At 34.2% G+C, this 230686-nt stretch carries 210 protein-coding genes, 5 tRNA genes and 1 pseudogene (2 of these 216 only partly in view); 111 read left to right on the forward strand and 105 right to left on the reverse strand.

Features of this window, described 5'->3' with window-relative positions; translation table 11 throughout:
- Window positions 1-46, reverse strand: the beginning of a protein-coding gene (locus ACNH59_RS04540; RefSeq protein ID WP_418264246.1) for a thymidine kinase. The gene continues 545 nt to the left of window position 1, outside the view; only the first 46 of its 591 coding nucleotides appear in the window; it begins with the start codon at window positions 44-46; the stop codon falls past the left edge of the window.
- 198 nt (window positions 47-244) lie between these two features.
- On the opposite strand from ACNH59_RS04540, the gene ACNH59_RS04545 reads away from it, so the two are divergent.
- The 7 genes from ACNH59_RS04545 to ACNH59_RS04575 all read left to right on the forward strand — a co-directional run bounded on the left by ACNH59_RS04545 (window position 245) and on the right by ACNH59_RS04575 (window position 6986).
- The gene (locus ACNH59_RS04545; protein ID WP_418264247.1) at window positions 245-1222 is read left to right on the forward strand and encodes a hypothetical protein; all 978 of its coding nucleotides are present in this window, start codon (window positions 245-247) and stop codon (window positions 1220-1222) included.
- Between the two features lie 94 nt (window positions 1223-1316).
- Window positions 1317-2033 carry a 16S rRNA (cytidine(1402)-2'-O)-methyltransferase gene (rsmI, locus tag ACNH59_RS04550; protein ID WP_418264248.1) on the forward strand — a complete coding sequence of 239 codons (717 nt, stop codon included), beginning with the start codon at window positions 1317-1319 and terminating at the stop codon, window positions 2031-2033.
- Between the two features lie 10 nt (window positions 2034-2043).
- Window positions 2044-2388: a HopJ type III effector protein gene (locus ACNH59_RS04555; protein ID WP_418264249.1), complete on the forward strand. Its 345-nt coding sequence runs from the start codon at window positions 2044-2046 to the stop codon at window positions 2386-2388.
- Between the two features lie 48 nt (window positions 2389-2436).
- Window positions 2437-4128 (forward strand): single-stranded-DNA-specific exonuclease RecJ, encoded by a 1692-nt coding sequence (recJ, locus tag ACNH59_RS04560; RefSeq protein ID WP_418264250.1) that lies wholly within the window; start codon window positions 2437-2439, stop codon window positions 4126-4128.
- On the forward strand, window positions 4125-5405 hold the full coding sequence (locus ACNH59_RS04565; RefSeq protein WP_418264251.1) for an MFS transporter: 1281 nt from the start codon (window positions 4125-4127) through the stop codon (window positions 5403-5405). The genes recJ and ACNH59_RS04565 overlap by 4 nt, the downstream gene beginning before the upstream one ends.
- Before the next feature lie 95 nt (window positions 5406-5500).
- Window positions 5501-6556, forward strand: coding sequence for a glycosyltransferase family 9 protein (locus tag ACNH59_RS04570; protein WP_418264252.1), 1056 nt, complete (start codon window positions 5501-5503; stop codon window positions 6554-6556).
- A gap of 70 nt (window positions 6557-6626) precedes the next feature.
- Window positions 6627-6986, forward strand: a complete 360-nt coding sequence (locus ACNH59_RS04575) for a hypothetical protein (RefSeq protein ID WP_418264253.1) — start codon at window positions 6627-6629, stop codon at window positions 6984-6986.
- On the opposite strand, the gene ACNH59_RS04580 is transcribed toward ACNH59_RS04575, so the two are convergent.
- Window positions 6983-7738 carry a UDP-2,3-diacylglucosamine diphosphatase gene (locus ACNH59_RS04580; RefSeq protein WP_418264254.1) on the reverse strand — a complete coding sequence of 252 codons (756 nt, stop codon included), beginning with the start codon at window positions 7736-7738 and terminating at the stop codon, window positions 6983-6985. The two genes, ACNH59_RS04575 and ACNH59_RS04580, sit on opposite strands and share 4 nt — an antisense overlap.
- A gap of 23 nt (window positions 7739-7761) precedes the next feature.
- The gene (locus ACNH59_RS04585; protein WP_418264255.1) at window positions 7762-8214 is read right to left on the reverse strand and encodes a 6-pyruvoyl trahydropterin synthase family protein; all 453 of its coding nucleotides are present in this window, start codon (window positions 8212-8214) and stop codon (window positions 7762-7764) included.
- Between the two features lie 315 nt (window positions 8215-8529).
- Here ACNH59_RS04585 and ACNH59_RS04590 point away from each other — a divergent pair, with 315 nt between their 5' ends.
- On the forward strand, window positions 8530-9297 hold the full coding sequence (locus ACNH59_RS04590) for an amidohydrolase (RefSeq protein ID WP_418264256.1): 768 nt from the start codon (window positions 8530-8532) through the stop codon (window positions 9295-9297).
- Here the strand turns inward: ACNH59_RS04590 and ACNH59_RS04595 are convergent.
- Window positions 9294-10955, reverse strand: coding sequence for an Ig-like domain-containing protein (locus ACNH59_RS04595; RefSeq protein ID WP_418264257.1), 1662 nt, complete (start codon window positions 10953-10955; stop codon window positions 9294-9296). The genes ACNH59_RS04590 and ACNH59_RS04595 overlap by 4 nt on opposite strands.
- A 160-nt stretch (window positions 10956-11115) precedes the next feature.
- On the opposite strand from ACNH59_RS04595, the gene mce reads away from it, so the two are divergent.
- Together mce and ACNH59_RS04605 are read left to right on the forward strand one after the other, a co-directional pair.
- Complete coding sequence (gene mce, locus ACNH59_RS04600) at window positions 11116-11523, forward strand: methylmalonyl-CoA epimerase (protein ID WP_418264258.1); 408 nt, start codon at window positions 11116-11118, stop codon at window positions 11521-11523.
- 127 nt (window positions 11524-11650) lie between these two features.
- Window positions 11651-11724, forward strand: a tRNA-Ile gene (locus ACNH59_RS04605).
- Window positions 11725-11841: 117 nt separating this feature from the next.
- Here ACNH59_RS04605 and ACNH59_RS04610 read toward each other — a convergent pair.
- Window positions 11842-13164, reverse strand: coding sequence for a hypothetical protein (locus ACNH59_RS04610; RefSeq protein WP_418264259.1), 1323 nt, complete (start codon window positions 13162-13164; stop codon window positions 11842-11844).
- Window positions 13165-13284: 120 nt separating this feature from the next.
- Entirely contained in the window at window positions 13285-13581 is a 297-nt protein-coding gene (locus ACNH59_RS04615; RefSeq protein ID WP_418264260.1) for a hypothetical protein, read from the reverse strand.
- 550 nt (window positions 13582-14131) lie between these two features.
- Between ACNH59_RS04615 and ACNH59_RS04620 the strand changes: the two genes are divergently transcribed.
- Window positions 14132-14374 carry a hypothetical protein gene (locus ACNH59_RS04620; protein ID WP_418264261.1) on the forward strand — a complete coding sequence of 81 codons (243 nt, stop codon included), beginning with the start codon at window positions 14132-14134 and terminating at the stop codon, window positions 14372-14374.
- Window positions 14375-14410: 36 nt separating this feature from the next.
- Here the strand turns inward: ACNH59_RS04620 and ACNH59_RS04625 are convergent, their stop codons facing one another.
- Complete coding sequence (locus tag ACNH59_RS04625) at window positions 14411-14998, reverse strand: riboflavin synthase (protein WP_418264262.1); 588 nt, start codon at window positions 14996-14998, stop codon at window positions 14411-14413.
- Window positions 14999-15056: 58 nt separating this feature from the next.
- On the opposite strand from ACNH59_RS04625, the gene pdxA reads away from it, so the two are divergent.
- From pdxA to ACNH59_RS04675, 10 genes are all read left to right on the forward strand, one after another.
- A complete protein-coding gene (gene pdxA / locus ACNH59_RS04630) occupies window positions 15057-16100 on the forward strand; it encodes a 4-hydroxythreonine-4-phosphate dehydrogenase PdxA (protein ID WP_418264263.1) in 1044 nt (347 codons plus the stop codon).
- A gap of 101 nt (window positions 16101-16201) precedes the next feature.
- Complete coding sequence (locus ACNH59_RS04635; protein ID WP_418264264.1) at window positions 16202-16747, forward strand: YceD family protein; 546 nt, start codon at window positions 16202-16204, stop codon at window positions 16745-16747.
- A 9-nt stretch (window positions 16748-16756) separates the two neighbouring features.
- Complete coding sequence (rpmF, locus tag ACNH59_RS04640; RefSeq protein ID WP_073242095.1) at window positions 16757-16954, forward strand: 50S ribosomal protein L32; 198 nt, start codon at window positions 16757-16759, stop codon at window positions 16952-16954.
- 175 nt (window positions 16955-17129) lie between these two features.
- Window positions 17130-18128 (forward strand): beta-ketoacyl-ACP synthase III, encoded by a 999-nt coding sequence (locus tag ACNH59_RS04645; protein WP_418264265.1) that lies wholly within the window; start codon window positions 17130-17132, stop codon window positions 18126-18128.
- 24 nt (window positions 18129-18152) lie between these two features.
- Window positions 18153-18635 carry an acetyl-CoA carboxylase biotin carboxyl carrier protein gene (gene accB, locus ACNH59_RS04650; RefSeq protein WP_418264266.1) on the forward strand — a complete coding sequence of 161 codons (483 nt, stop codon included), beginning with the start codon at window positions 18153-18155 and terminating at the stop codon, window positions 18633-18635.
- 92 nt (window positions 18636-18727) lie between these two features.
- Window positions 18728-20074 carry an acetyl-CoA carboxylase biotin carboxylase subunit gene (gene accC, locus ACNH59_RS04655; RefSeq protein WP_418264267.1) on the forward strand — a complete coding sequence of 449 codons (1347 nt, stop codon included), beginning with the start codon at window positions 18728-18730 and terminating at the stop codon, window positions 20072-20074.
- A gap of 256 nt (window positions 20075-20330) precedes the next feature.
- Complete coding sequence (locus ACNH59_RS04660) at window positions 20331-20663, forward strand: hypothetical protein (RefSeq protein WP_418264268.1); 333 nt, start codon at window positions 20331-20333, stop codon at window positions 20661-20663.
- 54 nt (window positions 20664-20717) lie between these two features.
- The gene (locus tag ACNH59_RS04665) at window positions 20718-21014 is read left to right on the forward strand and encodes a hypothetical protein (RefSeq protein WP_418264269.1); all 297 of its coding nucleotides are present in this window, start codon (window positions 20718-20720) and stop codon (window positions 21012-21014) included.
- Window positions 21015-21041: 27 nt separating this feature from the next.
- Complete coding sequence (locus ACNH59_RS04670; RefSeq protein ID WP_418264270.1) at window positions 21042-21338, forward strand: hypothetical protein; 297 nt, start codon at window positions 21042-21044, stop codon at window positions 21336-21338.
- A gap of 314 nt (window positions 21339-21652) precedes the next feature.
- Entirely contained in the window at window positions 21653-22987 is a 1335-nt protein-coding gene (locus ACNH59_RS04675) for a sigma-54-dependent transcriptional regulator (protein ID WP_418264271.1), read from the forward strand.
- On the opposite strand, the gene ACNH59_RS04680 is transcribed toward ACNH59_RS04675, so the two are convergent.
- Entirely contained in the window at window positions 22984-25407 is a 2424-nt protein-coding gene (locus ACNH59_RS04680; RefSeq protein ID WP_418264272.1) for a hybrid sensor histidine kinase/response regulator, read from the reverse strand. The genes ACNH59_RS04675 and ACNH59_RS04680 overlap by 4 nt on opposite strands.
- A gap of 197 nt (window positions 25408-25604) precedes the next feature.
- Here ACNH59_RS04680 and mtgA point away from each other — a divergent pair, with 197 nt between their 5' ends.
- On the forward strand, window positions 25605-26351 hold the full coding sequence (gene mtgA, locus ACNH59_RS04685; RefSeq protein ID WP_418264273.1) for a monofunctional biosynthetic peptidoglycan transglycosylase: 747 nt from the start codon (window positions 25605-25607) through the stop codon (window positions 26349-26351).
- A 41-nt stretch (window positions 26352-26392) separates the two neighbouring features.
- Here the strand turns inward: mtgA and ACNH59_RS04690 are convergent.
- A tRNA-Ala gene (locus tag ACNH59_RS04690) sits at window positions 26393-26466 on the reverse strand.
- 108 nt (window positions 26467-26574) lie between these two features.
- Between ACNH59_RS04690 and ACNH59_RS04695 the strand changes: the two genes are divergently transcribed.
- Window positions 26575-27342: an enoyl-CoA hydratase/isomerase family protein gene (locus tag ACNH59_RS04695; RefSeq protein ID WP_418264274.1), complete on the forward strand. Its 768-nt coding sequence runs from the start codon at window positions 26575-26577 to the stop codon at window positions 27340-27342.
- 143 nt (window positions 27343-27485) lie between these two features.
- On the opposite strand, the gene ACNH59_RS04700 is transcribed toward ACNH59_RS04695, so the two are convergent.
- The 3 genes from ACNH59_RS04700 to ACNH59_RS04710 all read right to left on the reverse strand — a co-directional run bounded on the left by ACNH59_RS04700 (window position 27486) and on the right by ACNH59_RS04710 (window position 30986).
- A complete protein-coding gene (locus tag ACNH59_RS04700) occupies window positions 27486-28232 on the reverse strand; it encodes a succinate dehydrogenase/fumarate reductase iron-sulfur subunit (RefSeq protein WP_418264275.1) in 747 nt (248 codons plus the stop codon).
- A gap of 75 nt (window positions 28233-28307) precedes the next feature.
- Window positions 28308-30308 carry a fumarate reductase/succinate dehydrogenase flavoprotein subunit gene (locus ACNH59_RS04705; protein WP_418264276.1) on the reverse strand — a complete coding sequence of 667 codons (2001 nt, stop codon included), beginning with the start codon at window positions 30306-30308 and terminating at the stop codon, window positions 28308-28310.
- A gap of 12 nt (window positions 30309-30320) precedes the next feature.
- Window positions 30321-30986: a succinate dehydrogenase cytochrome b subunit gene (locus tag ACNH59_RS04710; RefSeq protein ID WP_418264277.1), complete on the reverse strand. Its 666-nt coding sequence runs from the start codon at window positions 30984-30986 to the stop codon at window positions 30321-30323.
- Between the two features lie 429 nt (window positions 30987-31415).
- Here ACNH59_RS04710 and ACNH59_RS04715 point away from each other — a divergent pair, with 429 nt between their 5' ends.
- A complete protein-coding gene (locus ACNH59_RS04715; protein WP_418264278.1) occupies window positions 31416-32708 on the forward strand; it encodes an aminopeptidase P N-terminal domain-containing protein in 1293 nt (430 codons plus the stop codon).
- Window positions 32709-32786: 78 nt separating this feature from the next.
- Here the strand turns inward: ACNH59_RS04715 and ACNH59_RS04720 are convergent, their stop codons facing one another.
- Both ACNH59_RS04720 and ACNH59_RS04725 read right to left on the reverse strand, forming a co-directional pair.
- Window positions 32787-33311: a ferritin gene (locus ACNH59_RS04720; RefSeq protein ID WP_418264279.1), complete on the reverse strand. Its 525-nt coding sequence runs from the start codon at window positions 33309-33311 to the stop codon at window positions 32787-32789.
- A gap of 86 nt (window positions 33312-33397) precedes the next feature.
- On the reverse strand, window positions 33398-33754 hold the full coding sequence (locus ACNH59_RS04725) for a hypothetical protein (protein WP_418264280.1): 357 nt from the start codon (window positions 33752-33754) through the stop codon (window positions 33398-33400).
- A 233-nt stretch (window positions 33755-33987) separates the two neighbouring features.
- On the opposite strand from ACNH59_RS04725, the gene ACNH59_RS04730 reads away from it, so the two are divergent.
- Window positions 33988-34770, forward strand: a complete 783-nt coding sequence (locus ACNH59_RS04730; RefSeq protein WP_418264281.1) for an alpha/beta fold hydrolase — start codon at window positions 33988-33990, stop codon at window positions 34768-34770.
- Between the two features lie 100 nt (window positions 34771-34870).
- Here the strand turns inward: ACNH59_RS04730 and ACNH59_RS04735 are convergent, their stop codons facing one another.
- The 3 genes from ACNH59_RS04735 to ACNH59_RS04745 form a co-directional block, all read right to left on the reverse strand.
- Complete coding sequence (locus tag ACNH59_RS04735; protein ID WP_418264282.1) at window positions 34871-37633, reverse strand: PD-(D/E)XK nuclease family protein; 2763 nt, start codon at window positions 37631-37633, stop codon at window positions 34871-34873.
- A gap of 62 nt (window positions 37634-37695) precedes the next feature.
- Window positions 37696-39117 carry an OmpA family protein gene (locus ACNH59_RS04740; protein ID WP_418264283.1) on the reverse strand — a complete coding sequence of 474 codons (1422 nt, stop codon included), beginning with the start codon at window positions 39115-39117 and terminating at the stop codon, window positions 37696-37698.
- A 274-nt stretch (window positions 39118-39391) separates the two neighbouring features.
- Complete coding sequence (locus ACNH59_RS04745) at window positions 39392-42595, reverse strand: UvrD-helicase domain-containing protein (RefSeq protein ID WP_418264284.1); 3204 nt, start codon at window positions 42593-42595, stop codon at window positions 39392-39394.
- A gap of 349 nt (window positions 42596-42944) precedes the next feature.
- Between ACNH59_RS04745 and rbfA the strand changes: the two genes are divergently transcribed.
- The 3 genes from rbfA to ACNH59_RS04760 all read left to right on the forward strand — a co-directional run bounded on the left by rbfA (window position 42945) and on the right by ACNH59_RS04760 (window position 45817).
- Window positions 42945-43337, forward strand: coding sequence for a 30S ribosome-binding factor RbfA (gene rbfA / locus ACNH59_RS04750; protein WP_418264285.1), 393 nt, complete (start codon window positions 42945-42947; stop codon window positions 43335-43337).
- A gap of 3 nt (window positions 43338-43340) precedes the next feature.
- Window positions 43341-44540, forward strand: a complete 1200-nt coding sequence (locus ACNH59_RS04755) for an ABC transporter permease (RefSeq protein WP_418264286.1) — start codon at window positions 43341-43343, stop codon at window positions 44538-44540.
- A 149-nt stretch (window positions 44541-44689) separates the two neighbouring features.
- On the forward strand, window positions 44690-45817 hold the full coding sequence (locus tag ACNH59_RS04760) for a TlpA family protein disulfide reductase (protein ID WP_418264287.1): 1128 nt from the start codon (window positions 44690-44692) through the stop codon (window positions 45815-45817).
- Between the two features lie 179 nt (window positions 45818-45996).
- Here ACNH59_RS04760 and dusB read toward each other — a convergent pair whose 3' ends face one another.
- Window positions 45997-46989 carry a tRNA dihydrouridine synthase DusB gene (gene dusB, locus ACNH59_RS04765; RefSeq protein ID WP_418264288.1) on the reverse strand — a complete coding sequence of 331 codons (993 nt, stop codon included), beginning with the start codon at window positions 46987-46989 and terminating at the stop codon, window positions 45997-45999.
- Window positions 46990-47431: 442 nt separating this feature from the next.
- Here dusB and lepA point away from each other — a divergent pair, with 442 nt between their 5' ends.
- Window positions 47432-49228: a translation elongation factor 4 gene (gene lepA, locus ACNH59_RS04770; protein ID WP_418264289.1), complete on the forward strand. Its 1797-nt coding sequence runs from the start codon at window positions 47432-47434 to the stop codon at window positions 49226-49228.
- Between the two features lie 163 nt (window positions 49229-49391).
- Complete coding sequence (gene thiL, locus ACNH59_RS04775) at window positions 49392-50438, forward strand: thiamine-phosphate kinase (protein ID WP_418264290.1); 1047 nt, start codon at window positions 49392-49394, stop codon at window positions 50436-50438.
- 88 nt (window positions 50439-50526) lie between these two features.
- Here the strand turns inward: thiL and ACNH59_RS04780 are convergent, their stop codons facing one another.
- The 5 genes from ACNH59_RS04780 to ACNH59_RS04800 all read right to left on the reverse strand — a co-directional run bounded on the left by ACNH59_RS04780 (window position 50527) and on the right by ACNH59_RS04800 (window position 56542).
- Window positions 50527-51210: a response regulator gene (locus tag ACNH59_RS04780; RefSeq protein WP_418264291.1), complete on the reverse strand. Its 684-nt coding sequence runs from the start codon at window positions 51208-51210 to the stop codon at window positions 50527-50529.
- A gap of 2 nt (window positions 51211-51212) precedes the next feature.
- Window positions 51213-53258, reverse strand: a complete 2046-nt coding sequence (locus tag ACNH59_RS04785; protein WP_418264292.1) for a tetratricopeptide repeat-containing sensor histidine kinase — start codon at window positions 53256-53258, stop codon at window positions 51213-51215.
- Window positions 53259-53377: 119 nt separating this feature from the next.
- On the reverse strand, window positions 53378-53635 hold the full coding sequence (locus ACNH59_RS04790; protein ID WP_418264293.1) for a hypothetical protein: 258 nt from the start codon (window positions 53633-53635) through the stop codon (window positions 53378-53380).
- A gap of 178 nt (window positions 53636-53813) precedes the next feature.
- On the reverse strand, window positions 53814-54659 hold the full coding sequence (locus ACNH59_RS04795) for a LytR/AlgR family response regulator transcription factor (RefSeq protein WP_418264294.1): 846 nt from the start codon (window positions 54657-54659) through the stop codon (window positions 53814-53816).
- 341 nt (window positions 54660-55000) lie between these two features.
- A complete protein-coding gene (locus ACNH59_RS04800; RefSeq protein WP_418264295.1) occupies window positions 55001-56542 on the reverse strand; it encodes a glycine--tRNA ligase in 1542 nt (513 codons plus the stop codon).
- 156 nt (window positions 56543-56698) lie between these two features.
- Between ACNH59_RS04800 and ACNH59_RS04805 the strand changes: the two genes are divergently transcribed.
- Window positions 56699-57319: a ComF family protein gene (locus ACNH59_RS04805; RefSeq protein ID WP_418264296.1), complete on the forward strand. Its 621-nt coding sequence runs from the start codon at window positions 56699-56701 to the stop codon at window positions 57317-57319.
- A gap of 123 nt (window positions 57320-57442) precedes the next feature.
- Window positions 57443-58051, forward strand: coding sequence for a superoxide dismutase (locus tag ACNH59_RS04810; protein ID WP_418264297.1), 609 nt, complete (start codon window positions 57443-57445; stop codon window positions 58049-58051).
- 264 nt (window positions 58052-58315) lie between these two features.
- On the opposite strand, the gene ACNH59_RS04815 is transcribed toward ACNH59_RS04810, so the two are convergent.
- From ACNH59_RS04815 to ACNH59_RS04830, 4 genes are all read right to left on the reverse strand, one after another.
- Window positions 58316-60214, reverse strand: coding sequence for an amidophosphoribosyltransferase (locus ACNH59_RS04815; protein WP_418264298.1), 1899 nt, complete (start codon window positions 60212-60214; stop codon window positions 58316-58318).
- Between the two features lie 76 nt (window positions 60215-60290).
- Window positions 60291-61214, reverse strand: coding sequence for a PfkB family carbohydrate kinase (locus tag ACNH59_RS04820; RefSeq protein WP_418264299.1), 924 nt, complete (start codon window positions 61212-61214; stop codon window positions 60291-60293).
- Between the two features lie 75 nt (window positions 61215-61289).
- Window positions 61290-61769, reverse strand: coding sequence for a ribonuclease HI (rnhA, locus tag ACNH59_RS04825; RefSeq protein WP_418264300.1), 480 nt, complete (start codon window positions 61767-61769; stop codon window positions 61290-61292).
- 19 nt (window positions 61770-61788) lie between these two features.
- Entirely contained in the window at window positions 61789-62352 is a 564-nt protein-coding gene (locus tag ACNH59_RS04830; protein WP_418264873.1) for a phosphoribosylglycinamide formyltransferase, read from the reverse strand.
- Window positions 62353-62530: 178 nt separating this feature from the next.
- On the opposite strand from ACNH59_RS04830, the gene ACNH59_RS04835 reads away from it, so the two are divergent.
- The 5 genes from ACNH59_RS04835 to pyk all read left to right on the forward strand — a co-directional run bounded on the left by ACNH59_RS04835 (window position 62531) and on the right by pyk (window position 66994).
- The gene (locus tag ACNH59_RS04835; RefSeq protein WP_007137004.1) at window positions 62531-62767 is read left to right on the forward strand and encodes an acyl carrier protein; all 237 of its coding nucleotides are present in this window, start codon (window positions 62531-62533) and stop codon (window positions 62765-62767) included.
- Between the two features lie 183 nt (window positions 62768-62950).
- Entirely contained in the window at window positions 62951-64204 is a 1254-nt protein-coding gene (fabF, locus tag ACNH59_RS04840; protein WP_418264301.1) for a beta-ketoacyl-ACP synthase II, read from the forward strand.
- An 8-nt stretch (window positions 64205-64212) separates the two neighbouring features.
- The gene (gene rnc, locus ACNH59_RS04845; protein WP_418264302.1) at window positions 64213-64956 is read left to right on the forward strand and encodes a ribonuclease III; all 744 of its coding nucleotides are present in this window, start codon (window positions 64213-64215) and stop codon (window positions 64954-64956) included.
- 113 nt (window positions 64957-65069) lie between these two features.
- Window positions 65070-65558 carry an IPExxxVDY family protein gene (locus tag ACNH59_RS04850; protein WP_418264303.1) on the forward strand — a complete coding sequence of 163 codons (489 nt, stop codon included), beginning with the start codon at window positions 65070-65072 and terminating at the stop codon, window positions 65556-65558.
- Window positions 65559-65563: 5 nt separating this feature from the next.
- Complete coding sequence (gene pyk, locus ACNH59_RS04855; protein ID WP_418264304.1) at window positions 65564-66994, forward strand: pyruvate kinase; 1431 nt, start codon at window positions 65564-65566, stop codon at window positions 66992-66994.
- A 56-nt stretch (window positions 66995-67050) separates the two neighbouring features.
- Here the strand turns inward: pyk and ACNH59_RS04860 are convergent, their stop codons facing one another.
- Window positions 67051-68850 (reverse strand): chondroitinase-B domain-containing protein, encoded by a 1800-nt coding sequence (locus ACNH59_RS04860; protein WP_418264305.1) that lies wholly within the window; start codon window positions 68848-68850, stop codon window positions 67051-67053.
- A 257-nt stretch (window positions 68851-69107) separates the two neighbouring features.
- Between ACNH59_RS04860 and ACNH59_RS04865 the strand changes: the two genes are divergently transcribed.
- Window positions 69108-69875: a Bax inhibitor-1/YccA family membrane protein gene (locus ACNH59_RS04865; RefSeq protein ID WP_418264306.1), complete on the forward strand. Its 768-nt coding sequence runs from the start codon at window positions 69108-69110 to the stop codon at window positions 69873-69875.
- Between the two features lie 170 nt (window positions 69876-70045).
- Here ACNH59_RS04865 and dinB read toward each other — a convergent pair whose 3' ends face one another.
- Complete coding sequence (gene dinB, locus ACNH59_RS04870) at window positions 70046-71137, reverse strand: DNA polymerase IV (protein ID WP_418264307.1); 1092 nt, start codon at window positions 71135-71137, stop codon at window positions 70046-70048.
- Between the two features lie 346 nt (window positions 71138-71483).
- Between dinB and ACNH59_RS04875 the strand changes: the two genes are divergently transcribed.
- Window positions 71484-71957, forward strand: coding sequence for a CYTH domain-containing protein (locus ACNH59_RS04875; RefSeq protein ID WP_418264308.1), 474 nt, complete (start codon window positions 71484-71486; stop codon window positions 71955-71957).
- Here ACNH59_RS04875 and ACNH59_RS04880 read toward each other — a convergent pair.
- The 8 genes and pseudogenes from ACNH59_RS04880 to uvrC all read right to left on the reverse strand — a co-directional run bounded on the left by ACNH59_RS04880 (window position 71954) and on the right by uvrC (window position 82348).
- Window positions 71954-72424, reverse strand: a complete 471-nt coding sequence (locus tag ACNH59_RS04880; RefSeq protein WP_418264309.1) for a septal ring lytic transglycosylase RlpA family protein — start codon at window positions 72422-72424, stop codon at window positions 71954-71956. The genes ACNH59_RS04875 and ACNH59_RS04880 overlap by 4 nt on opposite strands.
- A gap of 83 nt (window positions 72425-72507) precedes the next feature.
- Window positions 72508-72930, reverse strand: coding sequence for a hypothetical protein (locus tag ACNH59_RS04885; protein WP_418264310.1), 423 nt, complete (start codon window positions 72928-72930; stop codon window positions 72508-72510).
- A gap of 115 nt (window positions 72931-73045) precedes the next feature.
- Window positions 73046-74690 (reverse strand): annotated as a pseudogene (pgi, locus tag ACNH59_RS04890) (glucose-6-phosphate isomerase).
- A 177-nt stretch (window positions 74691-74867) separates the two neighbouring features.
- Complete coding sequence (locus tag ACNH59_RS04895; protein WP_418264311.1) at window positions 74868-76091, reverse strand: peptidoglycan DD-metalloendopeptidase family protein; 1224 nt, start codon at window positions 76089-76091, stop codon at window positions 74868-74870.
- Window positions 76092-76121: 30 nt separating this feature from the next.
- Window positions 76122-77057, reverse strand: coding sequence for a tryptophan 2,3-dioxygenase family protein (locus ACNH59_RS04900; RefSeq protein WP_418264312.1), 936 nt, complete (start codon window positions 77055-77057; stop codon window positions 76122-76124).
- Window positions 77057-77827 carry a DUF3108 domain-containing protein gene (locus ACNH59_RS04905; protein ID WP_418264313.1) on the reverse strand — a complete coding sequence of 257 codons (771 nt, stop codon included), beginning with the start codon at window positions 77825-77827 and terminating at the stop codon, window positions 77057-77059. The genes ACNH59_RS04900 and ACNH59_RS04905 overlap by 1 nt, the downstream gene beginning before the upstream one ends.
- A 462-nt stretch (window positions 77828-78289) precedes the next feature.
- Window positions 78290-80518: a patatin-like phospholipase family protein gene (locus tag ACNH59_RS04910; protein ID WP_418264314.1), complete on the reverse strand. Its 2229-nt coding sequence runs from the start codon at window positions 80516-80518 to the stop codon at window positions 78290-78292.
- Window positions 80519-80536: 18 nt separating this feature from the next.
- Window positions 80537-82348, reverse strand: a complete 1812-nt coding sequence (gene uvrC / locus ACNH59_RS04915) for an excinuclease ABC subunit UvrC (RefSeq protein WP_418264315.1) — start codon at window positions 82346-82348, stop codon at window positions 80537-80539.
- 157 nt (window positions 82349-82505) lie between these two features.
- On the opposite strand from uvrC, the gene ACNH59_RS04920 reads away from it, so the two are divergent.
- Both ACNH59_RS04920 and ACNH59_RS04925 read left to right on the forward strand, forming a co-directional pair.
- Window positions 82506-83483 (forward strand): succinylglutamate desuccinylase/aspartoacylase family protein, encoded by a 978-nt coding sequence (locus ACNH59_RS04920; RefSeq protein ID WP_418264316.1) that lies wholly within the window; start codon window positions 82506-82508, stop codon window positions 83481-83483.
- Window positions 83470-84051 carry a 5-formyltetrahydrofolate cyclo-ligase gene (locus tag ACNH59_RS04925; protein WP_418264317.1) on the forward strand — a complete coding sequence of 194 codons (582 nt, stop codon included), beginning with the start codon at window positions 83470-83472 and terminating at the stop codon, window positions 84049-84051. Before ACNH59_RS04920 ends, ACNH59_RS04925 begins: the two co-directional genes overlap by 14 nt.
- 99 nt (window positions 84052-84150) lie before the next feature.
- On the opposite strand, the gene ACNH59_RS04930 is transcribed toward ACNH59_RS04925, so the two are convergent.
- The 7 genes from ACNH59_RS04930 to gdhA form a co-directional block, all read right to left on the reverse strand.
- A complete protein-coding gene (locus tag ACNH59_RS04930; protein ID WP_418264318.1) occupies window positions 84151-84756 on the reverse strand; it encodes a lipoprotein signal peptidase in 606 nt (201 codons plus the stop codon).
- An 85-nt stretch (window positions 84757-84841) separates the two neighbouring features.
- On the reverse strand, window positions 84842-85222 hold the full coding sequence (locus ACNH59_RS04935) for a TraR/DksA family transcriptional regulator (protein ID WP_418264319.1): 381 nt from the start codon (window positions 85220-85222) through the stop codon (window positions 84842-84844).
- Window positions 85223-85229: 7 nt separating this feature from the next.
- Window positions 85230-88631: an isoleucine--tRNA ligase gene (gene ileS / locus ACNH59_RS04940; protein ID WP_418264320.1), complete on the reverse strand. Its 3402-nt coding sequence runs from the start codon at window positions 88629-88631 to the stop codon at window positions 85230-85232.
- 117 nt (window positions 88632-88748) lie between these two features.
- Window positions 88749-89462, reverse strand: a complete 714-nt coding sequence (gene recO, locus ACNH59_RS04945; RefSeq protein ID WP_418264321.1) for a DNA repair protein RecO — start codon at window positions 89460-89462, stop codon at window positions 88749-88751.
- A gap of 10 nt (window positions 89463-89472) precedes the next feature.
- The gene (locus ACNH59_RS04950; protein WP_418264322.1) at window positions 89473-90498 is read right to left on the reverse strand and encodes an acyltransferase family protein; all 1026 of its coding nucleotides are present in this window, start codon (window positions 90496-90498) and stop codon (window positions 89473-89475) included.
- A 42-nt stretch (window positions 90499-90540) separates the two neighbouring features.
- Window positions 90541-92823: a T9SS type A sorting domain-containing protein gene (locus ACNH59_RS04955; RefSeq protein WP_418264323.1), complete on the reverse strand. Its 2283-nt coding sequence runs from the start codon at window positions 92821-92823 to the stop codon at window positions 90541-90543.
- 134 nt (window positions 92824-92957) lie between these two features.
- Window positions 92958-94301: an NADP-specific glutamate dehydrogenase gene (gene gdhA, locus ACNH59_RS04960; RefSeq protein ID WP_418264324.1), complete on the reverse strand. Its 1344-nt coding sequence runs from the start codon at window positions 94299-94301 to the stop codon at window positions 92958-92960.
- Between the two features lie 234 nt (window positions 94302-94535).
- Here gdhA and ACNH59_RS04965 point away from each other — a divergent pair, with 234 nt between their 5' ends.
- Window positions 94536-95339 carry a THC0290_0291 family protein gene (locus ACNH59_RS04965; protein ID WP_418264325.1) on the forward strand — a complete coding sequence of 268 codons (804 nt, stop codon included), beginning with the start codon at window positions 94536-94538 and terminating at the stop codon, window positions 95337-95339.
- 178 nt (window positions 95340-95517) lie between these two features.
- Here ACNH59_RS04965 and ACNH59_RS04970 read toward each other — a convergent pair whose 3' ends face one another.
- The 4 genes from ACNH59_RS04970 to ACNH59_RS04985 all read right to left on the reverse strand — a co-directional run bounded on the left by ACNH59_RS04970 (window position 95518) and on the right by ACNH59_RS04985 (window position 100827).
- The gene (locus ACNH59_RS04970; RefSeq protein WP_418264326.1) at window positions 95518-96507 is read right to left on the reverse strand and encodes a Gfo/Idh/MocA family protein; all 990 of its coding nucleotides are present in this window, start codon (window positions 96505-96507) and stop codon (window positions 95518-95520) included.
- Window positions 96508-96692: 185 nt separating this feature from the next.
- Window positions 96693-97208 carry a phosphoheptose isomerase gene (locus ACNH59_RS04975; RefSeq protein ID WP_418264327.1) on the reverse strand — a complete coding sequence of 172 codons (516 nt, stop codon included), beginning with the start codon at window positions 97206-97208 and terminating at the stop codon, window positions 96693-96695.
- 54 nt (window positions 97209-97262) lie between these two features.
- Window positions 97263-98387 carry a glycerate kinase gene (locus ACNH59_RS04980; RefSeq protein WP_418264328.1) on the reverse strand — a complete coding sequence of 375 codons (1125 nt, stop codon included), beginning with the start codon at window positions 98385-98387 and terminating at the stop codon, window positions 97263-97265.
- 133 nt (window positions 98388-98520) lie between these two features.
- On the reverse strand, window positions 98521-100827 hold the full coding sequence (locus ACNH59_RS04985) for a chondroitinase-B domain-containing protein (RefSeq protein ID WP_418264329.1): 2307 nt from the start codon (window positions 100825-100827) through the stop codon (window positions 98521-98523).
- Between the two features lie 729 nt (window positions 100828-101556).
- Between ACNH59_RS04985 and ACNH59_RS04990 the strand changes: the two genes are divergently transcribed.
- The 3 genes from ACNH59_RS04990 to ACNH59_RS05000 are packed head-to-tail and all read left to right on the forward strand — an operon-like array spanning window position 101557 to window position 104947.
- On the forward strand, window positions 101557-102993 hold the full coding sequence (locus ACNH59_RS04990) for a circularly permuted type 2 ATP-grasp protein (protein ID WP_418264330.1): 1437 nt from the start codon (window positions 101557-101559) through the stop codon (window positions 102991-102993).
- Between the two features lie 35 nt (window positions 102994-103028).
- A complete protein-coding gene (locus ACNH59_RS04995; RefSeq protein ID WP_418264331.1) occupies window positions 103029-103982 on the forward strand; it encodes an alpha-E domain-containing protein in 954 nt (317 codons plus the stop codon).
- Between the two features lie 5 nt (window positions 103983-103987).
- Window positions 103988-104947 (forward strand): transglutaminase family protein, encoded by a 960-nt coding sequence (locus ACNH59_RS05000; protein ID WP_418264332.1) that lies wholly within the window; start codon window positions 103988-103990, stop codon window positions 104945-104947.
- Between the two features lie 83 nt (window positions 104948-105030).
- Here ACNH59_RS05000 and ACNH59_RS05005 read toward each other — a convergent pair whose 3' ends face one another.
- The 3 genes from ACNH59_RS05005 to ACNH59_RS05015 form a co-directional block, all read right to left on the reverse strand.
- Entirely contained in the window at window positions 105031-105687 is a 657-nt protein-coding gene (locus ACNH59_RS05005; protein WP_418264333.1) for an aspartate kinase, read from the reverse strand.
- Between the two features lie 120 nt (window positions 105688-105807).
- Window positions 105808-106167: a YraN family protein gene (locus tag ACNH59_RS05010; protein ID WP_418264334.1), complete on the reverse strand. Its 360-nt coding sequence runs from the start codon at window positions 106165-106167 to the stop codon at window positions 105808-105810.
- 69 nt (window positions 106168-106236) lie between these two features.
- Window positions 106237-107133 (reverse strand): S66 peptidase family protein, encoded by an 897-nt coding sequence (locus ACNH59_RS05015; protein WP_418264335.1) that lies wholly within the window; start codon window positions 107131-107133, stop codon window positions 106237-106239.
- Window positions 107134-107376: 243 nt separating this feature from the next.
- Here ACNH59_RS05015 and ACNH59_RS05020 point away from each other — a divergent pair, with 243 nt between their 5' ends.
- The 3 genes from ACNH59_RS05020 (at window position 107377) to ACNH59_RS05030 (ending at window position 110770) form a co-directional block, all read left to right on the forward strand.
- Window positions 107377-108477 carry an endonuclease/exonuclease/phosphatase family protein gene (locus tag ACNH59_RS05020; RefSeq protein WP_418264336.1) on the forward strand — a complete coding sequence of 367 codons (1101 nt, stop codon included), beginning with the start codon at window positions 107377-107379 and terminating at the stop codon, window positions 108475-108477.
- Between the two features lie 81 nt (window positions 108478-108558).
- Entirely contained in the window at window positions 108559-109089 is a 531-nt protein-coding gene (locus ACNH59_RS05025; RefSeq protein ID WP_418264337.1) for a 3-hydroxyanthranilate 3,4-dioxygenase, read from the forward strand.
- Window positions 109090-109213: 124 nt separating this feature from the next.
- The gene (locus ACNH59_RS05030) at window positions 109214-110770 is read left to right on the forward strand and encodes an aldehyde dehydrogenase family protein (protein WP_418264338.1); all 1557 of its coding nucleotides are present in this window, start codon (window positions 109214-109216) and stop codon (window positions 110768-110770) included.
- Window positions 110771-110846: 76 nt separating this feature from the next.
- On the opposite strand, the gene ACNH59_RS05035 is transcribed toward ACNH59_RS05030, so the two are convergent.
- Both ACNH59_RS05035 and ACNH59_RS05040 read right to left on the reverse strand, forming a co-directional pair.
- Complete coding sequence (locus tag ACNH59_RS05035; RefSeq protein WP_418264339.1) at window positions 110847-111344, reverse strand: DUF6646 family protein; 498 nt, start codon at window positions 111342-111344, stop codon at window positions 110847-110849.
- 44 nt (window positions 111345-111388) lie between these two features.
- Window positions 111389-112123, reverse strand: coding sequence for a metallophosphoesterase family protein (locus tag ACNH59_RS05040; protein WP_418264340.1), 735 nt, complete (start codon window positions 112121-112123; stop codon window positions 111389-111391).
- Window positions 112124-112396: 273 nt separating this feature from the next.
- On the opposite strand from ACNH59_RS05040, the gene ACNH59_RS05045 reads away from it, so the two are divergent.
- The 9 genes from ACNH59_RS05045 (at window position 112397) to ACNH59_RS05085 (ending at window position 128738) form a co-directional block, all read left to right on the forward strand.
- Window positions 112397-113017, forward strand: coding sequence for a hypothetical protein (locus ACNH59_RS05045; RefSeq protein WP_418264341.1), 621 nt, complete (start codon window positions 112397-112399; stop codon window positions 113015-113017).
- 58 nt (window positions 113018-113075) lie between these two features.
- Window positions 113076-113369 carry a Bor family protein gene (locus ACNH59_RS05050; protein WP_418264342.1) on the forward strand — a complete coding sequence of 98 codons (294 nt, stop codon included), beginning with the start codon at window positions 113076-113078 and terminating at the stop codon, window positions 113367-113369.
- Window positions 113370-113795: 426 nt separating this feature from the next.
- Complete coding sequence (locus ACNH59_RS05055) at window positions 113796-115439, forward strand: DUF6377 domain-containing protein (protein ID WP_418264343.1); 1644 nt, start codon at window positions 113796-113798, stop codon at window positions 115437-115439.
- A gap of 251 nt (window positions 115440-115690) precedes the next feature.
- Window positions 115691-117805 (forward strand): glycoside hydrolase family 97 protein, encoded by a 2115-nt coding sequence (locus ACNH59_RS05060; protein WP_418264344.1) that lies wholly within the window; start codon window positions 115691-115693, stop codon window positions 117803-117805.
- Window positions 117806-118162: 357 nt separating this feature from the next.
- Window positions 118163-121153, forward strand: coding sequence for a SusC/RagA family TonB-linked outer membrane protein (locus ACNH59_RS05065; RefSeq protein WP_418264345.1), 2991 nt, complete (start codon window positions 118163-118165; stop codon window positions 121151-121153).
- 38 nt (window positions 121154-121191) lie between these two features.
- A complete protein-coding gene (locus ACNH59_RS05070) occupies window positions 121192-122805 on the forward strand; it encodes a RagB/SusD family nutrient uptake outer membrane protein (protein WP_418264346.1) in 1614 nt (537 codons plus the stop codon).
- 19 nt (window positions 122806-122824) lie between these two features.
- The gene (locus ACNH59_RS05075; protein WP_418264347.1) at window positions 122825-123946 is read left to right on the forward strand and encodes a SusE domain-containing protein; all 1122 of its coding nucleotides are present in this window, start codon (window positions 122825-122827) and stop codon (window positions 123944-123946) included.
- A gap of 79 nt (window positions 123947-124025) precedes the next feature.
- Complete coding sequence (locus tag ACNH59_RS05080) at window positions 124026-126881, forward strand: alpha-amylase family glycosyl hydrolase (protein WP_418264348.1); 2856 nt, start codon at window positions 124026-124028, stop codon at window positions 126879-126881.
- Between the two features lie 6 nt (window positions 126882-126887).
- Window positions 126888-128738 (forward strand): glycoside hydrolase family 13 protein, encoded by a 1851-nt coding sequence (locus tag ACNH59_RS05085; RefSeq protein ID WP_418264349.1) that lies wholly within the window; start codon window positions 126888-126890, stop codon window positions 128736-128738.
- An 87-nt stretch (window positions 128739-128825) separates the two neighbouring features.
- Here the strand turns inward: ACNH59_RS05085 and ACNH59_RS05090 are convergent, their stop codons facing one another.
- Window positions 128826-129965 carry an ATP-binding protein gene (locus tag ACNH59_RS05090; protein WP_418264350.1) on the reverse strand — a complete coding sequence of 380 codons (1140 nt, stop codon included), beginning with the start codon at window positions 129963-129965 and terminating at the stop codon, window positions 128826-128828.
- Window positions 129966-130074: 109 nt separating this feature from the next.
- Here ACNH59_RS05090 and ACNH59_RS05095 point away from each other — a divergent pair, with 109 nt between their 5' ends.
- Window positions 130075-130881, forward strand: coding sequence for a DUF4382 domain-containing protein (locus ACNH59_RS05095; protein WP_418264351.1), 807 nt, complete (start codon window positions 130075-130077; stop codon window positions 130879-130881).
- Window positions 130882-130947: 66 nt separating this feature from the next.
- Here ACNH59_RS05095 and ACNH59_RS05100 read toward each other — a convergent pair whose 3' ends face one another.
- Window positions 130948-131820 (reverse strand): aldo/keto reductase, encoded by an 873-nt coding sequence (locus ACNH59_RS05100; protein ID WP_418264352.1) that lies wholly within the window; start codon window positions 131818-131820, stop codon window positions 130948-130950.
- Between the two features lie 213 nt (window positions 131821-132033).
- Between ACNH59_RS05100 and ACNH59_RS05105 the strand changes: the two genes are divergently transcribed.
- The 8 genes from ACNH59_RS05105 to ACNH59_RS05140 all read left to right on the forward strand — a co-directional run bounded on the left by ACNH59_RS05105 (window position 132034) and on the right by ACNH59_RS05140 (window position 141345).
- Window positions 132034-133038, forward strand: coding sequence for an AAA family ATPase (locus ACNH59_RS05105; protein ID WP_418264353.1), 1005 nt, complete (start codon window positions 132034-132036; stop codon window positions 133036-133038).
- Between the two features lie 90 nt (window positions 133039-133128).
- Window positions 133129-133992, forward strand: coding sequence for a DUF58 domain-containing protein (locus ACNH59_RS05110; RefSeq protein ID WP_418264354.1), 864 nt, complete (start codon window positions 133129-133131; stop codon window positions 133990-133992).
- A gap of 61 nt (window positions 133993-134053) precedes the next feature.
- Complete coding sequence (locus ACNH59_RS05115) at window positions 134054-135682, forward strand: hypothetical protein (protein WP_418264355.1); 1629 nt, start codon at window positions 134054-134056, stop codon at window positions 135680-135682.
- Window positions 135682-136683 carry a vWA domain-containing protein gene (locus tag ACNH59_RS05120; RefSeq protein WP_418264356.1) on the forward strand — a complete coding sequence of 334 codons (1002 nt, stop codon included), beginning with the start codon at window positions 135682-135684 and terminating at the stop codon, window positions 136681-136683. The genes ACNH59_RS05115 and ACNH59_RS05120 overlap by 1 nt, the downstream gene beginning before the upstream one ends.
- A 109-nt stretch (window positions 136684-136792) precedes the next feature.
- On the forward strand, window positions 136793-137827 hold the full coding sequence (locus ACNH59_RS05125) for a VWA domain-containing protein (protein ID WP_418264357.1): 1035 nt from the start codon (window positions 136793-136795) through the stop codon (window positions 137825-137827).
- A 38-nt stretch (window positions 137828-137865) separates the two neighbouring features.
- A complete protein-coding gene (locus tag ACNH59_RS05130) occupies window positions 137866-138645 on the forward strand; it encodes a tetratricopeptide repeat protein (protein ID WP_418264358.1) in 780 nt (259 codons plus the stop codon).
- Window positions 138646-138746: 101 nt separating this feature from the next.
- Window positions 138747-140492, forward strand: coding sequence for a BatD family protein (locus tag ACNH59_RS05135; RefSeq protein WP_418264359.1), 1746 nt, complete (start codon window positions 138747-138749; stop codon window positions 140490-140492).
- Between the two features lie 106 nt (window positions 140493-140598).
- Window positions 140599-141345 (forward strand): tetratricopeptide repeat protein, encoded by a 747-nt coding sequence (locus tag ACNH59_RS05140; RefSeq protein ID WP_418264360.1) that lies wholly within the window; start codon window positions 140599-140601, stop codon window positions 141343-141345.
- Between the two features lie 144 nt (window positions 141346-141489).
- On the opposite strand, the gene ACNH59_RS05145 is transcribed toward ACNH59_RS05140, so the two are convergent.
- A complete protein-coding gene (locus ACNH59_RS05145; RefSeq protein ID WP_418264361.1) occupies window positions 141490-142020 on the reverse strand; it encodes a CvpA family protein in 531 nt (176 codons plus the stop codon).
- Window positions 142021-142285: 265 nt separating this feature from the next.
- Between ACNH59_RS05145 and ACNH59_RS05150 the strand changes: the two genes are divergently transcribed.
- From ACNH59_RS05150 to ACNH59_RS05160, 3 genes are all read left to right on the forward strand, one after another.
- Entirely contained in the window at window positions 142286-142642 is a 357-nt protein-coding gene (locus ACNH59_RS05150) for a hypothetical protein (RefSeq protein ID WP_418264874.1), read from the forward strand.
- Window positions 142643-142785: 143 nt separating this feature from the next.
- Complete coding sequence (pheS, locus tag ACNH59_RS05155) at window positions 142786-143805, forward strand: phenylalanine--tRNA ligase subunit alpha (protein ID WP_418264362.1); 1020 nt, start codon at window positions 142786-142788, stop codon at window positions 143803-143805.
- A 63-nt stretch (window positions 143806-143868) separates the two neighbouring features.
- Window positions 143869-144276 (forward strand): hypothetical protein, encoded by a 408-nt coding sequence (locus ACNH59_RS05160; RefSeq protein ID WP_418264363.1) that lies wholly within the window; start codon window positions 143869-143871, stop codon window positions 144274-144276.
- An 80-nt stretch (window positions 144277-144356) separates the two neighbouring features.
- On the opposite strand, the gene ACNH59_RS05165 is transcribed toward ACNH59_RS05160, so the two are convergent.
- Together ACNH59_RS05165 and ACNH59_RS05170 are read right to left on the reverse strand one after the other, a co-directional pair.
- The gene (locus tag ACNH59_RS05165; RefSeq protein WP_418264364.1) at window positions 144357-145220 is read right to left on the reverse strand and encodes a mechanosensitive ion channel family protein; all 864 of its coding nucleotides are present in this window, start codon (window positions 145218-145220) and stop codon (window positions 144357-144359) included.
- Between the two features lie 159 nt (window positions 145221-145379).
- Window positions 145380-146375 (reverse strand): NAD(P)H-dependent glycerol-3-phosphate dehydrogenase, encoded by a 996-nt coding sequence (locus ACNH59_RS05170; RefSeq protein ID WP_418264365.1) that lies wholly within the window; start codon window positions 146373-146375, stop codon window positions 145380-145382.
- Between the two features lie 508 nt (window positions 146376-146883).
- Between ACNH59_RS05170 and ACNH59_RS05175 the strand changes: the two genes are divergently transcribed.
- Together ACNH59_RS05175 and ACNH59_RS05180 are read left to right on the forward strand one after the other, a co-directional pair.
- On the forward strand, window positions 146884-147954 hold the full coding sequence (locus ACNH59_RS05175; protein WP_418264366.1) for a Kelch repeat-containing protein: 1071 nt from the start codon (window positions 146884-146886) through the stop codon (window positions 147952-147954).
- Window positions 147955-148267: 313 nt separating this feature from the next.
- Window positions 148268-149323, forward strand: a complete 1056-nt coding sequence (locus tag ACNH59_RS05180; protein ID WP_418264367.1) for a Kelch repeat-containing protein — start codon at window positions 148268-148270, stop codon at window positions 149321-149323.
- 90 nt (window positions 149324-149413) lie between these two features.
- Here ACNH59_RS05180 and ACNH59_RS05185 read toward each other — a convergent pair whose 3' ends face one another.
- The gene (locus ACNH59_RS05185) at window positions 149414-150577 is read right to left on the reverse strand and encodes an iron-containing alcohol dehydrogenase (RefSeq protein WP_418264368.1); all 1164 of its coding nucleotides are present in this window, start codon (window positions 150575-150577) and stop codon (window positions 149414-149416) included.
- 1 nt (window position 150578) lies between these two features.
- A complete protein-coding gene (locus ACNH59_RS05190; protein WP_418264369.1) occupies window positions 150579-151349 on the reverse strand; it encodes a type 1 glutamine amidotransferase domain-containing protein in 771 nt (256 codons plus the stop codon).
- Window positions 151350-151435: 86 nt separating this feature from the next.
- Between ACNH59_RS05190 and ACNH59_RS05195 the strand changes: the two genes are divergently transcribed.
- On the forward strand, window positions 151436-152332 hold the full coding sequence (locus tag ACNH59_RS05195) for a LysR family transcriptional regulator (protein ID WP_418264370.1): 897 nt from the start codon (window positions 151436-151438) through the stop codon (window positions 152330-152332).
- A gap of 1 nt (window position 152333) precedes the next feature.
- Here the strand turns inward: ACNH59_RS05195 and nadD are convergent, their stop codons facing one another.
- The 4 genes from nadD to ACNH59_RS05215 form a co-directional block, all read right to left on the reverse strand.
- Window positions 152334-152945 (reverse strand): nicotinate (nicotinamide) nucleotide adenylyltransferase, encoded by a 612-nt coding sequence (nadD, locus tag ACNH59_RS05200; RefSeq protein WP_418264371.1) that lies wholly within the window; start codon window positions 152943-152945, stop codon window positions 152334-152336.
- Between the two features lie 258 nt (window positions 152946-153203).
- On the reverse strand, window positions 153204-153776 hold the full coding sequence (gene gmk / locus ACNH59_RS05205; protein WP_418264372.1) for a guanylate kinase: 573 nt from the start codon (window positions 153774-153776) through the stop codon (window positions 153204-153206).
- A gap of 36 nt (window positions 153777-153812) precedes the next feature.
- Window positions 153813-154673: a YicC/YloC family endoribonuclease gene (locus tag ACNH59_RS05210; RefSeq protein WP_418264373.1), complete on the reverse strand. Its 861-nt coding sequence runs from the start codon at window positions 154671-154673 to the stop codon at window positions 153813-153815.
- Window positions 154674-154826: 153 nt separating this feature from the next.
- Window positions 154827-155183 carry an arsenate reductase family protein gene (locus ACNH59_RS05215; protein WP_418264374.1) on the reverse strand — a complete coding sequence of 119 codons (357 nt, stop codon included), beginning with the start codon at window positions 155181-155183 and terminating at the stop codon, window positions 154827-154829.
- 73 nt (window positions 155184-155256) lie between these two features.
- On the opposite strand from ACNH59_RS05215, the gene ACNH59_RS05220 reads away from it, so the two are divergent.
- The gene (locus ACNH59_RS05220; RefSeq protein ID WP_418264375.1) at window positions 155257-155712 is read left to right on the forward strand and encodes a DinB family protein; all 456 of its coding nucleotides are present in this window, start codon (window positions 155257-155259) and stop codon (window positions 155710-155712) included.
- A 176-nt stretch (window positions 155713-155888) separates the two neighbouring features.
- Here ACNH59_RS05220 and ACNH59_RS05225 read toward each other — a convergent pair whose 3' ends face one another.
- The 5 genes from ACNH59_RS05225 to rseP all read right to left on the reverse strand — a co-directional run bounded on the left by ACNH59_RS05225 (window position 155889) and on the right by rseP (window position 158121).
- A complete protein-coding gene (locus ACNH59_RS05225) occupies window positions 155889-156176 on the reverse strand; it encodes a GIY-YIG nuclease family protein (protein WP_418264376.1) in 288 nt (95 codons plus the stop codon).
- Window positions 156177-156232: 56 nt separating this feature from the next.
- Window positions 156233-156306 (reverse strand) — tRNA-Asn (locus ACNH59_RS05230).
- A gap of 87 nt (window positions 156307-156393) precedes the next feature.
- Window positions 156394-156481, reverse strand: a tRNA-Asn gene (locus ACNH59_RS05235).
- Window positions 156482-156570: 89 nt separating this feature from the next.
- Window positions 156571-156644 (reverse strand) — tRNA-Asn (locus tag ACNH59_RS05240).
- 133 nt (window positions 156645-156777) lie between these two features.
- Complete coding sequence (gene rseP, locus ACNH59_RS05245) at window positions 156778-158121, reverse strand: RIP metalloprotease RseP (RefSeq protein WP_418264377.1); 1344 nt, start codon at window positions 158119-158121, stop codon at window positions 156778-156780.
- Window positions 158122-158326: 205 nt separating this feature from the next.
- Here rseP and ACNH59_RS05250 point away from each other — a divergent pair, with 205 nt between their 5' ends.
- A complete protein-coding gene (locus tag ACNH59_RS05250) occupies window positions 158327-159367 on the forward strand; it encodes a Gfo/Idh/MocA family oxidoreductase (protein ID WP_418264378.1) in 1041 nt (346 codons plus the stop codon).
- Window positions 159368-159503: 136 nt separating this feature from the next.
- Here ACNH59_RS05250 and ACNH59_RS05255 read toward each other — a convergent pair whose 3' ends face one another.
- Entirely contained in the window at window positions 159504-160847 is a 1344-nt protein-coding gene (locus ACNH59_RS05255) for a serine hydrolase domain-containing protein (protein WP_418264379.1), read from the reverse strand.
- Window positions 160848-161181: 334 nt separating this feature from the next.
- On the opposite strand from ACNH59_RS05255, the gene ACNH59_RS05260 reads away from it, so the two are divergent.
- The 10 genes from ACNH59_RS05260 to ACNH59_RS05305 all read left to right on the forward strand — a co-directional run bounded on the left by ACNH59_RS05260 (window position 161182) and on the right by ACNH59_RS05305 (window position 166342).
- Window positions 161182-161427 (forward strand): hypothetical protein, encoded by a 246-nt coding sequence (locus ACNH59_RS05260; RefSeq protein ID WP_418264380.1) that lies wholly within the window; start codon window positions 161182-161184, stop codon window positions 161425-161427.
- A gap of 1 nt (window position 161428) precedes the next feature.
- Window positions 161429-161728 carry a type II toxin-antitoxin system RelE/ParE family toxin gene (locus tag ACNH59_RS05265; protein ID WP_418264381.1) on the forward strand — a complete coding sequence of 100 codons (300 nt, stop codon included), beginning with the start codon at window positions 161429-161431 and terminating at the stop codon, window positions 161726-161728.
- Between the two features lie 109 nt (window positions 161729-161837).
- On the forward strand, window positions 161838-163052 hold the full coding sequence (locus ACNH59_RS05270; RefSeq protein ID WP_418264382.1) for an aminotransferase class V-fold PLP-dependent enzyme: 1215 nt from the start codon (window positions 161838-161840) through the stop codon (window positions 163050-163052).
- A 9-nt stretch (window positions 163053-163061) separates the two neighbouring features.
- Complete coding sequence (locus tag ACNH59_RS05275; RefSeq protein ID WP_418264383.1) at window positions 163062-163508, forward strand: hypothetical protein; 447 nt, start codon at window positions 163062-163064, stop codon at window positions 163506-163508.
- A complete protein-coding gene (locus ACNH59_RS05280; RefSeq protein WP_418264384.1) occupies window positions 163498-163917 on the forward strand; it encodes a SufE family protein in 420 nt (139 codons plus the stop codon). Before ACNH59_RS05275 ends, ACNH59_RS05280 begins: the two co-directional genes overlap by 11 nt.
- A gap of 89 nt (window positions 163918-164006) precedes the next feature.
- Window positions 164007-164288: a GxxExxY protein gene (locus tag ACNH59_RS05285; RefSeq protein WP_418264385.1), complete on the forward strand. Its 282-nt coding sequence runs from the start codon at window positions 164007-164009 to the stop codon at window positions 164286-164288.
- A 19-nt stretch (window positions 164289-164307) separates the two neighbouring features.
- Window positions 164308-164421 (forward strand): hypothetical protein, encoded by a 114-nt coding sequence (locus ACNH59_RS05290; protein WP_418264386.1) that lies wholly within the window; start codon window positions 164308-164310, stop codon window positions 164419-164421.
- Between the two features lie 65 nt (window positions 164422-164486).
- Window positions 164487-164810: an SUF system Fe-S cluster assembly protein gene (locus ACNH59_RS05295; RefSeq protein ID WP_418264387.1), complete on the forward strand. Its 324-nt coding sequence runs from the start codon at window positions 164487-164489 to the stop codon at window positions 164808-164810.
- 74 nt (window positions 164811-164884) lie between these two features.
- The gene (locus ACNH59_RS05300) at window positions 164885-165394 is read left to right on the forward strand and encodes a DUF2480 family protein (protein ID WP_418264388.1); all 510 of its coding nucleotides are present in this window, start codon (window positions 164885-164887) and stop codon (window positions 165392-165394) included.
- 99 nt (window positions 165395-165493) lie between these two features.
- Window positions 165494-166342, forward strand: coding sequence for a DUF3078 domain-containing protein (locus tag ACNH59_RS05305; protein ID WP_418264389.1), 849 nt, complete (start codon window positions 165494-165496; stop codon window positions 166340-166342).
- A 56-nt stretch (window positions 166343-166398) separates the two neighbouring features.
- Here ACNH59_RS05305 and ACNH59_RS05310 read toward each other — a convergent pair whose 3' ends face one another.
- The 15 genes from ACNH59_RS05310 to hemA all read right to left on the reverse strand — a co-directional run bounded on the left by ACNH59_RS05310 (window position 166399) and on the right by hemA (window position 184132).
- Window positions 166399-166929, reverse strand: coding sequence for a hypothetical protein (locus ACNH59_RS05310; protein ID WP_418264390.1), 531 nt, complete (start codon window positions 166927-166929; stop codon window positions 166399-166401).
- Between the two features lie 476 nt (window positions 166930-167405).
- Entirely contained in the window at window positions 167406-168638 is a 1233-nt protein-coding gene (gene hflX / locus ACNH59_RS05315; RefSeq protein WP_418264391.1) for a GTPase HflX, read from the reverse strand.
- Between the two features lie 181 nt (window positions 168639-168819).
- The gene (locus tag ACNH59_RS05320) at window positions 168820-169305 is read right to left on the reverse strand and encodes an FKBP-type peptidyl-prolyl cis-trans isomerase (RefSeq protein WP_418264392.1); all 486 of its coding nucleotides are present in this window, start codon (window positions 169303-169305) and stop codon (window positions 168820-168822) included.
- Between the two features lie 7 nt (window positions 169306-169312).
- Entirely contained in the window at window positions 169313-172048 is a 2736-nt protein-coding gene (locus tag ACNH59_RS05325; protein WP_418264393.1) for an AsmA family protein, read from the reverse strand.
- An 81-nt stretch (window positions 172049-172129) separates the two neighbouring features.
- Window positions 172130-173476 carry a DUF5689 domain-containing protein gene (locus ACNH59_RS05330; protein ID WP_418264394.1) on the reverse strand — a complete coding sequence of 449 codons (1347 nt, stop codon included), beginning with the start codon at window positions 173474-173476 and terminating at the stop codon, window positions 172130-172132.
- Between the two features lie 13 nt (window positions 173477-173489).
- Window positions 173490-176327, reverse strand: coding sequence for a carboxypeptidase-like regulatory domain-containing protein (locus tag ACNH59_RS05335; protein WP_418264395.1), 2838 nt, complete (start codon window positions 176325-176327; stop codon window positions 173490-173492).
- Window positions 176328-176590: 263 nt separating this feature from the next.
- Window positions 176591-176983, reverse strand: coding sequence for a c-type cytochrome (locus ACNH59_RS05340; RefSeq protein WP_418264396.1), 393 nt, complete (start codon window positions 176981-176983; stop codon window positions 176591-176593).
- Window positions 176984-177047: 64 nt separating this feature from the next.
- On the reverse strand, window positions 177048-178043 hold the full coding sequence (gene hemB, locus ACNH59_RS05345) for a porphobilinogen synthase (protein ID WP_418264397.1): 996 nt from the start codon (window positions 178041-178043) through the stop codon (window positions 177048-177050).
- Between the two features lie 94 nt (window positions 178044-178137).
- Window positions 178138-178596, reverse strand: a complete 459-nt coding sequence (gene tnpA, locus ACNH59_RS05350; RefSeq protein WP_418264398.1) for an IS200/IS605 family transposase — start codon at window positions 178594-178596, stop codon at window positions 178138-178140.
- A gap of 93 nt (window positions 178597-178689) precedes the next feature.
- Window positions 178690-179592 carry an oxygen-dependent coproporphyrinogen oxidase gene (gene hemF / locus ACNH59_RS05355; RefSeq protein WP_418264399.1) on the reverse strand — a complete coding sequence of 301 codons (903 nt, stop codon included), beginning with the start codon at window positions 179590-179592 and terminating at the stop codon, window positions 178690-178692.
- Window positions 179592-179978: a hypothetical protein gene (locus tag ACNH59_RS05360; protein ID WP_418264400.1), complete on the reverse strand. Its 387-nt coding sequence runs from the start codon at window positions 179976-179978 to the stop codon at window positions 179592-179594. The genes hemF and ACNH59_RS05360 overlap by 1 nt, the downstream gene beginning before the upstream one ends.
- Window positions 179979-180080: 102 nt before the next feature.
- The gene (gene hemE / locus ACNH59_RS05365) at window positions 180081-181106 is read right to left on the reverse strand and encodes a uroporphyrinogen decarboxylase (protein ID WP_418264401.1); all 1026 of its coding nucleotides are present in this window, start codon (window positions 181104-181106) and stop codon (window positions 180081-180083) included.
- Between the two features lie 47 nt (window positions 181107-181153).
- Window positions 181154-181855 (reverse strand): uroporphyrinogen-III synthase, encoded by a 702-nt coding sequence (locus tag ACNH59_RS05370; protein WP_418264402.1) that lies wholly within the window; start codon window positions 181853-181855, stop codon window positions 181154-181156.
- A complete protein-coding gene (gene hemC, locus ACNH59_RS05375) occupies window positions 181855-182781 on the reverse strand; it encodes a hydroxymethylbilane synthase (RefSeq protein WP_418264403.1) in 927 nt (308 codons plus the stop codon). The genes ACNH59_RS05370 and hemC overlap by 1 nt, the downstream gene beginning before the upstream one ends.
- A 94-nt stretch (window positions 182782-182875) precedes the next feature.
- Entirely contained in the window at window positions 182876-184132 is a 1257-nt protein-coding gene (gene hemA / locus ACNH59_RS05380) for a glutamyl-tRNA reductase (protein ID WP_418264404.1), read from the reverse strand.
- Window positions 184133-184360: 228 nt separating this feature from the next.
- Between hemA and ACNH59_RS05385 the strand changes: the two genes are divergently transcribed.
- From ACNH59_RS05385 to ACNH59_RS05410, 6 genes are all read left to right on the forward strand, one after another.
- Entirely contained in the window at window positions 184361-185233 is an 873-nt protein-coding gene (locus ACNH59_RS05385) for a helix-turn-helix domain-containing protein (RefSeq protein WP_418264405.1), read from the forward strand.
- Between the two features lie 161 nt (window positions 185234-185394).
- On the forward strand, window positions 185395-186408 hold the full coding sequence (gene hemH / locus ACNH59_RS05390; RefSeq protein ID WP_418264406.1) for a ferrochelatase: 1014 nt from the start codon (window positions 185395-185397) through the stop codon (window positions 186406-186408).
- A gap of 114 nt (window positions 186409-186522) precedes the next feature.
- Entirely contained in the window at window positions 186523-187077 is a 555-nt protein-coding gene (locus ACNH59_RS05395; RefSeq protein WP_418264407.1) for a CopD family protein, read from the forward strand.
- 75 nt (window positions 187078-187152) lie between these two features.
- Window positions 187153-188625, forward strand: a complete 1473-nt coding sequence (locus tag ACNH59_RS05400; RefSeq protein ID WP_418264408.1) for a sensor histidine kinase — start codon at window positions 187153-187155, stop codon at window positions 188623-188625.
- Between the two features lie 14 nt (window positions 188626-188639).
- Window positions 188640-189422: an enoyl-CoA hydratase/isomerase family protein gene (locus tag ACNH59_RS05405; protein WP_418264409.1), complete on the forward strand. Its 783-nt coding sequence runs from the start codon at window positions 188640-188642 to the stop codon at window positions 189420-189422.
- 24 nt (window positions 189423-189446) lie between these two features.
- Window positions 189447-189848 (forward strand): hypothetical protein, encoded by a 402-nt coding sequence (locus ACNH59_RS05410; RefSeq protein WP_418264410.1) that lies wholly within the window; start codon window positions 189447-189449, stop codon window positions 189846-189848.
- Between the two features lie 46 nt (window positions 189849-189894).
- Here ACNH59_RS05410 and ACNH59_RS05415 read toward each other — a convergent pair whose 3' ends face one another.
- The 3 genes from ACNH59_RS05415 to ACNH59_RS05425 form a co-directional block, all read right to left on the reverse strand.
- Window positions 189895-190545, reverse strand: a complete 651-nt coding sequence (locus tag ACNH59_RS05415) for an HD domain-containing protein (RefSeq protein WP_418264411.1) — start codon at window positions 190543-190545, stop codon at window positions 189895-189897.
- Between the two features lie 82 nt (window positions 190546-190627).
- Window positions 190628-191614 carry an acyl-ACP desaturase gene (locus ACNH59_RS05420; RefSeq protein WP_418264412.1) on the reverse strand — a complete coding sequence of 329 codons (987 nt, stop codon included), beginning with the start codon at window positions 191612-191614 and terminating at the stop codon, window positions 190628-190630.
- A gap of 11 nt (window positions 191615-191625) precedes the next feature.
- Window positions 191626-192360 carry a lysophospholipid acyltransferase family protein gene (locus tag ACNH59_RS05425; protein ID WP_418264413.1) on the reverse strand — a complete coding sequence of 245 codons (735 nt, stop codon included), beginning with the start codon at window positions 192358-192360 and terminating at the stop codon, window positions 191626-191628.
- A 125-nt stretch (window positions 192361-192485) separates the two neighbouring features.
- Here ACNH59_RS05425 and rnpA point away from each other — a divergent pair, with 125 nt between their 5' ends.
- From rnpA to ACNH59_RS05440, 3 genes are read left to right on the forward strand one after another with little or no spacing between them, the layout of a single operon-like run.
- Window positions 192486-192866 (forward strand): ribonuclease P protein component, encoded by a 381-nt coding sequence (rnpA, locus tag ACNH59_RS05430; protein ID WP_418264414.1) that lies wholly within the window; start codon window positions 192486-192488, stop codon window positions 192864-192866.
- Between the two features lie 54 nt (window positions 192867-192920).
- Window positions 192921-194558 carry a S41 family peptidase gene (locus ACNH59_RS05435; protein ID WP_418264415.1) on the forward strand — a complete coding sequence of 546 codons (1638 nt, stop codon included), beginning with the start codon at window positions 192921-192923 and terminating at the stop codon, window positions 194556-194558.
- Window positions 194558-195364, forward strand: coding sequence for an OmpA family protein (locus tag ACNH59_RS05440; protein ID WP_418264416.1), 807 nt, complete (start codon window positions 194558-194560; stop codon window positions 195362-195364). The genes ACNH59_RS05435 and ACNH59_RS05440 overlap by 1 nt, the downstream gene beginning before the upstream one ends.
- 1 nt (window position 195365) lies before the next feature.
- On the opposite strand, the gene ACNH59_RS05445 is transcribed toward ACNH59_RS05440, so the two are convergent.
- The 4 genes from ACNH59_RS05445 to ACNH59_RS05460 form a co-directional block, all read right to left on the reverse strand.
- The gene (locus ACNH59_RS05445) at window positions 195366-195812 is read right to left on the reverse strand and encodes a GNAT family N-acetyltransferase (protein ID WP_418264417.1); all 447 of its coding nucleotides are present in this window, start codon (window positions 195810-195812) and stop codon (window positions 195366-195368) included.
- Between the two features lie 4 nt (window positions 195813-195816).
- Entirely contained in the window at window positions 195817-196752 is a 936-nt protein-coding gene (locus tag ACNH59_RS05450) for a DUF4837 family protein (RefSeq protein ID WP_418264418.1), read from the reverse strand.
- 89 nt (window positions 196753-196841) lie between these two features.
- Entirely contained in the window at window positions 196842-198869 is a 2028-nt protein-coding gene (locus ACNH59_RS05455; RefSeq protein WP_418264419.1) for a LysM peptidoglycan-binding domain-containing protein, read from the reverse strand.
- Window positions 198870-198975: 106 nt separating this feature from the next.
- The gene (locus ACNH59_RS05460; RefSeq protein ID WP_418264420.1) at window positions 198976-200163 is read right to left on the reverse strand and encodes a phosphoglycerate kinase; all 1188 of its coding nucleotides are present in this window, start codon (window positions 200161-200163) and stop codon (window positions 198976-198978) included.
- A gap of 476 nt (window positions 200164-200639) precedes the next feature.
- Between ACNH59_RS05460 and ACNH59_RS05465 the strand changes: the two genes are divergently transcribed.
- From ACNH59_RS05465 to ACNH59_RS05495, 7 genes are all read left to right on the forward strand, one after another.
- Window positions 200640-201788, forward strand: coding sequence for an ATP-binding protein (locus ACNH59_RS05465; RefSeq protein ID WP_418264421.1), 1149 nt, complete (start codon window positions 200640-200642; stop codon window positions 201786-201788).
- A gap of 5 nt (window positions 201789-201793) precedes the next feature.
- The gene (locus ACNH59_RS05470) at window positions 201794-202177 is read left to right on the forward strand and encodes a DoxX family protein (protein WP_418264422.1); all 384 of its coding nucleotides are present in this window, start codon (window positions 201794-201796) and stop codon (window positions 202175-202177) included.
- Between the two features lie 66 nt (window positions 202178-202243).
- Complete coding sequence (locus ACNH59_RS05475) at window positions 202244-202753, forward strand: acyl-CoA thioesterase (RefSeq protein ID WP_418264423.1); 510 nt, start codon at window positions 202244-202246, stop codon at window positions 202751-202753.
- Window positions 202754-202979: 226 nt separating this feature from the next.
- Entirely contained in the window at window positions 202980-203987 is a 1008-nt protein-coding gene (recA, locus tag ACNH59_RS05480; RefSeq protein WP_418264875.1) for a recombinase RecA, read from the forward strand.
- Window positions 203988-204147: 160 nt separating this feature from the next.
- The gene (locus tag ACNH59_RS05485) at window positions 204148-204561 is read left to right on the forward strand and encodes a hypothetical protein (protein ID WP_418264424.1); all 414 of its coding nucleotides are present in this window, start codon (window positions 204148-204150) and stop codon (window positions 204559-204561) included.
- A 15-nt stretch (window positions 204562-204576) separates the two neighbouring features.
- The gene (locus ACNH59_RS05490) at window positions 204577-205119 is read left to right on the forward strand and encodes an RNA polymerase sigma factor (protein WP_418264425.1); all 543 of its coding nucleotides are present in this window, start codon (window positions 204577-204579) and stop codon (window positions 205117-205119) included.
- Window positions 205116-206498: a hypothetical protein gene (locus ACNH59_RS05495; RefSeq protein ID WP_418264426.1), complete on the forward strand. Its 1383-nt coding sequence runs from the start codon at window positions 205116-205118 to the stop codon at window positions 206496-206498. The genes ACNH59_RS05490 and ACNH59_RS05495 overlap by 4 nt, the downstream gene beginning before the upstream one ends.
- On the opposite strand, the gene ACNH59_RS05500 is transcribed toward ACNH59_RS05495, so the two are convergent.
- Window positions 206449-207234, reverse strand: a complete 786-nt coding sequence (locus ACNH59_RS05500) for a lysophospholipid acyltransferase family protein (RefSeq protein WP_418264427.1) — start codon at window positions 207232-207234, stop codon at window positions 206449-206451. The genes ACNH59_RS05495 and ACNH59_RS05500 overlap by 50 nt on opposite strands.
- Window positions 207235-207481: 247 nt before the next feature.
- Between ACNH59_RS05500 and trpS the strand changes: the two genes are divergently transcribed.
- The 5 genes from trpS (at window position 207482) to ACNH59_RS05525 (ending at window position 212465) form a co-directional block, all read left to right on the forward strand.
- Window positions 207482-208459, forward strand: coding sequence for a tryptophan--tRNA ligase (trpS, locus tag ACNH59_RS05505; protein WP_418264428.1), 978 nt, complete (start codon window positions 207482-207484; stop codon window positions 208457-208459).
- A gap of 176 nt (window positions 208460-208635) precedes the next feature.
- Window positions 208636-209310, forward strand: coding sequence for a response regulator transcription factor (locus ACNH59_RS05510; protein WP_418264429.1), 675 nt, complete (start codon window positions 208636-208638; stop codon window positions 209308-209310).
- Between the two features lie 2 nt (window positions 209311-209312).
- Window positions 209313-210701 carry a HAMP domain-containing sensor histidine kinase gene (locus ACNH59_RS05515; RefSeq protein WP_418264430.1) on the forward strand — a complete coding sequence of 463 codons (1389 nt, stop codon included), beginning with the start codon at window positions 209313-209315 and terminating at the stop codon, window positions 210699-210701.
- Between the two features lie 79 nt (window positions 210702-210780).
- Window positions 210781-211500: a hypothetical protein gene (locus ACNH59_RS05520; RefSeq protein ID WP_418264431.1), complete on the forward strand. Its 720-nt coding sequence runs from the start codon at window positions 210781-210783 to the stop codon at window positions 211498-211500.
- Between the two features lie 17 nt (window positions 211501-211517).
- A complete protein-coding gene (locus ACNH59_RS05525) occupies window positions 211518-212465 on the forward strand; it encodes a bestrophin family protein (RefSeq protein ID WP_418264432.1) in 948 nt (315 codons plus the stop codon).
- Between the two features lie 57 nt (window positions 212466-212522).
- Here ACNH59_RS05525 and ACNH59_RS05530 read toward each other — a convergent pair whose 3' ends face one another.
- Together ACNH59_RS05530 and ACNH59_RS05535 are read right to left on the reverse strand one after the other, a co-directional pair.
- A complete protein-coding gene (locus tag ACNH59_RS05530) occupies window positions 212523-213530 on the reverse strand; it encodes a glycosyltransferase family 9 protein (RefSeq protein WP_418264433.1) in 1008 nt (335 codons plus the stop codon).
- A 42-nt stretch (window positions 213531-213572) separates the two neighbouring features.
- The gene (locus tag ACNH59_RS05535) at window positions 213573-214178 is read right to left on the reverse strand and encodes a DUF4254 domain-containing protein (RefSeq protein WP_418264434.1); all 606 of its coding nucleotides are present in this window, start codon (window positions 214176-214178) and stop codon (window positions 213573-213575) included.
- Window positions 214179-214276: 98 nt separating this feature from the next.
- Between ACNH59_RS05535 and upp the strand changes: the two genes are divergently transcribed.
- Window positions 214277-214930, forward strand: coding sequence for a uracil phosphoribosyltransferase (gene upp / locus ACNH59_RS05540; protein ID WP_418264435.1), 654 nt, complete (start codon window positions 214277-214279; stop codon window positions 214928-214930).
- Here upp and ACNH59_RS05545 read toward each other — a convergent pair.
- Window positions 214925-215854 carry a DUF6427 family protein gene (locus ACNH59_RS05545; RefSeq protein WP_418264436.1) on the reverse strand — a complete coding sequence of 310 codons (930 nt, stop codon included), beginning with the start codon at window positions 215852-215854 and terminating at the stop codon, window positions 214925-214927. The two genes, upp and ACNH59_RS05545, sit on opposite strands and share 6 nt — an antisense overlap.
- Window positions 215855-215986: 132 nt before the next feature.
- Between ACNH59_RS05545 and ACNH59_RS05550 the strand changes: the two genes are divergently transcribed.
- On the forward strand, window positions 215987-216217 hold the full coding sequence (locus ACNH59_RS05550; RefSeq protein WP_418264437.1) for a DUF6341 family protein: 231 nt from the start codon (window positions 215987-215989) through the stop codon (window positions 216215-216217).
- A gap of 158 nt (window positions 216218-216375) precedes the next feature.
- Here the strand turns inward: ACNH59_RS05550 and ACNH59_RS05555 are convergent, their stop codons facing one another.
- Both ACNH59_RS05555 and purD read right to left on the reverse strand, forming a co-directional pair.
- Window positions 216376-217440 (reverse strand): T9SS type A sorting domain-containing protein, encoded by a 1065-nt coding sequence (locus ACNH59_RS05555; RefSeq protein WP_418264438.1) that lies wholly within the window; start codon window positions 217438-217440, stop codon window positions 216376-216378.
- Window positions 217441-217684: 244 nt separating this feature from the next.
- On the reverse strand, window positions 217685-218959 hold the full coding sequence (purD, locus tag ACNH59_RS05560; protein WP_418264439.1) for a phosphoribosylamine--glycine ligase: 1275 nt from the start codon (window positions 218957-218959) through the stop codon (window positions 217685-217687).
- A 243-nt stretch (window positions 218960-219202) separates the two neighbouring features.
- On the opposite strand from purD, the gene ACNH59_RS05565 reads away from it, so the two are divergent.
- Window positions 219203-220522 carry a phenylacetate--CoA ligase family protein gene (locus ACNH59_RS05565; RefSeq protein WP_418264440.1) on the forward strand — a complete coding sequence of 440 codons (1320 nt, stop codon included), beginning with the start codon at window positions 219203-219205 and terminating at the stop codon, window positions 220520-220522.
- Here the strand turns inward: ACNH59_RS05565 and ACNH59_RS05570 are convergent.
- From ACNH59_RS05570 to ACNH59_RS05595, 6 genes are all read right to left on the reverse strand, one after another.
- The gene (locus ACNH59_RS05570; protein ID WP_418264441.1) at window positions 220497-221279 is read right to left on the reverse strand and encodes a glycosyltransferase family 2 protein; all 783 of its coding nucleotides are present in this window, start codon (window positions 221277-221279) and stop codon (window positions 220497-220499) included. The two genes, ACNH59_RS05565 and ACNH59_RS05570, sit on opposite strands and share 26 nt — an antisense overlap.
- A 1-nt stretch (window position 221280) precedes the next feature.
- Window positions 221281-222651, reverse strand: coding sequence for an undecaprenyl-phosphate glucose phosphotransferase (locus ACNH59_RS05575; RefSeq protein ID WP_418264442.1), 1371 nt, complete (start codon window positions 222649-222651; stop codon window positions 221281-221283).
- Between the two features lie 38 nt (window positions 222652-222689).
- Window positions 222690-223673, reverse strand: coding sequence for a UDP-glucuronic acid decarboxylase family protein (locus tag ACNH59_RS05580; RefSeq protein ID WP_418264443.1), 984 nt, complete (start codon window positions 223671-223673; stop codon window positions 222690-222692).
- 76 nt (window positions 223674-223749) lie between these two features.
- Complete coding sequence (locus ACNH59_RS05585; RefSeq protein WP_418264444.1) at window positions 223750-225426, reverse strand: DUF6909 family protein; 1677 nt, start codon at window positions 225424-225426, stop codon at window positions 223750-223752.
- On the reverse strand, window positions 225423-226937 hold the full coding sequence (locus ACNH59_RS05590) for a GH3 auxin-responsive promoter family protein (protein ID WP_418264445.1): 1515 nt from the start codon (window positions 226935-226937) through the stop codon (window positions 225423-225425). Before ACNH59_RS05590 ends, ACNH59_RS05585 begins: the two co-directional genes overlap by 4 nt.
- A gap of 1 nt (window position 226938) precedes the next feature.
- On the reverse strand, window positions 226939-227457 hold the full coding sequence (locus tag ACNH59_RS05595; protein ID WP_418264446.1) for a peptidase: 519 nt from the start codon (window positions 227455-227457) through the stop codon (window positions 226939-226941).
- Window positions 227458-227874: 417 nt separating this feature from the next.
- Here ACNH59_RS05595 and tatA point away from each other — a divergent pair, with 417 nt between their 5' ends.
- The 3 genes from tatA (at window position 227875) to ACNH59_RS05610 (ending at window position 229658) form a co-directional block, all read left to right on the forward strand.
- Window positions 227875-228057, forward strand: a complete 183-nt coding sequence (gene tatA / locus ACNH59_RS05600; protein WP_418264447.1) for a twin-arginine translocase TatA/TatE family subunit — start codon at window positions 227875-227877, stop codon at window positions 228055-228057.
- Window positions 228058-228255: 198 nt separating this feature from the next.
- A complete protein-coding gene (locus tag ACNH59_RS05605; protein WP_418264448.1) occupies window positions 228256-228861 on the forward strand; it encodes a porin family protein in 606 nt (201 codons plus the stop codon).
- 281 nt (window positions 228862-229142) lie between these two features.
- Window positions 229143-229658, forward strand: a complete 516-nt coding sequence (locus tag ACNH59_RS05610) for a hypothetical protein (protein ID WP_418264449.1) — start codon at window positions 229143-229145, stop codon at window positions 229656-229658.
- Between the two features lie 92 nt (window positions 229659-229750).
- Here the strand turns inward: ACNH59_RS05610 and ACNH59_RS05615 are convergent, their stop codons facing one another.
- On the reverse strand, window positions 229751-230686 hold the 3' end of the coding sequence (locus ACNH59_RS05615) for a Tex family protein (protein WP_418264450.1). It continues 1188 nt past the right edge of the window; only the last 936 of its 2124 coding nucleotides appear in the window; its start codon lies off the right edge, out of view — the gene reads right to left on this strand; its stop codon occupies window positions 229751-229753.

The raw sequence follows: 230686 nt of genomic DNA on the forward strand, positions 1-230686 counted from the left end.
TCCAACCAAACTGCTCTTTATGATTTACTGTATTTTCGAGAAACATTTTATTTTTTTCTTACTTAAAAAATGAATAGTTTTTATTACTTTGTACTTTAATAAAAAGCACTTAAGATTTTGTACTTTTGTAGCATCTCAAAAGTAGAAAATTTTTATCAATTAATGGAAGTTACCTCCATTAAAACCGTATCCTTTTAGATAAACTAACTGTTCAACATTCGCCATATATTATAATTCTACTGTTATGAAAAAAAGATTGGAAGCCGATTTAATAAGCATTGCACACCGAATATTACAACTAAAAAACAAATCTGATGTAAACCAATTGTTTTTGGAAACCCAAAAACTATATGAAAAGTTAGCCGTTTTACGATTTGTTGAAGAACAATATGGAGACATTAAACCAACTATTGGACGGGCTACCATTGTGAGTGATGTTGAAAATTTCTACGAAAATGAAGCTGTAGAAACAGTTACAAGCACAAATATTGTTGATAAAAATAGCACTGAAGAAACTATCACAGAAACTCCAACTGCAGAGGAAGTAATTGTTGCCGTCGAAGTAACGACTAATGCTCCAGAAGAAGATGAAATTAATATTGTGGCAGATGAAAAAATTGAAGCAGTTGCAATAACAGAAGTAGCTGAAGATGAAATTATTCTAGAAACAGAAACAGAACCAATAACGCCACCAGCGTTTGAACCTCATTTTAGTTTAACCGAAGAAAACGAAGAAGAAGTTGAAGAAAAGATTGAGGTTGAAGCAGTAAAAAAAGCAGAAGCCATCCAAATTTCGTTTGAAGATTTATTAGGAGGCGATTACAATGAACCGCAATTCGTAAAAGTAGACGACGTACCTGTACCTACTCCTTCACCTGTATTTGAAAAAGTAAACAATTCAACTCTAGTGGAAGAAATAAGCAGTTCTACCAAAACACAATCAGTAGTCGAAAAACCAGCTGCCAAAGTTGTTTCATTAAATGATAAATTCTCTAAAGGAATTGAAATTGACTTGAATGATCAAATCGCTTTTGTAAAACATCTTTTTGGCAATAGCCGAGAAGATTACAACCGTGTAATGAGTCAGATCATGACTTTTGACAACTTTTATGAAACTAAAGCTTTCATCGATGAAATGGTCAAACCTGATTACAATGACTGGAAAGGAAAAGCCGATTATGAAGAACGTTTCATGGAAATCATAGAAAAGAAATTTTTATAATCTCTCCCTATCACTAAAAATAAATTAGCCACAAATTCATGCTATTCATGAATTTGTGGCTAATAATCATTTAAAAACCCAACGTTGCAATACCATGGCTAAATTATTTATTGTCCCTACTCCAATAGGCAACCTGGAAGACATGACTTTCAGAGCTATTAGAGTACTCAAAGAAGCCGATTTAATCCTTGCTGAAGACACCCGAACTAGCGGAAAACTGTTAAAGCATTTTGAAATTAGCACTCATATGTACAGCCACCACATGCATAACGAACACAAAACCATCGAAAATTTAATTGCTCGAATGAAAGCTGGCGAAACCATTGCTTTGATTTCGGATGCGGGAACTCCTGCCATTTCTGACCCTGGTTTTCTACTAACTCGGGCTTGTATCGAAAATGGTGTTGCAGTAGAATGCTTACCGGGCGCAACGGCCTTTGTTCCTGCTTTGGTGAACAGCGGTTTACCCAATGACAAATTTGTATTTGAAGGTTTTTTACCTGAAAAAAAAGGAAGACAAACCCGATATTTAGAATTAGCCGAGGAAACCCGAACGATAATTCTCTACGTTTCTCCACACAAACTAGTCAAAACTTTAGCAGAGTTCATCACGTACTTTGGCGAAGACCGTCAAATTTGCGTTTCCCGTGAATTATCAAAACTACATGAGGAAAACGTTCGAGGTACCGCTCGTGAAGTATTGCAACACTTTGAAAAAACAGCCCCAAGAGGTGAAATTGTAGTGGTAGTAGCAGGCAAAACCATTATCAAAGAACCTAAAAAAAGTAAATATCAAAAAGACGAAGAATAAAATAACAATTATGACAATAGCAGCATTTATCAGCCAACTAAATTCAAATCCTAAATCAATAGCCTTTACCGATACTATGGCAGTAATTGAGGAAAATTACAATTTTACGCCTACCGCTTTTCAAAACGGAAATACACACAATGCCGCAGGAACCAATTCAGGCTCTTGCAAATTATTTGCTTTTGCAAAAGCAAATAATTTAACGCAAGAACAAACTTTAACTTGTTTTGGCGCTTATTATTTTGACGAAGTTTTAGGAGATCCTGAAGGAACTAATCACCAAAACATCCGAAACTTCATGGTTTCAGGTTGGGACGGGATTCAGTTTGAAGCTGAAGCATTGGAATTAAAATAAACTATTTACGTCCATATCGTAAGTCAAAAATCCTAAATCCCAAAACAGATGCGTTGGACCCTAAAACCAAAACCTTCTCCAGATAAAATTCAACATTTGGTTCAAACCTTGAATGTTGAAGAAATTGTGGCGACTTTATTAGTGCAACGTGGCATTGAAACATTTGAAGAAGCCAAAGCTTTCTTTCGTCCGTCATTAAGTCATTTACACGATCCGTATTTGATGAAAGATATGGATAAAGCAGTGAGCAGAATTGAACAAGCTATTGCTAATCAAGAAAGGATTCTGGTTTTTGGCGATTATGATGTGGATGGCACAACTGCTGTTTCTTTAGTTTCATCCTACCTAAAGACCTATTATTCAGAAGTTGCCACCTATATCCCGGATCGCTATTTGGAAGGCTACGGCGTTTCCTTCAAAGGAATAGATTATGCTGAAGACAATGGATTCTCACTAATCATCGCTTTGGATTGCGGCATCAAATCGATTGAACATGTGGCCTACGCCAAAGCTAAAAATATTGATTTCATTATTTGTGATCACCACAGACCTGGAGACGAATTACCAGAAGCAATAGCCGTTTTAGACCCAAAACGCAACGATTGCTCCTACCCTTATGACGAACTTTGTGGTTGTGGTGTGGGCTTTAAATTAATTCAAGCCTTAGGAGCTAATAGAAAACAAACGATAAACGATTTGATTCCGTATCTCGACTTAGTCGCAACGGCAATCGCTGCGGATATCGTTCCTATGACGGGCGAAAATAGAGTTTTGGCACATTTTGGTTTACAAGTAATTAATTCCAATCCAAGACCGGGAATAAAAGCTTTGACACATCAAGTCAAAAAGAAAACACTGGATATAACCGATGTGGTATTCATTGTAGCACCCCGAATTAATGCTGCAGGACGCATCAAACATGGCAATCATGCGGTGGAATTGTTAACCGAATTTGATTTTGAACAAGCCCAGCAATTTGCTTCTGAAATTGAAAAATACAATGCCGACCGTAAAGGTTTAGATCAACAAATTACCAAAGAAGCATTGAACCAAATTGTTGCCAATAACGAAGAAGAACGTTTTTCAACTGTTGTTTTTCAAGAAGATTGGCACAAAGGCGTTATTGGAATTGTGGCTTCTCGATTAATAGAAACCCATTATCGTCCGACTTTGGTGTTTACCAAAAGTGGCGAAAAATATGCCGCCTCTGCCCGTTCTGTAAAAGGGTTTGATGTTTACAATGCCTTGGAAGCTTGTGCTGAACATTTGGAGCAATTTGGCGGACATATGTATGCTGCAGGAATGACTTTGCAAGCCGAGAACTACGATAAGTTCAAAATGGCCTTTGAGAAACAAGTGCAAGAAACCATCTTACCCGAACAACGAATTCCAGAAATTGAAGTTGATGCCGAGATTGATTTTAAGGATATCACCCCAAAATTTATTCGGATATTAAAGCAATTTGAACCTTTTGGCCCACAAAATATGACACCTGTTTTTTTAAGTAAAAACGTTAAAGACACTGGTTACGGCAAACCAATGGGCAAAGACAACGAACACCTTCGATTGTTTGTGAAACAAAATCAAAGTGCAGGTTTTGCTGCCATTGGCTTTGGATTGGGCAACAAAATGGATGTAGTAACCCATCAAAAAAACTTTGATGCGGCATACTGCATCGATGAAAACGAGTGGAACGGAAATACAAGCATACAACTACGATTAAAAGATATTAGAGCATGAGTTTTGAAAAAATAAAAAAAGACCCTTACGAAGCCTTACGTTACAAAGAATTCAACACCTTTTTACTAGTTCGATTTGCGATGGTATTTGCTTGGTCCATGCAATTTATTGTAATCGAATGGCAGGTCTATAGCATCACCAAAGACCCTTTATCCTTAGGATTAATAGGATTAATGGAGGTAATTCCAGCAGTATCAATGGCACTTTTTGCAGGTCACATCGTGGACCAAAAAGAGAAAAAAAATATGTTACTCAAATGTATTTTGGCCTTCTCAGTCATTAGTTTTGGTTTGTTTTTACTCACTTGGCCTGCCGTAATTGCAGATTACCAAACAGAAACCGTTCTATATGCCATCTACTTCATGGTATTTTTAGGAGGACTTGTACGTGCCTTTATTGGTCCAACTATTTTTTCACTATTGTCTTTAATCGTCCCGAAAAAAGTGTATCCCAATGCCGCTACTTGGAGCAGTTCCGTTTGGCAAATTGGTTCCGTCGTAGGGCCTGCGATAGCGGGATTTTCAATTCACTTAATTGGTGTACACTGGTCGATGTGTGCCGTATTTATTTGTTCCATTGTGGCTTTATTGGCTTTGTCCCAAATAGAAGCGAAACCAATATTGAACCCTAAAATCGGTGAACCAGTTATGCAAAGTTTGGGAGAAGGAATCAAGTTTGTATTCAACAATAAAACTGTTTTGGGAGCCATCACGCTTGACATGGTTGCCGTACTTTTTGGAGGAGCGGTGGCCTTATTACCTGTTTTTGCCCAAGACATCCTAAAAGTTGGTCCAGAAGGTTTTGGATTTTTAAGAGCCGCACCCGCAGTGGGCGCTTTTTTAACCATGCTCGTTACCGCTTATGTTCCTTTGAACACAAATGCCGGAATTAAACTACTCGCTGCTATTTTTGGTTTTGGAGTGAGTATTATCGTATTTGGCCTTTCCACCATTTTCTGGGTGTCGCTTTTAGCACTGTTTTTAAGCGGTGTCTTTGATGGTATATCAGTAGTCATCCGTCAAACGATTCTTTTCTTGAAAACTCCAGATAATATGCGTGGTCGAGTATCGGCGGTAAATTCTATGTTTGTAGGTTCATCCAATGAATTAGGAGCTTTTGAAAGTGGGTTAACCGCTCGATTAATGGGGACCGTTACTGCAGTCGTTTTTGGTGGAAGCATGACATTATTAGTTGTAATAATAACAGGCTTAGTTTCTCCAACTTTTAGGAAACTGGACTTAAATGAGGACATCAATCTGAAAGAAGAAATAGCTTAATGCGATTACTTTCTCTGCAGCGATTAAAATAAAATCAATTCTATACCTTTGCCATAATTATTTCAAAATACTCTTGGTATTTAAAAAACCACAATATGAGCTTTAAAACAGAAATCAATATAATTCGACGAAAAATAACGCGTGGATTAACTAAGTATATTGGCACAACGAAAGGAAATCAAAATATCGATCCGAATTCAAAAGTGGTTTTCAAAAATGTTTTAATCAACCGTCCCAATCATCGATTAGGAAATCTTTTGCTCATTACGCCATTAGTACAAGAAATCAATGCAGTCTTTCCTGATTGTAAAATTGATTTATTTGTGAGAGGCGGACTTGCTCCCATCATTTTTACAAATTACAAGGCAGTTGACAATTATATTATTCTACCTCGAAAACCATTTAACGAACTCATTAAATATTTCTTAGTTTGGTTCAAATTGAAAAAAAAGAACTACGATTTGGTTCTTAATATTGATAAAGGTTCCTCCTCTGGTCGTTTATCTACTCAGTTTGCAAATTCCAATTTCAAGTTTTTTGGAGAAGAAAATGAAATTGTAAAAAACAAATTCCCCGATTATAACCACTTTGCAAAATTCCCAGTTTACGAGTTTAGACATTACTTAGAACAGTTAGGTCATCCGAATTCAAACCAGCCTGTACCTACTTTGAATATCAAACTTAGTGAAACTGAAATTGCTCAAGCTAAAAACATTCTAGATACCATTGTCCCTAAAGAAAGGGAAACCATTTGCATCTTTACATTTGCAACAGGGACAAAATGTTATCCTCCAGCTTGGTGGAATCCTTTGTATGAAAAACTAGTGCAATCATTTCCAGACAATAATATTGTAGAAGTTTTACCCGTTGAAAATGTGTCGCAAATCGATTTCAAAGCACCTACTTTTTATAGTAAAGACGTTAGAGAAATTGCGGCCTTTATTGCTAACACTTCTTTATTTATAGGAGCCGACAGCGGAATCATGCACCTTGCCAGCACCTCACAAACACCAGTATTAGGTTTGTTTTCAGTAACAGATGAACGCAAGTACGGTCCTTATGGCAATGGTAGTATTGCCGTAAATACCAATACCAACGACGCCGATTCAATCATAAAAACAGCCAAAGAGCAGCTTAAACTACAGATTTAACTTTAAGTTTTTTTTATTTTTATTCATTCTAAATAACAGGTTTTTCATATATTTGTGTCAAAGACCTGAAATGATGAAAGAAATACAACCTATATATCAAAATGAATTTGGCGTTTCCTTTTACTGGAAAACTGAGGACCAATTGCTAAGAGATAAAATTCAACTCGTTTTTAAAGAAACAGGTTTGCAATTGAATCCAAATGAACTCGCGGATTTCAAATGTTTGATTGAAGATAGCATCCACAAAAATTATTGTTGTGACGATTGTGACCTAAAAAACAATTGCACCAAGTATTTGCTCAAAACACCCTTTCAAGAAGTTGATTTAGCAATGTCCATCAATGAATTAATACAAATGAATAATTTGATAACTACTACCTTATTCAAAATTGAGTTGGAAAAATATTTGTGGGATACGAGTAGAAATTAGTCGTATTTTTTGATTTCAAAATTATCACCATCAAAAACACCATAAGTAAAATAAGTGATCCAATCACCTAAATTTACATATTCTGCGTTTTCACCCACTGACCGAATCATCGGCAAATGACGGTGACCAAAAACGAGGTAATTATAATGTTTGGTTTCTAACTTTCGTTTGGCATAGAGTATTAACCACTCCTTATCTTCTCCAAGAAATTTCACGTCAGATTCACCCGAGATTAATTTGTTCTTTACTGATAAATATTGTGCTAAACGAACGCCAATATCAGGATGTAACCAGCCAAAAAGCCATTTAGAAAACGGATGTACAAAAACTTTTTTCATACGTTTGTACCCTAAATCTCCGGGGCCTTTACCATCTCCATGCCCTATAAGAAAGGTTTTTCCGCAAAAGGTAAATTCTTGGTTGTCGTAATAGACTGGAATATTCAGTTCAGTTTGAAAATAATCACGCATCCATAAGTCATGATTCCCTACAAAGAAATAAATAGGAATACCGCTATCGCGAATTTCGGCCAGTTTACCTAACACACGAACGAAACCTTTAGGTACTACGGTTTTGTATTCAAACCAAAAATCAAATAAATCACCTAATAAAAAAATAGCTTCTGCATCTTCTTTGATTTCGTCTAACCAAGCTACAAACTTCTGCTCTCTTGGTCGACTCAACTCTGGTGTTGGAGCACCAAAATGTTGGTCTGAAGCAAAATATATCTTTTTGTTATTAGCTAAACGCATGAAGAAAAATTATCAGTTTATGATTATTGGTTGTCGCTTGCAAACCATTCTGCAAAGGAAGATTCTGTTTCTTGTAATTTCAATGAAAACAGCTCAATTCCTGCTGGCAAACGACTGATAATCCTTTTAGAAAAATCAATGACCATATTCTCACTTGTGGGTTGGTAATCTACCAAAATAACATGATGACCACGAGATTCCAACTCTTTAGCCAATTCAACATGAGGAGTCGTTTGGTTAAAAACGGTGGCATGGTCAAATTGATCCACAATTTCCTCCTTTACAATTTTCTTTAAGTCTGAAAAATCGATTACCATTCCAAACTTTACATTAGAACGATCCGTAATAGGACTTCCCATTACTGTTACTGACAATTTATAACTGTGCCCGTGTACATTTTTACATTTCCCATCGTAACCATAAAGGGCATGTCCAGTTTCAAAATTAAATTGCTTTGTGATTCTAATGTTACTCATTTGGATTTATTTTGATGGCAAATTTAGTGAATTGTAACGAGAATTGATAACTTAGAAAAATACCCGAAGAGATTAAAGAAAATTAAAACATAATTTAGACCGATTTTATTTCATTTAAAATTAATTCTAAAATGATTTTACTATGAAAACAACAGTTAGTCCCTAGCCCCGATAGAAGTGAAAATCCTCTAGTGTTGCGACAGCAAAAACTAGAGATTGCAACGCATAGCGGGACGAGGCGTTGTTGAAATCACAATCAAACTGCTCCTTAAAATTTTACAAACAGAATTCTTATCTTTATCAAAAATCGCAGGAATGAAGGTAGCTTTGATACAATCAGCATTAGTTTGGGAAAATCCACAAGAAAACAGACGGGTATTTACGGAAAAAATTGCCGCATTAGCGTTGGACATTGACTTGATTGTTTTACCTGAAATGTTTAGCTCTGGCTTTACGATGAATCCTGCCGCAGTCGCCGAAACGATGACAGGCAAAACTGTACTATGGATGCAAAAAACAGCCAAATCGCGACACTGTGCCATTACAGGAAGTCTTGTAATTACTGAAAATGGTAATTTTTACAACCGCTTGCTTTTTGTATTTCCTTCAGGCGAAATTCAGTTCTATGACAAGCGCCATTTGTTTACGCTGGCAGGCGAAGAAAAAATTTATACTCCGGGAAAACAGAAATTAATTCTAGAATATATGGGCTGGAAAATATGCCTGTTAGTTTGTTACGACTTGCGTTTCCCTGTATTCTCTAGGAATATTGAAAATTATGATTTGCTAATTTATGTGGCCAACTGGCCTGAACCTAGAATTCTGGCTTGGGATAGTTTGTTGCGTGCTCGTGCCATTGAAAATTTATGCTATACCATAGGGGTTAATCGCATAGGGAAAGATCAAAACGGCATGGTTTATAACGGTCATTCTCAACTTATAGGCCCTACAGGAGACTATGTTCTTACTCCACTAGAAACTGAAACCACTTTAGTAACTACGCTACAGCAAAATCAGGTACCACAAACACGTCAGCGTTTTAATTTTCTAAATGACCGTGATGTTTTTGAAATCAAAGATTAAAAACCACTTTTCTTTTTGGCAGGTTTCTTTTTAGGTTCTGGAACGTAAGGCAAACTGACATCAAAAACCTGCTCTACATCCCAATTGGCTCGTACATCAATTTCTTTGGACAAATAAACCACTTCTTCAGAATACTGTTGGGCTAAATAATTACCTGTATCGTATCGCTTGTTTTTATTGTCATCATAAATGATTCTGACTGTATACAAAGAAGGCTCTATTAAATTAAAATCGATAGTTGTAGCTCCAGTACTGTATTCTTCGGCCTTAACTTCTCCATTAGAAGAAGTGAGTTCGATTATTACTGGAAATTTTTTTACATTCTGTAATTGGATGCGTAAGTTTCCATAATCTTCTACAGCACGCGTATTTAAATTATAGGAGAGACTGTCATTCTGTTTGTCAAAAAAATCAGTTAGGGCTCCAGGCAAAATACTTAAATTGTATTTTTCAGAGGGTGACTTTTTGAAATCAAAAAATATTTTTTGATGAAACTCGTCATGCTCGGTTTTAAATTCCACTTTTTCTTTTGCTGCATTAGTTAAACTCATTTTTGACGCATCAATTTTCACCAAAGGAGTAGCTGTTTCAATAGTAAAACGTTCATTAAAGCCTAAATTTCCGCTTTGAAGTGCTAAGACAGTCAAAGTATCTTTCTTTTGGTCCTTAATACGAATGGTATATTTTTGATTATAATCTCCTCTAGTAATTGCAACGTTTAAAGAATCTGCTTTTATAGGTTTATACCAGATGTGCAGGGAATCTTTTTTGGACACTTGTGTGACAATGCTAGGCACAATTGCGGTTCCGTTTTTCAATGCTACTTTTGGTTTTACAAGCGTAAAATCCTGCTTCCCTTCATATCCTAAAAGCAATTTACTCCCTGAAACCTGTGAAGGTTTAAAAGTTTTAAAAGGCAATACCTCTTTAAACAATTCCAACTCATATAGGGTGTCATTAGGAATTGAAACAACCTGTTTGATAAAACCTATTTTATCTTCTTTGGGATTGAATTTGTTGTTTTTATTCTTGTCCTTAATGGCTACCAAAAGATAGTTTCCTGCTTTTAAATTTTCAAGGCGAAAGGTTTTCAAACTATCTAAGGTATTGGTAACATATCTTGGAGTTTCATTAAAAACAACCGAATCATTGAATTTTTCATTTCTTTCATATAACATAATAGAAACGAAATTATCAGGTTCTTTTTCAAAAGCATCCTTAATTTTTCCGCCTAAAGAAAGAGAATCAATATAGTTACCTGTCGAAAAAACGTATTTGAACTGATTTAACGGATTGCCTTCATTATAGTCTGCAATACTCTGTCCAAAATTGAAACTATAAGTGGTATTGGGTTGTAAAGTATCGTTAATTTTAATTGTCAAATATTTACTAGCATTCGTAGGCAGAATTAAAGGCTCCTGCTTCATTGGAGGGGAAATGATGAGTTGTTTGTTAAGGTCCTTTAGTTTGATATATTCATCAAAAGTAAGTTTCACCTCTTTCACATTGAAATTAGTGCTAAAATTTTTAGGGTAACTACTTTTTAATACTGGTGCTAAGGTATCTTTTAGACCACCTGTTATACTCCCTCTTTTAGCACATCCTATAAGGGACAAAGTCAATACAATAAGAAAAGCGACAAAATTAGATTTGAACATGAGTTATCAAAATTAAAGGATACAAAATAACAATTATATTTACCGGAATTGAAATTTTTAACTCATTATTATAGCTTGGCCAATTAAATTTTCTAATAGTATTCAAAGCGCCTTTTATTTTGTAAATTTGTATTACAACTAAGGGATTAATCTAGTACCCATGATGGAGAAAATAGAACATATTGGAATTGCTGTAAAAAACATGTTCGAATCCCAATTGCTTTTTGAAAAATTATTAGGCGTAGCAGCTTATAAAACAGAGGAAGTGACTAGCGAAAAGGTTTTGACTACTTTCTTTAAAACGGGTTCAACTAAAATTGAACTTCTGGCAGCTACCCATCCTGAGAGTGCGATTGCTAAATTTGTCGAAAAAAAAGGAGAAGGCATTCACCATATCGCGTTTGAAGTCATGGACCTAGAAGTAGAGATTGAAAGATTGAAAAAAGAAGGTTTTGTTTTTATTGATGAAGTACCCAAAAAGGGCGCTGACAACAAACGAATCGTCTTTTTACACCCGAAAAACACCAATGGTGTCCTGATTGAATTATGCCAAGAAATAAACAAGTAGCCCTCTAACATTCACGACATCAACTAATTTTAAATTACAATTATTTATTATTGTACAAGGCGATAAAACTAATTGAAAAATATTTGGAGCAAACAAAAAATAGTAGTAATATTGCAAACTCTTAACCGGTCCTATAGCTCAGCTGGTTAGAGCACCTGACTCATAATCAGGTGGTCCCTGGTTCGAGCCCAGGTGGGACCACTTTTAAAATCAAGCCTTTACAGCAATGTAGAGGCTTTTTTGTTTTCAGGGGACGAATAAGGGGACGAATCTTTGGTTTGAATTAGTATTATTTGTCAAAGTTTTTTAAACAGTAATTTATTGAATAGAGAAAATAATTTGATATTTGTTTGCATATGAACTTAAATGACATCTGAATATTAAGTCAATATTGTAAATTTCTTCTTTATATTCTATGTTTAAAATTAATTTTAAGGTCTTTTTTTCTATGAAGTATGCACTTAATAATTTTAAGTCCTCTTTTGTCAATTCTACTTTATTTGTCAATTTTGAATATTCTTCGTTAAAAATATAACTTAGAAGTAATTCATCTAAAGCGATATTCGTTTTGACTTTCGAATCTATAATTAGATTAAAAGGTAATCTTAAAAATTCTTCTTGTTTGGAGTAATCATCTTGTGGGAAAGGTGGTTTTGTTTTTTCAATTTTGTTTACAATAATTTCTTTTAGTTTGATTTGGTATTGTGAAGGGTTTGTTAATACTAGTTTAGGTAAATTTATCGATGTAATATCAAAATTAATCTCCAATTTTAATGGCTCTAAATTTAAATTTAAATAGGGCAATTTTAATCCTATTATAGTTTTATACCCAGCTTGATTATATTCTTCTAAATATGAAAAATTAGTTTTGGACACTATTTGGTTTTCCTTTTCTTCAAAGAAATTTGAATAGATTCCAATGATTATTTTTTCATTTTTTGAAATTGCATTATAAAATATTTTATGGTATGTAGTGTCATTTTCTAATTGAGTAATAATAAATTCAATTATCATTTTTAGACTTGTGTAAATATTGTCTAAATCTTTATATTTATGTTTTAAAATTGATGGATGTTTTTGTGAAAAATAATTAAAATTTCCACTTTTGCTAATATGTATTGAACTTGAAGTTAGCAGGATATTATTAATTTGATTTATTTTGTCTTCAATGACTTCGTATCCTTCTCGTTTTGTTTCAATTTCTTCACTTCTTGTGAGTTCAGGATTGTTTTTGTATGTTTTAATTGTTGTGTTTAATGATTTTACTACGCCTCTATGATTTTCAATCATTTGAAAAAAAACATTAACTTTTTGTTGAAATTTCATTAATGAACTTTGTTCTTGAAATACATCTCTAGTATCTTTTAGTTCTTTTCTCTGCAATGACAGTTCTTTTCTTTGAAGTATTATAGTATAGATTAATCCTGCAAATGCTAATCCTGAAAAAAGAGAGTTAATTGCTTCAAAAACGTCATCTTTTGCAATAGATTTCACCCATTCTTTTCTTATTAAATTAAATCCTATGCCACAAAAAAACCAAAATATAATGATGGATAAGAATATAATTAAGCCATTTTTTAAGTCATTATTATCGTCGCTTAATTCGTCTTTTATTTTTCTTTTGATGAAAGGATTTTTCATTTTCAGTATTATTTGATTTAAGGTTTTTAAAACAAAATAAACCCCAAATAAATTGAGGTTTATAATTTTGTTTATAATTTGGATATATAATTGGTAAAAGGGACCCTAGAATAAGATTGCTTAATTTGAAAAGGTAGTGTTATTCCAGTTTTTCACAATCCAATCTTTAATATTAATTTGGCTATGGATGTTGCTTGGAACATCATTACGAATCATTTTTTCAACTTTGTGAGCTGAGCTTTTATTTTTAAAGTTATAAGTTTCTGAAAATTTATTTACAAAATATAAAATTTCATACCCTTCTTTTCTGTTTAATAAAGTGTTGTCAGGTGCGCCTGAAATTTTTGGATTGTCTCCTGCTAATGCTGTCCAAGAGTAGTCTTTGTAATGAAGTTCTGTTTTAGTAAGTAATCCCATTTTTCATTTTTTTATATTGTTATGAATCCATTTATAAAAACAGCATTGCTTATATAACAATATTGTTTTAGTCAAAAATAAGAAAAAAAACCTTACATATGAATTTAGCAGTTTGACTTTATAATATAAAAATCGTAAATCTTTTTTTTATCAAAAATTCAACAATGTAGTTTAGGTGGGACCACATCTTAAGTTTAAAAAGCCTTGTAAACTAACACTTTACAAGGCTTTTTTACATATAAAAACTGCCAAAAGGAATAAAACAAAACCGAAAACATCTATTTTACGTAAATACTAACACTAGAAATACGAGAAACCAATACATTAAAGCCTTATTTACATTTAAACGAAAACAACAACAGGCTTTTGTTATTACTCATTTTCTATGCATTTTAACGAAAAAATATTCTTTTTATAGTTAAAATTGGAAAAATCTATATATTATCCGTTCATTGTCGTTACTTTGACTTAAAAATACCATTTCAAAACAGACAATCAATACCGAAAATTTATTTTTTTAAAATACGTTTTACTATTTTTGAACAAAATTATGAGAGTCGCTTTAAACAAATTTTATCCACTTATCGCTTTCCTTATTGGGATAATGGAAATCTTTGCCAAAAACGACAAAGACAAAGGCAAGGGGCCGCCTACACCCTCCCCCACAGGAAGACCACCATCCCCTCCAGGACTTCCAATTGACGAGGGGCTTTATTGGCTATTCCTTATTGCTATCTTATTAGGAATATACTACATCTATAAATATGAAATAAAAAGAAAGTCTTTGGGATAAACCAAAGACTTTCTTTTTTAAAAACACAATCTGTTTTTATTTTATTGAATACAATCTAGAAACATATTTTCCTATTACATCAAATTCAAGATTAATTTTTGCACCCACTTTAAAACTATTAAAATTAGTATGTTCGTAAGTATAAGGTATAATAGCAACACTAAATTGATTTTTCTTAGAATTCACCACAGTCAAACTAACCCCATTTACAGTAATCGATCCTTTCTCAATAGTGATATTATTCAGCGTTTCATCATATTCAAAGGTATAAATCCAACTCCCATTAGCATTTTCAACAGCAACACAAGTCCCTATTTGATCAACATGACCTTGAACAATATGCCCATCCAAACGGTCTCCCAATTTCATTGCACGTTCTAAATTGACCTGATCTCCTGTTTTCCAATCTCCTAAGTTGGTTTTTTGAATTGTTTCGTCAATTGCGGTCACCGTATAACTATTTCCCTTGATTTCTACTACCGTCAAACAAACACCATTATGAGCAACACTTTGGTCAATTTTCAATTCATTCGTTATAGAAGAATCCATTGTTATATGAATATTATCTTTTTCTTTTCTTATTTCCTGAACCACCCCAAGGGTTTCTATGATACCTGTAAACATTTCTTGTTTTATTTTACTAAATTTGCACTTCAAAATTAGCAATAAATAACTTGAGGTCATGATGAAAAAAGCAGAAAATATAATCGTAGGAATTTCAATTGGAGATTTAAACGGTATTGGAAGCGAAGTGGTACTGAAAACTTTTGAGGATTCTAGAATGCTTGAACTATGCACTCCTGTTATTTTTGCCAATGTTAAAATCTTATCTTTTATCAAAAAAAATCTAGAAACTACTGTTGCTCTGCATGGAATTGATAAAATAGACCAACTTATCCCCGGAAAAATCAACGTACTCAATGTTTGGAAAGAGGGCGTAGACCTAAACCTTGGTACTAACGACGATAAAGTAGGCGAATACGCCATCAAATCTTTTGTAGCCAGCACGAAAGCTCTTAAAGAAGACCAAATTGACGTATTAGTCACAGCCCCCATAAACAAGTACAACATCCAATCGGAGGAATTTAAGTTTCCTGGACACACGGACTACCTTAATCAAGAGCTAGAAGGCAATGCTCTGATGCTAATGGTACAAGACAACCTGCGAGTTGGATTACTAACAGACCATGTTCCCTTGAACCAAGTTTCAAACCACCTAACCGAAGCTTTAATAAAAAAGAAAATTGAAACTATAAAACAATCCCTAATCCAAGATTTCAACATCATTAGACCTAAAATTGCTGTACTAGGACTAAATCCACATTGTGGTGATGGAGGTGTAATTGGCAATGAAGACGATGCGATATTAAAACCAACATTGGAAAAAATATTCAACAAAGGAACCCTAGTTTTTGGCCCCTTTGCTGCTGATGGCTTTTTTGGAAGCGGTCAATATGAAAAATACGACGCCATTATTGCAACTTATCACGACCAAGGATTGATTCCGTTCAAAACTTTGTCATTTGGAAAAGGAGTAAATTACACTGCGGGATTAAACAAAGTAAGAACATCACCTGACCACGGAACCGCTTACGACATTGCAGGAAAAGGAATAGCCGATTTTAATTCATTCAAAGAAGCCGTTTACCTTGCGATAGACATCTATCGTTCAAGAATTCAGCACGAAGAAATGACCAAAAATCCCCTAAAAGTAAAAGAAAAATAGCAATAACTAAAAAAAGATAAATAACTTTATTAGGTTTATAATAATTTTATATCTTTGCACTCCCGTTCCGAAGCTTCGGAATGTGGCAAAATTTTGTTTAAATGAGTAAGACAAAAGATTATTTAATTCCATTCGTAGGATTAAAGACAGGAAAACATCATTTTGAGTATCAAATAAATAACGCGTTCTTTGAAATCTTTGATTATGATGAATATCAAAATTCAAACATTACAGTAAACGTTGTTTTTGAGAAACAAAGCAACATGCTCGAATTGAATTTCAAACACAAAGGAACTATTAACGTGCCTTGTGACCTTACTGGTGAAGATTTTGATTTACCCATCAAAGGAAAAATGAAGTTAATTGTTCGATTTGGAGAAGAATTCAACAATGACAACGAAGAATTACTTATTTTGCCTTTCGGAGAGTTTGAAATAGATATCGCACAGTATATTTATGAAATGATTGTGTTATCCGTCCCACAAAGACGCGTACACCCAGGAGTAAAAGACGGAAGTTTAAAATCCGAAGCTCTTGAACGATTGAATGAATTAGCAATCAAAGAGAAAAAAGAAAACAAAGAAGAAAATACAGAAGACATTGACCCACGTTGGGACAAATTAAAAAAACTATTAACGGATAAATAATATAGTAAAATGGCACATCCTAAGAGAAAAATCTCGAAAACAAGAAGAGATAAAAGAAGAACACATTATAAAGCTACTGTAGCACAAATCGCTACTTGTCCTATTACAGGTGAAGCACATTTATACCACAGAGCTTACTGGCACGAAGGTAAAATGTACTACAGAGGGCAAGTTGTTATTGACAAGTCAGAAGCTACTTTTGCTTAATGCATTTTTTTATAGATGATATTTGAACTCTCACTTGGTGAGAGTTTTTTTTGTTGTTTATAATTTTCCTTAAATAAGAAGCTCTAAAACAATGGGTTTAGATTTTTTTTTGTATTTTTCAAACCTTTTAAACATTTTTTCAGATGGCAACATTTGATAAAAAATAGTAAATAAAATGAATAAAATGACCGCCGCAATAACCGCTGTCGGATCTTATGTTCCAGACTTTGTGCTTTCAAACAAAGTTCTAGAAACAATGGTTGACACAAATGATGAGTGGATTACCACTCGTACTGGAATTAAAGAAAGAAGAATCCTTAAAGATGAAGACAAAGGAACTTCATTTTTAGCAATAAAAGCAGCGCAAGATTTAATAGCTAAGGGCAATATTAATCCTCTAGAAATAGACATGATTATTATGGCCACAGCAACACCTGATATGCCTGTCGCGGCTACAGGAGCTTATGTTGCCACTGAAATTGGCGCCACAAATGCTTTTGCTTACGACTTACAAGCAGCTTGTTCCAGTTTTTTATACGGTATGTCAACTGCCGCAGCTTACATAGAGTCTGGAAGGTATAAAAAAGTACTCTTAATCGGTGCCGATAAAATGTCATCTATTGTAGATTATACTGACCGTACAACTTGTATTATATTTGGAGATGGAGCAGGTGCGGTTTTATTTGAACCAAACTTCGAAGGACTAGGATTGCAAGATGAATATTTAAGAAGCGACGGTATTGGCCGTGATTTTCTTAAAATTCCAGCTGGAGGTTCTCTAGTACCTACCACTTTGCAAACTGTTACCGATAATAGACACAACATCATGCAAGATGGTAAAACAGTATTCAAATACGCAGTTACCAACATGGCTGATGCTAGCGAACAAATTCTAAAAAGAAATAACCTTACTAACGAAGATGTTAATTGGTTAATTCCACATCAAGCAAACAGAAGAATTATTGACGCTACAGCGAATAGAATGAAATTAGAGGAATCAAAAGTATTGATGAATATCGAAAGATACGGAAACACTACATCAGCAACTTTACCTCTTGTAATCAGCGATTTTGAACATTTGTTTAAAAAAGGAGATACAATTATTTTTGCAGCCTTCGGTGGAGGATTCACTTGGGGGTCTGTTTACTTAAAATGGGCATACGACAAAAAATAAATTTAAACTAAAAATAGACCAATTATGGATTTAAAAGAAATTCAGAACCTAATCAAATTTGTTTCAAACACAGGAGTTGCAGAAGTTAAGTTGGAAATGGATGATGTAAAAATCACAATCCGAACTACTTTAGAAGGAAACACCACAGAAACAACTTACGTACAACAAGCTCCACAAGCTCCAGTACACCAGGTAATTGCTCCTGCAGCTGCCGCTCCAGTTGCAGCAGCACCAGTAGTTGCCACTCCAGCAGCTGAAGAGTCTAAATACATTACTGTTAAATCTCCAATCATTGGAACTTTTTATAGAAAACCTTCTCCAGACAAACCTATGTTTGTGGAAGTTGGGAATTCTATCGCAAAAGGAGATGTTCTTTGTGTCATTGAAGCAATGAAATTATTCAACGAAATTGAATCAGAGGTTTCAGGTAAAATCGTAAAAATCTTGGTTGACGATATGTCTCCAGTTGAATTTGACCAACCATTATTCTTAGTTGACCCATCTTAATTAAGTTAGAAGTTAGAAGTTAGGAGTTAGAAGTTTTTCTTTCTTCATAATTGTCTAATTGACAGAATGTCTAATTATCTAATTAAAAAAATATGTTTAAAAAAATATTAATTGCAAATAGAGGCGAGATTGCACTTCGTGTTATTAGAACTTGTAAAGAAATGGGAGTTAAGACAGTGGCTGTTTACTCCACTGCTGATGCAGACAGTTTGCACGTTCGTTTTGCTGACGAAGCGGTTTGTATAGGACCACCTCCTAGCAACTTGTCTTATTTGAAAATGTCAAATATCATTGCTGCTGCAGAAATCACAAATGCAGATGCAATTCACCCAGGATACGGATTTTTGTCTGAGAACTCTAAATTTTCTAAAATCTGTCAAGAACACGGTATCAAATTCATCGGAGCTGCTCCAGAGATGATTGACCGTATGGGAGACAAAGCTTCCGCTAAAGCTACAATGAAAGCTGCTGGAGTTCCTTGTGTACCAGGTTCTGAAGGTATTTTAGAATCATACGAAGAAGCCGCTAGTATCGCTAAACAATTTGGATACCCTGTAATGCTTAAAGCTACCGCAGGTGGTGGAGGTAAAGGAATGCGTGCAGTTTGGAAAGAAGAAGATTTATTAAAAGCATGGGAAGGTGCTCGTCAAGAGTCAGCTGCCGCTTTTGGTAATGACGGAATGTATCTTGAAAAACTAATTGAAGAACCTCGACATATCGAAATTCAAATCGTTGGAGATTCATTTGGTAAAGCTTGTCACCTTTCTGAAAGAGATTGTTCGGTACAAAGACGTCACCAAAAATTAACTGAGGAAACTCCTTCTCCATTCATGACTGACGAACTACGTCAAGCTATGGGTGAAGCTGCTGTAAAAGCGGCGGAATTCATCAAGTACGAAGGAGCTGGAACTGTAGAATTCTTGGTTGACAAACACCGCAATTTCTATTTCATGGAAATGAATACGCGTATCCAAGTCGAACACCCGATTACAGAACAAGTAATTGATTACGATTTAATTCGTGAGCAAATATTAGTAGCTGCAGGTGTGCCTATTTCTGGTAAAAACTACTTACCTCAATTACACGCTATCGAATGCCGTATCAATGCTGAAGATCCTTTTAACGAATTCAGACCTTCACCAGGAAAAATTACAACTTTGCATATGCCAGGTGGACACGGAGTACGTTTAGACACTCACGTTTATTCAGGTTACACCATTCCTCCAAACTATGACTCTATGATTGCAAAATTGATTACTACGGCTCAAACCCGTGAGGAAGCAATTAGCAAAATGAGAAGAGCCTTAGATGAGTTTGTAATCGAAGGAATCAAAACAACAATTCCTTTCCACAGACAATTAATGGACCATCCAGATTACATAGCAGGAAATTATACTACTGCATTTATGGATTCTTTTAAAATGAAACATAAAGAATAATCACCTAAATTATTCTTCCAATAACTAAGCTACACAATTTGTGTAGCTTTTTTTATGCCTTAAAATTTCATCTCAAATGGGTAAAAATTACACACTTCAAACAGATTTTACACAGCCTTACACATTACTAAAAGAAGCATATTAAAAATAAACACCACTAAATCAACTACTTATAAATGCCTTTTGTTTCAAAAAAATTACGGCACAATAATTTCATTAACTAAAGCGTAAAACATTAACAATTAAAAATAATATCATGAAAAAATTAATCTTATCCGCAGCAATCGTTTTAGGAAGCTTATCAACTCTATCTGCACAAGAACAAATGCAAGATCAAAATACTGTTCCTACTGAACAAACTCCTTCTTCAACAGCCACAGAGGCAACTGCAACTTCGCAAACAGAAACAGAAATAAAAATCGAAGAAGTTCCTGCCGCAGTAACCGAAGCTTTGAAAAAAGCTTATCCTGAAGCTGTAATTAACAAAGCTTATATCAACGACAAAAAAGAATACAAACTTGATGTGAAAGTAGGAGACAGAGAAGGTTCCTTATTCGCCGATGAAAACGGAAAATGGATCCAAAACTAATTGAATCCTGAAATAACAAAACAAACAATTATAAATAAATAAAAAACAAATATCATGAAAAAGTTAATCTTATCAGCAGCAATTGTATTAGGAAGTTTATCAACATTTGCAACTCCTATCAGCAATACAGAATTCACAGCAAAATCAGTTATTATAGCTGAAGAATTCAAAGAAATCAAAGCTGAAGAAGTTCCATCTACAGTTACAGAATCCTTGAAAAAAGTGTATCCAGAAGCTGTGATCACCAAAGCTTATGTCAACGAAAACAGCGAATACAAACTAGAGGTAAAAGTAGGTGACAAAGAAGAAACTCTGCACGTTGACGCTAACGGAAAATGGTTAGAAAAATAATCAATAGTTAATCTAAAAATGAAAAAAATGAAAAAGTTAATCTTATCGGCAGCAATTTTACTATGTACAATGACTGCTATTACTGCAAACACCCTAGTTACAATTCCAACAAACAAAATTGAACATATTCAAGATGAATATAAAGAAGTTGCCATCGATTCAGTGCCAGAAGCTGTATTGAACACTCTTAAAAACTCATTTCCAGCTGCCAAATTAGAAAAAGCATATACAAACGAAGAGAAAGAATACAAACTTGAAATTTCGATGAGTGACAATATGTATACGATTTACACTGATGCAGAAGGCGCTGTAATTAAAAAATAGCAGCATCAAAAAAGACAAGAGTTTTAAAAATACCACAATACTTATTCGCTGATACTAATTTTAAAGTTAAGCAATTTAAAAAAACAAGTTTTCATGCTGTTGGATAAAAAGCAAAACAGGAAATAAACTTGTAAATTTCAGCAAAAACCATAGAGCTACTGAAGTATCAGATGTTTGTGGTTACTGATCTCAATACAACATCACGAATGAGTAATAATAAGAGAATAGGTCGCAATGCGACCTATTTTTTTTGCATAATTTTATGAAAATACAATAATATAAGCCTTAAATTAGCTCCAAAACCACTAAATCAAATGCAGAAAATCTTAATCATTGAAGATGATATTTCGTTTTGTAAATTACTGGAGAAATTTTTAACTAAGAATAATTTTTCCATTAATACTTCTTTCAATGCCGAAGAGGCTCGACTAATGATCCAAAAAGAAGCATTTGATTTAATACTTACGGATTTACGATTACCAGACACGGACGGAATAACGCTATTGGGCGAAATAAAAGAAAACCACCCAAAGATTCCTGTAATCTTAATGACTGGTTATTCAGACGTAACTACAGCCGTAAAGGCAATAAAAAATGGCGCTAGTGATTACATTTCAAAACCTTTCAATCCAGATGAAGTATTATTAGTAATTAACAACGCCTTACAAGTTTCGCAAACTCTTACTCCACCAAAAAAAGAAACTCCAAAAACGAAAAAAAAAACAGCGTCTTCTGAATATGTCCAAGGAATATCTACAGAATCAAAAAAATTGAGTGAACACATCCAATTGGTCAGCCCTACAGATATGTCGGTGTTAATTATTGGCGAAAGTGGAACTGGGAAAGAAATAATTGCCAAAAGTATTCATCAAAATAGTCATCGAAAAGAGCAAAACTTTATTGCAGTTGACTGTGGCGCAATTCCAAAAGAACTAGCCACTAGTGAATTTTTCGGCCATTTAAAAGGTTCGTTTACAGGCGCAATTTCAGATAAAGTAGGCTACTTTGAAGCGGCCAATGGTGGTACTCTATTTTTAGATGAAATAGGGAATCTATCGTATGAAAATCAAATTCAACTCTTACGTGCTTTACAAGAGCGAAAAATAAAACCCGTAGGAAGCAATAAAGAAATTGAAGTTGACATTCGGATTATAACAGCCACTAACGAAGATTTACGTGAAGCTGTAAAAAAAGGCGATTTCAGAGAAGATTTGTACCATCGAATCAATGAGTTTTCTATCCATTCTCCTTCCCTTTCAGAACGTGGTGAAGATTTGATGATTTTTGCAGAATTCTTTTTGGACAAAGCCAATGCACAACTCAATCGGGAGGTAATCGGTTTTTCAAAAGAAGTGGTACACATCTTTCAAAACTATTCTTGGCCAGGGAATTTAAGAGAGCTGCAAAACTGTGTCAAACGTTCTACACTTTTAACAAAAGGAGACTTCATAGAAACTTCCGTTTTACCTGCTGAATTTTTTCAACAAAAAGAAAACAAAACCGATTCTTTGTCTTTGTCTGAAAATGAAAAAGACGCTATAGAATTGGCATTAAAAAAAACACAAAACAACAAATCCGAAGCTGCAAAATTGCTTAAAATTACCAGAAAAACATTGTACAATAAACTAAAATTATACAATATCAATTAAAGCTCTTTTTCGAGTTCCACAAACAACTTTTTGATCTTTATTTTTAAATCTATTACAGCTTCTTTGATTTGAAAATCAGCATACTTATTAGATTCTAAATTATTTAAAATTACTGCAATTTCAAATGCTTTAATTTGCTTAAACATTGGAGCCATACGGTGTGCCAAGGCTTTAATTTTTTCATGTTCCAAAATTTCAACCGCACTTTCCATCTCAATTAAATTATCTTTGGTAGACTTCAAAAAAGACTCCAACACAGTTTTTATCGCCTCCCTATCATTATTCAAAAACAACTTGAACGAATCCAATGAAAACAATTTGTTTGACAAATTATCCTTTAAATTATCTGTAGTAGGTAAAGGAATAGTTTCGTTTTTCAAAATCGCATCAATTGTCTTTAGTAGAAAATTTGGAGACAACGGTTTTTTAAGAACCGTGGTAAATCCAGCTTTCACATACACTTCATTTTCTAGATCAGTCCTACCCGTTACGGCTATCAAGGGTTGAGAAACATAATTACTTCGCACTTTATTTATCAGAGTATTGACCAGTTCAAAACCATCCATAATTGGCATCTGAATGTCGGTGATCAGCATGTCAAACGATTCAGTAGTTATGTATTCCAACAACTTTTGGGCATCTGAAAAAGCAATCACATTATAATATTCGCTCAAGATTTCGGATGTCAATCTTAGTAAATCTGCATCATCATCCACAATGACAATGGTTTTATTTTGTTTAGTTGGCACAAAAACATCGCTGTCTTCATTGTCTTGAGGAGTAAACAATAAAGGCAATCGAATTTCGAAACAACTGCCTTTATCAGAACTATTTTTTAAATACAAATCCCCTCCTAGTAGGTGGCTAATCTTTTTTGAAATCGCTAATCCTAGTCCAGTTCCACCAAACTGCTTTTCTATCCTTTCATTAGCTTGGGTAAACTCATCAAAAATGATTTCTTGACTTTCTTTTTCAATTCCAATTCCAGAATCGGAAATACTAACAAGCACCCATTTTTCATTTGCCGAAATACTTGCGTTAATTTTCACAAAACCGTTAGTTGTAAATTTATAGGCATTTCCCAAAATATTAATCAAAATCTGCTTGACTCTAAACAGATCTCCAACAATTGTTTGTTTTAATCTTTTGTCAATCAAAATTTGAAGCTCAATTTCCTTTTGACTATGAACAGATTGAATATCATGAGCAATTTCAATGATGGTATTTTCTAACGAAAAAGGTGCTTTTTCAAGAGTAATTTTACCCGCTTCGATTTGTGAAAAGTCTAATAAATCTTGAACCAATCTTGAAATATAATCTGATGAATTTTTTATATTATTCGTATAATACAATTGTTTTTTGTTCAAATCAGAACTACCCAATAGTTCAGCATAACCGACAATCGTACTCAATGGTGTTTTTAAATCATGACTCACCGTAGAAATCAATTGCTCTCGGCTTTTTAATAAATTTTGTGTTTTGAAATTAGCCACTTCTAATTGAGTTTTATAGGACTGTGATTTTGAAAAATCACTGGTAATTAAGACAGAAAAGAAGACAGTAAGTAGCAGACCTATTCCAGCCGCATAAGTCACTATTTGATTGATTTTCTTAAGCGACTTTTCTTTTTCATAATTATTCCTAATCGAATACACAATAATTTCACTTTCGATAATACGCAATACTTTGCGAAGTTGTTCCGAAATTAAAATTTCATTCTCCAGCAGTTTATTCTCTTCTAAACTTAAAGATTCCTTCTTTTTCTCCGTTTCAATTTTCACCCGATTCAGCAACCGTTTGGAAGCTGCCAAAATAGAATCTGTCGCTTTTTTAGTCAATGTATTGGTACTATCATCAGGAATGTTTTTATTGAGATAGTCTACATAATTTTGTAAAACCCTGCGTTGATATGAATCTAATTTATCGGGGGTTCTGGTAAAATCATTGAGCTGTAATTTTCGAAGTGAAAATTCTAATTGCGTCAATTCCAGTATGGCATCATTGACAGAAGCTTCATCTGTGGTTTTATTTTTAATTGCTTTAAGCTTCTTAATATTTTGGGTTTTTTCTGTAAGCAGAACTGTAACACTGTCTAATAGTTTAATCTGGTAATCATTTGAAACGGCTTTTTTCAAAGAATCAATTCTGATTTGCAAGGAATCGGTTTGTTTAATATAATTTTGAAAATCAACTTTCGAATTCGATTGAATGGTTTTTCGAGCGAGGCTTTCTGTCTTATAAACATTAGAAAAAAGTTTACTAATGCGTAAAACGGTATTATTCTCAAAAGCGCTTTTATTTTCGATTTTCGTATAAACTACATTTTCAGTATACAAAACCCAGCCTACACTCACCACTAAAGCGGTTAGTACAAAATAACTAATAATTACTTTTAAAGGAAGATGACTCTTATTTCCCATGTATCGAAAATAATTTTGCTTGGATTTTAAAAAATAGGCAGCCATATCTAAACACTAAAACTGCAAAAATAAATGTAACAAAAATACTTTGGCACACAAGACCTTTAGAAGTTAAAACTATCATAACCTAAGAAATCAATCAAAATAAATTGGAGGATTTGGTAAAAAAGGTAATTTTACAAAATCAACAGAAAAAAATGGCAGCCCACAAAACCCAAAAGAAACCAGTAAAAAAAACAACTAAAAAAGACACTAATAGCGGTATGAGTAAACTAAAATCGATACTTCTTAAATTAACTTTAGGCTTTCTTGGAATATCACTTTTCTTTGTATTGCTTTTTAAGTACGTACCTGTCCCTTTCACCCCTTTGATGGTTATTCGAATTATCGAAAATAAAACTTCGGGTAAAGATGCGGTCTTTAGTCATGATTGGGAACCTATTGAAAACATTTCCATGAATCTTCAAAAAGCAGTAATCGCTAGTGAAGACGGCTTATTTTTAACCCACAACGGATTTGATTTTGGAGCTCTGCAAAAAGCATACAAAAACAACGAACGTGGACGTAAAATAAAAGGAGGAAGCACTATCAGCCAACAAACAGCTAAAAATGTATTCCTATGGCAAGGCAGAAGTTATCTTCGCAAAGGATTAGAAGCTTATTTTACCGTACTTATTGAATTGATTTGGGGCAAAGAACGCATCATGGAAGTGTATTTGAATAGCATCGAAATGGGAGACGGAATTTATGGTGCACAAGCTGCTACTCAATATTGGTACCGCAAAGACTGCAGTAGCCTCACTCCTACTCAAGCCGCTGGTATTGCCGCAATTTTACCGAGTCCAAGAAGGTACAAAGCGACAGGCTCCTCATCCTATATCAATAATAGAAAAACTAAAATTGTTAGAGTTATGAATACAATTGGACCCTTGAAATACGATTAAAACAAAAAACTCAAGCCGAATGACTTGAGTTTTTTATTATGTGGAGAATACCGGATTCGAACCGGTCACCCCTTGCCTGCCAGGCAAGTACTCTAGCCAAATGAGCTAATCCCCCAGAACTGATGCAAATATAACATAATTACTTTTGCAAAAAACTTTATTTTTATAAAACGAAAGATTCATCCGGATATTTCTAACTTTACATCAAACCTTTTTCTTAATTATGACAGCAAAAGACTTAAATGGAACTTTGACCACTAAAGTTAAAAACAAAATAGCAACAATCACTTTTGGGCATCCAGCTAGTAATTCTTTTCCAAGAGCGTTGCTAGACGCGCTTACAACCGAAATCGATTCACTGAGCACCAATAATGATGTTTCTGTTATTCTTTTGCAAAGTGAAGGCGAAAAAGTGTTTTGTGCAGGCGCTTCTTTTGACGAACTTTTAGCTGTACAAAATGCGGATCAAGGGCTTCATTTTTTTTCAGGTTTTGCCAATTTGATTAATTCCATGCGCTCTTGTTCCAAAATTATTGTTGGTCGTATTCAAGGAAAAGCCGTTGGCGGTGGCGTTGGCATTATCTCCGCCTGTGATTACGCATTTGGAACTGAAAATAGTGCAGTAAAGCTATCTGAAATCGCTATCGGTATCGGTCCATTTGTCATTGAACCAGCCGTAAGCCGTAGAATAGGCAAAACTGCTATGACCGAAATGACACTAACTCCAGACCAGTGGAAAACGGCACAATGGGCACATCAGAAAGGTTTATTCGCCGAAGTTGTTACTGATATTGAACAATTGGATCAATCCGTCGAAAATTTCACTAGCAAATTAGCTTCCTACCATCCCGAAGCCTTAGCAGAAATGAAAAAAGTATTATGGGAAGGAACGGAACATTGGGACAGTTTATTAATTGAAAGAGCTCAAATAACAGGAAGATTAGTTTTGTCTGATTTTACTAAAAAGGCACTGGAACAGTTCAAAAAGTAAATTGTACACCACAGATACGAATTTCACGGAAGATCAATTATACATCGCAGGTTTAAACCAAAAAAACGCATCCATATGAATGAATGCGTTTTTTTATATATTTAGTTCTCGACTACGCTCGAACTGGCAAAGTCAAAGAGAAATTATCCTTTCAAACTAGCCGACATATACTCTCTGTTCATACGAGCAATGTTTTCTAATGAAATTCCTTTTGGACATTCGATTTCACAAGCCCCTGTGTTAGTACAGTTACCAAAACCTTCATCATCCATTTGTTTTACCATGTTCAATACACGATCAACCGCTTCTACTTGACCTTGTGGCAATAAAGCATATTGAGATACTTTAGCTGCGACAAACAACATAGCTGAAGAGTTTTTACAAGTGGCTACACAAGCTCCACATCCAATACATGTTGCAGCATCAAAAGCAGCATCAGCGTCTTGTTTGTTTACTGGAATTGTATTAGCATCGATAGTATTCCCTGAGGTATTTACAGAAATAAATCCTCCTGCATGTTGAATTCTATCAAAAGAACTTCTGTCTACCACTAAGTCTTTCACCACTGGGAAAGCAGCAGCACGGAATGGCTCAATAGTGATGGTATCTCCATCCTTGAACATACGCATGTGCAATTGACAAGTCGTTACTCCTCTATCTGGTCCGTGAGCTTCACCATTGATGAATAAAGAACACATTCCGCAGATACCTTCGCGACAATCGTGGTCAAAAGCTACTGGCTCTTCACCAGCATTGATTTGCTGTTCGTTGAATACGTCAAGCATTTCAAGGAATGACATATCAGGTTCAATACCGTCGATTTTGTAATCAACCATTGCTCCTTTATCTTGGGCGTTTTTTTGACGCCATATTTTTAATGTAAGTTTCATCTCTTTTAAGTTTAAAAGCCTTAAAGTCGAAGGTTTAAAGTTGGATACTTTAAACTAAGGACTCAGGACTAATTACTATTTATAACTTCTTTGAACTAGTTTAATGTTTTCGTAATTCAGAGGCTCTTTGTGTAAAACAGCATCGCTTGGTTTTCCTTTGTATTCCCAAGCAGCTACATACGCAAAGTTCTCATCATCACGCAATGCCTCACCTTCTTCAGTTTGGTATTCCTCACGGAAGTGACCTCCACAAGATTCATTACGGTGTAAAGCATCTTTAGCAAACAACTCACCCAATTCTAAGAAATCGGCAACACGAATCGCTTTTTCTAATTCTTGGTTAAATCCTTTATCTGTTCCAGGTACTCTTACATCTTTGTAAAACTCTTCACGTAAAGCAGCGATCTCAACAATAGCTTCGTTCAATCCTTTTTCGTTACGAGCCATACCTACTTTATCCCACATGATTTTTCCTAATTTCTTATGGAAATAATCAACAGAATGAGTACCCTTGTTATTCATAAACTTAGCGATCAAATCTTTCACGCTTTTTTCAGCCTCATCAAATTCAGGTCTATCAGTAGAAATAGGTCCCATCTTTATGTCTGGAGCTAAATAATCACCAATTGTATAAGGCAATACAAAGTATCCATCAGCCAAACCTTGCATCAAAGCAGAAGCTCCCAAACGGTTTGCTCCGTGGTCAGAGAAGTTAGACTCTCCGATAGAGAAACAACCAGGAATAGTTGTCATCAAATTGTAATCAACCCAAGTTCCACCCATTGTATAGTGAACCGCTGGATAAATCATCATCGGTGTAGTATAAGGATCCTCATCTACAATTTTATAATACATTTGGAACAAGTTCCCGTACTTACTTTTTACAATTTCAGTTCCAAGTTTTGTTACTAATGCATTGTCATTAGCATCTAAACCTTTCACATAAGCAGCCTCTTTTCCGTAACGTTGAATTGCCGCAGCGAAATCTAGGTAAACCGCTTCTCCAGTTTTGTTAACACCAAAACCAGCATCACATCTTTCTTTAGCCGCACGAGACGCAACGTCACGTGGTACTAAGTTACCAAAAGCAGGGTATCTTCTTTCTAAGAAATAATCTCTATCCGCCTCGGCTAAATCAGTTGCTTTTTTCTTTCCTTCACGAATTGCTTTTGCATCTTCTAATTTTGCAGGAACCCAGATACGTCCATCATTACGTAATGATTCCGACATCAAAGTCAATTTAGACTGGTGATCTCCTGAAACTGGAATACAAGTTGGGTGAATTTGTGTATAACAAGGGTTTGCAAAGAAAGCTCCTTTTTTGTGGATTTTCCAAGCTGCAGTAGCATTCGATCCCATTGCATTTGTAGATAAGAAGAAAACGTTTCCGTAACCTCCAGAACCAATAACAACTGCATGAGCGGAATGTCTTTCTATTTCACCAGTAATCAAATTACGAGCGATAATTCCTCTTGCTTTACCATCAATAATTACTAATTCTAGCATTTCGTGACGGTTGTACATTTTGATTTTTCCACGACCAATTTGACGGTTCATTGCAGAATATGCTCCTAACAATAACTGCTGTCCTGTTTGCCCTTGTGCATAAAATGTACGAGAAACCAAAGTTCCTCCAAAAGAACGGTTGTCCAATAATCCACCGTATTCACGAGCCAATGGCACCCCTTGAGCCACACATTGGTCAATAATATTAGCAGAAACCTCAGCCAAACGGTGTACGTTTGCCTCACGAGCACGGTAATCTCCTCCTTTTACAGTATCATAAAACAATCTGTAAACAGAATCTCCATCTCCTTTATAATTTTTTGCTGCATTGATTCCTCCTTGTGCTGCAATAGAGTGCGCACGACGTGGTGAATCTTGAAAACAAAATGCTTTTACGTTATATCCTAACTCTGCCAAAGTAGCAGCTGCCGAACCTCCAGCTAATCCTGTTCCAACAACGATAATATCAAGATTACGTTTGTTAGCAGGGTTTACTAAATTAATATGATCTTTATAATTTGTCCATTTGTCCGCAATTGGGCCATTTGGTATTTTTGAATCTAATGCCATTATAATTGAATATTAATGATTGAAATGATGAAATAATGCAATAAATACGAATCCTAAAGGAACGATTACAGAAAACCATAATCCAAAATTCTTCATCCCTTTTGTGTATTTATTATTTGCTCCTACTGATTGAAAAGAAGAACTAAACCCGTGACGTAAATGCAAAGACAACAAGATAAAAGACAAGCTGTACAAACCAGTACGCACCGGACTTACAAACTTCTCAGCTAACTCATGAGCATATCTAGTCTCATCTGCAGGATTGAATTCTACATATTTATAAACCATCTCTGGAACCCAGAAATCATAAAAATGTAGCACTAAGAAAGCCAAGATAACAGAACCAGAAATGATCATGTTACGAGAAGCCCAACTTGCATTTGCCGCACCATTGTAACTTGCATACCCTATAGGTCTTGCTTTTCTGTTTTGAATATCCAAAACAAATCCCATGATAAAGTGAAAAATCACTCCTACAATAAGAATTGGTTGAATAACAAACTGAATCAAAGGATTCGTTCCCATGAAATGAGAAATCGAATTAAAAACATCAGCACTAAGAACTGACATCATATTAATAAAAAAATGCTGCGCTAGAAACAACATCAAAAAAAGTCCTGAAAGTGCCATAGCTACTTTTTTTGCTATTGACGATTTCAATAATCCAGATTTTGCCATAATATTTTAGAATATAATTTAAAAAGTACACAAAAATAAACCAAAAAGGCGCGCACTACAACCTTTTTACAGCTATTTATAATCATTTTAAAGTGCTTAATCTCCATCTGAAACAAAAACATAAAATCACCAATTAAATCACTTAAAATCAGTGAGTTAACATAAAAATAAGATTAAAACAATAAAAATTTATCACAAAAACAGGTTTCGAAATAATCAATAATTACCGTTTAAAAATAATAATTTGACAATTTTAGTTCTCATAATTTTAAATTCCATAAACACACAAAACCAAACGATTTTGTGTATAAAAACAAATTGTTACCCCAATGTTTCTTTTACTTCCTTTCTGTTATAAAATTTCAACCTACTAATAGCTGTTGCAAGTAAATCCAAATGATTAAATTTGTTATCTAAAATCGGCCCGAAATGAAATACCATCCTATAGATTCACAACTATTCATCAAAAACCGCCGCAAGTTTGTTGCCCAAATGAAACCCAACAGTCTTGCCATTTTTAACTCTAATGACATTTATCCTGTAAGTGCCGACAGTACTTTACCGTTTGCACAGCATCGCGATATATTTTATTTAAGTGGCATTGACCAAGAGGAAAGCATCCTGTTGCTATTTCCAGATGCTCCCTATGAAAACCAAAAAGAAATGCTTTTTTTGAAAGAAACCAATGAGCACATCGCCATTTGGGAAGGAGCCAAATTGAACAAAGAACAAGCTTTTCAGGTTTCTGGAATCAAAACAGTGCATTGGCTACAAAATTTTCAAACTGTATTGGCCGAATTAATGTCGTATTCCGACACCATCTATATCAACACCAATGAGCACTACCGCGCCACCATCGAAACCGAAACCCGAGAAGCCCGTTTTGTAAAATGGTGGAAAAACAAATACCCTGCTCATGCTGTTGCCAAAAGCAATCCAATTTTACAACGCCTTCGCGCTGTTAAGGAACAAGAAGAAATTGACCTAATCCAGCAGGCTTGCAACATTACGGAGAAAGGGTTCCGACGCATCTTGCCGTTTGTAAAACCCGATGTGATGGAATACGAAATTGAGGCTGAATTGATTCATGAATTCATTCGCAACCGCTCCAAAGGATTTGCCTACACGCCAATTATCGCCTCTGGAAACAGCGCCAATGTGTTACACTATATTGAAAATAACAAAGCTTGCAAAACAGGCGAATTGATTTTGATGGATGTCGCTGCCGAATATGCGAATTATTCTAGTGATTTAACGAGAACTATCCCTGTTTCTGGACGTTATTCTGACCGCCAAAAAGCGGTTTACAATGCCGTTCTACGCGTAAAAAAACAAGCTACCCAAATGCTTACCCCAAGTACATTGTGGAAAGAATACCAAGCCGAGGTGGGCAAAATTATGAGCTCTGAATTACTAGGCTTAGGATTACTCGACAAAGCCGACATCCAAAACGAAAATCCAGAATGGCCTGCTTATAAAAAATACTTTATGCATGGAACATCACACCATATGGGACTAGATACTCATGATTACGGAATTTTGACCGAACCTATGCAAGCCAATATGGTCTTTACAGTCGAACCTGGAATCTACATTCCCGAAGAAAAATTCGGTATCCGAATTGAAGATAATGTAGTCATCCAAGAGCATGGCGAACCTTTCAACCTGATGAAAAACATCCCAATTGAAGTGGAGGAGATTGAAGATTTGATGAATACATAGTACTAACGTACATCTATTATAAAAAAAGCCCTTGATAATTGAACACTATCAAGGGCTTTTAAATTTTAGTTCGGAAATTTATTCTTCTCCTATTTTTGCTATTTGCACGTCTAAGGCAAATTTTCCTGCGGCTTCATCTTCATTGATTAATTCGAAAAGTTCCAAAGCTCTACGTGCATTCTTCTCTTCTTCTCTTTGCTCAGCCACATACCACATCATAAATTCTTCTGTAGCATAATCATTTTCAGCTCTACATTTAGCAATTACTTTATTAACTGCCTTAGTTACGGCAATTTCGTTTTGCAAAGCAATTTCAAATACTTCTTTAAAAGAAGCAAATTCCTGTTGTACTTCACCTACAGTAGGAGTAATCGCAATTCCTCCCATATCCGTAATATATTTAAACACTTTTAAAAAATGCTCGCGTTCTTCTTCGGCTTGTTTATATAAGTAAGTTGCTGTATGAGCAAAACCATTTCTATCTAACCAAGCTGCCATTGCTAGATACTTATTAGAAGCATCGCTCTCAATTTTAGCTTGTAAATTTAATAACTGTTCAACTCCTTCTGACAATGAAGTATTGGTTCTAAGTAAATCTTTCATAACCTTTAAATTTATTATAGTAAAGCTACAAAAACTTAAAGAAAAACACTAGACCAGCGCGAAATTTGGATTTATTCTAAGTAACATCAAACAAGACTTACATCTAACAGATCGCATAACATAGAATGCAAATTCAAGGTGAATTTTGTCCCATTTAGCAATTCTCGAAGTTGCACTATTTCACAAATGGTCAATTTATGCGAAAAATTTCTTTTGGTAGTTTCTATCAATTGCGCGTCTGCACAATCTGATAAATCATAAAGCATATCTAGAATGTTCACACTGTTTACTTTTCTTTGAAAAATCAAAAAGTCTTGAACTTTATAAGTCGAAATACTGTCAGCAAAATTCACGACAATACTATTAGTTGCGTCACATTGGTAAGTAAATCCTTTTTCCGTTTCAAATAAAACGTTGCTTGTCAAATCATTAAAATGCTTCATCTGGTAAAATAATAACGGCGCAAATTTAAATAATTAAATTGAATCTACATGTAATTAAGACTGAATTAAAATAACAAATATCGATATCATAATTTACAAATAGAAATTTTACCAAATTACCAACGTCAATGCTACTATTTTTTAAATTCCAAAAAACACCGAAAAAACCAATTAACAACTTGTTTGTAAACGAAAGATAAAATTTTATTTTTGTACAAAAATAAAATTTTATCTTGAACCACATTCAATATAAAAACACCACTATTTCCTATACTGACACCGGTAAGGGGACAGCAATTGTGTTGCTCCATGGTTTTTTGGAAAATCAAAAAATGTGGAATACTTTTATTCCAGCTTTTTCAAAGAAAAACCGTGTGATTACTATTGATTTACTAGGTCACGGGGCAACAGAATGCATGGGGTACGTACACACAATGGAGAACAATGCCGACATTGTACATGCAGTACTTACGCACTTACGAATTCGTAAAGCAATACTCGTTGGGCACTCTATGGGTGGTTATGTTGCATTAGCCTTAGCTGAATTATTCCCTGAAATGATCAAAGGCTTGGTTTTATTAAACTCCACTTCGAGGGCTGATAGTGATGAACGCAAAGCCAATAGAGATCGCGCTATAAAGGCTGTCAAGCAATCATATTCTAATTTTATATCTCTTTCTATAGCGAATTTATTTAGTGAAGAAAACAGGCAACGGCTACAACAAGAAATCGAAAATGTAAAAAAAGAAGCACTGCAAACACCACTCCAAGGCATTGTTGCTTCACTAGAAGGGATGAAAATAAGAATGGACAGAGAAGTGTTACTACACCTTACACCCTATCCTAAAATGCTAATTCTCGGACAAAAAGACCCTGTATTAGCATACGAAGATACCAAAGCCCAAATAGCAGAAACCGAAGTACAACTTGTCACTTTTCCTGATGGGCATATGTCACATATTGAAAATGAAACCGACTTAAAAAACGTCTTATTAAAATTCTTCAAAGGTCTTTAAAAAACAAAAGTCAAATACCAACTTCAAAATTCAATTACATTTTTAAACTAGATGCATACATTTTGAATTTAAAATCAGCCATCGTTAATCAGTAATCTATTTACACTTTTTCCTCAAAAGGAATATTTTCATCCAGTATCTCTTGTAATAACAACACAATTTGTTCTATAAAATGCTGCATTATGGTGCTATCAATTTTATAGTTATCAACTTTTCCGTCTTTGAAATTAAACGGTAGGAAACCTGATTTTAAGTTTTTGAAAGAAATGATTCCTGCTTCAATCGGTTTATCGCCTGCATGCTGTTCATACATAAAGGCATAAGCCAGCACTTGAATAATTTTATCGTGCTTGATATCGGCAATCAAACCATTCCAAATTTTCAAGGTTACTGATGATTTCTCAACTTTACCCGTTTTATAATCAATAATCCGAATCGTTCCATTACGCTCTTCAATACGATCCACATTTCCTCTTATCAACACTGAAAATGGCAACGAAGGATGTTCTAACCAGCGTTCAAAGGTAGTTTCGAGTGCAATAATTTTAATAGCATCGCCAGACTTTATACTTTCTAGTTCCACTTTCAAGAAATTAGAAACATTGCGTTTGGCCACTTCAAAAGCCAAGAGATTCCGTCCTTTTTTAATCTCACCTTCTTTGTACACGATTTTAAACTGCTTTAAAACCTCAGCATCAATTAGTTTGAATGCATTTAAAATATCAACCTCTGAAACAAATTTACCCACAAAAGGCTCGTATAAGGTTTTAAGTGTTTCGTGGATAATTGTCCCTAAGGTGTTCAAGGCGATATTTTCCTCAACTTCCTCAACTTCTCGAATACGAACAATCTTCTGGAAATAAAATTGCATCGGATTGCGGATATAACTTGTTAAAGCTGATGGTGAAAAACCAGCATTTGCAATTTCTTGCAAGCGATCCATGACCAAAGGCGATTTCTGGACCACCATTGGTGTATAGGCCGTTTCTGGTACGATTGCATTATAAATCTCTTGCGTTAAGGTATGATTTGGTTTTTGTTCAACTTCTAGTTGGGTAATAAACCTACTGCGTTCCCCTGCATCGAGTCCGTCACTTTCTGTGTTATACAACAAATAAACATTTCTAGCACGTTGTAACAAATGATAAAAATGATACGTATAAATGGCATCTTTTTCCTTGAAAGTAGGCAAACCCAATTCTCGCTTCACATCATACGGAATAAAAGAATTTTGGGATTTCCCTGCTGGAAATTTCCCTTCGTTCATAGAAGTCACAATGACAGTATCAAAATCAAGGACACGACTTTCTAAGACTCCCATTATTTGCAAACCATTTAATGGTTCTCCTTCAAAGGAAACCTCAGCCAGGTCAATAATTTGTTTATAAATCGCATGCAAAGTATCAATTTTGTCAATGTCAGGATGCGCTGTGTAATAATTGATTAATTTGTTGATGACTTTAAAAATCGCGTAGACAAAAGACTTGGTTATTTTCTCTTCTTCGTTATCATTACTCAAATTGTTTTTGATGGTAATCAACAAATTGGATACTGATTCTAAGACTGCTACACATCCATTTTCCCATTTTTGAAACAAGAGCAAAAATAAATCGCTTGGGTTCGTATTTAACTCATTAACTTTTTGATGGGTTATAAAAGTATAATTATTTTCATTGATAATTTTGACCAATTGAGCCGTTCCTGCATAAGGCTCCACGAGAGGATGTGTCAAAATATCCAAAACATCTTTATAGTAAAACACGTAATTTTTGGCATTTCGAGACAAGGCATTGGTATGCATTTTAAACAATTTTGCTATCAAAATCTGCGCTGGATTATTCTTACCTGAATAGCCCATCGTGATATTTAAAGCACCAACCGAAGCTGGTAATGCATATAAAAGGGGAATCAAAACATTCTCTTCCCCCAATACCACAGCCACTTTATCTAAAGAAGTAGTTGGGTTATCTTGAATGATTTTTTCAATTATACTTCCTGCAATTTTTGCTTGCCCTATAGTTTTAGGTGTCCCAATAACTTGAATTTTTTTAGGAGCTGAAAATTCATCGACAATCCATTCAAACGGATTGGTTTTGTATTGTTTCCAAGAACTTTTGAATCGACGAAGAAACAAACCTGCATCGTGATAGGGATCGTTTAGAAAGCTTTGATCTGCATCCCAAAGAATCTCCGCTTTATCCACTGCAATTAACTGTTGGATGATTTTTTCTTCAGAAGCATTTAAAGCATTAAAGCCCGCAAAAAGGAAAAAGTCCTCATTTTTCGTATTGGAAAATGAAACAAATTTTTGAACAGCTTCACGGTAAATCAAACCTTGATATCCTATTTTTTTAGACAACAAATGAGCGTATAACGACTCATAATATTTGGGAAGTAATTTCCAAAAATCAATATAATTTTCCAGTAATTGCGTTTTGTTTTCGACCTCGATACCCCATTTCTTAATATCTTCAATGTCTTTTAGATAAGACAAAACATATTTTGGATCGAGAAGGTAACGGTCAATTTCATTAAAATCTTGTAAAAGTGTTTTAGCCCAATTGGCAAACAACTCAAAGGACTGTTGTTGCGACTTTTCAGTAATAGATAAATAAACTTCATAAAACTCAAACAAAAGAGAAATTGGATCAATAGAACGGATGCCAGCAATATTTTGAATAAAATCCTCTATACTAATAATTTTAGGAGCACGAATATTAGTGTTTATTTGTTTTTTCAGCGCTTCTAACAAAAATATTTTGGCTCTTTTATTAGGCAAAACAACAACAGTATTATTGAATTGGTCTTGATTTTTACTCAGTAAATGAGCCGCTATTTTTTCTAAAAAAGGAGTGTATATCATGTTATAAAAATAAAAAAACGCCCCGAAAAATCGGGGCGTTTTGAATATTTATTTTTCTAAAATTAATTTTTAATCAAAGAAACTTCAACTCTTCTGTTATTCGCTTTTCCTTTAGCAGTTTTATTAGAATCGATTGGTTTAGTCTCACCAAAACCTGTTGATTTAAGTCTTTCGCTTTTAATACCATTTTCAATCAAATAGTTTTTAACAGCAGCAGCTCTGTTTTCAGATAAAGTTTGGTTTAATTCATTACTTCCATCACTATCTGTATGTCCTTCAACCATAAAGTTTGAATTAGGATACTCTTTTAAGATCTTAGTAATAGATTGTAAAACTGTATATGATTGTGATTTAAAAGAAGATTTCCCTGAATCAAACAAAATAGTTTTACCGTACTCGTTTAATTGTTTGATCACTTCTACAGAAACCTCTGGACATCCTTTATTGCTTTTTGGACCTGCAACATTTGGACATTCATCATCTTTATCTAATACACCATCGTTATCAGAATCTGGCCATGGACATCCACCGTTTTCTTTAGGACCTTTTACTTTAGGACATTTATCATCTTTATCAGCAATTCCGTCACCGTCTGCATCTGGACAACCTTTCAAAGCTTTCAAACCAGCTTCTTTTGGACATGCATCATCAGCATCAGTAACACCATCTCCATCAGCATCTGGACATCCGTTAAGTGCTGCAATACCAGCTACATCTGGACAAGCATCATCTTTGTCTGGAATTCCATCTCCATCAGTATCAGGACATCCGTTGAATTGTTTCAATCCTTTTACATCTGGACAAGCATCATACTTATCATAGATACCGTCACCGTCAGTATCTTTTCCACCAAATTTAAATGTAAGCCCCACTGAATGCAAGAAATGACCTGGCGCATCTGGAACATTAGAACCATCAACTCTATCACCTCCTAAAAGATCAGCTCCTTTATAAGTTGTCCCTAAAGACAAACCTACTACATCAGAAAACCAGAAGTTAATTCCAGCACTCAAATTTAAAGTTCCGTAGCTACTATCACCTAAGAAAGTATAACCACCACCTAAACCTACGTAAGGGTCAATGACTTTAGATTTAATTGCATTCATTAAACTGTATTTAACAGAAGCGTCAATTCCATAATACATTAAATCACCAGGATTTGAAGTAACATAGTTACCAGCTGTATATTCAACAAATTTTGAGATTTTGTTTACTGAACCTTGAACTCCAAAACTAAAATTATTCCCAACATACCTAGAGACACTAATGTATGAGATAGATGGAAGAATGTTCCAATTTTCTTTTACATTAAAAGGTTGAGAAAAATGGTTATCAAAAAAACCATTGCTTCCACCAGCACTAACTCTGGTATCCACTGCATTTACCCCAAACGAGACTGCCCATGGGTTATTACCGTCTTGTGCCTGAGATGTTAATCCCGATACCATCAATACAGCAACTAAAAATTTGTTAAGATGTTTCATACTTATTAATTTTAATTACAATTTAGTTAATTACAAACAAAAGTAGCACGTTAATTTTTAACAACAAAATAGAATGTTAAAAAAAACCTATAAAAAAACATGAAAATAAAACAAATGATCTATTTTATCTACCTAAACTTCAGAAACACTTAAAATTATTCTTGAAAATTACAATTTATATTAAAATTTAACAGAACCTAAGAAAATAGGTTGTTATTTCAAATGAATACCTTTTGAAACACAATTTAAATAAAAAAACTGATTTTCCATCATATTAAATATGTACCACTTGAACAACATCACCAATATAAACTAAAGCCTTATGCGTAACTTCATAACCCATTAATTCTATGGCAGCTTGATAACTTTCTATTTGTTTTTGATATTTTGGATGATGTATCCCTGTTTTATAATCTAATAGTAGCATTTTCTTTTTAGAATGCACCACCATTCGATCTGGCTTCACCATATTTCCTTCTTTTTGTATGATGGTTTGCTCATTCATTACCTCATTCCCTTCTTCAAAGAATAATGCCAAATCTTGATGATTCACAATCTCCTCCAAAGTTCTCAAAACCGTTTCTTTTTGTCCCAAATGAATTAACCCTTCTTCGATCCCTTTTTCTATGGCAGCATCAATATCTTTTTTTGTTTCCACAAAAGATAAAATCTCATGAATAACATTTCCATAAGCAATAGACTCTTGTTGATGTGTTCCCCACATCAATGCTTCTTTTTGCGCTATTTTAATATTTTTAAAATCTAACAGATTAGCAACCACTGGAATATTTTTAGACTTGTCAATGTGCTGATGGACTGCTGATTTTTTATCTGGATTGCCCCATTGATAATGATAGCAATCGGAATCAAAATTTGAAAAATGACTTATATACTCAACAAAAAAAGCAGACATATTATTTTTTTTCGGCTCTCCTTTACTATCTAAATTCATACTACTAATAACATACAATTGCTCTTCTGCACGAGTTAAGGCAACATATAACACATTTATATTATCAAGCAATTCCTCTTGCTTTTTTTGATTATAAACCAAACTGGCTTCAGCTCCAAAACCTTCAATGGCTTTTGAATTGTCAATCAACACTTTTGGCAAACCTAAAACCGAATCATTAGTCTCTAGCCATAATTTATCTTTAGGCTTTTTAGCATAATCTTCCTCTGCAAAAGGAAAAATAACTACTGGAAACTCCAACCCTTTGGACTTATGAATTGTCATAATGCGAACGGCATTATTTCCTTCGGGAGATGGAATACTAAATTTACCCGAATTTTTATTCCAGAAATTTAGAAAATCGGCAATTCCTGCTTGATTGCGCACATCGCGTTCGAGAACGATATCTATAAAATATTGTACATAAGCAGAGGTCGTGCCGTATCGAGTATCCTTTAAGAATTTAGAAAGAATAATTTCAACTGCCTCATACAACGACTTTTTTCGAATGTCTTGAAAAGACAATTGTAATTCGAAACTCGACAACCAATCTTCAAAATCTTTTTCATATTTTAATTCCATTCCTTTTAAAATGAAATCATGCGTTGCCATTTGGTCTTGATTATTCTCTGCTAAAAAATAGAGGAAATTTGCCTTAGCTTCTGCATCTGAATTATTATTAAGGTATTCCAACAAATGAATCACAAATCGAACCTCTGTGGCATTTTGAATCATCAAGGTTTCTGATGATAATAACGGAATTTTTTGTTCTGTTAAGTAATTTGCAATAGCAACTCCTTGACCTCTTTTACGTGTAAGGATAACAATATCTTTATATTCAAATCCTTTACTTACTACATTTTGAATGGTGCAAAGTGTTGCCTGAACATATAAATCGTCTTTACTTATTGCCTCTTCATCTTCCTCCTGTTCCTCTGTTTTTGGGATAAAAGAAATATTAACATAGCCTCCTATTTTATCATTTGTTTTTTGACCAGAGTGATTTTCGTACAAATCTTTATAATCTGGATATTCAAATTGAGTGGCTATTAATTTAAAAAAAGCATTATTAAAATGAATTATTTCCGAATAACTTCTATAATTTTTGTCCAAGTGTACCAAGTCCTTATCAGGATTATTAAACGGATTGTAATCCTTACTCAACTCGATAAATTGTTCTGCTTTACCACCACGCCAACGGTAAATAGATTGTTTGGGATCGCCCACAATCATCAGGGTTCCCTTGTCCCCATAATCATCTTGACCTGCAAGCGCATTATCAATAAGTGGAATCAAGTTTTGCCATTGCATCTCTGAGGTGTCTTGGAATTCATCTATAAAAAAATGACGGTAACGCTCTCCTAGTCGTTCGTATATAAAAGGTGCGGGTTGATTTTGAATTTCGCGATGAATGATTGCATTAAACTCTGATATAGACAATACATTTTGTTCTTTCTGAATTTTGGCCAACTCATTACTTACTGTATTCAACAATGAAAGTGGCGTGATGTTTTTTAGAAAAGCTTTGTAAAAATCTCTTTTGGCAAAATTTTCATAAATCACGGTAAGACTTTGTAGCATTTCGGGGATTATCCCTTCAATACTATCTCTGTCTTTAGCGGTTTTATTAATTTTTATATCTTCAAATACATGATAGGTTTTATTTGATGGGGTGTATTTTCCGTCTACAATACTTTGAATGTGTTTTGGAAAATATTGCCCTGAAAAAGATTTTAAGTCAATTGCTTTTTCTTCTATTAATAAAAGTATTTGTTGAGCCAATTCTTGATTACTCTCATCAAGCTCTTTGCAAACAACTATCAGTTTCTTTTTGATTTCGACAAATTCGGCTATGTTTTTGTCTTTGAAATGTAGAATTTCGTTGTGATGATTTTCATTCAACACTAATTTTCCTGTTTCGAGAATTTCACGCGAGATGTCCCAAGATTTATCATCATCGGTTTTCTCCATGGTAAAATCAATGAGCAATTTAGTCAAAGTTTCGTCTTCACCTGCTTGAGCGATTAGCGCATCCACAGCTTCAATCAACAAATTATCTGCATCTAGGGTAACCTCAAAAGTCATGGGCAGGTTTAAATCATGAGCAAAAGCACGAATCACTTTATGCGTAAATTTATCAATAGTCGAAATATCAAAAGCGGCATAATTGTGAATAATATGCTTGATAATGTGCTGAGCTTTGGTTTTGATTTCGATTAATGACATCCCAATTGGTTCCTCTTGCCATTCTTCAGGCATACCTTCTTTGCGTTTGCCCTTGATCATGTCTTGCATCAAACTCAAAGCTTTTGCGGAAGGTTCGTCTTTAGCAAATTCGGATAAACTCCCTACGATACGGGTTTTCATTTCGTGTACCGCTTTATTAGTAAAGGTAATCGCCAATATGTTGCGATAGACATCGTTTTTGTGCGCGGTTAGAATAATTTTGAGATATTCTTTGACTAAAGCATATGTTTTACCAGAACCGGCTGATGCGTCGTATATATTGAAGGAATGTCTATGCATTATGATTAACGATTTTTGATTAACGATATTTGATTTTAAAGTAAGCTTCTGATGAATTCATAGATTTTGTATACTCCCACAAAATCTGAAATCGTTAGTCGTTACTCTTCAATCTAAAATCATCAAAGTTGTTTATTCGAAACTATATTTCCTGTAATCCCTATGCCTTATCCCAAAGCTTCGGGAGTAGTATAAACCTTTTCATGGCTCTTTTTTAGCTAAGAAAAGATTGCAACGGAAAGCGGGAAATCGAAAATTCTGCGAAGCTAATGAGCTCCTAAAAAAACTTTGACTCTCTAGGTTTTTGTAATTTTGCTTATATAATGTTTAAAAGTAGTATTTTTGCAGTATGGAAACAAATAGACAGAAAAAAATAGGCGGGGTAATCCAAAAAGATTTGGTGGATATCTTGCAAGGTGAAGTGAGAAGAAATGGTGTGAGCAATTTGGTGATTTCCGTTTCTAAAGTAGCTGTAACTTCAGATTTATCAGTAGCTACGGTACATTTGAGTATTTTCCCTCAAGAAAAAGCACAAGCTACATTAGAAGGAATAAAGTCGAATAGTAAAATGATCAAACATGATTTAGCACAACGCGTAAGCAAACAATTGCGTCGCGTTCCTAATTTGGTTTTCTTTATTGATGACTCTTTAGATTACATCGAAAAGATTGATAATGCACTGAAAAACCAAGAAAATCCAATTGAAAACAGAGATTTGCTAGAAAAAAGACGTTTTAAATAAGATTTGAATTTTCCACTTTACATAGCCCACCGCTACATTCGTAGCAATAGCAAGAACAGCGCTATCAATATTATCAATCGCATTGCGAGTATGGGAATTATTGTGGGTGCGATGGCTTTGTTTGTGGTATTATCCGTTTTTAGTGGACTAAAGGATTTTAGCCTTTCGTTTACCAATAATATTGATCCTGATTTGAAAATTAGCAGCACGCTCGGCAAATCATTTGAGGTAACTTCGAACCAAGAAGATCAAATTAAGAAAATTTCAGGCATCGCCTCTTACTCCAAAATTATAGAAGAACGCGTTTTGTTTGTTTACGGTGACAAGCAAGAAGTAACCTATTTAAAAGGAGTTGACACTAAATTTACTAAAGTAAATCCGATTGTGGAATCCCTATATAACGGACAATGGTTTGAATATAATACGGCTCAAGTGGTTGTGGGCTATGGACTGGCTCAAAAATTCTCTATGGGATTGCTGGATTTCAACACTAATTTAGAGATTTTTGTTCCAAAACCAGGACGAGGCGGCATCAACTCTGCAGACGATGCTTTTAATAAAACCGTTGCTTATCCTATTGGAGTATATGCCATTAGTGAAGATTTAGACTCTAAATACGTTTTTGCCGATTTGAGAATGGCACAAGACCTATTAGAATACAATAGAAATCAGGTTACTGGTATTGAAATCAAAGAAAAATCTGGAGCTGACGAACAAGATATCTACAGTCAATTAAACACTATTTTCAAAAATAAAATTACCGTTAAAAACCGTGCACAACTCAATGAGTCACTTTACAAAATGTTGAACACAGAGAATATTGCTGTTTATTTAATTTTTACCTTAGTAATTATCATTGCACTTTTCAACTTGATAGGGGCTTTAATCATGATGATTTTGGACAAGAAAGGAAATCTAAAAACACTTTTTAACTTAGGGGTAGAGATTAAAAATTTACGTAAAATATTTTTGCTTCAAGGTGCCTTATTAAGTCTCTTTGGTGGAATAATTGGACTTACTTTAGGAATTTTAATTGTATTGTTGCAACAGCATTTTGAATGGATTATGATTACACCTACTTTACCTTATCCAGTGGTATTTTCAATGGAGAACGTAATGATAGTAATGGGAACGATTATCACACTTGGTTTTATTGCTTCGTTGATTGCGAGCAGCAGAGTGAGTAAGAATTTGTTGAAGTAGCATTTTTTTACAAATATTTAGATATAGGTAGTACTTAAATAGTTTTGAGATTTTATACTTAATGAAAATACTAAATGTTTTTTTTAAATTAAAATCTTACATTTTAAAAAAAATTATACTTTTACGAAAAGTACTCTAACCTTATTAAAATGAAAACTAAAAAAACTACACCTAAAAAAAATACTGGATTTTTTTTAACTTTATTATCACTATTCTTTATCAACAGTTGCTTTTCGCAATGGAAAACAGCCGAAGCAGACAAAATTAGAAATGATATTATTATTACATACGAAGTAATCTATGAAAATGAGTTGACTCCAGAACAAAAAAAATCAAACGATTATTTAAGTGAAATTGTTCTTTCTTTTAATAAATATAAATTATTAGAACGTGTTTATAGAGGCACAAATCCTTCAAACGATTATAAGTTATACGATTACAATGAATTAAAGGTATACAATTGCCATATATCTAATTATGGCAAAACAGCTCTATATTCTAATTTTAAAGAACCTAAACACCCTGTTGAAAAACTAGAGATCAATGAATCTAAAACAATTCTTGATTTTCCCTGTGAAAAAGGAATAACTATTGTTAATAAAATACCGAAAGAAATTTATTACACTAAGGAATTAGGTTTAAAATATTGTACAGGTTATGATATAGATGGATTCTTGATGGAAACTCCTGGATATAATAAAAATCTGGGATATTATACTGTAAAAGCAAAAAAAATAACTTATGGAAAATTACCCGAATCTATTTATTCCTTGGAAGAGTTTAAAGTAACATCTTTAGAGGTAGCCAAAAAAATAGCAGAGGAAAATAAAAAGGAACTAAGAGATATTTCCAAAAAAAGTATTGGACAAAAAGCAAAAACTTTTAGTGATGTTAGCATCTTACAAGAAAAAATAAATACTAAAAAAATGGAAGGCGACCTTATCGTTTATAATTTTTGGTTTACAACCTGCGCTCCTTGTAAAGCTGAAATTCCAAAACTAAACGAGTTAAAGCAAAAATATAAAGATAAAAATGTACACTTTATTGCTATTGCACTAGATTCAGAATACAAAATAGCTTCTTTTTTAAAAACAACACCTTTATATTATGACATTATTGCTGAAGGACGTTACATTTCAGAAAAATTTGATGTGACCGCATATCCTACCAATATTATTGTAGATAAAAATGGAATCATTCAATTTTATGAAACGGGCTATAAATCTGATATTTTAGAAAGAATGAGCTTTGCTATTGATAAACATTTAGAACAATAATCTTTTAGACTAGGCACATTCATAAGTAAGCCTATTATTTCCAAGAAATAAAAAAAATGACCAATTTTTCAAATTGGTCATTTTTTTTTACACTTCTAAATTATTTTTTGAGGTTATACATTAAATAAAGTTAACTAAAATCAAATAGGGTTTTAAAAATACGAACCTTTAATAATTGGCTAAACCACTTCATAATCTGCATAAGCCTGTTCGATTTCGTTTAGAACAGCGAACAATTCTTCAGGATGGTCAAGAGTGACTAGCTTTTGTTTGAACGGTTTGAACGAATGAATTCCTTTAAAATAATTCGTATAATGTGGACGGGTTTCTACAATTCCCAATCGTTCCCCTTTCCATTCCATGGCCCAAGTAAGGTGATTACGAACCGCCTCAACCCTATCAACCACGGTTGGTTTCTCTAAATGTTCTCCCGTTTTAAAGAAATGTTTGATTTCGTTAAAAATCCATGGATAGCCAATAGCAGCACGACCAATCATGATACCGTCGATACCGTATTCATTTTTATATTCTAACGCTTTTTCAGGAGAATCAATATCACCGTTTCCAAAAATAGGCATGGTGATTCTTGGGTTATTTTTAACACGAGCAATGTGTGACCAATCGGAATGGCCTTTGTACATTTGCGCTCTTGTACGTGCATGAATGCTTAATGCAGCAACGCCAATGTCTTGCAAACGCTCTGCCACTTCATCAATATTTATCGAATTGTCATCCCAACCCAAACGTGTTTTTACTGTTACTGGTAAATGAGTACTGTCAATTACTGCTTTTGTTAAGCGAATCATTAAATCCACATCTTTCAACACTCCAGCTCCGGCTCCTTTGCAAACCACTTTTTTAACAGGACAACCAAAATTAATATCAATCAAATCGGGATTTACGGTAGAAACTATTTTAGAAGAAAGCGCCATAGCTTCTTCATCTCCTCCAAAAATCTGGATCCCCACAGGGCGTTCGTAGTCGAAAATATCGAGTTTCATGCGACTTTTGATGGCATCACGAATCAAACCTTCAGAAGAAATAAATTCAGAATACATCATATCTGCACCATGCTGTTTACACAACCTACGAAATGGCGGATCACTCACGTCTTCCATAGGAGCCAGTAATAGTGGAAAATCCGGTAGTTCAATGTTGCCAATCTTGATCATATTCTTAAATTTTGTGCAAAATTACACTTTTTAGATGAATAGATGAAAAAATAAAGTTAAAACACTCACACACAACCACTTTACCAAACAACAATTAAATACATTCCTCAACATTTTCAATTTATCAAATCATAACTATTATAAAACTAAGTTCCATTAAGGCTATATTTCCTTATATTTTGAAACGGTTAAAAAAACACAAGATACAAATTTGAAAAATCTTTGTCATTGGTTTGTATCATAAGACTTTGAAGCTACCGAATTTAGCGTATATTTGCAGATTAATCGGCTGGTTTTTGCGTGAGGGATAGCAGTGGAAATCCTTTTTTTAGGCTTTTTGCAAAAAAAGATTGTAACGAATAGCCCGACGGCTCCCGACTCTTCGGGATTCTGCCGGCACGCCCAAAATAAGACGACATACATTATTGATATTTTAGACAGAATGAAAAAAATAAGAAATTTTTGCATTATTGCACATATTGACCACGGGAAAAGTACATTGGCTGACCGTTTATTGGGAGCAACTCAAACTGTAACAGCTCGTGAAGAAAAGGCACAACTGCTAGACAATATGGACTTGGAGCGTGAGCGTGGGATTACGATTAAGAGTCACGCCATCCAGATGGAGTACACTTACAAGGGCGAAGAATATATCTTGAACTTGATTGACACTCCAGGGCACGTAGATTTTTCGTATGAGGTTTCTCGTTCGATTGCGGCTTGTGAAGGAGCGCTTTTGATTGTAGATGCAGCGCAAAGTATCCAGGCACAAACGATTTCGAATTTATATTTAGCTTTAGAAAATGACTTGGAAATTATTCCAGTTTTGAATAAAGTAGATTTGCCTTCTGCCAATCCTGAGGAAGTAAGCGATGATATTATTGATTTACTAGGATGTAAATTAGAAGATATTATCCATGCTTCGGGAAAAACAGGTTTTGGCGTTGAAAATATTTTGGCAGCCATTATTGAAAAAATTCCTGCTCCGAAGGGAAATCCCGAAGAACCGTTGCAGGCCTTGATTTTTGACTCACACTACAATCCCTTTAGAGGAATTGAGGTTATCTTCCGTGTGGTGAACGGTGAAATCAAAAAGGGACAAAAAATCAAATTCATGGCTACAGGCAATGAATATTTTGCAGATGAAGTGGGAACTTTAAAACTGAACCAAGTTCCGAAAAATGTGATTTCGACTGGTGATGTTGGCTATCTGATTTCAGGAATTAAAGAGGCCAAAGAAGTAAAAGTGGGTGATACCATTACCGATGCCAAAGTACCAACAACGAATATGATTACGGGTTTTGAGGACGTAAAACCAATGGTTTTTGCTGGAATTTACCCTGTGGATACTGAAGATTACGAAGATTTGCGTTCTTCAATGGAAAAATTACAATTGAACGATGCTTCATTGGTTTTTACTCCTGAAAGTTCTGCGGCTTTAGGCTTTGGTTTCCGTTGTGGATTCTTAGGAATGTTGCACATGGAAATTATCCAAGAACGTTTGGAACGTGAGTTTGACATGACTGTAATCACTACAGTTCCTAACGTTTCATACCACGCTTTTACTAAAAAAGAACCGGATACAATTTTGATTGTAAACAATCCTTCGGACTTGCCTGAACCATCCAAATTAGATCGTGTAGAGGAACCTTTCATCAAAGCGACTATCATTACCAAAGCGGATTTTGTGGGCAATGTAATGAGTCTGTGTATCGAAAAACGCGGTTTGATTACCAACCAAACCTATTTGACAACAGAAAGAGTTGAATTGAACTTTGACATGCCATTGGCGGAAATTGTATTTGATTTCTACGATCGTTTGAAAACGGTTTCTAAAGGGTATGCTTCATTTGATTATTCACCAATTGGAATGCGAACTTCTAAACTAGTAAAACTTGATGTATTATTGAACGCTCAAAATGTCGATGCACTTTCGGCTTTGATTCACGAAGATAATGCATACCATATTGGTAAAAAAATGACCGAAAAATTACGTGAGTTGATCCCTAGACAACAATTTGACATTCCGATTCAAGCGGCAATTGGAGCTAAAATTATTGCTCGTGAAACGATTAAAGCCTTGCGTAAAGACGTTACTGCTAAATGTTATGGTGGAGATATTTCCAGAAAACGTAAGTTACTTGAAAAACAAAAGAAAGGTAAAAAACGTATGCGCCAAGTAGGAAATGTGGAGATTCCGCAAGAAGCTTTTATGGCGGTATTGAAGTTGAACGACTAGTTTTTTTTTTAGAAAAAGAGCTAAGAGAATATAGAGAAAACCTGATGATGTAAAAATTGTCAGGTTTTTTTGTTTCAAACTGATATCCAAATGAAATTTTAAAAATTAGACAAAACCTTTCCAACTTTGTATCTTTGCAATCCAAACAATTTGAATTACAAAAATGATCGAAGATAAAAACCCACAACGTACTAGTATTGCTCAATTGGGCGAATTTGGATTGATTGACCATTTGACTAAAAATTTTGAAATCAACCAACCCTCTACTTTAAAAGGAATTGGTGATGACGCTGCTGTTTTAGATTTTAAAGAAAAAAAAGTAGTTATTTCAACGGATTTAATGGTGGAAGGTGTTCACTTTGACTTGGCTTATATGCCCTTAAAGCATTTAGGATACAAAGCCGTAGTAACCAATGTATCAGATATTTGTGCTATGAATGCCAGAGCAACTCAAATCACGGTATCTATTGCGGTATCTAACCGTTTCCCCTTAGAAGCTTTGGAAGAATTATTTGCCGGAATTACTCTTGCGGCTAATGAATACAAAGTGGATGTTATCGGTGGAGATACTACCTCGTCTCAAAAAGGCTTAATCATTAGTATTACTGTACTTGGCGAAGCTGAGGCTGAAGAAATTGTCTATAGAAATGGCGCTAAAGCAACCGATTTACTAGTCGTTACTGGTGATATTGGTGCAGCGTACATGGGATTGCAAGTCCTAGAGCGAGAAAAACAAGTATTTCAGGTAAATCCAAATGCACAACCTGATTTAGAATTATACACCTATTTAATAGAGCGTCAGTTGAAACCTGAAGCACGCAAGGATGTTCGCACTTTGTTACATGCCTTAGAAATAAAACCAACTTCTATGATTGATATTTCAGATGGATTGTCTTCTGAAATTATTCATTTGTGCAAACAATCGAAAGTGGGTTGTAATTTATACGAAGACAAATTGCCTCTAGACCCTCAATTTATCAATGTCTGTGAAGAATTTAATATTGACAGCACCACTGTAGCTATTAATGGTGGCGAAGATTATGAATTGCTTTTCACGATTCCAATTGAAGATTTTGACAAAATCAAAGGCAATCCAAACTTCACTATAATTGGACATATGACTGAGGAAAATGAAGGAATTCATCTTGTAACCAGAGCTAATACCAAAATCCAATTGAAGGCAAGAGGTTGGAATGCGTTAAGTGAATAAATCAGCTTTACTCAAACCCAAAAAAACCGCAATTTCAAGAATATTTATCCTTAAAATTGCGGTTTTCCTTTTTCAACTATCAGTACTTTTAGAACAACAATCCCTTACTTTTGGCAGCTTTTACGATATCAGCATCGGAATCAGTTGACACATTCAGTAATTCTTTTAAATTAGCTCTTCTTGCTTCAATGGCATTTATTGAAATGGGAACAAATTGTGGTAAATCTTTCAGTTTTGTACCTTTTGATAAGTGAAAAAGAATTTGTTTATCAAATAAATCTACTTCAATAGTATTGTCATGAGCTTCTAACATTTCCAAAATTGACTTACTGTAATAAATTTGGTTCTTAATTACTTTGTCAAATGCAAAAAGTAACTCATCAAAGGTCAAGTCATTTTTTATAACTAATCCCCTAGGATTAATACTGTTTATTAATGTTTTCAGCTTTAAAAACTCGGTAAACATTGTTAACATGATAACCTTACAATCGGGCATATACTCGATTATCAATTTGGCCAAGTCTTCACCAGAGTACAGACTTTTCTCCTCATAAGCAGGCATACTAATGTCAAGAAAAGCAATATCAAAACGATGTTCAGGATTTGTAATTACATGAAAAGCAGACTCACAATCCTTAGCTTCAGAGATAGCAAATTCAAACTGATTTGGTTCGTATCTGGTAATTGCATTTTTATAACCTTGAATAATAAAAGGATGATCATCTACAATTAAGATGTTCTTTTGGGTTTTAGAAACTGATTCAATTGTCATCTCTATATTGGTATTTGTTTTTGTTCTATTGGTACTGTAACCGTTATTTTAGTCCCTTCTCCATTTTTAGATTTTACATTAAATTCACCCTTACATTCTTTAACACGTGAAATCATGTTTTGCAATCCAATTCCTTTCTTCTTAATATTCACATTAAAACCGATTCCGTCATCTTGAATTGACAGCTTAAGGTCTCCATCTATCTTTCTTATTGCAACAGTAATAGTAGAAGCATTAGCATACTTATTGCAATTTTGCAATGACTCTTGAATAATACGGAATAAATTAATTTTTATTGCATTGGGGATTATATCCCAATTAATAAATGAATCAATATTCGAAATCAATTTAGAAGGAAAAGTTTTTCTTTGCTCTTCAAATAAATTATCAACGATTGCTACGAAGTTATTAATTAATTCTGATTTTTCTCTATTCAGATCATGAGAAATTTCACGAATATCTTGCTCAATGTTTTTCAACTCTACAATATAACTTTTTCTTTGTTCAATCGCTAGGTCGTCATTATAATTATTTAACCCCTCTAAATTCATTCGAACTCCAAACATTCTCCCTAAAACCCCATCATGTAATTCTTGTGCTACTCTCTTTTTTTCCTCAACCCTACTGAGTTCGATTGTATTTTGCTGGGTTATGATCAGATTGTAAATATCCTCGTTTGCCTGCTGCTGTTGCTGTTTGTATTGAAGTTCTCTATTTTTGGTTTTTTGAGCTTTGATGATATAAATAAACAAACCTACAATAATGAAGAAACTGAAGACATAAACCAGGTTTCTGTTTTTAGATTCTAAATCGGTATATTCACCCTTGATTACATCCGTTTCGTATTGAATACGAGAGAATTTCTCTCCTACTTTGCGTTCTTCTTTTTGTAATTCATCGTTAATGGTAATGTATTCTTTAGAATAACTTCCTGCATTTTTAGGATCTACAATTGCGATATTTTTTAATGCAATTAAAATTTCCCGCGGAGAATTAACACTTCTTGCCATCTCAAGAGCTTCTTTTGCAAACTTTAAGGACAATAGTTTATTGTTTTCCGAATAATAGTATTCAGATAAATGAATTTTATTTAATGGTATTTCTGTTTTTAAATTTAAACTATCCCTAATTCTAAGCGATTGATAAAACAAATCAGGTAAATTCTCCTGTTCGTTTAATTTAAACCTTGCATATCCCAAATTATCTAACAGCAAGGCATAAATATTAGGATCTTGATTGTCTATATTTTGCTGTTCTATTCCTTTTAAGAAATACTCCTTTGCAACATTATACTTTTTTAAACTTACATAAACCAGTCCAAGATTCAAAAACGAAATAGCCTTAGTCTGACTTTTTCCTATAATTTCAATTTCATCAAGTGATCTTAATGCTTTATTATGGTATAGAATTGCATTATCAAACTCACCTAAACCATTATAAACCATTCCTAATGTATTGTAAGCATCATAGTTTATCTCCTTTACATTAATATTCTCATCATCTTTAAGCAACCTAAGCACCTTAAAAACTTCATTTTCACTCCCCATCAAGTCTCCAACCCTAAATAACAAAACTGCTTTATTAATCAATGTCTTCGCGAGTTCATACTTACTATTAAGCCTATCATATAACTTTTCAGCCTTATAATAATATAAAAAAGACGAATCCGAAACAGCTTTGACTCGATAATAATCACCTAAATAACCATAGGCTTTTGCCATACTAATAGTGTCTTTCGCTTTCCCAGAATTTTCTAAAATTAAATTGACAGTTTCACAATACTCTTTCATTGAGTTTGTATTGTAATACCTATTTGCTACTTTAAAAAGATTAATTCGATTTATTGAATCATTTTCATAGCTGATTACAATATCATTAGCTTTTTTAATATACTGATATCTTTCTTCTTTTGGCAAATTAAAATCATTGGCTAACGAAAAATAAATAGCAAGACTATCATCCGTAGCGCCATTCATTTTATCATCCAGCTCCCTTTTTGTACATCCAATTATTACAAAAAAAGACAGCCAAAAAAACCATTTTGTCATGAAAGTTTTCAATAGTAGTTTCAATTTTATCAAAAATACTAATTTAAACTAATTGACATAAAAAAAGGCTATCAAATTTGACAGCCTCTTTATATATTATTTTTAATCTACTTTTCTAATTAATCAGTTTTAATTTGTCTACTTCCTCCTGTATAATCAGTCTTGATTTGTCTACTTCCTCCTGTGTTAAATGTATAATCAGTTTTGATTTGTCTACTTCCTCCTGTGTAATCAGTTTTAATTTGTCTGCTTCCTCCAGTATTAAACGTATAATCAGTTTTAATTTGTCTACTTCCACCTGTGTTATCTGGAGTTGTGAAAGATGTTAATACCATTACTAAAGCAAATAATCCGAATGTTACGATTGAATTTTTCATAATTTGGGGTTTTTATGTGTTTATATTGTTTTACTTGTTTAATGACTAGCGTTTATCGCTTTATCATGTTGTAAAACTACACAGAGAACCCTAATTTACCTTACAAAAAACAGTACTTATGGTGAATGTACGTCGTTTGATAGTGAATGACACTCAAATCTTGGTAGATGTACTGATTTTATATTTCTAGGTAATTTCCACTCGAAATTTCAGCTATAATAAGATCAATATTTGACTTGTAGGACTTAGAGAAAGGCAATTTTATCGCTGTATTTTTAATATAACAAACGGAATTTCCCGTATGTATCCTTGAAATACAGTGACTGTTTACTATATAACTGTTATGGATACGAACAAAAGGATATGGCAAAACACCTTCAAAATGCTTAAGAGTTTTAAAAGCTGTAATCATTTCACCATTGGTTAAATGAATATCGGTAGAGTTATTATCTGCTTGGAAATAAGCAATATCTCTTGTATCTATGTACCTGTAATCTCCATAAGACTTGACACACAATATAAGTGGTTCTATAATTGCTGGGGCTTCAGACGCTACAACCTTTGGAACAATAACCGTTTCGGGCTCAGTTACTGAGTAAGCAGGCAGTGGTTGAATGATTGCATTTGACTTTTCAATTTTTAACAATGATTTTACCATATCAAAGCGCGTAACTGGCTTGATAAAATAATCCGCCACCTCATATTGAATAGCTTCAAAAGCCAATTCCTTTTTAGAAGTAGTGATTATAATTTTAGGAACAACATTTAAGTATCTGTATAATTCACTAATAAGTGCCAACGATAAATTACTTTTTTTATCAGCAGGTTCAATTTCGAGAAAAATTAATTGTGGTTTGTGTTCTAGAATTAAATTTAACCCTTCATCATAGTTACTAGCAATACCCAAAAAAGAAAGCTCCGAAAAACCATCTGTAATGGTTTTCGTCGCTTTAGCACTTTCTTGATTATCATCAATAATAATGTATGAATAGTTCATTTGTGGTATTCCTAATTGGTTAGGCATAGCTATTCCTTTTGAGGCATTACAAATACCTCAACCAAAATTTAGACTGCTAAGTAGGATAGTTTTGGGGAAACTATGTTAAAATAATATCTAAGTTTATCACAAAAACGTTCTTTTAATGAACTAAAAATAAACATTTAACGCTTTTACAACGCTGCTTGTTAACATGTTTTGAAAAAATGTTAATAGATTTTGCTTAACTGCGAAAAAATCCGATTAAGAACACAAAGCTCTTGTTTCCAGAAAATATGTTTTTCAGTTAATTCTTATGTTGTTATTTTTGACAAAAAAAAACTCTCCATATTTTGGAAAGTTTTTTTACGTTTACAAATAATCAAATTTTACATTCTCATTAACCAATTTTTCATAGAAACTTCATTCTCTATAATTGATTTTAAATCAGAAATCGCTACTCGATCTTGTTTCATGGTATCTCTATGACGAATGGTCACAGTTTGATCTTCGATCGTCTGATGATCCACTGTGATACAAAACGGAGTTCCTAAAGCATCTTGCCTTCTGTATCGACGCCCTACAGCATCTTTTTCATCATAAGACACATTGAAATCCCATTTTAAATCTGAGATGATTTGGTGTGCAATTTCTGGCAATCCATCTTTTTTAACCAATGGTAAAACAGCTGCTTTGGTTGGAGCTAACACCGCTGGTAATTTAAGAACGGTTCTTGACGAACCATCTTCTAAAGTTTCTTCTTTCAAAGAAGTAGCAAAAACAGCCAAGAACATTCTATCTAGTCCTACCGAAGTTTCTACTACATAAGGAACATAGTTCTTATTCAATTCAGCATCAAAATACTGCAATTTTCTACCTGAATATTGTTCATGTGCTTTTAAGTCAAAATCGGTACGAGAGTGAATACCTTCTAATTCCTTGAAACCAAAAGGAAAATTAAATTCAATATCTGCTGCGGCATTTGCATAATGCGCTAATTTCTCGTGATCATGAAAGCGATAGTTTTCTTTTCCTAAACCTAAAGATAAGTGCCATTTTAAACGTGCATCTTTCCAATATTCGTAATGCTTCATTTCTTCACCTGGACGCACAAAAAATTGCATTTCCATTTGTTCAAATTCACGCATACGGAAGATAAATTGTCTTGCTACAATCTCATTTCTAAATGCTTTTCCTGTTTGTGCGATACCAAAAGGAACTTTCATTCTTCCTGATTTTTGAACATTCAAGAAGTTCACAAAAATACCTTGAGCCGTTTCTGGACGCAAATACAAATCCATTGCAGAATCAGCGGATGCCCCTAATTTGGTACCAAACATCAAGTTAAACTGACGTACTTCAGTCCAATTTCTAGAACCTGACTCAGGACAAGCAATTTCTAATTCTTCAATTAGTAATTTCACATCATCCAAATCTTCGTTACCCAAAGAACGAGCCATACGTTCCAAAACCTGTCTTTCTTTGGCTTTGTATTCAACCACTCTAGCATTTGTAGTCACAAATTCTTGTTCGTTAAAAGCATCTCCAAAACGAGTTCTCGCCTTTTCGATTTCTTTTTGAGCCTTTTGATTTAACTTTTCAGCATAATCTTCAATCAATACATCAGCTCTATATCTTCTTTTAGAATCTTTATTATCAATTAATGGGTCATTGAAAGCGTCTACGTGACCTGAAGCTTTCCAAGTGGTTGGATGCATTAATATTGCAGCATCAAGGCCTACAATATTATCATTCATCTGAACCATCGCTTTCCACCAATATTCACGGATGTTCTTCTTCAATTCAACACCATTTTGTGCATAATCATATACTGCACTTAAACCATCGTACACTTCGCTTGACGGAAAAATAAATCCGTACTCTTTTGCATGCGAAACTACATTCTTAAAAATATCTTCTTGTTTTGCCATGGTGCAAAAATATAAAAAGTGGACATAAAAAAAAGAAAATACATAAAGTTTGAATCATTGATTTTCATATTTTTATAAATAAATCTTTTCATTCATGTTAAAATCTATTTTAAATTTATTCTTCCCCCTATTTGCACGGGATGTAAGACCATACTTTTGACAAATGAAAACATTATTTGCACCCAATGCAGACATGAAATCCCAATAACCAACCATCATCTTTTAAAAGAAAATGAAGCTTTTAAAAAATTTTATGGTCGTATTGACATCGAGCATGCTTCAGCGTTATTTTATTTTCATAAAAAAGGGATCGTACAAGAATTGATACACAATTTAAAATATAGAGGACATGAAGAAATAGGCACGTTGATTGGAGAATGGTATGTTGAAGATTTAAAGAAAATAAAATCTTTAGAAACTGTAGATGCAATAATTCCCGTTCCACTGCATCCAAAAAAACATAAACTAAGAGGATACAATCAAGTAACTGAATTTGGAAAATCAATCGCCAAAGGCTTAAACCTACCTTTTGAGGATCAGATTTTAATTCGAACTAAACACACCAAAACACAATCCAAGAAAAATCTTTTGGGAAGAACCGAGAATATCGAAAGTCTATTTGATGTCCATTTTTCAGAAAAAGAGCATCAAAAACATTTCATTCTTGTTGACGACATAATCACCACTGGCGCCACACTCGAAGCCTGTTGCAGAGCTTTACAAAAAATACCAAGCATTAAAATAAGTATTATTTGTATGGCAATGGCTGATTCCTAAAAACCACATGACACCTTAATTATACATTGATATTTAAATTATAACAAAATTGGGTTTTCTATTCCAAAGTTAAATGTTTAAATTTGGATAAAAATTTTTATAAATCTTTAAAACAATAATAAAATGGCTTTTGAATTACCACAATTACCTTATGCGTATGACGCTTTAGAACCACATATTGATGCAAGAACAATGGAAATTCACCATTCTAAGCACCATAATGCTTATACTACCAATCTTAATGCTGCAATTGCAGGAACAGATATGGAAGGAAAAACAATCGAGAATATCCTTATCAACTTAGATATGAGTAACGGAGCTGTTCGTAACAACGGGGGTGGTTTTTACAACCATAACTTGTTTTGGACTGTAATGACTCCAAATGGTGGTGGACTTCCAACAGGAGATTTGCTTGCTGCCATTGAAAGTGCTTTTGGATCTTTTGAAGAATTTAAAGCTAAATTCAGTAAAGCTGGAGCAACACAATTTGGTTCAGGATGGGCATGGCTATGTGTTCAAAAAGGAGGAAAATTGGACGTTTGCGGAACGCCAAATCAAGACAATCCACTGATGCCAGGTGTTGGTTGCGGTGGAACTCCAATCTTAGGGATGGACGTTTGGGAACACGCTTATTACTTAAACTACCAAAACAGAAGACCAGATTATATTGAAGCTTTCTTTAATGTAATCAACTGGACTGAAGTAGCAAGAAGATATGCTTCTGAAAAATAGTTAGAAGAATATACAGATTAATAATTACGGAGAATAGACGAATGAACTTTGAGTTTGTTCGTCTATTTTTTTTTGTATTATTCTCTAAACTATAGCTTCTTTTCTTCAGTTTATTCCAATAAAAAAGGTGGAATCACTTCCACCCTTTTTGCCCCAAATCTACCATAAACTTAACCTACTAATGTTATGGTGCTTCAAATTTAATGCAGACATATCTCTAAAACAAAAATTTCAGATGAACTACTTATAAACCCGATTAATTACCTAATATGCTCTTGCATCTTTTCCTTCATAAAAATTCATGAAAGCCCTGTTAACCACTCTATTACCTCCTGGTGTAGGATAATCTCCTGTAAAATACCAGTCCCCTAAATTCTTCGGACAAGCAATATGTAAATCTTCAACTGTTTGAAATATAATTTTAACTTCGGCTTTGATTTCAGGAGAACTCAACATCTCAGCTATTTTATCTGAAACCTCTTGAGGAGCAAACGGTTCATAAATAGCAGTTACATAATTTACCACATCAGCATCTTTATAACTTTCTTGCGCTTTACATTTTGCATACACCTCATCAACAATATGGTATAAGTTTCTTTCTTTTAATAGTTCCAATGCTGCTCTAAAAGCCACAAGACCTTCTAACTTTGCCATATCAATTCCGTAACAATCAGGGAAACGAATTTGCGGTGCAGACGAAACAATTACAATGCGTTTTGGATTTAGTCGATCCATCATCTTGATAATACTCTTTTTGAGAGTTGTCCCTCTTACAATACTATCATCAATAATAACCAAATTATCCGTTGGCTTGATCACACCATAAGTAACATCATATACGTGCGCTACCAGATCATCACGACTGCTATCCTCCGTAATAAACGTTCTAAGTTTAGCATCTTTAATTGCAACTTTCTCAGTTCTAATTTTTACCGAAAGAAGCTCTCTCAAACTGTCTTCAGTAAGTGTATGACGGTTTTCTAAAATATAATTATTCTTTCGTTGATTTAAGAAATCTTGAGCAGCTTCAACCAATCCATAAAATGAGGTTTCAGCTGTATTTGGAATGTATGAAAACACCGTGTTATCAGTATCCTGATCAATAGAATTTAAAACTGCTGGCAATATTAATTTTCCAAGATTTTTACGCTCTTGGTAAATTTCAGCATCACTACCTCTAGAGAAATAAATACGTTCAAATGAGCAAGATTTTTTAACTGTAGGAGTCAAAATTTCTTTCATAGAAACATTTCCGTTCTTCTTAATAATCAAAGCACTTCCGGGATCAATTTCTTGAACTTTTTCAAAAGGAATATTAAATACCGTTTGAATTACAGGTCTTTCAGAAGCCACTACTACTACTTCATCATCTTGATAAAAATAGGCAGGTCTAATTCCTGCTGGATCTCTAAATACAAATGCATCACCATGCCCAAGCAAACCTGCCATTGCATAACCACCATCTAAATTTTTAGCAGAACGAGCTAAGATTTTAGCAACATCTAATCTTTCAGCAATTACAGGAGAAGCTTCTTGCTTTGAATACCCCTCCGCCTTACAATCTTGATACAGTTGCATCACTTCTTTATCTAAGAAATGACCAATTTTTTCCATTACAGTAACTGTATCAGCCATTTCTTTTGGATGTTGCCCTAACTCTACCAAATTTTGAAAAAGCTCTTTAACATTGGTCATATTAAAATTACCTGCCAAAATAAGATTACGATGCATCCAGTTACTTTGTCTTAAAAATGGATGCACACTTTCGATACTATTTTTCCCAAAAGTACCATAACGAACATGACCTAAAAACAATTCTCCAATATATGGAATGTTAGCTTTTTGTGCTGCTACATCATCTGCATATTCAGGATGATTCGCCATTTCCTCATTGATTCTTTCGTTAATTTGAGAAAATACATCTTGAATAGGCTGCGATTGATTGGAACGAACTCTACTAATATACCTTTCTCCTGGCTCTACATCCATTTTGATGCTTGCAAATCCCGCACCATCTTGACCTCGGTTGTGCTGTTTCTCCATCATCAGATACATTTTTTGTATCCCATAAAATGCAGTTCCGTACTTTTCTTTGTAAAATTCAAGCGGTTTAAGTAGTCTAACTAAGGCTATTCCACACTCATGTTTTAATGCATCGCTCATTACTGTATTATTTGTAGTATTATTATTTAAAAATCTATTATCAAACAAAAAAGCCCCTTTCAGGGACTTTCAAGCGTTATAATTCTATATCAAAATGTGTCAAGGACTTAAATTCCTGTAGTCTTGCCACCACCTCATTCTTATCCAAACCTATCATTCTCTCGGTTCCAAATTTCTCTACACAAAAAGATGCCAAATTTGATCCATGAATAATAGCATTTTTCATATTCTCAAAAGAAACATTTTCACTTTGTGTAATAAAGCCTGTAAACCCTCCTGCAAAGGTATCTCCAGCTCCTGTTGGATCAAAAACTTCTTCCAAAGGCAAAGCTGGCGCAAAGAAAACCTCTTTATCATGAAACAATAAAGCGCCGTGTTCTCCTTTTTTGATAACCACATATTTAGGTCCCATTGCATGAATCTTAGCTGCCGCTTTTACAAGAGAATATTCTCCTGAAAGTTGCCTTGCCTCTTCATCATTAATGGTGATAACATCTACTCTTTTTATAACTTCTAAAAGTTCAGTCAGAGCACAATCCATCCAAAAGTTCATCGTATCCAAAACAACTAATTTTGGTCTTGACTCTAACTGATCCAACACCCCGCTTTGTACTAGTGGATGTAAGTTACCCAACATCACAACATCAGCATTTTTATAATTTTCTGGTACCACTGGCTGGAAATCAGCCAAAACATTTAATTGCGTATCTAAGGTGTCTCTAGAATTCAAATCATTATGGTATCGACCGCTCCAGAAGAACGTCTTCCCTCCTTTTACAACTTCGATTCCCGAAATATCAATATTTCTTTCAGTCAATAAATCTAAATATTCTTGAGGAAAATCATCTCCAACCACAGAAACGATAGCAGATTGTAACTTAAAAAAAGCAGCGGAAAGTCCTATATAAGTTCCAGCACCTCCTAAGATTTTGTTCGTTTTACCAAAAGGAGTTTCAATAGCGTCGAAAGCAACTGTTCCAACAATCAATAATTTGTTCATTCTGTGAGTTTCGAATTAAAGTGCAAAGATAGTTCATAAGTTTTATAGTTGCAACGGTTCTAACCAGCAAAGTTTTCATAAAATTTTACCCTCTTCCTTTTCGTAAAATTCATCTATTGACAAAGAACTACCTTGGGAAGCCATAACAGCTAATTCATCACATCTTTCATTTTGAGGATGACTATTGTGTCCTTTAATCCATTTAAAATCAACCTTATGCTTTCTATAACTCACTAAAAGACGTTTCCACAAATCAGGATTTTTCCTTCCAACAAAACCTTTTTTTTCCCAACCCAAAACCCATTTCTTTTCAACGGAATCCACCACATATTTTGAATCAGAAACGACTAAAACATTTGTGTTGGGTTTTCTAAGTTTTTCCAGACCAACAATTACTGCCAACAACTCCATCCTATTGTTAGTAGTATAGCGAAATCCTTCGTAGAATTCCTTTTTATAAGGCGTTCCGACCATTTCCAAAATCACACCGTAACCACCTTTTCCTGGATTCCCTTTAGCAGCACCATCAGTATATATATGGACATCGTATGCCATCATTTCACTTATTAGGTTCTTATACAGTCAACAATTTACCGATAACTTCGGGAAAATAACGGTATTCTAACTCATGAATTTTTGCCGCAACATCTTCAGCCGTTTCATTTCCAGAAAGCGAAAAGCTCTTTTGAAAAATAATCGCTCCCTCGTCGTAATTCTCATTTACATAATGAATCGTAATTCCTGATTCCTTTTCTTTATTATCGACAACAGCCCTATGAACATGCATCCCATACATTCCTTTACCTCCATACTTTGGCAATAAAGCCGGATGTATATTAACTACTTTATCAGGGTATTCCGCTATAATTGTATCGGGAAATTTCCATAGAAAACCAGCCAAAACAATTAAATCTGGCCGAACACCATTTATATCTTGTAAAAATTTACTCTCAAATAATTCGGTTTTAGAAAAAACCTGAGTTTCGATTCCATATTTTTTGACTCTATCAATTACCCCTGCATTTGGATTATTAGTATAAACACCAACAACCTCAGCTAGACCGTTAGAATTGAAATATTTTATAATATTTTCAGCATTAGACCCCGAACCAGAAGCAAAAACAACAATTTTCTTCATCATTACTCATAATTATTTATAACGCAAAAAACGGAATAAAAAATGAAAATAAATAACTTAAGACCCCCTTTGTTTAAATTTATTTTATAATTTAGTTGACACATTTATCAACATATTGATTGTTTTAAAATAAAGTTTTTTATTTTTGCGGTCAAATTAAATTCTAAAATTAAAGATTATGTCAGACATTGCATCAAGAGTAAAAGCGATTATCGTAGACAAATTAGGCGTTGACGAAAACGAAGTTGTAACAGAAGCAAGCTTCACTAATGATTTAGGAGCTGACTCGTTAGACACAGTTGAGCTTATTATGGAATTCGAAAAAGAATTTGATATTCAAATTCCAGACGATCAAGCAGAGAACATTGCTACTGTTGGTCAAGCTATTTCTTATATCGAAGAAGCTAAAAAATAATAAATTATTCACCCGTCAACATTTCATGTTAACGGGTGTTTTTATTATTTTACAATAATGTAATTTAAGATTGATTATTCAATCAATAAAGATATTTACAATGGAACACCCACTGCATTTTTGTAATAAAACAAAAAGAAATAGTGGGTTTTACTTGTTTAAAGCTAACAAAACAAACAGTTTATGGAATTAAAGCGAGTTGTAGTAACAGGTTTAGGCGCTCTTACTCCTATAGGAAATAATATTGAAGAATATTGGAATGGGCTTGTAAACGGAGTTAGCGGAGCTGCTCCAATTACTTATTTTGATGCTTCAAAATTCAAGACCAAATTTGCCTGCGAATTAAAAAACTTTAATGTAGAGGATTTTATTGAGCGCAAAGAAGCTCGCAAAATGGACCGTTATGCGCAATATGCAATGGTTTCATCTGAGGAAGCAATGAAAGATGCCAATTTTGATCTAGACAAAATTGACAAAGATCGTGCTGGCGTAATCTGGGGTTCAGGAATTGGAGGTTTAGAAACTTTTCAAATAGAAGTGTTAAACTTTGCTGCTGGTGATGGTACGCCAAAATTCAATCCATTCTTTATCCCAAAAATGATTGGCGATATTGCTTGTGGGCACATTTCTATCAAATACGGATTTAGAGGACCTAACTTTGGTACAGTATCTGCTTGTGCATCTTCTACTAACGCTATTATCGATGCATTCAATTACATCCGATTAGGACATGCTGACATTATGGTTACTGGAGGTTCTGAAGCCGCTGTAACAATTGCAGGTATGGGAGGCTTCAATGCCTTACACGCTTTGTCTACTAGAAATGAAGATCCAAAAACAGCCTCAAGACCTATGGATAAAGACAGAGATGGATTTATATTAGGTGAAGGAGCCGGTGCTTTAATCTTAGAAGAATACGAACACGCAATTGCACGTGGCGCAACAATCTACTGCGAAATTGGTGGTGGAGGTATGTCGGCAGATGCACATCACATTACAGCACCACATCCAGAAGGATTGGGAGCTAGAAATGTAATGTTAAATTGCTTAAGAGATGCTGGTTTAAAACCAACTGATGTTGATGGTGTAAACATGCACGGTACTTCAACTCCTTTAGGAGATTTAGCTGAATCCAAGGCTATCTTACAAGTTTTTGGTGACCATGCTTATACCATGAATTTAAATTCAACAAAATCAATGACCGGCCACTTACTTGGTGCTGCTGGTGCTATTGAAACCATATCGACAATTCTCTCAATGAAACACGGAATTGTACCTCCTACAATCAATCATTTTACAGATGATGAAAATATTGATCCAAAATTAAACTTTACTTTTAATGTGGCTCAAAAAAGAGAAATGAATGTAATCATGAGTAACACTTTTGGTTTTGGTGGACACAATGCTTGTGTATTAGTGAAAAAATTAGAATTGTAATTATTCTTATGAGTATTTTTAAAAAAATATTTTCAAAATCCCGTCATTCTAATGAAGACGGGATTTTTTTTGATGCAATGCATAAAATTTTAGGCTTCCCTCCTAAAAATATTGAACATTACACAAAAGCATTCACACACCGCTCCGTTAACAAAGTGGATAAAAACGGGAATACTATTAACTATGAAAGGTTAGAGTTTTTAGGTGATGCCATGTTAAGCTCTGTCATTGCAGCCCACTTATTCAACAAAGCACCCCTTGGAGATGAGGGCTACCTAACAAAAATGCGTTCTAAAATTGTCAGTAGAGAACATCTCAACGAATTAGGAAAAGACTTGAATTTAATACAGTTTGTTCAAAGCAAAGTACCCATCCAACATTTTGGAGAAAACATCCATGGCAACATTTTTGAATCATTAATTGGCGCTATCTATCTAGACAAAGGATATATATATTGTGAAAAATTTATTCAAAAAAGGGTCATTATCCCTTATGTAGATATCTCCCGACTTGAAGGCAAAGTAATCAGCTACAAAAGCTTAGTCATTGAATGGTGTCAAAAAGAGAAAAAGGTATTCCATTACGATATATTTGAAGATAATGGCATTGACGGACAACGACTTTTCGGGGTCAAACTAAGCATTGATGACAAAGTGATTTCCAAAGCAAGAGCTACTTCAAAAAAGAAGGCAGAGGAAAAAGCATCACAACGCGCCTATTTCGCTTTTCAATCTCAAATAGATAAAAAGTAGGAAAATTAAACCAAAACTATAACGTTTGCGTTTGTTATTTAACGAAATCATTGCAATATCAGTACTTTTACTTAGTTAGAAATACTATATTTACATCTTGATTTAAAATCACTATGGCTATTCATAAATTAGATATCGGTGAATTTGACGAAATAGATTATCACTTAATCGCTATTCATACATCATTGGAAGATTATAGATTAGCTTATTTCATAAATCAAAAATTGCTCATAAATTTAGGCAAAAGTAAAGACGAAGTTCACATACAGATAAAAGGCGGAGCTACAGAGTTTTCCAGATTTTATTATGATGACAACGAAAATAACATTGAATGGAATTTGATACAAAATATCAATGAGGTTATTCAACAAAATGAAGAAACAACTCATGATTTATTTTCGGATACCATCATTAAAATGGCAACTAAAGTTTATTTACTTCCTGAATTTAAAAAGGCAGATTATTTTTTAAAAATTGAAAATTCAAACGATACCATTAATGTATCTAAAATAAAACAAATATTAAATACAATTGATGAGATCTCTACGGCTTACACCATAGATACTGATCAAATAAAATCAAAAAACAATTTAATTTTCTAACAACAATGAGTACAAACAAAAAAACCAAAATTGTAGCCACACTTGGGCCAGCAACAAGCACAAGAGAGATCATCAAAGATATGATTGAGGCTGGTGTGAATGTCTTTAGAATTAACTTTTCTCATGCGGATTATGAAGGAGTAAAAGAAAAAATTAATATCATAAGAAGTCTGAATGAAGAGTTTGGATATAGAGCTGCAATTTTAGGAGATTTACAAGGACCTAAACTTCGTGTAGGAGTGATGGAAGAAGGGGTTGTAGTAAATGACGGAGATTTAATTACTTTTACAACAGCTGAAGATATTATTGGTACTTCTAAAAGAGTATTCATGAAATACAAAAACTTCCCTAACGATGTAAACGCAGGAGAAAGAATTTTACTTGACGATGGAAAACTTATTTTTGAAATCGTTGAAACAGATAAAAATACTGAAGTAGTAGCAAGAGTAGTTCAAGGTGGAGAATTGAAATCTAAAAAAGGAGTTAACCTTCCAAATACTAAGATTTCTCTTCCAGCATTGACTGAGAAAGATATTGCTGATGCTATTTTTGCAATAGGTCAAAAGGTAGATTGGATTGCCCTTTCATTTGTAAAAACACCTCAAGACTTAAAAGACTTACAGGATTTAATTGCTGAGCATTCAGATGTTAAAATTCCAATCGTTGCTAAAATTGAGATGCCAGAGGCACTTGAGAACATGGACAAAATCGTTGCTTACTGTGATGCTTTAATGGTTGCACGTGGAGATCTAGGAGTAGAACTTCCTGCTCACGAAGTACCACTAGTACAAAAAGACTTAATCCGTAGAGCTAAAATGGCTCGTATTCCTGTAATTGTGGCAACACAAATGATGGAAACAATGATTACAAGCTTAACTCCTACAAGAGCTGAAGTTAATGACGTTGCCAACTCTGTAATGGATGGTGCTGATGCTGTAATGCTTTCAGGAGAAACTGCTGCTGGAAATTACCCAGTGCAAGTAATCCAAAAAATGACTCAAATTCTTGAAGCGGTGGAAAGTTCTCCATTAATTCAAGTACCACAAAATACTCCACAAATTAGAACAAAGCGTTTTATCACTAAAACAATTTGTCGTCAAGCAGCACTTATCGCTAATACCATAGGAGCTAAAGCGATCTGTACCATGACAAACAGTGGGTATACAGCTTTCCAAGTTTCTGCTTGGAGACCTAACTCTCATATTTTAGTTTTTACGCCTAACAAAAGAATCTTAACACAATTAAGTCTATTATGGGGAGTTAAAACTTTCTACTATGACAAAGACATAAGTACCGATGACACAGTAACCGATGTAAATAACATCGTTAAAGAGTCTGGACTTGTTGAAGCAGGTGATTTCTTAATCAACCTTGCCGCTATGCCAATCAAACAAAAAGGTATGGTAAATACTTTAAGAGTTTCTGAAATAGAATAATCTTAACTTGAACTAAAAACTAAAAATCCGTCTCGTTTTTCAACCAGACGGATTTTTTATTTTATAAATAACTTGCTAACTCCTTGTACTTTCAAATTATAAACACCTTTAGGCAAGCTACTAACTTCTAATTTACCTTCGACTGCATCAATTACAGTCTCCAACATTATCTTACCCTGAAAGTCTATTACCTCAACCTTCCCAATGATTTTATCTTGAAAATAGATATTTAAATATTCCCCTAAAACTGGAACTGGATACAATAACAAACTTTGAGATTCTAATTTATTTTTTGCAACACTTAAATTTTCACTAGCTCCAAAACCTATTTTGATACCTACATCAGTTGTTTTGTAAGGTAATCGTGTTCCGCCAGCACCAAATTCTTCTGCCCCAGCATCATAATGAGCAGGACGATTGCCTTCTAAAATATCTTTGGTAAGAAATGAATAAGTTCCTATTCCAGCATCAATGGCTACACTACCCGATGGGATTCTATAAAAATCTGAACCACTAGCCAAAAGCCCTGAATTAACAGATTGGTTATTTGTTAAAGTACCATTCAATGACCAAGTTCCTGATTGTTTAATATTTCCAGTATAGACATAAGGAGAAGAAGCGTCTGCGGCTATAAGTGGGTCAACAGCTTTAGCAGTAGAAGAAGACATTAAAAATATGTTATTAGCTATTAGTAAGTTTAATGGAGGCAAGGTTTGGCTACCTCCCCCCACACGAATACCAAAATCACAATTGACAAAAGTGTTGTTTGTGATTATCGCGTTTTTCACTTGATAATAACCATTTAAAGGTGAGTTCAATTGCCCTTTCATAATGTTTATTCCACCTAGGTTGCTTGAAGTACTACTTCCTGAGGCATTCAATTTTGTGGAATTTACATTTTCGATGTAATTATTATATATTTTATGATTTTCACCAATCACGCGGATACCTCCCGAAAAATTATTGTTGTCAGCAAAAAAGTAATTACCAAAAACTTCACAGTCATTACCATGTCTAAGGGTTAATGAACCACTATAATTTCTAAAAGTATTGTTGTAGTATTTGTTATTCCCACTTTTATTCGAAATGATTTCTATTTCACCTTGCCAATTATTGAATAAATTTTCATAAACTTCAGTAAATGAATCTGATAATGAAGTACCACTATTCCCTATTCGAATAGCATCTTGGTCATTATGATCGTCTACATAATTCCCTACTATTGTTCTGTCTGAAAAGTAGTTGTGATGTATTTTATTATAATTTACCGTTGTAACGTCGCGATTATCATTTATGACACTACCAATCCCTTTTTTATTTAAAAAGGAACAGTAACTGATTTCGTTGTACTGTCCATAAAGCAAAACCCACTTAAAAGTAAGTCCTGTACCTCCATCTGAAGGTAATTTATCAGATTGCGCTGCTGTACCATTATAACCATCAATTTTGATATTTGTCAAAGTACAATTTGTACAACTTGTCGAACTACTGTTGTCTCTAAATTTAATTACAGGTTCAATAGTGGTACTGGTCGTAACTAAATTTGATGGATTTCTAAAAATAACACCTTCAAATTTAATATAAGACCCACCCATTGCCACTCTTGAATTGCCTTCAAAGAAGACGTTTCCTGGAGTTTGTGCTCTTATTATAACTGGGCTATCTATTGTGCCACTTTTTTTGATATTGATATAAGTGTCCTTCCAAATTCCGTCTGCAAGTATAATAGTTGTTCCAGCATTCGCAGATGAAATTGCAGAAGCCAGCGCCGAATTCGAACTAACCAATTGGGCATTAATAGTTACGGAAAGTAACAGTGTAAAAACTTGAATTAGGAGTAATTTTAATCTATTCACTTTTAATATTTTATTAGAGTCTGTTTAATTAATCAAACAAACCTATAAAATAATTTAGAATGAATTGCAAAAACGAGGTTAAATTGGTTAACCAATTATGATTTTAATTAAAAAAACCTACAGAAATTAAAATTAAAAAGGTAGTTTTTGGAATTAAATCAATGCTTTTAAACCTTAAACTTTATCTAAAATTAAGTTCCCATATTTCAAACTATTATTTTTTAAATTATCTTTGGTCGAATTAAAAAAATTTACTCATGAACTTTAAATCTCGTAACCCGTTTTTAAACAATAAATCATTCTCTCCTACTTCAAGAGCAGAGCAAGTACACGAAGCCACAGTTATTGGTCATGACCAAGAAATGACATTGGCGGGAACAATCAACAAAACGGCTTTATTATTCTTATTACTTACGGCTTCGGCAATGGTAATTTGGTGGATGGCATTCAACGGAATGAACCCTATTGTACCGGCTATTGGCGGAGCGATTGTCGGTTTAGTATTAGTTGTAATTTCAGCTTTCAAACCACAATATTCTGGGTATTTAGCTCCTGGATATGCATTGTTTGAAGGATTGTTTATCGGTGGTATTTCCGCTATTTTTGAAGCACAATATCCTGGAATTGTGATACAAGCTGTAGGAGCTACTTTTGCTACTTTCTTAGTATGTTTAGGACTTTACAAATACAAAATCGTTAAGGTAACCGAGCAATTCAAATCGGTTGTGATTGCAGCCACTTTTGCCATTGCCACTTATTACCTTATTTCATGGGTCGTTTCTATGTTTACAAGCTTTCAACCGGTTCACTACGGAAACTCCATGATGAGTATTGGTATTAGTGTTTTTGTAATTATTATAGCCGCTTTGAATATTTTCTTAGATTTTGATAGAATCGAAAAAGGAGTTCAAGAAAGAATGCCAAAATACATGGAATGGTTTGGCGCCATGGGATTGATGATCACACTTGTTTGGTTGTACATCGAATTCTTAAGATTGTTGTCAAAACTATCAAGCAAAGACTAATTTTGTTTCAACAAAACAATTATATATTTAACACTGTTTTTAAAACCATTAAGAAATTAAGACGCGTTAAGTCTAAATTCTCTTAATTTCTTAATGGCAAGAAAACTATCTAAACGGTGAATCTCCTAAATTAAATTGGTTTAAATCCTTCTACAAAGAGGGATTTTTTTTTAGAATTTAAATTTCAACTGCACTGCCACAATCTCTTTCTTTTCTCTGTTTTCCGTATTGAGACTACTCATCGAAATCCCTAATAAACGAACGGAATCTTTCATCCGTTCTTGGTATAAAAGTTCCTCTACAGTTTCCATAATTAAACCTTTGTCAGCAATGAAATAAGGCAAAGTTTTAGAACGGGTTTGTTGCGTAAAATCACTGTATTTAATTTTAAGCGTAACTGTTTTTCCAGAAATATTGTTCTTTTTCAATCTACGTTCTAGTACAGCTGCAATATTCTGAAGCTGTTCTAACATAAAAATCTCAGATGAAAGATTAGTCTCAAAAGTATGTTCGGCGGCAACCGATTTTGAAATACGATTGGATTTCACAGCACTATTATGAATGCCACGAACCACTTTATAATAAAAACTACCCGATTTTCCGAAATGCTTTTCTAGAAATTCTAAGGATTTCAATTTCAAATCCAATCCTGTAAAAATTCCCAACTGATACATTTTCTCAGTCGTCACTTTACCTACACCGTAAAATTTCCGAATAGGTAAAACTTCTAAAAAAGCTTCTACTTCATCTGGATTGACCGTTTTTTGACCATTAGGTTTGTTGTAATCACTGGCAATTTTGGCAACAAATTTATTAATCGAAATTCCTGCAGAAGCCGTCAATCCTACCTCATTATAAATTCGGGTTCTGATTTCTTCCGCCAACAAACTCGCACTTGGATTTCCTTTTTTATTTTGAGTAACATCTAGGTAGGCTTCATCGAGTGAAAGCGGTTCTATTAAGTCTGTATAGTCTCTAAAAATGGCATGTATCTTCTTTGATATTTCCTTATACCGCTCAAAACGAGGACGAACGAAAATTAAGTTGGGACAATTTTTCTTTGCTAATGTACCACTGATTGCGGAACGAACACCAAATTTTCGGGCTTCATAACTGGCAGCGGCAACTACACCTCGGTTTTCTGAACCTCCAACAGCAATGGGTTTCCCTCTCAACTCAGGATTATCCAACTGTTCTACAGACGCAAAAAAAGCGTCCATATCAATATGTATAATCTTTCTGTTGTGAAGCGGTTGGTCCATAAAAACAAATTTAGTTAGGATTTGCTAATGACAAACACACCAATATTTTTTTTTAACTCGAATTACACAAATTAGCCCTAATTATAGGGATTATAAAGAATCAATTACACTAATTTTTTACAACTATTGTACAATTCGTGTAATTTTAAAGTATCTATATTCGTGCTATTTAGTGAAATTTGTTTCAATTTTAATATTTTACAACTCATGCATTTGCCCTGAGGATTTGCTTTGAGAGGTGTAATTGTTATTAAAATAATTTACTTTTGGAAACGAATTAGCCAAGATGGTAGCGGTAGCCCCGAAGGCTAAAAGCTGGAATAAGTTCCAAAACAAAGTACATATTATGATTGAAATAGAACGCAAATTTTTGGTTACTTCTGACCAATTCAAACAAGAGGCTTTTTCTCAAAAACGCATTAAACAAGGCTATTTGAGTTCTGTTCCAGAAAGAACCGTTAGAGTCAGAACAAAGGGAGATCGTGGATTTTTGACCATAAAAGGTGCGTCAAATGAAACCGGAATGTCACGTTACGAATGGGAAAAAGAAATTCCTATTGAAGAAGCAGAACAATTACTTTTATTATGCGAAAAGGGAATCATAGACAAAACCCGATTTGAAGTTAAATCTCAAGGTCATGTTTTTGAAATTGATGAATTTTATGGAGAAAATGAAGGTTTAATACTTGCAGAAATTGAACTTTTGAGCGAAAAAGAAACATTTGAAAAACCTAAATGGTTAGGACAAGAAGTAACTGGGAATGCAAAATATTACAATTCTTATTTGAGTCGTAATCCTTATAAAAATTGGAAGAACTAATCGATTACTTCTTCGATAGTAACTACCATTACACCTATGGCTTTATTTTTAGCAATTTCCATAAATCCCTTTCGAGTCAAATCAATTTCGCGTCCTCTAGAGAAAGGACCTCTATCATTCACTTCAACTATGATGGATTTACCGCTGGCTTGATTGGTTACTTTTAATTTAGTCCCAAATGGGAACTTCCTGTGCGCAGCAGTATAGCCATTATTATCAAACTTGACACCACTTGCAGTACGCTTGCCATTAAATTTATCGTGGTAATAGGATGCATTGGCATCTTTCTTATAAAACTTAAGTTTTAATTTGGGCTCTTGACGAACCGTATCCTTAACGGATTTTATGCTGTCTTTAGTAACGGTTGATTTTTGCAAAGAAGATTTTAATTTCTCAACAATGGAACTTTGACTGGTGGCTAGTCCAATAATAGCTATTAAAAAAAATAGTGTTATCGATTTTCTCATTTTGAATTTTTTGGTTGTAATCTAATTTGCAAAAACCATACCTAGTGTACAAAACTTCAAAAAAACGAAGTTTTCATACTAGTTTATAACCATAAGTTCCATGGTATCCTACTCAAAATAAGTAATAAACCTACACCATAAAAAATAGAAAAGGTTTTAAACTTAGATTCGCTAGTGATTAGTTTTTTATGTTTAGACCAACCAATCGTAATTAATGCAATACCAACTATGTTGATTAAAGGATGCTCAAGCGAAGTTAAACGCAACATCTCATCAGACATCTGTCCTAAAGAAGCAAAGCCAAAAGGAGAAACAAAATACAATATCAGTCCAATCAATAATTGTGTATGAACACCTATCAATCCAAAAAGAGCTATTTTTCGATCTCTAGGAGTGAATTCTTTTTTAGAAAACAAACCTGCGGCAGCATTTGCTACTGCAACTATTAACAAAAATAGAGCTATATAAGCCCATCCAGAATGAAATTCTTTAACGATATCGTACATAAATTATTATTTTTTTAAACAAATATAAACAAAAAAGTCATAAAAAAAAGCCCTAACACTGTATAAGCATTAAGGCTTTGGGGTTTTAACACCACTTTAACGAGTGGTGAAATTCTTATTTATTTTTCAAAAAGTAATTCAATAAAAAAGAGGTCGAACTATCATGACTTTTTACAGTTTTAGAATTGATTTCATCTAAAATAGAGTTAGCCAATTGTTTACCTAATTCAACTCCCCATTGGTCAAAACTGAAGATATTCCAGATGATTCCTTGAACGAAAATTTTATGTTCATACATAGCAATTAAGGAACCCAAAGATTTAGGAGACAATTTATTAATCAAAACCGTATTCGTTGGTTTGTTTCCTGTAAATACTTTGAAAGGCAAAAGATAAGCTGCTTGGTCGGCGGACAATCCTTGCTTGTCAAATTCAGACTGAACTTGAGCTTCGGTTTTTCCGTGTAAAAGCGCTTCTGTTTGTGCAAAGAAATTAGACATTAATTTATCATGATGATCTTCGTCTCCGTAAAGCGGCTTAACATACCCAATAAAATCAGATGGAATTAACTTTGTCCCTTGGTGAATCAATTGGAAAAATGCATGTTGTGAATTCGTTCCAGGCTCTCCCCAAATGATTGTTCCTGTTTGGTAATTCACTGGTTTTCCATCACGACCTACGCTTTTTCCGTTACTTTCCATAGTCCCTTGCTGTAAGTAAGGCGCAAGTTTTCCTAAATATTGAGTGTACGGAATTAAAGCTTCGCTTTCTGCCCCAAAGAAGTTATTATACCAAACGCTTAATAAGGCTAGAATTACGGGTGCATTTTGATCAAAATCAGTGTTTTTGAAATGCGCATCCATTTCGTTAGCACCTTCTAATAATTGTTCGTAATGGTCATATCCTACAGCCAAACTAATGGTCAAACCTACCGCACTCCACAAAGAAAAACGTCCTCCAACCCAGTCCCACATCGGGAAAACGTTATCAGGGTTGATTCCGAATTCAGTTACTTTTTGCATATTGGTAGAAACCGCAACGAAATGTTTAGCAACATCTTCTTGTGTAGCCGATTCTAAAAACCATTTTCTGATTGTTTCAGAGTTTGTTAAAGTTTCTTGAGTAGTAAACGTTTTAGAAACAATCACAAACAAGGTTGTTTCTGGATTTAATTTTTTGATGATTTCATTTACATGATCTCCATCAACATTGGAAACAAAATGTACGTTTAGTTGATTTTTATAGTACTGTAACGCCTCTACCACCATTGCAGGTCCAAGATCTGACCCTCCAATTCCAATATTTACTACGTCTGTAAAAGCTTTTCCAGTATATCCTTTGCGTTGACCTGAAACAACTTCATTAGTAAAATCTTTAATTTTAGCCTTTACTTCATACACTTCAGGAATAACATTTACTCCATTCACATGGATTACTTCGGTTGCTTTAGCTCTCAATGCCGTGTGAAGTACCGCTCTGTTTTCTGTTTTATTTATGATTTCACCACCAAAATAATCAGCAATCGCTTCTTTCAAACCGATTTCGTTTGCTAATTCTAATAACAAAGAAATTGTTTCTTGGTTGATGTTATTTTTAGAATAATCAATTAAGAAATCATTCCATTTAATATTGAATTTTTCAGTTCTCGAAGTGTCATCTTTGAACATTTCTTGCATCGAAATGTTTTGAATTGTTTCAAAATGTTTTTGAAGTTTGTTCCAAGCTTTCAGTTGTCGTTGGATTAATTGTTTGTAAAGCCATTTCTTTTTTAGTTCAAATTTTTAATGGTTGTAAAAATACTGAAAATCCTTTAAAACAATCATTGCTTTTACATTAAATAACATATTCAACCGGTAGGACAGCTATCTACAAATAAAAATGAGAATCAATGTCTTTCGACTGATTCTCATTTTTACAAATCAATATGTTTCCATTCATTTACAAATTCCCAATACTATCCAATTCCATTTTAAGCGGTTCAATAGTCTGTAGGTATTTGGTTTTATTACTTCCAGTCATTGGTTCGCCAGAAGGTAAGTTCAATCGCAATGCATCTACTTGCACACCGTTTTTCCAAAAGCGGTAACATACATGGGGCCCAGTAGCAAGACCTGTGCTTCCCACTTTACCAATCACCTGTCCTTGCGTCACTCTTTGTCCACGGCGTACTAAAATCTTCGACATGTGTAAGTATTGCGTTGAATAGGTTCCGTTGTGTTTTACTTTGACATAATTACCATTACCAGCGGTATAACCTGTTTGTTCTACAACTCCTGAAGCTGTCGTTGTAATGGGTGTTCCAGTGGGAGCAGCATAATCTGTCCCTTTATGCGCTTTCCATCTTTTTTGTACGGGATGGAATCTATTGGCTGAAAAACGGGATGAGATTCTACTAAATTTAATTGGTGTTTTCAAAAAGAAATTCTTCAACGTTTTACCGTCTTCGTCATAGAACTCGACTTTGCCTGACTCGCCTTCTTTGACAAATGGAAAGGCGTAATTAATTTTGCCTTTGTATTCAAAGAACATTCCTTTTAATTCATGAACACCATTGTATACAGAGTCATTTATAAAACGTTCCGTAAAAACTATACCAAAACGATCTCCCCTTTTCAATTTAAAAAAGTCAATAGTCCAAGAATATACTTTGGTAATTTGGCTCGCTAAACCTGTGTCAACACCAGCTTTATCCAATGTTTCAGACAAGGAGCCTTTTAGAACACCTCCTATAGCTTTTTTTCTAAGGGTAATAGGCCTGGTTTTTTTATGAGCTGTAATAATAGAATCTCTGAAATCAAAAATGTAGTAATTCAGTGCGTCAGGTTGGTAAATAAAAACCTCCAGTTTATTAGTTTTATTTTTCGAGCGAAGCATGGTGTATGCTTTATTTGGTCTGATTACTCTAACATCAAAAGTATCTTTTACACTTTGGACGATTTCATAAACCTTGCGATCACCTATATTTTGTTTTTGTATGATGGTTCCAAAAGTATCGCCCTTTTTCACTGTATCCTGTACTACATTAAAATCAGCATAGTTAAATCCAAAATCCGAATTTTCTAATTTAGTTTTTACTATTTTTTTTGGTATTACCTTTTTTTCTTCTTTATTACAAGAAAACAGTGTTGTTAATACGATGATAATGGATACTAGGTACTTCAAACTTTAATTTCTTTTTTTTTAATTTTTAATTTACTTTTCTTCTCCCCAATTTTTTAATTCTTCCTCAGACCATAACTCTGGAAAAAATATTCTTTTTTGGTGTTTCGGATGCATGTATTTTCTCCAGTCACTTCCTCCAGTAGCTTCTCCATCACCTTGTCCGCTTTGATCAATGTATTTTATAGCAACTTTTAAATGCTGCATAACCCACGTAATATTTACCGTGTAATCCAAATGGCGCATCGCCTCAATAATAGCCGAATTCTTTTGATCTTCAGCAGAAAGCTGTTTGAATTTTTGCCAAATATTACAGGTTTTATGGCTTTCCATAAACGTTAGAAAAGACGCTTTGTATTTCTTTTCAAAAGACTCTAATGTATACGATTTTTTCCCCGTTTGGTGATCTTTACCTGCTGCTTGCCAATATAATTTTTCGAAAACATCCTCCAAAGGAGTGCCTTTATCAATTTGTTTCCTGAATCTATAATCTACTAGGTTTATCAAATCAGTTGAAGAAAACTCAATCAAACGGTACTGAGCACTTTGAAATCCACTAGCAGGAGTCAGGGTGTTTCTAAATTTCATGTATTGCGCTACATCCATGCCATTTTCCATTATGCTAAATGAAGTAGTCAGCATGTCAAAATAACGACTTACTCTTGCTAGTCGTTCGGTAAAAAAAGGAGCTTGAATATTGGCTGTACTAGAGATTTGATCAATCTCCCAAAGAATCATTTTAAAAGTCAGTTCATTTACTTGATGATATAAAATGAAAACCATTTCATCAGGCAAAGTTGTTCTTTGAATTTGTAAATTTAACAATGCATCGGTATGCATATAATCCCAATAAGTAATGGGTTTTGACCAAAGCAAACCTTCTAGTTGTGTATCTGTCTTTTGGTCTATAGCTTCATATTTTAATTCTATATTTTTTAAAATAGCGCCCGTACTCTCATTAATGTTCATTACATTTTTATTTTAAATGGATTGCTCAATCCTTTAAACGAATCCAAATCTGCTTTTATGGAACCTACTGCTAAACTAGCTCTTATTCGAACAGGCAACCTATTGTCATCGTCTGATATCCAAACGGTTAAACTTTCTTGTTCCTTAAACACGCGTCCCGATTGAACCAGTGGTCGAAATACCATCGTTGAAATGACCCCAAATTTAGTGGTAATATCTTCACGACCTATATACTTTAACTTAAATTTTGTGGTTTCATCATCAAAAAACATATCTATCGCAATAGATTCACCAATTTTTAACTTGTCAATACTAGGATGATTTCTTAAGTAGTAAAAAGAAGATAATATATCTTGGGTATTATCAGGAACTACGAAAGTTTTTTCATTCCTATTTTTATAATCTTTTACGAGTATTTTATTAGAGGCTTGATTAAAAAAACCTTCTTGATTTTTGGTATAACCTCCCTCGTCAATTTTTCTAACAAAGCGATAAGGGCTTCCTGATTCTTTATCGATATAACTTTCGTACAAATCATCCACTTTAAAAAAAAAGCGAGACATCCCAGTTGTATAACCTTTACCGATAACGTGAAACACTTTTTTGTTATTAACTACAGCATCTTTAACCTCAAGAGTTGCGTATCCAGCATTTACAAAACCGTAATGTATTCTGAATTTAAACCATTCTCCTACGTCAAAAGCATCATCATTTCGGGAATCAAAACCAAAGCTGGTAATCAATATTAAGAAGAGTACTATTTTTTTCATATGTCGATATTTTTTACTTAATTATCAGTCATATGTAATTTACATATTGCAATTGGTTTTGAACGTCCAATTAAACTTTATGCTCATTTCATAACTTACTTTATCTTTTTATTGATTGGGAGTACAAAATTTGTTCCAAATATATTAAAACATAAAAACTCAGTCAAATTAATGACTGAGTTTTTATACTATTAACTAACCAAAAAACTATAAATTATGAAATTTATATCAAATAGGAAGGAAACCACCCCTTCCGTTTTGTGATTACAAAGTTAGCTAAGAACATTGAATTATTTGCATCAAAATACGTAATTCTAGTACGATTTATTAAGTTGATTCAGAAAAACGATTATTTTTTTACATATTATAAAAAAAGACCGTTTTTTATATTATCCTTATAATTATAACTTAATTGCTTTGCGATATAAAAAGGTGAAAAAAATACGATTTGATAGGTTTTCTTTAAAATAAAAACCCAATACTTATCCAAGAGAATCCTTTTGGGTTATCTGGCGACCAAGATCGCTTAAATTCAATTGGCCCGATTACTGTTTCTAATCCATAACCAAATGCATAACCTGAATATTTTGGAACTGAAATCCAGTCGTTTATATTTTTAAAGATCTTATTTCCCATATTGGCAAAATTAGCTGTAAAATTAAAGTGGTTGTTCTTATAAAACTCATAATCCAAACTTACCGTCGATTTTATATAACTATTCCCCCCAAGGCTTAAAAAATCATAACCGTAAAATGGCCTAAAATTATTAATCGGATTAAATCCATAACCACCCAAAACGAAGTTTAAAAAAGGCACACTTTTATCTCCCACTGCAAATCCTGCTTCATTTCTTATAGTCAGGGTAAAGTCATTGTAAAAAGTTAAGGCTCCTCCAAAATCTCCTTTCATAATAGTAAAAGGATTGAAAGCATTCGTATAATCTGACGAAAACAAATAAGTATTAAGATCCCCTGAAAAATACCAGCCTTTTTTAGGAAAATGCTTATCATCCAAAGTGTCATATTTAAGATAACCAAAAGCGCTAAAATAATTACTATTATCTATAACAGGGTTCACATTTGCTAGTGTTTCCGATTTTATTTTTAAATATTTCAATTCAAAACCACCTCCTAAAAGAAACCTTTGTAAAAACAGCGACTGAAAATAAACCTGATTCGTCACATCCGAAAAATCGACATTTGCTGTGTTGGCTCCCAAAAAAGCAAAATCTAAACTCCCCATGGTATTAGTCACATTTCGATTAAATTGATTGAACTGCGATTTAAACCCTACACTAAAATTGTATCCGTTTTCTATATAATAATCAAAATTATAACGGATATTATCCCCAAGTACAATATCTAATGATGCGATATCATTTTTAAAGAAACGTTTCTTTTGCGTCACGTTGACTAAAACAGCACTTTTAAATAATTCGTCATAATGCAAGCCGAATTTTAGGAAAGATTTTATGGGTTCCTCTTTTAAAACAAGGTTTAAATCATCTCCACCTTCTGGGTTTGGCGTCAAATAATAATAAATACTGCTAAAGTTATTGGTAGCATCTATGTTGTTTATTCCTTTTTCGAGTTGTTTATAGGTGATATTAGAACCAGCTTTGAAGCGTAATTTCCCTGTTATATACTCCTTTGTATAATTATTTAACTCATTACAATTAATTTCCCTAATCGTAAGCTGTTCTGATTTTAATTTCAAAGGTGGTTTTTTGTACACATTATTACTATCTACTAAAGAACGTATTTTTTCATAAACGGAAAAAGCGGCTTCTTCTCCTTTTTTAACGATCTCATCTCCCAAATCAAATGAAATCACACCATAATCTTTAATATCGGGTTTAATGTAAATATCCGTTTTTAACACATTCCTTTTCATCTTTTCAATAGAATGTAGGTTGGTAATTTGTACCAATATTCGAGTAGCGTCATTTAATGATGTTTTATCCAGTAAATCATTCTGCACATCTACCCCTATAATCACATCAGCCCCCAAAGCTTTTATCTCATCAATTGGATAGTTATTCGTTACCCCTCCATCAATCAACAACTCTTCATTTAATTCAATAGGAGAAAATAAAGATGGAAAAGCAGCACTGACAATCATGGCTTGCGCTAAATTCCCTTTATCTAAGACCACCTGTTTTCCTGTTTCAATATTTGATCCAATACATAAAAAAGGAGTTGGCAATTCATTAAAATCCCTAACATGCCTTACACCCCTTGTCAATTTGCTTAATAGATTAAAATTGTAAAGGCCTTTAGAAAGTGCTTCTGGAATTCCAATTCTAAATTTATCAAAAGGAAGTACTAAAGCGTAGAGTTCGTCATTTCTTTTTTCATAAAAATTCTTTGAAGCTCTCGGAATGTAATCACTCAATAATTCATCAAAATTGGTTGCCTTAAAAATGGAATCTAACTGAGCCGCATTATAACCCGTTGCATAGAGACCACCCACGATAGCTCCCATACTGGTTCCTCCTATATAATCTACTTTTACCCCTGCCTCTTCCAGTACTTTTAACACACCAATATGCGCAAAACCTTTCGCACCACCGCCACTCAGTACCAAACCTACTTTAGGTCTTTTTTGTTCTTGAGCCACGACTTGCAATCCAGCAAATAGTAGTAGAATGAAAATGATGTGTTTTCTAAAAAATAAAAGTGGGCTGTGCATAAATACTATTTCTAATGATTATGTAGGTTTCTGTTCCGTTCTTGCTTTGTAAAATTCGACAATTTTTTTGGCTTTCGATGCTCCAATTACGTCCGAAATTTCTTTTTCACTTACCAATTGCAATCTTTTAACACTTTTAAAGTGTTGAATCAAAGTAAGCATCGTTTTTTCGCCAATTCCTGGGATGGATTCTATCGATGAATTTAGCGCTTCTTTACTACGTCTGTCTCTATGATGTGTAATCCCAAAACGGTGTGCTTCATTTCGCAATTGCTGAATCACCTTTAAAGTCTCCGATTTCTTATCCAAGTATAAAGGAACTGAATCCCCAGGATAAAACAATTCTTCCAGTCTTTTGGCTATACCTATGATAGTGATTTTTCCTCGCAATTCTAAGGCGTCTAAACTTTTCAATGCGGATGACAGTTGTCCTTTTCCTCCATCAATTATAATTAGATTTGGCAAAGGTTGGTTTTCCTCTAGCAAACGTTTGTAGCGCCGGTAAACCACCTCTTCCATCGAAGCAAAATCATCGGGACCTTCTACTGTTTTAATATTAAAATGGCGGTAATCTTTTTTACTTGGTTTGCCGTCTTTAAAAACCACACAGGCCGAAACGGGATTCGTCCCTTGAATATTCGAATTATCAAAACACTCAATATGTCGAGGTTCTACTGGCAAACGCAAATCTTTTTGCATTTGTGCCATAATTCGATTGGTATGCCTATCAGGATCTACAATTTGCAATTGTTTTAACTGTTCTATTCTATAAAACTTTGCATTTCTAATGGATAAATCCAAAATCTGTTTTTTATCCCCCAACTGTGGCACCGTAACTTTGATGGCTTCTCCTAAGTCTACAGTAAAAGGAACAATCACCTCTTTGGACAATAATTTAAACCGATCTCTTAGTTCCACAATGGCTAACTCTAAAAGTTCTTCGTCTGTTTCATCTAATTTCTTTTTGATTTCCATCGTATGGGAACGAATAATAGCCCCATGTGAAATTTGTAAAAAATTCACATAAGCCGCTCCTTCATCTGAAACAATCGAAAACACATCAATATTGGTAATCTTTGGATTTACAATCGTAGAACGCGATTGGTAATTCTCCAAAACTTCAATCTTTTCTTTGATTTTTTGAGCCTCTTCAAATTGCATATTTTGAGCCAAATCCATCATCAATTTCTTGAAATCTTTCAAGCTATTCTTGAAATTTCCCTTCAAAATATTCCGAATAGCATCCACTTGTTTTTGGTAATTCTCTAGAGATTCATACCCTTCACATGGGCCTTTGCAATTCCCAATATGATATTCCAAACACAGCTTAAATTTACCTGATTCAATATTGGACGCACTCAAATCATAATTGCAATTTCGCAGCGGATACAGCTCTTTTATTAAATCCAGAATGGTATTCACAGTCTTAAAACTGGTGTAGGGACCAAAATATTCTGACCCATCTTTGACCATTCTTCTCGTTGAAAAAATCCTAGAAAACGGTTCTTTTTTGATACAAATCCAAGGATAACTTTTATCATCTTTCAAATTGATATTGTACCTTGGCTGCAGCGTCTTTATTAGATTGTTTTCTAACAAAAGTGCATCTGTCTCAGTAGGCACGACTATGTGTTTGATAGTTACAATCTTTTTAACCAAAACGTTGGTCTTGGCTCTATCATGAACTTTATTAAAGTAAGACGAAACCCTTTTTTTTAGGTTTTTAGCTTTTCCCACATATAAAATCTTCCCGTCTTTATCGTAGTATTGGTAAACACCCGGTCCATCGGGCAAGGTTTGTAATTGAAGTTCGAGACTAGGTTTTTGCATTATTTTTCTATTTCGCCAAATGGATTTTGCCCCTTTAATCGCTCCAATTTGCTTGTGAAAGCTGTGTCATTCTGGGCAAAAAAAGATGTTTCTTGTCGATTCCCTCAAAATTACGAATTTCAAATAATAATTTCTACATTTAGACTTTATTTAAAATATGAAAACCAACAAACCCCTGACGATTCTTGGAGAAATGATATTACCCGGCGAAAGCAAAACCATCGACATGGAAATTGCTAAAATGCACAATGCCGCCAAGTTAAAAATCCCAGTGATTATTCAACGTTCTAAAATTGATGGTCCAACGGTACTTTTTTCGGCTGGAATTCACGGAGACGAAATCAACGGTATCGAAATAGTGCGTCAAATTATTACTCAAAAAATAAACAAACCCAAACGGGGCACCATCATTTGCATTCCAATTATTAATATGTTCGGCTACATCAATATGTCTAGGCAATTTCCAGATGGACGTGATTTGAACCGTGTGTTCCCAGGTAGAAAAAAAGGCTCTCTCGCTAGTCGCTTTGCCTATCACATACTAACTGAAATTCTCCCTCATATAGATTACGCAGTCGATTTTCATGCAGGTGGCGCAAGTCGTTTCAACGCACCGCAAATTCGATTAATTCCAGACAACGAACAACTCAAAGAATTAGCCGATGTTTTCAATGCTCCATTTACCTTGTTCTCCAAAAACATTGCAGGTTCTTTCCGGAATTCAAGTCAAAAACTCAACGTGAAAATGTTACTGTTTGAAGGCGGAAAATCATTAGACATTAATGATGTTGTAGCACAATCTGGAATTGAAGGAGTCAAACGACTACTGTCGTTCTTGGGAATGTTAGACCCTAGACACTCTATTGAGTTCAAAGAAACAGAAAGCATTTATATTAAAAAATCCCTTTGGTTGCGTGCCAAATGTTCGGGCATTTTACACGACCACAATAAAATTGGACAATTTGTTCAAAAAGGTGAAGTACTTGCAACCATCACAGACCCTTTTGGCAAGTTTGAACGAAAAGTAAAAGCCCCTAATGACGGCTATATTATCAATGCCAATCACTCCCCTATAGTCTATCAAGGTGATGCGGTCTATCACATTTCCAAAAGTTTATACAATGAGCCAAAATAAAAAAACATTACGAGCCAAATACAAAGCACTTAGGCATAACCTAACCCTTACTCAAATGGAAGAAATGAGTCTCTCCATCGCTAACAAACTCATAGCATTTCCTATTTGGGACAAAACTTATTTTCACGTATTCCTTCCTATTGCTGAACTAAATGAAGTAGACACAGAGTTAATCCTACACTTACTTTCAGGCAAAGACAAAGAAATTGTAATATCCAAAGCCGATTTCAACACAAGAACAATGACCCATTATCTCTTAACCGACAACACCAAAATCAAAAAAAATGAATACAACATTCCAGAACCTGTTGACGGATTAGAAGTTCCTTCCTCCAAAATTGAAGTTGTTTTTGTACCACTTTTAGCTTTTGATAAAGCCGGAAATCGGGTGGGCTACGGCAAAGGGTTTTATGATAAATTCTTATCAGAATGCAAACCTGAAACTATCAAAATAGGTCTTTCCTTCTTCCCTCCTGAAGATTTGATTGAGGATGTTTTTGATAGCGATATAAAATTGGATTATTGTGTGACAACGGACACAATTTATGAGTTTAAAAAAAACACCTGATCAGACAGTTCTTGCATCACTTAATGCAACAATATTTATCAATAAAAAAACGGACAAAGTATTAACCTTGTCCGTTTTATATTTTTAGAAATTACTATTCTAGTACTCTTCTTTATGAAATGCTTTTTTATTGAAAACAATTAAGATTCCAACTCCAGTCGAGATTGCCACATCAGCAATATTGAAGATAGCGTTGAAGAACGTAAATTCTCTTCCGCCCCAAATAGGCAACCATTCGGGTAAAAATCCGTGCCAAAAAGGAAAATAAAACATATCTACTACTTTACCGTGAAAATATTTTCCATAGGGCTGTTCAGCAAAAATTGTAGCTAATTGTGAGTGGCTTTCGTCAAAGATAGCCCCATAAAAAACGGAATCGATGATATTACCTAATGCACCTGCAAAAATTAACGCAATTGCCACCACAAGATAATTTGAACTGTGTTTACGTTCTACAGAATCCCATAACCAATATCCTATTCCGCCTACAGCAAAAATTCTAAAAACCGTCAAAAACAATTTTCCGTATTCTCCTGGTATTCTTGTTCCCCAAGCCATTCCTTCGTTTTCAACAAATAGAATTTTGAACCAATTAAACACTTCGACTTCTTCTCCTAATATAAAATTAGTTTTTATATAAATTTTAGAAACCTGATCGACCATTAATATCAAGAAGATTAATAGGTACGCTTTTAATAGTGACATTTTATTAATTTTAAGTGCGTAAAAGTACTGATTTTATCAAAAAAAACGCTCCAGCTGGAGCGTTAATAATAAGGTAAGGATTTAATTAACGTTGTAAATTTTTAGCCTCGATACTCATGGTTGCATGAGGAACGATTTTCAATCTTTCTTTACCAATTAATTTCCCTGTTACTTTACATATTCCGTAGGTTTTATTTTCAACACGGAATAATGCGTTCTTTAAGTCACGTATAAACTTCTCTTGACGAATAGCCAATTGTGAATTTGCTTCTTTAGACATGGTTTCACTACCTTCTTCAAATGCTTTGAATGTTGGAGAGGTATCATCCGTTCCGTTATTCAAATCATTCATATAAGCACTTTTTATCAAATCTAAATCCGCCTGTGCCTTCTCTATTTTATTTAAAATAATCTCCTTGAACTCCGCTAAATCAGCGTCTGAGTATCGTGTAGCTTCCTCTGTCATAACCCAATTATTTAGTAATCGTTATTATTGTTTTTATATCATCAAACTCAATTTCTATGCCATTTGCCACTGCCGCTTCAAAAACCAAGTCTTCAGATAAAGTCTCAGACTTAATGTAATTCAAATTAGGCCCCACAGCCGCTTCTAATACAGCATTGTTTTGCAAATGAACTTTTATTTTATCAGTTACTTCAAATCCTGAATCTTTTCTAATATTCTGAATTCGGTTTACCAATTCTCTCGAAATCCCTTCATTCTTCAATTCAGGAGAAATTACAATGTCCAAGGCTACCGTAATTCCATTGGCGTTAGCCACTAACCATCCTTCAATATCTTGAGAGGTAATCTCTACATCTTCTAAGGTTAAAGTTACGTCATTTCCTGCAATTTCAATCACTAAGCTACCTTCACGCTCCAACTTATTAATTTCGTCACTTGAAAAACCTTGTATCTGCTTAGAAACCAATCCCATATCCTTCCCAAAGCGCGGTCCTAAAGCCTTAAAATTAGGTTTAATCTGCTTCACTAATATCCCAGAAGCATCGTCTAAAAGTTGGATTTCTTTAACGTTTACCTCCGCTTTTATCAACTCAGAAACCGCTTCAATTTCGCCCCTCTGACGCTCGTCAAGTACTGGAATCATTACCTTTTGCAAAGGTTGACGCACCTTAATCATTTCCTTTTTTCTAAGTGATAAAACCAATGATGAGATTGTCTGCGCTTTCTGCATTTTGCTCTCTAGTGATTTATCAACAAAGTTTTCAACGTATTCTGGAAATTTCGCCAAATGTACACTATCAAATTTTTCTGTCTCAGTAGCTGATGTTAAGTCTCTGTAAAGCTTATCCATGAAAAATGGCGCAATAGGAGCACTCAATTTACTTACCGTTAATAAACAAGTGTAAAGTGTCTGATAAGCAGCTATTTTATCCTGAGCATATTCTCCTTTCCAAAAACGACGACGACACAAACGTACGTACCAGTTACTTAGATTTTCTTGTACGAAATCCGAAATCGCACGAGCAGCTTTGGTTGGTTCGTAATCAGCATAGAAACTATCTACATCCTTTATCAAGGTATTTAACTCCGAGATAATCCATTGATCTATCTCAGGTCTTTCATTCATAGGAATATCGGCTTCTTCGTATTTAAAACCATCAATATTAGCATACAAACTAAAGAACGAATAGGTATTATAAAGTGTTCCAAAGAATTTTCGGCGTACCTCAGCAATTCCTTCGATATCAAATTTTAAGTTATCCCAAGGATTTGCATTCGATATCATGTACCAGCGAGTGGCATCAGGACCGTATTCAGCCAATGTTTCAAAAGGATCTACAGCATTCCCAAGACGTTTGGACATTTTTTGTCCGTTTTTATCTAGTACTAAACCATTCGAAACTACATTTTTATAGGCAATCTTGTCAAAAACCAAGGTTCCAATCGCGTGTAAGGTATAAAACCATCCACGTGTTTGATCTACTCCTTCGGCAATAAAGTTGGCTGGAAAATCTTGATTCCCATCTATTTTTTCTTTGTTTTCAAATGGGTAGTGCCATTGCGCATACGGCATCGCCCCAGAATCAAACCAAACGTCAATCAAATCAGCTTCGCGCTTCATGGGTTTACCAGAAGCAGAAACTAAAGTAATCGCATCGACAACATTTTTATGCAAGTCAATCAAATCATAATTGGATTCGGCCATGTTCCCAATTTCAAAACCTTTGAATGGATTCCCGGTTTGAACACCTGCTGCGATAGCTTTTTCAATTTCGTTATACAATTCTTCAACAGAACCAATCAAGATTTCCTCTTGTTTGTCTTCAGTTCTCCAAATTGGCAATGGAATTCCCCAATATCTAGAACGCGATAAATTCCAATCGTTCGCATTTTTCAACCAGTTCCCAAAACGACCTTCTCCAGTTGCTTTTGGTTTCCAATTAATTGTTTCATTCAAGTCGAACATACGGTCACGAACTTCTGTGATTTTGATAAACCAAGAGTCTAATGGATAATATAAGATTGGCTTGTCTGTTCTCCAACAATGTGGGTAACTGTGCACGTACTTCTCTACTTTGAAGGCTTTATTTTCTTCTTTTAAACGAATAGCAATCTCCACATCAACTGAACGTTCTGGAGCTTCGCCTTCGTTATAATATTCGTTTTTTACATATTTCCCAGCATACTCACCAGTATGTGAAGTAAATTTTCCTTGTAAATCAACTAATGGAACAGGAGTTCCATTTTCATCCAAAACTAACAATGGTGGCACTTCTGGAGTAGCTTCTTTGGCAACCTTAGCATCATCTGCTCCAAAAGTTGGTGCAGTATGTACGATTCCAGTTCCATCTTCAGTAGTAACGAAATCTCCTGAAATTACTCTAAAAGCATTTTCTGGATTTTGATACGGCAAAGCCAATGGTAATAACTGCTCATAGCGAATCCCAACTAAATCAACTCCTTTTGTTTCAGCGATAATCTGAAAAGGAATCTTCTTGTCTCCGGCTTTAAAATTTTCAAAATTTACAGTTTCTTCACTAGCAAAATATCCTTTTCCAAACTGCTTGCCAACTAAGTTTTTAGCCAAAACTACATTAATTGCTTCAAAAGTATATTGATTGAAGGTTTTTACCAGTACGTAGTCAATCTTTGGACCAACAGTCAAAGCGGTATTTGAAGGCAAGGTCCATGGAGTTGTTGTCCATGCTAAAAAGTGCACATCACCAAAACCTTGAAAAGCACTTGGTAATGTTTCTGCCAATGTTTTAAACTGAGCCACGATGGTAGTATCTGTTACATCACGGTATGAACCTGGTTGGTTTACTTCGTGTGATGACAATCCTGTTCCTGCTTTAGGAGAATAAGGCTGAATAGTGTAACCTTTGTACATCAAATCTTTGTTATAGATTTGTTTCAAAAGCCACCAAACACTCTCCATATATTTGGATTTGTAGGTAATGTACGGATTTTCCATATCTACCCAATAACCCATTTTTTCGGTAAGATCGTTCCAAACATCAGTATAACGCATTACGGTTTTTTTACAAGCTTCGTTGTATTCTGCTACCGTAATTTTAGTCCCGATATCTTCTTTGGTAATCCCTAATTCCTTTTCAGTACCTAATTCCACTGGCAAACCGTGCGTATCCCAACCTGCTTTACGTTTTACTTGGTATCCTTTTTGAGTTTTATATCTACAAAAAATATCTTTGATTGCACGTGCCATCACGTGGTGAATTCCTGGTAATCCATTTGCCGAAGGTGGCCCTTCAAAAAAAACGTAAGGTTCAGCACCTTCTCTAGTAGTGACACTTTTTTCAAATATGTTTTTTTCTTTCCAAAAATCAAGTACTTCTGACGCCACTGTTGGCAAGTCAAGTCCTTTGTATTCAGTAAATTTTGAGCTCATTTTGTCCTTTTCTTTAATCAATTTGCGAAAGTAGTGATTTATACTATATAGGCAAAAGCGAAACCATAAAAGTTTGTATTTTCAACTACATTTAACAATCGAAAACAAATTCTAAACTCAAGAAAAAACTTCTTTTAACACGTCTAACGATTTTGGATTTTTAAAACCGTCTAAATGCAGCTTATAATAATCCATTAAGACTTTCAAAAGAATTTGACGTTCCAGCACATGAAATATTTTTTGGTTGTTGTCAAATTTCAAACTGATTAATTTTTTAAACAATCCCGTTTGATGCTGTGTCAAAGTATCAACACCAATAAAAGGCGTAAATTGTCCTTCACGCATTTCGAAAAAAGATTGATCAATATCTGAAACATCAGGGTAAAAACCTAGGTATTTGGTTGCTTCCAATAATAAAATAAGATGAAAATTGGCAATTTCGTCATGATGATCCAACCACAACAAAGCGGTTTCTAAGAAATTAAAAAGCATTTCATTTTTTTCCTCTTCATGAATGGAATGATACAAAACTTCTGAAATAAAGAGCACCATCGTGCTTTTGTAAATATCCGAATGAATGGTTTGAAAAGGGGTACTAATCTTAATTTCTTTAAAATTCTCTAAAGTCCCTTTGTTTTTGTGAACCGCTTCAATTTCAAGAATCGAAAGCGGCTGAAAATAGGCAATTTTCTGGTTTGACTTTCGACCTGAAAAAGCCGAACGAACAAAATAAGACTTCAACCCGCTGGATTGCGTAAAACACCTGACAATCAAACTTTTCTCTTGAAATTTAATTGAGGAAATGACGATTGCTTTGGTTTTTATCTGCATGTCTTTTTATTTAAGCCAAAACCGGTTTATAGTCCTTCTTATATCTATCCAAAAATCTTTTTTCAATGGCAAACCATGAAAAAATGGCACACAAAAAAGTTATCAATATAACACAACACCCCATCAATATAGGGTTGTATTTTTCAAACAAATTAGAATGCCTAAAAACTTGAATTATTGGAAAATGATAAATATAAATACCATAGGTGAAATCACCATATTTGCCAAAATTATTAAAGAATGGAAAGTTATATGCCGAAATTATTACAATTGTTCCAAATGCGGCTGGATAAAACAATTCTATTTTAAAACGTATAAAATAAGCAAGTATTACAAATAGAATCGACCAAGCAAAAAACTTCTTTTTATAAAGCATTACATAATCAAACTTTAAAAACAATAAAATACCTATTACAAAATAAGACAAATACCCAGGTAATTGTTTAGCTAATAGAGGGTTATTAAAATAACAATCCATTACAAACCAATATAAAATAGAAAACAGATACAGACAACCAAGAACTACAAAAGCTTTTTTTATTTTTTTTATAGCATAAAAAATTAAGGGTAAAATAAGGTAAAAACCCTCTTCAACTTTTATTGTCCATAAAGCTCCGTTTACATCACACATCAAATTACTATCAAAAAGACCTGGTAGACATGGATGCATAAAATTTAAAAAAATAAAATTCCAACCTAAATATTTATACAAACCTATGTCTGAAAAATAATTAGAAGGAATAAAAACACTAAAGAATGCTAGAAATACTGTTGCAAGGAGAATGACTACAATATACGCTGGTAATATTCTTTTTGCTCTTTTTATAAAATATTTTTTCAATGAAACCGTATTTACATAACTTTTAGCAACCAAAAAACCACTAATTACAAAAAAACCTTTAACACCATAACTTGCATTAGTCCAATTATACAAGAAAAATAGACTTTTGTTCTGTGAAAGTTCAGCCAGATGGCATAGCAGAATATTTATCGCGAAAAAAAAACGTAAAAAATCAAAACAATTTTTATTATTCATATTTATAAGAAAAACAAGATAAAAATTTACTTTAGTGATAACTTATCTAATAATCATCACTTTTTTTACCTTCGTCTCAACACCATCCTCGCCAGCAATAAAAATCATATACACACCAGAAGCTACTTTGTACTTTCCAAATGCTGTAGTATCCCATTCAATTGTCCCTCCTTCAGAAGTTGTTTCGAATACTAAATTCCCTTCTACATCGGTAATTTTGACATTTGCTTGATCAATTAAACCAGAAACTTTAACCGTTCCCTGATATCCAGGACGAACAGGATTTGGATAAACATAGGCATTATTTAAATCAGAACTCGCTTTTGTTGCAGTTCCACTAAAAGAAACCATTCCTTTAGTAGTAGCAATAAAAACCTCACCAGTATTCCCTCGAATTGCTAAATCATTAATAGAATTACTCGGTAATGGAGAATTTTCTGTTGTGAAATGATAAATCGTTTTTTGTCCATCGGGTGAAACCAAAAACAATCCTGAATCGGATGTGGCAATCCACTTATTATTAGCCCCATCCACAACTATATCGGTAATAAATTGCTCGTATAATAATTCTTGAGCGAGGCCGTCTTCAAGGATTATGATAGGTTTTGTGGTTAGCTGGCCTTCTGTTTTGAAATCATTGATGTTTGAAAGAACTCGCAAACCCTTAGTTGTACCAATCCATAATTGATTATTATTGTCTGGTGTAGCAACTCGTCCATCATATATTGGTAAGTTGCCTTTTTCGGACCCTATTGTTATCTTTTTAAATATATTTCCGTCTTCATTAAACCCAATTATTCCATCATCACTTGAAGCAATCCATTTAGTACCAAATTTATCAATATTGATTCGTCCAAAACTAGAAAAGTTTGAGTTTGTCACAATCGATTTTGTAGAATAACTTTTCCAAGTTCCATTTGGATACAAGACTTTTAAACCTTTTTCTACCAAACTATTGTTTACCCATAAATTGCCTGTTTTGTCAAATGCTCCACCATTTATCCGAACATCATTGAAATAATTAGGTATAAATGTAATTTGTTCCAAATCACTATTGGTATTATTGTATAAGATTATAGGTTTATCATCTACTACTTTTAATAAGCCCGAAAATGAAGCTCCAAAATAAATTTCACTTTCCTTGTTGGGATTAATAATTACTCTACTTAAAGACAAAGCACCTAAAAGCTGCTCATAAGGAATATTTAACCAACCGCTATTCGTAAATTTACTAACCCCATAAGCATCCAATGGATAAGGATTATAGTTTCCAGAATAATCTCCATAAGACGCCCACAAAACATTGGGCGTAACATCAAATGCAAAAATATTATTTCTAGAAGGACCTGTTGGCGTAATGTTTTCTACTTGGGCTGAAACTACTATTGGAGTAACAAACAAACCTTGTTCTTTTGTACCCACATATACATTATCCCCTAATACAGAAGCGCAATTAAAAACTGAAGCTGTAGTTAATAATTGGGCATTACTTATTTGACGAATTAATACCAACTGTCTATTATAGATATAAACAGTTGTTGGTGTTGTTATTAGCAAATAATCACCACTACTTCTCATATCATTTACAGACTGGTTTACATTACTACTATTGATAAAAGAATTATTACTGTATTTGTGAATGCTTCCCGTACTGGTAACTGCAATTAACTCTGTATCAAAAGACTCAATTCCAGTCCAGCTTCCTGAAGCCAAAGTTGCCCATTGGTTGAAATCGATTAAGTTTTTATTGGAAACATCTGCTCTTTTAATACTGTTCGCAGTAGCTGCATAAATAAAACCATTGAAAATCGCTGTTTGAGTTATATTTAATTCGGATCCATTGTCTCCTATAAAATACGTGTCACCAAAAAGCATCGTGTTTAAGTTAAATTGAACAATCCCAAAACCACATGAAATATAGATTATCCCTTGATATTCCATAAAGTGATTGATTTTCTTCTTGTCAGAAGGCAACTGTTTGTTAAATATATCAACCACTTTCAAGATCTTACCATCACCTTCATTGAGGACTGTAAGCAACCCATTTTGATACCCAATTAAGGTTTTGTTTAAGGTGGGACTGTAGTATATTGCACTTATTGTTTCTCCAGACAATCCATCTATGGTTGTAGTAGTTTTAATTTCGTTAGTGATAGTGTTTTTAGAAAATAAGGCGTTCTCTGAAGCTGCAAAAACAGAATTAGCACTAACAGATAAGTCTTTAATTTCATTATATGAAAAATACCCTTTCCAAGATGAGTTACTTTGCGAAAAACTTATTTGTGTAACAAACAACAACAGAAAACTTACAATTATTTTTTTCATTATTCTCTTCACTTTAAGCCCACAAATATAGTATAAAGAAAAGAAAACAAGATTTTTAACAACATAAAAAAGTCTTCTGAACCTTTCTAACAAAAAAGAGAAGAATACAGAAGACCAATTACTTAATCCTAAAATCACACTATACCTTGAGCCAGCATTGCATCTGCTACTTTTACAAATCCTGCAATATTCGCTCCTTTCACATAATCTACATAACCAGTTGTATCCGAACCATATTTGACACAAGAGGCGTGGATGGATGACATTACTCCTTTTAACTTTTCATCTACCTCTTCAGCAGTCCAATTCATGCGTAATGAGTTTTGTGACATCTCTAAACCTGATGTTGCTACTCCTCCAGCATTTGAAGCTTTTCCTGGGGAGAATAATATTTTAGCATTTTGAAAAACTTTCAACGCCTCAAGGGTAGTTGGCATATTAGCTCCTTCAGTCACACACATACATCCATTGGCTACTAAAATCTTTGCTTCTACTGCATCAATTTCATTTTGTGTAGCACAAGGCATTGCAATGTCACATTTTACCTTCCAAGGACGCATATCTGAGACAAATTTAGCTTTAGGATATTTTGCCACATACTCACTAATACGACCTCTCCTATTATTTTTGACTTGCATTATATACGCTAACTTTTCTGCATTAATTCCTTCTTCATCATAAATATATCCTCCCGAATCTGACATTGTCACCACTTTAGCCCCTAATTGTATTGCTTTTTGAACCGCATATTGTGCCACATTACCAGAACCAGAAACCACTATTGTCTTTCCTTCTATACCATCTCCTTTGGTAGCCAACATGCTTTGTGTGAAATAAACCGCACCATATCCTGTAGCTTCGGGGCGAATTAAAGATCCTCCATATGAAATCCCTTTTCCTGTGAGAACACCTGTAAATTCATTTCGGAGTCTTTTATATTGTCCAAATAAATAACCTACCTCTCTAGCCCCTACACCTATATCACCTGCTGGAACATCTGTATCTGCTCCAATATGTTTTGCCAATTCAATCATGAAACTTTGACAAAAACGCATTACTTCATTATCGGATTTTCCTTTAGGATCAAAATCTGACCCACCTTTACCTCCGCCCATAGGCAAAGTTGTTAGACTGTTTTTGAAAGTTTGTTCAAATGCTAGAAATTTCAAAATACTCAAATTCACTGATGGATGAAATCGAAGTCCTCCTTTATAAGGACCGATAGCTGAGTTCATTTGGATACGAAAACCTCTATTGACCTGCGTGTTTCCTTTATCATCAATCCATGTTACCCTAAAAATAATAATCCTGTCTGATTCGACCATTCTTTCCAGAAGCATCTTATTTTGATACTTTTCATTTTCTTCAATAAAAGGAATTACTGTTTCGGCTATTTCCTGAACAGCTTGTAAAAACTCAGGCTCATTGGGGTTTTTTTTAGCAACCTCTTCTATAAATGTTGTGATACTTTTTGACATAATTTTTAAATTAAGAACATTAAGTAAACTATTTCGTTGTTTTACAAATATACATTTATAAAAAAAACTTTACAGTAGTTCAGCTGTTAAGATTGACTAAAAAACTCTTCAAATGAATCTTAACAATTAATAATCCCCATTCATATACTGTTATAATTTTGGGATATTTTTTATATAAAATTTAATTGGTACTTAGTATTTTATATCTTTGCTTTGACTAGAAATATCTACAAAATGCAAAAATTCCTCCTTGTTTTATTGCTTCTTCTATTGGGATTTTCAAATACAATTTGGGCTCAATTAGGTTTTTCGCATGAAGTGGGAGTTATTGCTGGCCCCGTTGCTTTTCAATCTGACTATGGGCAACGATATGACTACAAAACAAATATTGGCAACTCTGGTATAGGAATCGGAATCATTCATTACATCAATTTCTCCTATGAGGCCGAATGTAATTGCTACACCCCAGAAACCTACTTCAACGACCACTTCAAACTTCGTTCTGAGCTATCTTACAATAAAACCGATTTGGAACATTTAGGAGAATGGGTAAAACCTGAAAGAACTTCGCTTGGTGCCGATCAGTTAAGAGCCATGAAAGGAAGTACAGAACTCACCAACATTGGAATGCAGTTAGAATATTTCCCTTATAGCATTCGGGATTTCACTGCAAGAAATGGGAGCATTGGTCCGTTCATAAGTCTTGGCGCTCAATTTAGTTATTACAACGCCGAAGCTTATTCAACTCTTGGGCCGTTAGGAACACCTTTAAGCACCTACCCAAAATACCTAACACCATCAGATAACCGCCCCTATGGATTTTCGACTGAGAGTAACTCCGTATGGTCAATTGTAACCAGCCTTGGAACTAGATATAAATTAACTCCTTTACGAGATTTAATGATTGATTTGCGCTTTCAGTATTTTTTTTCCAACTGGGTAGATGGCTTAAACCCAAATCCTGAAATATACAAAGAAAACAAAGCCAATGACTGGTTAGTCTGGCTCAATGTAGGTTATATATACTACCTTCAATAAAATTAAAATCCCAATTCTAAAAGTATAGAATTGGGATTTTTCACTTTCTCAAACATCTTAAAAAAGAGAAAGTATTATTTTATCAGCTCAAAGACAAGACAATAAAGTTACATATTAATAGCCTAACAAACAATTATTTAAATTTATTTTTAAACAATTTTAACCTATTGTCAAATTTTTAAAAACCTAAAATTCTTTCTAAAACCCAGCTCGTATGCAAACCAGATTTCCCTGTGGAAGGATGAATCGTATTTCCTAATAAATGTTCTCTCATATTTTGTACATGGAAGAATTGTACATTCTCAGGATGGTTAATGAATTGTTCCGTCTTTCCCTTGTCATTAACCAGAACAATTGGATTTTCTTCAAATATTGCAAATTCAATTTTTCCCTTACTTCCTCGTATTTGCACGATATCTTCACGATCAGCACAGCCAAAATTCCAACTCCCTGTACCCGTTATTCCAGACTCATGAATCCAAGAGGCTACAATAGCATCTTTAGCAGTATAGAGCCCCTGTTGATTAGTATTAAAACCTGAAACTTTTTCTATATCCCCCAGCAAATATTCAAACAAATCAATTCCATGACTAGCCAAATCGTCAAAATAACCTCCTCTTGCAACCATCTCATCTGTCCTCCAATTGTAAACACCTGAAGTATCTTCGGGCGATGTTGTTTTACTCAAATGCCAACTCACATGCCTTACAATACCAATTTCATTTTCATCTATCCATTTTTTTATTTGCACAAATCGCGGCAGAGAACGTCTGTAGTAAGACACAAACAAAGGGATTTCTCTTTCCGCAAAGGCATTGTAAATAAATAAACTATCTTCATAACTAGGCGCCATTGGCTTTTCAATACAACATGGCTTTCCTGCTAGGGCTACTTTAAGAGCATAATATTTATGTGAATCTGGAGGTGTAGCTATATAAATGGCATCCACTTCTGGATCATTGATAAGGGCATCAGCATCCGAATAATATTTTTGAACCCCGTGTCTTTTGGCATAATCGGCACATTTTTCAATATCCCTACGCATTACTGCTTTTAGTTCAAAACCTACCACTTTTTGAAAAGCCGGCCCACTTTTTACCTCCGTTACATTACCACAGCCTATGATTCCCCAACGTGTTTTACTTGTAGTTGCTAATGTTACCTCCATATTTTTAGGTTTAGTAAACTCATTTAAAAAAGTTTAAAATTACTGAACCTCAAATTTAATTCAAATTAATATATTTCCCTCACTTTTATAGTGGATTGTAACAATATTAACAAAACTATTACTTATGACAATACCGTATTAAACACCTCACAAAGAAAAATAACCTGACCGCTTATTACTAAAAATCATCTTCCAAAATCATCTTGAAGCCTTACAATGTCTTGTTCATCTGAAGGATTTTCAGTGTCAGTATGTTGCCAAATTTCAGCTACAACACCCCACGAATCCAACCCTATCAGACGGTGACGTTCCCCTTTATTCATTTGAATAAAAGCTCCATAACTTAATTCTTGAATTGCACCTTCAGTATCATTCAAACTGGTTTTTACTCCAACTTTTTCACTTATAACTTTCCAAATTTCAGACCTCCTAAAGTGGTATTGCCAGGACAATCTTTTATTTGGAGCAACAACAAGTATTTTTGGACTTAATTTTTTGGTAATTTGAATTTCATCCAATTCAATATTGGGGAAAAATAATTTTGCAAAATCAGCTGCTTGACTTTCATCAATTACAAAAAAACCTCCCCACGGACGGGTTTCATCTTGGTTTATAACCTTAAAATCATACTCTTTCAAGACCTTCGCTACAGTTTTAAAAACCGTAATTTTATCCATTGAAGTTGTAATATCAAAATTCATTTTATTCTGTTTTATTTTTATTAATTATGTCAGTCTGTTTTAAAACCAGAACCTTTACTCGCAATACGATTTTATCAATAGATAACTCATTTCATTAAGATGAGACGATGCATTTTGTATAGCATCATCAACGGAAACTCCCAATTCCATTATAGACTCTACACAATAGGGCTTTAAATTTTTCTCAATCAAATTAGCATCCTTAACAACGCCAGCCAAAATAGAAAACGGTATTTGATTTTGATTTGCTCTTTCGCTAATGCCTTTTATCACTTTGCCTTCTATGGTTTGTTTGTCAACACTTCCTTCACCAGTGATTATCAAATCAATTTTATTCTTGACTAGAGCATCAAAACCCGTTTGTTCCATCACAAAATCAATTCCCGATTGCATCCTTGCATTCAAAAAACAAACGGCTCCTGCGCCCATTCCCCCTGCCGCTCCCGCACCAGGTAAATTGGCTATATTTTGCCCCAAATATTGCTCTACTTGATGACTAAAGTTTCTTAAACCTAAATCCAATTGTGCAATTTCATCTTCCGAAGCTCCTTTTTGAGCTGCATAAACATAGGCCGCTCCATTTCTTCCAAACAGAGGATTTTTTACATCACAAACGACCGTAAACTGCACATCATTCAAACTAAATGACAAAGCTCCACTGTCAATGCTTTCAATATGAATCAATTCTTTCCCTACAGGGTGAATTTCCTCTCCTTCTTTCGAGTAAAAACGATACCCTAGTGCCGTTGCCATTCCAATTCCTCCATCATTGGTAGCGCTTCCTCCAATAAACAAAATGATTTTATGAAAACCATTTTTTACAGCATCGAGAATCAATTGTCCCGTCCCAAAGGAGGTCGAGTTACCGCAATCTCTTTCGTTTTCCTCTACTAATAGTAAGCCTGATGCATTTGCCATCTCTATAAACGCCGTATCCTCATTATATTTATAGGTAGCTGTTGTCAATCGAAATAAAGGATCTTTCACCACAACCGAAGCTGTTTTTAAAGTGAAATAATTTTGTAAAATATCCAAAGTCCCTTCTCCTCCATCTGCCAGAGGATGTTTTATAGTTTCAATAGAAGCGTCAAATTTATGAATGCCACTTTCTATAGCGTTGCAAACTTCCATCGCCGTTAGCGAACCTTTAAATTTATCTGGGGCAATTAATACTTTCATTTATAATATTATTTGCAATCAATAATACGAAGATTTATCAAGTTTTAGCACACAAAAAAAGGGAAACATGCTCACACAAAATTCCCCTTTTTAACCAAAAAAACTATTAAAAAAAAACCAACCAAAAATGATACTAATACATCATCTTTTGTTTTAAATTCTGCTCAATTTTAAATTCACCCGAATTCTTTATATTATTATCCTTGGGCGCTTGACCTTTTTCACCCCATAAAAGTGCGATCAATGCAATAGGATTATTTGCAAAATTATTGTTTGCAATGGAAACATTTACAATTCCTCTTGTTTTGATCAAAATTCCAGCGGTTTCTTCCTTACCAGAATTAACTACTGTATTGTTTTGAAAAACAAGATTCCCTCCAATAGTAGACTCATCGTAGCCGCCACGGTAATAATCCAAAATACTCGATTGAATTGCATCAAATTTTGAGTTTTTGATGTACACAAACTCCGCATTGTATTCACCCAAATCTTCATCTTCATCGGCTAAACGAATACCTCTCTTACAATTTTTGAATACCGAATTGTCAATTGAAATTGTATCTGCAAAGGCATCTTTATATGCGTTTAAAACGGTATCAAAATCGCTTACTTCTATATTATTTGCCCACAGATTATAGGCGCTTTTCATATTTTTCTCCAAAGTAGCAAAAGCATACTGCTCTTTATTCCCTTTCAAAATCAAATTCTCTACTACCAAGTTCCCTTTTGGCTCCATCAAGAAAACTGGGCTTTTAGCAGCACCAGAATAAACAATGATAACTTTGCTTTTCTTGTCTTTCCCTTTAATGGTTAGCGTTGTATTAATTACTAATGAATTGTCTATTTTGTATGTACCTTTCTTCAATTCAATCACAGTACCTGAAGCTGCATTCGCAATGGCTGCTACTAATTCTTGAGTAGAAGCTACTTTAATAGTATTAGTTGGTACCGCTTTTTTCTCTGGAGAAAACCAGTTGGCACCATAAAATTTCATTGCAATTGATCCTTTTGATTTGTCTACTGGCAAAACAATGGCACCAATGGCATTAGAAGCAATTCTATCATTTCTAAAAAGATCTTTTTTGATGTTTTCAAAATCGAATCCTTGATATACCTCAGACTTATTTGCTGTAGGAACGTACAACCAATCCGAAATTTTAGTCATCGTGAAATTTTCGGTTTGGATTCCTTTGTCCTTTACATCACCATTATTAGTGCTGTTAAGAATATTATTTTTAAACAAAACTCCATCTACTATGTCATAGGCTTTTATTGGGAAATCATTCGGCGTTTGATTGTAAATAACATTATTCGCCACTACAGTTCTTTCTGGTCTAGCCGAGCGAATTTCTGTAGCAGGCAAGACATCCTTTTTATCCATATTTGCACCAACACTAAACTGCCATGGTGTGATACAATCTACAAATGTATTGTAGGCAATAACGGCATCAGTAACTTGGTTGTAACGATTTTGTGGTGCCTTAGGAACCCCATTCATTATCGCTAAAGCACTACGAAACTCTTCACCTTTTATTTTGTAAAAATAATTATTAGTAATCCAATGCCCTGTATTTATGACACGAACACCTCCCATAAAATCAGAGTTTTCATCACCTATAAATATGTTTCCATCAATCGTACAGTAATTTCCGTGACGCAATACTAACGACCCTTCAGATTTGTAGAAAATGTTATTTCTAAATTCGTTGTTATTTGACTTATTAGAAATAATTTCAACTTCACCATCGCATCTTTCGAACAAATTATTAGCCACCATCGTATAAGAAGGCGCCATTGAAGTCCCGCTATCTCCTATTTGAATCGTTTCACCATGTGGACCTCCTTTTCTAGGTCTTGGCCCAAAATGATTATTGGTAATTTGATGGTAATTGTTAATATGCTCATTACCTTTCAAGATCACCATAATCGTAGGTCCTTGATTGGATTTCCCAGTAATATAACAATGATCTAATTGATTGTTTCTTCCCCAAAATTCTACCCAGTGGTCATCTCGCACACGATTCAACTGTGTAAAATCCTCAATAACACATTGCGTCACTTTAGAGTGATTGGCTATGTTTTTTTTATCGATATGAAAATCAATAACCGTATTAGAAGGGGTATAACCATTTCTAAAATACAATCCACGTACTTCAAGATAAGTTCCTCCTATTTTCAAATCAGAAACCCCTTCAATGAAAACTTTTCCTGAAGTTTCTGCACGTAAAACTATCGGCGCATTCTGAGTTCCTTTTCCTGTAAATTGAATTTGAATATCTTTCCAGACACCATTAACCATTACTATTTCATCACCCGCTTTTACAGCTTTAATGGCTTCATTTAGCTCTTGTTGATTTGAAACCTTAATACTCTTACCCGCATCATTAGGACGAAACGAAAACAATAAAAAAATTACTCCTAAGAAAATTACATTCTTCATGACTTTGTCTACTTAAACTATTCTATTAAAAATACATTTTTAAAGATAACTGGTATTTTTTTAGTGACAATTAAAACACTACCACCAAACATATTACCTTTTCAAAATCCAAATTGGTTTACCAGTTTGGATTTCCAAATATAAACATAATTATTGATTCTAATCGCATTTCTTTTAAAAATAAAAAAATTATAAAATCATCTACTACCACAAAAGAGAAACCATAAAACGCAAGAGCATTAACAATTTCATCATATTTGTATTTTTTAACCAAAATGAAAATCCCTTTGCCATTTTGCATGCAGTGATCACTTTTTCAAAAACTGCAATTACTATAGCTGATTATCCAAAAGGTACTGAGTTTAATTATGTGTAGTCATCCAACAAATTGTTTTCATCGTTAAATCATTTTACCTCATGGAACTAATATTTTGTATACTACTATTACGACTAAAAAGTCCTGAACACCTGAAATTGAACAACCAACTTTATAGATAACATTGTCTCAATCACAATTAAGTTAGTATTAATACCGTAAAAAAAAGCGAAAGAAAAATAGTATTCTTCAAAAAAACGAGATTAAATAACCAAATACATATTTCTTGAAAATATTATAAAAATTGCACACAAAAACGCTTATTTAAGAATAAAAAAATAAGTAAATTAGTGAATTGAATGAGTTTTTATAACCAAAATTAACTATTTATTAAATTTTTAATAATATCGGGTATGATAAAATTAACACCGACTTTAAACCCAAAAGGATGGGATGAGATGTTTTCTAAAGATGGAGTAAGAGAACCATATCGTCAAGTACTACAAACATTAGAAAGTTTAAATCTAGAAAAGCTAACTCAAAAGCAAAAGCAAGCCTCCGATATTTTTATGAACCAAGGAATTACCTTCACGGTTTACAGTGATGACAATGAGGGAATCGAACGTATTTTCCCATTTGATATTATTCCTAGAATTATCACACAACAAGATTGGCTAGAAGTAGAAACTGGAATTGCACAACGATTAAAAGCATTAAATTTATTTCTAGAAGACATTTACAACAATCAACACATTATCAAAGACGGGATTATTCCAGCGGCCTTGATCGCATCTTGTCCCCATTACTTACAAGAAGTACACGGAATAAAACTGCCGCATGATATTCATGTTCATATTGCAGGAATCGACTTAATTCGTGGAGCAGAAGGAGAGTTTTATGTTCTTGAAGACAATTTAAGATGCCCTAGTGGTGTGAGTTATATGCTGGAAAACCGAGAAATTACTAAACGTGTTTTTCCTGAAATGTTCAAATCCAACAATGTCAGTATGGTGGTGAATTACCCTATGATATTTCACAACATTTTGATTTCACTATCCCCACGAGCTATTTCAAACCCTAATGTAGTTTTATTGACTCCAGGAGTATACAATTCAGCTTATTACGAACACACCTTTTTGGCCAGACAAATGGGAGTGCCTTTAGTAGAAGGACGGGACTTAATTGTCAACAACAACAAAGTCTATATGAAAACCACTTCAGGCTTACAGCAAGTAGATGTTATTTACAGAAGAATTGATGACGAATACCTGGACCCTTTGGTTTTCAAACCAGACAGCGCACTAGGAGTACCTGGACTGATTAGCGCATACAAACTAGGAAATGTAGCCTTAGTCAATGCTGTTGGAAACGGTGTAGCCGATGACAAAGCGGTCTATGCCTATGTTCCACAAATGATAAAATACTATTTGAACGAAGAACCTATTCTTAAAAATGTTCCAACCTACCAAATGGAAAACAAAGAAGAAAGAGAACACGTTTTTGCTAATATGGAAAACATGGTAATCAAAGAAACCAATCAAAGTGGCGGCTACGGAATGATTATGGGCAACAAAGCAACACAAGAAGAATTGGAAGCTGCAAAAATTGCCATTGCTGCCAATCCAAGAAACTTTATAGCACAACCCATTATACAACTCAGTACTGTTCCTTGTTTTATTGATGGCGAACTAAAACTGCGACATGTAGATTTGAGACCTTATGCATTATGTGGACCCAAGGGAGTCGAAATTGTACCCGGCGGACTAACGCGAGTCGCTTTGACCGAAGGCTCATTGGTGGTAAACTCCTCTCAAGGTGGTGGCAGTAAAGACACTTGGATAATGAAATAATCGATAGGACTCTATAAATTTAAAACAAAACAATTATGGCAGTAAATATGTTAAGCCGTGTGGCAGATGGAATCTATTGGCTCAATAGATATATGGAACGAACTGATGGAATGTTGCTTACTCTAAACACTTTATTCATCATGTCCTTCGATCAAGAAACGAATGATTATCAAGGATACAAACCTTTATTAGAATATTATACCGACTTATCTCCCGAAGAGATAAATGAGGTACAATACAACACTAGTTTTGTGTTGAAATACATCATCTGTGACACTAAGAATATCAATTCAGTCAAGAATTTAATTACCAAGGCCCGTGAAAATGCCAGAGGCTCACAAGATAAAATCACCAAAGAACTTTGGGAACACATCAACTCAATGTACCATTTCATCAATGCACCTGAACTTCCTGTGCGACTGGAAACCGCAGAAGCCATTGGCATATTATCAAAACTAAACAAAGACTTCTTACTCTATAACGGTATTGTTCATGTTACCATGCCACGTGGATTATCTTGGTGTTTTTCCAGTATAGGTAAAAATTTAGAACGTTGTTTGCAAACAATCACTTTCACTCAGGCTTACTACAAACCCATCAATTATAATTTAGAGGGTGATGAAAATTTAATGTATTGGCGAAAATTACTTTTATCACTTTCAGGTTATGAATTGTATATGAAAAGTTATAGCAACATTCCACACAATCGCAAAGTGGTGCAACAAGTCATTTTCAATAAAGAATTTGCGCATTCTGTAATTTACACTTTGGAACTGATTGAGACCAATTTAAACTGCTTATTCAAAGACAATCACTTGAGTGAGGCCAGAACCATGCGCAATCATTTTGGAAGGTTAAAAAGCGCTATTGAATTTACCGATTACCACAACTTAACGAACGAGCAATTAGAACATATCCTAGAGGACACAAAAACACAATTGTATAAATTTTCAGCTGATTTTTCCAAATTATTCTTTTCTTACACCTAAAAAAGATGGCAGTCTTCAAAATCGCACATATCACCAAATACCAATACAATTGGCCAATAAAAGAGAGTATAAACGAAATTCGTCTGTTTCCTCATAATTTTGAAAACCAAGATGTATTGCAATACCAACTTTTGATTACCAATAATCCTGAAGTCGCTTATTCAATTGATGGTCATGGTAACAAAGTAGGCAATTTTAGCACCATGGACACTCATTCAGAAATGGTGATTGAAAGCCGTATGGTTGTTCGTGTCAATCATTCACTTAAAATTCCCGATATCGACCATGCTACTGTACAAGATTTAAACCCTGAAAAAGCAAAAAACATTGCCTTGCTTCGGTTTTCATATCCTGAATCCATTCAAAAACAAGAGTTAATCAACACTATTTTAAGCGAAATTGGAACTGAAAACAAAACCATTATCGCCCTCGCACAAGAATGCTCAGCCTATATCTACAAAAACTTCAAATATTCAAAAGGAATTACTAACATTAACACTACTTTGGATGAAATCCTAGAAATCAAACAAGGAGTTTGTCAAGATTTTGCTCATGTACTATTACAACTTATGAGAACCGTTGGAATCCCAGCTAGATACGTTAGCGGCTATATTTGTCCTAACAAAGCGGGTTTAAGAGGCGAAGGAGCGACTCATGCTTGGGTCGAAATCTATTCTCCATCCCAAGGATGGCTAGGCATTGATCCAACCAACAATATTTGGACTATGGACAATCACGTCAAGCTATCAGTAGGTTTGAATTTTAATGATTGTACCCCCGTAAAAGGAACTTTCAAAGGTTTAGCCAAACAATCCTTATCTGTACTTGTATCGATTGCCTATGAAGATGGCCGAATGTTTGAAGAATTCAACGATGTTCAATTACAAGAAATACCTGCAGATATAAAAGCGCAATTAGATTTCATCGAACAAAGTCGTGAGCAACTCATTCAACAACAACAATAGAATTCTTTACTAATTCAATACAAAAGCGGCTATCTGTTAGTTTTCAGATAGCCGCTTTTACTATACATTTTTCTTTATGAAATTTAGTTTTTCAAATCTTTGATTACTTTGAAAGCCACATCAACTTGTTCTTCACTTACCAAAATGGTAAACTCATTTGAGGTTGAAATCACTTCATTAATAATGATTCCTTCCCATGCCAAACGTTGGAAAATGAAATAATAGATTCCAGGAATCACGATATTCTCCTTTGGTAATTTAACTGTAATCGAAGCTAGATTATCTATTTTTTGAAGTAATTTTTCGTTTACAAAATGTTTGTCTACTAATGCATTTACTGTATTACTGACTACAATATTGATTTCATTTACACCACGTGAAGAGGTGTAAAACACATCAGGAAAAGCATTAATATCCGAAATTAATTCAGCTTGTTTGTTTAAAACCGTTTCAGAAACCGCAAAAGCATAATCTGTCAATGCCGATCGTACTGTAATCTCTCCAATGTTCTTAATTACCTTATTGATCTTATGATTCAATCTAAAATCCAATTCTTCTGTTAATCGCTTTAGAGACATTACTACAGCCCCTTGCTTTACTTCTTTTCCGAATTCACTTTCTAACTCTGACATGATGTTTCGAGATAGGGAAGTCAAATTAATAATTCCGAGTGATAAAGCATTCAATAAAAAAGGCTTTGTCTTGATGTAGTTCTCTACAATTGACGATACAGTTTTCATATTCGATATTAGGTATTTATACTTAGTTTTTGCTGTTGTTTTTCTTACGCTTGTTTTAAAAACTGAGGCAAAGATATATAAAAAACAATTTGTTACAAATATAACACGTAAAAATTTAACCTAAAAATAATAAAAAGCGCCTGTAAGGTGTTCTATTACAAAGGAATTATCCTTTTTATAGATTGAAATTACGTCAAAACGAACCTCCACATCGAGATCTCTTGCGCATACGTATTCGTCTACAGCCCTTGTAAGTAGTCGGATTTTCTTTGTATTAACCGCGTCAATTGGTAAACCAATTTCTATCGACGAACGCGTTTTTACCTCAACAATTGCAAGTGTATCATTAATCCTACAAACTATATCGATTTCGGATTTTTGATAACGCCAATTACGTTCTAAAATAGCATATCCCTTTTCAATTAGAAAATCTACGGCCATTTCTTCACCTAATTTCCCTAATTCATTGTGTGCTGCCATAACGATATTTGCGTTCAAAAAATTAAAAAATTAAGTATCGAAACTAAGTATGTTTACTCCTCAAAAAAATCACTCAAAAACTACCGTCGTTTTGGTTTCGTTTACATCCATGGTAATGGTATTTCCTAAAATCAAAGCACGGTTGTCTTGAATATGACCCGCAGGAAAATTAAACACGATTGGTATATTATATCGCTTTGTAACGTCATCAATGATTTCAAGAGCATTTTTTCCCCAAGGAATATCATTATCTTTCATACTACTCATAGCTCCCACCAAAATACCATTGATGCTTTCTAGACAGCCATTGCGTCGTAAATTCATCATCATGCGATCTATATGATACAAATATTCGTCTAAATCTTCAATAAAAAGGATTTTACCCGTACAATCAATTGCCGAATCCGAACCAAACAAACTATATAAGATAGACAAATTCCCACCTACCAGCTCACCACTGGCTTTCCCCAAACGATTCATCGCATGAGGAGGAATTTCATAGCTCAGTTTTTCTCCAAACAATACGATTCGCATACTTTCTACAGCATCTTTACTCGCTTTTGCAACGCTTATAGGCATAATCCCATGTATCGATTTATACCCCATGGTATTCAAATGATTGTGCAAAACCGTTACATCACTAAATCCAATAATCCATTTCGGATGTTCTTTAAACTTGGTAAAATCCAGCAAATCTATGATGCGGACGGTGCCATACCCACCACGGACGCACCAAATAGCTTTAATATTAGGATTATCCATTTGTTCCTGAAAATCAGCTGCTCGTTCCTCATCGGTCCCTGCTAATTGATGTTCTTCAAGCCCAATGGTTTTCCCTATTACAACTTCAAGTCCCCAACGATGCAACAAATCAATCGTAGGTTTCAAATTATCTACATTGTTTTTTCGAGCGGTGGATACAATAGCAATAGTATCCCCTTTTTGCAAATAAGGAGGTGTAATCATAGTATTTTGAGATTGAGAATTGAAACTAATAAAACTAAATAATAAAAGTACACATTTGTATCTTTTCACGAAAGAGTTCATAGACCAAAAATTAAGAAGACACATGACTTTAATTTAGATGAGATAAAACTTGGCCGCTTATCAAAACAGCTTCAAACAAAGATAACATTATTGAGACTAAATTTTAAATAACATGTAGATTCTTATACAAAATTGTATATTTACTACACTAATAATCTTACAATGAAAAACTTCTACTTTGTACTGGCAATTGTCATTTGTTTTAGTTTAAAAAGTATGTCACAGCCCAAAAAATACAAAATTCACACCCTTGCTTTTTACAACTTTGAAAATCTCTTCGACACCATTAATGACCCATTCACACGTGATGATGAATGGACTCCCAGCGGTCTCCAACAGTGGAACACAAAAAAATACAATCAGAAATTAGCCAACCTCTCTAGAGCGCTAGCTGAAATTGGAACAACAGAAAACTCAAATGCCCCTACTATCATAGGCTGTTCTGAAATTGAAAATAGAACTGTCCTAGAAGACTTAGTCAAACAATCTTTAATCATTAATAAAGACTATGGTATCATCCATTATGATTCACCTGATAAAAGGGGAATTGACGTGGCGCTACTCTACCAAAAACAATATTTCAAACCTACTTCATACGTTAACATTCCCTTACTAATTTACAATAAGAAATTCAAAGAAAAAACCAAATCGATTACCAATCAAACCGCAGAAGATGAGCTAGAAACTTTTGCCCATGACGAACGAATTTATACCCGAGACCAACTGCTCGTAACTGGATTTCTCGAAAATGAAGAAGTACACATCATTGTCAACCACTGGCCTTCACGCTCAGGAGGCGAAAAAAAATCCGCCCCACTTCGAGAACTTGCTGCTGCATTAAACCGAAAAATAATGGACTCTCTGCAACGGATTAATCCCGATGCCAAAATCATTACCCTTGGAGATTTGAATGACGGCCCTTTTAATAATAGCGTAAAGAAAACACTAAATGCCAAAGCTAAAAAATCCGAAGTCCAACCACTAGGCATCTTCAATCCCTATGAGGAAATGGCTAATAAAGGCCTTGGCACCATCGCTTATCGAGACAGCTGGGATATTTTTGACCAAATCTTAATGACTCATTCCTTGATTCAAAATGACTTTAAACAATTTCAATTCTGGAAAGCAGGAATATTCAATCCGCCTTTTCTCATTCAAAATTCAGGACCTTACAAAGGCTATCCAAAACGCCATTCGAATACTGAAATAGGCTTTAGCGATCATTTTCCAGTGTACATCTATTTGATAAAAGAAACAAAATAACACCACTACTATACGCCACTAGTTTTCGTTTTTATGCCATCCTTTTTGTACCTTAGCAAATCAGACCTAAATTTAAAAATAATGGCTATAGCAAAACCTTTTAATCTTCATAAATGGATTGACGAAAACCGTCATTTACTAAAACCACCTGTAGGAAATCGTAATTTATACAAAGAATCAGGTGATTATATAGTGATGATTGTGGCTGGACCCAATGCCCGTAAAGACTATCATTACAATGAAACGGAAGAGCTGTTTTACCAAATTGAAGGTTCTATTAAAGTCATCATCCAAGAAAACGGGGAGCGCAAAGAAATGATTCTGAACGAAGGCGATATGTATCTGCATCCCGCTATGATTCCGCACTCACCTGTACGTTCTGAAGGGTCAATCGGACTGGTAATTGAGCGCAAACGCAAAGGCTTAGGACTCAAGGATGGATTGCTATGGCACTGTGACAATTGCAATCATAAGTTATACGAAGTTCATTTTGAATTACAAGACATCGAGAAGGATTTCTTAGAACATTTTAGGCATTTTTATAGTTCAGAGGAATTAAGAACCTGTGATAACTGTGGAACGGTAATGGAGACCGACCCTAGATTTATATAAATAAACCGAAGCTTCAGAATTCGCTTCGTAAAAATCGTAAAAATAGCCTTTTCCAATCGGACTTACCTTTAACACCAGAGCTGGAAACAACCTACTCTTTTTAATCTTTTACCTTTCTTTTAGCATGACATCTATAGCAACTCAAATTAAAATTAATGAAGTACTGGAACAACTGGGAATCCAAGAAATAAATCCTGGAACTTCGACAGGAAGCCAACATTTCTCAACTGGAGACATTCTAGAAAGCTACTCCCCAGTTGATGGACAATTGATTGCCAAAGTAACCACCACAACTGCCTCCGAATACGAAAAAGTAATTTTAACCGCTACAGCAGCTTTCCAAACTTTTAGACAAATCCCAGCACCGAAGCGAGGAGAAATCGTAAGACAGTTTGGAGACAAACTACGTCAAAATAAAGAAGCTTTAGGAAAATTAGTATCTTACGAAATGGGGAAATCCCTCCAAGAAGGTTACGGCGAAGTACAAGAAATGATTGATATTTGTGATTTTGCCGTTGGACTATCCCGTCAATTGCACGGTCTTACCATGCATTCAGAACGTCCTGGACACCGGATGTACGAACAATACCATTCCCTTGGCATTGTCGGTATTATTTCAGCCTTTAATTTTCCAGTTGCCGTATGGGCTTGGAATACTGCCTTAGCTTGGGTTTGTGGTGATGTATGCGTTTGGAAACCCTCTGAAAAAACGCCTCTTTGTGGCATTGCATGTCAAAACATCATTGCCGAAGTTTTAAAAGAAAACAATCTGCCCGAAGGAATCTCTTGCTTGATTAATGGTGACTATACGGTAGGAGAAAGAATGACACAAGATTCTCGTATTCCGTTAATATCAGCTACAGGTTCTACTCGCATGGGAAAAATAGTAGCTCAAACCGTAGCGGCACGACTAGGCAAATCATTATTAGAACTAGGAGGCAACAACGCTATCATTGTTACTCCTGATGCGGATATTAAAATGACAATCATTGGTGCTGTCTTTGGTGCTGTAGGAACGGCAGGACAACGTTGTACTTCTACACGAAGACTTATTATTCACGAAAGTATTTACAACAAAGTAAAACAAGCTTTGACGGATGCTTACAAGCAATTGCGAATTGGAAATCCATTAGACGAAAACAATCATATAGGCCCTATTATTGACCAAAATGCGGTAAAACAATACCAGCAAGCCCTAGATAAAATCATCAAAGAAGGCGGCAAACTAATCGTTCCTGGCGGTGTTCTTTCAGGCGAAGGATACGAAAGCGGTTGTTATGTACAGCCTGTCATTGCAGAGGTCGAAAATCATTTTGAAATCGTACAATGCGAAACCTTTGCCCCTATTCTTTACCTAATGAAATACAGTGGCTCTGTAGAAAGTGCTATAGCACTTCAAAACGGAGTTGCCCAAGGCTTGTCTTCAGCCATTATGACCAACAACCTTAGAGAAGCTGAATTGTTCTTATCGGTAGCCGGTTCTGACTGCGGAATTGCTAATGTTAACATTGGAACTTCAGGTGCTGAAATCGGAGGTGCTTTTGGAGGTGAAAAAGAAACCGGTGGCGGCAGAGAATCTGGGTCCGATGCTTGGAAAGTTTACATGAGAAGACAAACCAATACCATAAACTACACGACAAGTTTGCCATTGGCACAGGGAATTAAGTTTGACTTGGACTAAACAACAATTATAGACCATCATAAAAAAAGGCAATTGAAGTTATTTTCAATTGCCTTTTTATAGCATTAAATTTTACTTATAAATTAAATGACATTCCGATATTAAACACAAATTGATTGTTTAAATTTTGAAATCCATAAGTCGTAGGGTCATATTTAGCAATTGGAATCCCTATTTCGCTAAACAATCCAAAACCATCCGAAAAAAAATAGCGGCCTCCTAAGTGAGCTCCAAAATTCTTCAAACTCAAATCTAATCCTGGATAAATGTCTACATTATCCCCCAGATTCAAAACATTTCCAATATTTGCATTAAAACGGATTTTAGCATCAAAACGATCTTCAAAATTTGGTTTATTTCCTTCACTATTTCTTCTCACTGAAAGCAAATAAGACGAAACCAAACCGAAAGACATATTAGCTCCTAATCCAAAATCAGTTGACAATCGAATACCCGAACCGCCGTCTTGGATATTTGCACCGATATCAAATTTTGTATCTCCTTTACCTTTAAAAGCTTGTGCATGCACAAAAAAGGCAGTCGATAATAAAAACAAAGTAAAAATCTTTTTCATATTTTTCAAATTAGTTAACAATATACTTATAAATCTAAATAATCTTATTTATTCCTACCTTTCTCCCCTACATATAATTGATTTAAAGGCTCACTTTGCCAAAACTCTTTCGTATCAACATCCAAAATAGTTAGAGGACCTTTAAAAGCCGCTCCTGTATCTATGTTCCATATACAAGCTTTTTGAACAGGAACCGTCTTGTTAATTCGAGTCACAGGGGTGTGACCAATATAAATCTCATCATATAATGTCAACCTCTTAGGGTATAACAAATCATTGGGTTTGATGGCTGAATCTATAGACAATGCAGTTTCCCATAAGGTTCTGTCCCAGTAAAAAAGCTTAGAAAAATATTCATACTTTACTCCGTTCATGTTCGTAAAACCAGCATGAACAAAAAGTCGGTTTTTATCATCTAAATAATAATCATCTAATGAAAGTAAGAAGTCAATATGCAACTTTTTTCTCATTGTATCTACCTCTTCATAAGCCAATACTGTAGCTTCACCCCCATGTTCGTACCAAAGTTCGTTGTCTTTGGCATCCTTTAACCAATGCAATAACAACTCATCATGATTGCCTCTAATGAAAATGCATTTATTAGTGGCTCTTAATTCTATCAAATAATCAATTACTTGAGGAGCTTGGCTCCATCCGTCTACATAATCACCTAAAAATATTAAAGTATCATTTGGAGTTACGCCCGCTCGCTCTATCACTTGATGCAAAGCGCGCAATCCTCCATGAATATCTCCTATTACTAATGTTCTCTTTGACATAAATAAAATAAATTACTAACGCTACAGTCGCAGGTTTTTATAAAAATAAGAAAAACTGTGATGTTGAAAGTTTTTTTATCGCTTTTTTTTAAAAAAACAAAAAAATCATCAAAAACACATGAATGTCACTTTCATAATTCTTCCTAAAAAAACAAACATAAATATACCCACTTTTGGTGATTGTTTCGCTTAAAATTACAGATTAGTTTTACGCAAAATTTATCAGCAAGCTATTCCTCATTAACATCAGTACTAATCAAAAAAGAAACTATTATGAAAAAAAGAATTACTCTTTTTCTTTTCTCAATCACCATCATCTTAACTAGCTGTGCTACAGGATACAAATCTATTGATCCAGAAAAATTAAATTACAATTCTGTTAATTCTAATGATGGGATGATACTTTCATACAAATACGGTTTACTGGATAAAAAATATTTCCGAAAAGAGAAAAACAACAAATTAAAGTTAGTTGCTATCAAAATCACAAATACAACCAACAAAAGCATTGTTTTTGGGAATGACATCAAATTATGTTATGAAAGTGGCTCAGAGCTCTATCTTCATGATAATGACTATTTGTTCAAAACACTGAAACAAAGTCCCGCTTCACATTTACTATACCTACTATTATCCCCTTTGAAGTTCTATACATATTCTACTAATCAGTATGGGCAACAAGTAGAGAATAGTTCATTTCCAATAGGAGTATTTGTAGGCCCTGGAATTGCTACAGGAAATATTATCACGGCTGCAAAGGCGAACTCCAAATTTAAAAAAGAACTAATGCAATACAATATCAGTGGCCAAACAATCAAAAGCGGCGAAACAGTTTACGGGTTAGTTGGGTTCAATGCTACTTCTTATGATGCATTAAAGCTAAAAACCAACTAATCATTTTTACTAATATGACTCAAAGTGAGTAACTCTATTATAATTTAAAATGAAAAAAATGAAAAGAACTTTCAAAATGTTATCAGTAGCTTTTGCTGCATCAGTAGTATTATCTTCTTGTTATTCTTACACTAGTGTAGTAGGTAAAGGAGCCCAAGGAAATTCTCAAGTTACTCAATGGAATCACTACGTAATTGGAGGTCTAGCTCCTGTAGGTGTTTCGGACACTAAAGCAATGGCTGCTGGAGCCGAAGATTACACCATATTTACAAGACATTCATTTGTTAATGGACTTATAAATGTAATTACTTTTGGAATTTACACTCCTACAACAACAACAGTAACAAAATAATTTGAAATGAGGCGGAGGTTCATACTTCCGCCTTTTTTATATGTTCCAATAGAAAAATATAAAAAACCTTATTGACAAAAATTAAAAAATCTACAAATGAAAAGAATTGCGCTATTTATTAGTCTAGTAATAAGCCTATATCTATCCCTTACTTTTTTAAATATTCTAATCCATCCCTTAAAAAGATGGGAGAATTACAATTTGATACCTTTTGTTGGTCTATTATTGATGTCAGCTCTTTCGGATACCTGACTTATCTATATTCAAAACCTATTAAAAGATAATTACACAATTCCTCTACAAAGCAATCACATTACTAGAAAACCCATCGAATCTGTTTTTAGTAAAACTTTCATTTATTTAAACACCCTATACATGCATAATGTTATATTTTATTTAAATTAGCACTAATTAAAATACCTACTAATGCACAAATTTTGGACTACTGTATTTATTATCTTTTTTCCAATATTTCTATTTTCTCAAACTGAAATTGAGTCCTTACTTGATAAATTAGACGAGACCATTAATAACAGTGCGCAATATCGGGCTAAGAAAGAATCCGAGATAACGAAGCTAAACGAACTGTTAAAATATACTTCAACAAACATTCAAAAATTTGAAATCTACGGTAAACTCTATGGAGAATATCGTTTTTATCAGTCAGATTCTGCTTTAAGTTATGCGAGAAAAAGTTTGAGAATCGCAAATCAATTAAAAGATTTAGAAAAGATTAATACGGCCAAATTAAACTTAGCTTCCATAATGGAAACCCTAGGGATGTACAAGGAAGCCACTGAAATTTTAAACAAAATAAATATTGAATCTACTCCTGAACTTAAAGGATCATATTTTGGAGTAAATAGTTCACTATATCTTTCCATGTCTTTCTATGCAGCTTCAGAAGAAGAAAAAAACAAATATGTAACTATTAGAAAACAGTACAGTGATTCTATTTTAAGCTTTTATCCCGTTCAATCAAAATCACATCTTTTTACACAATCAAACCGACTAATTGACAGCGGAAAATATACTAAAAATCTCGATTTATTACTCAACTATTTTCCTAAAATGAGTGATAACGACACAGACCAAGCTGTAGTAGCTTACCTCATTTCGCAAACCTATCAACGTAAAAAAGACTATGAACAAGAGAAAAAATGGCTAATTATATCGGCTATTTCCGATTTAAGATTGGAAAAAAAAGAGTACATATCGTTGCGTGCTCTTGCTTATCTTTTATACAAAGAAGGCGATATTGATCGAGCATATAAATACATCAAACGTTCTTTGGAAGATGCTTTGTTTTGTAATGCCCGATTAAGAACCTTTGAAATCTCGAGAATGATGCCCATCATCAACGAAGCCTATGAGAAACAAAATGAAACTAATCGTAAGCAATTGGTTTTATTCCTGGTTAGTGCCAGCATCCTAGCCCTCATTCTTTTGGTGATTTTGATTTTGTTATTCAAACAAATGAAAAAACTAGCCAAGGCTAAAAGAGAAATTAGTATTGCCAACAAGCAGTTCCTTGTACTCAATCAAGACCTAAAAATATTTAATGAAAAATTAAACGAGACCAACACTACTTTAAAAGAAGCTAATCTTGTAAAAGAAATATATATCGGACATTACCTTGATCAATGTTCAACCTATATCAGTAAATTAGACGGCTACCGACGAAAATTAAATATTATACTTTCCAGTGGTAAAACTAAAGAACTTGCCCAAGTGATCAAATCTAAAGAATTCATCGAAGAGGAATTAAAGGAGTTTCACAATAATTTTGACAAAACATTTTTGTCTCTTTTCCCTAATTTTATTGAGGAGTTCAAAAGTTTATTAACAGACAGCGAAGATATTAAACTAAAAGCTGGAGAATTAATGAATACTGAATTACGAATCTTTGCATTGATTCGTTTGGGAATCACAGATAGTGTAAAAATATCTGAATTCTTGCGATATTCTTTATCCACTATTTACAATTATAGAACCAAATTACGAAACAAAGCTGTTGGCCCTCGTGATGAATTTGAATCTAATGTGATGCGCATCGGAACCAATAAATAATTTTTTGATATTTAAAAACAGCTCGTTTTTTACTCATTTTGAGCAAAAAACGAGCTGTTTTACACTACAGAATCACTACTTTTTTTTTGACTAAAATAAAATAAAATCCTTTGTTTACAGTACTTTACCAATATTCAACTACTACATTCACTACCTTTTCGATTTAATAATGAAAGTGCCTGTTTTATCATGCTAAATTTGGGTTATTGAAGATTTCTAAAGCAATTTATTAATACATTAACTAAACCATAATGAAGCATTTTCTATTAACAACCTTGGTCTGTTTTGCCTTAATTCCTATCGCAATCGGACAACAACTAAAGTCCCCCAATCAAAAATTACAAATGGAGTTCGCTCTGCAAAAAGACGGAACACCTACCTATAATCTAAATTTCAAAGACAAAGCGGTTATCAAAACCAGTAAACTTGGATTGGAACTAAAAAATGATACTAAATCATTATTAAATGACTTTAGCGTTATCGAAACCAAAACGACTACTTTCAACGAAAACTGGAAACCAGTTTGGGGAGAATTAGCAACAATTCAAAATCATTACAACGAACTAGCAGTTACCTTAAACCAAAAAAGTACGGATCGAAAATTAGTGATACGTTTTCGTCTTTTTGATGATGGACTTGGATTTCGCTACGAATTTCCTTCGCAAAAAAACCTGACTTACTTTGTAATCAAAGAAGAAAGAACTCAATTTGCGATGGCTGGAGACCACAAAGCTTTTTGGCTTCCAGGTGATTATGATACTCAAGAATACGACTACACCACCTCAAAATTATCTGAAATTAGAAGTTTGACCAAAGCAGCTACGACTGAAAATGTATCACAAAAATCATTTTCACCTACAGGAGTTCAAACCTCTTTAATGATGAAATCTGACAATGGTTTGTACATTAACTTGCATGAAGCTGCCTTGATTGATTATTCTTGTATGCATTTGAATCTGGATGACAAAAACATGATTTTCGAATCTTGGTTAACTCCTGATGCTAATGGCGATAAAGGATACATTCAAGCGCCTGGAAATTCGCCTTGGCGAACGATTATTGTGAGTGATGACGCTCGCGAAATCTTAGCTTCAAAAATGACTTTGAATCTAAATGACCCTTGTAAGATAGAAGATACTTCATGGATTAAACCCGTGAAATACATTGGTGTTTGGTGGGAAATGATTACTGGAAAAAGCAGTTGGGCTTATACTGATGAATATCCTTCGGTAAAATTAGATGAAACAGATTTCTCCAAAGCAAAACCAAACGGAAAACACGGTGCTAACACCGCTAACGTGAAAAAATATATTGATTATGCTGCTCTACATGGTTTTGATGGCGTTCTTGTTGAAGGCTGGAATGTTGGTTGGGAAGATTGGTTTGGTCATTCTAAAGATTATGTATTTGACTTTGTGACTCCTTATCCAGATTTTGATGTAAAAGGAATTCAAGCTTACGCCAAATCAAAAGGCGTTAAAATGATTATGCACCATGAAACTTCGGGTTCAGTGCGCAACTATGAGCGCCACATGGATAAAGCTTACCAATTCATGAAAGACAATGGTTATGATGCCGTAAAAAGTGGCTATGTAGGAAACATTTTACCAAGAGGTGAAAACCACTACAGCCAATGGATTGTAAACCATTACCAATATGCGATTGAAAAAGCAGCCGATTATAAAATTATGGTGAATGCGCACGAAGCCATCCGTCCAACAGGAATCTGCAGAACCTATCCCAATTTAATTGGAAACGAATCGGCTAGAGGAACAGAATATCAATCTTTTGGTGGAAACAAACCCAATCACGTTACCATTTTGCCTTTTACTCGTTTGATTGGTGGACCGATGGACTATACTCCTGGGATTTTTGAAATGGATATTAGCAAATTAAACCCAGAAAACACATCACGTGTCAACAGTACTTTGGCCAATCAATTAGCGCTATATGTAACTATGTACAGCCCATTACAAATGGCTGCCGACTTACCTGAAAATTACAATCGTTTTCTGGATGCTTTTCAATTTATCAAAGATGTAGCTATCGATTGGGAGGATAGTAAATACTTAGAAGCTGAGCCAGGTGATTACTTGACAGTAGCTCGAAAAGCAAAAGGAACAAACAACTGGTTTGTGGGTAATGTAAATGGAAATGTACAGCGTACTTCTACTATCAAATTTGATTTCTTAGAAAAAGGTAAAAAATACATGGCAACCATCTATGCCGATGCTAAAGATGCCAATTACAAAACCAATCCGCAGGCCTATACGATTCGAAAAATGAAAGTCACAAATAAGACTAAACTAAAACAAGTTTCTGTTCCAGCTGGTGGCTATGCTATTAGCATCATCGAAGAGCAATAACATTACTAATTATGAAATCCATTCAAAATTCATTAAATTAATACTGGTTTTTTTTGAATGGTTTATAATTAAAGTTTATCTATTCATTTATTGACTCAAAAACATTTTAAAAGAAGTTTTCAAACTACAAAATCACTACTTTTTTTTTCACGTAAAAAATCATAAAACACTGTAAAACAAGAGAGTTTTTATTGAAAATCAATTTATCAACTACTTTTTAATTGTTTTAAAAAAAGTCAGTCTTTAATCAAGATAACTTTACTTTATTGAAATCGAAATGGCCTTTTATTAGCAAATTTAAGTCCTATTAAGATTTTACCAAAAACAAAATTACTAACAACCAAAAAACCACGAATTATGGTACAAATGAAAAAAAGCATGCATTGCATTCTTCTTTTATGCAGCATGTTATTTATGATGCCAAGTACAATTGCCCAAACTACTTCAAAGACAATCTCGGGCGTTGTCATGGATCAAAAAGGAGAGACCTTAATTGGCGCTAGTGTCGCCATCAAAGGCACAAATATTGGAACAATAACTGATATTGATGGTAAATTTACTTTGCCTACAAGCACCGTAAAATCACCTATAATTGTTGTTTCATTCATTGGTTTCACTACCAAGGAAGTAAATGCAGCACCCAATTTAAAAATTACATTAATAGAAGATTCTAATGAATTAAAAGAAGTAGTGGTACAAGTAGGATATGGAACCGTTAAGAAAAAAGACGCAACGGGTTCTGTTTCTCAAATTTCTGCAAAGGAATTCAACAAAGGCCAAAACGTAACCCCTGAAAGTTTAATCAGCGGTCGTATCTCTGGTGTAAATGTTACTGGTGGAGGAGCTCCTGGAGCCAAAGCGGATATTCGTATTCGTGGAGGATCTTCATTAAATGCTTCTAATGACCCTTTAATTATTTTGGATGGTTTGCCATTGAGTAATGCAGTTCCATCTGGATCAACAAGTATTTTATCTACTATTGACCCAAATGACATTGAATCTTTCACCGTATTAAAAGACGCTTCTGCTGCAGCTATTTACGGTTCTCGTGCTGCCAATGGGGTTATTGTTATCACCACTAAAAAAGGAAGCAAAGGACGTATCAAAGTCAACTTTAGCTCTCAAGTGGGCGTAAACACAGTTGCCAATACAGTAGACGTGTTGAGTGCTGACCAATACAGAGCTTTAGTAAACGACAAAGGAACCGATGCTCAAAAAGCATTATTAGGAACGGCAAATACCAATTGGCAAGACGAAATTTTCCAAACGGCTTTGACGGTGAACAATAACATTTCGGTAAGTGGTGCTTTATTTGACAAAGTACCTGTACGTTTATCAGTAGGTAATGTGGACAATCCTGGGATTTTGAAAAATACAAGTTTCGAAAGAACAACGACTTCTATTTCGATCAACCCTACATTATTTGACAATCACTTAAAAATCGACATTAGCGGAAATTTATCCTTTGGTAAAAACCGTTTCCAAGATGAGAATGCAGTTATAGGAAGTGCTATTGGTTTTGACCCAACACAGTCTGTATATCAAGCAGGTTCTCGTTATGGAGGTTATTTTGAATGGTTAGAGCCAAACGGAAATTTACCGTTGTTACCTGCAAGAAACCCTGTTGCACGATTAAATCAAGACGACAGAAGAGCTACCTCAACCAGAAAATGGGGAAATGTAAGATTGGATTACAAACTTCATTTCTTTGAAGACATGAAAATTGTAGCTGAGGCTGGTATCGATAGATTTGATAGTGACGGTTATACACAAGTGAGTACCGAAAGTGCTCTAGGATACCAACCTAATCCTTTCAGCTCAGGGAACTGGCAGAATTTTGGTAATTATTCTACTTATACCGATGCGCTTCAAAACAAGAATTTAAATACTTATTTGAACTATTCTAAAGCTATTGGCGATTTTAATATTGATGTTACAGCAGGATATAACTACCAATTGTTCCAAAAAGTAAAATATGAATCAGGTGAAACTAGACAACCGAATCCTAATGAAGATGTGACTACCGATCCAGACATCAACTTACAATCTTACTTTGGACGTTTGAATTTAGGGTATGACAGCCGTTATTTGTTAACGCTGAATTATAGAAGAGATGGAACTTCTCGTTTTTCTAAAGAAAACAGATGGGGTAATTTTTCAGGAGCCGCATTAGCATGGAACATTGCCGAAGAAACTTTCTTGAAAGATAACGAAACGCTTTCTGGATTAAAACTACGATTTGGTTACGGAACAACAGGACAACAAGACATCTCTGCTTCTTACGATTATTTAAGAAGGGTGACTTTAGGTTCTATCAATACCCAATACATTTTTGGAAACACGGTTTACCCAACAGCAAGACCTGAAGGGTATAACCAAAACATCAAATGGGAAGAATTATCAGAAATGAACCTAGGATTAGATTACGGTATTTTAAATAACCGAATCACAGGATCTATCAACTATTTTGATAAAAAATCTAGCGATTTACTCGCAGATGTACTGGTTCCTGATGGTGCCAACTTAAGAAACCAAGGTTTTAATAACATTGGAAGTTTAAACACCAAAGGACTTGAGTTTAGCATTGAATCAGATATTATCAAAAATGACAACTTAACTTGGAATTTAGCCTTTAACACTACTTATATTGACCAAAAAATCACTGATTTAGGCGCTACGGTTCCTGGATTTACAGGCTATGCTGTAGGTGATATCAAGGGTGGAGAAGGGAATAAAATACAAATCAATACCGTAGGGTCATCGCCTAACTCTTTCTTTGTGTACGAGCAACTGTATGATGCTAACCAAAGACCGATTCAAGGTGCTTATGTAGACAGAAATGAAGATGGTAAAATTGATGACGGTGATCGTTATAGATATCAAAAAGCCGCTCCAGATTACACTTTTGGATTGTTCTCGACAGTGAACTATAAGAAATTTGATTTCACCATGAACTGGAGAGCAAGTTTAGGAAATTACATTTTCGACAACGTTAGTTCTGACAAAGGATATTTATTGGCTGGATTAAGAAGAGATACCGATTTGTCAAACGTAAGTAGTGACTACAACAACACGGGATTCACTTTTGAAGACAATGGAACACAACGTTACTTATCGAATTATTTTGTAAAAGATGCTTCTTTTATCAAATTAGACAACGTAACTGTGGGCTATACTTTAGACAAATCACTATTAAAAGTGGCAACACTCCGTTTTACAGCAGGTGTTCAAAATGTGTTAACCTTGACCAAATACGACGGACTAGATCCTGAGAAATTCAACGGAATTGATGGAAATGTGTACCCAAGAGCAAGAACATTTTTGTTTGGAGTAAATGCCAGCTTCTAATTCGTAGGTTGAAAATAATAATTTAAAAAATAGACAAGATGAAAACATCATTTAAATATATATCTTATTTCTTCCTAATGATTTTAGGAATAAGTATGACCCTTAGTTCCTGTACTAACGACTTGGATGTAACGCCAAAAGATGACGATGAATTCCTTTCTGAAACCTTTTTTCAGGACCCTGCTTCCTACAAACAAGTGTTGGCCAAATTGTATGCTGGACTCTATGTAGGAGGAAATGACGGAGACGGAAAAGCAGATATTGCCGGTATTGGTGGTGACTTTAGTAGTTATTTGCGTTTGCTTTTCGTAACGCAAGAACTTCCCACAGACGAAGCCATTATAGCTTGGGGAGATGGAACGTTACCAACATTGAATACACAAACTTGGGCACCAGCCAATGAATTCTTATACGGAACCTATTCCAGAGCTTTTTACGAAATCAGTTTGGCAAATGAGTTTTTGAGACAAACTACTGATGAAAAATTAAATGCACGTGGGGTTGATGCAACACTAAAAGCTGAAATCGCTAAATTTAGAGCTGAAGCTCGCTTTTTAAGAGCGTTCTCTTATGTGAATTTGATGGATTTATTTGGTAATGTACCTATCACAACTGAAAACGATCCTGTAGGTTTCTTTTATCCAGAACAAAAATCAAGAGCTGAAGTTTTTGCTTTTATCGAAAGCGAATTGAAAGATCTTGACAATAGCTTGGTGGCTCCAAAAGCCAATGAATACGGACGAATAGATAAAACAGCTGCTAAATTTTTATTGGCTAAAATTTATCTAAACGCCAAAGTATATACTGGAACCGAAAAATTCAATGAGGCTGCAAAACTAAGTTCTGAGATCATTACCTCTTCCGGATATAGCTTTGCAAATATCCCTTACAAACATCTATTTTCTGCTGATAACAATCGAAATGGAGCTCAAAGTGAATTTATTTTCCCTGTTGTAAGTGACGGAAATGCTATTAGAGCAACAGGTGGCGGAATGAGTTTTATTCTACACGCTTCTATTGGTGGAACCATGAATGCCGCTGCCCAAGGTATGGACGGTGGTTGGCAAGGAATACGTACTCGTAAAGAGTTTGTTGCTATATTTCCTGATGAAACTGCTACTGCAGACAAAAGAGGGACTTTTTACCGAGATGGACAAACCTTAAGCATTGCAAATGTTGGTGCTTTTACCAATGGATATGCTGTTACTAAATACACTAATGTAAATTCAGATGGTACCGCAGCACAACGTAACGATATCCCTGATACGGATTTCCCGATGTTCCGTTTGTCTGATGTGTATTTAATGTATGCCGAATGTGCCATTCGTGGCGCTGCAGATGCTAATATGACTACGGCCGTGGGATACATTAACAAACTCAGAAACAGAGCGAATGCATCAACAATCTCAGCTACAGACATGACTCTTAATTTTATTTTGGACGAAAGAGGTCGTGAATTGTTTTGGGAATGTCACCGCAGAACCGATTTGATTCGTTTTGGAAAATTCACTGGAGGAGATAAAATTTGGGAATGGAAAGGCGGAACGCAAAATGGTGCGGCAACGGCTTCTTTTAGAGATTTAATGCCAATTCCTGCCAAAACAATCCAAGCCAACCCAACGCTAAAACAAAATCCTGGATACGCTAACTAACCACTATAAAAACTAAATAATGAAAAATATATATAAATTTTTAATCGCGATTCTTGCCGTCGGTGCCGCTTCCTGCAACGCTGACGATGTAGAGAACAGACCAATGGTTGCAAACATTTCATCCCCTGAAATGAATGCTCCAGTATCTGGCAAAGAATACACTTTGACTGAGGATAATGCCAACAATGAAGTGGAAGCTTTCGTTTGGACAGCAGCGCAATATTCAAAATCAGTTGTTGTGGAATACACTTTATTAATGGATGTAGCTGGAGGAAACTTTTCAAATCCACAGACCATATTAAAAACAAGCAATGCCACTCAAGGGACAATACTAGTAAAAAACCTAAATCAATTGGCTATCGAATTAGGTGCTGTTCCGGGAACGCCTAAACAATTTGACATAAAAATCATGGCATCTGTTTCTGGAGGTGTACCTAGTACCTCTGAACAATTGAGAACTATTAGCATCAAGACCTATTCTGGTTTGATTGCATATCCATTTACCGATTGGTATTTGGTGGGGAACGCTACAGTTTCAGATTGGAATCCCAATAACAACAACCAACCCTTGTTTAGAAGCGGAACCAATCCAAAAGAATATAAATTTACAGGGTTCTTTAAAGCAGGTTCTTTCAAATTAATTTCAACTTTAGGCCAATGGGCGCCAATGTTGGGAAAAGGTGCTGGCGGAACATTGCAATTAAGAGCTACAGATGCTGATAATGACCCACCTAGCTTTGATATAGCGGTAGCTGGATATTACTCATTTACCATAAACACTCAGACGTTAACTTATACACTAGTTGCTTTTGACGCTTCTGCTGCTACTAATTATACTAGAATTGGTTTCATAGGTTCTTCAAGAACTGGAACTGATGCTGGTTGGAACGGTGATGATACTGCGATGACAAAATCAACCTTTGACCCTCATATTTGGACTTTAAACGCGTCATTATTTGATGGAAAAGGAAAATTTAGAGCTAATAATTCTTGGGATAAAAACTGGGGTGGTGACACTGCTTTCTCTGGATTCCCTGCTAATGGAGCAAGCGGAGGAGATATTCCTGTAACGCGTTCGAAATATAAAATCATATTTAATGACTTAGATGGTAGCTACCTGATGTTCCCTAATCAAGAATAAAAATAAGTCATAACTATTTCTCTTTATGGGGCTATCTACTCGGTAGCCCTTTATTATACCAACCAAAAACCAATAAACCATGAAGAAATTTTTACTTTTATCTTTCTTTTTTCTAATAACCACAATAGGATTTGCACAGTTTACCACAAATCCCTCCCCCGCTATTGCAAACGGAAAAGTAACATTGAATTTCAATAAAACAGGAACAGCGCTTGCCTCTGATTCAGGAACCATTTACGCACATATTGGACTTACCGTTAACGGTATTCGATGGCAAAACGTTAAAGGGAACTGGGGCAATAACACCACACAACCTGCTTTAACTTTAGTCTCTGGAACAAATTATAAACTAGAACTTACCCCCGATTTATTTACTTACTTTGGCGTTCCTACTTCAAGTTCCATTACTGAAATATGTGTGGTATTAAGAAACAGCACAGGAAACCTACAAACGGCTGACACCTTTTTTAATGTTGGAACTTTTCAATTAACATTAACAGCTCCCGTTGAAAACAGTACAACTATAATCAACTCTGGGAGCCATTTTACGGTTTCGGCAACCAATACTGGAAGCAACTCTAGTTATACCTTAAAATCAAACGGAGCTACGGTTAATACAAATGCCTCAACTACAAATTACAGTTACACCCATACCAATCTATCTTTCAACCAAAACTACGAATTAATTGTAACCAACGGAAGTACCACAATTACTAAAAAATTTGCTGCGATTGTCAATCCTGGAGCTGTCTCAGAAGCGATGCCAACAGGGCTTGAGGACGGAATTAATTACCATCCTACTGATGCCACAAAAGCAACATTAGTACTAGACGCTCCCCTGAAAGACTTTGTATATGTTGCCGGAAGTTTTAACAACTGGCAACCCACAACAAATTATGCTATGAAAAAAGACCCAACCACTGGGAAATTTTGGTTGGCATTGTCTAATTTAGTTTCTGGAACAAATTATACCTATCAATATTGGGTGGGCGAAACAACGCCTATTACCAACTCCCCTGCTTTAGTAAAAACAGCTGATCCTTATTCAACTTTGGTACTCTCCCCATATGACGATCCTTATATTCCTAGTCAATCCTATCCCAATCTTCCTGCTTACCCAACAGGTCAAGAACGCGAAGTAACTGTTTTAAAAACTGGACAAACGCCTTATACGTGGAGTGCTGCAACTACCAATTTTGTGAAACCAGCCAAAGAAAAACTAGTGGTTTATGAAGTACTTGTTCGTGATTTTGATGCTAATAAAAATTTTCAAGACCTCATCAATAAAATTGATTATTTCAAAAATCTAAAAATAAATGCCATCGAATTACTTCCAATTATGGAATATGAAGGCAATGAAAGTTGGGGGTACAACACTTCCTTTCATATGGCGTTGGATAAATTTTATGGCACCTCTGACAAGCTAAAAGAATTTATCGATTTATGTCATCAAAATGGTATTGCAGTCATCCTTGATGTGGCCTTAAATCATGCTTTTGGTCGCAACCCGATGGTTAGAATGTGGATGAACGATCCTGATGGCGACGGATGGGGTTCTCCAACAATTGAAAATCCCTATTTCAATACCGTGGCAAAACATTCCTATAATGTGGGAGAAGATTTTAATCACCAAATGCCAAGAACACAATATTATGTAGAAAGAGTCATCAAACATTGGATACAAGAATATAAAATTGATGGATTTAGATGGGACTTAACCAAAGGATTTACACAAAACTGCACTGCTAATGATGAAAGTTGTACCAATGCGTACCAACAAGACCGTGTAGATGTTCTAAAAAAATATGCCGATTATTCTTGGAGTTTAGACCCAACACATTATTCGATTTTCGAACATTTGGGCACTAATAATGAAGAGCAACAATGGGCCAATTATAAAATCAATGAAACGCCTAGCAAAGGAATTATGATGTGGGGAAAAATGACAGATAACTATAATGAATTGTCTATGGGATATCCAGCGAATATTTCTGGAATGACAACTGCCAGTCGCGGATTTAATGCGCACCGATTAATCGGTTACGCAGAGAGTCACGATGAAGAGCGATTGATGTATAAAAATTTACAGTATGGAAACAGTGCCAACGCAGTCCATAATGTAAAAACATTGGATATTGCCTTATCTAGAATGTCCGCAATTGGAGCCGTTTCTTTGTTAGTTCCAGGCCCAAAAATGATTTGGCATTTTGGAGCATTAGGAATGGAAAATTCCATCTTTAGTTGCAACAACGGAACTGTGAATACTTCTAATGATGTAACGCCAGGTGACTGCAAACTAGACACCAAACCACAACCACAATGGATAAATAATTGGCTCAATGTAACAGCTCGTCAAAAAATATATAATGATTGGGCTAGAATGATTGCACTAAAGACTACAGAACCTGTTTTTGAAGGGACGGCAACTATCAGTAACAGTGCTTCCTTGGTACAAAATATCAAAATTACAAATGCCGCTTTAGCGACTACAGTACTAAAAGACGTAGTAATTTTGGCTAATTTTGATGTAACCACTCAAAACATTGCAGCTGGTTTTCCATATACAGGAACTTGGTACAACTTAATGGACAACACTTCAATTACTGTAGCTGGTTCCAATGATGCCATTAGCGTTGCAGCAGGGCAATTTAAAATTTACGGAAATAAAAATGCAACTCCACTAAGTACAGAAAAATTTGTGACTGAAATAGATATTCAGATTTATCCAAATCCTGCGCATAGTTTTTTCAAATTGAATAAATCAGTAACTCAAGTAGCTATTTATGATTTAACTGGCAAAGAAGTCCTAAATTTTGAAGGTGATTTTGAGGAGCAACATCAATTTGACATTGCTTCCTTAAGCGCTGGAATCTATTTGATTAAAACAACCAATGCTTTTGGGCAAATTACTATTTTAAAATTAGTTAAAAACTAAAAACACATGTCTCTAATTAAATCCTTTTTCTTAACCTTAGTACTGTTATTGTCATGGCAACTTGAGGCTCAAATACAGCGTGTTGAACCTCCCTACTGGTATGCAGGAATGAAAAACACAGAACTTCAAATTTTATTTTATGGTAAAAATATAGCCAAAAATGAGATTAGTGTTTCTAATGACATTCGAATTATTGAGGTTATAAAAACAGAAAATCCCAACTACCTTTTTGTTACTATTGACACCAAAAATGTAGCTGCACAAGAATTAGTTTTCACTTTTTCTAAAAATAAAAAAAAGACCTTTTCTCAAAAATATCTTTTAAAACCACGTCGAGAAAATACTGCTTTACGCAAAAGCTTTGATGCCTCTGATATGATGTATCTCTTAATGCCTGATCGATTTGCTAATGGAAATCCAAAAAACGACAATCATAAGTCTCTCACCGAAAAAGCCAACCGCAACCTATCTAGCGGCAGACACGGTGGCGATATCGAAGGAATTATTCAAAATCTAAATTACATCCAAGAACTGGGAGTCACGACGGTTTGGTGCACACCATTGTGCGAAGACAATGATGAACAAGGTTCGTATCACGGTTATGCACAATCGGATGTGTACCAAATCGACCCACGTTATGGAACCAATGAAGATTACTTTCGATTAGCAACCGAATTGCACAAAAAAGACATGAAGCTAGTCATGGATTATGTGACCAACCATTGGGGAGCCGAACATTGGATGATCAAAGATTTACCCACTTATAATTGGATTCATCAGTTCCCAGGTTATGCGCAAACCAATTACAGAATGACAACTCAATTTGACCCTAATGCGTCCAAAATTGATACCAAATTATGTGCCGATGGTTGGTTTGTAAAATCCATGCCCGATTTGAATCAGTCACATCCTTTGGTGTTGAATTATTTGATTCAAAATGCCATCTGGTGGATAGAATCTGCTGACTTGGACGGATTTCGCGTAGACACCTATTCTTATAATGACAAAGCAGGAATAGCCAAATGGACTAAAGCAATTACCAATGAATACCCTAATTTCAACATTGTAGGGGAAGTTTGGATGCAAGACCAAGCACAAATGGCCTATTGGCAAAAAGACAGCAAAATTGCTGCGATTCAAAACTACAATTCACATTTACCAACTGTGATGGATTTCACCCTTATGGATGCCACGGCAAAAGTATTTAACGAAAATAAAGCTTCTTGGAATGATGGCTTAATAAAAATCTACGACAACTTTGCAAATGATTTTTTATACCCAAATCCCAATAGCCTTCTGACTTTTGTTGAAAATCACGACACCCAACGTTTTAACGAAACCTATAAAAAAGACTTTAAAAAATACGCTATGGCGATGAGTCTTTTGGCAACGGTACGCGGAATTCCACAAATTTATTATGGTTCCGAAATTGGAATGGCTGGCAATAAAAGCAAGGGAGACGGAGCAATTCGGTTGGATTTTCCAGGAGGCTGGAAAGGAGACCCTAACAATGCTTTTACAAAGGAAGGTCGAACAACAGAACAACAACAGTATTTTGAGTTTACTTCCAAATTATTTCAATGGAGGAAAACTAATGAAACAGTACATTTTGGAAAAATGACGCACTATGTCCCAGTTGATAATGTGTATGTTTATTTCCGATTTACTACTGAAAAAACTGTTATGATCGTCATAAACAACGGACTAGTTACACAATCTATAAAACCCGAGCGATTTGCCGAGAATATTCAGCATTTTAAATCTGGAAAAGATGTAATTACATCCCAAAAATTTGATATACAAACTGATTTTAAGATAGAATCACAAACGGCTTTAATTTTAGAATTACAACCATAAATCTGCTTGAACTGGAGGTTATTTTACCACAGATTCCCAATGTTTATAGTTTTCATTGGAACAATCTGTGGTAAAAATAATAATGTATTACTTCACATCATACTTCATCTTGCGCAAAATGCGTAAGGCTTCTTTAAAGGACAAATAGATTTTCGGGAAAGGTTTAAGCAATAATTTAGCATCAATCAATCGTTGCTTGGCATCCTCAAAACCGTTGAGATAGCATATCATAAAAGTAGAAGGTAAATTTTCTAAATCCTTGTATTCCCTAGTAGTCAAGACCACTTTTTTGTCTATTTTATGCAACAAAGCAATATTAGAATTATAGATATGATAAAGCATTTTTTTATTGAACTCTGGTGGTTGAAACAACATTTCACTTTCTATTTTGTAATAGCCATTTTCGTAAAAAATGATTTTTTGTTGTTCTAATGGATAAAAACTCGTTTGGTCGTTCAAACCCAAAGGAACATGTTCTACAATGGTAAAGGAATGTTCGTCAAAAGTAATCGTGACCACATCCTGAGCAGAGTAAAACAATTTGACTTGCTCGTTTATCAATTCGATATCCACACGAGACAAATATGTCACGTTCCGAATGACTTTTGGAATTCCAGCCCAGCAAATTACAAACAATTCTTTAAAAACTTTATACTTAGGCGCCATATCTCTATGGCGGTAATTCATAAAGTCAATTACACCATCTAAAGTGTGCTTAATATTGTTTCTCGAATGGTTTTCAATACCGATAACCGTTTCTGTGTTTTGAAAATTACGTTCTACTTTATCTTCGGTAGGCATGGTATTACTGCCTACCCTAATAAAAACACTATTTGAAGGAATCGTGTGAATGCCTTTTTTAAAAAAAGAGACATTTTTTTTAGGTTTAATAGTTACTAATCCTACGACCTTATCTTTAGGCAAATTAGGAAAAGGTACATTTTCATATTGAATTTTGGGTGGATTTTCCAGATAAGCATTCACTAAATTTTGGATGCGGCTATCATCAAAAAAATCATCTCCTATGATTTCGTTCTCCTGATCTTCCACACCCACCACGATATAGGAATTATTGGCAGGATTTGAATTAGACAGGGCGCAAATGTGCTTTAGAAATTTTGATTTCCCTTCCCGAGTATGCAAGTTCAGTTGTCTTTTTTTGTCATAAAAACTATTCTCATCATGGTGAGCAAGCAAGTTTTTTATTAGTAAACGCTTATTAATCATCTGACAATTAGACTAGTTACAGTAATATTTAGCACTATTTATAGGCTAAAACTGAATTATTTTCGTTAAATTTACGTAAATAATATGCTAATTTAAACAACTCAATGATATGAAAAAGATAATATTTTCCCTCGCCAGTATTTTATCGATAGCATTCCTAAGTTTGTTTTTCTCAGCTTGTGAAAACAATTCCGAATCAACAGATACTTCAAAAATCATGGTACGCTTAACCGATGCCCCTGGAGATTATGAAGAAGTTAATATTGAAGTGATTGATGTCATGATGAAAGCAAATACTGACCTAGACGATAGTAGAGGCTGGGTAAGTTTGGGCGATATTGGCAGAGGCACTTACAATTTATTGGATTTTACTGGTGGTGTTAGTCTTTTAATTGCAGAAGACAATGTGCCTTCAGGTTATTTAGGTCAATTACGTTTGGTACTTGGAACCAACAATACAATCAAAAAAAATGGAGAAATCTACCCTCTAAAAACTCCTAGTGCACAACAATCAGGGTTAAAATTAAAAATTAATGAAACTTTAATTCCAGGAGTCACCTACGAATTTATGATGGATTTCAATGTAGACAAATCAATTGTTAAGGCTGGAAATTCAGGCAAATACAATTTACATCCTGTAATCACTATTTCCACTACTGCTACTTCTGGAATCATCAAAGGTGCTATTGATCCTGTTCTCGAAGGCTACCAAGTAATGGCCTCTGTTGAAGTAGGGACTGAAACTATTTCTGCTTATGCAAATGAGCAAGGAATGTTTCAATTGTATGGGATCCCTGCTGGAACTTATACTGTGACACTAACACCTGAAGTAGCTTCGGGTAAAGAAATAAAAACAGTTTCGGATGTTGTTGTTACCAATGGAATTACAACGGATATAGGTAATATTGCTTTATAACATTAAAAGAAATAAGAAAATAGGCTATCTCACAACAAGTGAAATAGCCTATTTTTTTTAAATAAATTAAGGAACATTTTTTCCCATGCTTTCTGCCCAAATAGCAAACCAATCTTCTTTCTCTAATTCAAGGGTTACTGCTTTCATCAACAACTGAATTCGAGCTACATTTACAGTTCCTGCAATAGGAATAATACGAGCAGGATGTTTTAAAACCCAAGCCAGTAAAATCGTATCAGCTCCAAAATGATATTTAGCTACTAATCTTGCTAATAGTTTTTTTAATCGATGGGTCTGAGGACTGTCTTCTCTAAAAACAGAGCCTAGAGGATTCCATGACATTGGGCGAATACTATGACATTGCATATAATCAAAACTACCGTCAACCATAGGTTCAAAATTAGTAGCCGAAAACTTCACTTGATTATATGAAACTTCTGTTCTCTGTCGAATTAACTCTGTTTGGGAACTTGTAAAATTTGAAAGTCCAAAATCAACGATCTTACCTTCTGATTTTAATTTTTCAACAGCTTCAGCTATTTCATCTACTTCCATCAAAGGACTCGGTCTATGCAACAATAAAACATCTAAATAATCAGTCTTTAAATTTTTTAAAGATTGTTCGGCTGAATATACAATATGTGCTTTCGAATAGTCATAATGTTTTATCTTATTTTTTCGATTATCACTTACCAACTGAATTCCACATTTTGAAATGAGCTGTATTTTTTCCCTTGATATATTACTCGATTCAAAAGCTTTTCCAAATTCTGTTTCGGTAGTATAAGAACCGTATATATCTGCATGATCAAAGGATGTAATTTTATTTTCGACACATAGATGTATCAAACCTTCCATTTCTTTTATATTCAGGCTTTTACCCCATATTCCCCAATTCATTGTTCCCGCTATTATAGGCGATAATTTAGTTGTGCTCATCTATTTTGAATATTATTGAAATCTGCTATTGACGTATTGCGAAGATTCCGATTTGAAGTTCTTAAAAATATGAAAATTGTATCACAATTCGTCCTTAAAATTACAGCTTTCGCATAAGTTTTAACCATTTTTTAACATCTTTCCTCTAAAAAAAAATTCAATTTGCACTACCAAAACAAATGCAGTAATCATAAGGTTTTAAATAAAAAGATAATGGAAGAAAATACAGCGACTTTAGACATTAGAGCGATCAATGAAAAAATTGAAAGAGAAAGTGCTTTTATAGACCTTCTTACAATGGAGATGAATAAAGTGATTGTGGGACAAAAGCATATGGTAGAACGTTTGCTTATTGGTTTGTTAGGTCAAGGACACATACTTTTGGAAGGAGTCCCAGGACTAGCTAAAACACTAGCAATAAACACCCTATCACAAGCTGTTCATGGTTCTTTTAGTAGAATCCAGTTCACCCCAGATTTGTTACCTGCTGACGTTGTCGGTACTATGATATACAACATTAAAGCAAATGAGTTCTCCATTAAAAAAGGACCTATTTTTGCCAACTTCGTTTTAGCGGATGAGATTAACCGTGCGCCTGCCAAAGTACAATCAGCATTATTAGAAGCAATGCAAGAAAAACAAGTTACTATTGGTGACACCACTTTTAAACTAGAAAGACCCTTCTTGGTTTTAGCTACTCAAAACCCTGTGGAGCAAGAAGGAACCTACCAATTACCAGAAGCACAAGTCGATCGTTTTATGTTAAAAACAGTTATTGACTATCCTAAAATGGACGAAGAGCGTTTGGTTATTCGTCAAAATTTGAAAGGTTCTTATGAGAAAGTAAATCAAGTAGTTTCTGTAGAACAAATCATTCGCGCACAAGAAGCCGTGCGTGAAGTGTATATGGATGAAAAAATCGAAAAATATATTCTTGATATCGTTTTTGCCACTCGTTACCCAGAGAAATACAAATTGGCAGAATTAAAACCATTAATTAGTTTTGGATCTTCACCACGTGGAAGTATTAACTTGGCCAATGCTGCCAAATGTTACGCTTTTATCAAACGTCGTGGGTATGTAATTCCTGAAGATGTACGTGCAGTAGTGCATGATGTATTGCGTCACAGAATTGGCATCACCTACGAAGCAGAAGCTGAAAACATTACTTCAATGGACATTATCAACAAAATTGTAAACGAAGTAGAGGTACCTTAAACCAGTATGCAGTGAGCAGTTTTTAGTGAGCAGTTCCTCTCGGAGCAGAATAACTGAACACTCAACAACTGATACTGATAACTAGAGAAGATGGATACAAAAGACCTTTTAAAGAAAGTACGAAAAATAGAAATCAAAACCCGAAGATTGAGCGATCACATCTTTTCGGGTGAATACCATACGTCTTTTAAGGGACGCGGAATGACATTTAGTGAAGTGCGTCAGTACCAATATGGAGACGACATTCGTTCTATTGACTGGAATGTTACCGCTCGATATAATGAAGCACACGTAAAAGTTTTTGAGGAAGAAAGAGAGTTGACCATGATGCTCATGGTAGACATTTCGGGCTCAGAAAGTTTTGGTTCTCACAATCAATTTAAAAAAGAAATCATTACTGAAATTGCCGCTACCATGGCATTTTCGGCTACCACCAATAACGACAAGATTGGATTGATATTGTTTTCAGACCAAATCGAATTGTACATTCCACCCAAAAAAGGGCGTTCCCATGTATTGAGAATTATTCGAGAATTAATCGAATTTCAACCCCAAAGTCAAAAAACCGATTTGGCGCAAGCCTTGAAATTCCTATCCAGCACGCAGAAAAAGAAAGCCATTGTTTTCTTAATGTCGGATTTTATGGTTTCAGATTACGAGCATACTTTGAAAATCGCTGCCAAAAAACACGATATCACTGGAATTCGGGTGTATGACATTCGCGAAGAAAAAATGCCAAACCTCGGAATGGTCGAAATGACCGATGCCGAAACCGGTGAAAACATGATCGTGGACACAAGTTCAAAAACAGTTCGAATGAATTATGAAAAATACTATCAGGACCAACTGAACTACTTCAAAGATACTTTCAGGAAATCAGGATCAGGAGTTGTAAATACTCGAGTAGACGAAAGCTATGTCAAGAAGTTATTGGGCTATTTTAAATCGAGGTAAAATCCCCTCCCGACCTCCCCGAAAGGGAGGAGCCAAAACTTATAAAAGTTGAAAAAATAAAATGAAAAAATTACTCTATATATTCCTTCTTTTTTCAACCTTCGTTTTTGGACAACAAAAACGTGTTGAAACAAGTATTGACACCACTAAAAATAAGATTGGAGCAGAATTCAAACTGACTCTTAAAACTTCTGTGGATACTTTATCAAAAGTAAAATTCCCCAACCTTAAAAATTTTGGTGCTCTGGAAGTGATTCGTTCTTATCCAATTGATACCGTCAAAAACAACGACCGTTATGAGTTGATTAAAAAATACGGATTGACACAGTTTGATTCAGGACGCTATGTGATTCCGAGTATCAAAGTCATCATTAACAACAAAGTCTTCTTAACGGATTCTATTACTGTCGAAGTCGCACCTGTACAAGTCGATACGTTGAAACAAAAAATGTATGACATCAAGGATATTGTTGCTGTGGAAAGTCCAATGGGAAATTGGTGGAAATACCTTTTAGGATTATTGCTATTGGCCGCCATTGGAGCGGGAGTGTATTGGTACACAAAAAAACACCAAAAGAAAAAAATCGAAGAGGAAGTTTATAAAACACCTATCGAGAGAGCCACAATTTTAATGAACTCTTTGGAACAAAAAGAACTATGGCAAAAAGGTGAAATCAAAGAATATTACAGTGAATTGACTGATATTGCCCGTAATTATATCGAAGAGGCTATTGAAATTCCAGCAATGGAAAGCACCACTTCGGAACTAATTGCAGGATTAAAAGCCGCTTCGTTGAAAAAGAAAATGAAAATTTCTCAAGAAACGATTGATGACTTAGAAAGAGTTTTGAAACAAGCCGATTTAGTAAAATTTGCCAAATCCAAACCAATGGAATTTGAGATTACCGAAGACCGCAATAAAATCCAAAAGGCTATTGTAATCCTTGACAAATCTATTCCAGTAGACGTTCCAGCTGAAGAAGAAATGCTATTGAACGAAATGCAGCGACAAAAACAAGTGCAACAACAATTAGAAAAGCAACGTAAAAAACGTGTTGCTATTGCCATTGCCTCTGTGTTTTTTGTCATCCTAGCAACCACACTTTTCTTTATTGCTACCTATGGTTTTACTTATGTAAAAGACACCATCATAGGACATCAAACCAAAGAATTATTAGAATCAGAATGGATTAAAAGTGAATACGGAAATCCATCTGTTATTATTGAAACACCTAAAGTTTTAAAGAGAATGGATTTGACTAAATCCTTACCTAAAGAAGGTTTGGCATTAATCAAAGAGATGCAATCTTTTGGCTATGGTAGTTTTATAGATAATTTCTATTTGATGGTTTCTACCATGAAATACAAACAAGATACCCAAACAGACTTAAACAAAGCAGTGGAAGTAACAGTGGCAACCATTGAATCACAAGGAGCTCAAAACATGATTGTCAAACAAGAAGATTTTGAAACTGCCGAAGGAGTAAAAGGTGTCAAAGCTTACGGAACTTTTGTCAAATTAGATGAAAACTCTAAAAGCAGCCAAAAGATGTTTTACGAAATAATCCTTTTTGGTCAAGAGGGTGGTTTACAACAAATCATGATTTTACACGAAGAAGGAGATCATTATGCAAACGAAATTGTGGAGCGTGTCTTAAGCTCAGTCGAATTAAAACAACTCAATAACTAATGGAAAAGATAACATTTTTAAACCCCCAATTTTTTTGGTTGTTTCTTCTTATTCCATTTGCAATCGCTTGGTTATTTTGGAAAAGAAAACACCAAAACGCAACTTTAAAAATTAGTTCAACCAAAGGATTCAAAGGTTCGACTTCATTGTTAGTGAAATTCAAACCCTATTTGGGCGTATTACGAATTCTAGCTTTGTGCTCCTTGATTATTGCTTTAGCTCGACCAAGAACGGTGGACATTAGCAACAGAACCAAAACAACCAAAGGAATTGATATTGTCATGGCAGTGGATGTTTCGGGCAGTATGTTGGCCAAAGACTTAAAACCCAACCGTATGGAAGGCTTGAAAGAAGTGGCGGCAAACTTTGCTTCAGACAGACCCAATGACCGAATTGGTCTAGTGGTTTATGCATCTGAAGCCTATACCAAAACGCCTGTAACTAGTGACAAAGCTGTGGTTCTTGAAGCGATTAAAAGCATCAAATACGATCAAGTGTTACAAGATGGAACTGGAATCGGAATGGGATTGGCAACAGCTGTAAACCGTTTGAAAGACAGTAAAGCCAAAAGTAAAGTGATTATTTTATTGACCGATGGAGTAAACAATGCTGGTTTTATTGAACCTGAAACGGCAGCTGACATCGCCAAGCAATACGGAATTAAAGTGTACACCATCGGAATTGGAACCAATGGAATGGCTGAATTCCCCTATGCACAAGCTCCCAATGGTGAAATTTTGTTCCAAATGATGAAGGTTGAAATTGACGAAAAATTAATGCAATCCATCGCCAGAAAAACTGATGGAAAATATTTTAGAGCAACAAGCAACAGCAAACTTGCCGAAATCTATGATGAAATCAACAAACTAGAAACCACCGAAATCGAAGAACTTAAGTTTTATGATTATGACGAAAAATTTAGAGGTTTTGCACTTTTCGCTGGATTGTTATTGTTAATAGAAATTGGATTGAGAAACACGGTTTATAGAAGCTTTATATAAGTTTATTTAACCGCAAAAAACACAAAGAAAACGAAAGGAACACAAAGCTTTGCGAACTTCGCGAAAATAACTTTGTGAACGTTGCGGTTAAACAGCACAATACAGAATTATGGAATTAGACGAACGCAATTATTTATACTTACTTTTCCTGTTACCCCTATTGGTAGTGGTTTTCTTGTTCAATATGTATTGGAAAAGAAAAAAACAAAAGGAATTTGGATCCATTGAAGCCATTAATCAATTGAGCCCAGAACGTTCGGTTTTTAAACCGGTTTTGAAATTGATAGTAATGCTGCTGGCACTTTTAGCATTGATTTTAGGATTGGTGAACCCAAAAATCGGAACTAAAATGGAAACTGTAAAACGAGAAGGAATCGATATTGTTTTTGCAATGGACGTTTCTAAAAGTATGTTGGCCGAGGATATTGCACCAAGCCGATTGGAGAAAAGCAAGCAATTGGTATCGCAAATTATTAGCCAACTGGGTAATGACCGCATCGGAATTGTCGCTTACGCCGGAAGCGCATTCCCCGTTTTACCAATCACCACGGATTACAGCGTAGCTAAAATGTTTTTGCAAAGCATGAGCCCTGATATGGTTTCGTCCAAAGGGACTTCGTTGGATGAAGCAATAAAATTATCGGCAACTTATTTTGACGACAAAAGCAAAACAAGTAAGCTGTTGATTTTGATTTCCGATGGTGAAGATCACTCTGATGGTGCTGTTGCTGCAGCAGAAGAAGCTAACAAAGAAGGAATGCGCATCATCACTATAGGTGTGGGAACGGAAAAAGGAGCTACCATTCCGCTAAAAAGAAACGGAGTAGTAGAAAGCTACCAAAGAGACAAAAATAGTGAGGTTGTAGTAACCAAATTAAATCAAGTTAGTCTAGAAACCATAGCCAAAACAACCAAAGGCGGCTATGTGAACGGTAATAATACCAAAGAAGTGATGGAATACATCAAAGGTACCTTAGACAATATTCAGAAAACCGAATTTGAAGCTACCCAAATGGCCGACTTTCAATCGCAATTTCAGTGGTTTTTAGGATTTGCTTTTGTATTACTTTTTGCTGATATCTTCTTGTTAGAAAGAAAAACAAGTTGGGTGAAAAAATTGAATTTATTTAATGAAAAAGAATAATGCTGTTAGAACAAATTGCAAAATTGTATCCAAATAAAATGAAAACAATAATCAAAACATACTTCATGCTTCTCCTACTTTGTGGATTAGGAAGTTATGCTCAAGAAAAAGACAAAGCATTACCCAAAGCCAATGAAGACTATGCGGCTAGTAATTATGTTGATGCTGAGGCAAATTATAGAATATCCAAAGCTAAATTCAACAACAAAGCGGCAGCCAATTACAATTTAGGAAATGCGATTTACAAACAAAATCAAGCGTCGGAAGCAAAATATGCTTTTGCAAAAGCAATAGAAAAAGCCAAAACGAGAACTCAAAAACACAAAGCTTTCCATAATTTGGGAAATGTCTTTATGAAAGAGAAAGATTATACGCAAGCCGTAGAAGCTTATAAAAATGCGTTGCGTAATGATCCCACTGACGACGAAACTCGTTATAATTATGCATTGGCAAAAAAAATGCTAAAAGAAAATCCGCCTAAAAACGACGATAAAGACAAGAACAAAGACAAAGACAAGGATAAAAATAAAGATAAGGACAAGGACAAAGACAAAAATAAGGATAACAAAGACAAAGATAAAAAGGACGATAAAGGCGATAAAGACAAGGATAAGAAAGACGGTGATAAAGACAAAAAAGATCCAAACAAGGGTGAAAACCCAAAGGACAATCAGCCAAAACCGAATCCTGGAGGAATATCAAAAGACCGATTGGAAAATTTATTGGATGCCGTAAACAATGAAGAAAAGAAAATCCAAGGAAAAGTAAACGCAAACAAAGTCAAAGGAAAACCAGTTGATACGGATAAAGATTGGTAGTTTTCAAAATTCAAAACTAGAACTCGAATAGAAATAATATAAGATATTTAATTTCGAATTTTGATGAAAAAATATAAAAGCACAAACGATTAAACAGTAAAATGAAACGAATAGTAATTGTAGTATTTTTAATTTCTCAAGCAATTTGGGCTCAGGTGCAATTTGAGGCTCGAGTGAGTAAAAACACGCTTGCGTTAAACGAAAGACTGCGTATCGATTTTTACATGAATTTTGATGGTGACAACTTCAACGAACCAACGTTTGAAGGCTTTAGAGTCATTGCAGGTCCAAGTCAGCAAGTGAGTCAATCTTGGGTAAACGGTCGTAGTTCCTTCGAAAAAATGTATTCCTACTTTCTGATTCCAAACCACAAAGGAAATATCACAATCAAATCGGCTACCATTGAATATGAAGGCAAAGTTTACAAATCAGCACCCATAAAAATCAACGTTACTGATGCGATACAACAACAAGCTGATCCCAATGATGTTACCGTATCCGCAGACAACAATATCTACCTGGTTGCAGATATTTCTAACGGAAATCCGTACATCAACGAACCCATTACCGTGGTTTACAAACTTTATTTTAGTTATAACATAGGAATCACCAATTGGCGCGAACTCAACAAACCTAAATACAACAACTTCTGGAGTCAAAATATTGACATCAAACAATTAGTTGCTGAAGATGGCATGTTTAAGGGTGAAAAATACCGCTATGTTGTTCTAAGAAAAACAGTGTTATATCCTCAAAAGTCAGGAAAACTGTCTATCGAACCTTTATCATTAGATATTGATGTACAGTTACCTACGAATCGCAGGGATATTTTTGGGCGAATGCAAATCACCGAAGGCAACAAACGCGTTTCTGCAGGGAGCAAAACCATCAATGTAAAAGCATTACCAGAAGCTGGAAAACCTGCTGATTTTTCTGGAGCTGTTGGTAATTTTGATTTCAAAGTAACGCCTTCTAAAACGAGCTTAAAAAACGGCGAAAGCTTGGATTTGGTCGTAAGCGTTACTGGAAAAGGAAACCTAAAACTGTTCACCCTTCCCAAACCAGTAGTGCCTAATGCACTCGAAATGTATGATGCCGTGCATAACGAAAAAGTAGAAACACCACTTTCAGGAATGACGGGAAGCATTGCTGACAGTTATACTATTGTGCCGCAATACAAAGGAAGTTATCCTATCAAGCCCCTTCAATTTAGCTATTTTGATTTGGGAACGAAAAGCTATAAAACCATCAGTTCACCAGAGATTGTAATTGATGTTTTGGATGGTCCTACTGATACACAAACTGTTGCAAACAACAGCAACAAACAACAAGTAGTGGTTCCAAATCAATTCAAGTACATCAAAACCAAAACAGAATTAACTTCTGCCAAAGAAGACGATTTCTTAGGTTCTAATTTGTTCTATGGATTGTTGTTTGTACCGTTTTTGTTGTTACCAATAATTATTTTGGCGAAGAAGAAAAAAGAAGCGATTGACAGTGACGTTTTTGGTAATCGCATCAAAGCCAACAACAGATTGGCGAAGAAATATTTAGGCGAAGCCAAAAAACAATTGGCCAACAAAGAACCATTTTATGTCGCACTTGAAAAAGCCATGCACAATTTCTTGAAAGCTAAATTGCATATAGAAACCTCTGAAATGAGTAAGGAGAACATCCAAGAGTTGTTACTGAATAAAGGTGCCGAGCCACAAGTCGTAACCGATTTCATTAATCTGACTGAAAACTGTGAATTTGCACGTTATGCACCTGCATCAAGCACCAGTATTCAAGAGGATTTTGACAAAGCAGTGATGATTATTTCTAAACTCGAAAAACAAATAAATTAAGATCTAAATTGATTGTATGTCATCCTCAACGAAGGAGAGATCACACAAGAAACTCAGCTAATGAGTTTTAAAACATTAAATTAAGAATAAATACACCCAACGGGTCATGAAGAAATTTTTATATACCATATCAATACTACTTACCCAGATTTTCTTTGCACAAACTAATTTTGACAAAGGGAATGACTTGTACCAAAAAGGGAAATACCAAGAGGCCATCGCTGCTTATGAAAGCGTTTTGCAAGACAACCAACATTCGGCGGAATTGTATTTTAATTTGGGGAACTGCTATTACAAACTGAATAAAGTAGCACCCGCGATTTACAACTACGAAAAAGCACTGGTTCTCAATCCCGAAGATGCGGATATTACCAATAACCTGAAATTTGCTCAAAAGAAAACCATTGACGAAATCAAAGTCGTCCCAAAAGTAGGTTTCAATAAACTACTTCGTGATTTTACAGGAATTTACCATTACAACACTTGGGCGTGGATGGCAGTAGGTTTTTCCTTTGTTTTTTTATTGTGCTTTTTGGGTTATTATTTCTCTCAATTGACACTTACGAAAAGAGCTTATTTTTACGGAATGTTTGTGTTCTTAGTTTGCGTATTACTCAGCGTCATGTCGGCATTATTTGAAAAAAGTCATTTTGAGAACGAAAAGCCAGCTATTGTTTTTGCTGAAATTGCCGAAGTTTATAGCGAACCTCAAAAAGCCAGTTCCACTTCATTAGTCCTCCACGAAGGCACCAAAGTCTATGTCATGGAAACCGTTTCCAACTGGAAAAAAATCCAACTCACAGATGGAACCGAAGGTTGGATAAATGCAAATACTATTAAAGAGGTAAAATAAAAAATATTTGGGCGTGGGGATTAGAATTCATTGCGAGGAACGAAGCAATCACCTATGCTACTTCATGCTTAACTTAACAATATATAATTCACTGAACTTAATATACTGTTAGGTTATTGTCGTGCTGCGCTCGTAAATGACGAACTAGACTTTCGCTTCCTGACTTTTTACGGTCTTCGTCTTAAAATCTTCATACCAAGTTTCTAGCTTTGGAAAAACCAATTGCGATACTTTTTGGATGGGATTGTAAAACAGCGATTGATTAAACGTTTCTTCTTTAACGAGCCAATTATTAAAATTGATTTTCTGAAAAAGATTAAAAACTACGCTCAATATCAAAATCATTTTTAAAACACTGAAAAAACCTCCTGCCAAGCGATTGATCCAACCCAAATAGGCAAAACTCATAATGCTTGTGAAAATTTTGGCTAACATCATAATTCCTAAAACCACAGCAATAAAAGTCAAAGCAAAAGCTGTAATAGTCACTGTTTTTGGTGACCAAGAAACTACTTTCCCAACTATTTCACTCACTATCGAAGAAAATTTGATGGCCAAATATATTCCCACAATCAAAGACATAAAAGAAGCTAACTCGGTAAACAATCCGTTTTTGATTCCTTTGATTATTCCATACAAAAGTACCCCGCCTAAAACAATGTCTAAAAAACTCATAAATTATGTATTTACAATAGGACGCAAATATAACACCTTTTGTGGGTTATGCGTGAGGGATTGCAGCAGGCTACCGAAGTAGCGCGGAAAGCCCGACAGCTCCAGACAAAGGGGTTTTATCGCCGTAAACTGAAGTAAACCCCTTTGTCTGGAGGTGGCACGCCCAAAAAATAACCATTCGAAAATAAAATGAATGCTGGTTTAGTTCTTATCTTTGCAAACAAAATTGGATTTACTGTTTTTGAAATCTACAATCAACAATCAAATGTCAAGAGACACACAACTTAAAGAACGCTGGGAACAGCTTGTTACGATACTTTCAGACCAGTTTTCACAAGGAGAAGACTTGGATTTGGATGCCATAATTTATCTAATCGGTGTCCAAGAACTAGGGAAATTGCACCGTGAATTCAAAAAAGACGAAAAAGTTAACCTCATGCATATTGCCATTTGCCGTTTGCTAGAGCCCTATGGATATTATGAATTTGAATTTTATGACGCGGAAGGCTGGCCGCACTACAAGGTAAAAGAAGAGTTGCCACCGCTAAAAGCAGGGGAGCAAACCGTTTTGATGAAAGAAGCGATTGTAAATTATTTTCTGGAAAAAGAACTTATTTCGTAGTTGTCCCACAGAGATACGCAAACTGAGCTCAGAGACTCGCAAATTGTAAATTTATTATTTAGGCAAACCCCAGAAAACTTATAACTTATAACTCATAACTTATAACTTTTACTTAAATTTGCAGACTCAATTATTGAATGAAAATGATAGATAAGATAAAAGAATATATTGGTGAAGCAGAAGCTTTTTCAACACAAAACCCTGCTGATTTAGAATCGTTTCGTATAAAATTCATTGGAAGTAAAGGACTTTTAAAAGATCTTTTTGCAGAATTTAAAAACGTACCTAACGACCAAAAAAAGGAATTTGGACAAGTGATTAACTTGCTAAAAACCACTGCAGAGGAAAAAGTAAAAAGCATCCAAGAATCTTTAGAAAGCAAGGAAGAAGCGAAGGGAGTTTACGGAGATTTAACACGTTCAGCTGAGCCCGTAATTATAGGTTCTCGTCATCCGATTTCGATTGTGAAGAATCAAATTATCGATATTTTTTCAACAGTAGGATTCAATGTTTCTGAAGGTCCAGAAATTGAAGATGATTGGCATAATTTTACGGCCTTGAACTTGCCTGAGTACCATCCGGCACGTGATATGCAGGATACATTTTTCATTCAGACGAATCCTGATATTTTGTTGCGTACGCATACTTCATCTGTGCAGGTACGTTATATGGAAGATAACAAACCGCCTATTCGTACAATTTCACCAGGGCGAGTTTTCCGTAACGAAGCAGTATCAGCACGTTCACACTGTATATTTCATCAAGTTGAAGGTTTGTATATTGATAAAGAAGTTTCTTTTGCTGACTTAAAACAAACCTTATTATACTTTACCAAAGAGATGTTCGGAAAATCAAAAATCCGTTTGCGTCCTTCATATTTCCCTTTTACAGAACCAAGTGCCGAAATTGATATTTACTGGGGTCTAAAAACCGAAACAGATTACCGTATCACCAAAGGAACTGGTTGGTTAGAAATTGGTGGTTGCGGAATGGTCGATCCTAATGTTCTTAAAAACTGTGGGATCAACCCTGATGAATACAACGGTTTTGCTTTTGGAATGGGTGTGGAACGCATCGCGATGTTGTTATATCAAATTGGCGATATCCGCATGTTTTATGAAAATGATGTACGATTCCTAGAGCAATTTAAAAGTTCAATATAATTTTTGAGAGGTTCTAAGTTCCAAAGTTGCTTAGTAGCTCAATATCTCAGACCCTGAAGAAAAATGAAAGCTGACATCACCATCCCCGAAGTTGAAAATGTATTCCTAGCCGCTGTTCAAGAATGGAACGACGACTTTATGGAAAAGGTTTGGTACGTGCATTTGGTCAACGACAGTGATTTTGATATTGATAGTGTTATGGTCGTTTCCAAAGCTTTTGGAACAATTGATGGCGAAATGAAGAAAACATCGTTATTGCGTCATGCCTTTGTACAAGTACCTGCCGTTTCAGTTGTAAAAGTAGAAATGGTCGAAAAAAGTGTACTAGCACTCAATAACGAATTCATGCTCACTTATTTTATCGGCAACACTTTATACGATAAAAAATTCACCTTCAAAGCAAATTCCATCAACGAAACCGATATGGAAGAAGTGCCTATTTTGTTTGTAGATGGGGTGATTGTGAGGTAAAAATCCCATTATAGTTATAAAATAATGCTGTCTTGAAATTTTCAAGACAGCATTATTAGGTTTTAGACAAAACCAACTTACTAGGCTTGCTTTGAAATTGTTACACGATGTGGATACGGAATTTCGATACCTGCTTTATCCAATGCAATTTTAGCATTTTCCAACGTAGAAAAGTAAACTGGCCAATAATCCTCTGGTAAAGCGTACGGTCTTACCGTAAAATTAACCGAACTGTCTGCCAATTCAGAAACATTGACCGTTGGCGCAGGATCACTCAATACCAATGGATTTGAAGTAACCACTTCCATTAATATTTCTTTGGTTTTTTTAATGTCCTCGTTGTAACCCACACCTATAGTTATATCGACACGTAATTTCCCTTCTGCAGTAAAATTAATGACATTCCCATTAGCCATAGCTCCATTGGGTACAATCGCCAATTTATTATCTCTAGTAACCAGTTTTGTATTGAAAATCTCTATCTTCTTCACTACCCCTAATACACCTTGTGCATCAATTAAATCTCCAATTTTATAAGGCTTAAACATAATTATCAAAACCCCACCAGCAAAATTAGAAAGGGAACCTTGCAATGCCAAACCAACAGCTAAACCTGCAGCGGCTATCACAGCAGCCAAACTGGTAGTCTCTACTCCCAGAGTTGCAATTACCATGATAAATAAAAATATCTTTAGAGCCCAAGTAACTAAATTGAACAAAAATATCTGTAGTGATTCATCGTAATCATTTTTAGTCATCACCAATTTAAACACCTTGGTAATTCGCTTAATGACCCACGACCCTACAAAATAAATCAGTGCCGCATACAGTACCGGGAGTCCGTATTTCTCTATATATCCAATTAAACTTTCTACTGAAATTTTATCTAAAAAACTACTGGTTTGCGTTGTGGCATTACTAATTGTTCCTTCTATATTTTCCATATTTGTATTGGTATTTTTAATTAAAAAAATGATTCTCAACAAGATATAAAATTCTCACATAAAAAACAACTCAATCCTTTTGTACTACAAATATTTATCAAAAAAAAAGTCACCTTCAACAGCATTTGAAAGTGACTTCACAAAAATTTGATTTCGTTATTAATCTAACTTATCCGTGAGTTCCTTGAATATCTTTTTAGCATTTTTATTTTCATACAAGACTGCATGTACAGCATCAATGATAGGTGTTTTAGCACCATATCCTTGATTGAGTTTATAAGCACTTTTAGTAGCGTAATAACCTTCAGCAATCATGCTCATTTCCATCATCGCACTTTTTACCGTGTATCCTTTGCCTATCATATTACCAAACATTCTATTTCTAGAAAAAACAGAATAACCTGTAACTAATAAATCTCCTAAGTATGCAGAATCATTGATATTGCGTTTCATTTTATGCACTTTTCGAATGAACTTCTTCATTTCGCGAATCGCATTACTCATAATCACCGACTGAAAATTATCTCCATAGCCTAAACCATGAGCGATACCAGCAGCAATAGCATAAATATTTTTAAGCATTGCGGCATATTCGGTTCCAATAATATCATCCGTGATTTTGGTTTTAATATAATTACTTGATAAATTATCGGCTACAAATTTGGCTTTAGATTCATCTCCACAAGCAATCGTCAAATAAGACAAGCGCTCTAAAGCTACTTCCTCTGCGTGACAAGGCCCCGTAATCACCCCAATATTGTAATAGGGAATATCATAAGTATGGTGAAAATGTTCCCCAACAATCAAACTGGTTTCTGGAACAATTCCCTTAATGGCTGAAAAGATTATTTTATCAGTAAGGGAAACGGTCAATTTTTGCAATTCGGCATCCAAAAAAGCAGATGGGATGGCAAATATGAGGTAATCTGCATTGGCTACAGCCTCATTAATATCATTGGTTAAAATTAGTTTATTGATGTCAAATTCAACCGAACTTAAATAATTAGGATTGTGTTTAAAGGCTTTTAAGTGTTCTATTGCTCCCTCATTGCGCATGTACCAAGTTACCTCTGCGAGATTATTACAAAGCATTTTAGTAATTGCGGTTGCCCAACTTCCGCCACCAATTACTGCAATTTTTTTAGTTTCGCTCATTTTAGAAAAATATTTGGTCAAAAGTACTTAAAAATGGGCAAATCTTACAATAAATGATTCGTTTGCCCCTCCTTTTTTATATCTGTAAATCTTAAAAAACTTCATTTATTTTAATGACAGCACAATATAAGGTTTTAATAATCGTTATAACCTAATATACACAGCAATTTTACTACAAAAAGCCTGTAGTATAAGGTTAAAATTAGTTAGTTATGTTTTTGGTGTTATGAGAAAGGCGTCTTGGAAAATCCAAAACGCCTTTTTTTCTTCTCACTCAGAATTCTGAATTAGTAACTCATTTCTACAATTTCTTTTACTTTTTCTAAAGTAACCTTTTGGTTTTCACCTAGGGCTTTCCATCCTCTCTCAACAAAACGATTAGCGATAAAATCGGCTATGTGGCTTATTTCTAAATGAATACAAAAAAATCTAATTTCCTTTAAATTATTATACGTTTGACAAAAACTATATTGTAGTAATTTTTCTATATTAGCAAAAAAAGTGCCCTATGAGAAAAACAATTATCCAAATCATAATTCTTACAATTACTTTCTATTCTTGTAAATCAAAAAAGACAACAATAGATGATAACCTTACCATCCGAAAGGAGTCGATTACAAATAGGGAAAACAGGTTACAAATTACAAACCCTGATAAAATTAATAAGGTGAAATTTGTTCCTGAAAGTAAACAATTTCAATTGAACATTAAAGAAAGCATGCCTTTCCCTGAATATGATTTTGGAGCAGAATTGTATAATGGAAAAATCTATGCTTTTTTAGATACATATAGAAATAGATATAACAACAAAGATCACAATCACGGTGATGTGTGTGTATATGACATAGAAAAAGATTCTTGGACAAAAATTAATGTCATCCCAAAATCACAACCAGTAACAAAATCTATATTAGTAGGTAAAAGAATATATTTAATTGGTGGTACAGAATTTAGCGATTTAATTCAAGTATATGATATTGAGAAAAATATTTGGGAAGAAAGTTTAAAACTTCCTTTCGGAATGTATTGGTGTACTGCTGAAACATTTGAAGATAAAATTTATATAATGGGAGGTTATGCTTTAGATAAGGAAAAGAAAGGTACTCGATCTTTATCCGATGTTCAAATTTTTGACACAAAAACAAAAAGTTGGACTAAAGGTGCTGAAATGCCAAGAAAAATGCAAATGCCAAATTCATTAAAATATAATAATGAGTTTTATGTATGGGATATCAATCCAAAAGTGATGTTAAAATATAACATTGCAAAAGATATGTGGATTAATGTTAGTGAATTAAATGATTATGTAAAAGGTGCACAAGAAGGGATTGTTTATAAAAATAAATTTATATTTATATCTGGTCAAAACGAGAGTGGTTTAAAATCAAAAAGTACTAAAAAGATTTATCAATATGACCCAATAACTAAAATTTATGAAGAATCCTTTAATGACTTAAAGATAGGAAGACATTATAATTATGGTGTTTTTGAATATAAAGATAAAATATATTTGCTTGGCGGAAGAGAAGATCAAGAATGGAATCCAATGAATAATGTTATCGAAATTGAATTAAAATAAACTCCTTACTACAACCCAATAATCATTTAGGTGTAAAACAAAAAAGGCATCTAAAAAATCCATAATGCGTTTTACCCTATGACTTAAAAGATTACGTCAATAACTCATTGATAATAATTATTTTAGCCTTTAAATAATAGCATTTTGTTTCTTTTTTAAGCAATTCCTGTTGCTTTCGGCAATAAGAAATTTAGTAAAAATGTATGCTGTTATTTTACAAAACAACAGGAAATCATCATTGAACTCTAATTAAATAATATATTGAAGTAAGCTGCTGAACATATTCTACCCATATTAACCAAAAAAATTACTCATGAAAAAATTATTTTTGCAAATAATAATCCTTGCAATTAGCTTACATTCTTGTAAAACAAAAAAGCCTCCATTAAATATACCTAACACGATTGATAACAGGTTACAAATAATAAACCCTGATAAAATTAATAAGTTGGAATTTATTCCAGATAGTAAACAATTTCAGTTTCAATTAACCATAAAAGAAAGTATGCCTTTCCCTGCTTATGATTTTGGAGCAGAATTGTATAATGGAAAAATCTATGCTTTTTTAGACACATATAGAAATAGAGGAAGAAAAGAAGATTACAACTACGGAGATGTGTGTGTTTATGACATTGAAAAAGATTCTTGGACAAAAATTAATGTTATCCCAAAATCACAACCAGTTACAAAATCTATATTAGTAGGTAAAAAAATATATTTAATTGGTGGTACAGAATTTAGCGATTTAATTCAAGTATATGATATTGAGAAAAATATTTGGGAAGAAAGTTTAAAACTTCCTTTCGGAATGTATTGGTGTACTGCTGAAACATTTGAAGATAAAATTTATATAATGGGAGGATATGCTTTAGATAAAGAAAAGAAGGATTCTCGCTTTTTATCAGATGTTCAAATTTTAGATACAAAAACTAAAAAATGGTCTAAAGGTGCAGAAATGCCAAAAAAAATTCAAACCCCAAATTCATTAAAATATAATAATGAATTTTATGTTTGGGGAGACTCTCCAAAAGTGATGTTAAAGTATAATATTGAAAAAGATATGTGGATTACCCTTGAAGAATTAGGAGAATATATAAAAAGATTTCAAAAAGGAATAGTTTATAAAGAAAGATTTATATTTATATCTGGTTCAAATGTGGACGGATTTAAATCAGAAATTTTTAAAAAAATATATCGTTATGACCCATTAAAAAATACATATGAAGAATCCTATAATGATTTAGCATTAGGAAGAATTTATAATTATGGGGTTTTTGAATATAAAGACAAAATATACCTACTAGGTGGAAGAGAGGCTCAGAAAGATTGGAAACCTATGAATGATGTTATCCAAATTGAAATAAAATAACCGCTAATTGCCTACATACATTCTTATAAAACCAAAAGGCGTCTTGGAAAATCCAAAACGCCTTTTTTTCTTCTCACTCAGAATTCTGAATTAGTAACTCATTTCTACAATTTCTTTTACTTTTTCTAAAGTAACCTTTTGGTTTTCACCTAGGGCTTTCCATCCTCTTTCTTCAAATCGATCGACGATAAAACTTGCCGTTGCATCATAATCATTAGTATAATCCGATAATTTAGTTTGCATTCCCATAATATGGAAGAACTGAACTGTTTGGGCAATTGCTTCACGAGCAACTGCCTCATCAGTTCCTTCTAAATTAAAGATGCGTCGGCCATATTGCGTTAATTTTTCTTTTTTAGTTTCAAATAATGCTTGGTATAGGTTAGGACCAATAATAGCTAGAGTTCTCGCATGGTCTATTCCGTACAGAGCTGTTAATTCGTGTCCAATCATGTGGGTAGCCCAATCATTAGGCACCCCTTTTTGAATCAATCCGTTCAATGCCATGGTACAACACCACATAAAATTGGATGCCAAAACATAATCTTTTGGATTAGCCACCACTTTAGGACCTACTTCAATAAGCGTTTGTAAAATACCCTCTGAAATGCGATCTTGTAAATAGCCCTCATGAGGATAAGTCAAATACTGTTCTAAAACGTGTGTATAAGCATCTACGACTCCATTTTCTAATTGTCTTTTAGGCAAAGATTCGATAACGGTTGGGTCACAAATTGAAAATTTAGGAAACAAAGCACTTCCACCGAATGCCAACTTTTCTTGTGTTTCTGCAATTGTAACTACGGCTCCCGAATTCATTTCGCTTCCTGTTGCTGGTAATGTCAATACGGTTCCAAAAGGAATTACTTTAGAAACATCAGTGATCAAAATTCTCTTTCTCAAAATCTCCGCTGGATCTCCTTCGTATTTTACCGCTCCCGAAATGAATTTTACACCATCAATAACAGAACCTCCACCTACGGCAAGAATGAAGTCTATATTTTGTTCTTTAATCACCGCCACTGCTTTCATCAAAGTTTCATAGTGAGGATTGGGTTCGATACCGCCAAATTCGACTATTTCAAAACCTTTCAAAGCAGTTACTACTTGTTGATGAATTCCGTTTTTAAAAATACTGCCCCCACCATAGGCTAATAAAATTTTAGCACCTTCAGGTACTAACTTCGTTAATTGTTCGATTTGACCTTTGCCAAAAACATAATTCGTGGGATTGTAATATTGAAAGTTTAACATCTTATTTTGCGTGATTTAGTTGGTGTAATAATTTCTCTGCTACTAGTTTTGATGAAGCCGGATTTTGACCCGTAATCAATAATCCATCTGCAACAGCATAAGGTTGCCAGTCGTCCGTTTTAGAATAAGTTGCTCCGTTAGCTTTCAGCGCGTCCTCAAGTAAAAACGGAACTACAGTTGTCAATCCAACAGCTTCTTCTTCTGTATTACTAAAACCTGTTAGTTTTTTTCCTTTAACTAAAAATTCACCATTTACCTTTACATTTTTTAAAACTGCAGGGGAATGGCATACAAAAGCAACAGGTTTGTTATTCAAATAAAAATCAGCGATTAAGGCCGCTGATTTTTCGTCAGAAGCTAAATCCCAAAGCGGTCCGTGTCCCCCTGGATAAAAAACAGCGTCATAATCGGATGATTTTACAGCTGCTAATTTCATTGTGTTTTTCAATTGGTCCAAAAGTTTTTCGTCCTCATCAAAACGTTTGGTATCCTCGGTAGCAAAACTAGGATCTTCACTTTTCGGGTCAATAGGTGGCTGACCTCCTTTTGGAGTAGCAATGTCAATTTGCACTCCCTTATCTAATAATTCGTAGTAAGGGGCAGCAAATTCTTCTGTCCAAAATCCTGTTTTTTCTCCGGTATTTCCTAGTTCACTGTGACTCGTCAATACAAATAATACTTTTTTCATCTTGTTTTTATTCGTTTTTTGGGCAGTTATTGCGATAGAACTGACCATGATTAATAATGTAGCAACCAATTTTATTTTCTTCATAATTGAATTTATTACTACAAATTTAGACTATAAGTGTTATCAGTTAAAATAATTTAAATTATGTTTGTGATAAGTAAATTTATATCATGGTTAATTTAGAATGGTACCGCACCTTTAAGTCTGTTTATAAGAACCGAAACTTTTCTCTTGCCGCCAAAGAACTATTTATCAGCCAACCAGCTGTGAGCCAACAAATAGGTATGCTGGAAGCCCATGTAGGCTACAAACTATTTAACAGAAAATCAAAAGGAGTTGAACCTACTGAATATGCCAACTTACTAAACAACCTCATCATTGAAGCACTAGACCGTTTAGAAAATGTGGAAAATGGGTTCAGGGCGAAGGCTTTTAACGCCAACCGTTCCATATCTGTAGGGATTTCGAAACATCTGTTCAGCAGCCTTGGAAGTGCCTTAATCTCAAAATTTGAATTTATTGATTTTAATTTCCACGAAGATAATAGCTTGTTTGAATTAGTCGATTCAAAGAAAATTGATTTTGCAATTGTCACACAAAAAATCGATACCTACGACACTATTCAACAACATATCGGAGAAATTAAACCTGTGATTATCGGCTCGATGGATATTGATGTATCCGAGTTAAATCAAACTATTGCAGACCAAAACTGGAATGCCACCGAAACTTGGTTGAATGAAAAAAGATGGTACACTTTTGACGCACGCATTCCACATATCAAATTATTTTGGCTCCATGTGTTTGACAAAAAAAGACCTACACTTGTTCCTAACTACATTATCCCGTCGGAGTATGAAATGATTACCAGTATTGCAAAAAATCAAGGGGTAGGCATTACATGGAATTGCAACGCACAACCTTTTATCGCAGAAGAAAAAATAAAACTGTTATGGGACAGTGAAAAAATGCCCACAACAGCCGCATATGTCATGTGTCGTAAAAACAATAATTTTGACGAAATCTTAGATGAAATCACCAAAATTTTGAGAGCAGTTTTGGCCTAAACTACTTCTTATAAAAATTATTGTGATCAATATATTCCCAAACTTTACTAGGCAATAAGGGTTGAACATTTTTATTAGCCTTGATATTCTCTCGTATAAAAGTCGACGAAATTTCCACCACTGGCGCATCTACCATATTGACTTTAGAATTCGTATGAAAACCGTAATTATCAACAGTATTTGCGATTCCGTCTGCCACTAAATCTTTTGTTTCTAATCTTGGATAGACATACAAAGAATAATTTTTGAGAATCATCTCGTAGTTTTTCCACTTATGTAAAGAATTGAGATTGTCCTCACCCATAATTAAAGCAAACTCATAGTTGGCATATTTTTCCTCTAGATACACTAATGTATTAATGGTGTAATTAGGCTGCGGCAACTTAAACTCAATGTCCGAAGGTTTTAGTTTTGGATAATTTTCGGTTGCCAAATGTACCATGTGCAAACGGTGGTAATCATCTAACAAAGTTGATTTCTTTTTCAATGGATTGTGTGGCGTAACTACCATCCATACTTGATCTAAATCAGTATGTTCCACCATATGATTGGCGATAATCAAATGCCCTACATGCATGGGATTAAATGTTCCAAAGTATAGTCCTATTTTCATGTCTTTAGTAATTAATGACTAGCAATTAGTGATTAGTAAACCGTAAATTGGTTGATAATGATTAGTTCTAATAACTTTTATCTTATGGCAATTTAAGAAATAATAATCTTGCTGAATTATTACTAGAGTCTTTTTTTAACCCTGGTTGTAATGAATTGTAAAATTTATAAAAATTAGCTTTTTAAATACATTTTCACAATTTATTGATTGTAGTTTTAGAGAATACGGTTTTACAATTTTTTATTCCAAAAGCGAGAACTACTTAGAAACAAAATCTTTTACCAACTGATAGGCTTCTTCTAAAGCGACATCCAATTCGTAGTTTTTAATCACCACATCAAACTGAGGTGCGGTTGCCAATTCGACATGAGCTTTAGCGATTCGCATATTGATTTTATCTTCACTCTCTGTCGAACGCTCTTTTAATCTACGTTTCAACTCATCTACACTAGGCGGTTTCACAAAAACAGCCAGAGTTTCTTCTGGAAATTTATGTTTGATGCGCAAACCTCCCGCAACGTCAATATCAAAAATTACGTTCTTACCCAAAGACCAAATGCGCTCTACTTCACTTTTTAAAGTCCCGTAAAAATTATCGCGATAGACTTCTTCCCATTCTACAAAATCTTCGTTCTTGATGTGTTGCTTGAATTCCTCCAAAGAGATGAAATAATAATCTTTTCCGCTTACTTCTTCCCCTCGAGCTTCACGAGTAGCTGCCGAAATAGAAAATTCAAGATTCAAATCTTCTTGCTTTAATAAATGTCTTACTATAGTGGTTTTCCCAGATCCTGAAGGTGCTGAGAATACGATTAATTTTCCTTTTTTCATTTTTTGCTGAATTTATTTCAGTATCTCGCTTTATATTTAAAGCACATTCAAAACTTGTTCTTTAATTTTCTCCAATTCGTCTTTCATTTGCACAACTAATTTTTGCATTTGTGCATGATTCGATTTGGACCCCATGGTGTTGATTTCTCTTCCCATTTCTTGGGTAATGAATCCTAGTTTTCTACCGTTGGCTTCAGTACCGTTAATAGTTTCCAGAAAATAATCCAAGTGATTCGTCAGACGTACTTTTTCTTCGGTGATGTCTAGTTTTTCTAAGTAATAAATCAATTCTTGCTCAAAACGATTGGCGTCTACATTCACTTCTAATTCAGCGATGGCAGTTTGCAAACGATCTTTAATGGCTTGCACACGCTCTGGATCGAGAGCCAAAGCCTCTTCCATATATTGGCGAATATTCCCAATGCGCAATTGGAATTCCTTTTCTAGAGATTGCCCTTCATCCTTACGGAAACTCAATATATTTTGAACCGCTTCGTCAATAACCGTTTGAATTTGTTTCCACTCATTAGGGTCAATTTCTTCTCGCTCAGTTTTCATCGTATCAGGCATGCGTACGGCCATTTTCATCAATTCGGTTGCATCGGCTGCAGGATAAATTTCACGCAACTGACTGATATAGGCTTTTACAATTGGCACATTCACCTTAGTAGATGTTTGTTCGGCAGTACTTTCGATATAAATAGAAAAATCTACTTTTCCTCTTTCAAGTTTGGTCGCCAGTTGAGTTCGCAACCCCAATTCCATTTCGCGGTATAATGAAGGCATTCGAGTATTAAGATCTAAACCTTTGCTGTTTAATGATTTTACTTCTACGGTAACTTTTTTGGTTGGTAATTGCAAGGTGGCTTTACCAAAACCTGTCATTGATTGTATCATAAATTTTTATAAAGATGGCCAAAGATAAGGATTAAATGAGAATTTTGATTGTTGAATATTGATTAACAATTCTTGATTTATAATTTAAAAACTGATAATAAACAGACTAATTGACACAAAATATGTCATTTAAAATGGTCAATCCAAAATATTCTAAACTAATCCCAAGGCTTTGTGAACTTTTAGAATGTTTTGTTGACTGTTCCCAATGTACACTTGACCATTTAGAACAAATACAGGACGACTTAAAAAGGTGTAATGTTCTAAGAGGTATTTTTTATAGTCTTCCTCGGTTAAATTTTTATTTTTCAAATCAAGTGTTTTATACAAAACGGCTTTTTTACTAAAAAGTGCCTCGTAACTACCTGACATTTCATATAATTCTTCTAATTCCGACTCGGTGATTGGGTTTTGTTTGATGTCGTGAAAAGCCAAATCAAGGTCTTTAGGTAAAGCTTTGATTATTTTTCGACAAGTATCGCACGAAGCGAGGTAATATATTTTATTCATGATAAAGAAATTTCTAATTGCAAAGAAACTTTATTTAAAACGTAAAATGTGTATTTTTATCAAAAAAAACATAATGGAATCAATATTTGAAGTTTCAAAAATACAACGAAATTTAGCTGGACAGTTTTTAGAACATTTTACGTTAGACCAATTAAATACCGTTCCTGAAGGGTATCGCAACAATTTGATTTGGAATATCGCTCACATGATTGTTACCCAACAATTATTAGTTTATAAATTCTCAGGTTTACCCATGATGGTTTCTGACGAATTAATTGAACGCTACAAAAAAGGAACCGAAGTTACTGCTCCTGCAACGGAGGCTGAAGTAACCGAAATCAAATCTTTATTGACATCCACACTGGCACAAACAGAAAAAGATTTTGCCAATGGTCTTTTTGTTAATTATGCTGAATACCCAACCTCAACCGGTTTTGTAATCAAAAACGTATCCGACGCCCTTAGCTTTAATGTTTTTCACGAAGGAATGCACATAGGAATTATGATGCGCTTGAAGAAGTTGGTGTAAGGATGTTTCTTAAAACTTTAAAACTCCCAAAACAATTCCTTACAATAGAATCATTTTGGGAGTTTTTTGGGTAAACAATAAAAAACCATTCTCTTGAATGGCTTTTAAATATTTCTCAGCCGCGACAGACTCGAACCAATCCAGAAAACTATTCGTCCCAATAGAAATCGGAACGATTAACAGTCAGGATATTTTTGCAGAAGTTTTTCAATAATTTCAGGGTACAACTTTAGATTTCGAATATAAACTTGACTTTTCATTGATTTAATATGTTTTTCAATCGCTAAACCTTGAGCTTTTGAAAGACATTCAATTGTTAAGAAAAGAGACCAGTCATCCGCATTATAAGTAAACTTTCTAGCTTCAGCATTTTGATGATTTAACAATCTTTCATTAAGGTTCTGTGTAAATCCAATATAGAACTTACCTAGTTTTTCCGAGAAAAGTATATAGATAACATTCATAAATCTCTTTTATAAATACAAAAAGCCCGACAACACTGTCAGGCTTTTCTAATCTGCTCCCCCTCTTGGGCTCGAACCAAGGACCCTCTGATTAACAGTCAGATGCTCTAACCAACTGAGCTAAGGAGGAAACTATATAATGTACAACATTGAAGATCTAAGTCTCCTTTTATTTTATTTTTTAAAATCCAGTTTTACAAATGAATTTCTTTGGCAACTCCCTCTCTTGGACTCAAACCAATCCCGATAGCTATCGGGACTCTGATTAACAGTCAGATGCTCTAACCAACTGAGCTAAGGAGGAAACTATACAATGTACAACAAAGAACTTACAATAAGCCCTCATAATTAAAAAACAAAAAATCCAGTTTTACAACTGGATTTTTTTTAGTAGCTCCCCCTCTTGGGCTCGAACCAAGGACCCTCTGATTAACAGTCAGATGCTCTAACCAACTGAGCTAAGGAGGAAACTGTATATTATATTGCGTACAGGTATATTAATATGCTTAGTAAGAACGTTGTGTTTGTTTGTCTAAGCGGTTGCAAATATAAAGCTAAATTTAATATCTGCAAGCAAAAAAATAAAAAAATTTCATTTTTTTTACTTCCCAATTATCGCCTTGTAAATATCATTTCCGTTAGCAAATAAAAGCAAAGATATAAGTAAAACAAAACCAACCATTTGGGCATTCTCTAAGAATTTGTCTGATGGTTTTTTGCCACTAATCATTTCGTATAACAAAAACATCACATGTCCCCCATCAAGCGCTGGAATAGGCAATAAGTTCATTACCCCAAGCATAATAGACAATAAAGCAGTAAGCGTCCAAAACACTTCCCAGCTCCAAGTACTTGGAAAAATATCAAAGATTGCCTTGAATCCACCTACTTGTTTATAAGCTCCAGTATCCGGATTGAAGATCATTTGCAATTGTTTACCGTAACCTATCAACTGGTCTTTTCCTTTTTGGATGCCCACAGGAAATGATTCAAAGAAACCAAACTCCTGTTTCCGTACTTTATAGTACCCCAATTTTTCTAAAGAGTCCATTCCTAAACCACCCAATTGAACTCCCAGTTTTCCATCGGCATTGATTTGCAAATTCACAGGAACTTCTTTTTGGTCACGTAAAACTACTGCCGAAACTGTTTGGTTTTTATTAGCTTCTAATATAGTCCTAGCCTCATCAAAGTATTTCACTTTTTGCCCGTTTAAAGACAATATCAAATCTTTGGCCTCCAAAACCTTATTTGGCGACTCAGGCGTTACAGCTCCAATTACAAATGGCATACGAATAGAAACCAAGTTCCCTTTTTCTACTTTCGACAATTGATCTATAAAATCTTGAGGCATGGTAATCGTTTGTTGGGCTCCGTTTCTTTCAATCAACACATCCTTACCCATGATGATTTTCATGTTAATCTGGTTGTCAAACTTGGTGATTTTTTCCCCATCAACTGCAAGGATATTATCACCTGTTTGAAAACCTGCTTTTTGTAAAACTGGATTTTCAATCAACAGACCATCTTTCAAATCTTCCATCGCTACATAAGTATCACCATACGTAAAAGCCATACCAATATAGATAATGAATGCTAATATAAAGTTAACCGTTACGCCACCTAACATAATAATCAAGCGTTGCCAAGCCGGTTTGGAACGAAACTCCCAAGGTTGTGGAGGCAAAGCCATTTGTTCCTTGTCCATACTTTCGTCAATCATTCCTGAGATTTTCACATAACCACCCAATGGCAACCAACCGATTCCGTACTCGGTTTCCCCAATTTTTTTCTTCAACAATGAATATTTCACATCAAAGAACAAATAAAATTTTTCGACTCTGGTTTTGAATAATTTGGCGGGGATAAAATGTCCTAATTCGTGAAGAATGATAAGTAAGGATAAGCTCAATAAAAATTGAGAAAGCTTGATAAATATTTCCATTATAAAATTTTAATTCTTTTTTAAAACTCACAAAAGTAAGCTATTCTAATTTATTTCTTTTGCAATAATACGGCATAACCTTTTAAATGTTTGTTAATTACTGTTATTTTAATTTAAATATAAAAGAGATACATTAAATTTACCGTGCTGTGCTGAATCCTTAGCAATAGCAGTGCCATACTAAAACAACTAACTTATAAATATCATGCAAAAAATTAAAACAGCATTGCTCTCTTATGGCATGTCCGGAAAAGTATTTCACGCCCCTTTTCTTCATTTACATCAAGGATTTGAGTTAATGGGCTCATGGGAACGTTCTAAAAAATTAATCCAAAATGATTATCCCGAAGTAATAAGTTACCCCTCTCTGGAAGCCGTTCTTGAAAGCGATGCCGAACTTGTTGTAGTCAACACACCTACCGCGTCCCATTTTGAATATACTAAGAAAGTCTTGCTCGCTGGCAAACACGCCATTGTTGAAAAAGCATTTACCACCACCCTTGCAGAAGCAAAAGAATTAGCTGATTTAGCCCAACAAAAAAGACTCAAACTAGCCGTTTTTCAAAACCGAAGATGGGACAGCGATTTCAAAACCGTAAAAAAAGTAAAAGAGGACGGACTGCTAGGTGAACTCATCGATGCCGAATTTCACTTCGACCGCTACACGCCAGATTTGAGTCCAAAAGCACATAAAGAAACTATTAACGATGGCTCTGGAATTCTTAAAGATTTAGGTCCGCATATCATTGACCAAGCCTTGAGTCTCTTTGGTTTTCCGCAGGCCGTACACGGTGATATTCGCATCACTCGCAACCACTCCTTAGTAGATGATTGGTTGGACATTGCCTTATTCTACCCTGATTTTAGAGTACGTCTTAAAGCAGGATTTTTTAACAGAGAAATGATTCCGTCTTTTATATTACAAGGTAAAAAAGGATCATTCTTTAAACACCGTGGCGATGTGCAAGAAGACCAACTCAAACGCAACCACAAACCCAACCTTACCAACTGGGGAACCGAAGACAAAGCATTAGAGGGGTTGCTCCACACCGAAATTGACGGCAAAGTTATCCGCAAAAAAATACCAACACTTCAAGGCAATTACTACGACTTCTTTGATGGCATGTACCAAGCCATTGCTAACAATACAACTGAACCCGTAACGGCTCAACAAGGAATTCAAGTCATGCAAATTATTGAAGCCGTCATTCAAAGCAATAAAGAAAAACGAAGAATCGAATTTTAATTTTTTGGAGTACCACGACCGTTTTCCAAAAAAACGTCCCCTCCTGCTATCCGCTGTATCTTTTATGTGGTTCAAAAAAAACCACATAAAAGGATGCCGCTCCTATCAGGACTAAGAAGAAATTATATTTTCAAAATTACTTTTGCACCGTAGCAATTATAGATTTTAAAAAATTATTAAAATCAAAACCCTCTTCTCCTTTCAATCCCATCCTCACAATCACCATATCCTTTGACGGAATTACAGCCACCATTTGACCTTGGTAACCACTACAATAATACATGTCCCTAGGCACATCTGGGAAATAACCTCCAGCATTGAGCCAAAATTGCGCTCCATATCGTCCGTTTGAAGTTGCCGTTGGAGTTTTGGTATAAATAACCCATTCTGACGAAAGTATTTGTTCGCCATTCCAATTGCCTTGATGCAAATACAGCAAACCAAATTTTGCCCAATCTCTAGCCGTTGCCCATCCATAAGAGGAACCCACATAATTCCCAACCATATCGGTTTCAATTACCATCGAATGCATTCCGATTTTGTCAATCAAATTCGTGTACCAAAAATCCAGATATTCTTGATGCGAATTGAATTGAGAACGCAAAATTTTGGACAATAAATTAGTCGTCCCTGAAGAGTAATTCCAATGTGTATTAGGTAGATGTGCCAGAGGTTTTTCGAGTTGTACTTTTCCCATATCTTCTGCTTGAAAAAGCATTCGGGTAGCATCACAAATAGTCGCATAATCTTCAACCCATTCTAATCCTGAGTTCATCTGCAACAAATTATGTGTACTAATATTTTTTCGTTTGTCATTTTGCCATTGCATTATTGGAGCAGGTTTGTAAATATCATATTTCCCTTGTTGGGCTAAAACGCCATACATAGCTCCAGTAATGCTTTTAGTCATAGACCAGCCTAAAATTTTACTTTTTTCATTAAATCCAGGTGCATATTTTTCGGCTATAATACGGTCTTTGTAAACTACCAAAACAGCACGAGAACGTTTTACTTTTTCATTCGATGCATCAAAAGCATTGGCTACAGCCCTATTTAAGTTTCCGTAATCGACATTTGAAAACAAACTATCTTGGGGTTTTGTATTTCCATAAGGAAAGAGTCCCTTTTGACTTTCTGTTCTTTTGGGAACCAAATAAGGTTGTGTTTCATCAAAATCATCATTGATTAATGTCGCTCCCAGACCTTCACGATAAATTGCTTTTCGTTCTTTAAGTCCATACACTGAGGAAGTAGCAAATTTTCCCGCTTCCTCAATCGTGTTTGTAGCCCAATCGATTAGTTTGATGTCATTGTCTTGCGCTTCAATTAACTCTAACGGACGATTATCTATGAAATGCCCCGAAGCCACACTTTTAGCAGAAAATCCCGAAATCAAATCCAATTTAGGATAGATTACCCAACTGATATAAACTGTCATCAAAACGAGCACTACTAGTAAAAACGGAACAATTCTTTTCATTGTAAGGAGATATTACACTGCAATTTATAAAACTTATTTTACAACAACTCACAAAAACGTTTAGTAATCACGGCAAACACATGATATTTTAAAAAAACAGCCACCAATTACACAAAACAAACGAATTTGGATGTTGTATAATTACACGAATCTTCAAATAATTAAAAAATTGTGTAATTATTTTTTTTGGGCCTCACTAATTCGTGTAAATCGTTGCAAAAAAAACTTATCCATTTACCCTATATTAGTAGTTAAAAACCAGTAGATTAGTTTAGTTTCAAATATAATGATAGATCATTTTTGTATATTTGTAACATCTAATACCTAAATTTTTATGGATATTGCTGCTAAGAAATTAGAACTGATGGATTGGTTATTAAAACTAAAAGACGAAACTAAAATTAAAAAAATTTTAGCTTTTAAAACCATTTTAGACAACGATACTGTTATACATACCGCAAAAGGCTACCCTGTGGATAAAGAAGAATACATCCAGATGGTAAAAGAAGCCGATGAACGCATTAGTTTAGGCAATTTCACAACCATTGAAGAACTAGAAAACGAAATTGAAAATTGGTAAAATGACACCACCTATCAAAATTCGCTGGGACATTAAAGCCAAAGAAGACCTTAAAATCATTCATGATTTTATTGCTATTAAATCTCAACAATCAGCAAAAAAATTGGTTAGTGAAATTATACAACTCACTAAAAATATTCATTTTAACAGACAATATCCTATTGATGAAATTTTAGGCGAACCCTACCGAAAAATTACTGTTAAAAATTATAAAATAGTCTATAAAATTCAATCGAAAACTGAAATCCGAATACTCCAAATTTTTGATAACCGTCAAAACCCAAACATACTCAAAAAATAATTTCCCCTTGATATTGTTAAACTATTTTGAAAATCCTAAAAAAAAATCAATTACTACTAAAAACGATTTAGAATTAGTACTTTTGTATTTAGATTTTTTCTAAATAACTATGTTAGACATTCAAAAAATAAGAACCGATTTTCCTATTTTAAATCAAAAAGTAAACGGAAAATCTTTAGTATATTTCGATAACGGCGCTACCTCTCAAAAACCTCAAGTGGTGATTGATGCAATAGCACAGTATTACCAAGAAATTAATGCCAATATTCACCGTGGCGTGCATACCTTAAGCCAATTAGCAACTGATGCTTATGAAATTGCACGTGGCAAAGTACAAAACCACATTAACGCCAAACACAACCATGAGGTGCTTTTTACTTCAGGAACTACATTTGGAATTAACTTGGTCACTAACGGATTTGCTGCTATTTTAAAACCTGGTGACGAAGTCTTGGTTTCCTCATTAGAACACCACAGCAATATTGTCCCTTGGCAAATGCTTTGCGAACGAACAGGGGCTACGCTCAAAGTCATTCCAATGAATGAAACGGGAGAGTTAGTGATGTCCGAATTTGACAAATTGCTTTCAACAAACACCAAAATTGTAACAGTAAACCATATTTCAAATGCTTTGGGAACTATTAACCCAATTGAATATATGATTCAAAAAGCACATGAAGTAGGTGCTGCCATTTTAATTGACGGAGCACAAGCTGTACCGCACTTAAAACCTGATGTACAAGCTTTGGACTGTGACTTTTATGTTTTCTCTGGCCACAAAATGTGTGGTCCTACAGGAACTGGAATTTTGTATGGAAAAGAAGAATGGCTCAACAAATTCCCTCCCTATCAAGGTGGTGGCGAAATGATTAAAGAAGTTTCTTTTGAAAAAACCACTTATGCGGACTTGCCTCATAAATTTGAAGCAGGAACTCCTAATATTGCGGGCGGAATTGTCCTTGGAACTGCTATTGATTATATGAACTCTGTAGGTTTTGAGAACATTCAAAAACAAGAATTAGAATTACTAGAATATGGTACTAAAAGATTGCTAGAAATTGAAGGTTTACGAATCTATGGAACTTCAAAAAATAAAACATCGGTGATTTCTTTTAATATCGACGGAATTCATCCTTACGATATTGGAACGATTATTGACAAACTAGGAATTGCAGTGCGTACAGGGCACCATTGCGCGCAACCGATCATGAACTTTTTTGGTATCCCTGGAACAATTCGAGCTTCGTTTTCGTTTTACAACACTAAAGAAGAAATTGACAGTTTGGTTGAAGGTGTCAAAAGAGCCAAAATGATGTTGTCTTAATATAAATTCATGAAAACACTAGCGGTATTAATATTTAGTTTACTGATTGCTAAAGGCAGTTGCCAAAGTTGTGATCAACAAGAACTGAAAACCGCCGTGGTTGAATATGTCGCTAACAGCAGGGGTTTTTATCAAAAAATAAAGTTAGAAAATAAAACAGTATCTGTTACCAATGACCGTTCAGGAAAAGAGAAAGTCAAAAACCTATCAATTACTGACGAAGATTGGAAAGAAATAATAGATTTATTTAACAAAGTAAAATTAGAGCAACTTTCAGAGTTAAAATCTCCCACTCAAAAAAGGTTTCACGATGGAGCTGCCATCGCTAATTTAATAATAAATTACAAAGGAAAAGAATATGTGTCAGCTAGTTTTGACCACGGTTTTCCACCAGCGGAGATAGAAAAAATAGTAAAAAAAATTAATTCATTTGCAAAACAAAATAATGAAAATTAAAGAAATACAAGAAGAGATAGTAGATGAGTTCTCGATGTTTGATGATTGGATGGAACGTTATGAATACATCATCGAACTGGGAAAAAAATTACCTCTAATTGCTGAAAAATACAAAACCGATAATAATTTAATCAAAGGTTGCCAATCAAAAGTTTGGCTACAAGGAGAACAATCAGATGACAAAGTCATTTTCACCGCTGATAGTGATGCCATCTTGACTAAAGGAATTATCGCCATCTTGATTCGTGTATTTTCAAATCAAACGCCCGCTGATATCATTGAAGCCGATATGAGTTTTATTGACGAAATTGGTCTGAAAGAACACCTTTCCCCAACACGTGCGAACGGTTTAGTATCGATGATAAAAAACATCAAGATGTATGCGATAGCATTCGACGCTAAAAAATAATTTATTTTAAAAAATTGTTTTTTTTAACCATATAAGTTTTCTAGTTTATTAAAGATAAATTATCTTTATTAGATAAAAAAATGCTGATTATGAGCTTAACAAAAGGTTATCTAAAAGATTTAGTATATCAAGTAAATGGGGCAGCAATTGAAGTTCATAAAAGTATAGACCCAGGCCTATTGGAATGTGTGTACCATCAATGTCTGAAAAAAGAACTAGAATTACGAAAAATAAATTTTGTTTCAGAATTATCAATCCCTTTAAAATATAAAGGATTTGAATTGGATTCTAAACTTAGATGTGATTTATATATAGAAAATGCATTAGTTGTTGAACTAAAATCAGTTAACGAAATTACACCAATCTGCTGAAGCACAAGTGCTTACTTATATGAACTTGATAAACGCTCCGATTGGTTTACTTATTAACTTTAACGTGAAAAACATCTATTATGAAGGACAAAAAACCTTAGTTAACGAACTTTATAGTAAACTTACAGCCTAAAAAAATAAAAACTTAAATGACTTATATGGTAAAAAAGCCTTATAAATCAGACTAAAAACAATAAAATGGAACAACAAATAGACACCAACGAATTAGGAGAAGCGATTGTAAAAAAATTAAAAACTATTTACGATCCTGAGATTCCTGTAGATATTTACGAATTAGGATTGATTTATGATGTTATGGTTAATACGGATTATGAAGTAAAAATCTTGATGACTTTAACTTCTCCAAACTGTCCAGTTGCAGAGAGTTTGCCAAGAGAAGTAGAAGAAAAAGTAAAATCAATCGAGCACATCAAAGATGCCGAAGTTGAAATCACTTTTGATCCACCATGGAGCAAAGATTTGATGAGCGAGGAAGCAAAATTAGAATTGGGAATGTTGTAAAAAAGTTTCAGATTTTAGGTTTCAGGTTTTTAATGAACTTGAAACCTTTAACTTGAAACTTTAAACTAAAAAAAATGGACGAAATAATTAACAAAGTAGCTGAGAGTAAGCTGGAAGTTTTTGATTTAGAAGATTACTATCCAAAAGGCATTCGTACGCAAATTGATATTTCACAATGGCTGATTGAAGGTTTTTTATTGAAAGAAAAAGACTTTAGAGAATGCCTAAAAAATCATGATTGGAAACAATACCAAGATCATTTTGTCGCCATTCATTGTAGTACAGATGCGATTGTCCCTGCCTGGGCTTCCATTTTAGTTGCGATTCAATTGGCCCCTTTTGCCAAGAAAATTGTTGACGGAACCCTCACTGACTTAGAGGCTTCTCTATATGAAGAATTGTTGGCTAAAATTGATTACACATTATATACCAACAAATCTATGATTATCAAAGGTTGTTCAAAAAAGCCAGTTCCAGTTCGCGCTTATGTATTGGCGGCACATTATTTACAACCTCATGCCAAAAGTATTATGTATGGCGAAGCTTGTTCTGCTGTACCTTTATACAAAGCTCCAAAAAAATAATAGATCTCCAATTTGTAAAAAACAACCCTTTTACATAGGTTATTTGCCGCTTATAAAGCGGCATTTTTATTATATTTACTTAAACTAAAACTTTACAACATGAAAAAGATCATCTCATCCATCAGTTTGATATTTCTATGTATTGCATTACAAGCTCAAGAAGTAGCAAAAGAAACCCCAAAAATTTGGACTAAAAAAGGGAACATTTCTTTACTGTTTAATCAATCTGCTTTTAATAAAGAGTGGCTAGGTGGAGGAACCTCTAATGTGGCAGGGAATTTTGGTTTGAATTACGATTTTAACTATAAGAAAGGGAATGTTGTGTGGGATAACAAGTTTATCATGGCCTATGGATTGAGCAAAATAAAAGGTCAACCTGTGGCTGCAAAAACAGACGACCGTTTGGAACTTAACTCACTATGGGGTAAAAAAGCAGATGGAAATTGGTATTATTCAGCTTTCTTTAATTTCAAAACACAAATGGATATAGGTCTTGATAAAAGTGACATAAAGATTTCTCATTTTTTCTCTCCGGCTTATTTCCAATTTGGGCCAGGAATGCTCTGGAAAAAGAATGACAATCTAAGTGTAAATATAGCTCCAGCAACAGGAAAGTTAATTTTTGTACACGATCATTTTACTGCAAATTCTTCTTCTTTTGGAGTGAAACAAGGAGAAACCTCTCGTTTTGAATTTGGTACTAGCATATCGGCATATTTCAAATTTAATGTCATGACCAATGTTTCAATCGAAAACAGATTGAATTTATATTCTAATTATCTAGACAGCCCTCAAAATGTAGATATTGATTACCAAATGAATTTGGTTATGAAAATAAACAAATATTTGACCGCAAATATTGCCATTCAAGCTATATATGATGACAATGCTATTCAGGGAACGCAAGTACGTGAAGTATTTGGACTTGCTGCTAATTATGGGTTTTAACATTAAATACAACAACCCAAAACTTTACTTAGGTTAGGTTTTGGGTTATTGTGTTTTTAAAGTACCTTTAAGATATCACCATTTGGATGAACGACTAGTCTTTTTACTTCTTTGTCTTTTTTAATTTTTATTTTATACTCATTTTTAAGCATATCCCCCTCTGCTTGCTCATAATACAATTTATCATTCTGAATAGTCCATTGAGGAAAAGCTTTGAACACGGAAATGACAACATTGAAAGGCAATCTCACATTTTTATAGTTCTCAACAACACGAATTAATTTTCCGTTTTCATTATAAACTGCTGTTAAAGAGCCTCTTTTTAGTTTCATAATGACAAGATATTCATCAAAGCCCTCATAATCCTTTCCTATGTCATAAGCGATAAATTTCTCTTGAATAGCTCTCACATTTTTATCGGCATTATGTTCGTGAATATAAATTGAAAAGTCTTTTTCGGCTTTATTTATTACGATCTCTGGTAATTTGGTTATCTCCATATTTCCTTCTTCTTCCAAAGGTTTCTCTTGTGAAAAAGAAGTTATAGCAAAACCAAAAGCCATTAAAATAACAATTAATGATTTCATGATATTTAGTTTTATATTTAACAAAAAATCTAAGTTTTAGCAACTCAGATCGAGTAATTGGCAGGTTTCGCCACGATACTACATCATTTTATATCAATAATTTATCTAGACGCTATATAATTTGACTTGAGGAGATTATCAATAACACAACATATAAAGTTAGCCTTTTTATCAAAGCGAGATTGTTAATATAATCCTTATAAAATAAAGCTCATAACATTAATCTTAACTGTTTTGTGCTATGTTTTGAGATAAAAATAAAACCACCTTCTAAGCCTTGTTTAGAAGATGGTTTTTGATTTTTATAACTATTTTTCTTGTGAACTGGATTGCCCCAGACCGAAACGGCAGCCCCGACTGAAAAAGGCTGTTTTTTACGGGAGGTACAGAGCGACCGAAGGAAGCTCCTGTAACGACCTAGTAAAAAAAGCGTTTTGAAGGAGGGCTATAGTGTAGGGCTGGAATAGGCCCTAATACTATTCGTCTTCTTTCTCCATGGCGTCCTTGTAATCAGGATACAAAAATTTGTTGTATGGAAAACGAGTAATGTGAATTTGGCGAACGGCTTCGTACACACGTTCTCTGAATTCCTCGAAGTTTTCTTTATTGGCCGCTGAAATAAACAAGGCATTCGATTCTCCCACACGGCTCATCCAAGTGGATTTCCATTCGTCTAGGGTGTAATGTTTGGGTGTTTTCTCGGTCATCAAATCATCTTCATCGATAGTTAAATGACGGTAGGCATCAATTTTATTAAACACCATCAAAGTAGGTTTATCGTGTGCCTTAATATCGGCCAAAGTTTGATTTACTGAAGCGATATGATCCTCAAAATCTGGGTGTGAAATATCAACTACATGCAATAATAAATCGGCTTCACGCACCTCATCTAGTGTACTTTTGAACGAATCGACTAATTGAGTTGGTAATTTTCGGATGAATCCAACCGTATCTGACAATAAAAAAGGAAGGTTCTTAATCACGACTTTTCGCACGGTCGTATCTAGGGTAGCAAAGAGTTTGTTTTCTACAAAAACATCACTTTTACCCACCGCATTCATCAAAGTAGATTTCCCTACATTAGTATAACCTACTAAGGCCACACGTACCATCGCGCCACGATTACTGCGTTGGGTTCCCATTTGTTTGTCAATGGCTTTGATTTTGTCTTTCAAAAGAGAGATACGATCACGTACAATACGTCTGTCCGTTTCAATCTCTGTTTCTCCAGGTCCACGCATCCCGATTCCCCCTTTTTGACGTTCCAAGTGCGTCCACATTCCTGATAATCGTGGTAATAAATACTGGCATTGTGCTAGTTCTACCTGCGTACGTGCATATGAGGTTTCGGCACGTTGTGCAAAAATATCTAGAATCAAATTGGTTCTATCAAGTACTTTGCAGTCCTCAATTAACTTGGATATATTTTTTTGTTGTGAAGGCGTCAACTCGTCATCAAAAATAATAGTGGATACTTTATTTTCTTTGACATACAACAAGATTTCGTCTATTTTACCAGTCCCTACAAAAGTCTTGGGATTAGGCTTGTCCATCTTTTGAGAAAAACGTTTGACTACTTGACCCCCTGCGGTAAAAGTCAAAAACTCTAGTTCGTCAAGGTACTCGTTTAGTTTATCCTCAGATTGATTTTGAGTGATAATCCCAACGATAGCGGTTTTTTCAAAATTGATTACTTCTTTTTCTAACATACTATTGAATAAGCTACAAATTTAATGATTTGAAACTAGAATTTAGCTTTAATTCCAAGGCATTCCTTTCCGTTATTATTGAATTCAAAAAATAAATCCATTAAAAGATTCCGTTTCCCTTCCTTTCAAAGCAACTAAATCTCTTAATGGTCCTAATCTAAAACGAAAGCATTTTTTTTATTTATTTTACTGCAATCAAATGAATATCAAATACGAGTACTGAACCTCCCGGAATTGGTCCCATAGAATTATCTCCGTAACCAATACTTGCTGGAATCAACAATACTCCTTTTCCTCCTTCTTTGAATTTTTGAATTCCTTCAGTCCAACCCGGAATTACTTGGCTTAATCCAAAAGAAATTCCGTTTTCATCACTTTGATCAAATACTTTCCCATCTGTAAAATAGCCTTTGTAAGCCACCGTTACAGTAGATGCTGCAGTTGCAGCGGCTCCAGTACCTTCCTCATTGATGATATAATACAATCCTGAATCTGTTCTTTCGGCAGTAAGATTGTTTTTGGCTAAATAATCTGTAATTTCTTGTTCGTTTTTAGCGCTGTTATCAGTCACTTCAACTGGGGTCTGACTTTGTTCTTCTTGTTCTTTCTTTTTACAAGAACTTACTGTAATTGCTAATGTAATCGCTAAAACTAAGTAATACTTCATAATTATTTTATTTATTAGAGGTTTCAATATATTCTTGTTCTTCAATATCTTCGGTTTTTTTACCGAGTTTCACTTTTGGATTTTCTTGTGTTCCAGTAACAGTCAAGGGAATCCCAATAATTCCCAATGGCGGTAATCCTAATCGCATTTTAATATTCAATTTTCCATCAAAACTGGAAGTTCCTTCGATTCTTGGTCTAAAACCTGCAAATTTAAACTTAAAACGCTCAATGTTTATAATATTGTTCTTAATGGTGGTATTAATGTCCACTTTGGTCACATCAGGATTTTTGATACTTTCAAAATTAGTCGATTTACTCACATTGTTAAACATCTTAAACCCTTTCATTTTGACATCTTTTACAGAAAGAATTCCACCACCAGACAATGACGGATAAATTGGCTTCATGTCTTGATTCAGCTTTCCTTTGACAGCATAATCTAAAGACACGATTCCTTGGGCACTTTTGGCCGCTGATGCCATATTTCGGAACATTTCGATTTCGTTGTAAGCTCTTTTAATATCAAAATCTTCGGCTTTGATTTTAAAATCAAAAAAAGCTCTTTGTGTGGTTTCATTTTTATAAACCACATCCATTTTTACAGGACTGCCAATGATATGGAATCCTGAATTACGCAAACTCAACTTTCCATTATTAACATTCATATTCCCAACCAAATTAGAAATTGTTAACCCTTGCCAATATACTTTACTCGCCTGAGCAGATAGGTTCAAATTAAAATTAGGCGGAATCACAACTACTCCTTTACTAACAGTAGAGTTTATAATTTCTCCCTCAACTGGTGCTGGATCTGGACTTGCATACATGAATTCCTCTACAAATAAATTCTTAGATTTTATGGCAAAATTCCCTTTTAAAACCGCTTTGTCCGAAAGCACAAAATTAATCACATTGCTCATGTTTCCATTCATTACAAAATCTGATTTTCCATAAGAAGCCGTGAAATTTTCAAACTGCAATTGATCTTGTTTGAAGGTAAAAAGACCTTCATTAATCACAAATGCTTTGGGCAAATATTGAGAATGAGTTGTAATGTTGCGCAGTAGTAAAGTACCACTATTCTTTAGTTTCGAATAGCGTCCGTTGGTGGCATCACTTTGTGTTCCTTTCAGTGCTAAATTAGCTTTTATGTATCCTTTTACATCCAATCCTTTTTGAGAAAAAACTTGATAGATTTTACCTAAATCGATTTCACCATTGACTTTTAAATCATAATGTAAATCATCAAGATTCCCAAAAGCACCTTCCACTTTTACTGGTTTACCTTCAAAAACAAATGAAGCTGGTTTCATTTGAATCGAAAGGTCCTTGGTTGTTCCAGCAGAATTGTCCATTTTTAAATCGAGGTTGATATTGGTTATTGGATTAGGATAATACGGCGTTTTAATTGCTCCATTTTTCAAGTTGATAAAACCTTTCGTCTTGGGCAAAACCTTACTGTCCATATCGTAAATACCATTGGCTGAAATATCAGCATTCAAAACTCCTTTTAGATTGATTGTAGAAATTCCAAAAGCACGGTTCATTTTTTCTAAATCCATTTTGGCACGCAATCGAGCGGCTATTTCTGGTTTTTCTAATCCTTTTATATCCAGAATTCCGTTGAGATATTCTTTCCCTAAATTGAAATAAATCGAATCGATTTTAACGTTCAATTTTTGAGTATCTAATGAGGGTAGTTTGGTGTCAAAATTCAGGAAAAGATTCGAAGCTGCCACTGGAACTTTATCATAAGCAATCAATCCATTTCGGATTTTCATATTGAAACCCAAATCCGGTTTTTTATTTTGACTTTCAATATAATCTCCTTTTAAAATCAACAACACATCTGTTTTTCCTTCAATTTTAGTTTTAGTCAACCATTGCGTAAATTGAGGCGGAAGTGCCGTGAAAAAATCATACAAATTACTATCCGTCGATTTCACTACAAAATCCATAGCATAACCGTCTTTGATAAAATTGAAGGTTCCTTTGAAATCAACTGGCAATTTATTGATTTTTAAATCATTTTGTTTGAATTCAAATGCCAACGAATTAGTATTGATTTTAGTAATCAAAGTGGCATTGACTTGTTTGTTTTTCAAATATTGTTCACCTCCAAAGTTGAAATCAAAGGAATTGATTTTGGCTTCAGTCGTTAAATCGAAAACCGCTTTTTCTAAATCCCCTTTCCCTACATAATTGAAACCTCTGGCTTCCATGAGAATTTTGGTCGATAAATCATTGTAGGTCACCTTTGTATTCTTGATGTCTATTTTCTCTAATTTAATTGTTGTATCAGAACCTTCTTCAGCAGCAGCACTTTTACTTTTTGGTTTATAAACACTATAATTTGCTTGTCCTTGTTCATTAACTTGGATATTAAACAAAGCATTCGAAACAAATATTTGGTCAATTTTTACTTCCTTATTAAATATCAGTCGGGAAATATTAATCCCAAAAGCCATTTCTTTGGCTGAAATTAAAGTTTCATTTTTGTAAGGTGTAGCACCTTTTAAATTAAAATCATTTAACGTTAAAGTCAAAGACGGGAAATGATCAAAAAATGATAAATTGGATTCTTGAAAATGCAATTCGCCTTCAATATTTTCATTGGCGAAAATTTTAATTTGATTGGTGATGAATTCTGGAAATAATTTAGGCAAAGCAAACATTAGTAACAAGAGACTAACCACTGTTATTCCTATAATTTTCAGAATCTTAAGAAGATTTTTGTTCATCACATAATTTTTTGCAAATGTAAGTCATTTAATCAATAGTCTAATTCTAATAAAATCATAAAAAAAAAGGGGTGTTGTTATTTATTTTTCGCCATAAATCTGCACATCATCCACTTGAAAAGCTCCATCCAAAGCGGTGTTTTTACCTGAACCAATGTATTTGAAAGCAATATTGATTTTACCCGTATATCCAGACAAATCCACGCCGCCCGAACCAATAAACTGATACCACGGTGTTGCTTGTTGAGGGACATTAAAATTTACTTTAATCCAAGTAGCTTTGGTTACATCTAGTCCGTCAAAATTATTAGAAACAAAAACTTCTAGGGTATTCAAAGGGGAATCGACATCTAAATGATGCTGGGCCGTTCTAAAGGTCAGCACCTCATTTTTGTAGACATCCATATCAATTTTGGGTGAAATTAACCACGCAATATTGGAATTAACCTTAGTTCCGCTAATGGCAAATTCAGCACAACCATTCCCATTGTAAACCGCACCTTTCCAAAACAAGGAACCTGCTTGCACCAAATTTGCCCAACCTGCCAAACTCAAATTGCTTTTATCTGTAACCGATTGAAAATCCTCTGTAAAAAATGGAATACTTCTTTCTGTTGACGGTACAATATCTTTTTCTGACCGAATCACTAATTGATAATCGGCGCCAAACTTTGTTAAAATACCGCGAATATTTAGTTTGGTTGTAGGAACTAAATTAGCCGCAAATCGGGCATAACTACTGGTTCTTAAATAAACTTGATTGCCGTTTTTATCCAACAAATACCAATTGGTTCCTCCTCCAACATTATTAGACTCTTCAAAATAATGCCGACCAATAGCCGCTTCTGCAAATTGTACATCATTTATCTGTACCAAAGTATTTATATTACTGTCTTTTAAGAGTTCGGGAATGGTCATGGTTGTAACCAATTGCTCATCAGTAAGCGTTGTACAACTAGGATAAAGTACGTTTTTAAAATCGTTTTGAGAAAGCCTTCCGACCGAAGCTTCATTAAATGCATTCGCATAAATACCACCAATACGAAGTCCTCCAAAATAAATATCAGTGTATTGATTTTTTAATTTCAAATAGACTTTATTTCCCAATCGGTAATCTACATACAAATTACTAGCATCAACAGGAACACTAAATCCCACTGAAGGACTTGTTGCAGTGGCCAAAGTTTGAAAAGAAATTGTTTTGAAAAAATTACCATATTCATCCGTCGAAACTACATAGGCTTCTAGGATGTCGTCATAAGTATATTGTTTGACAACCGAGTTGGCGTTTTTAACTACTTCTGAAACCGTTTTATTTGTTGTCAAATCTGCTTGGTTACATACCATTTGAGGGATGTCAATTTCTTCAGTAATACAAGCTGATAACATCATAAGAAACGCGACTGAAAAAGGGGTACTTAATTTCATAATCTATGTTTTATTATAAACTAAAATTGAGATTTATATAGTAGGTTCGGCCGTAGCCTTGAAAATACTTGTTGGCAAATGAAGGCGCTCCACTGCTCACATCTTGATTTCGTTGGCGGAAATTAGCATTTCGAGCTTGCTCATAGCCTCCTGTTTTATAATATGTATTTAACAGATTATTGATGCTTACAAACAACCCCAAATACCGCTTTTGAATGTGCCAAGATTTCCCACCGATAATATTGAATAAAGTAACGGGCTTTAATTTTTCTTGTTCCAATAGGACTTTGGCTCGTTCTTCTGTGGCTTCTGGAAACGGAAAACCACTGGCTGGATTGGTATAAAAACGACTGGTTCTTGCAATGGGAGATACATCTACATAGCGACTGTCTAAAAAATTAGCATTGGTAGCCACCCACCAATACTTAGGATCTCTATATTCCAAACCCCAACTAAGGGCTTGCTGTGGCATTCCTGCCTGTTTGTAATTTTTGAGTAATGCTGTTCCAAAATCAAAACTAGGATTTGGATTTTCTATTGTTGCCAAAGCATCGTTGGTCACTTTCAAATTAGGATTACTCGTATAAAGATATTGACCGTAAGCTAAGGCTAAAGTCGTTTTTAAGGTTGAGTTGATATTGTATTCAAAACTCCATTCCAAACCTTGATTTCTCTTGTCCAATGCCGTCAATGTTTGCCCTACAAAAGCATTGGTATTTGTATATCCAGCACCATTATCAAAAATCCCTTCGGCATAAAAGAAAGAAGTCTGTGTGGCGTTTTGTTGATTGATTAAATAAGCCGTTACACGAGTTTGAAATTTTGGTGAACGGTAATAATAACTAGCATCCAAACTGTTGAGGGTTTCGGTTTGTAAGTCAGAAACAATCGAATTGTTTATACGTGCATTAGGGAAACTGCTTTTTAAAGAAGGTGCTTTGGTCAAATATGCGCCATTAACCGTTACCGATTGTCGACCTGAAATTTTACAAATAGCCCCTCCTTTGAAACCGAAATTTTCAAAATTTACTTTCTCACTTTTCCCAAAAGAATTTGAGGGATATATTCCGTTTTTATACAAGCCTTCACGCTGGTATTCTGTCTTTGAAAAAGATTGTGCTAGGTAAAAATCAATCGTTTTATAAGCAAAGCTAAATTGAGTAAAAGCATCAAAAGTTTGTCCATAACTCAGATAATTATACCCATATTTATCACCTTTTAGTACTTTACGATTGGGGTTATTTAAATCCGATTGGGATTGACTTCCTTGATAATACGGATCAAAATCTTCATAATATACACCTCCTAATAAATCGGTTAGCTTTTGGTAATTATGGGATTCTAAGTTGAAAAAAGATGCTCCAGCCTTCATCATCACATTCGCATTAATTTGAGTTGCAAAAAGGCTATTAACGGCAATAGTGGTATCGTCCATACGGTCTTCATACAACACATAATGACTTTGTGATGGAGTATAAGCAGTTATTTTTCCTTTCCCATCAAGAATTGGACTTTGATTGGCGAGGTACATACTGTTCCAATCTAGTTGTGGATTGGCTGAAAATTGCAACCGACTTTTTTCAGCATTCTCTGCATCGGGAGTAAATGCACCTGAATATTCACCTTGATCAGAACCATAAAGCGAAAGGTAATAACTCGGCAATTTTCTATAATAGGTTGGATCAGGACTGTTGGCATTTTGATAATCGATATTGCTGTTGCTGATTTTTCCCGTTTGATACATCACGCTAGTATGAAGCTGACTATGGTCATTGATACTGAAATAATGATTCAACATAAAGATAGGTTCTTCAATAGTCTTCACCCGAGCATTACGTTGTTTCCCATTTTGAAAACCCCAATACGAATTGTACGTCTTTGAAGTAAGTTGGATCACTTCCTCTGTGTTTGGCGAATTTTTCCCTCTGGAATTAGGGGTGTAAAAACCAGTGAAATTTAGGGAGTGTTGGTCATTTATTTTCTTTTCGACACCTATAAAAACTGAATTTCCATCATAAGTTGTTCCGTCAAAAAAACCTTCATTGGCCCAACGTTTTCCGGCGGAAATCACATACGCCCAACCATTAGATTGCAAACCTGATGCATGAGTACCAATGCTTCTCCAGCTGTAATTGGTATTCGTCCCTGAGAAAGTAATGCGAGTTCCTTTTCTAAAAATAGAAGCACGGGTATTGATTTCTTGTGTACCCAAAACCCCTCCAAAACTATAGTCTGAAGCCGCTGTCCCAATAGTCAATTCTTGATTGCGTGTCGCATCATTGAGTCCGCCCCAATTGCTCCATTGAGGTCTTCCATCATAGATTTTATTCATTTTTACGCCGTTAAGCAACGTGGTGGCTTGCTCACTATCCAGTCCACGCATTCTAAAACGAACGGCTCCCCAGTTGAAAGCAGCTGCTTGCTGAAAAGCATCTTTGGTGGATTGCAATAAAATAGATGTGCTTACTGAGCTACCGTTATCATCCTGAACTTCTTCGTCTAAAAGCCGAATCGTATTGCTCTGCTGTTCCGTTACCACGTCTTCTTCTAAAATAATCGTACCTACATTTATATTTTGATTAAAAGCAACGGTAATGGATAACAATACTTCTTTATACCCTTGGCTATGTACCAGCAATAAATATTCTCCGGGATTATCTACTTCCAAACTAAAGACCCCTTTGGAATTGGTTAATTCCATATAGGTCGAATTTTGTAAGCTTACCACAACCGATGAGAGTGGTTGCGATGATTTAGAATCTAAAATCGTTCCTGAAACTTTCGTTTTATTTTGACAAAAAAGGGAAACAGAGGAAAATAACAAGAAAAAACAAAGTAAATGTATTCTCATACGTAAATCTCAATTTTTAAAATTAATTAAAGTCTCGTAATTGCTTTTGTAGCAAAAAACAAAGTTCTATACTAATAGCGACTAAAATTGTTTTTAAAAATGAGTTGTTACTTTCGTAGATTGGGGTATTTACAACACAACACTAAAGTAGGAAAAAAATGATTTCGTTGTAAGGTTTTTTTCTTTTTTATAAAAAAAAATCCTTTCTTATTTTTATACTAAATAGAAAACAAGAAAGGATGTTCATTTCGACTAGGACTGTTTTATTTACTATAAATATATGCTTCTAGCCCTTTTAATTCTTCATCACTCATCGCCTTAGTGATAGCAAAATTAGCTTTCATCACTTCGTATTGACTTGGATCTACAATAGGCTCTCCTTCGCCTTTTAGGAATTTGATGATGTCGCTGTTTTTATCTTTATAGATTTTGGCAATTTCTTGAACACTTGGACCTATCGTTTTGGTTTCAATTTGATGACAACTAGCGCAGTTCCCTTTGCCAGTGAAAATAGTTTCACCAAGCTCTTCAGGAGTTCTTATAGTTGCTGCCATTCCTTCTGAAACGGTTTCTTGAGGTTGACCAAAAGGTTCTGCTTCTTGTTTTTTACAGGATAATGCTAAAAATGCAAATCCAATAAATAATATTCTTTTCATGGTTTCAGTTTTTATACTCAAATGTAATCCTCTATTTCAACTAATAAAATGACAATTATCAGTTTCATTTCTTCAAAAGTATCGCTGCTTCTTTGGCGAAATAAGTCGAAATTAAACTCGCTCCTGCTCTTTTGATACACATCAATTGTTCCATCATGATAGCGTCATTATCCAACCAACCTTTTTCTGCAGCGGCTTTAATCATTGCGTATTCACCTGAAACATGGTAGACCGTTACTGGAACATTCACTGCATTTTTTACTTCTCGAACAATATCCAAATACGCAATTCCAGGTTTTACCATCACCATATCAGCTCCTTCTTCTACATCCCAAACGGCTTCTTTAATCGCTTCAATGCGATTAGCATAATCCATTTGATAAGTTTTTTTGTTTTTAGGCACTACTACATCTGCATCTTTTGGGGCGCTACCCAAAGCATCCCGAAACGGTCCATAAAACGCCGAAGCGTACTTAGCCGAATAGCTCATAATCCCCACATTGTGAAAACCTGCCGCATCCAATCCTTGGCGCAAACGCAATACACGTCCATCCATCATATCAGAGGGCGCAACAAAATCAGCTCCTGCGGCAGCATGTGAAACCGCCATTTTGACCAAAGAATCGTTAGTCGAATCATTTTCTACATCACCATTAGCAATAATACCATCGTGACCGTAAATTGAATATGGGTCTAATGCCACATCAGGCATCACAATCATTTCTGGACAAACTGCTTTGATAGCACGAATGGTATTTTGCATCAATCCGTTTGGATTCCATGCTTCCTTACCCGTATTGTCTTTTAAATCTTCACTGACTTTCACATAAATATTGACCGCACGAATACCTAAGTTGTATAATTCTTCAACTTCTTTTACGGTCAAATCCACCGAACGACGGTAAATTCCTGGCATTGACGGAATTTCGACTTTTACATTTTCTCCTTCAGCCACAAACATCGGAAACATAAAATCCGACGGACTTAAAGTGGTTTCTCTAACCAAACTTCTTATAGATTCGTTTACTCTCAAACGACGACCTCTGTGTAATGGAAACATATTATATTTGTTTAAAGCTCCATAGGAGCGTTATAATTATAGGGTTGATTATCAAATTAGTACAACAGAACCCTGTAGGGGTGGCATATTTATTTTAAACATCTTCAAAAATAAATTCATTTTTAAAATCTATGTCGAACGCTTTTAAAAAATCAACATATTCTTCTTTGAAAGTTTTCTTTTTATGATGTTCTTCTTGGTTTTGTATATAATTAATAACGTTTGTTAATTGAGAGTGGTTATATGAGAATGCACCAAAACCAGTTTGCCATTCAAATTTACTATTAATCCATTTTTTCTCATTTATAAAACGAGAAGAATTTGCTTTTATACTTCTAACTAAATCAGACAATGATTTATTTGGCTTTAATCCAATCAAAATATGGACATGGTCAGGCATTCCATTAATAGCAATTAATTTTTGACCTTCATTGGTTACAATTCCTGTGATATATTTATATAATTCATCCTTCCAATTTTTAGAAATTAGATTGTCCCTACCTTTTACAGCAAAAACAACATGAAGGTATATTTGTGTATAGGTATTTGCCATTTAAATTGATATTATTAAAAATATATCATCCCTACGGGATTCAATAAAAATCGAATTATATTTTACTATAAATATATCGCTCCTACGGAGCTACTACAACCAATCAATTGGTTTTTCTAATACTTTCAATAATTTCTCTTCTTCGCTTCCTTCCTCTGGATGATGATTGTACACCCATTGTACATGTGGTGGCAAACTCATCAAAATACTTTCGATCCTACCATTGGTTTTTAAACCAAATAAAGTGCCTTTGTCGTGTACCAAATTGAACTCCACATAACGACCTCTACGGATTTCTTGCCACGTTTTTTGCTCTGCAGTATAAGGTAAATCTTTTCTCTTTTCAACAATTGGGACATAAGCTTGAAGAAAACTATTTCCCACTTCGGTCACAAAATCATACCAATTTTCCATGTTCATTTGGTCTGTAGTTTTGCAATAATCAAAGAACAAACCGCCTATTCCACGAGCTTCGTTACGATGAGCATTCCAAAAATAGGCATCACATTGCTTTTTATATTTTGGATAAAAGTCTGTATTATGTTTATCACAAGCGGTTTTACAAGTTTGGTGAAAATGTTTAGCATCCTCTTCAAACAAATAATAAGGCGTTAAATCTTGTCCGCCACCAAACCATTGTTGGATTACATCGCCTTTATCGTCGTACATTTCAAAATAACGCCAATTAGCATGAACGGTAGGCACCATCGGGCTTTTCGGGTGGATTACCAAACTCAGTCCGCAAGCAAAAAAATCCGCTTCGCCTACATTGAAAAGCTTTTGCATGCTGTCCGGCAATTTTCCGTGAACAGCAGAAATATTTACACCCCCTTTTTCGATAACTGCACCATTCTCAATAACACGTGTTCTTCCGCCACCACCTTCTGGGCGTTCCCAAAGATCTTCTTTGAATTTGGAATGACCATCAACCGCTTCCAGTCCCGCTACGATTTGGTCTTGTAAATTTTGTATGTATGCGTAGAATTGTTCTTTCATTATTTATTGGCTTTTACCTTTGCAATCTTATTAAATATCCCAAACGAAAAAGTTTTACTTTCTTGTTGAATATAATTGTAAATGGCTAATGATTTTTCGATTAAATCAAATGGCTTTTCTTTTGAAAAAACCACTAAAAAATCTGCAAATTGTTCTTTTTGATACCAATCAAAATGCAATCTTTCTAATAATAGGATTAAATCATTTATGGGTATCACTCCTAAACTTTCAATAGTAAGCCCAAAATCTTTTAATGCCTCCTCTAATTGATCGCTATCAAATTTTTTACTAGGCACAAAAACCAATGAATGCAACGTTTTTAACACATTGTCAATTCGTTCACTTTCCTTGTCTCGTAATCCTTTGTTTAACATTTTATTTTTCATAAAAACAACGGATTACAATCCGTTGTTATACTATTGATACACAAATCAACGAAATAAAATTCGTCGTTATAATAGGAATCATTTCAAACTGATTACTGAGCCCTAATTCCCGTACTCCTTCACCGCATCAATAAACGCCTTAGCGTGATCTACTGGAATTGTAGGTAAAATTCCGTGACCTAAGTTCACGATGTATTTGTCTTTTCCGAATTCATCGATCATTTCGTGTACCATTTTCTTAATAGTCGGAATTGGAGAAAACAATCTTGATGGATCAAAATTACCTTGTAAAGTCACATTTCCCCCTGATAAATATCTTGCATTTCGAGCCGAACAAGTCCAATCTACCCCAAGAGCCGAAGCTTTACTTTTTCCCATCTCGTTCAAAGCAAACCAACATCCTTTTCCGAAAACAATTACCGGTGTAACCTCAGCCAATGCATCGATAATTTGGTTAATGTACTTCCATGAAAATTCTTGATAATCCACTGGAGACAACATCCCTCCCCAAGAATCAAATATTTGAACCGCATCTACTCCTGATTTTACTTTTTCAAGCAAATACAAAATAGTGGTGTCGGTGATTTTTTGTAATAATGTATGCGCTGCTACTGGATCAGAAAAGCAAAAACCTTTGGCAGTATCAAAACTTTTAGACCCTTTTCCTTCAACAGCATAACAGAAAATTGTCCATGGAGAACCTGCGAAACCAATCAATGGCACCTCGTTATCCAACATTTCTTTAGTCAATTTTACGGCATCAAAAACATAACCTAAAGTTTCGTTTACATCTGGAACATAAACTTGATTGACTTGCTCCATAGTGCGAATTGGATTTGGAATAATCGGCCCCAAATTGTCTTTCAATTCTACATGAATTCCCATGGCTCTTGGCACTACCAAAATATCCGAAAACAAAATAGCAGCATCTGGAGCAATACGACGAATCGGTTGAACGGTGATTTCGGCCGCTAATTCAGGAGTTTCACAACGAGTAAAAAAATCGTACTTATCACGCAAAGCTCTAAATTCTGGCAAATATCTTCCTGCTTGACGCATCATCCAAACTGGTGGACGTTGTACTGTTTCTCCTTTTAATGCTCTTAAAAACAAGTCATTTTTCAACATAATTCTGTTACTTTTATTTCCTCGCCGAAGCGAGATTAAGGGATTATTTAATTTTTATCTGATGAATCAATATTTTCTGGATTGTAATAGGCTAAAACCTCCATTATCACATCTTCAATAGTAGGTATCTCAGGTACTATAATTTTCTTGATTTTATTTTCTTCCAAAGCTTTGGCAGTGGTATTGCCTACACAAAAACAAATTTCTTTATTGATTTTGTTGTTGCTCAAATAACTCTCCACAGCCGAGGGACTGAAAAAAAGAATGGCGTCAAAATTTTCTTGGGCTGATATTTTGAAAGGAGCTAATTTCGTTTGATAAACCTCAATTTCGTTAAAGGAAATACCAGCACTTTTCAATGCTTGCGGCAAAGTTTCCTTACGCAAATTGCCACTGAAAAAAGTGTAACTCTCTTTATTATATATTAAGGTAATAATTTCGGCCAATTCTGAAGCGTAGTCCATGTAGGCGACCACTGTAAAACCGTTTTGTTCCAACAAATCTTTGGTTTTGATGCCTACACAAAAAACATTTTTGGATTTTAAGTGTTCCCAGTCCTTTTGTTCGATTAAACTTAGGACAGCATTTTGGCTCGTGAAAATCAAATTGGTATTTAAGTTATCCAACTCAAATTTGTTGTTCTGAACTTCGATAAAATCTTGTTCTAAAAGGTCAAAATCGGCGTCAAGAAATACTTGTCTTTGTTCAGCTGATAATGTTTTGGTGGATAGAATACTTACTTGACTCATTATTTCTTCAAATTGTTTTTGATTTCCGTCATCAATGCTGCACCACCGTTATTTAAAATTTCCTGTGCAGAGAAGAATCCGAGTTTTTTCCATTCTTCGATGGGAACTTTTTTATCCACTTCTAATTTTTGTTTTCCGTCAAGCGAAAACAAAGCTCCTTGAAAGTGAATACTGTCGTCTTCTTCATCATATTTGGCTAGAGCGCCAATTGGAGCGGTACAACCACCTTCTAGGGTTCTTAAAAATTGGCGCTCTATATAGGTACAAATTTCTGTTTCGATATCGTTTAAATGTGACAATGCATCCAAACTAAAATTATCATTCCCCATGGCAACCACGAGCATAGCTCCTTGTGCTGGCGCAGGAATCATCCAGTCGAGGGAAATTAAATTTTCGGCATTGAGGTTGATGCGTTCCAGACCTGCTGCTGCAAACACGGCACCATTCCAATCATTATTAGCTAGTTTTTGCATGCGCAAATTTACATTTCCTCGTAAATCAACTACTTTATGATTGGGGTATTTATTGAGCCATTGAGCCTGGCGACGTAAACTTCCTGTTGCGATCGTTCCGTTTCCTTCCAAGAAATCTAGATTATCTTTGTAGGCTAAAACATCTACAGTATTGGCTCTTTCCAAAACCGCTGCTTGCACTATCCCTGTTGGTAAAGCCGTTGGTACGTCTTTCATAGAATGCACTGCAATATCTACCTCGCCGTTGATCATGGCAACATCTAGCGTTTTGGTAAAAATCCCGGTAATCCCTAGTTCGTATAAAGGTTTGTCTAGTACGACATCTCCTGTTGATTTTACCGCTACAATCTTTGTTTTATAGCCCAAATCGTTTAGTTTCTTTTCTACTGTATGTGCTTGCCATAAAGCGAGTTCACTATCACGAGTACCTATACGTATTGTTTTTTCTGCCATTTTTATATTTTGATTTCTTAATAATTTTTTAAAAGTACGTTCTTTTTAAAAAATCATTAAGAAATTAAGATTCATTTAGATTTGTTGCGAAGTATTACTTTGCCATTGCCTCAATCTTGAACACCTTTTCAATCCACTCGATACTTTCATCGACCATGGTGTTTTCATCTTTCAAGTGATTAGCAAATTGTGTGGTGATTTTTTGAATGATTCTAGCACTGATTATCTCAGCTTGTTCCTCATTGAAACCAGCAATTTTTTTGCTTTGAAAATTCAACTCTGCCGTTTTAATATCATTCAGTTTGGCTTTCAATGCATTTATTGTCGGTGCAAATTTTCGGCCTTTAGTCCAAACCAAAAATTCTTCTTTGATGGTTTCGATAATGGCCTCAGCCTCGGGAATGTGTTTTTTTCTATTTTCCAATGTTTCATCGGTCAACTCAGACAGATAATCCATATGAATCAAGGTCACACCTTCCAAATCTTCTACATTTTCATTGACATTCTTTGGTATGGATAAATCTAGTATCAACAACGGTTTTTTAAGATTTAAAATCGCTTTGTCTACTGTAGGGTTTTGTGCTCCTGTAGCAACCACTAAAACATCTGCTTTTTGCAATTCCAAATGCAGTTCTGAATAATCTTTTACAATCAAATTCAGCTTACCCGCTAATCTTTCCGCTTTATCTTTAGTTCTGTTGATAAGGGTAATATGATCGTTCTTGGTGTGTTTTACCAAATTCTCACAGGTATTTCTACCTATTTTCCCGGTTCCAAAAAGTAAAATATTTTTATTACTTATATCCTCAACATTTTTCAAAATGTATTGCACTGCTGCAAAAGCCACCGAAGTAGCTCCAGAACTAATTTCAGTATCGGTTTTAATTTTTTTGCTGGCTTGAATAACGGCATTCACCAGTCTTTCCATAAAAGCATTCACCAAACCTAAGGCTTTAGAGTGAATAAAACTGGTTTTGATTTGGGAAATAATTTCAAAATCACCTAAAATCTGACTATCTAAACCTGTTCCTACGCGAAAAATATGATTGATGGCCTCTTGATTTTTATATACAAAACCCACTCTTTGAAATTCTTCTACGCTTCCTTGACTGTTTTCACAGATCAATTTAATCAATTGAAAAGGGTGCTCTGCAAAGCCATAAATCTCCGTACGATTACAAGTAGAGGTCACTACCAAACTCTCAATACCTTCATTTTGAGCTTGTTCTAGTAAATGCGTTTTAGCAGTCGAATCCATACTAAATTTGCCTCTGGTTGCGGCATCTGCTTTTTTATAGCTCAAACCGACAGCGTAAAAATAGTGATGTTTTGATGTGGTGGTGTTTTTCATATTCGCACTTTTCAAGAAAGTCGAACAAAATTATTACTATACTATCTATAAAAATAACGCTAGAGGTTCTTTTTATGACGCTATATGTTTTTTTGACAATAAACCGCTATTTTTTTATATTTATTTCTATTTTTGTACTAAAATCAAGCTGTCGATAGTTGCTTATTTAGAGTTGTTCTAAATAAAACAAACTGATATTTATCATCTTTTAAATAAAAAAATGTCGCTATGGGTTCACAAGAAGTTGTAAAAATAGAAGATGATTTTATCTTAATTCGGTTCCAAAATGATGGTACAGAATCCTTTTTGGCACAACGCGAAATAGACAGTGGAATGATCCAATTTCATTTTGGACTCAAAGGAAATGCGAAGTTCAACTTCAATCAAGGAAATTATGCTTTGGAACTGAAAGAAGAAAAGTCCTTGTTGTTGTATAATCCACAGAAAGACTTGCCGCTAAACTTGGTTTTAGCACCAAATTCTTGGGTTATTTCCGTTATCGTTTCGATTAAAAAATTCCACGCACTGTTTTCGGCCGAAGCTGATTACATTACTTTTTTGAGTGGTGATAATAAGGACAAAAAATATTACAATGAAGGAAATATTAGCCCATCTATGGCCATTGTATTGAGTCAGTTGTTTCATTATAATTTACACCCTTCCATAAAAAACTTGTATTACAAAGGCAAAGGATACGAATTATTGAGCTTGTATTTCAACCGCACAGAAGACCCAAATGCAGAACAATGTCCGTTTTTGACTGACGAAGATAATGTTATAAAAATTCGAAAAGCCAAAGAAATCATTCTCGCCAACATGGCAGAACCGCCAGGATTACAGGAACTAGCAGACGAAATTGGATTGAATTTGAAGAAATTAAAAATGGGTTTCAAACAAATTTATGGGGACACTGTATATGGTTTCCTTTTCGATTATAAAATGGATTTTGCTCGAAAATTACTCGACAGCGGTTCCTATAATGTGAACGAAGTAGGCCTAAAAATTGGTTACAGCACCGGAAGTCATTTCATTGCTGCTTTCAAAAAGAAATTTGGAACCACACCCAAAAAATATTTGATGTCTATTAATCCGAATACCTAATAGCATCAATTTTTGATATTAAACAATAAATAAAAATGAGTTAATTAAAAGTAGACTCGAAAATCGTTACAGTATTTTTGCAACACCTTAAACAACCTTATCAGAGTTTAGGACTCTCAAAGGGATACGAATAGAAATTAAAAGAACAAAAGAATAGCAATATGAAAGGCGCATTACTAATCAATTTAGGCTCACCAGAGAGCCCAACTCCAAAGGATGTAAAACCGTATTTAGACGAATTTTTGATGGACAAATACGTGATTGACGTTCCGTTTTTATTAAGAGCCTTTTTAGTTCGTGGACTCATATTGAGAAAAAGACCTGAAAAATCAGCTGAAGCCTACAGTAAAATATGGTGGGAAGAAGGTTCACCGCTAATCGTACTTTCGCAAAGAATGTTCGAAAAAGTAAAACCGCAAGTTTCCATTCCGTTAGCACTTTCTATGCGTTATGGAAATCCTGATATTTATTCTGGTTTAAAAGAATTGGCAGACAAAGGAGTAACAGAAGTATTGCTTTTTCCTTTGTACCCACAACACGCTATGTCGTCAACTGTTACAGTGCTAGAAAAAGCGGAGGAAGTACGCAAAAAACATTTCCCGAATATGAAATTTAGTTCGGTACCAGCATTTTACAACAAACCGGATTATATCAAAAATTTATCGGAATCCATCAAAGGACATTTGGCTAATTTTGAATACGACCATTTGCTATTTTCTTACCACGGATTGCCAGAGCGCCACATCCGTAAAACTGATGTGACCAAATCACATTGCAAGATAGATGGTTCTTGTTGTAACACCCCTTCTCCTGCACATGAGTTTTGCTACCGCCACCAATGCTATGAAACGACTCGATTAGTAACCGAAGCCTTGGGCATTCCAAAAGAAAAATACAGTCAAACTTTCCAATCTCGATTAGCAGGAGACAAATGGCTCGAACCTTACACCGATGTTGAAATCAACAAAATGCCCGAAAAAGGGATTAAAAAACTAGCCGTTGTTACCCCTGCATTTGTTGCGGATTGCTTAGAAACCCTAGAAGAAATTGCTATGGAAGCCAATCACGAATTTAAAGCGCACGGAGGGGAAGATTTTTTTGCTGTTCCTTGTTTAAACGATAGTAGCGAATGGTGCGAGACGGTGAGTAACTGGATTAATGATTGGGCAAATTAAAAGTTGTTTTGTTTAAGGTTTAAAGCTCTTAGCTGAATTGCACATAGTTTTTTTCTCAATTGAAACATTTTTAAACAAACCTTAAACAATTTTAAACTTTAAACAAAAAGTTAAATGGAACTCTATAACTATTTAAAATCCTTACACCTCATCTTTGTCATTACTTGGTTTGCAGGATTATTTTATATTGTGCGTTTGTTTGTATACCAAATAGAAGCAGCTGATAAACCATCGCCCGAAAAGGAAATTTTGCAAAAACAGTACAAGATTATGACCTATCGCTTGTGGTACATTATCACATGGCCTAGTGCCGTTTTGGCTAGTATTTTTGCGTTTTGGATGTTGCTTTTCACCCCAATGGGAAATGCTTGGCTACAAATGCCTTGGATGCATGTTAAACTTGGCTTTGTTTTTGTGCTGTACTTATACCACGGAAAATGCCATCAAATTTTTAAGCAGTTGCAAAATGATGAAGTGAAATACACCTCAAATTTTATGCGGTTGTGGAATGAAGGAGCGACAATTATTCTTTTTGCAGTGGTTTTTTTAGTAGTTTTAAAAAATGCTGTAAATTGGATCTATGGGGTGATTGGAATTATTGCCTTTTCCGTTTTAATCATGTTAGGGTTTAAATTTTATAAACGTATTCGAGAAAAATCTAAACACTAAATACACCTAGTTCTCACTAAGTACAGTAAAAACTTTTTGATCTTGGTGCCTACTTAGTGCCTTGCGGTAAAAATTATGTTTAAAAACTTCAAAATAGCAATGCTTTCGCTACGAATCAGGATATTCCTTTCTATGATTGTAGTGATTATTGTAGCTTCTATTTTGCTAGCTTCTATCTCCATTATTCAATTTAAAAATGAAGCCAAGGAATACCATCAAGAACGATTAGAACGCAAGGAAAATGCGGTAAGAGAACACATCAACTATGTACTTTCAACAACTACTTATCCGCTCAATTCAGAAAATTTAGATTTAATCTTTAAAGATAAAATTCACGAACTAGCACACATTCACAATATTGAAATCAACATTTACGGTCTTGACGGAATACTACTTAAATCCTCAAAGGAAACTTTCTCTGTGGACAAAGCAGCTTTACCGATTCCGAAATACATATTAAAATTAGTTCGTTCTTCTATCGAAAAAAGGTACGTTGACATCAAAACGATTAATGGTATTAAAAATCGCTCTTCTTATACCCAAATCAAGGATGATAAATTCAAACCTCTCGGTATATTAAATCTTCCATATATCGAAGACGATGGTTTTTATGATAAAGAATTACAAAGCTTTTTGATTCGGTTGGGGCAAGTGTACTCTTTTATGTTGATTGTAGCTTTTGCATTAGCGTATTTTTTATCCTCATATATTACGAAATCACTAAAAACGATTTCTGATAAAATGTATGAAACCACTTTGAGTCAAAAAAATAAAAAAATTGTCCTTGAAGCCAGCAGTAAAGAGATCAATTCCCTGATTGCAGCTTATAATCGAATGGTGGATGAACTCGAAATTAGTGCCGTCAAATTAGCCCAAAGCGAAAGAGAAGAAGCTTGGCGCGAGATGGCAAAACAAGTGGCTCATGAAATCAAGAATCCGTTGACACCAATGCGTCTCACTGTACAAAGTTTCCAACGAAAATTTGATCCAAACGATCCTGACATCCAACAAAAAATGAAGGACTACTCAGACACTTTGATTCAGCAAATTGACACCATGAGTGCAGTAGCTTCGGCATTTTCTAACTTTGCTTCGATGCCAGCTCAACAAAATGAAACTTTGAATGTAGTAGAAGTGGTAGAATTGACTTTGGATATTTTCAATGAAGATCATGTCATCTTTAACGCAGAGTCACCAGAAATCATTTCCAAAATTGACCGAACGCAATTGATTCGCATCATTACTAATTTGGTCAAAAACGCAATTCAATCTATACCTGAAGATCAAGACAACAAAACAGTTATTGTAGGAATAAAAAGCGAAAACAATCAAGTTTTAATTACTGTCGAAGACAACGGAATTGGCATCAAACCAGAAGATAATGCTCGAGTGTTTGAACCCAAATTCACGACCAAAAGTAGTGGTATGGGATTAGGCTTGAGTATTATTAAAAACATTATTGAAAATTACAAAGGAACAATTACCTTTGAGTCAACCTTCGGTCAAGGGACTCGCTTCACGGTGACACTTCCTATTATTAACTCTTAAATATTATTATTATCATGGACTTCAATACAATACTAGTTAGTTTAAAAGAAAATATAGCAATAGTTACTATTAATCGCCCTTTGAAGCTTAATGCACTCAATAAAGAAACTATTTCCGAGTTACATCAGGCCTTTGAAAACTTAGAACAAGACCCAGCAGTGCGCGTCATTCTTTTAACAGGAAGTGGTGAAAAAGCTTTCGTTGCTGGCGCAGATATTGCCGAGTTTGCCGATTTTACAGTGGAAGAAGGCATACAATTAGCCGCTTTTGGCCAGGAAACTTTATTTAATTATGTTGAAAATTTAAGAACTCCAGTTATTGCAGCCATTAACGGATTTGCTTTGGGTGGCGGACTCGAATTGGCCATGGCTTGTCATTTTAGAATTGCTTCTGATAATGCCAAAATGGGATTACCTGAAGTTACTTTAGGATTGATTCCAGGTTATGGTGGTACACAACGATTGCCGCAATTGATCGGCAAGGGTCGGGCCATGGAAATGATTCTGACTGCTGGAATGGTACCTGCGGTTGAAGCCTATCAAATGGGGCTGGTTAATCATGTAGTGCCACAAAATGAGTTACTTAGCTTTTGTGAAAGTATAGCGCTAAAAATTGTTAAAAACGCACCCCTAGCCATCAGTAAAGCCATTAATGCCATTAATGCCAATTATAGAGATGGAGAAAATGGTTTTGATACAGAAATTAAATACTTTGGACAATCCTTTGGAACTAAAGATTTTAAAGAAGGAACAGCTGCCTTTTTAGAAAAAAGAAAAGCCCAGTTTATTGGCGAATAATCTACTATTATAAAAAAACAAACTATGTCATTCCACCCCCTATTTGCTGAATTCTGGGAAAAAGTAACTCAAAGTATTGAAAACGGCACTTATGCTAAATTGACTTTGGCAAAAACCATTGGAGACACCGAACTGAAAAATATTTATATGAGACCTGTTCTTGATGGAGAATCTAGTTTCAAAATGTCAGTTATTGCACGCTATAAAACCGAAGAAGTAGAAAGTATTCATCCACTTGAAGATACTTTTGCTGTTTTGGCTCCCTATATGAACAATCCCTTTATGACAGCCTTGTTATTCACTACAGAGAATGATCTGACTTTTAAACTCAACAAAAAAAGAGTAGGCAGTATTATAGAACAAGCTCCGACTTTTAAAAATGCTTCGGATGTGATAATTGAAATGAAGGAAAAGGGAATTATTTAATTTTTTTGGAGATACGCACTGCAGTTACGTATCTCCAAAAAAATCCTTATTCCTCCCCATCCCATTCTGCATAAAATTGCGATAAAAAACCTTCCATATAACGGTGTCTTTCTTCAGCTATTTTTTTCCCAGAAGCGGTGTTCATTTTGTCTTTTAACAACAATAATTTTTCGTAAAAATGGTTGATGGTGGGAGCGGTACTTTTTTTATACTCTTCCTTGGTCATGTTCATTTTTGGAGCAATATTAGGATCGTACATCGCTCTATTTTTAAAACCTCCGTAATTGAATGCCCGAGCAATACCAATAGCTCCAATCGCATCTAAACGGTCGGCATCTTGTACGATAGCCAATTCTTTGGAACTAAATGATTTTTCAAAATTACCTCCTTTAAAGGAAATATTATCAATAATTGCTACTACCTGTTGAATCGTATAGTCATCGACTTGCTGACTTTCTAAAAAGTTTTTCGCTGTAATTGAACCAATACTTTCGTCACCCCCATGAAATTTACTATCGGCTATATCGTGCAGTAATGCTCCTAATTTCACTACATTCAAATTACAATCCTCTTCTTTGGCAATTAAAACTGCGTTCTTGTACACTCGTTCAATATGAAACCAGTCGTGTCCACCTTCGGCTTTTTCAAGTTTTTCTTTTACGAAAATGATGGTTTTATCGATCAAATCTAAGTTCATTTTGAATTTATTTTTGCAAAAAAATGCTGATTTCAAAGTTTAAAAAACTCAAAAATCAGCATTCTATTATTTATTTAAAAAATTACAATCTTGCTGGTTCTACCCATTTAAAGATATGAGATTCTGCAGGAATAACTATTCTCTCTGAAACTCTTGCCATTCTCGCGGGAAGTTTCATCAAATAATCTCTAGCTTTTTCAGCTTCATCTGTCAATCCTACAATTTTATCAATTTCCCATTTATCAATCAATTTTTGCATGATATCTACATAATCATTGGCAGTATAAACCCCTATACGCTGTGCAGAATCAGAAAACTGTTCAAATGCAGTGCCTATCTTTTGTCCTGATTCTCTTAAGAAATGAGCAGGCATAACAATTTTAGCTTTCATCATGTATTGAAACGCAAGCATCATTTCGCTTGGGTCAACTTTGAAAATTTCACTAACAAAGTGGCTGTATGCATGGTGATGACGCATTTCGTCTCCAGCAATCATTTTACACATTTTAGAAAGTTTTTTGTCTCCATAACTTTTAGCTAATTGTGATACTCTGTTGTGGGAAACATAAGTTGCTAATTCCTGAAAACTAGTGTAAACAAAGTTTTTATAAGGATCTCTACCAGTTCCAATATCAAAACCGTCGTTAAGAAGATGTTGTGTTGTCATCTCAACTTCACGCATGTTTACACGTCCGGAAAGATAGATGTATTTGTTTAACAAGTCACCATGACGGTTTTCTTCACCTGTCCATTGACGCACCCACTTAGCCCAACTATTTCGCTCTAAGTTATCTACTCCTTCCACTTCCATCAACCAGTTTTCATAAGTTGGTAAAGCTTCCTCAGTAATCATATCTCCCACCATGGCTACCCAAAAATCATAAGGTAAATCCTTTGATATTTCACGTAGCTCTTTTACTTCTTCTAAAAAGTTATCACTTTCAGAATTTGGTAAAAAATCAGATGGTTGCCATATTTCTTCAACAGGAATTAGATACTGGTCAACAAAACTGTCGACACTCTTTTCTAAAAACTGCATTACTTCTAATCTGATATTTTTTATTGACATCGTATACTATTTTAAAATTGTATTCCTTTTACTATTGTACTTTCTGTATGTTGTATTAAATCCTCGAATTTATATTCACTCACTTTTATAGGATTATGAATCTCAAAACTTAAATGATTTCCTAAACCTACTGGAAAAAATCCAAAACGCACCATTTTCCATGAATTATTTATCGAAACTGGAACCACATAAGCAGATGGAGCATATTTGCATAATATTTTCAATCCGCTTTGAGCAAATTCTTTAGGTTTTCCAGTTTTGCTTCTGGTTCCTTCAGGAAAAATAACCGCTGATCGATTATTTTGTTCTATATATTCAGACAAGCCCTTGATAACAGGTATCGCTTGCTTAGGATCTTTCCTGTCGATTAAGACTGATCCACCATGCCTCAAATTAAAAGAAACACTTGGAATCCCTGAACCTAATTCTTTCTTACTTACAAATTTACAATGAAATCGCCTCAAAAACCAAATCATAGCAATAATATCATACATACTTTGATGATTAGCAACAAAAATTAACGGAACTCCTTGCGGAATTGCCTCTCTATTGGTGATTGTGTACCTTGTTCCTACTAAATTGGTACATTTTAACAATAAGAAATTTAAATAATCAACACTTTTTTTGTGTGCTTGATAACCAAAAATTCGCAGACAAATCCATTGTATCGGATGAAAAATCACCAATACAAGTCCGAACAACAAGTAATAAATCACCGATATAGGATAGGATATTATTTTTTGCATGCTAAAAATTTTAGTCTGCAAAAGTAGTAAATAATATTTTAGTGTAATTAATTCCTAAATAATAATAGATTTAAGCTTTAATTGTACCTTTGTAAGCTAAAAACGTAGCTTTTTTCAATATAATCATGAACTTTAATTACCCCAAAGAGGAAAAACTTAAAAGCAAAATAAAAATTGGTTTGCTTTTTTCAGAGGGTAAATCTGTTTCTAAATATCCTTTGCGATTGGTTTATTATGCTGGAGCTGTTGGAGATGATTCCCGAACTCAAATAGGCGTTTCCGTTTCAAAAAGAAATTTTAAAAAAGCCGTCGACCGCAATTATTTCAAAAGAGTTCTTAGAGAAACTTATCGACTCAACAAACATTTATTACTGGACAACTTAGATCAAACTTACTCCTTTATGTTGTTTTATCAAACCAAAGAACGTTTAACGTTTGAGGAAATCAATGCAAAAACCATTCAGTTGTTTGAGAAATTTTTACTCCAAATAAAAAAGCAAGAATAAATATTGTTTTTTGTATTTTTATCTTTGTAATTCTACATTATCTAAAATAGCCAAATGAAATCTATTTTCAAAAAAAGAATCCTAATCCCAACTGCTGCTAGCTTCTTTCTATTTGTAGGAGTGAGTTTTAAAGATAATTTTTTTGAAATAGCCAAGCAAATTGAGATTTTTACCACGCTTTTCAAAGAATTGAACGCCAATTATGTTGATGAAACCAATCCTGGCGACTTAATGGATAAGGCGATTAAATCCATGTTAGCCAACTTAGATCCCTACACCGTTTACTTTAACGAGCAAGATGTTCTAAAATTTAAAATTAACAATACAGGTGAATACACAGGCATTGGCGCCATGATTCAACGCAAAGAAGGCAAAATCATCATTAAAGAGGTGTATAAAAATTTTCCAGCGGATAAAGCTGGTATAAAACCTGGAGATGAAATTATTCAAATAGGCGATGTAGTTCTTGCTGATTTTAAAGAGGATGCTTCCCAACTATTTAAAGGCACTAAAAACACAAAAATTGAGGTACAATACATTCGTCAAGAAAAAAAGAACAGCGCCCAAATTATTTTAGACGAAGTCGAAATCAAATCGGTTCCTTTTTATGCTAAAATAGATGAAAAGACTGGATATATCGTATTGGCTCATTTTAACAAAAAAGCCTCCAATGAAACCAAAGAAGCCTTGTTAGAACTAAAAAAACAAGGAGTGGAAAGAATCGTTCTTGACTTAAGAGGAAATCCTGGTGGTCTTTTGAACGAAGCAGTCAATATTTGTAATTTATTTGTTCCAAAAAACGAAGTTATTGTTACGACCAAATCTAAAATCGAAAAATACAACAACACCTATAAAACAGCATTTGAACCTATAGATACCCAAATACCTTTGGTTATTATTGTCAATAGCAAAAGCGCCTCAGCCTCTGAAATTGTTTCTGGAGCTTTGCAAGACTTGGATCGTGCCGTAGTGGTTGGTAGTCGTAGTTTTGGAAAAGGATTGGTTCAAAAACCTGTGGATTTAACGTATAGCACCCAGTTAAAAGTAACCATTTCCCGTTATTATACTCCGTCAGGTCGATGCATTCAAGCTTTGGATTATGCCCATAAAGACACTAAGGGAATGGCAACTCGAACAGACGAAAAGAATTATAATGCCTTTAAAACTCGCAAAGGAAGAACCGTTTATGATGGCGGTGGAATTTTACCCGATATTGAAATTGAAGAAACCAAATCAAGTTCTATTGCTGACGCATTACTAAAGAATGATGTCATTTTTAACTATGCTACTGTGTTTTATTATAAGAATCCAAAATTAAACACAGAAGTACCTGTATTTAACGATGCTAATTTTGAAGACTTCAAGAACTACCTCAAAACTCAAAAAATAGCATTGAACACTGAAACAGAATTAGCACTGAAAAACACCTTAGTAATTGCCAAAAAAGAAAAAATTGATGAAGCAATTCTTAAAGAGTACCAACAACTCCTCACGACTTTGCAAAAAAGCGAGGAAGAATTGATAGACAAAAACAAGTTGGAAATCAAGAATTTAATTTTGGACGAAATCATTAAGCGCTATCAATACCAAGAAGGCTTGTATAGTTATTATTTAAAAAATAATGTAGAAGTTAAAAAGTCAGTTTCCATTTTAAACAATTTGGCTGAGTATCAAAAGATATTAAAAATGTAATGTTTAAAGTTTTTCAAATACTCGTTCTTTTAATTTTTGGAATTATTTCTGCACAGGAAAAAAAGATTGAAACTGTGTTTTTTGATTTCGATAAATTTACATTAGACAAAAACCAAATTCAGATAGCACTGGATTTTATCAAAAAAATCGATACGTCTAGAATTGAATCTGTACAAATTTATGGTTATTGTGATGATCGCGGCAACCATAATTACAACTATATGTTATCAGAAAACAGAGTTGCAACTGTAAGAGACCTTCTAACTAGTAATGGTTTTAATAAAAATAAAATCCTCATCATTGAAGGCCGTGGTCGTGTTCTAATAAAAACAGATACGGTAAAAGATTTAAGTAAAATTAGATCCCAAAACAGACGGGTGGACATGATGCTAGTTCCCAAAAATAGTTTTGGAAATGGGATTTATAATTCCTTACAAGACAATCATATTGTTGGTGATCGCATTTATTTTGAGAATATTTTATTCCCATTAGGTAGTAGTGTACTAACCCCAGATTCTGTAATAGAACTAGAAAAAATCGTTACTATTTTAAACAAAAATAAAAACTTAGAATTTGAAATTCGAGGACATGTATGTTGTACTCCAAACTATTTTAAAGATGCTGTAGACAAAGCCAGTGGTGATAGAAAACTATCCGTAAATCGAGCCAAAGCGGTATTCAGATACCTTTTAAACAGAAACATTAATAGTCTTAGAATGTCCTACAAAGGTTGCGGAAACAAATTCCCTTTAGGTCAAGGTGAAAAAATGGATCGAAGAGTAGAGTTCTTGATTACTAAAACCTAAATTATTCTTTTTTCATTTTTATATGTGGAATACCGTCCTCAAGGTACATTTCACTTATGGGAATAAAACCATGTGTTTCATAGAAATTTTTAAGATACAATTGTGCCCCAATGGTAATTTGATATTCACCAAAGATATTTTCTACATTTTTAATCGCTTCCTGCATCAGTTCATGCCCCCATTTTTTATTTCGGTGTTTTGAATCTACTACAACTCTACCAATTGAAGCAGTTTCAAAGGTAATACCTGGCTTGAATAATCTTGCATGGGCTACAATTTTACCCTCAAATTCGCCCCATAGATACAATGCTTGACTATCCATTCCGTCCAAATCTTGATAGACACAATTTTGCTCCACAACAAAAATTTGACTTCTTAACTGGAGTATTTCATACAGTTCATACACTGTCAACGCATCAAAAGACTTCGTTTTCCATTGAATAGACATCTACCTACCTTTTTATGATTGAAACTGATTTAATAATGGCTTCTAACTCGTGCATTAAGTCTCTTTTTTCCTTAGAAGGGGAATAGCAAAATCCTTCCAATACTAAAGCCCTACTATATTCATCATCAATGATTACATAATTGATAAAAGGCCCCGACATAAAATCATTTTTCAACTCCCAAGTTCCTTTCATTTCATAAGCTATTTTACCCGCCAATTTGATTTTAAAAAAATAAGGCGAATACGCTTCCTCAGTAATCATATCGGTATCAACCTCTTTACCATGAATATATAATTTACCTATGGAATCCCTCATTCGTATTATATTTGAAACCATATTATTTTTGTTAATAATTTGATAAATAGGGACTTGATATAGCAATAAACTACTACTTCCACTTACAATTTCTTTTTTCAACCATAAAAACCTCGCCTCATGCAAAGTATATTTGTAATCTGAAGGCACGTCTAAATTAATATGAAATTTATTTTCAATAATTTTGGGATTTATCAATGATTTTTTGATAATCTTTTGAGATTCTTCAATTTCAGTTTGTTTAATTGTAGCTATAATTGTTGCGCTTTGTTTTTCTAAAATAGATAAAATATCAGTAGCCGTTCTTCCTGAAATATGAAATACATTTTGCGGGGAAGCATATTGGTCGGTTATGATTTCGAATTTATTGATTTCCTCCTTTTTGACCACAATAATATTTCGACTGTCGGTCATAAAACCTTCGAGCAGTTTAGTAGGATATTGATTGATATTAAACAAAGGTTCTTCTTGAGGAAGTCCAATTACGGGCGTAGCAAATTTATTTCGAATACTATCCCCTACTTCGCCATTCCACAATTGATCGTCTATGACAATAGAGATACTATTGATTTTTCCAGTTGTTTTTTTAACAGCTGTATCTTCATTGTTTTTGCATGAGCACAAAAACAACGAAACTATTAAACATAAAAAATGGGCCTTATTCATAATTGTATAATTATAATAAAACCCAAATTTATAGAAGATTATTGTATTTATCCGTTTATTTTCAATTTCATTCCGGGTTTAATACCTTCATTGCTAATATCGTTCCATTTTTTTAAATCAGCAATAGTAACTCCTGGATATTTTTTAGCAATACTATACAAGGTATCACCCTTTTGAACGTAATAATCTGTGGCTTGTTGTTTTGAAGTTGCAGCAAAAGTATCTGCCTTCTTGAAAGAATTAACACTAGCCAAAGAAGTATTGATTGCTGGTTCGTTTTTAGCAACTATTAATGTCTTCCCTAAGGGTACTGTATTACTAGCTAGCTTATTCCATTGTTTCAATTCATTCAAAGAAGTTCCAAATTTCTTAGCAATCGTTCCTAGATTATCTCCTTTTTGAACTACATATTGAATATTCTTCAAAACTACTGGAGTAGCTACAACTGCAACAGCTCCCTCAGTTTCAGTTGATTTTTCACCCACTTTAAGTTTTGCACCTAGTTGAATAGTACCTGTTGTCAAACCGTTCCAAGAAGTTAAATCGGCAATACTTACATTATGATTTCTGGCAATAGAATTCAGATTATCCCCTTTTTGAACAATATAATAAGTTGCTTCGTCCTGAGGCTCTTCTTCAGAATGAACAACAGCTTCCTCTTTGTGAACCTTTACTTCGGCAACTGCAGCCTTGGAGGTTGCAACTGATTTATTTGATTTTACAATCGAATCTGGAACAGCTATTTTTAAATTATCTCCGTATGCAATATAACTGCTATTCAAATTATTCCATTTCATCAAAGATTCCACACTCACATCATATTTACTTGCAATAGCATTTAGGTTATCGCCTTGCTTCACTTTATAGTATTGTGTATTGGCAGCCGTTAATTTTATAGAATCTGATTTTGACACTGATGTAGCTGCAATGGCTCTGTTGTTTTGAAAAGTACCCGTTCTATTTTCAGACTCACGTTGCACATAAGCATAAATTTTTTCTTCATTAGAAACGAATACTGCGATTTTATCCTTTGGCAACTTTAGAAAATGCTTCGCATCATTATAAACAGGAATTGTATTCAATTTATAAGAAGGGTTTAGTAGTTGCAATTGTGCCATTGGCACATCTAACAAATCCGATATTTGCTTAAAAGTCATTTCTCTTCTTATCATCACCGTATCTGTAGCGAAATGTTGCAAAACAGCTCTATTGGGTTTGATACCGTGCTCTTTATGATATTCATAAATATACATAGTCGCTAAAAAAGCAGGTACATATCCTTGAGTTTCTTTAGGTAAATATTCGCGAATGTCCCAAAAATTTTGCTTTCCACCAGAACGACGAATGGCCTTAGACACATTTCCTGGACCCGAGTTATAAGAAGCCAAAACCAATTCCCAATCTCCAAAAATAGCATGCATATTACTCATATACTGTGCTGCGGCTTGGGTAGCTTTTAAAGGGTCACTACGTTCGTCAACATAAGAATCTATTTTTAATTCATATTGTTTCCCTGTTTGATACATGAACTGCCACAATCCCGTCGCTCCCATTTTGGAAACCGCTTTAGGATTTAAAGCCGATTCTACTATGGCTAAATATTTTATTTCTAAAGGAATATTTTGTTTGGCAAAAGTCTCTTCAAATAAAGGAAAATAATACTCAGAAACCGCCATCAAACGTTCGTATGATTTTCTGCGGTATTTCAAGAAAGACTTGATTACATTTTCAAGGTTTTCGTTGTATTGAATTCTAAAAGGCGATTTGGCATTCATTGCTTCTAATCTCGATTTTAATAAATCGGTAGGCAATTCATAATCCACTTTGATACTCGAATCAATACTTGCAATATCAGTGGTCATCTCATTATACAAATCCAAATCTGTCAATTCCTTTAACCAAAGATTATCCACACAAGCGGCTAAATCGTCTTTAACAAAAGTCTTTTTGATAGAATCTAGGTAGCTCACCTTAGTCTCTAAACCAACAATTCCCTTGCTCTCAGCAACTTCTTGCGAAAACAAAGGAATTGATAGTAATAAAGAAAGTGAAATTGTTATATTTTTTATAGTCATATTTCTTTAGTTAAAACGCTTATTCATAACTTGTTAAGAATAAATTAATGCAAACATACTACGTATTAACTAAAAAAAACTATAAATATTGTTAAAAATGATATTTTTATTCTAAAATTGCTGCAATACCAGGTAAAACTCTACCTTCAAGCATCTCTAACATCGCTCCACCACCTGTTGAAACATAACTCATTTTGTCTTCAAAACCGAATTGTTTCACAGCAGCAACTGAATCTCCGCCTCCTACAAGTGAGAAAGCACCGTTTGCAGTTGAAGCAGCAATATAATCGCCTAAAGCTATTGTACCTTTAGCAAAAGTTTCCATTTCAAAAACTCCTAGTGGACCATTCCAAAGAATTGTTTTAGATTCCATGATTACTTTTTCGAAGTTTGCTAATGATTTTGGACCTGCATCCATTCCTTCCCATCCGTCAGGAATGTTATTTACATCAACTACTTGTGTATTAGCTGAATTTGAAAAATCATCACCAGCAACCACATCCACTGGAATATGAATTTGAACTCCCTTTTCTTTAGCCAAACGCAAAATTTCTAAAGCCAATTCTTGTTTGTCATCTTCACAAATAGAATTACCAATTTTTCCACCTTGAGCTTTTACGAAAGTAAAGGTCATTCCACCACCAATAATCATGTGATCTACTTTATCCAAAATATTTTCGATAACAGTGATTTTTGAAGAAACTTTTGATCCTCCAAGAATAGCTAATACTGGCTTTTCACTGTTATTTAATACTTTATCAATACTTTCAATTTCTTTAGCCAATAAAGCTCCAAAACATTTAGCAGTTGGAAAAAATTGAGCGATAATAGTAGTCGATGCATGTGCTCTATGTGCAGTTCCAAAAGCGTCATTTACATAGATATCTCCTAAGGAAGCCAACTCTTTTGCAAAAGCAACATCACCGATTTCTTCTTCAGCGTGAAAACGTAAATTTTCTAATAACAAGACTTCACCCGCTTGTAAAGTAGCAGCAGCTGTTTTAGCTTCTTCTCCTACACAGTTAGCAGCAAATTTTACTGGAACTCCAAGGATTTCAGAAGTTGTTTTTAAAATATGTTTTAATGAATATTTTTCTTCAGCTCCTTTTGGTCTTCCTAAATGCGACATTAAAATCACGCTTCCACCTTGTGCTAAAATAGCATCAATTGTTGGTTTTGCAGATACAATACGCGTAGTGTCTGTAACAATAAAGTTTTCGTCCAAAGGCACGTTAAAATCAACGCGAATTATTGCTTTTTTATTTTTAAAATCAAAGTCGTTTAAAGTCTTCATTAGATATGTTTTAAGTTTATTATTTCAGAAAGTGCAACAAATATAGAACTTTTAGGTTAGTATAATATTTCATTAATCTAAAAAAAAGCCCATTACTGGAACGAAAACGATGTAAGTCGTATAAAAAATTTAGAAAACTCTATAAGATTTAGTGAATTCGACAAAAAAGCTACAAAATGTTTTTTTATTTTATACTAATACCTAGCTAAAAACAGATGACAAACGTTTTACAAAAAACTAAACCCGTCCCAAAGCATCCTTTAGAGCAGCAATTAGCTCGAACCACAATTTTTATCAATTACACAGATTCTTAAACGATTAAAATTCGTGTAATTCTGCTTTTAATTACATTGAAATTTGCGGCAATTTGTGCAATTTCTAGCAAAACATTATAAAGGAATAAACCCTACCTAAAAGTCACACAAACTTTGTTTCTCAAAATTTTTGACTAATCCATTTTCTGTTATCTTTGCTTTATGCTATTTTCAGAAATTTTAGGACAAGAACACATCAAAAACCACCTGACGCAAAGTGCCAGTTCAGGAAGGATTCCGCATGCACAACTTTTTGTAGGTCCCGAAGGCTGTGGTACTCTACCGATGGCTATTGCTTATGCGCAATATATTTTGTGCCAAAATCAAAATGGAGAAAATACAGGAGAAAATATTGCTTGTAACCTGAAATTTGACAAAATAGCACATCCCGATTTACATTTTGTATATCCCACTGTAACTACTGATGAAGTCAAAACCAAACCCAAAAGCATCGATTTTATTGCTGATTGGAGAGAATTTGTATTACAACAACCCTATGGTGGATTGTTCGACTGGTACGCAGTTTTAGGAGTACAAAACAAACAAGGAGAAATTAGAGTTGATGACGCTCAAGAAATCCTTAAATCCCTGGCGCTAAAATCCTATGAAGGCGGTTATAAAATTATGATTGTCTGGATGGCAGACAAGCTCAACACCGCTGCTTCAAATAAATTATTAAAATTATTAGAAGAACCACCAGAGAAAACGATATTCATATTAATCAGTGAAAACGAAGAAGACATCATTCAAACGATTCGTTCCCGTTGTCAAATCCTGCATTTCAATGGATTGAGTCAATCCGTTATTGCAGAAGCTTTGGTTAGCAAGGAACAAATTGACGAAAAATTAGCTCTTAAAATTGCCCATCAAGCGCAAGGTAATTACAACAAAGCCTTGCATTTATTACATGATGATAGTGAAGAACATCCTTTTGAGGAATGGTTTGTAACATGGGTAAGAGCGGCATTTCAAGCCAAAAAAGACGCTTCGGCTATTCACGATTTAATTACTTGGAGCGAAAAAATTGCAGCCTTAGGAAGAGAAAGCCAAAAGAAATTTCTAGATTTTTGTATCGAAATGTTCCGTCAAGCTTTGATGCTGAACTATGAAACACCAAGTTTGGTCTATTTTGAACCTAAGATAGCAAACTTCAAATTGGAAAAATTTGCACCTTTCGTTAACGGAAATAACATCATCGAGATTTATAATGAAATTGGCGAAGCCATGTACCATGTGGAACGTAACGGAAATGCCAAAATAATTTTGACCGATTTATCTATTAAACTAACCCGACTCATTCATAAAAAATAACCCTCATGAACAATCCAGCCTCTTTATTGATATTAGTGTTTTTTGGCATAACTTTTTTGCAATCCAGCTATGAAAAATTGTTCTATTGGCAAGAAAACCTTAGTTGGCTCAAAGAACATTTTGCACAAACAAGGTTGAAAAACTACGTCAAGCCAGCTTTAATAAACTTAGTTGTTATGGAATTAATTTCGACCATACTGTGTTTTGTAGGTGGTATCGAATTAATCGTGAGCGACGGTAGACTTTTTGGTTTTTATGGTGCTGTTTTTTCAGCTATTACTTTATTGATGATGCTTTTTGGACAAAGATTAGCCAAAGATTATGATGGTGCTCGTACTATTGTAATTTACTTCATTCCAGCGGTAATGGCTGTGTATTGGTTGAATTAGATAAACAATTTCAATGGCAATGGCAAAAATCAATGTCAAAAAATTATGAAATAATCAAAAATTACTATGACTCCAAAAACGCCTTCTGAATCTTTGACTGTATTGACCGATTTGGTTTTGCCGTCTGAAACGAACCACATTCACAATCTTTTTGGAGGTGAATTATTGGCTCGAATGGATCGTGCTGCCAGTATTTCGGCCCAACGCCATTCTCGCAATATTGCTGTAACCGCTTCGGTCAATCATGTGGCGTTTACCAAAGCCATTTTGTTAGGAAGTGTTGTGACCATTGAAGCTAAAGTTTCCAGAGCTTTCAATAGTTCTATGGAAGTCTATATAGATGTTTGGGTTGAAGACAGAACATCTGGCGAAAAATCCAAAGCCAACGAGGCGATTTATACTTTTGTAGCCGTTAGCGAAACAGGCAAACCAGTCATCGTCCCTCCTATTGTTCCTGAAACTAAACTGGAACAAGAACGCTACGATGGTGCTTTGAGACGAAAACAATTGAGTTTACTATTAGCTGGAAAAATCAAAGCTGATGAAGCTACAGAATTGAAGGCGTTGTTTCTTTAGGGAGATTTAATAAAACTAAAGTTTCCCGAGTTTTTTAGATAAAATTCACATTTGAAAAAAAAGTAAAATATATTCAAAAAACTGATTTTTTAGACAAAAAAAAGAAGTATTTTTACGGAGCTTTTTATTTAAATATAAGCCAAATTGACATTGTAAACACACTTATTGTCAATTTATTAAAGAGGTAAAACGATACAAATTAATGAAAGAAAAGGTAAAAGAGACGATGAGTTCAGAGAAAGAAGCAAAATTAAAAGCGTTACAATTAACGTTAGATAAATTAGACAAAACCTACGGAAAAGGAACGGTAATGAAAATGGGCGACAAAGCCATTGTGGAAGTCGAAACCATTTCTTCAGGTTCTTTAGGTGTAGATTTAGCCTTAGGTGTAGGCGGTTATCCTAAAGGTCGTATTATTGAAATATATGGACCAGAATCTTCTGGTAAAACTACCTTGACGCTTCATGCGATTGCAGAGGCACAAAAAGCAGGTGGAATTGCTGCTTTTATTGATGCTGAGCACGCTTTTGATAGAGGTTATGCCGAAAAATTAGGCGTAGATATCGAAAATTTAATCATTTCACAACCAGATAACGGAGAGCAAGCTCTTGAAATTGCAGAAAACTTAATTCGTTCTGGAGCGATTGATATAGTGGTTATTGACTCGGTGGCGGCTTTGACCCCAAAAAGTGAGATTGAAGGAGAAATGGGGGATTCTAAAATGGGATTACACGCTCGATTGATGTCACAAGCCTTGAGAAAATTAACAGGAACCATTAGCAAAACCAACTGTACGGTTTTCTTCATCAACCAGTTGAGAGAGAAAATTGGAGTAATGTTTGGAAATCCTGAAACAACAACAGGTGGTAACGCCTTGAAGTTTTATGCATCGGTACGTCTAGACATTCGTCGTTCTACTCAAATTAAAGACGGTGAAAATGTTTTAGGAAATAGAACCAAAGTAAAAATCGTAAAAAACAAAGTAGCACCACCATTTAAAACTGCCGAATTTGACATTATGTATGGAGAAGGAGTTTCTAAAACAGGTGAAATTCTGGATTTAGCGGTAGAATTTGAAATCGTTAAAAAATCAGGTTCTTGGTTTAGCTACGGTGATACTAAATTAGGACAAGGTCGTGATGCAGTAAAAACTTTAATCAAAGACAATCCTGAACTAGCGGAAGAATTAGAAGAAAAAATCAAAGCTAGAATTAAAGAAATTGGAGACAACTAATTCTTTGTTTTAAAAATGCTAGAAAATGCTCGAATGTGAATTCGGGCATTTTTTTTATCTTTATTTATACTTTTTTCAAAAATGACGCAACCTTTTTTAAATAATTTCATCTTATAAGAAGACATATTATTAATTACTATTAACCTTAAAATTTGAAAAAATGAAAAAGATTCTATCATTACTCGTTTTAATTACTGCATTAGTAAGTTGTAGTTTAGACGATAAATCTTCCGACAGTTATACTTATCAAGTACTTCCTGTAGAAAGTTATGAAGTTCCTGCCACATTCAAACTAGGAGATACTTATGAAATTAAATTAAAATATCAAAAACCAACTTCTTGTCATTTGTATCAAGGAATCTATTATGCTAAAGACTTAAACACGAGAACCATTGGGATTCAAACAGCGGTAAAAGACAACCAAGTTTGTACAACTGAAGTCCCACCCTTATCTGACGCTTCTTTTAACTTTATAGTCAACAATACAGGCTCCTATATCTTTAAATTTTACAAAGGAAAAGATTCCGCTGGCGAAAATATTTTTGAAGAAGTTGAAATTCAAGTAACAGAATAATCAATAGCAGTTTCTGTGGTAGTAGAAGAACTCATTAAAGAATGTAAAAAAAACAACCCCAAAGCACAAGAACAAATCTTTAAATTGTTCATGAAAAAGTTCTTTGGGGTATGTTTAAAATATTCTAATAGTTACGCTGATGCCCAGGACAACTTACAGGATGGATTTTTGATTATTTTTCGAAAAATAGAGCAGTATTCAGGCAAGGGTTCCTTTGAAGGTTGGTGTAAACGCATTATGATAAACAACATACTTCAAAAGTACAAAGGAGTGCATTATATGGAAGTTTTAGACGAATCAATCGCAGATGTCGAAATCGAATTGGACGATGCTGAAGTCTCCCTTGACTATTTACTTCAAATCATTCAAGAACTACCCCATCAATACCGAATCGTTTTTAGCCTTTATGTTCTAGACGGCTATTCACATCAAGAAATCAGTGAAATGCTCTCTATTTCAACAGGAACGACTAAATCTAATTTACATCGCGCCCGGCTCCTATTGAAGGAAAAAATCGAAAACAGAAACAACAACACTCAAGAATCATCGGCACAATGAAAGAAAATAAAAATATAGACCGATTGTTTCAAGAACGACTAAAAGATTTTGAAGCTAGTCCAGACGAAAAAGTTTGGCAAAATATCGCAGCATCCTTAAACAAGGACAAGAAAAAGAGACGAATACTTCCATTGTGGTTGCAATATTCTGGAATTGCTTCGGCATTAATTTTAGGATTTTTTGCTATCAAATCATTAGATAAAAAAGAAGGTGTTGGTCTTGAAAATCCTGTTGTAAACAAATCCATTCCTAAGAAAACACGCTCTATTTTTATTGATGAAAATAAAACAGTTGAGGATCATAATACCGAAACGGTTACGCTTACCAGCACTACAAAAACGACTGCAAATTCAAATTTATCATCTAAAAAACCAAATGCGCTTTCTCGTTCGAATAAAACTCAAAACCTAACAAATAACCATTCCAAAACGAAATCAGCTCCAGAGCAAGAAAACACAGTTGCAAATGCAATTCAAAACAAGAACAATACCATTGTAAATCCACTAAATACCCCAGAAAAGAAAACAATTAAGAATGATGATTTAGATAAAAATATTGCGACTACTAATTCAAAAGAGGCTGTTAATAAAACTCCCGAAGAAACGAATGAACTGGAAGAAATTTTAAAAGAAAAAACGGAGAAAAAAAACGATTTGGCATCAAACAATAAAGGCAAATGGCAAGTTGCTCCTACAGTTGCTCCAGTATATCTTCAGACCAATTCGGGAGGATCAGCTATTGACAATCAGTTTTCAAACAATGACAAAAGTGGAGAAACCAGCTTAAGTTTTGGACTCGGAATTCAATACGCTGTCAATTCAAAAATAGCACTTCGAACAGGCATCAACAAATTAGTCTTAGGTTACAATACTAATGATATTATTTATTCTCCTGGACTGACCACTAATAGTATAGCAAGCATCAATTACAATAACAATCCAGACCATTTCATTGAAGTGAAAAATCAAGCTAGTTTTAGTACTTTGACAGCTGCTGAGAAAAACATTCAAAAAACAGAAAATGGAGCTCTTAACCAAACAATGGGCTATTATGAATTGCCTATGGAAGTTTCCTATGCGCTTTTGGATAAAAAAATTGGTGTTAGTTTGATAGGTGGTTTTAGTACTTTGTTTTTGAATGAAAATAAGATTTCGTTGATTTCTTCAGAATCGAATGTTGAATTAGGCGAAGCCAATAATTTAAATAAGGTACACTTGAGTTCTAATTTTGGAGTGGGTTTCAAATACCAATTGATACCCTCCATTCACTTCCATTTTGAACCCACTGTCAAGTACCAATGGAATACCTTTTCGTCAAACTCAAACAACTTTAAACCTGTATTTCTTGGCTTGTATTCGGGTGTGAGTTATCGTTTTTAAAGTTAAAATCAAGTAATTGATTGTAAATCACTTTTCGAGTTGTTTCTCTCAGTTCCTTACGGTCTAATATTGTTTTACCTTGAGTAATAATGGGTGCATGAATTTTTACACGCATGATTCCGGGACTTCCACTGAAAAAAGTATAGGAAAAACGTTTTTTATTATCGGCAAAAGTAATGGGAACAATGGGGATTTGGTGTTCAATTGCTAATCGGAAAGCACCATCTTTAAAAGTATCGAGTATGATGCTTTCATCATCAGGAACACCACCTTCAGGAAAAATACAAACACTCAAACCAAGACTTAACCGTTTTTGTGCTTTCTTGAAAACATCATTTTTGCTTTTGGAACAATTTCTATCAACTAAGATACAGGTACGTTTGTAGAAAAAACCAAACAAAGGAATCTTTGCTAATTCTTGTTTCCCAACAAAAACAAAAGGATTTTTGACCACTGCAAGCATCAACATGATATCCGTCATGGATGTATGATTTGCCACAATCATATAACTTTTTTTGGGGTGCAAATTGTATTCTTTTCTTACTTTATAATAAAATCCCATGGCAAAAAGAATAAACTTAGCCCACACACGAGCCATCCTAAAAAAATAAGGATAACCTTTATAGGAAACAATAGAAAGTATTAAGAACGGAAACATAATCAAGATTGGAAGAGCCATAACAATGTAAAACCAAAGCCTCCAAAGTATCCAAAAAATAATTTTTATTCCTTTCATGAGTTCAAAAATAAGGAATACTAGCTTAGTTTTATCAAAAACAATTAAATTTGGGGACAATTAGAATTTTTAAAAAACAATTGCCGTTTAATTTTTAAAAACATTACATCTAAAAAATCTAAACCATTAAGAAATTAAGTTTCATTAAGGCTTAATAAACTTAATTTCCTAATGGTAAAAAAAAATTATTTGTTTCCTATTTTAAAAGATCAAATGTTTACAAAATTACGGTACATAAAATAAAATAATGGCAAAAATATTGACCGGTGTACAAAGTACTGGAACACCACATTTAGGCAATTTATTAGGGGCAATCATCCCTGCAATTGCATTATCTAACAATCCTGAAAACGAATCGTTCCTTTTTATAGCCGATTTACATTCGATTACTCAAATTAAAAATGGAGAAACCTTAAGCAACAATACTTATAGTACTGCAGCGGCTTGGTTGGCTTGTGGATTAGATGTAGATAAAGTTACTTTTTACAGACAATCTGATGTGCCACAAACAGCAGAATTAACTTGGTATTTGAGTTGTTTTTTTCCATACCAACGATTGACTTTAGCACATTCTTTCAAAGACAAAGCAGACCGATTGGATGATGTAAACGCGGGTTTGTTTACGTATCCAATGCTCATGGCTGCCGACATTTTATTGTATGATGCCGAAGTGGTTCCAGTAGGAAAAGATCAATTGCAACATTTAGAAATTACTCGTGATGTGGCTTCTCGTTTCAACCATCAAATGGGGGAAACATTCGTATTACCCGAAGCTAAAATTCAAGAAAACAGTATGTTGATTCCAGGTACAAATGGAGGTAAAATGAGTAAATCTGCGAATAATATTATCAATATTTTCTTGAATGACAAAGCCTTGCGCAAGCAAATCATGTCGATAGAAACCGATAGTACACCGCTGGAAGAACCTAAAAATACTGAAACATGTAACTGTTTTGCCATTTATTCTTTATTGGCAAATGAGGAACAAATTGCAACTATGAAAGCCAATTATGAAGGTGGAAATTACGGTTACGGTCATGCTAAACAAGCATTGTTTGAGTTGATTGTAGAGAAATTTAAAACCGAAAGAGAAAAATACAATTACTATATGGAAAATCTTTCTGAAGTAGATGCTTTGTTGCAAAAAGGTGCTAATAAAGCTTCGGCTGTAGCGACTGGTGTTTTGCAAAGAGTAAGAACAAAATTAGGATTTAGTGCTTCCTAAATAAGTTCAAAACACTTATTATATACTTAAATTTAACAGCAAAAGTTTCTATTTAAACATTGAAACTTTTGCTGTTTTTTATTGATTTAACATCTCATAATTAAATCATAATTTTTCTTTTTCCTTATTTTTATTATATATTCAATTCCTATTTTTGTAACTATACCATTATTTCTATGAAATTACTTATTGTAGAGGACGAGCCCCAACTATTAGCTATTTTAAGAAAAGGGCTTGCAGAATCAAATCATGATGTTAGTGTTTCATTGGATGGCAAAACAGCCATAGAAATGATTTCCAACTATAGTTTTGATGTCGTTATATTAGACATTATGTTACCCGATATTAATGGAATTGAAATATGTCGAAGAGTTCGAAGTTCACACAATTATGTTCCTATTCTGCTATTGACAGCTTTAGGAACATCTGAAAACATCGTTACAGGACTCAATGCAGGTGCCGATGATTATTTGGTAAAACCATTTAAATTTAGTGAACTAGAGGCCCGAATTCAAGCACTCTTCAGAAGGGCACATCAGCAAAATGATATAGCCGAAACGATAACCATTGGTGAACTTATTATCAACCCTAAAGCCAAAACTGTTGAACGAGAAGGTCTGTCCATTATTTTAACAGCCAAAGAATTCAAACTATTGTATTATTTGGCTAAAAACAAAGACATGATTGTTTCAAGAGAACAAATTTTGGATAATGTTTGGGACATTAACTTTGATATGAATACCAATGTAGTCGATGTATACATCAATTATTTGCGGAAAAAAATAGACAAACCTTTCGAGCAAAAATTGATTCAAACCATTAAAGGATTAGGTTACGTTATTAAGTTGTAATTATGAATATTAGAAAAAAAATCATTTTTACTTATGTCGCGCTATCAACCTTTAGCACGTTACTACTGTGTGTGCTTGTTTTTGTGATGTTTCGCCAAAACAACCAATACCATTTTTTGAAACGTTTGGAAGATCGAGCTAAAATTGTGGCCTCTATACATTTTCAAAACGATCCCGAAAAAATCAAATATTACAGTAATCTGAAAAAAAATGGATTAGAAGAACTAATTCAGGAAGAAGAATATGTCCTTAAAGTAAATAGTGAAAATAGTTTTGAATATAATATAAATCTTAAGGTACCTAATGAATTTTTCTCGCATATTCTTCAATCAGGAAAGGATTGGTATGAAGAAGATAGTAAATATTATTTGGGTCAAATTTTTACCGAAAACAATCAAAAGTACATTGTAATTGTAGGTGCAAGGGATCGAATGGGGAAAAACACTTCGCTGTTTATCTTAAAAATCATGATTTTTGCTGGAATTGGATTTTTATTACTGGCTTACTTTTTTGGACGAATATTAGCCAAAAGAGTTTTTTATCCAGTGTCAAGAATAACCAAAGAGGTAAAAAGAATTAGTGCCTCTAATCTTCACAATAGATTACCCGAAGTTAAAAATTCACCCGAACTATCAGACCTGACAGACACTTTTAATGATATGTTAGACCGTCTGGAGACTTCTTTTGAAATACAAGCTAATTTCATTAATAACGCTTCTCATGAATTAAAAACCCCAATTACCACTATTATTGCCGAAGCCGAAATTATGCTTTTGAAAGAAAGAGAAACGGAGGAATACATAAATTCGTTAGGGAATATTTACACTCAAGCTTCTAGATTAGGCAACTTAACCGAAAGTTTACTCAAGCTCACTCAAACAGGTTATGATGGCAAAAAACAAGTACAAGATATTGCTAGAATTGACGAACTTTTATTAGAAGTGAAATCAGATATTGACAAATTATATCCTGATAACCGAGTGGTGATTAAACTGAACTTCGCTCCTACAGATTCGAATTTATTGCTTATTCCTTGTAACAAACCTCTTTTAGAATTAGCCATTAATAATATTATTACAAATGGCGTCAAATACTCAGATAACAATGAAGTTTTTGTAACACTAACTGCTGATAAAGATTCGATTAAAATAGCCATAAATGATATTGGAATTGGAATTCCACCAGAAGATATTCCGCATTTGTACGAACCTTTTTTTCGAGGTAAAATTGCGGCAAGATACATTGGTTACGGTCTAGGACTTCCATTGGCTATGAAAATCATTAGAATGCATGACGGTGAACTTCAAGTACAATCTGAGCAAAACAAGGGAACTATAGTTACAATTGTATTTAAAAAAAGTAACATTAAAATTTCTAATGTTGAATCTTAGGAATTTCTAATGTAAAATTAAGAGCGTTCTAATGTGGGTGTAATTAATTTGTAGGTATAAACTAAACATGTCTATACTTATGAAAAACATTTTAATCCCAACCACCTTACAATCAGATACGATTTCAGCTGTAAAATCGGCCATTTATCAAGCCAATAAAAAGGACTGCACTATCATACTAATGATGGTAGCTGAAAAGCCCGATACCTTCTCCGCATCTCAATATTTACGAGAAATGAAAATAGGATTTACACCAAATCAAGAGGAAGTCTTGGAAACATGCCGCTACATCATCAAGCATCATCTTAATTGTAAAATTAAAATTCACAATCAATTTGGTTTATCCTCTCTAATTTTTAAAGGGATAATTGATTTTTACGAAGTGAAATTGGTTGTTTTTCCCCATTCTTATAAACAAGAAACTCAAAAAATCCATCAGTATTTAGTTCAATTAGCAAGTAATCAAAAATGTCCAATCCTACATTTGGGTATGGAAGAATATGAAGGCAATTTCAACAAAGCCCTTTATGTTGAAAACAACACAAATATATCTGCAGAGAACATTCAATCCTTTTTAAATAAAAATTTCTGTTTAGAAATAGTAAGTCAAACCATCAATTTTGAAGACAATTTTGAAGAAGTTGAAACTTCGCTAAACGAAGCTATTTCAAAATATAAAATTGATATGCTTGTTCAAACTCGTAAAATTCAGAAAGTAAAGTTCAAAAAAACAAAAAAAGAAGACACTAATGAAAAACTAGGACTTCCCATTTTATCATTATCCGAAGAATTGATTTAATCCAAACCATAAGAGAGATGTTATTAAAAAAGAAAATTCCGTTGAAATATGTGCTTGGAAAAATAAAATTAGAATTGGTTCTAGTGATTACTTACACCATTTTGTTTGAAATATTTCATCATTATTTCATTAACATAGATGTCGAAATTCCCATAGCCGTACCTGGAATTATTGGAACAATTATTTCCTTATTATTGGCTTTCAAATCCAATCAGGCCTACGACCGTTGGTGGGAAGCTAGAATAGTTTGGGGTTCAATCGTAAACGAATCCAGAACATTAGTTAGACAAGTGATAACCTTTTACAAAGATCCCGACTTTTCTGTTGAAGCAAATGATTTCAAAGATAAATTTGCCAAAAGACAAATCGCTTGGTGTTATAGCCTTGGACAATCCTTGCGCAAAGAAGATGCTGTTAAGCCAATCAAAAAGTTTTTATCAGAAGAAGAATTGCGATTTGTAAAAAATCACAAACACATCCCAAACGCTCTTTTGGTATTACACGCAAAAGACCTACACAAAGCTCGAAATGAAAAAAGAATTTCAACCTATCAACAAGTCGAAATAGACAATACACTGAGTAGATTGTGTGATGCGATGGGAAAATGTGAACGAATTAAAAATACGGTTTTCCCTACTACCTACAGTATCTATATACACTTTACACTTTGGATGTTTATTATTTTATTGCCTTTTGGACTTATCAGTCTGTTGAGCTGGTTTGCGGTTCCTTTGATTACAACTATTGCAGCTGCCTTTTTTCTTATCGAAAAAATGGCAATTCATTTGCAAGATCCTTTTGAAAATAAACCAACAGATACTCCAGTTACCGCTATTGCGAATACCATTGAAAATAATCTAATACAAATGGTTAACGAATATCGAAATGAATTTGAAATACAGGAAGAGCCTATATCCAGACAAAAAAACAAGAAGGAAGAACAATCTGTCTATTTTGTTTTGTAAAAATGATTAATCTAAAAAAAAGCATGATTGGATATTTTTCTAATCATGCTTTATACTTTATCTCAAATTATCATTGATTTTCTTCACTACCTCATGAACTGGAATCGTGCGCATGGCATCTTCATAACCTGCTACTTTTTTATTCCCATAAACTGAGGTAGGCAATAACGGATATTGATTTCTATCTGAAACAAGAACATTATCAATTGATTGATTAAAGGGTAAAAAACCAGCAAAAGGATGCGTAGCTCCCCAGAGTGTAATTACCTTCACTCCTAACATAGCGGCAATATGTGCATTTCCAGAATCCATAGAAAGCATCACATTAAGATTGCTGATTAATTGTAATTCCTCTTGAAATTTGATTTTGCCCGCTACGTTGACAACATTGGATTTGTCCTTTGCAAAAGCATCTAAAATTTCGATTTCTTTGGTTCCTCCACCAAAAAGCAAGATCGTGTTCTCTGAACTTTTAGCTAATTCATTAATCACCTTTTGCATTAAGTCTTCTGGATAAACCTTGGACGCATATTGTGCAAATGGAGCGATTCCAATTAAATTTTTAGAATCTCCTGTCAATTTTAATAAATCTCCGCTTAAAACGGATTTTTTAGGAAAAACTGGATTAGCTAAATCAATTTGGAAACCTAATTTTTGAAAGACTTTAGCGTGTCTTTCAAACATCGTAGGCAATTGTTGAAACACTTTATTTTCTGTTCGAGTTAAAGCTTTCCTTCCTTTACGTCCTTTATTGACTGAGGCTACCTTCTTCCCAGTAAGACTGAAAAAGGTACGAAGAACTTTAGAACGCAAAACGTTGTGCAAATCAGCAAAAGCGTCAATTTCTAATTTTTTTAATTCTTGAAACAGTCGCACCAATCCTGGAAAGCCTTTGTGTCTTCTTTTTTCGTCAAAAGCAAAAAAAGTCAGATTGGGTATTCCTTCAAAAAAAGGCTTGAAAAACGGACGAGAAACCAGCGTTAGTTTTACCTCTGGATGCTGCAAAACAAGCGCTCTTAAAACAGGAACCGTCATGGCGACATCTCCCATTGCGGATAGTCTCATGACGGCTATATGTATTGATTTATGTGACAAACTTTGTCCCAATTATTTTTTCCCTTGGTACAAAACAGGGTTTAATTCATCATCATTGTACATTTTCATTTGTTTGTACACTTTCATGAACTTATCACCATTTTCAATATCTTTCAACAAATCATCAATCGCTGTTGACAAATCTGTTCTTTGTTCTAGTAAGATATTCAATTTTTCTTGACATTTATCTCTATGATCTTGACTAGCTTCAGCACGTGTAGCTTCTTCTTGCATATGATAAATTTTCAATGCTAAAATTGACAATCTGTCAAAAGCCCAAGCAGGACTTTCTGAATTGATTTTAGCATCTACCTTGGCCACTACTTTACTGTATTTTTGTAAAAAATAGCTATCGATGTATTCTACCATATCTGTACGTTCTTGATTCGAAGCATCAATTTTACGCTTCAAAGTCAAAGCTGCAACTGGGTCAATATTTGGATCGCGAATAATGTCTTCATAATGCCATTGTACTGTATCAATCCAGTTTTTCAAATAAAGCAAATGCTCAAATTGATCTTTAGGAAAGGGATTGTTTATCGGTTGGTCTACATTATCAAACTGATGATAATCTTTAATACTTTGTTCGAAAACAGAATAAGCTAATTTTGAAAACATATCGTTATATTTTATAGTCGCAAAGATACTTTTTATACTTTTATAAAAAAATTAGAATTAAACTTTATGATTCTAATTCAAAAAGCTAATTTTTCGTTATGCAAATACATCATTTATCCGAGAAAAACAGTGTGTTGAATCATTTTTTGAGCCAAATCAGAAAAGTGAATTTACAGCAAGACCGCATGCGTTTTCGAAGAAATATTGAGCGCATAGGAGAAATCATGGCATATGAAATTAGTAAAGAGTTAACTTATAAGGATATCAAAACCAAAACTCCATTAGGTATTAAATCTAGTTCAGAAATTTTTGCTCCCATAGTTATCTGTTCTATTTTAAGAGCTGGATTGCCTTTTCATCAAGGTTTTTTGAATTATTTTGATGAAGCCGAAAATGGTTTTATATCCGCTTACCGATTCCATCCCAATGAAGATGATTATTTTGAAATTAAAGTAGAATATCAAGCCATTGCCAATATCAATTCCAAATATGTATTACTGGTTGATCCTATGCTTGCCACGGGACAATCTATAGTCGCGGTATTTCATAAATTAATTGAAAGCGGTTATCCTAAAGAAATTCACCTCGCTGTAGTAATTGCTGCTCCAGAGGGGATTGCGCATCTTGAGCAAGAATTACCTAAAAATTGTCATTTATGGATTGCTAGCATTGATGAAAAATTAAATGACCAATCTTATATTGTACCTGGACTTGGAGACGCAGGTGATTTAGCTTACGGGATTAAATTATAATTGCGAGAAAAAAGCAAAGAAACTGCAGATTATAAAGACTCCCAAAACCATTTCTTGTTTTAATTTATGTTGAGGCAATTCAATATGATTGGTTGCCATAATAGTCAAAGGTGCTATTGTAAATACTAGCAAATCATTACTCTTATTTGCTGAAAAAATAAATATTACGATTCCGATAAAAAAGGAGGTAATAATCTTTTTATAGGATGCATGTGTCAATAAAGGCTTAGCACTATAAGTTGCCAGCATCGATGCTAAAAAGAATAATGCTATCGTTGTATAAATAGAAAAAGCAATATTTTGATAATTATTTGTAAAATAGCTTATTTTAAAATCAGTTGAAGCATTTGTAGTAATGTAGTGAACCACATCTAAATCAAATACAATTGAAAAAAGAAGAAAAAGTGTAGCTGTTGTGAAAAAAGCAATAAATGGTAAAATCCAATTGCGATAGTCCCGAGCCACGTGAAAAATAATAGAAATAAATACCAAGACAATGTATAAAATACACCAAAAATGAAATAATGATGCAATAAATATCCAAAGCGAAGCATCAAAAATTTTTTCTTTAGAGGACTTTAGTGAGTGCAAGGATATCAATCTTCTCAGTGCCAAAAGCACAAAAAAATTGGCCAAGATTAAATTCAAATTATCCCATAATGAAGGGAAAAAAGAAAACAACAAAAAATAAAACAAAATAGCAAAACTACTGTCTTTAGAGAGTCCGTTCTTTTTGGAAATAAAACTTGTTATAAAAACGGAAAAGACAGTAACCAATAATATTCCAACTTTTTCAAAAATCAAAACAGTTGAATTTACCCAAGATAAATCTCGGAATTGATATATTGAAAAGAAAACCAGTATTAAAATTACTACCAAAGAAAAATTTAATGGTGTAGATTTTTTAAAAACACTTGTTATCATAAGGATATTTTATACTTTTGTGACTGTAAATATAATACTTGTTCTAAAAGGAACACATTTAAGTTGAAAAGATTCTTTTAAATAAGCAGATTTACACCCGAATTAAATAAAAAACAAAATAATAGTAACGATATGAAAGCATTTTTCGAAGGAATTCAATACCTATTTGTAAATATCTTATTTGCTCCACTAGATTTTTTACGTGCTCTAGAACTAAAAACTTGGTTTGTAGCGAACACTATCAACTGGATATTTATGATTATTTGTACTGCTGCAATGGTATATTGGATCAAACAATTGAGAATATTTGACGAAGCAGGAACTGAAAACCAAGACACTACTGCACATTCATTCTTGAAATAAAAAACAAAATCCTCAATCTTAATAAAAAACAGATTGAGGATTTTTTTTGTTCAGTCGCGATTTACAATAAATCATTCCCGATATCTCTTCTAAAATTCTTTTTCTCAAATTGAATTTTATTCACATTGGCACACGATTTTTTCAAATCTTCTTGAAAATTAATCAGCTACCCTAATAATTTTCTTGTACAGGTTACTATTATTTTTAGTCACAACTCTCACTATATAAACGCCAGTGGGCACAACTGCCTCCATCATAAACGTTACATCTCCTTTTTGAAAGTTTTTAGTTTCGGTTTTCATTAGTTGTCCACTAATATTAAAAAGATACAAAATAACAGAACCATCTTCGTCTAAGTTAAATTGTACATTGAAGGCTTCTTTAAAGGGATTTGGATATATGACCAACTCTTCTTTTTTAAATACTTGTAGTCCTTGATCGGCAATAGGCTTAGAAATAACAGAAACATTATTTACTAATTTATCTGTCGTATCCGTTATAATGTCATTTTCAGCAATAGGAGTTTGGCTATCTAAAATGATTTTTTCTTTTTCTATGTTACTATTCTCAATTGGTAAAAGCTGAGAAACGATAATCTGATCGATTTCCCAAGCTCCTTTTAAACAATGTTGAAAACCTATACAATTTCCATCAATAGGCAAAATATATTGTTTATAGACTTCTTGTCCGTTAATTTTTAATTTAACAAACCCCTCTTCCTGAAGAACTTCATATCTGTTTTTAGCTTTTGGGTCAAAACCGATTTCTTCTAATTTTCTTTTGATGTTTACTTTATTAAAGTAATCCCATTTTGATTGATAAAATTTTAACCAAACAAAACCATCCATATGAATATCTAATTGGTACAGCATTGCCTTTTCTTTAATATGTCTTTTTGATGAAACACCCCATTGAATATCTAAAACATCCTTAAAATCGCCACCACTAATTTGCTTAGCATCAACAACTATGGAAAAATTTTTGGATGTATCCAAACTGTCAATCTCTTTGGAATACCACAAGCACCCCCTATTATCGAAGTTTTTATGGAGTTTTTCTAAATGTAAAACTCCTTTATCAATATTTACTATAAATTCTTTTTCAGTTGGTCTTAAATTCCAAGCATTTCCATTATCGTTAAAGTTTTCATTGAGTAGAATTCTTTCTTGTCCATAACTAAGGGTTGCTAAAAAGAATATTCCAAAAACAAAGTATTTAATCATCTTACTATCATATTTTAATTGAAGTCAAATTGCAAAGCTTTAACAAGACTCTTATCTAGTACTACCTATGCCTGAACTAATTTTCGAATCAAAAATAATCTATTTTTAGGCGTTTCTTATTTTTTAAAACAAAAAAGTTGTAACCGTTTTAATAGTTACAACTTTCTATTATTGTCCTTGATTGAATGTATAGCAAAAGTAATAGCTATGCTCTTCTTTATATATAAATCTAAGCTATAAGGGTTTACAATAAATCATTCCCTATATCTCTTCTAAAATTCTTTTTCTCAAATTGAATTTTTTCTACATTGGCATACGACTTTTTCAAAGCCTCTTGAAAATTCTCCCCGTAGGATGTTATTGCCATCACACGACCTCCATTAGTCACAACATCATCCCCTTTTAATGTAGTTCCTGCATGAAAAACAATCGAATCAGTTACATTTTCTAATCCAGTAATTACTTTCCCTTTTTCAAACTCCTCTGGGTAACCTCCAGAAACAAGCATCACTGTTGTAGCGCTTCTTTCGTCTATTTCTAAGGTGATTTCGTCAAGTTTTTCATTGGCTACAGCCAAAAACAACTCTACTAAATCCGTTTTTAATCTTGGGATTACTACTTCGGTTTCAGGATCACCCATTCGAACATTATATTCAATTACTATTGGGTTATTATTCACATTGATTAGTCCAATAAAAACAAAACCTTTGTACTCGATTCCGTCTTTTTGAAAACCTTCAATGGTTGGTTTTACAATGCGTGTTTCAATTTTTTCCATCAAAACATCATCCACATACGAAACTGGGGAAACAGCTCCCATTCCGCCTGTATTCAATCCTGTGTCCCCTTCACCAATACGTTTGTAATCTTTTGCAGTAGGCAAGATTTTATAGCTTTTACCATCTGTCAATACGAAACAACTCAATTCTATTCCGTCCAAGAATTCTTCAATCACAACTTTTGAACTTGCAGCACCAAACTTTTGATTCACCAACATGTTTCTCAACTCTGTTTGAGCTTCAGTCAAATCCTGAATAATCAACACTCCTTTTCCGGCGGCTAAACCATCTGCTTTCAATACGAAAGGAGGATTTAAAGTCGCTAAAAAAGCGCAACCTTGTTCCACAGTCTCTGCTGTAAAACTGTCATAAGCAGCAGTTGGGATATTGTGTTTCACCAAAAATTCTTTGGCAAATTCTTTACTTCCTTCTAAGGTTGCTCCTAATTGTGAAGGCCCTATTACTGGAATTTGATTCAATTGAGCATCATTTTTAAAGAAATCAAATACTCCTTTTACTAATGGATCTTCGGGTCCTACAACAACCATTTTAATGTTTTTATCCAAAACTAAAGCTTTCACAGCCTCAAAATCTGTTGGACTAATGGCTACATTTTCTGCAATTGAAGCTGTTCCTGCATTTCCTGGAGCAACAAAAAGTGTATCACAAAGTGGACTTTGAATCATTTTCCATGCAAATGCGTGCTCTCTTCCTCCAGAACCTAATAGTAAAATATTCATCTGTATTATTTTTAGTAAATTATATTCATTCGATAGAATGACGGTGCAAAAATAATTGGTTTGAATGTAATACCAATTATAAAATGAGTATTAATCGAAAATTATGTGTTTTCTAAACAAATCCTTCCTTAATTACTACTATTTTGAATCTATATGACAATTAATTATATTAATTTTAAAAAATATTTCACACCAATATAATTGTAGATAGTTTAGTGGTATTTTTGAATAAACAAGTTGTCCATGTTTTCACTTTTTGATTTATCGCTTCGCCTCAATCGCTTTCCTATACAGAAGGCCAAAAGGGATTTGGAGCGTATTATGAAATTAACAGCCATAGAAAAAACTAAGTTTATAGAAAATCAAAAAAAGGCTATTGTAGACTTTCATTTAAAAAACAATTCCTTTTACAAAGACTTGGTAGGGAATGTGACATCCAATGAATGGGAAAAACTACCCGTCTTGAACAAAACTAACCTCCAAAAGTCCTTAAAAAAAAGATTATCAAAAGGGTATTCTATTAATAATATCTATTTAAACAAAACATCAGGTTCTAGCGGAACTCCTTTTATTTTTGCTAAAGACAAATATTGTCACGCCTTGACATGGGCATCTAACTTTATGCGTTTTGGGTGGCACCATATCAACCTGAATACTTCTTATCAAGCCCGATTTTATGGAATTCCTAAAGATTTCATAGGGAATACAAAAGAACGTCTGAAAGATTTTTTAAGTCGTAGGTATCGTTTTTCTGTTTTTGATTTATCAGACGATAATTTAGAATATTTCATATTGCAATTTCAGACAAAAAAATTTGATTATATCAATGGCTATACTAGCTCAATTGTTTTGTTTGCCAAGTTTTTACACAAGAAAAACATTGTACTAAAAGACATTTGTCCAAGTTTAAAAGTGTGTATGGTTACCTCTGAGATGCTTTTTAAAGAAGATAAAAAGTTATTAGAAAGGCAACTCGGAATTCCTATTGTAAATGAATATGGCGCCTCTGAATTGGATTTAATTGCTTTTCAAAATACTGACGGCCAATGGCAAATCAATGCTGAAACACTTTATGTTGAAATTTTAGATGATGAAGATTCTGTGTTGCCTTATGGAGAAGTAGGCCGCATTGTGATTACTTCTTTGTTTAATAAAGCCCATCCTTTTATTCGATACGACATTGGAGATATCGGTATATTGGACGAAAGCAGTACGCCTTACAAACCTATATTAAAAAAACTTGTTGGAAGAACCAATGATGTCGTTCATTTTCCAAGTGGAAAAAAATCTCCTGGTTTAATTTTTTATTATGTGACCAAAAGTATTATTGAAGATGATGGCAATGTAAAAGAATTCATTATTAAACAAACGCAGATAGACAGTTTTGAAATTAAATACGTAAGTGAAACCACATTAAGTGCTGCTAAAATTCAGAAGATGCAACAAGCAATAGACTTGTATTTAGAGCCTAACCTCAACTTCATTTTCATCCAAAAACAATCCTTAAAAAGATCAAAAAGAGGCAAACTGAAGCAATTTAAATCAGACTTGATACTTTCTTGATATAAAAGGGTTTTATGGCTAATTGTGTAAATAAAAAAAGCACCATACAGCCTATAGCAAGAGGCCAACTGTAACCATGATATTGCTTATATACGGCAAAATTATGTTTAACTAAATCCAACTTTGAAGCTGAAATCGAATTTTTCCTAACTCTATAATAGGCCAAAGTTTCAGGAACCGCTCTTGCTTTTTTAATTTTCTTCAAAACCGTTAGCCAGTGCATCCAATCTTGTCTTTTACGGATGGAGGAAATGGCTATTTTTCCAAAAAAATTAGTATCATATATTCCTGTAAGATTTCCAATGTAGTTACAAAAAAACAATTGATTATAGCTAAGATTTTGGGGAGGAATCACTCTTTTTCCTAATGGATTTCCATCTTCATCAATGCAATCATAGGATGAAAAAGTAAAGGATAGGTTATTATCATGAAGGAAATCAAGTTGTTTTTGGAGTTTTTCGGGCATCCATAAATCATCTGCGTCTAAAAAAGCGATGTATCTTCCTTGTGCTTGCTTTAGTGCCTTATTTCTAGCAACTCCGGTTCCCGAATTACTTTTCAATAGATGCAGTTTAATTCTGGAGTCTTTGGCACGAATTTTATTGATAAGTTCAACTGTATTATCCGTTGAGGCGTCGTCTACAATTAGAATTTCCCAATTAATATAGGTTTGATTTTGTACAGATTGAATTGCTTCTGTAATAAATTTTTCAGAATTGAAAGTGGGAATAATAATGGAAACTAATGAATTTGGCATCTTAAAAAGCTTTTTCGTCTCCTTTAAATACATTGACAATGGTCTGAAAAATAATTTTTAGGTCTAAAAATAAAGACCAATTTTCGATATAAAAAACATCGTATTTTATTCTGTTTTCCATATCCTTTTCATTATTAATTTCTCCACGATAGCCGCTAATCTGGGCTAAACCCGTAATCCCAGGTCTCACGCTATCCCTAACAAAATATTTTTTTATTTTGTCTCTATAAGCATTGTTATGAATCCATAATTGAGGTCTTGGTCCTACAATAGACATATCGCCTAACAAAACATTAAAAAATTGAGGCAATTCATCCATACTGGTTCTACGCAAAAATTTCCCAATCTTAGTAACCCTAGGGTCGTTTTTTATAGTTTCGTTCTCAGTATTATCGTTTAAAAACATGGAGCGAAACTTATAACAATTGAACTCTTCTTGATTAATTCCAGGCCGTCCTTGTTTAAAAAAAACAGGACCTTTTGACTCTAACTTAATCAATAAGCCTATAATTGGAATGAGCCATGATAGCACAAAAACAATTATAATTAATGAAAAAACGATATCAAATAATCGTTTTAAAAATTGAATTTCAGGTTCGTTTAAAACACTGTTTTTTAATGATAAAACTGGAAAAAGTTCATAGTAATCCACTTTTAAGTTTTTTGAAAAAATTTCTTTAGAATCTGGAATAAACTTAAGTGTACGATTATTTTCATACATAAAATTGACTAAATCCTTTACTTTATCATTGGACAAATCATGCAGAGAACAATAAACTTCATCTACTTTTTTATCTATTACAAATTGTTTTACTTGTTCAAATTTACCTACAATATCCTTATTTGCTTTTTTGTCTGAAAAATAACCTAGAAAATGATAACCGTAATCGATTCTAGAATCAAAGAGCCTTTTTAATTCAATTGCTTCAGGAGAATATCCAATGATTATTGTTTTTCTATAATTACTTCCTGTTATCAATCGATACTCAATTAAAAAGTAAAAAAGTATCAGTTTTGCTAAAGCAACTGAAAGTGTCGTAACAACAAAAAATTTAATTATAATCACTTGATTAAAGATGGCATGTTCAGTAAAAGGAAAATAAACAATGGCAAGCAATAAAAAAATTATTTGTTGTTTGGTAATTTTTGAAAAAATTTCGATGGGCGTTGTAAAACGAAAAACTTGATAAAAATTTCCAAAAAAAGCAACAACACTCCAACTACAAACTAAATAAATAACATAATAATTTGTATCGAAATTTAAACCTTTGAATAAAAGATTTGTAAAAATGATAATTATTAATAGATCTAAAAGAATACTGATAGGTCTTATGTACTTTGAATACCTTTGTATATGTGGAGCGTATCTCATCCTTAAATAATAGCTGTTTTACTTTTAAATTAAATCTATTATTTAATGTAATCTAAAAAGTCTTTGTGTTCTTCTTTCATCAATTCTTCATTGGATAAAGATTTAAAATAATCATAAGTAATTTTCATTCCTTCTGCTCGGTTTACTTTCGCTTCCCATCCTAATATCTCTTTGGCCTTTGTAGTGTCTGGTTGTCTTTGTAAAGGATCGTTTATTGGTAAAGGTTGATAAACTACTTTTTGGTTTGTTCCTGTTAATTTTATGATTTCATCCGCAAAATCTTTGATTGTTATTTCATCTGGATTTCCAATGTTTACGGGATACACATAATCTGAATGCAAGAGTCTGAAAATTCCTTCTACTTGGTCATCAACATAACAAAAAGATCGTGTTTGCATTCCATCTCCAAAAATTGTTAAATCCTCCCCTCGCAAAGCTTGACCGATAAATGCTGGAATCACACGACCATCGTTGAGGCGCATTCTTGGTCCATAGGTATTAAAAATTCGCACAATTCTAGTCTCTAAGCCATGAAAAGTATGGTAAGCCATAGTAATTGATTCTTGGAATCTTTTAGCCTCGTCATACACTCCTCTGGGTCCAATGGTATTGACATTTCCGTAATATTCTTCCGTTTGAGGATGTATTAAAGGATCTCCGTAAACTTCAGAAGTAGATGCTATTAAAATTCGAGCCTTTTTAGCTTTGGCTAAGCCTAACAAATTATGAGTTCCTAATGACCCTACTTTTAAGGTTTGAATTGGAATTTTTAAATAATCAATGGGACTTGCTGGAGAAGCAAAATGTAAAATATAATCTAATTCACCAGGTACATGTACATAAGTACTGACATCATGATGATAAAATTCAAAATTTTCTAATTTAAATAAATGTTCAATATTTTTCAAATCTCCAGTGATGAGATTATCCATACCTATTACATAATATCCTTCTTTTATAAAACGATCACATAAGTGTGATCCTAAAAATCCTGCCGCACCTGTAATTAATATTCTTTTCATATTGAAATTAAATTATTTTTTAAAATTATAGTGTAAAAAAAAGGTTTTTTGCCTAAAGTAAAAAGCAAATCACGGTTTATTGTCTTAATATTTGTTCTAATATTTTAATGGTAATTAAATAGGTGGGTTTTACTCCAGTAGTTCCCAATCCACCTGAAGCTAAGGTACTTCCTGTTTCCAAAGGATTATCTGAGGCGTAGTAAGCGTAACGTACTTTTACATCCTTTGGTATGCTTTTCCTTATTTTTGAGGCTGATTGAATGGCTTTTTGATAATGAGAACCTTCCATTTCTAGGCCAATCACTCCCCAAGTGGAATCGTGAAAAAACTTTAATAAATCTCTATTTTGCAAGGAGGTTCCAAGGACTGTTACCATAGGACCTGAAAAAACTGAGATACCATTGCCCTCAAACATGCTAGCGGTTAATTCATTTTCAAAATAATAATTATCCGCTGTTCCTTCATTGATATGGGCATTTGGAATCATTATATCACCCTTTCCTCCTTCTAAAATTCCTGCTTTTCCCATAATAGAAACTGATTCTACCTGCAAGAACGTATCTTTCTTATACGGTTTTAATAATTCGTCGATAGTTTCATATGCTTGCTCGCCAAAAGCATAATCCATCACAATTAATACTGGCTTATGTTCACCCAAATCGGTATTTGGAAACGAAGTGATTTCCCAATCAATTTTAGCGGTGTCAAAAATTTGAACATCAATATTAGTTCCCGAAGTATCGGGTAAAAATAGCATTCCGTTTTTTTGAGCTATGTCTTCGACAATATTACGCAAATCCTGTGATTCTGCTTTACTTAATTCTTCGTAAATTGAAATATCAGAATGTGTTTTAAATTTTGACTTTAAAGCAGCTGTTGCAAACAAGGAATTCATAACCGAATGCATATTGGCACTAATCACATGAATAGGACGCCCTAAAAGTTCCTTGGTTTTCAATATTTCCTTAATGCGTGTAGCCCATATTTCTCCGTGAATATGATGTCCTAAACGTTCTCTTAAAATGGGGCTAAAAGTAATCGTACGCTTTTTGTCTTCAGCAACTTCTCCAATGGCTAATTTACCAAGCCAATAAATAATATGTAAAAACCTGTCAGGAGACGAACTTGTGCCAAAGGAATCATATATATCTGAAATGTCTTCAAAGGTTCTACCTAAAATATTAGCCGTATGTGAAATGGTTTTTTCTCTTTCAATTAGGGTTAATTTTCGCCTTTGAGTGACTGCATGTTCTAATTTCTCCCAATCTCTTGAAATTTCATCACCCTCTTCTAAAGTTACGCGTTGTCGTATTTTATGCGATTCAATAAAAATAAAAGTCAGATGCGTCAAAATATCATAAATATCAGATCTTCCTCTAGTAATTTCAATATGCATCAAATCATCATCTATCCGATAACAATTACGGCGACGTTTGGGAGGAACAATCGCTTTAAAATGAGATTTATCATACCCTTCGTGAGACGTCAAATTGATATATCGACATTCTTCAATTCCCATAGGTAAGCGTTCGATGACATACAAAAGTCCTTTAAGTTCTACTTTTTCATCTACGATATGGCCATAAATTTCGGGTCTTAAAGTGAGTAAGGCTTCCCTCAAACTATCACCCGATATCCCCATAGGTTTATAAAAACCTCGGTTGAATAAATGGCGCATGGTAATGTACATTTTCTCTATAGCGGTAGAAGACTCTTGGGCACGAGTGATCCTTAAGTTCTTTGTTTCTGTCATAATATTGTAGGTAATAAATCAGCTATTTTTCTATCGTTGGCTAGTCGAGGCACTTTATTTTGTCCTCCTAATTTCCCAATGGATTTCATATATTCTTGAAAACCATTTTGAGCTACTTTAGTGATGACCACTTTTTGCAAAATATTGCCCACAATCAAATCGTCATAGTAAATATTTTGTTTACGCATGGCGTTGTCTATTGCTTCCGCAAATGCTTTCAAATCATTGGGTTCTCCCGAAGCTTCAGAATCAAATTCGATGAACCATTCGTGATAAGGCAACCCATCTGTTGGGTTGATTTGTGGAGCCACAGTAAATTCATTGACACGAATATCTGTTCCTTCCATAGCTTCTTGCAAAGCCGACTCTACTTCTTTACCAATGACATGTTCACCAAAAGCAGATATATAATGCTTTATACGGCCCGAAACAATCACACGATAGGGTTTCAAAGAGGTAAACTGAACGGTATCGCCAATGTTATAACCCCAAAGTCCTGCATTGGTCGAAATAATCAAAACGTAATTTACTCCTAATTCCACTTCTCCTATGGTATAACGTCTTGGTCCCGAACCTTCGGAATCTGAATAGAATTCGTCACTTTTTATAAATTCATAAAAAATACCCGAATTCAATAACAACAACATTCCCTTCTCTTTTTGGGAATCTTGGTAAGCAAAAAATCCTTCTGAGGCTGGAAAAAGCTCAATGCTAGGAACTTTTCGACCTATTAAATTTTCGAACTTAGCACGATAAGGTTCATAATTAACACCACCATAAATAAAGAGATTAAAGTTTTTGAAAATCTCTCCTACAGGCTTCCCTCCTTTTTGCTGTAAACGTTCAAAATACATTTGCACCCAAGAAGGTATTCCTGAAATCACCGTCATGTTTTCGTTATATGTTTCCTCAACAATGGCGTCAATCTTGGCTTCCCAATCTTCCATACAGTTGGTTTCCCAAGAAGGCATACGGTTTTTTTGTAAATACTTAGGAACAAAATGTGCTACAATTCCAGAAAGTCGTCCAAAACGTATTCCGTATTTTTCCTCCATAATGGGACTTCCTTGCAAGAAAATCATTTTACCTGAAACAAAATCCGCTTTACCGGTTTCGTGTATATAGTGTAAAATAGCATTACGTGCCGCCTCAATATGATAAGGCATGGATTCCTTGGTCAACGGAATGTACTTAGCACCAGAAGTGGTCCCGGATGTTTTAGCAAAATAAAGTGGTTTCCCTGGCCAAAGAATATTTTCTTGCCCTTTGACCACTTTTTCAACATAAGGTTTTAAATCCTCATAATCTCTTATTGGGACCTGTTTAGCAAAATCCTGGTAGGTTTCAATGGTTTCAAAATGGTGGTCTTTACCAAATTCCGTATTGCGTGCTGCTTTTATTATAGAATCAAATACCGCTTTTTGGGTAGCAATAGGATTTGTTGCCCAAAGTTGCGTTTTTTGGAACACTTTTTTTGCAAATATTTTGGCAGCCACTGATTTTATAAACATGCTATTTTGTTTTTTTAGTATTTTGTCCTTTTGGTTTGGACAAATTTGATGCTTTTTTTTCCTCTTCTTCTACTTTAGCTCTAAGTTTCAACTCTTCCTCAGAAGCAGTCACCTTGAGTTTAGGTGTAGTTTCCTCGACTGCCACTAGAATTGAATCTTTATTAAACTTCGCATATTCTAATTGACCATTGAGTACCTTTTGGATGGATTGAATATAGGCTTCATTTTTCTTTAAAGCAATTATCAAAGAATCTGATTTTAGGGCTAATTCAGTCGCATCTCTCTTTAATTTCGAAGAAGAATAGCCTGGAATATATTCCCTCAAAGGTGTGAAAGCGATTATAAAAGTGGTGATAGAAATCAAAAATATAGCACTTAAAGTGGCTACTACAAAGACATTCATCAAAGTCAATTTAAGTGAAAAAATTTCCTCAAAAGTATCTTCATTCAAAATCACCAAACGGTTTTTTGTGAATAATTTTTTTTGGAGTTTTTTACGTTTTAATCGCTTTTCAGACATACTTTTTCTCAATATGACACAAATATAATAATTAATGTAAACCAAACTATTTTCATCACCTAGACTTAAACGCTATATTAATCTTAGGCTACTTTTATAACTAAATTATGAAATGAATGTTATTTTAAAACAATTGAACTCCTCTTCACTCTCAGTTGAAATTATTAGCTAGTGTTGAAACTAAAACCTACATTAATACAAAACTTATGATGATATTGTCTCTATAAGAGCACGCCCAAAATTATATATCATTATGAATTTAAGCAGTTTGGGACGATGATTAAGCCCGTTTTTAATAAATTTTTAACTTCAACTCTTATAAATAATTGCTCTTTAGTGGGTTGGTATTGAGGAATTCTATTTACCTTTGTCCCTTAGATATTATTACAAATAGGCTTCGGCATAAATTATTCAATCATGGGAAGATTTGGAGTTACAGAAATCCTAGTCATATTAGCAGTTGTATTATTACTTTTTGGAGGTAAAAAAATTCCAGAATTAATGAAAGGCTTAGGAAGCGGACTTAAAGAATTTAAAAACGCTGCCAAAGACGATGCTGCTACTGATAAAAAAGAAGATAGCGATAAAGAGACTAAATAAGAGATTGTATTTCTTGTTTGAATCCCAAAATTTGATGTAACAATCGATTTTTGGGATTTTTTTTTTAAGATTATTTATTTATCATACTGATAGTTAATAATTTAAAATGATGTACAAATAAATTAATAATTATTTTACCTTTTAATATAATTTAAAAGTATTTACTTATTAATTTTGCTGAAAATATATAAAATTCTTATGAAAAAGACTTTTTTAGCCATCATTACATTAATTGTAGTTGGGAGTACAAATGCACAAATTAAAGACAAAGGAACCGTTGAAATCACACCTAAAATAGGGTCTTCAACCTATTTTGAATCTAATGAAAATTATGATACCGATTATAATGCAGGGATCGAAATTGGAGCAACTGTAGATTATTACTTCAACGATAGATGGAGTCTACGTTCTGGTTTAATCACTAACAAAATGGGAGGAATATATAGAGATTTCTCTACTAGAGTTGAAAATAAATTATATTATTTAAATATTCCAATTAACGCTAACTGGCATTTTGGAAGCACTCGAAAATGGAATTTAAATTTCGGTTTAACAACTTCATTTTTGACAAAAGGACTATATATAGAAAATGGGCAAACATACCAGTTACATAACAATGATATTCAGTCTGCTCAATTAGGTTTTACGTATGGTATTGGATATAAAATTGAAATAAACAAAAAATTTGGGATATTACTTGATGCGCAATTTTTTGATGGTTTAACCAATATAAACAAATCAGCTGAAAATCGAATAACAAATCACGGCTTTAGTTTTAATCTGGGAGGAGTTATACAATTGTAATTTTCAAAAATTAATTTTGAAACCGCTTCAACATTCTTTGAATGCTGAAGCGGTTTTTTGTAATACAAAACCACTTTACTTGATACCTATATTGACAGAATAACTAAAATTGGTATTTTGTAATTGTACTTTTCTGGAATTACCATAGTTTATACATGGTGGATTTATTTTATGAATACTAAACCTTTAAAGTATTCTTAAGTCTTATCTAGAATAAATCTTAATTACTTACTTTTGCGCACTCAAAAAAGTAGGAATTCAAACAAAAAAAGAAGCTGGTAATGACAAAAAAGAAAAAAACTAGTAATTTAATGCGCATCATCCACCGTTATTTAGGCTTTTTCTTGGCCGGAATCATGGCCGTTTATGCAATAAGTGGTATTATTTTAATCTTTAGAGAAACATCGTTTTTAAAACAGGAAAAGAAAATTGTAAAAACGATTGCTCCTAATCTAAGTGGAGAGGATTTAGGAAAGGAATTGCATATTCGAAAATTCAAAGTAGAACGCGAAGAGGCAGACGTTGTTTTCTTTAAAGAAGGAACCTACAATAAAAAAACCGGAGCAGCCGATTATACAACAAAGAGTCAACCTTTATTGATAGAAAAAATGAATCATTTGCATAAAGCAAAAGCAGGTGAACCGCTATACTTTTTAAATATATTTTTTGGTACGTCCTTGCTTTTCTTTGTAATTTCAACCTTTTGGATGTTTTTACCCAAAACAACTATTTTCAAAAAAGGAATGTACTTTACTGCAGCTGGAGTTTTGCTGACAATTGTAATGTTGTTTTTGTAAAGTTATAGTAACTACAAAATTCAAAAAAACCATCGTAAACGATGGTTTTTTTATGCTTAAATACAGCCATTGTATAACTCAAATAACATTCATCAAATCACCATCGTGAGCTGAATTCGCTTTCTATCCTCATCCACCTCGGTTACTTTTACGGTAACATGTTGATGTAACTTCACTACTTCGTTTACATCGCTTACAAAGCCTGCTTTGAGCTGAGAGATGTGAACCAAACCACTTTCTTTAATGCCTAAATCAACAAAACAACCAAAATTGGTAATGTTATTGACAATTCCGTTCAGTATCATACCTGTTTTTAAGTCTTTGATGGTTTTTACATTAGGATCAAATTCAAATACTTTGGCTTCTTTTCTGGGATCTAATCCTGGTTTTTCAAGCTCTTTGATAATGTCTTTAAGGGTTAATAAACCAATTTCTGGCGTACTATAATTTTCAGGTTTTATTAAAGCTGTTTTCTCTCTGTTACCAATTAAATCATCCACTTTTAATTTCAAATCTTTGGCCATTTTCTCCACAATCGAATAGGCTTCAGGATGCACAGCCGAATTGTCCAAGGGATTCTTCCCTTCTTTAATTCGGATAAAAGCTGCCCCTTGTTGAAAGGCTTTTTCACCTAAACGAGGTACTTTTTTCAATTGTTTTCTGTCTTCAAAAGGTCCATTTTCAGATCGATACGTCACAATGTTTTCGGCCAGCTTCTCTCCTATTCCACTCACATAACTCAACAAATGTTTACTGGCGGTATTAATATTAATTCCCACTGAATTCACACAACGAATGACGGTAGAATCTAACTCTTCTTTCAATTTATTTTGGTCCACATCATGTTGGTATTGCCCCACTCCAATCGCCTTTGGGTCAATTTTTACCAATTCTGCCAAAGGATCCGAAAGTCTTCTACCAATGGAAACCGAACCTCTAACCGTTACATCATAATTTGGAAATTCCTCACGAGCAATTTTGGAAGCTGAATATACTGAAGCCCCTGCTTCTGAAACAATAAAAACCTG

Origin of the sequence: Flavobacterium faecale, from assembly GCF_048320115.1 — a bacterium.
GTDB lineage: Bacteria > Bacteroidota > Bacteroidia > Flavobacteriales > Flavobacteriaceae > Flavobacterium > Flavobacterium faecale_A.

Excerpts from the sequence above, each read along its gene's own strand:
- ACNH59_RS04545 (WP_418264247.1), top strand. The coding sequence starts at position 245 with ATGAAAAAAAGATTGGAAGCCGATTTAATAAGCATTGCACACCGAATA.
- rsmI (WP_418264248.1), top strand. The coding sequence starts at position 1,317 with ATGGCTAAATTATTTATTGTCCCTACTCCAATAGGCAACCTGGAAGAC.
- ACNH59_RS04555 (WP_418264249.1), top strand. The coding sequence starts at position 2,044 with ATGACAATAGCAGCATTTATCAGCCAACTAAATTCAAATCCTAAATCA.
- recJ (WP_418264250.1), top strand. The coding sequence starts at position 2,437 with ATGCGTTGGACCCTAAAACCAAAACCTTCTCCAGATAAAATTCAACAT.
- ACNH59_RS04565 (WP_418264251.1), top strand. The coding sequence starts at position 4,125 with ATGAGTTTTGAAAAAATAAAAAAAGACCCTTACGAAGCCTTACGTTAC.
- ACNH59_RS04570 (WP_418264252.1), top strand. The coding sequence starts at position 5,501 with ATGAGCTTTAAAACAGAAATCAATATAATTCGACGAAAAATAACGCGT.
- ACNH59_RS04575 (WP_418264253.1), top strand. The coding sequence starts at position 6,627 with ATGATGAAAGAAATACAACCTATATATCAAAATGAATTTGGCGTTTCC.
- ACNH59_RS04580 (WP_418264254.1), bottom strand. The coding sequence starts at position 7,738 with ATGCGTTTAGCTAATAACAAAAAGATATATTTTGCTTCAGACCAACAT.
- ACNH59_RS04585 (WP_418264255.1), bottom strand. The coding sequence starts at position 8,214 with ATGAGTAACATTAGAATCACAAAGCAATTTAATTTTGAAACTGGACAT.
- ACNH59_RS04590 (WP_418264256.1), top strand. The coding sequence starts at position 8,530 with ATGAAGGTAGCTTTGATACAATCAGCATTAGTTTGGGAAAATCCACAA.
- ACNH59_RS04595 (WP_418264257.1), bottom strand. The coding sequence starts at position 10,955 with ATGTTCAAATCTAATTTTGTCGCTTTTCTTATTGTATTGACTTTGTCC.
- mce (WP_418264258.1), top strand. The coding sequence starts at position 11,116 with ATGATGGAGAAAATAGAACATATTGGAATTGCTGTAAAAAACATGTTC.
- ACNH59_RS04610 (WP_418264259.1), bottom strand. The coding sequence starts at position 13,164 with ATGAAAAATCCTTTCATCAAAAGAAAAATAAAAGACGAATTAAGCGAC.
- ACNH59_RS04615 (WP_418264260.1), bottom strand. The coding sequence starts at position 13,581 with ATGGGATTACTTACTAAAACAGAACTTCATTACAAAGACTACTCTTGG.
- ACNH59_RS04620 (WP_418264261.1), top strand. The coding sequence starts at position 14,132 with ATGAGAGTCGCTTTAAACAAATTTTATCCACTTATCGCTTTCCTTATT.
- ACNH59_RS04625 (WP_418264262.1), bottom strand. The coding sequence starts at position 14,998 with ATGTTTACAGGTATCATAGAAACCCTTGGGGTGGTTCAGGAAATAAGA.
- pdxA (WP_418264263.1), top strand. The coding sequence starts at position 15,057 with ATGATGAAAAAAGCAGAAAATATAATCGTAGGAATTTCAATTGGAGAT.
- ACNH59_RS04635 (WP_418264264.1), top strand. The coding sequence starts at position 16,202 with ATGAGTAAGACAAAAGATTATTTAATTCCATTCGTAGGATTAAAGACA.
- rpmF (WP_073242095.1), top strand. The coding sequence starts at position 16,757 with ATGGCACATCCTAAGAGAAAAATCTCGAAAACAAGAAGAGATAAAAGA.
- ACNH59_RS04645 (WP_418264265.1), top strand. The coding sequence starts at position 17,130 with ATGAATAAAATGACCGCCGCAATAACCGCTGTCGGATCTTATGTTCCA.
- accB (WP_418264266.1), top strand. The coding sequence starts at position 18,153 with ATGGATTTAAAAGAAATTCAGAACCTAATCAAATTTGTTTCAAACACA.
- accC (WP_418264267.1), top strand. The coding sequence starts at position 18,728 with ATGTTTAAAAAAATATTAATTGCAAATAGAGGCGAGATTGCACTTCGT.
- ACNH59_RS04660 (WP_418264268.1), top strand. The coding sequence starts at position 20,331 with ATGAAAAAATTAATCTTATCCGCAGCAATCGTTTTAGGAAGCTTATCA.
- ACNH59_RS04665 (WP_418264269.1), top strand. The coding sequence starts at position 20,718 with ATGAAAAAGTTAATCTTATCAGCAGCAATTGTATTAGGAAGTTTATCA.
- ACNH59_RS04670 (WP_418264270.1), top strand. The coding sequence starts at position 21,042 with ATGAAAAAGTTAATCTTATCGGCAGCAATTTTACTATGTACAATGACT.
- ACNH59_RS04675 (WP_418264271.1), top strand. The coding sequence starts at position 21,653 with ATGCAGAAAATCTTAATCATTGAAGATGATATTTCGTTTTGTAAATTA.
- ACNH59_RS04680 (WP_418264272.1), bottom strand. The coding sequence starts at position 25,407 with ATGGGAAATAAGAGTCATCTTCCTTTAAAAGTAATTATTAGTTATTTT.
- mtgA (WP_418264273.1), top strand. The coding sequence starts at position 25,605 with ATGGCAGCCCACAAAACCCAAAAGAAACCAGTAAAAAAAACAACTAAA.
- ACNH59_RS04695 (WP_418264274.1), top strand. The coding sequence starts at position 26,575 with ATGACAGCAAAAGACTTAAATGGAACTTTGACCACTAAAGTTAAAAAC.
- ACNH59_RS04700 (WP_418264275.1), bottom strand. The coding sequence starts at position 28,232 with ATGAAACTTACATTAAAAATATGGCGTCAAAAAAACGCCCAAGATAAA.
- ACNH59_RS04705 (WP_418264276.1), bottom strand. The coding sequence starts at position 30,308 with ATGGCATTAGATTCAAAAATACCAAATGGCCCAATTGCGGACAAATGG.
- ACNH59_RS04710 (WP_418264277.1), bottom strand. The coding sequence starts at position 30,986 with ATGGCAAAATCTGGATTATTGAAATCGTCAATAGCAAAAAAAGTAGCT.
- ACNH59_RS04715 (WP_418264278.1), top strand. The coding sequence starts at position 31,416 with ATGAAATACCATCCTATAGATTCACAACTATTCATCAAAAACCGCCGC.
- ACNH59_RS04720 (WP_418264279.1), bottom strand. The coding sequence starts at position 33,311 with ATGAAAGATTTACTTAGAACCAATACTTCATTGTCAGAAGGAGTTGAA.
- ACNH59_RS04725 (WP_418264280.1), bottom strand. The coding sequence starts at position 33,754 with ATGAAGCATTTTAATGATTTGACAAGCAACGTTTTATTTGAAACGGAA.
- ACNH59_RS04735 (WP_418264282.1), bottom strand. The coding sequence starts at position 37,633 with ATGATATACACTCCTTTTTTAGAAAAAATAGCGGCTCATTTACTGAGT.
- ACNH59_RS04740 (WP_418264283.1), bottom strand. The coding sequence starts at position 39,117 with ATGAAACATCTTAACAAATTTTTAGTTGCTGTATTGATGGTATCGGGA.
- ACNH59_RS04745 (WP_418264284.1), bottom strand. The coding sequence starts at position 42,595 with ATGCATAGACATTCCTTCAATATATACGACGCATCAGCCGGTTCTGGT.
- rbfA (WP_418264285.1), top strand. The coding sequence starts at position 42,945 with ATGGAAACAAATAGACAGAAAAAAATAGGCGGGGTAATCCAAAAAGAT.
- ACNH59_RS04760 (WP_418264287.1), top strand. The coding sequence starts at position 44,690 with ATGAAAACTAAAAAAACTACACCTAAAAAAAATACTGGATTTTTTTTA.
- dusB (WP_418264288.1), bottom strand. The coding sequence starts at position 46,989 with ATGATCAAGATTGGCAACATTGAACTACCGGATTTTCCACTATTACTG.
- lepA (WP_418264289.1), top strand. The coding sequence starts at position 47,432 with ATGAAAAAAATAAGAAATTTTTGCATTATTGCACATATTGACCACGGG.
- thiL (WP_418264290.1), top strand. The coding sequence starts at position 49,392 with ATGATCGAAGATAAAAACCCACAACGTACTAGTATTGCTCAATTGGGC.
- ACNH59_RS04780 (WP_418264291.1), bottom strand. The coding sequence starts at position 51,210 with ATGACAATTGAATCAGTTTCTAAAACCCAAAAGAACATCTTAATTGTA.
- ACNH59_RS04785 (WP_418264292.1), bottom strand. The coding sequence starts at position 53,258 with ATGACAAAATGGTTTTTTTGGCTGTCTTTTTTTGTAATAATTGGATGT.
- ACNH59_RS04790 (WP_418264293.1), bottom strand. The coding sequence starts at position 53,635 with ATGAAAAATTCAATCGTAACATTCGGATTATTTGCTTTAGTAATGGTA.
- ACNH59_RS04795 (WP_418264294.1), bottom strand. The coding sequence starts at position 54,659 with ATGCCTAACCAATTAGGAATACCACAAATGAACTATTCATACATTATT.
- ACNH59_RS04800 (WP_418264295.1), bottom strand. The coding sequence starts at position 56,542 with ATGGCAAAACAAGAAGATATTTTTAAGAATGTAGTTTCGCATGCAAAA.
- ACNH59_RS04810 (WP_418264297.1), top strand. The coding sequence starts at position 57,443 with ATGGCTTTTGAATTACCACAATTACCTTATGCGTATGACGCTTTAGAA.
- ACNH59_RS04815 (WP_418264298.1), bottom strand. The coding sequence starts at position 60,214 with ATGAGCGATGCATTAAAACATGAGTGTGGAATAGCCTTAGTTAGACTA.
- ACNH59_RS04820 (WP_418264299.1), bottom strand. The coding sequence starts at position 61,214 with ATGAACAAATTATTGATTGTTGGAACAGTTGCTTTCGACGCTATTGAA.
- rnhA (WP_418264300.1), bottom strand. The coding sequence starts at position 61,769 with ATGGCATACGATGTCCATATATATACTGATGGTGCTGCTAAAGGGAAT.
- ACNH59_RS04830 (WP_418264873.1), bottom strand. The coding sequence starts at position 62,352 with ATGAAGAAAATTGTTGTTTTTGCTTCTGGTTCGGGGTCTAATGCTGAA.
- ACNH59_RS04835 (WP_007137004.1), top strand. The coding sequence starts at position 62,531 with ATGTCAGACATTGCATCAAGAGTAAAAGCGATTATCGTAGACAAATTA.
- fabF (WP_418264301.1), top strand. The coding sequence starts at position 62,951 with ATGGAATTAAAGCGAGTTGTAGTAACAGGTTTAGGCGCTCTTACTCCT.
- rnc (WP_418264302.1), top strand. The coding sequence starts at position 64,213 with ATGAGTATTTTTAAAAAAATATTTTCAAAATCCCGTCATTCTAATGAA.
- ACNH59_RS04850 (WP_418264303.1), top strand. The coding sequence starts at position 65,070 with ATGGCTATTCATAAATTAGATATCGGTGAATTTGACGAAATAGATTAT.
- pyk (WP_418264304.1), top strand. The coding sequence starts at position 65,564 with ATGAGTACAAACAAAAAAACCAAAATTGTAGCCACACTTGGGCCAGCA.
- ACNH59_RS04865 (WP_418264306.1), top strand. The coding sequence starts at position 69,108 with ATGAACTTTAAATCTCGTAACCCGTTTTTAAACAATAAATCATTCTCT.
- dinB (WP_418264307.1), bottom strand. The coding sequence starts at position 71,137 with ATGGACCAACCGCTTCACAACAGAAAGATTATACATATTGATATGGAC.
- ACNH59_RS04875 (WP_418264308.1), top strand. The coding sequence starts at position 71,484 with ATGATTGAAATAGAACGCAAATTTTTGGTTACTTCTGACCAATTCAAA.
- ACNH59_RS04880 (WP_418264309.1), bottom strand. The coding sequence starts at position 72,424 with ATGAGAAAATCGATAACACTATTTTTTTTAATAGCTATTATTGGACTA.
- ACNH59_RS04885 (WP_418264310.1), bottom strand. The coding sequence starts at position 72,930 with ATGTACGATATCGTTAAAGAATTTCATTCTGGATGGGCTTATATAGCT.
- ACNH59_RS04900 (WP_418264312.1), bottom strand. The coding sequence starts at position 77,057 with ATGAACATTAATGAGAGTACGGGCGCTATTTTAAAAAATATAGAATTA.
- ACNH59_RS04905 (WP_418264313.1), bottom strand. The coding sequence starts at position 77,827 with ATGAAAAAAATAGTACTCTTCTTAATATTGATTACCAGCTTTGGTTTT.
- ACNH59_RS04910 (WP_418264314.1), bottom strand. The coding sequence starts at position 80,518 with ATGCACAGCCCACTTTTATTTTTTAGAAAACACATCATTTTCATTCTA.
- uvrC (WP_418264315.1), bottom strand. The coding sequence starts at position 82,348 with ATGCAAAAACCTAGTCTCGAACTTCAATTACAAACCTTGCCCGATGGA.
- ACNH59_RS04920 (WP_418264316.1), top strand. The coding sequence starts at position 82,506 with ATGAAAACCAACAAACCCCTGACGATTCTTGGAGAAATGATATTACCC.
- ACNH59_RS04925 (WP_418264317.1), top strand. The coding sequence starts at position 83,470 with ATGAGCCAAAATAAAAAAACATTACGAGCCAAATACAAAGCACTTAGG.
- ACNH59_RS04930 (WP_418264318.1), bottom strand. The coding sequence starts at position 84,756 with ATGTCACTATTAAAAGCGTACCTATTAATCTTCTTGATATTAATGGTC.
- ACNH59_RS04935 (WP_418264319.1), bottom strand. The coding sequence starts at position 85,222 with ATGACAGAGGAAGCTACACGATACTCAGACGCTGATTTAGCGGAGTTC.
- ileS (WP_418264320.1), bottom strand. The coding sequence starts at position 88,631 with ATGAGCTCAAAATTTACTGAATACAAAGGACTTGACTTGCCAACAGTG.
- recO (WP_418264321.1), bottom strand. The coding sequence starts at position 89,462 with ATGCAGATAAAAACCAAAGCAATCGTCATTTCCTCAATTAAATTTCAA.
- ACNH59_RS04950 (WP_418264322.1), bottom strand. The coding sequence starts at position 90,498 with ATGAATAATAAAAATTGTTTTGATTTTTTACGTTTTTTTTTCGCGATA.
- ACNH59_RS04955 (WP_418264323.1), bottom strand. The coding sequence starts at position 92,823 with ATGAAAAAAATAATTGTAAGTTTTCTGTTGTTGTTTGTTACACAAATA.
- gdhA (WP_418264324.1), bottom strand. The coding sequence starts at position 94,301 with ATGTCAAAAAGTATCACAACATTTATAGAAGAGGTTGCTAAAAAAAAC.
- ACNH59_RS04965 (WP_418264325.1), top strand. The coding sequence starts at position 94,536 with ATGCAAAAATTCCTCCTTGTTTTATTGCTTCTTCTATTGGGATTTTCA.
- ACNH59_RS04970 (WP_418264326.1), bottom strand. The coding sequence starts at position 96,507 with ATGGAGGTAACATTAGCAACTACAAGTAAAACACGTTGGGGAATCATA.
- ACNH59_RS04975 (WP_418264327.1), bottom strand. The coding sequence starts at position 97,208 with ATGAATTTTGATATTACAACTTCAATGGATAAAATTACGGTTTTTAAA.
- ACNH59_RS04980 (WP_418264328.1), bottom strand. The coding sequence starts at position 98,387 with ATGAAAGTATTAATTGCCCCAGATAAATTTAAAGGTTCGCTAACGGCG.
- ACNH59_RS04985 (WP_418264329.1), bottom strand. The coding sequence starts at position 100,827 with ATGAAGAATGTAATTTTCTTAGGAGTAATTTTTTTATTGTTTTCGTTT.
- ACNH59_RS04990 (WP_418264330.1), top strand. The coding sequence starts at position 101,557 with ATGATAAAATTAACACCGACTTTAAACCCAAAAGGATGGGATGAGATG.
- ACNH59_RS04995 (WP_418264331.1), top strand. The coding sequence starts at position 103,029 with ATGGCAGTAAATATGTTAAGCCGTGTGGCAGATGGAATCTATTGGCTC.
- ACNH59_RS05000 (WP_418264332.1), top strand. The coding sequence starts at position 103,988 with ATGGCAGTCTTCAAAATCGCACATATCACCAAATACCAATACAATTGG.
- ACNH59_RS05005 (WP_418264333.1), bottom strand. The coding sequence starts at position 105,687 with ATGAAAACTGTATCGTCAATTGTAGAGAACTACATCAAGACAAAGCCT.
- ACNH59_RS05010 (WP_418264334.1), bottom strand. The coding sequence starts at position 106,167 with ATGGCAGCACACAATGAATTAGGGAAATTAGGTGAAGAAATGGCCGTA.
- ACNH59_RS05015 (WP_418264335.1), bottom strand. The coding sequence starts at position 107,133 with ATGATTACACCTCCTTATTTGCAAAAAGGGGATACTATTGCTATTGTA.
- ACNH59_RS05020 (WP_418264336.1), top strand. The coding sequence starts at position 107,377 with ATGAAAAACTTCTACTTTGTACTGGCAATTGTCATTTGTTTTAGTTTA.
- ACNH59_RS05025 (WP_418264337.1), top strand. The coding sequence starts at position 108,559 with ATGGCTATAGCAAAACCTTTTAATCTTCATAAATGGATTGACGAAAAC.
- ACNH59_RS05030 (WP_418264338.1), top strand. The coding sequence starts at position 109,214 with ATGACATCTATAGCAACTCAAATTAAAATTAATGAAGTACTGGAACAA.
- ACNH59_RS05035 (WP_418264339.1), bottom strand. The coding sequence starts at position 111,344 with ATGAAAAAGATTTTTACTTTGTTTTTATTATCGACTGCCTTTTTTGTG.
- ACNH59_RS05040 (WP_418264340.1), bottom strand. The coding sequence starts at position 112,123 with ATGTCAAAGAGAACATTAGTAATAGGAGATATTCATGGAGGATTGCGC.
- ACNH59_RS05045 (WP_418264341.1), top strand. The coding sequence starts at position 112,397 with ATGAAAAAAAGAATTACTCTTTTTCTTTTCTCAATCACCATCATCTTA.
- ACNH59_RS05050 (WP_418264342.1), top strand. The coding sequence starts at position 113,076 with ATGAAAAGAACTTTCAAAATGTTATCAGTAGCTTTTGCTGCATCAGTA.
- ACNH59_RS05055 (WP_418264343.1), top strand. The coding sequence starts at position 113,796 with ATGCACAAATTTTGGACTACTGTATTTATTATCTTTTTTCCAATATTT.
- ACNH59_RS05060 (WP_418264344.1), top strand. The coding sequence starts at position 115,691 with ATGAAGCATTTTCTATTAACAACCTTGGTCTGTTTTGCCTTAATTCCT.
- ACNH59_RS05065 (WP_418264345.1), top strand. The coding sequence starts at position 118,163 with ATGGTACAAATGAAAAAAAGCATGCATTGCATTCTTCTTTTATGCAGC.
- ACNH59_RS05070 (WP_418264346.1), top strand. The coding sequence starts at position 121,192 with ATGAAAACATCATTTAAATATATATCTTATTTCTTCCTAATGATTTTA.
- ACNH59_RS05075 (WP_418264347.1), top strand. The coding sequence starts at position 122,825 with ATGAAAAATATATATAAATTTTTAATCGCGATTCTTGCCGTCGGTGCC.
- ACNH59_RS05080 (WP_418264348.1), top strand. The coding sequence starts at position 124,026 with ATGAAGAAATTTTTACTTTTATCTTTCTTTTTTCTAATAACCACAATA.
- ACNH59_RS05085 (WP_418264349.1), top strand. The coding sequence starts at position 126,888 with ATGTCTCTAATTAAATCCTTTTTCTTAACCTTAGTACTGTTATTGTCA.
- ACNH59_RS05090 (WP_418264350.1), bottom strand. The coding sequence starts at position 129,965 with ATGATTAATAAGCGTTTACTAATAAAAAACTTGCTTGCTCACCATGAT.
- ACNH59_RS05095 (WP_418264351.1), top strand. The coding sequence starts at position 130,075 with ATGAAAAAGATAATATTTTCCCTCGCCAGTATTTTATCGATAGCATTC.
- ACNH59_RS05100 (WP_418264352.1), bottom strand. The coding sequence starts at position 131,820 with ATGAGCACAACTAAATTATCGCCTATAATAGCGGGAACAATGAATTGG.
- ACNH59_RS05105 (WP_418264353.1), top strand. The coding sequence starts at position 132,034 with ATGGAAGAAAATACAGCGACTTTAGACATTAGAGCGATCAATGAAAAA.
- ACNH59_RS05110 (WP_418264354.1), top strand. The coding sequence starts at position 133,129 with ATGGATACAAAAGACCTTTTAAAGAAAGTACGAAAAATAGAAATCAAA.
- ACNH59_RS05115 (WP_418264355.1), top strand. The coding sequence starts at position 134,054 with ATGAAAAAATTACTCTATATATTCCTTCTTTTTTCAACCTTCGTTTTT.
- ACNH59_RS05120 (WP_418264356.1), top strand. The coding sequence starts at position 135,682 with ATGGAAAAGATAACATTTTTAAACCCCCAATTTTTTTGGTTGTTTCTT.
- ACNH59_RS05125 (WP_418264357.1), top strand. The coding sequence starts at position 136,793 with ATGGAATTAGACGAACGCAATTATTTATACTTACTTTTCCTGTTACCC.
- ACNH59_RS05130 (WP_418264358.1), top strand. The coding sequence starts at position 137,866 with ATGAAAACAATAATCAAAACATACTTCATGCTTCTCCTACTTTGTGGA.
- ACNH59_RS05135 (WP_418264359.1), top strand. The coding sequence starts at position 138,747 with ATGAAACGAATAGTAATTGTAGTATTTTTAATTTCTCAAGCAATTTGG.
- ACNH59_RS05140 (WP_418264360.1), top strand. The coding sequence starts at position 140,599 with ATGAAGAAATTTTTATATACCATATCAATACTACTTACCCAGATTTTC.
- ACNH59_RS05145 (WP_418264361.1), bottom strand. The coding sequence starts at position 142,020 with ATGAGTTTTTTAGACATTGTTTTAGGCGGGGTACTTTTGTATGGAATA.
- ACNH59_RS05150 (WP_418264874.1), top strand. The coding sequence starts at position 142,286 with ATGTCAAGAGACACACAACTTAAAGAACGCTGGGAACAGCTTGTTACG.
- pheS (WP_418264362.1), top strand. The coding sequence starts at position 142,786 with ATGATAGATAAGATAAAAGAATATATTGGTGAAGCAGAAGCTTTTTCA.
- ACNH59_RS05160 (WP_418264363.1), top strand. The coding sequence starts at position 143,869 with ATGAAAGCTGACATCACCATCCCCGAAGTTGAAAATGTATTCCTAGCC.
- ACNH59_RS05165 (WP_418264364.1), bottom strand. The coding sequence starts at position 145,220 with ATGGAAAATATAGAAGGAACAATTAGTAATGCCACAACGCAAACCAGT.
- ACNH59_RS05170 (WP_418264365.1), bottom strand. The coding sequence starts at position 146,375 with ATGAGCGAAACTAAAAAAATTGCAGTAATTGGTGGCGGAAGTTGGGCA.
- ACNH59_RS05175 (WP_418264366.1), top strand. The coding sequence starts at position 146,884 with ATGAGAAAAACAATTATCCAAATCATAATTCTTACAATTACTTTCTAT.
- ACNH59_RS05180 (WP_418264367.1), top strand. The coding sequence starts at position 148,268 with ATGAAAAAATTATTTTTGCAAATAATAATCCTTGCAATTAGCTTACAT.
- ACNH59_RS05185 (WP_418264368.1), bottom strand. The coding sequence starts at position 150,577 with ATGTTAAACTTTCAATATTACAATCCCACGAATTATGTTTTTGGCAAA.
- ACNH59_RS05190 (WP_418264369.1), bottom strand. The coding sequence starts at position 151,349 with ATGAAGAAAATAAAATTGGTTGCTACATTATTAATCATGGTCAGTTCT.
- ACNH59_RS05195 (WP_418264370.1), top strand. The coding sequence starts at position 151,436 with ATGGTTAATTTAGAATGGTACCGCACCTTTAAGTCTGTTTATAAGAAC.
- nadD (WP_418264371.1), bottom strand. The coding sequence starts at position 152,945 with ATGAAAATAGGACTATACTTTGGAACATTTAATCCCATGCATGTAGGG.
- gmk (WP_418264372.1), bottom strand. The coding sequence starts at position 153,776 with ATGAAAAAAGGAAAATTAATCGTATTCTCAGCACCTTCAGGATCTGGG.
- ACNH59_RS05210 (WP_418264373.1), bottom strand. The coding sequence starts at position 154,673 with ATGATACAATCAATGACAGGTTTTGGTAAAGCCACCTTGCAATTACCA.
- ACNH59_RS05215 (WP_418264374.1), bottom strand. The coding sequence starts at position 155,183 with ATGAATAAAATATATTACCTCGCTTCGTGCGATACTTGTCGAAAAATA.
- ACNH59_RS05220 (WP_418264375.1), top strand. The coding sequence starts at position 155,257 with ATGGAATCAATATTTGAAGTTTCAAAAATACAACGAAATTTAGCTGGA.
- ACNH59_RS05225 (WP_418264376.1), bottom strand. The coding sequence starts at position 156,176 with ATGAATGTTATCTATATACTTTTCTCGGAAAAACTAGGTAAGTTCTAT.
- rseP (WP_418264377.1), bottom strand. The coding sequence starts at position 158,121 with ATGGAAATATTTATCAAGCTTTCTCAATTTTTATTGAGCTTATCCTTA.
- ACNH59_RS05250 (WP_418264378.1), top strand. The coding sequence starts at position 158,327 with ATGCAAAAAATTAAAACAGCATTGCTCTCTTATGGCATGTCCGGAAAA.
- ACNH59_RS05255 (WP_418264379.1), bottom strand. The coding sequence starts at position 160,847 with ATGAAAAGAATTGTTCCGTTTTTACTAGTAGTGCTCGTTTTGATGACA.
- ACNH59_RS05260 (WP_418264380.1), top strand. The coding sequence starts at position 161,182 with ATGGATATTGCTGCTAAGAAATTAGAACTGATGGATTGGTTATTAAAA.
- ACNH59_RS05265 (WP_418264381.1), top strand. The coding sequence starts at position 161,429 with ATGACACCACCTATCAAAATTCGCTGGGACATTAAAGCCAAAGAAGAC.
- ACNH59_RS05270 (WP_418264382.1), top strand. The coding sequence starts at position 161,838 with ATGTTAGACATTCAAAAAATAAGAACCGATTTTCCTATTTTAAATCAA.
- ACNH59_RS05275 (WP_418264383.1), top strand. The coding sequence starts at position 163,062 with ATGAAAACACTAGCGGTATTAATATTTAGTTTACTGATTGCTAAAGGC.
- ACNH59_RS05280 (WP_418264384.1), top strand. The coding sequence starts at position 163,498 with ATGAAAATTAAAGAAATACAAGAAGAGATAGTAGATGAGTTCTCGATG.
- ACNH59_RS05285 (WP_418264385.1), top strand. The coding sequence starts at position 164,007 with ATGAGCTTAACAAAAGGTTATCTAAAAGATTTAGTATATCAAGTAAAT.
- ACNH59_RS05290 (WP_418264386.1), top strand. The coding sequence starts at position 164,308 with ATGAACTTGATAAACGCTCCGATTGGTTTACTTATTAACTTTAACGTG.
- ACNH59_RS05295 (WP_418264387.1), top strand. The coding sequence starts at position 164,487 with ATGGAACAACAAATAGACACCAACGAATTAGGAGAAGCGATTGTAAAA.
- ACNH59_RS05300 (WP_418264388.1), top strand. The coding sequence starts at position 164,885 with ATGGACGAAATAATTAACAAAGTAGCTGAGAGTAAGCTGGAAGTTTTT.
- ACNH59_RS05305 (WP_418264389.1), top strand. The coding sequence starts at position 165,494 with ATGAAAAAGATCATCTCATCCATCAGTTTGATATTTCTATGTATTGCA.
- ACNH59_RS05310 (WP_418264390.1), bottom strand. The coding sequence starts at position 166,929 with ATGAAATCATTAATTGTTATTTTAATGGCTTTTGGTTTTGCTATAACT.
- hflX (WP_418264391.1), bottom strand. The coding sequence starts at position 168,638 with ATGTTAGAAAAAGAAGTAATCAATTTTGAAAAAACCGCTATCGTTGGG.
- ACNH59_RS05320 (WP_418264392.1), bottom strand. The coding sequence starts at position 169,305 with ATGAAGTATTACTTAGTTTTAGCGATTACATTAGCAATTACAGTAAGT.
- ACNH59_RS05325 (WP_418264393.1), bottom strand. The coding sequence starts at position 172,048 with ATGAACAAAAATCTTCTTAAGATTCTGAAAATTATAGGAATAACAGTG.
- ACNH59_RS05330 (WP_418264394.1), bottom strand. The coding sequence starts at position 173,476 with ATGAAATTAAGTACCCCTTTTTCAGTCGCGTTTCTTATGATGTTATCA.
- ACNH59_RS05335 (WP_418264395.1), bottom strand. The coding sequence starts at position 176,327 with ATGAGAATACATTTACTTTGTTTTTTCTTGTTATTTTCCTCTGTTTCC.
- ACNH59_RS05340 (WP_418264396.1), bottom strand. The coding sequence starts at position 176,983 with ATGAAAAGAATATTATTTATTGGATTTGCATTTTTAGCATTATCCTGT.
- hemB (WP_418264397.1), bottom strand. The coding sequence starts at position 178,043 with ATGTTTCCATTACACAGAGGTCGTCGTTTGAGAGTAAACGAATCTATA.
- tnpA (WP_418264398.1), bottom strand. The coding sequence starts at position 178,596 with ATGGCAAATACCTATACACAAATATACCTTCATGTTGTTTTTGCTGTA.
- hemF (WP_418264399.1), bottom strand. The coding sequence starts at position 179,592 with ATGAAAGAACAATTCTACGCATACATACAAAATTTACAAGACCAAATC.
- ACNH59_RS05360 (WP_418264400.1), bottom strand. The coding sequence starts at position 179,978 with ATGAAAAATAAAATGTTAAACAAAGGATTACGAGACAAGGAAAGTGAA.
- hemE (WP_418264401.1), bottom strand. The coding sequence starts at position 181,106 with ATGTTGAAAAATGACTTGTTTTTAAGAGCATTAAAAGGAGAAACAGTA.
- ACNH59_RS05370 (WP_418264402.1), bottom strand. The coding sequence starts at position 181,855 with ATGAGTCAAGTAAGTATTCTATCCACCAAAACATTATCAGCTGAACAA.
- hemC (WP_418264403.1), bottom strand. The coding sequence starts at position 182,781 with ATGGCAGAAAAAACAATACGTATAGGTACTCGTGATAGTGAACTCGCT.
- hemA (WP_418264404.1), bottom strand. The coding sequence starts at position 184,132 with ATGAAAAACACCACCACATCAAAACATCACTATTTTTACGCTGTCGGT.
- ACNH59_RS05385 (WP_418264405.1), top strand. The coding sequence starts at position 184,361 with ATGGGTTCACAAGAAGTTGTAAAAATAGAAGATGATTTTATCTTAATT.
- hemH (WP_418264406.1), top strand. The coding sequence starts at position 185,395 with ATGAAAGGCGCATTACTAATCAATTTAGGCTCACCAGAGAGCCCAACT.
- ACNH59_RS05395 (WP_418264407.1), top strand. The coding sequence starts at position 186,523 with ATGGAACTCTATAACTATTTAAAATCCTTACACCTCATCTTTGTCATT.
- ACNH59_RS05400 (WP_418264408.1), top strand. The coding sequence starts at position 187,153 with ATGTTTAAAAACTTCAAAATAGCAATGCTTTCGCTACGAATCAGGATA.
- ACNH59_RS05405 (WP_418264409.1), top strand. The coding sequence starts at position 188,640 with ATGGACTTCAATACAATACTAGTTAGTTTAAAAGAAAATATAGCAATA.
- ACNH59_RS05410 (WP_418264410.1), top strand. The coding sequence starts at position 189,447 with ATGTCATTCCACCCCCTATTTGCTGAATTCTGGGAAAAAGTAACTCAA.
- ACNH59_RS05415 (WP_418264411.1), bottom strand. The coding sequence starts at position 190,545 with ATGAACTTAGATTTGATCGATAAAACCATCATTTTCGTAAAAGAAAAA.
- ACNH59_RS05420 (WP_418264412.1), bottom strand. The coding sequence starts at position 191,614 with ATGTCAATAAAAAATATCAGATTAGAAGTAATGCAGTTTTTAGAAAAG.
- ACNH59_RS05425 (WP_418264413.1), bottom strand. The coding sequence starts at position 192,360 with ATGCAAAAAATAATATCCTATCCTATATCGGTGATTTATTACTTGTTG.
- rnpA (WP_418264414.1), top strand. The coding sequence starts at position 192,486 with ATGAACTTTAATTACCCCAAAGAGGAAAAACTTAAAAGCAAAATAAAA.
- ACNH59_RS05435 (WP_418264415.1), top strand. The coding sequence starts at position 192,921 with ATGAAATCTATTTTCAAAAAAAGAATCCTAATCCCAACTGCTGCTAGC.
- ACNH59_RS05440 (WP_418264416.1), top strand. The coding sequence starts at position 194,558 with ATGTTTAAAGTTTTTCAAATACTCGTTCTTTTAATTTTTGGAATTATT.
- ACNH59_RS05445 (WP_418264417.1), bottom strand. The coding sequence starts at position 195,812 with ATGTCTATTCAATGGAAAACGAAGTCTTTTGATGCGTTGACAGTGTAT.
- ACNH59_RS05455 (WP_418264419.1), bottom strand. The coding sequence starts at position 198,869 with ATGACTATAAAAAATATAACAATTTCACTTTCTTTATTACTATCAATT.
- ACNH59_RS05460 (WP_418264420.1), bottom strand. The coding sequence starts at position 200,163 with ATGAAGACTTTAAACGACTTTGATTTTAAAAATAAAAAAGCAATAATT.
- ACNH59_RS05465 (WP_418264421.1), top strand. The coding sequence starts at position 200,640 with ATGCTATTTTCAGAAATTTTAGGACAAGAACACATCAAAAACCACCTG.
- ACNH59_RS05470 (WP_418264422.1), top strand. The coding sequence starts at position 201,794 with ATGAACAATCCAGCCTCTTTATTGATATTAGTGTTTTTTGGCATAACT.
- ACNH59_RS05475 (WP_418264423.1), top strand. The coding sequence starts at position 202,244 with ATGACTCCAAAAACGCCTTCTGAATCTTTGACTGTATTGACCGATTTG.
- recA (WP_418264875.1), top strand. The coding sequence starts at position 202,980 with ATGAGTTCAGAGAAAGAAGCAAAATTAAAAGCGTTACAATTAACGTTA.
- ACNH59_RS05485 (WP_418264424.1), top strand. The coding sequence starts at position 204,148 with ATGAAAAAGATTCTATCATTACTCGTTTTAATTACTGCATTAGTAAGT.
- ACNH59_RS05495 (WP_418264426.1), top strand. The coding sequence starts at position 205,116 with ATGAAAGAAAATAAAAATATAGACCGATTGTTTCAAGAACGACTAAAA.
- ACNH59_RS05500 (WP_418264427.1), bottom strand. The coding sequence starts at position 207,234 with ATGAAAGGAATAAAAATTATTTTTTGGATACTTTGGAGGCTTTGGTTT.
- trpS (WP_418264428.1), top strand. The coding sequence starts at position 207,482 with ATGGCAAAAATATTGACCGGTGTACAAAGTACTGGAACACCACATTTA.
- ACNH59_RS05510 (WP_418264429.1), top strand. The coding sequence starts at position 208,636 with ATGAAATTACTTATTGTAGAGGACGAGCCCCAACTATTAGCTATTTTA.
- ACNH59_RS05515 (WP_418264430.1), top strand. The coding sequence starts at position 209,313 with ATGAATATTAGAAAAAAAATCATTTTTACTTATGTCGCGCTATCAACC.
- ACNH59_RS05520 (WP_418264431.1), top strand. The coding sequence starts at position 210,781 with ATGAAAAACATTTTAATCCCAACCACCTTACAATCAGATACGATTTCA.
- ACNH59_RS05525 (WP_418264432.1), top strand. The coding sequence starts at position 211,518 with ATGTTATTAAAAAAGAAAATTCCGTTGAAATATGTGCTTGGAAAAATA.
- ACNH59_RS05530 (WP_418264433.1), bottom strand. The coding sequence starts at position 213,530 with ATGAGACTATCCGCAATGGGAGATGTCGCCATGACGGTTCCTGTTTTA.
- ACNH59_RS05535 (WP_418264434.1), bottom strand. The coding sequence starts at position 214,178 with ATGTTTTCAAAATTAGCTTATTCTGTTTTCGAACAAAGTATTAAAGAT.
- upp (WP_418264435.1), top strand. The coding sequence starts at position 214,277 with ATGCAAATACATCATTTATCCGAGAAAAACAGTGTGTTGAATCATTTT.
- ACNH59_RS05545 (WP_418264436.1), bottom strand. The coding sequence starts at position 215,854 with ATGATAACAAGTGTTTTTAAAAAATCTACACCATTAAATTTTTCTTTG.
- ACNH59_RS05550 (WP_418264437.1), top strand. The coding sequence starts at position 215,987 with ATGAAAGCATTTTTCGAAGGAATTCAATACCTATTTGTAAATATCTTA.
- ACNH59_RS05555 (WP_418264438.1), bottom strand. The coding sequence starts at position 217,440 with ATGATTAAATACTTTGTTTTTGGAATATTCTTTTTAGCAACCCTTAGT.
- purD (WP_418264439.1), bottom strand. The coding sequence starts at position 218,959 with ATGAATATTTTACTATTAGGTTCTGGAGGAAGAGAGCACGCATTTGCA.
- ACNH59_RS05565 (WP_418264440.1), top strand. The coding sequence starts at position 219,203 with ATGTTTTCACTTTTTGATTTATCGCTTCGCCTCAATCGCTTTCCTATA.
- ACNH59_RS05570 (WP_418264441.1), bottom strand. The coding sequence starts at position 221,279 with ATGCCAAATTCATTAGTTTCCATTATTATTCCCACTTTCAATTCTGAA.
- ACNH59_RS05575 (WP_418264442.1), bottom strand. The coding sequence starts at position 222,651 with ATGAGATACGCTCCACATATACAAAGGTATTCAAAGTACATAAGACCT.
- ACNH59_RS05580 (WP_418264443.1), bottom strand. The coding sequence starts at position 223,673 with ATGAAAAGAATATTAATTACAGGTGCGGCAGGATTTTTAGGATCACAC.
- ACNH59_RS05585 (WP_418264444.1), bottom strand. The coding sequence starts at position 225,426 with ATGACAGAAACAAAGAACTTAAGGATCACTCGTGCCCAAGAGTCTTCT.
- ACNH59_RS05590 (WP_418264445.1), bottom strand. The coding sequence starts at position 226,937 with ATGTTTATAAAATCAGTGGCTGCCAAAATATTTGCAAAAAAAGTGTTC.
- ACNH59_RS05595 (WP_418264446.1), bottom strand. The coding sequence starts at position 227,457 with ATGTCTGAAAAGCGATTAAAACGTAAAAAACTCCAAAAAAAATTATTC.
- tatA (WP_418264447.1), top strand. The coding sequence starts at position 227,875 with ATGGGAAGATTTGGAGTTACAGAAATCCTAGTCATATTAGCAGTTGTA.
- ACNH59_RS05605 (WP_418264448.1), top strand. The coding sequence starts at position 228,256 with ATGAAAAAGACTTTTTTAGCCATCATTACATTAATTGTAGTTGGGAGT.
- ACNH59_RS05610 (WP_418264449.1), top strand. The coding sequence starts at position 229,143 with ATGACAAAAAAGAAAAAAACTAGTAATTTAATGCGCATCATCCACCGT.